This window comes from Ruegeria sp. AF7, assembly GCF_056541885.1.
In genome coordinates, this window is the sequence record NZ_JBQFYX010000003.1 from 111,391 (window position 1) to 305,460 (window position 194,070).

General features: G+C 59.6%; 191 protein-coding genes (1 of these 191 only partly in view). 78 read left to right on the forward strand and 113 right to left on the reverse strand.

Features of this window, described 5'->3' with window-relative positions:
* On the reverse strand, positions 1 to 671 hold the 5' portion of the coding sequence (locus ACR0AP_RS08950; RefSeq protein WP_480506470.1) for a porin family protein. It extends 82 nt beyond the left edge of the window; only the first 671 of its 753 coding nucleotides appear in the window; its start codon is at positions 669 to 671; its stop codon lies beyond the left edge, outside the window.
* A 95-nt stretch (positions 672 to 766) separates the two neighbouring features.
* Entirely contained in the window at positions 767 to 2,425 is a 1,659-nt protein-coding gene (locus ACR0AP_RS08955; protein ID WP_480506471.1) for a sulfatase-like hydrolase/transferase, read from the reverse strand.
* A 462-nt stretch (positions 2,426 to 2,887) separates the two neighbouring features.
* Between ACR0AP_RS08955 and ACR0AP_RS08960 the strand changes: the two genes are divergently transcribed.
* A complete protein-coding gene (locus ACR0AP_RS08960; protein ID WP_480506472.1) occupies positions 2,888 to 3,667 on the forward strand; it encodes a helix-turn-helix domain-containing protein in 780 nt (259 codons plus the stop codon).
* 335 nt (positions 3,668 to 4,002) lie between these two features.
* Here ACR0AP_RS08960 and ACR0AP_RS08965 read toward each other — a convergent pair whose 3' ends face one another.
* A complete protein-coding gene (locus tag ACR0AP_RS08965; RefSeq protein WP_209505046.1) occupies positions 4,003 to 4,539 on the reverse strand; it encodes an invasion associated locus B family protein in 537 nt (178 codons plus the stop codon).
* A 179-nt stretch (positions 4,540 to 4,718) separates the two neighbouring features.
* Here ACR0AP_RS08965 and ACR0AP_RS08970 point away from each other — a divergent pair, with 179 nt between their 5' ends.
* Positions 4,719 to 5,717 carry an asparaginase gene (locus ACR0AP_RS08970; protein WP_480506473.1) on the forward strand — a complete coding sequence of 333 codons (999 nt, stop codon included), beginning with the start codon at positions 4,719 to 4,721 and terminating at the stop codon, positions 5,715 to 5,717.
* 5 nt (positions 5,718 to 5,722) lie between these two features.
* Here the strand turns inward: ACR0AP_RS08970 and ACR0AP_RS08975 are convergent, their stop codons facing one another.
* The 11 genes from ACR0AP_RS08975 to ACR0AP_RS09025 all read right to left on the reverse strand — a co-directional run bounded on the left by ACR0AP_RS08975 (position 5,723) and on the right by ACR0AP_RS09025 (position 17,592).
* The gene (locus ACR0AP_RS08975; RefSeq protein ID WP_267364302.1) at positions 5,723 to 6,043 is read right to left on the reverse strand and encodes a YciI family protein; all 321 of its coding nucleotides are present in this window, start codon (positions 6,041 to 6,043) and stop codon (positions 5,723 to 5,725) included.
* A gap of 22 nt (positions 6,044 to 6,065) precedes the next feature.
* Positions 6,066 to 6,494: an SRPBCC family protein gene (locus tag ACR0AP_RS08980; RefSeq protein WP_480506474.1), complete on the reverse strand. Its 429-nt coding sequence runs from the start codon at positions 6,492 to 6,494 to the stop codon at positions 6,066 to 6,068.
* Positions 6,482 to 6,811 carry an ArsR/SmtB family transcription factor gene (locus tag ACR0AP_RS08985; RefSeq protein WP_480506475.1) on the reverse strand — a complete coding sequence of 110 codons (330 nt, stop codon included), beginning with the start codon at positions 6,809 to 6,811 and terminating at the stop codon, positions 6,482 to 6,484. Before ACR0AP_RS08985 ends, ACR0AP_RS08980 begins: the two co-directional genes overlap by 13 nt.
* Positions 6,812 to 6,852: 41 nt before the next feature.
* Positions 6,853 to 7,731: a phosphoserine phosphatase SerB gene (serB, locus tag ACR0AP_RS08990; RefSeq protein WP_480506476.1), complete on the reverse strand. Its 879-nt coding sequence runs from the start codon at positions 7,729 to 7,731 to the stop codon at positions 6,853 to 6,855.
* Positions 7,732 to 7,766: 35 nt separating this feature from the next.
* The gene (locus ACR0AP_RS08995) at positions 7,767 to 8,495 is read right to left on the reverse strand and encodes a metallophosphoesterase family protein (protein WP_480506477.1); all 729 of its coding nucleotides are present in this window, start codon (positions 8,493 to 8,495) and stop codon (positions 7,767 to 7,769) included.
* 120 nt (positions 8,496 to 8,615) lie between these two features.
* Positions 8,616 to 10,211, reverse strand: coding sequence for a phosphoglycerate dehydrogenase (gene serA / locus ACR0AP_RS09000; RefSeq protein WP_480506478.1), 1,596 nt, complete (start codon positions 10,209 to 10,211; stop codon positions 8,616 to 8,618).
* A 96-nt stretch (positions 10,212 to 10,307) separates the two neighbouring features.
* Entirely contained in the window at positions 10,308 to 11,462 is a 1,155-nt protein-coding gene (locus tag ACR0AP_RS09005; protein ID WP_480506479.1) for a phosphoserine transaminase, read from the reverse strand.
* A gap of 196 nt (positions 11,463 to 11,658) precedes the next feature.
* A complete protein-coding gene (gene gcvP, locus ACR0AP_RS09010) occupies positions 11,659 to 14,514 on the reverse strand; it encodes an aminomethyl-transferring glycine dehydrogenase (RefSeq protein ID WP_480506480.1) in 2,856 nt (951 codons plus the stop codon).
* Positions 14,515 to 14,628: 114 nt separating this feature from the next.
* Positions 14,629 to 14,994: a glycine cleavage system protein GcvH gene (gene gcvH, locus ACR0AP_RS09015; RefSeq protein ID WP_209505056.1), complete on the reverse strand. Its 366-nt coding sequence runs from the start codon at positions 14,992 to 14,994 to the stop codon at positions 14,629 to 14,631.
* An 18-nt stretch (positions 14,995 to 15,012) separates the two neighbouring features.
* A complete protein-coding gene (gene gcvT, locus ACR0AP_RS09020) occupies positions 15,013 to 16,107 on the reverse strand; it encodes a glycine cleavage system aminomethyltransferase GcvT (protein WP_480506481.1) in 1,095 nt (364 codons plus the stop codon).
* Between the two features lie 288 nt (positions 16,108 to 16,395).
* Complete coding sequence (locus tag ACR0AP_RS09025) at positions 16,396 to 17,592, reverse strand: Zn-dependent hydrolase (RefSeq protein WP_480506482.1); 1,197 nt, start codon at positions 17,590 to 17,592, stop codon at positions 16,396 to 16,398.
* 139 nt (positions 17,593 to 17,731) lie between these two features.
* On the opposite strand from ACR0AP_RS09025, the gene ACR0AP_RS09030 reads away from it, so the two are divergent.
* Genes ACR0AP_RS09030 through ACR0AP_RS09045 form a run of 4 tightly spaced genes read left to right on the forward strand, consistent with a single transcriptional unit; the run spans position 17,732 to position 21,231 of the window.
* Positions 17,732 to 18,382, forward strand: a complete 651-nt coding sequence (locus ACR0AP_RS09030; protein WP_480506483.1) for a histidine phosphatase family protein — start codon at positions 17,732 to 17,734, stop codon at positions 18,380 to 18,382.
* A gap of 18 nt (positions 18,383 to 18,400) precedes the next feature.
* Positions 18,401 to 19,015, forward strand: a complete 615-nt coding sequence (locus tag ACR0AP_RS09035; RefSeq protein WP_480506484.1) for a glutathione S-transferase family protein — start codon at positions 18,401 to 18,403, stop codon at positions 19,013 to 19,015.
* A gap of 14 nt (positions 19,016 to 19,029) precedes the next feature.
* Complete coding sequence (locus tag ACR0AP_RS09040) at positions 19,030 to 20,085, forward strand: saccharopine dehydrogenase (RefSeq protein ID WP_480506485.1); 1,056 nt, start codon at positions 19,030 to 19,032, stop codon at positions 20,083 to 20,085.
* A 3-nt stretch (positions 20,086 to 20,088) separates the two neighbouring features.
* The gene (locus ACR0AP_RS09045; RefSeq protein ID WP_480506486.1) at positions 20,089 to 21,231 is read left to right on the forward strand and encodes a saccharopine dehydrogenase family protein; all 1,143 of its coding nucleotides are present in this window, start codon (positions 20,089 to 20,091) and stop codon (positions 21,229 to 21,231) included.
* A 94-nt stretch (positions 21,232 to 21,325) separates the two neighbouring features.
* Here ACR0AP_RS09045 and ACR0AP_RS09050 read toward each other — a convergent pair whose 3' ends face one another.
* From ACR0AP_RS09050 to ACR0AP_RS09065, 4 genes are all read right to left on the reverse strand, one after another.
* The gene (locus ACR0AP_RS09050) at positions 21,326 to 21,529 is read right to left on the reverse strand and encodes a DUF1127 domain-containing protein (protein WP_209505063.1); all 204 of its coding nucleotides are present in this window, start codon (positions 21,527 to 21,529) and stop codon (positions 21,326 to 21,328) included.
* Positions 21,530 to 21,566: 37 nt separating this feature from the next.
* Entirely contained in the window at positions 21,567 to 21,794 is a 228-nt protein-coding gene (locus tag ACR0AP_RS09055; RefSeq protein ID WP_480506487.1) for a DUF1127 domain-containing protein, read from the reverse strand.
* A gap of 246 nt (positions 21,795 to 22,040) precedes the next feature.
* A complete protein-coding gene (locus ACR0AP_RS09060; RefSeq protein ID WP_209505065.1) occupies positions 22,041 to 22,358 on the reverse strand; it encodes a DUF3775 domain-containing protein in 318 nt (105 codons plus the stop codon).
* 86 nt (positions 22,359 to 22,444) lie between these two features.
* Entirely contained in the window at positions 22,445 to 23,218 is a 774-nt protein-coding gene (locus tag ACR0AP_RS09065; RefSeq protein ID WP_209505066.1) for a DUF1365 domain-containing protein, read from the reverse strand.
* A 146-nt stretch (positions 23,219 to 23,364) separates the two neighbouring features.
* Here ACR0AP_RS09065 and ACR0AP_RS09070 point away from each other — a divergent pair, with 146 nt between their 5' ends.
* Positions 23,365 to 24,021 carry a sigma-70 family RNA polymerase sigma factor gene (locus ACR0AP_RS09070; RefSeq protein WP_209598534.1) on the forward strand — a complete coding sequence of 219 codons (657 nt, stop codon included), beginning with the start codon at positions 23,365 to 23,367 and terminating at the stop codon, positions 24,019 to 24,021.
* Between the two features lie 10 nt (positions 24,022 to 24,031).
* Positions 24,032 to 24,682: a ChrR family anti-sigma-E factor gene (locus ACR0AP_RS09075; RefSeq protein ID WP_480506488.1), complete on the forward strand. Its 651-nt coding sequence runs from the start codon at positions 24,032 to 24,034 to the stop codon at positions 24,680 to 24,682.
* 63 nt (positions 24,683 to 24,745) lie between these two features.
* Here ACR0AP_RS09075 and ACR0AP_RS09080 read toward each other — a convergent pair whose 3' ends face one another.
* The 6 genes from ACR0AP_RS09080 to ACR0AP_RS09105 all read right to left on the reverse strand — a co-directional run bounded on the left by ACR0AP_RS09080 (position 24,746) and on the right by ACR0AP_RS09105 (position 32,048).
* A complete protein-coding gene (locus ACR0AP_RS09080) occupies positions 24,746 to 25,975 on the reverse strand; it encodes a DNA recombination protein RmuC (protein WP_209505068.1) in 1,230 nt (409 codons plus the stop codon).
* A 52-nt stretch (positions 25,976 to 26,027) separates the two neighbouring features.
* Positions 26,028 to 27,890, reverse strand: coding sequence for a DNA mismatch repair endonuclease MutL (mutL, locus tag ACR0AP_RS09085; protein ID WP_480506489.1), 1,863 nt, complete (start codon positions 27,888 to 27,890; stop codon positions 26,028 to 26,030).
* A gap of 262 nt (positions 27,891 to 28,152) precedes the next feature.
* Positions 28,153 to 29,082, reverse strand: coding sequence for a metal ABC transporter permease (locus tag ACR0AP_RS09090; protein WP_480506490.1), 930 nt, complete (start codon positions 29,080 to 29,082; stop codon positions 28,153 to 28,155).
* Positions 29,079 to 30,284 (reverse strand): metal ABC transporter permease, encoded by a 1,206-nt coding sequence (locus ACR0AP_RS09095; protein ID WP_480506491.1) that lies wholly within the window; start codon positions 30,282 to 30,284, stop codon positions 29,079 to 29,081. The genes ACR0AP_RS09090 and ACR0AP_RS09095 overlap by 4 nt, the downstream gene beginning before the upstream one ends.
* Positions 30,285 to 30,287: 3 nt before the next feature.
* Positions 30,288 to 31,091 (reverse strand): metal ABC transporter ATP-binding protein, encoded by an 804-nt coding sequence (locus ACR0AP_RS09100; protein WP_209505072.1) that lies wholly within the window; start codon positions 31,089 to 31,091, stop codon positions 30,288 to 30,290.
* Positions 31,092 to 31,094: 3 nt separating this feature from the next.
* Positions 31,095 to 32,048, reverse strand: a complete 954-nt coding sequence (locus ACR0AP_RS09105) for a metal ABC transporter solute-binding protein, Zn/Mn family (protein WP_480506492.1) — start codon at positions 32,046 to 32,048, stop codon at positions 31,095 to 31,097.
* A gap of 198 nt (positions 32,049 to 32,246) precedes the next feature.
* Here ACR0AP_RS09105 and deoC point away from each other — a divergent pair, with 198 nt between their 5' ends.
* Genes deoC through ACR0AP_RS09125 form a run of 4 tightly spaced genes read left to right on the forward strand, consistent with a single transcriptional unit; the run spans position 32,247 to position 36,677 of the window.
* The gene (gene deoC, locus ACR0AP_RS09110) at positions 32,247 to 33,245 is read left to right on the forward strand and encodes a deoxyribose-phosphate aldolase (protein ID WP_480474226.1); all 999 of its coding nucleotides are present in this window, start codon (positions 32,247 to 32,249) and stop codon (positions 33,243 to 33,245) included.
* Positions 33,246 to 33,248: 3 nt separating this feature from the next.
* The gene (locus ACR0AP_RS09115) at positions 33,249 to 33,500 is read left to right on the forward strand and encodes a hypothetical protein (RefSeq protein WP_480506493.1); all 252 of its coding nucleotides are present in this window, start codon (positions 33,249 to 33,251) and stop codon (positions 33,498 to 33,500) included.
* 9 nt (positions 33,501 to 33,509) lie between these two features.
* Entirely contained in the window at positions 33,510 to 35,843 is a 2,334-nt protein-coding gene (locus ACR0AP_RS09120) for an aldehyde dehydrogenase family protein (protein WP_480506494.1), read from the forward strand.
* 24 nt (positions 35,844 to 35,867) lie between these two features.
* On the forward strand, positions 35,868 to 36,677 hold the full coding sequence (locus ACR0AP_RS09125; RefSeq protein WP_480506495.1) for an SDR family oxidoreductase: 810 nt from the start codon (positions 35,868 to 35,870) through the stop codon (positions 36,675 to 36,677).
* Positions 36,678 to 36,699: 22 nt separating this feature from the next.
* Here ACR0AP_RS09125 and ACR0AP_RS09130 read toward each other — a convergent pair whose 3' ends face one another.
* The 7 genes from ACR0AP_RS09130 to ACR0AP_RS09160 form a co-directional block, all read right to left on the reverse strand.
* Positions 36,700 to 38,010, reverse strand: a complete 1,311-nt coding sequence (locus tag ACR0AP_RS09130) for a M16 family metallopeptidase (protein WP_480506496.1) — start codon at positions 38,008 to 38,010, stop codon at positions 36,700 to 36,702.
* Positions 38,007 to 39,347: a M16 family metallopeptidase gene (locus tag ACR0AP_RS09135; protein ID WP_480506497.1), complete on the reverse strand. Its 1,341-nt coding sequence runs from the start codon at positions 39,345 to 39,347 to the stop codon at positions 38,007 to 38,009. The genes ACR0AP_RS09130 and ACR0AP_RS09135 overlap by 4 nt, the downstream gene beginning before the upstream one ends.
* Before the next feature lie 81 nt (positions 39,348 to 39,428).
* Positions 39,429 to 39,944, reverse strand: coding sequence for a DUF3035 domain-containing protein (locus tag ACR0AP_RS09140; RefSeq protein ID WP_480506498.1), 516 nt, complete (start codon positions 39,942 to 39,944; stop codon positions 39,429 to 39,431).
* 50 nt (positions 39,945 to 39,994) lie between these two features.
* Positions 39,995 to 40,471, reverse strand: coding sequence for a signal peptidase II (lspA, locus tag ACR0AP_RS09145; protein WP_480506499.1), 477 nt, complete (start codon positions 40,469 to 40,471; stop codon positions 39,995 to 39,997).
* On the reverse strand, positions 40,471 to 42,060 hold the full coding sequence (purH, locus tag ACR0AP_RS09150) for a bifunctional phosphoribosylaminoimidazolecarboxamide formyltransferase/IMP cyclohydrolase (RefSeq protein WP_480506500.1): 1,590 nt from the start codon (positions 42,058 to 42,060) through the stop codon (positions 40,471 to 40,473). The genes lspA and purH overlap by 1 nt, the downstream gene beginning before the upstream one ends.
* Positions 42,061 to 42,082: 22 nt before the next feature.
* On the reverse strand, positions 42,083 to 43,822 hold the full coding sequence (locus tag ACR0AP_RS09155; protein ID WP_480506501.1) for a heparinase II/III family protein: 1,740 nt from the start codon (positions 43,820 to 43,822) through the stop codon (positions 42,083 to 42,085).
* Between the two features lie 89 nt (positions 43,823 to 43,911).
* Positions 43,912 to 45,171, reverse strand: coding sequence for an RsmB/NOP family class I SAM-dependent RNA methyltransferase (locus ACR0AP_RS09160; protein ID WP_480506502.1), 1,260 nt, complete (start codon positions 45,169 to 45,171; stop codon positions 43,912 to 43,914).
* Positions 45,172 to 45,259: 88 nt separating this feature from the next.
* Here ACR0AP_RS09160 and ACR0AP_RS09165 point away from each other — a divergent pair, with 88 nt between their 5' ends.
* Positions 45,260 to 45,442 carry a DUF1674 domain-containing protein gene (locus ACR0AP_RS09165; protein WP_209505084.1) on the forward strand — a complete coding sequence of 61 codons (183 nt, stop codon included), beginning with the start codon at positions 45,260 to 45,262 and terminating at the stop codon, positions 45,440 to 45,442.
* Positions 45,443 to 45,446: 4 nt separating this feature from the next.
* On the opposite strand, the gene ACR0AP_RS09170 is transcribed toward ACR0AP_RS09165, so the two are convergent.
* On the reverse strand, positions 45,447 to 46,301 hold the full coding sequence (locus ACR0AP_RS09170; RefSeq protein WP_480506503.1) for a LysR family transcriptional regulator: 855 nt from the start codon (positions 46,299 to 46,301) through the stop codon (positions 45,447 to 45,449).
* Between the two features lie 99 nt (positions 46,302 to 46,400).
* Here ACR0AP_RS09170 and tmpA point away from each other — a divergent pair, with 99 nt between their 5' ends.
* Genes tmpA through ACR0AP_RS09185 form a run of 3 tightly spaced genes read left to right on the forward strand, consistent with a single transcriptional unit; the run spans position 46,401 to position 48,789 of the window.
* Positions 46,401 to 47,537, forward strand: a complete 1,137-nt coding sequence (gene tmpA / locus ACR0AP_RS09175) for a 2-trimethylaminoethylphosphonate dioxygenase (RefSeq protein WP_480506504.1) — start codon at positions 46,401 to 46,403, stop codon at positions 47,535 to 47,537.
* Positions 47,534 to 48,124 (forward strand): (R)-1-hydroxy-2-trimethylaminoethylphosphonate oxygenase, encoded by a 591-nt coding sequence (gene tmpB, locus ACR0AP_RS09180; protein WP_209505087.1) that lies wholly within the window; start codon positions 47,534 to 47,536, stop codon positions 48,122 to 48,124. Before tmpA ends, tmpB begins: the two co-directional genes overlap by 4 nt.
* Entirely contained in the window at positions 48,121 to 48,789 is a 669-nt protein-coding gene (locus ACR0AP_RS09185) for an ureidoglycolate lyase (RefSeq protein ID WP_480506505.1), read from the forward strand. Before tmpB ends, ACR0AP_RS09185 begins: the two co-directional genes overlap by 4 nt.
* Here ACR0AP_RS09185 and ACR0AP_RS09190 read toward each other — a convergent pair.
* Entirely contained in the window at positions 48,776 to 49,459 is a 684-nt protein-coding gene (locus ACR0AP_RS09190) for a DUF2306 domain-containing protein (protein ID WP_480506506.1), read from the reverse strand. The two genes, ACR0AP_RS09185 and ACR0AP_RS09190, sit on opposite strands and share 14 nt — an antisense overlap.
* A gap of 39 nt (positions 49,460 to 49,498) precedes the next feature.
* Positions 49,499 to 50,308 carry a 4-hydroxy-tetrahydrodipicolinate reductase gene (dapB, locus tag ACR0AP_RS09195; RefSeq protein WP_480506507.1) on the reverse strand — a complete coding sequence of 270 codons (810 nt, stop codon included), beginning with the start codon at positions 50,306 to 50,308 and terminating at the stop codon, positions 49,499 to 49,501.
* A 92-nt stretch (positions 50,309 to 50,400) separates the two neighbouring features.
* Between dapB and rbfA the strand changes: the two genes are divergently transcribed.
* From rbfA to ACR0AP_RS09230, 7 genes are all read left to right on the forward strand, one after another.
* Positions 50,401 to 50,796 carry a 30S ribosome-binding factor RbfA gene (gene rbfA, locus ACR0AP_RS09200; protein ID WP_209505090.1) on the forward strand — a complete coding sequence of 132 codons (396 nt, stop codon included), beginning with the start codon at positions 50,401 to 50,403 and terminating at the stop codon, positions 50,794 to 50,796.
* Positions 50,793 to 51,536, forward strand: a complete 744-nt coding sequence (locus ACR0AP_RS09205; protein ID WP_480506508.1) for a phosphodiester glycosidase family protein — start codon at positions 50,793 to 50,795, stop codon at positions 51,534 to 51,536. The genes rbfA and ACR0AP_RS09205 overlap by 4 nt, the downstream gene beginning before the upstream one ends.
* 54 nt (positions 51,537 to 51,590) lie before the next feature.
* On the forward strand, positions 51,591 to 52,496 hold the full coding sequence (truB, locus tag ACR0AP_RS09210) for a tRNA pseudouridine(55) synthase TruB (protein ID WP_480506509.1): 906 nt from the start codon (positions 51,591 to 51,593) through the stop codon (positions 52,494 to 52,496).
* Between the two features lie 21 nt (positions 52,497 to 52,517).
* On the forward strand, positions 52,518 to 53,021 hold the full coding sequence (locus ACR0AP_RS09215) for a DUF1643 domain-containing protein (RefSeq protein ID WP_209598417.1): 504 nt from the start codon (positions 52,518 to 52,520) through the stop codon (positions 53,019 to 53,021).
* 95 nt (positions 53,022 to 53,116) lie between these two features.
* Positions 53,117 to 54,151, forward strand: a complete 1,035-nt coding sequence (locus ACR0AP_RS09220) for a calcium-binding protein (protein WP_480506510.1) — start codon at positions 53,117 to 53,119, stop codon at positions 54,149 to 54,151.
* Between the two features lie 144 nt (positions 54,152 to 54,295).
* On the forward strand, positions 54,296 to 54,565 hold the full coding sequence (gene rpsO, locus ACR0AP_RS09225) for a 30S ribosomal protein S15 (RefSeq protein ID WP_170329634.1): 270 nt from the start codon (positions 54,296 to 54,298) through the stop codon (positions 54,563 to 54,565).
* 196 nt (positions 54,566 to 54,761) lie between these two features.
* Complete coding sequence (locus ACR0AP_RS09230) at positions 54,762 to 55,937, forward strand: S41 family peptidase (protein ID WP_480506511.1); 1,176 nt, start codon at positions 54,762 to 54,764, stop codon at positions 55,935 to 55,937.
* A gap of 70 nt (positions 55,938 to 56,007) precedes the next feature.
* On the opposite strand, the gene ACR0AP_RS09235 is transcribed toward ACR0AP_RS09230, so the two are convergent.
* Positions 56,008 to 56,907: a hypothetical protein gene (locus ACR0AP_RS09235; RefSeq protein ID WP_209505095.1), complete on the reverse strand. Its 900-nt coding sequence runs from the start codon at positions 56,905 to 56,907 to the stop codon at positions 56,008 to 56,010.
* Between the two features lie 161 nt (positions 56,908 to 57,068).
* On the reverse strand, positions 57,069 to 58,781 hold the full coding sequence (locus ACR0AP_RS09240; protein ID WP_480506512.1) for an adenylate/guanylate cyclase domain-containing protein: 1,713 nt from the start codon (positions 58,779 to 58,781) through the stop codon (positions 57,069 to 57,071).
* Positions 58,782 to 59,111: 330 nt separating this feature from the next.
* Here ACR0AP_RS09240 and pnp point away from each other — a divergent pair, with 330 nt between their 5' ends.
* Entirely contained in the window at positions 59,112 to 61,262 is a 2,151-nt protein-coding gene (gene pnp / locus ACR0AP_RS09245) for a polyribonucleotide nucleotidyltransferase (protein WP_480506513.1), read from the forward strand.
* A gap of 176 nt (positions 61,263 to 61,438) precedes the next feature.
* Positions 61,439 to 62,443 carry a Hint domain-containing protein gene (locus ACR0AP_RS09250; RefSeq protein WP_480506514.1) on the forward strand — a complete coding sequence of 335 codons (1,005 nt, stop codon included), beginning with the start codon at positions 61,439 to 61,441 and terminating at the stop codon, positions 62,441 to 62,443.
* 12 nt (positions 62,444 to 62,455) lie between these two features.
* On the opposite strand, the gene ACR0AP_RS09255 is transcribed toward ACR0AP_RS09250, so the two are convergent.
* Complete coding sequence (locus ACR0AP_RS09255) at positions 62,456 to 63,091, reverse strand: DUF1326 domain-containing protein (protein ID WP_480506515.1); 636 nt, start codon at positions 63,089 to 63,091, stop codon at positions 62,456 to 62,458.
* Between the two features lie 267 nt (positions 63,092 to 63,358).
* On the opposite strand from ACR0AP_RS09255, the gene ACR0AP_RS09260 reads away from it, so the two are divergent.
* Complete coding sequence (locus ACR0AP_RS09260) at positions 63,359 to 64,048, forward strand: outer membrane protein (protein WP_480506516.1); 690 nt, start codon at positions 63,359 to 63,361, stop codon at positions 64,046 to 64,048.
* Positions 64,049 to 64,177: 129 nt separating this feature from the next.
* On the opposite strand, the gene ACR0AP_RS09265 is transcribed toward ACR0AP_RS09260, so the two are convergent.
* Positions 64,178 to 64,828 (reverse strand): peroxiredoxin, encoded by a 651-nt coding sequence (locus tag ACR0AP_RS09265; protein WP_480482809.1) that lies wholly within the window; start codon positions 64,826 to 64,828, stop codon positions 64,178 to 64,180.
* A 214-nt stretch (positions 64,829 to 65,042) separates the two neighbouring features.
* Here ACR0AP_RS09265 and ACR0AP_RS09270 point away from each other — a divergent pair, with 214 nt between their 5' ends.
* On the forward strand, positions 65,043 to 66,482 hold the full coding sequence (locus tag ACR0AP_RS09270; RefSeq protein ID WP_209505102.1) for an aldehyde dehydrogenase family protein: 1,440 nt from the start codon (positions 65,043 to 65,045) through the stop codon (positions 66,480 to 66,482).
* Positions 66,483 to 66,543: 61 nt separating this feature from the next.
* On the opposite strand, the gene ACR0AP_RS09275 is transcribed toward ACR0AP_RS09270, so the two are convergent.
* Positions 66,544 to 66,978: a glyoxalase superfamily protein gene (locus tag ACR0AP_RS09275; RefSeq protein ID WP_480506517.1), complete on the reverse strand. Its 435-nt coding sequence runs from the start codon at positions 66,976 to 66,978 to the stop codon at positions 66,544 to 66,546.
* A 177-nt stretch (positions 66,979 to 67,155) separates the two neighbouring features.
* Positions 67,156 to 68,007, reverse strand: coding sequence for a bifunctional helix-turn-helix domain-containing protein/methylated-DNA--[protein]-cysteine S-methyltransferase (locus ACR0AP_RS09280; RefSeq protein ID WP_480506518.1), 852 nt, complete (start codon positions 68,005 to 68,007; stop codon positions 67,156 to 67,158).
* A 117-nt stretch (positions 68,008 to 68,124) separates the two neighbouring features.
* On the opposite strand from ACR0AP_RS09280, the gene nth reads away from it, so the two are divergent.
* Positions 68,125 to 68,769, forward strand: a complete 645-nt coding sequence (nth, locus tag ACR0AP_RS09285; protein WP_209505105.1) for an endonuclease III — start codon at positions 68,125 to 68,127, stop codon at positions 68,767 to 68,769.
* Positions 68,766 to 69,755 (forward strand): adenosine kinase, encoded by a 990-nt coding sequence (locus ACR0AP_RS09290; protein WP_480506519.1) that lies wholly within the window; start codon positions 68,766 to 68,768, stop codon positions 69,753 to 69,755. Before nth ends, ACR0AP_RS09290 begins: the two co-directional genes overlap by 4 nt.
* Positions 69,756 to 69,808: 53 nt before the next feature.
* Here the strand turns inward: ACR0AP_RS09290 and trhA are convergent, their stop codons facing one another.
* Both trhA and ACR0AP_RS09300 read right to left on the reverse strand, forming a co-directional pair.
* Positions 69,809 to 70,456, reverse strand: a complete 648-nt coding sequence (gene trhA / locus ACR0AP_RS09295; protein WP_480506520.1) for a PAQR family membrane homeostasis protein TrhA — start codon at positions 70,454 to 70,456, stop codon at positions 69,809 to 69,811.
* Between the two features lie 110 nt (positions 70,457 to 70,566).
* Positions 70,567 to 71,052: an RNA pyrophosphohydrolase gene (locus ACR0AP_RS09300; RefSeq protein WP_480506521.1), complete on the reverse strand. Its 486-nt coding sequence runs from the start codon at positions 71,050 to 71,052 to the stop codon at positions 70,567 to 70,569.
* Between the two features lie 137 nt (positions 71,053 to 71,189).
* On the opposite strand from ACR0AP_RS09300, the gene ACR0AP_RS09305 reads away from it, so the two are divergent.
* Positions 71,190 to 73,217, forward strand: coding sequence for an FAD-dependent oxidoreductase (locus tag ACR0AP_RS09305; protein WP_480506522.1), 2,028 nt, complete (start codon positions 71,190 to 71,192; stop codon positions 73,215 to 73,217).
* 20 nt (positions 73,218 to 73,237) lie between these two features.
* On the opposite strand, the gene ACR0AP_RS09310 is transcribed toward ACR0AP_RS09305, so the two are convergent.
* Positions 73,238 to 73,846, reverse strand: a complete 609-nt coding sequence (locus ACR0AP_RS09310; protein WP_480484578.1) for a LysE family translocator — start codon at positions 73,844 to 73,846, stop codon at positions 73,238 to 73,240.
* Between the two features lie 424 nt (positions 73,847 to 74,270).
* Between ACR0AP_RS09310 and ACR0AP_RS09315 the strand changes: the two genes are divergently transcribed.
* Entirely contained in the window at positions 74,271 to 75,176 is a 906-nt protein-coding gene (locus tag ACR0AP_RS09315) for a LysR family transcriptional regulator (protein ID WP_209505110.1), read from the forward strand.
* Between the two features lie 52 nt (positions 75,177 to 75,228).
* On the opposite strand, the gene ACR0AP_RS09320 is transcribed toward ACR0AP_RS09315, so the two are convergent.
* Positions 75,229 to 76,146: a LysR family transcriptional regulator gene (locus ACR0AP_RS09320; protein ID WP_480484577.1), complete on the reverse strand. Its 918-nt coding sequence runs from the start codon at positions 76,144 to 76,146 to the stop codon at positions 75,229 to 75,231.
* Positions 76,147 to 76,244: 98 nt separating this feature from the next.
* Between ACR0AP_RS09320 and ACR0AP_RS09325 the strand changes: the two genes are divergently transcribed.
* Positions 76,245 to 77,207 carry a sodium-dependent bicarbonate transport family permease gene (locus tag ACR0AP_RS09325; protein ID WP_480506523.1) on the forward strand — a complete coding sequence of 321 codons (963 nt, stop codon included), beginning with the start codon at positions 76,245 to 76,247 and terminating at the stop codon, positions 77,205 to 77,207.
* On the opposite strand, the gene ACR0AP_RS09330 is transcribed toward ACR0AP_RS09325, so the two are convergent.
* The 4 genes from ACR0AP_RS09330 to ACR0AP_RS09345 are packed head-to-tail and all read right to left on the reverse strand — an operon-like array spanning position 77,200 to position 80,116.
* Positions 77,200 to 78,102, reverse strand: coding sequence for an OmpA family protein (locus tag ACR0AP_RS09330; protein WP_480506524.1), 903 nt, complete (start codon positions 78,100 to 78,102; stop codon positions 77,200 to 77,202). The two genes, ACR0AP_RS09325 and ACR0AP_RS09330, sit on opposite strands and share 8 nt — an antisense overlap.
* Positions 78,099 to 78,671 (reverse strand): peroxidase-related enzyme, encoded by a 573-nt coding sequence (locus tag ACR0AP_RS09335; protein ID WP_480484574.1) that lies wholly within the window; start codon positions 78,669 to 78,671, stop codon positions 78,099 to 78,101. The genes ACR0AP_RS09330 and ACR0AP_RS09335 overlap by 4 nt, the downstream gene beginning before the upstream one ends.
* Positions 78,672 to 78,686: 15 nt before the next feature.
* Positions 78,687 to 79,397: a GNAT family N-acetyltransferase gene (locus ACR0AP_RS09340; RefSeq protein WP_480506525.1), complete on the reverse strand. Its 711-nt coding sequence runs from the start codon at positions 79,395 to 79,397 to the stop codon at positions 78,687 to 78,689.
* A complete protein-coding gene (locus ACR0AP_RS09345) occupies positions 79,394 to 80,116 on the reverse strand; it encodes a competence/damage-inducible protein A (protein WP_480506526.1) in 723 nt (240 codons plus the stop codon). Before ACR0AP_RS09345 ends, ACR0AP_RS09340 begins: the two co-directional genes overlap by 4 nt.
* A gap of 50 nt (positions 80,117 to 80,166) precedes the next feature.
* Between ACR0AP_RS09345 and sfsA the strand changes: the two genes are divergently transcribed.
* Entirely contained in the window at positions 80,167 to 80,898 is a 732-nt protein-coding gene (sfsA, locus tag ACR0AP_RS09350; protein ID WP_480506527.1) for a DNA/RNA nuclease SfsA, read from the forward strand.
* 55 nt (positions 80,899 to 80,953) lie between these two features.
* Here sfsA and ACR0AP_RS09355 read toward each other — a convergent pair whose 3' ends face one another.
* The gene (locus tag ACR0AP_RS09355) at positions 80,954 to 81,871 is read right to left on the reverse strand and encodes a homocysteine S-methyltransferase family protein (RefSeq protein WP_480506528.1); all 918 of its coding nucleotides are present in this window, start codon (positions 81,869 to 81,871) and stop codon (positions 80,954 to 80,956) included.
* A gap of 274 nt (positions 81,872 to 82,145) precedes the next feature.
* Here ACR0AP_RS09355 and map point away from each other — a divergent pair, with 274 nt between their 5' ends.
* Positions 82,146 to 82,958, forward strand: a complete 813-nt coding sequence (gene map, locus ACR0AP_RS09360; RefSeq protein ID WP_209598440.1) for a type I methionyl aminopeptidase — start codon at positions 82,146 to 82,148, stop codon at positions 82,956 to 82,958.
* Here map and ACR0AP_RS09365 read toward each other — a convergent pair.
* The 4 genes from ACR0AP_RS09365 to ACR0AP_RS09380 are packed head-to-tail and all read right to left on the reverse strand — an operon-like array spanning position 82,946 to position 85,547.
* Entirely contained in the window at positions 82,946 to 83,125 is a 180-nt protein-coding gene (locus ACR0AP_RS09365; RefSeq protein WP_480506529.1) for a hypothetical protein, read from the reverse strand. The genes map and ACR0AP_RS09365 overlap by 13 nt on opposite strands.
* Positions 83,126 to 83,150: 25 nt before the next feature.
* Positions 83,151 to 83,786, reverse strand: a complete 636-nt coding sequence (locus tag ACR0AP_RS09370) for an HAD family hydrolase (RefSeq protein ID WP_209598441.1) — start codon at positions 83,784 to 83,786, stop codon at positions 83,151 to 83,153.
* Positions 83,779 to 84,339: a 16S rRNA (guanine(966)-N(2))-methyltransferase RsmD gene (rsmD, locus tag ACR0AP_RS09375; protein WP_209505122.1), complete on the reverse strand. Its 561-nt coding sequence runs from the start codon at positions 84,337 to 84,339 to the stop codon at positions 83,779 to 83,781. Before rsmD ends, ACR0AP_RS09370 begins: the two co-directional genes overlap by 8 nt.
* Positions 84,336 to 85,547 (reverse strand): NAD(P)/FAD-dependent oxidoreductase, encoded by a 1,212-nt coding sequence (locus tag ACR0AP_RS09380; protein ID WP_480506530.1) that lies wholly within the window; start codon positions 85,545 to 85,547, stop codon positions 84,336 to 84,338. The genes rsmD and ACR0AP_RS09380 overlap by 4 nt, the downstream gene beginning before the upstream one ends.
* Positions 85,548 to 85,646: 99 nt before the next feature.
* Between ACR0AP_RS09380 and ACR0AP_RS09385 the strand changes: the two genes are divergently transcribed.
* The 4 genes from ACR0AP_RS09385 (at position 85,647) to ACR0AP_RS09400 (ending at position 87,166) form a co-directional block, all read left to right on the forward strand.
* Positions 85,647 to 86,132: a peroxiredoxin gene (locus ACR0AP_RS09385; protein ID WP_209598443.1), complete on the forward strand. Its 486-nt coding sequence runs from the start codon at positions 85,647 to 85,649 to the stop codon at positions 86,130 to 86,132.
* A gap of 103 nt (positions 86,133 to 86,235) precedes the next feature.
* Entirely contained in the window at positions 86,236 to 86,481 is a 246-nt protein-coding gene (locus tag ACR0AP_RS09390; RefSeq protein ID WP_209598444.1) for a glycine zipper 2TM domain-containing protein, read from the forward strand.
* Between the two features lie 10 nt (positions 86,482 to 86,491).
* Positions 86,492 to 86,839 carry an EF-hand domain-containing protein gene (locus tag ACR0AP_RS09395; RefSeq protein WP_480506531.1) on the forward strand — a complete coding sequence of 116 codons (348 nt, stop codon included), beginning with the start codon at positions 86,492 to 86,494 and terminating at the stop codon, positions 86,837 to 86,839.
* Between the two features lie 15 nt (positions 86,840 to 86,854).
* On the forward strand, positions 86,855 to 87,166 hold the full coding sequence (locus ACR0AP_RS09400) for a hypothetical protein (protein WP_209598446.1): 312 nt from the start codon (positions 86,855 to 86,857) through the stop codon (positions 87,164 to 87,166).
* Here ACR0AP_RS09400 and ACR0AP_RS09405 read toward each other — a convergent pair.
* The 4 genes from ACR0AP_RS09405 to ACR0AP_RS09420 are packed head-to-tail and all read right to left on the reverse strand — an operon-like array spanning position 87,163 to position 89,905.
* A complete protein-coding gene (locus tag ACR0AP_RS09405) occupies positions 87,163 to 87,456 on the reverse strand; it encodes a 4a-hydroxytetrahydrobiopterin dehydratase (protein WP_209505128.1) in 294 nt (97 codons plus the stop codon). The two genes, ACR0AP_RS09400 and ACR0AP_RS09405, sit on opposite strands and share 4 nt — an antisense overlap.
* Positions 87,453 to 88,640, reverse strand: coding sequence for a GNAT family N-acetyltransferase (locus ACR0AP_RS09410; RefSeq protein ID WP_480506532.1), 1,188 nt, complete (start codon positions 88,638 to 88,640; stop codon positions 87,453 to 87,455). Before ACR0AP_RS09410 ends, ACR0AP_RS09405 begins: the two co-directional genes overlap by 4 nt.
* A gap of 45 nt (positions 88,641 to 88,685) precedes the next feature.
* Complete coding sequence (locus tag ACR0AP_RS09415) at positions 88,686 to 89,453, reverse strand: glycerophosphodiester phosphodiesterase family protein (protein ID WP_480506533.1); 768 nt, start codon at positions 89,451 to 89,453, stop codon at positions 88,686 to 88,688.
* On the reverse strand, positions 89,450 to 89,905 hold the full coding sequence (locus ACR0AP_RS09420) for a RidA family protein (protein WP_209505131.1): 456 nt from the start codon (positions 89,903 to 89,905) through the stop codon (positions 89,450 to 89,452). The genes ACR0AP_RS09415 and ACR0AP_RS09420 overlap by 4 nt, the downstream gene beginning before the upstream one ends.
* Positions 89,906 to 90,255: 350 nt before the next feature.
* Here ACR0AP_RS09420 and ACR0AP_RS09425 point away from each other — a divergent pair, with 350 nt between their 5' ends.
* Positions 90,256 to 91,026 (forward strand): MlaA family lipoprotein, encoded by a 771-nt coding sequence (locus tag ACR0AP_RS09425; RefSeq protein ID WP_267364637.1) that lies wholly within the window; start codon positions 90,256 to 90,258, stop codon positions 91,024 to 91,026.
* Complete coding sequence (locus ACR0AP_RS09430; RefSeq protein ID WP_480506534.1) at positions 91,016 to 91,615, forward strand: MlaC/ttg2D family ABC transporter substrate-binding protein; 600 nt, start codon at positions 91,016 to 91,018, stop codon at positions 91,613 to 91,615. The genes ACR0AP_RS09425 and ACR0AP_RS09430 overlap by 11 nt, the downstream gene beginning before the upstream one ends.
* Positions 91,616 to 91,717: 102 nt before the next feature.
* Here ACR0AP_RS09430 and fliP read toward each other — a convergent pair whose 3' ends face one another.
* Genes fliP through fliF form a run of 4 tightly spaced genes read right to left on the reverse strand, consistent with a single transcriptional unit; the run spans position 91,718 to position 94,908 of the window.
* Positions 91,718 to 92,449: a flagellar type III secretion system pore protein FliP gene (gene fliP / locus ACR0AP_RS09435; protein WP_480484562.1), complete on the reverse strand. Its 732-nt coding sequence runs from the start codon at positions 92,447 to 92,449 to the stop codon at positions 91,718 to 91,720.
* Positions 92,449 to 92,736: a FliM/FliN family flagellar motor C-terminal domain-containing protein gene (locus ACR0AP_RS09440; protein WP_267364617.1), complete on the reverse strand. Its 288-nt coding sequence runs from the start codon at positions 92,734 to 92,736 to the stop codon at positions 92,449 to 92,451. Before ACR0AP_RS09440 ends, fliP begins: the two co-directional genes overlap by 1 nt.
* Complete coding sequence (locus tag ACR0AP_RS09445; RefSeq protein WP_480506535.1) at positions 92,729 to 93,325, reverse strand: FliH/SctL family protein; 597 nt, start codon at positions 93,323 to 93,325, stop codon at positions 92,729 to 92,731. The genes ACR0AP_RS09440 and ACR0AP_RS09445 overlap by 8 nt, the downstream gene beginning before the upstream one ends.
* Positions 93,325 to 94,908, reverse strand: a complete 1,584-nt coding sequence (gene fliF, locus ACR0AP_RS09450) for a flagellar basal-body MS-ring/collar protein FliF (RefSeq protein ID WP_480506536.1) — start codon at positions 94,906 to 94,908, stop codon at positions 93,325 to 93,327. The genes ACR0AP_RS09445 and fliF overlap by 1 nt, the downstream gene beginning before the upstream one ends.
* A 118-nt stretch (positions 94,909 to 95,026) precedes the next feature.
* On the opposite strand from fliF, the gene ACR0AP_RS09455 reads away from it, so the two are divergent.
* The 5 genes from ACR0AP_RS09455 to ACR0AP_RS09475 are packed head-to-tail and all read left to right on the forward strand — an operon-like array spanning position 95,027 to position 99,658.
* Complete coding sequence (locus ACR0AP_RS09455; protein WP_480506537.1) at positions 95,027 to 95,524, forward strand: flagellar basal body-associated FliL family protein; 498 nt, start codon at positions 95,027 to 95,029, stop codon at positions 95,522 to 95,524.
* A gap of 9 nt (positions 95,525 to 95,533) precedes the next feature.
* Positions 95,534 to 96,016, forward strand: coding sequence for a DUF6468 domain-containing protein (locus tag ACR0AP_RS09460; protein ID WP_480506538.1), 483 nt, complete (start codon positions 95,534 to 95,536; stop codon positions 96,014 to 96,016).
* The gene (locus tag ACR0AP_RS09465) at positions 96,013 to 96,597 is read left to right on the forward strand and encodes a MotE family protein (RefSeq protein ID WP_480506539.1); all 585 of its coding nucleotides are present in this window, start codon (positions 96,013 to 96,015) and stop codon (positions 96,595 to 96,597) included. The genes ACR0AP_RS09460 and ACR0AP_RS09465 overlap by 4 nt, the downstream gene beginning before the upstream one ends.
* A gap of 47 nt (positions 96,598 to 96,644) precedes the next feature.
* A complete protein-coding gene (gene motA / locus ACR0AP_RS09470; RefSeq protein WP_209505140.1) occupies positions 96,645 to 97,514 on the forward strand; it encodes a flagellar motor stator protein MotA in 870 nt (289 codons plus the stop codon).
* Positions 97,511 to 99,658: a hypothetical protein gene (locus tag ACR0AP_RS09475; RefSeq protein WP_480506540.1), complete on the forward strand. Its 2,148-nt coding sequence runs from the start codon at positions 97,511 to 97,513 to the stop codon at positions 99,656 to 99,658. The genes motA and ACR0AP_RS09475 overlap by 4 nt, the downstream gene beginning before the upstream one ends.
* A 58-nt stretch (positions 99,659 to 99,716) precedes the next feature.
* On the opposite strand, the gene ACR0AP_RS09480 is transcribed toward ACR0AP_RS09475, so the two are convergent.
* Positions 99,717 to 101,084 carry an MmgE/PrpD family protein gene (locus ACR0AP_RS09480; RefSeq protein ID WP_480506541.1) on the reverse strand — a complete coding sequence of 456 codons (1,368 nt, stop codon included), beginning with the start codon at positions 101,082 to 101,084 and terminating at the stop codon, positions 99,717 to 99,719.
* 119 nt (positions 101,085 to 101,203) lie between these two features.
* On the reverse strand, positions 101,204 to 102,658 hold the full coding sequence (gene betB / locus ACR0AP_RS09485; protein ID WP_480506542.1) for a betaine-aldehyde dehydrogenase: 1,455 nt from the start codon (positions 102,656 to 102,658) through the stop codon (positions 101,204 to 101,206).
* 187 nt (positions 102,659 to 102,845) lie between these two features.
* Between betB and ACR0AP_RS09490 the strand changes: the two genes are divergently transcribed.
* Positions 102,846 to 103,175, forward strand: coding sequence for a hypothetical protein (locus ACR0AP_RS09490; RefSeq protein ID WP_209505144.1), 330 nt, complete (start codon positions 102,846 to 102,848; stop codon positions 103,173 to 103,175).
* A gap of 3 nt (positions 103,176 to 103,178) precedes the next feature.
* Here the strand turns inward: ACR0AP_RS09490 and ACR0AP_RS09495 are convergent, their stop codons facing one another.
* Both ACR0AP_RS09495 and trhO read right to left on the reverse strand, forming a co-directional pair.
* Complete coding sequence (locus tag ACR0AP_RS09495) at positions 103,179 to 103,691, reverse strand: potassium channel family protein (RefSeq protein WP_480487029.1); 513 nt, start codon at positions 103,689 to 103,691, stop codon at positions 103,179 to 103,181.
* Positions 103,692 to 103,756: 65 nt separating this feature from the next.
* Positions 103,757 to 104,662 (reverse strand): oxygen-dependent tRNA uridine(34) hydroxylase TrhO, encoded by a 906-nt coding sequence (gene trhO / locus ACR0AP_RS09500; protein WP_480506543.1) that lies wholly within the window; start codon positions 104,660 to 104,662, stop codon positions 103,757 to 103,759.
* A 97-nt stretch (positions 104,663 to 104,759) separates the two neighbouring features.
* On the opposite strand from trhO, the gene pncA reads away from it, so the two are divergent.
* Positions 104,760 to 105,353, forward strand: a complete 594-nt coding sequence (gene pncA / locus ACR0AP_RS09505) for a bifunctional nicotinamidase/pyrazinamidase (RefSeq protein WP_480506544.1) — start codon at positions 104,760 to 104,762, stop codon at positions 105,351 to 105,353.
* Here the strand turns inward: pncA and ACR0AP_RS09510 are convergent.
* The gene (locus tag ACR0AP_RS09510) at positions 105,350 to 105,883 is read right to left on the reverse strand and encodes a hypothetical protein (protein WP_209505148.1); all 534 of its coding nucleotides are present in this window, start codon (positions 105,881 to 105,883) and stop codon (positions 105,350 to 105,352) included. The two genes, pncA and ACR0AP_RS09510, sit on opposite strands and share 4 nt — an antisense overlap.
* Positions 105,884 to 106,047: 164 nt before the next feature.
* Here ACR0AP_RS09510 and pncB point away from each other — a divergent pair, with 164 nt between their 5' ends.
* Positions 106,048 to 107,340 (forward strand): nicotinate phosphoribosyltransferase, encoded by a 1,293-nt coding sequence (gene pncB, locus ACR0AP_RS09515; protein ID WP_480506545.1) that lies wholly within the window; start codon positions 106,048 to 106,050, stop codon positions 107,338 to 107,340.
* Positions 107,341 to 107,574: 234 nt separating this feature from the next.
* Complete coding sequence (locus ACR0AP_RS09520) at positions 107,575 to 108,588, forward strand: hypothetical protein (protein ID WP_480506546.1); 1,014 nt, start codon at positions 107,575 to 107,577, stop codon at positions 108,586 to 108,588.
* 16 nt (positions 108,589 to 108,604) lie between these two features.
* Here the strand turns inward: ACR0AP_RS09520 and ACR0AP_RS09525 are convergent, their stop codons facing one another.
* From ACR0AP_RS09525 to ACR0AP_RS09540, 4 genes are read right to left on the reverse strand one after another with little or no spacing between them, the layout of a single operon-like run.
* Entirely contained in the window at positions 108,605 to 110,056 is a 1,452-nt protein-coding gene (locus ACR0AP_RS09525; protein WP_480506547.1) for an aldehyde dehydrogenase family protein, read from the reverse strand.
* Between the two features lie 32 nt (positions 110,057 to 110,088).
* A complete protein-coding gene (locus ACR0AP_RS09530) occupies positions 110,089 to 111,687 on the reverse strand; it encodes an ABC transporter ATP-binding protein (RefSeq protein WP_480487844.1) in 1,599 nt (532 codons plus the stop codon).
* On the reverse strand, positions 111,684 to 112,499 hold the full coding sequence (locus tag ACR0AP_RS09535) for an ABC transporter permease (protein WP_480506548.1): 816 nt from the start codon (positions 112,497 to 112,499) through the stop codon (positions 111,684 to 111,686). Before ACR0AP_RS09535 ends, ACR0AP_RS09530 begins: the two co-directional genes overlap by 4 nt.
* On the reverse strand, positions 112,496 to 113,443 hold the full coding sequence (locus ACR0AP_RS09540; RefSeq protein ID WP_480487848.1) for an ABC transporter permease: 948 nt from the start codon (positions 113,441 to 113,443) through the stop codon (positions 112,496 to 112,498). The genes ACR0AP_RS09535 and ACR0AP_RS09540 overlap by 4 nt, the downstream gene beginning before the upstream one ends.
* A gap of 263 nt (positions 113,444 to 113,706) precedes the next feature.
* On the opposite strand from ACR0AP_RS09540, the gene ACR0AP_RS09545 reads away from it, so the two are divergent.
* Complete coding sequence (locus tag ACR0AP_RS09545; protein ID WP_480482737.1) at positions 113,707 to 114,711, forward strand: GlxA family transcriptional regulator; 1,005 nt, start codon at positions 113,707 to 113,709, stop codon at positions 114,709 to 114,711.
* 8 nt (positions 114,712 to 114,719) lie between these two features.
* Here ACR0AP_RS09545 and ACR0AP_RS09550 read toward each other — a convergent pair whose 3' ends face one another.
* From ACR0AP_RS09550 to ACR0AP_RS09575, 6 genes are all read right to left on the reverse strand, one after another.
* Positions 114,720 to 115,280, reverse strand: a complete 561-nt coding sequence (locus ACR0AP_RS09550) for a sarcosine oxidase subunit gamma (RefSeq protein WP_480506549.1) — start codon at positions 115,278 to 115,280, stop codon at positions 114,720 to 114,722.
* Positions 115,273 to 118,218, reverse strand: coding sequence for a sarcosine oxidase subunit alpha family protein (locus tag ACR0AP_RS09555; protein WP_480506550.1), 2,946 nt, complete (start codon positions 118,216 to 118,218; stop codon positions 115,273 to 115,275). The genes ACR0AP_RS09550 and ACR0AP_RS09555 overlap by 8 nt, the downstream gene beginning before the upstream one ends.
* Entirely contained in the window at positions 118,215 to 118,502 is a 288-nt protein-coding gene (locus ACR0AP_RS09560; protein WP_480506551.1) for a sarcosine oxidase subunit delta, read from the reverse strand. The genes ACR0AP_RS09555 and ACR0AP_RS09560 overlap by 4 nt, the downstream gene beginning before the upstream one ends.
* A 13-nt stretch (positions 118,503 to 118,515) precedes the next feature.
* Positions 118,516 to 119,766 carry a sarcosine oxidase subunit beta family protein gene (locus ACR0AP_RS09565; RefSeq protein ID WP_480506552.1) on the reverse strand — a complete coding sequence of 417 codons (1,251 nt, stop codon included), beginning with the start codon at positions 119,764 to 119,766 and terminating at the stop codon, positions 118,516 to 118,518.
* A gap of 246 nt (positions 119,767 to 120,012) precedes the next feature.
* Positions 120,013 to 120,972 (reverse strand): ligand-gated ion channel, encoded by a 960-nt coding sequence (locus tag ACR0AP_RS09570; RefSeq protein WP_480506553.1) that lies wholly within the window; start codon positions 120,970 to 120,972, stop codon positions 120,013 to 120,015.
* Positions 120,973 to 121,139: 167 nt separating this feature from the next.
* On the reverse strand, positions 121,140 to 122,627 hold the full coding sequence (locus ACR0AP_RS09575; RefSeq protein WP_480506554.1) for an ABC transporter substrate-binding protein: 1,488 nt from the start codon (positions 122,625 to 122,627) through the stop codon (positions 121,140 to 121,142).
* Between the two features lie 168 nt (positions 122,628 to 122,795).
* On the opposite strand from ACR0AP_RS09575, the gene panB reads away from it, so the two are divergent.
* The 3 genes from panB (at position 122,796) to glpK (ending at position 126,030) form a co-directional block, all read left to right on the forward strand.
* Positions 122,796 to 123,635: a 3-methyl-2-oxobutanoate hydroxymethyltransferase gene (panB, locus tag ACR0AP_RS09580; protein WP_480506555.1), complete on the forward strand. Its 840-nt coding sequence runs from the start codon at positions 122,796 to 122,798 to the stop codon at positions 123,633 to 123,635.
* Entirely contained in the window at positions 123,632 to 124,483 is an 852-nt protein-coding gene (gene panC, locus ACR0AP_RS09585; RefSeq protein ID WP_480506556.1) for a pantoate--beta-alanine ligase, read from the forward strand. The genes panB and panC overlap by 4 nt, the downstream gene beginning before the upstream one ends.
* A 68-nt stretch (positions 124,484 to 124,551) precedes the next feature.
* Positions 124,552 to 126,030: a glycerol kinase GlpK gene (gene glpK, locus ACR0AP_RS09590; protein ID WP_480487857.1), complete on the forward strand. Its 1,479-nt coding sequence runs from the start codon at positions 124,552 to 124,554 to the stop codon at positions 126,028 to 126,030.
* Here the strand turns inward: glpK and smpB are convergent.
* The 6 genes from smpB to arfB all read right to left on the reverse strand — a co-directional run bounded on the left by smpB (position 126,027) and on the right by arfB (position 130,157).
* Positions 126,027 to 126,503 (reverse strand): SsrA-binding protein SmpB, encoded by a 477-nt coding sequence (gene smpB, locus ACR0AP_RS09595; RefSeq protein WP_209505165.1) that lies wholly within the window; start codon positions 126,501 to 126,503, stop codon positions 126,027 to 126,029. The two genes, glpK and smpB, sit on opposite strands and share 4 nt — an antisense overlap.
* Positions 126,504 to 126,561: 58 nt before the next feature.
* Positions 126,562 to 127,104: an isopentenyl-diphosphate Delta-isomerase gene (idi, locus tag ACR0AP_RS09600; protein WP_480487859.1), complete on the reverse strand. Its 543-nt coding sequence runs from the start codon at positions 127,102 to 127,104 to the stop codon at positions 126,562 to 126,564.
* A 200-nt stretch (positions 127,105 to 127,304) separates the two neighbouring features.
* Positions 127,305 to 127,718: a c-type cytochrome gene (locus tag ACR0AP_RS09605; RefSeq protein WP_480482716.1), complete on the reverse strand. Its 414-nt coding sequence runs from the start codon at positions 127,716 to 127,718 to the stop codon at positions 127,305 to 127,307.
* 113 nt (positions 127,719 to 127,831) lie between these two features.
* Positions 127,832 to 128,848 carry a P1 family peptidase gene (locus ACR0AP_RS09610; protein WP_480506605.1) on the reverse strand — a complete coding sequence of 339 codons (1,017 nt, stop codon included), beginning with the start codon at positions 128,846 to 128,848 and terminating at the stop codon, positions 127,832 to 127,834.
* Positions 128,849 to 128,930: 82 nt separating this feature from the next.
* Complete coding sequence (locus ACR0AP_RS09615) at positions 128,931 to 129,677, reverse strand: SDR family oxidoreductase (RefSeq protein WP_480506557.1); 747 nt, start codon at positions 129,675 to 129,677, stop codon at positions 128,931 to 128,933.
* Between the two features lie 60 nt (positions 129,678 to 129,737).
* On the reverse strand, positions 129,738 to 130,157 hold the full coding sequence (gene arfB, locus ACR0AP_RS09620) for an alternative ribosome rescue aminoacyl-tRNA hydrolase ArfB (protein WP_209505170.1): 420 nt from the start codon (positions 130,155 to 130,157) through the stop codon (positions 129,738 to 129,740).
* A gap of 275 nt (positions 130,158 to 130,432) precedes the next feature.
* Here arfB and ACR0AP_RS09625 point away from each other — a divergent pair, with 275 nt between their 5' ends.
* Positions 130,433 to 130,678, forward strand: coding sequence for a YybH family protein (locus ACR0AP_RS09625; RefSeq protein WP_480506558.1), 246 nt, complete (start codon positions 130,433 to 130,435; stop codon positions 130,676 to 130,678).
* Between the two features lie 40 nt (positions 130,679 to 130,718).
* On the opposite strand, the gene ACR0AP_RS09630 is transcribed toward ACR0AP_RS09625, so the two are convergent.
* Together ACR0AP_RS09630 and mgtE are read right to left on the reverse strand one after the other, a co-directional pair.
* A complete protein-coding gene (locus ACR0AP_RS09630; protein ID WP_480487867.1) occupies positions 130,719 to 131,168 on the reverse strand; it encodes a CBS domain-containing protein in 450 nt (149 codons plus the stop codon).
* Between the two features lie 56 nt (positions 131,169 to 131,224).
* Positions 131,225 to 132,589 (reverse strand): magnesium transporter, encoded by a 1,365-nt coding sequence (gene mgtE / locus ACR0AP_RS09635; protein ID WP_480506559.1) that lies wholly within the window; start codon positions 132,587 to 132,589, stop codon positions 131,225 to 131,227.
* Positions 132,590 to 132,685: 96 nt separating this feature from the next.
* On the opposite strand from mgtE, the gene ACR0AP_RS09640 reads away from it, so the two are divergent.
* The 4 genes from ACR0AP_RS09640 to ACR0AP_RS09655 are packed head-to-tail and all read left to right on the forward strand — an operon-like array spanning position 132,686 to position 135,412.
* Entirely contained in the window at positions 132,686 to 132,964 is a 279-nt protein-coding gene (locus ACR0AP_RS09640) for a hypothetical protein (protein WP_480482704.1), read from the forward strand.
* A 5-nt stretch (positions 132,965 to 132,969) separates the two neighbouring features.
* On the forward strand, positions 132,970 to 133,467 hold the full coding sequence (locus ACR0AP_RS09645; protein WP_480506560.1) for an ATP-dependent zinc protease family protein: 498 nt from the start codon (positions 132,970 to 132,972) through the stop codon (positions 133,465 to 133,467).
* The gene (gene rimK, locus ACR0AP_RS09650) at positions 133,467 to 134,372 is read left to right on the forward strand and encodes a 30S ribosomal protein S6--L-glutamate ligase (protein ID WP_480482701.1); all 906 of its coding nucleotides are present in this window, start codon (positions 133,467 to 133,469) and stop codon (positions 134,370 to 134,372) included. The genes ACR0AP_RS09645 and rimK overlap by 1 nt, the downstream gene beginning before the upstream one ends.
* 5 nt (positions 134,373 to 134,377) lie before the next feature.
* Positions 134,378 to 135,412: a succinylglutamate desuccinylase/aspartoacylase family protein gene (locus tag ACR0AP_RS09655; RefSeq protein WP_480506561.1), complete on the forward strand. Its 1,035-nt coding sequence runs from the start codon at positions 134,378 to 134,380 to the stop codon at positions 135,410 to 135,412.
* A 48-nt stretch (positions 135,413 to 135,460) separates the two neighbouring features.
* Here the strand turns inward: ACR0AP_RS09655 and ACR0AP_RS09660 are convergent, their stop codons facing one another.
* Entirely contained in the window at positions 135,461 to 135,667 is a 207-nt protein-coding gene (locus ACR0AP_RS09660) for a hypothetical protein (RefSeq protein ID WP_480506562.1), read from the reverse strand.
* 177 nt (positions 135,668 to 135,844) lie between these two features.
* Positions 135,845 to 136,093: an EF-hand domain-containing protein gene (locus ACR0AP_RS09665; RefSeq protein ID WP_209505179.1), complete on the reverse strand. Its 249-nt coding sequence runs from the start codon at positions 136,091 to 136,093 to the stop codon at positions 135,845 to 135,847.
* Between the two features lie 256 nt (positions 136,094 to 136,349).
* Between ACR0AP_RS09665 and ACR0AP_RS09670 the strand changes: the two genes are divergently transcribed.
* Positions 136,350 to 137,216, forward strand: coding sequence for a LysR family transcriptional regulator (locus ACR0AP_RS09670; RefSeq protein WP_480506563.1), 867 nt, complete (start codon positions 136,350 to 136,352; stop codon positions 137,214 to 137,216).
* Positions 137,217 to 137,553: 337 nt separating this feature from the next.
* On the opposite strand, the gene ACR0AP_RS09675 is transcribed toward ACR0AP_RS09670, so the two are convergent.
* The 4 genes from ACR0AP_RS09675 to ACR0AP_RS09690 all read right to left on the reverse strand — a co-directional run bounded on the left by ACR0AP_RS09675 (position 137,554) and on the right by ACR0AP_RS09690 (position 141,374).
* Positions 137,554 to 138,198 (reverse strand): queuosine precursor transporter, encoded by a 645-nt coding sequence (locus tag ACR0AP_RS09675; RefSeq protein WP_480482691.1) that lies wholly within the window; start codon positions 138,196 to 138,198, stop codon positions 137,554 to 137,556.
* 91 nt (positions 138,199 to 138,289) lie between these two features.
* Positions 138,290 to 139,174 (reverse strand): esterase-like activity of phytase family protein, encoded by an 885-nt coding sequence (locus ACR0AP_RS09680; protein ID WP_480506564.1) that lies wholly within the window; start codon positions 139,172 to 139,174, stop codon positions 138,290 to 138,292.
* A complete protein-coding gene (mepA, locus tag ACR0AP_RS09685; RefSeq protein WP_480506565.1) occupies positions 139,147 to 140,010 on the reverse strand; it encodes a penicillin-insensitive murein endopeptidase in 864 nt (287 codons plus the stop codon). Before mepA ends, ACR0AP_RS09680 begins: the two co-directional genes overlap by 28 nt.
* A complete protein-coding gene (locus ACR0AP_RS09690) occupies positions 140,007 to 141,374 on the reverse strand; it encodes an MFS transporter (protein WP_209598483.1) in 1,368 nt (455 codons plus the stop codon). Before ACR0AP_RS09690 ends, mepA begins: the two co-directional genes overlap by 4 nt.
* Positions 141,375 to 141,503: 129 nt before the next feature.
* Here ACR0AP_RS09690 and ACR0AP_RS09695 point away from each other — a divergent pair, with 129 nt between their 5' ends.
* The 3 genes from ACR0AP_RS09695 (at position 141,504) to yaaA (ending at position 144,713) form a co-directional block, all read left to right on the forward strand.
* Complete coding sequence (locus ACR0AP_RS09695) at positions 141,504 to 141,791, forward strand: YggT family protein (RefSeq protein ID WP_170382138.1); 288 nt, start codon at positions 141,504 to 141,506, stop codon at positions 141,789 to 141,791.
* A gap of 78 nt (positions 141,792 to 141,869) precedes the next feature.
* On the forward strand, positions 141,870 to 143,909 hold the full coding sequence (recQ, locus tag ACR0AP_RS09700; protein WP_480506566.1) for a DNA helicase RecQ: 2,040 nt from the start codon (positions 141,870 to 141,872) through the stop codon (positions 143,907 to 143,909).
* A 33-nt stretch (positions 143,910 to 143,942) separates the two neighbouring features.
* The gene (gene yaaA / locus ACR0AP_RS09705) at positions 143,943 to 144,713 is read left to right on the forward strand and encodes a peroxide stress protein YaaA (RefSeq protein WP_480506567.1); all 771 of its coding nucleotides are present in this window, start codon (positions 143,943 to 143,945) and stop codon (positions 144,711 to 144,713) included.
* A 47-nt stretch (positions 144,714 to 144,760) separates the two neighbouring features.
* Here the strand turns inward: yaaA and ACR0AP_RS09710 are convergent, their stop codons facing one another.
* Positions 144,761 to 147,019 (reverse strand): response regulator, encoded by a 2,259-nt coding sequence (locus tag ACR0AP_RS09710; protein ID WP_480506568.1) that lies wholly within the window; start codon positions 147,017 to 147,019, stop codon positions 144,761 to 144,763.
* Positions 147,020 to 147,134: 115 nt separating this feature from the next.
* On the opposite strand from ACR0AP_RS09710, the gene ACR0AP_RS09715 reads away from it, so the two are divergent.
* Both ACR0AP_RS09715 and pbpC read left to right on the forward strand, forming a co-directional pair.
* The gene (locus ACR0AP_RS09715) at positions 147,135 to 152,561 is read left to right on the forward strand and encodes an alpha-2-macroglobulin family protein (protein WP_480506570.1); all 5,427 of its coding nucleotides are present in this window, start codon (positions 147,135 to 147,137) and stop codon (positions 152,559 to 152,561) included.
* A gap of 36 nt (positions 152,562 to 152,597) precedes the next feature.
* Positions 152,598 to 154,655, forward strand: a complete 2,058-nt coding sequence (gene pbpC, locus ACR0AP_RS09720) for a penicillin-binding protein 1C (protein ID WP_480506571.1) — start codon at positions 152,598 to 152,600, stop codon at positions 154,653 to 154,655.
* A 20-nt stretch (positions 154,656 to 154,675) separates the two neighbouring features.
* On the opposite strand, the gene ACR0AP_RS09725 is transcribed toward pbpC, so the two are convergent.
* From ACR0AP_RS09725 to ACR0AP_RS09740, 4 genes are read right to left on the reverse strand one after another with little or no spacing between them, the layout of a single operon-like run.
* Entirely contained in the window at positions 154,676 to 156,718 is a 2,043-nt protein-coding gene (locus ACR0AP_RS09725; RefSeq protein ID WP_480506572.1) for a hypothetical protein, read from the reverse strand.
* A complete protein-coding gene (locus tag ACR0AP_RS09730; protein ID WP_480506573.1) occupies positions 156,715 to 159,477 on the reverse strand; it encodes a DUF4159 domain-containing protein in 2,763 nt (920 codons plus the stop codon). Before ACR0AP_RS09730 ends, ACR0AP_RS09725 begins: the two co-directional genes overlap by 4 nt.
* Entirely contained in the window at positions 159,474 to 160,349 is an 876-nt protein-coding gene (locus ACR0AP_RS09735) for a DUF58 domain-containing protein (protein ID WP_209598490.1), read from the reverse strand. Before ACR0AP_RS09735 ends, ACR0AP_RS09730 begins: the two co-directional genes overlap by 4 nt.
* A complete protein-coding gene (locus tag ACR0AP_RS09740) occupies positions 160,346 to 161,353 on the reverse strand; it encodes an AAA family ATPase (protein ID WP_480506574.1) in 1,008 nt (335 codons plus the stop codon). The genes ACR0AP_RS09735 and ACR0AP_RS09740 overlap by 4 nt, the downstream gene beginning before the upstream one ends.
* Positions 161,354 to 161,417: 64 nt before the next feature.
* Between ACR0AP_RS09740 and ACR0AP_RS09745 the strand changes: the two genes are divergently transcribed.
* Entirely contained in the window at positions 161,418 to 161,993 is a 576-nt protein-coding gene (locus tag ACR0AP_RS09745) for a DUF1285 domain-containing protein (protein WP_480506576.1), read from the forward strand.
* Here ACR0AP_RS09745 and ACR0AP_RS09750 read toward each other — a convergent pair.
* Entirely contained in the window at positions 161,976 to 162,926 is a 951-nt protein-coding gene (locus tag ACR0AP_RS09750) for a DMT family transporter (RefSeq protein WP_480506577.1), read from the reverse strand. The genes ACR0AP_RS09745 and ACR0AP_RS09750 overlap by 18 nt on opposite strands.
* A gap of 172 nt (positions 162,927 to 163,098) precedes the next feature.
* Here ACR0AP_RS09750 and ACR0AP_RS09755 point away from each other — a divergent pair, with 172 nt between their 5' ends.
* Positions 163,099 to 163,863 (forward strand): hydroxypyruvate isomerase family protein, encoded by a 765-nt coding sequence (locus tag ACR0AP_RS09755; protein WP_480506578.1) that lies wholly within the window; start codon positions 163,099 to 163,101, stop codon positions 163,861 to 163,863.
* Between the two features lie 53 nt (positions 163,864 to 163,916).
* Entirely contained in the window at positions 163,917 to 164,147 is a 231-nt protein-coding gene (locus ACR0AP_RS09760; protein WP_209505197.1) for a DUF2798 domain-containing protein, read from the forward strand.
* Between the two features lie 43 nt (positions 164,148 to 164,190).
* On the opposite strand, the gene polA is transcribed toward ACR0AP_RS09760, so the two are convergent.
* The 3 genes from polA to ACR0AP_RS09775 all read right to left on the reverse strand — a co-directional run bounded on the left by polA (position 164,191) and on the right by ACR0AP_RS09775 (position 167,788).
* Positions 164,191 to 166,989 carry a DNA polymerase I gene (polA, locus tag ACR0AP_RS09765; RefSeq protein ID WP_480506579.1) on the reverse strand — a complete coding sequence of 933 codons (2,799 nt, stop codon included), beginning with the start codon at positions 166,987 to 166,989 and terminating at the stop codon, positions 164,191 to 164,193.
* A gap of 70 nt (positions 166,990 to 167,059) precedes the next feature.
* Positions 167,060 to 167,530, reverse strand: a complete 471-nt coding sequence (locus tag ACR0AP_RS09770) for a hypothetical protein (protein WP_209505199.1) — start codon at positions 167,528 to 167,530, stop codon at positions 167,060 to 167,062.
* Between the two features lie 81 nt (positions 167,531 to 167,611).
* Positions 167,612 to 167,788: a zinc-finger domain-containing protein gene (locus tag ACR0AP_RS09775; RefSeq protein ID WP_209598538.1), complete on the reverse strand. Its 177-nt coding sequence runs from the start codon at positions 167,786 to 167,788 to the stop codon at positions 167,612 to 167,614.
* Between the two features lie 87 nt (positions 167,789 to 167,875).
* Here ACR0AP_RS09775 and ACR0AP_RS09780 point away from each other — a divergent pair, with 87 nt between their 5' ends.
* Positions 167,876 to 168,868, forward strand: coding sequence for an ABC transporter ATP-binding protein (locus tag ACR0AP_RS09780; RefSeq protein WP_480506606.1), 993 nt, complete (start codon positions 167,876 to 167,878; stop codon positions 168,866 to 168,868).
* On the opposite strand, the gene ACR0AP_RS09785 is transcribed toward ACR0AP_RS09780, so the two are convergent.
* On the reverse strand, positions 168,865 to 169,329 hold the full coding sequence (locus ACR0AP_RS09785) for a DUF1203 domain-containing protein (RefSeq protein WP_480506580.1): 465 nt from the start codon (positions 169,327 to 169,329) through the stop codon (positions 168,865 to 168,867). The two genes, ACR0AP_RS09780 and ACR0AP_RS09785, sit on opposite strands and share 4 nt — an antisense overlap.
* A 111-nt stretch (positions 169,330 to 169,440) precedes the next feature.
* Here ACR0AP_RS09785 and ACR0AP_RS09790 point away from each other — a divergent pair, with 111 nt between their 5' ends.
* From ACR0AP_RS09790 to ACR0AP_RS09800, 3 genes are all read left to right on the forward strand, one after another.
* Positions 169,441 to 172,359, forward strand: coding sequence for an error-prone DNA polymerase (locus ACR0AP_RS09790; RefSeq protein ID WP_480506581.1), 2,919 nt, complete (start codon positions 169,441 to 169,443; stop codon positions 172,357 to 172,359).
* A 48-nt stretch (positions 172,360 to 172,407) separates the two neighbouring features.
* Positions 172,408 to 172,821: a group III truncated hemoglobin gene (locus tag ACR0AP_RS09795; RefSeq protein WP_480474472.1), complete on the forward strand. Its 414-nt coding sequence runs from the start codon at positions 172,408 to 172,410 to the stop codon at positions 172,819 to 172,821.
* Between the two features lie 153 nt (positions 172,822 to 172,974).
* Positions 172,975 to 173,913: a DMT family transporter gene (locus ACR0AP_RS09800; protein WP_480506582.1), complete on the forward strand. Its 939-nt coding sequence runs from the start codon at positions 172,975 to 172,977 to the stop codon at positions 173,911 to 173,913.
* A gap of 59 nt (positions 173,914 to 173,972) precedes the next feature.
* On the opposite strand, the gene ACR0AP_RS09805 is transcribed toward ACR0AP_RS09800, so the two are convergent.
* On the reverse strand, positions 173,973 to 175,085 hold the full coding sequence (locus tag ACR0AP_RS09805; RefSeq protein ID WP_480506583.1) for an S-(hydroxymethyl)glutathione dehydrogenase/class III alcohol dehydrogenase: 1,113 nt from the start codon (positions 175,083 to 175,085) through the stop codon (positions 173,973 to 173,975).
* Between the two features lie 130 nt (positions 175,086 to 175,215).
* Between ACR0AP_RS09805 and ACR0AP_RS09810 the strand changes: the two genes are divergently transcribed.
* The gene (locus ACR0AP_RS09810) at positions 175,216 to 175,506 is read left to right on the forward strand and encodes an I78 family peptidase inhibitor (protein WP_209505205.1); all 291 of its coding nucleotides are present in this window, start codon (positions 175,216 to 175,218) and stop codon (positions 175,504 to 175,506) included.
* A gap of 66 nt (positions 175,507 to 175,572) precedes the next feature.
* The gene (locus ACR0AP_RS09815; RefSeq protein ID WP_480506584.1) at positions 175,573 to 177,225 is read left to right on the forward strand and encodes a Y-family DNA polymerase; all 1,653 of its coding nucleotides are present in this window, start codon (positions 175,573 to 175,575) and stop codon (positions 177,223 to 177,225) included.
* Positions 177,226 to 177,228: 3 nt separating this feature from the next.
* On the opposite strand, the gene ACR0AP_RS09820 is transcribed toward ACR0AP_RS09815, so the two are convergent.
* Positions 177,229 to 177,954, reverse strand: a complete 726-nt coding sequence (locus ACR0AP_RS09820; RefSeq protein WP_480506585.1) for an SDR family NAD(P)-dependent oxidoreductase — start codon at positions 177,952 to 177,954, stop codon at positions 177,229 to 177,231.
* Between the two features lie 152 nt (positions 177,955 to 178,106).
* On the opposite strand from ACR0AP_RS09820, the gene ACR0AP_RS09825 reads away from it, so the two are divergent.
* Genes ACR0AP_RS09825 through ACR0AP_RS09845 form a run of 5 tightly spaced genes read left to right on the forward strand, consistent with a single transcriptional unit; the run spans position 178,107 to position 182,313 of the window.
* Positions 178,107 to 179,438 (forward strand): NAD(P)/FAD-dependent oxidoreductase, encoded by a 1,332-nt coding sequence (locus ACR0AP_RS09825; RefSeq protein ID WP_480506587.1) that lies wholly within the window; start codon positions 178,107 to 178,109, stop codon positions 179,436 to 179,438.
* Between the two features lie 4 nt (positions 179,439 to 179,442).
* Positions 179,443 to 179,937, forward strand: a complete 495-nt coding sequence (locus ACR0AP_RS09830; RefSeq protein WP_245220513.1) for a hypothetical protein — start codon at positions 179,443 to 179,445, stop codon at positions 179,935 to 179,937.
* Positions 179,937 to 181,160, forward strand: a complete 1,224-nt coding sequence (locus tag ACR0AP_RS09835) for an MFS transporter (RefSeq protein ID WP_480506589.1) — start codon at positions 179,937 to 179,939, stop codon at positions 181,158 to 181,160. The genes ACR0AP_RS09830 and ACR0AP_RS09835 overlap by 1 nt, the downstream gene beginning before the upstream one ends.
* The gene (locus ACR0AP_RS09840; RefSeq protein WP_480506590.1) at positions 181,157 to 181,774 is read left to right on the forward strand and encodes a DUF3833 domain-containing protein; all 618 of its coding nucleotides are present in this window, start codon (positions 181,157 to 181,159) and stop codon (positions 181,772 to 181,774) included. The genes ACR0AP_RS09835 and ACR0AP_RS09840 overlap by 4 nt, the downstream gene beginning before the upstream one ends.
* Complete coding sequence (locus tag ACR0AP_RS09845; protein ID WP_480506591.1) at positions 181,771 to 182,313, forward strand: DUF3833 domain-containing protein; 543 nt, start codon at positions 181,771 to 181,773, stop codon at positions 182,311 to 182,313. Before ACR0AP_RS09840 ends, ACR0AP_RS09845 begins: the two co-directional genes overlap by 4 nt.
* Before the next feature lie 30 nt (positions 182,314 to 182,343).
* Here ACR0AP_RS09845 and ACR0AP_RS09850 read toward each other — a convergent pair whose 3' ends face one another.
* The 11 genes from ACR0AP_RS09850 to ACR0AP_RS09900 form a co-directional block, all read right to left on the reverse strand.
* Entirely contained in the window at positions 182,344 to 182,568 is a 225-nt protein-coding gene (locus ACR0AP_RS09850; RefSeq protein ID WP_209505213.1) for a hypothetical protein, read from the reverse strand.
* A gap of 263 nt (positions 182,569 to 182,831) precedes the next feature.
* Positions 182,832 to 183,284 carry an SRPBCC family protein gene (locus tag ACR0AP_RS09855; RefSeq protein WP_480487916.1) on the reverse strand — a complete coding sequence of 151 codons (453 nt, stop codon included), beginning with the start codon at positions 183,282 to 183,284 and terminating at the stop codon, positions 182,832 to 182,834.
* Positions 183,285 to 183,383: 99 nt separating this feature from the next.
* Positions 183,384 to 184,196 carry an XdhC family protein gene (locus tag ACR0AP_RS09860; RefSeq protein ID WP_480506593.1) on the reverse strand — a complete coding sequence of 271 codons (813 nt, stop codon included), beginning with the start codon at positions 184,194 to 184,196 and terminating at the stop codon, positions 183,384 to 183,386.
* A gap of 13 nt (positions 184,197 to 184,209) precedes the next feature.
* Positions 184,210 to 185,400 (reverse strand): vWA domain-containing protein, encoded by a 1,191-nt coding sequence (locus ACR0AP_RS09865; RefSeq protein ID WP_480506607.1) that lies wholly within the window; start codon positions 185,398 to 185,400, stop codon positions 184,210 to 184,212.
* Entirely contained in the window at positions 185,400 to 186,266 is an 867-nt protein-coding gene (locus ACR0AP_RS09870; protein ID WP_480506595.1) for an AAA family ATPase, read from the reverse strand. Before ACR0AP_RS09870 ends, ACR0AP_RS09865 begins: the two co-directional genes overlap by 1 nt.
* Before the next feature lie 105 nt (positions 186,267 to 186,371).
* Complete coding sequence (locus ACR0AP_RS09875) at positions 186,372 to 188,789, reverse strand: aerobic carbon-monoxide dehydrogenase large subunit (RefSeq protein WP_480506596.1); 2,418 nt, start codon at positions 188,787 to 188,789, stop codon at positions 186,372 to 186,374.
* Entirely contained in the window at positions 188,786 to 189,280 is a 495-nt protein-coding gene (locus ACR0AP_RS09880) for a (2Fe-2S)-binding protein (RefSeq protein WP_480474462.1), read from the reverse strand. Before ACR0AP_RS09880 ends, ACR0AP_RS09875 begins: the two co-directional genes overlap by 4 nt.
* Before the next feature lie 14 nt (positions 189,281 to 189,294).
* Positions 189,295 to 190,128 (reverse strand): FAD binding domain-containing protein, encoded by an 834-nt coding sequence (locus tag ACR0AP_RS09885; protein ID WP_480506597.1) that lies wholly within the window; start codon positions 190,126 to 190,128, stop codon positions 189,295 to 189,297.
* A 139-nt stretch (positions 190,129 to 190,267) separates the two neighbouring features.
* Positions 190,268 to 191,356 carry an MHYT domain-containing protein gene (locus ACR0AP_RS09890; RefSeq protein WP_480506598.1) on the reverse strand — a complete coding sequence of 363 codons (1,089 nt, stop codon included), beginning with the start codon at positions 191,354 to 191,356 and terminating at the stop codon, positions 190,268 to 190,270.
* An 85-nt stretch (positions 191,357 to 191,441) separates the two neighbouring features.
* Positions 191,442 to 192,935, reverse strand: a complete 1,494-nt coding sequence (locus tag ACR0AP_RS09895; protein ID WP_480506599.1) for a heme biosynthesis HemY N-terminal domain-containing protein — start codon at positions 192,933 to 192,935, stop codon at positions 191,442 to 191,444.
* A 10-nt stretch (positions 192,936 to 192,945) separates the two neighbouring features.
* The coding region (locus ACR0AP_RS09900; protein WP_480506601.1) for a COG4223 family protein at positions 192,946 to 194,070 on the reverse strand (1,125 nt) is incomplete at its 5' end.

Consider the following 194,070-nt stretch of genomic DNA (forward strand, 5'->3'; position numbering starts at 1 on the left):
AGATACCGGTAGCCAAACACCAAGTCCCAATTGTTGATCCGATAATTGACCGCAGCGCTGAGTTGCGCAGTCAGATCGCTTTCGCCTGTGCCAATGTCTGCATAGTAGGAAAGGCCCCAACGATCCGCGATCTGGGTTGTCCCGCGGACGCCAATGATTGCGTCCCAGTTGTTGATCCCCCCAGAGATGCGCTGTGATCCAGAAGCAATGGAAACATTAGCACTGGTGTCGAGATCCATGCCCCGAAACCCACCCAGAACAGCGACCCGCGTGCCGGTGTTGTCAACAAGATCATAGCCAACAGAGCCGGAAAATACTGTCCCACGCACGTCGGCGTCCGCGCTGGCTGGAATCCCTGGGCCCACGGCGGCGTCCTCGTCATCACTCAGATCCAGGTACAGCGCGTCCGCAAAAATCGAAAACCTGCCGCGCCGCGCCTCAACCGCGCCCATCAAGGCAAAATCGAGATTGTCGAGAATGTCGCTGAAGCTGATGTCGATGCTGCCACCGGTTGTTGTCTCTCCGCTCAGTGCCGGCCCCCAGAGATACAGATAGCCTGTGAAGTCCCACTTCGCGCCTTGTGCATTCCCATGCGTTGCGCAGCCCAAAGACAAACCAACGCTTATGGCGGCCAGGAGTTGCCTTTGGGCTGACGTGATTCTTTCAAACATGACATTGACCTGCTGATGTGCTGGCTATTCAGTGCGACGCACTGTCTTTTCATTCGAGGAGGGCGCGCAGACAGGCTCCGCGCGCCCTTGGATTTTCATTCTTGCCAACTCATGAAGACCTGCCGCGCTTCTTCGCTTTCGGGACGCAGGTTTTCTATGCCGCCATACGGAACGTCCTTGCCGATCTCAGAGTTCGGATATTTGGCGATCATCTTCTGATGGCGCTTGACCATGTCCTGAAACGACGCTCCGGCCCACAGGGAATACCCAACCAACGGGTGCAGTTCGCGTGGGTCGCGATAGATGTTGTAAGTGGGTGCCGCAGCCCCAGGCTCACCCGGCGCAGGCAGGTGCATCTTGAACTCCTGCTTGACGACCGAGCGCAGGACCGGGCCCTCGTACACATAGACGTAGTCGCGGCGCCCATTGCCTTCACCTTCCAGAAACAGCGCCGTCTGGTCGATCCCGTCGATCACCCGATCACGCGGGATATAGTCAGTCGCACCGGCGATCCGTGCTATCGTTGTGTAGATGTCCGACACGTGGAAGATATCACCCACCGCACTGTCGGCCTCGATCACACCGGGCCAGCGAATGAACGCATCCGTCCGTACGCCCCCTTCGAGATGTTGAGTTTTTCCACCGCGATAGATCAGTTGGTTTAGTCCGGATGTTCCCTCGTATTGGTACATCAACCCGTTGTCAGCCATGATCATGACGATGGTATTGTCTGCCTTACCGGTTTCTTCCAGCTTGGCCAGCACCTCACCGATCCAGCTATCCAGAAGCTGCAATTTGTCCGCGTGGAACCCGCCGTTTCGCGATAGCGCCTGATCGGGATAGACAAAGTTCAGCGGGTACAGCGGCCAATATTGAAGAAAAAACGGCTCATCCAAGGCCGCGACGCGTTCAAGCTGTTCAATCGCCTGCGCCTGGTAGCGTTCGTTCATCTGTTTATACTTGGCCTGCGTCCATTCTTCGCCCGCAGCCATTTCGACCTCGCGGGCGGGCCCACCTGCCTCACCTTCGACACCGGTTACCAAACCGTAGGGCTTGAACCGCTCATCCAGCAGGAATTCGTTATTCTGGCCTGATGAATGGTATCCCAGCATATTGTTGGCCTGCATGGCTTCGCGGGTCATCAGGCTCAGCTGAACCTGTTGGTGCAGCGGGAAGGCCGCCCAATCGAAGCCCTGGTTGTGTGGATAAGCTTCCTCGATGTCGCCCTGATGCCATTTGCCCACGTGGGAGGTATTGTACCCCGCCTGTTTCAGGATTTCCGGCAACGTCACTTCACTCGCCGGCAGACCTTCGCCCACCAATGCGACCTTCACTTCCTCTACCCCGGCTCGGATCGGGTGCCGACCAGTCAGCATGGCCGTACGTGTGGGCGTGCACGAGGGCTCGGTGTACATCCGCATCAAAGACATGCCTTCGCTGGCAAAGTCATTGATGTTCGGGGTTTCAATGCCCATCACGTAGTTCATCTTGCGCTCGCCCATCTGGCCGAAGCTGATGTCATCGATAAGGATGTATAAAAAGTTTGGTGGCTTGCCGCCGTTGGCGTCCCGAATGTCTGCCAACCTCGCATCTATCTCAACATCCTGCGCATCCCATTGCTCTGCGAACTGGGCGCGCAAGAACTCAAACTCGCCGTCATGCACAATCGCCTCTTGTTGTGCGACCGCTGGCATGGTGCACAGCACTGCAAACATACTGGCCGCGATACCAGTCTTCTTTGTAACGCTAGTCACTCTTAGATCCCCCTTGAGTACTCGTAGATTCCATGGCCTGAACAATCAGTTCGTGGCACGTGGCCGAGAGCGATTGTTTTGATCTCTGTGCCAATTCCAAAAGGCGTTGGTGCTCAGGTGGCGTGAGAAACGTCACAACGCGTTCTGATCGCGCGTCGGCTTCTGGGAGCCGCGGTCGGCCCATAGTCGTATCGTTTGAGGACCCCCCAGTCACTTGACACCCCGCCTATCGAATTAGCTAGATTACCGGTAAACTGTCAGGCTCTGGGAATGGACCGCATCAAAAATTCGCCAAATTTGCAGAATGCTTCTCCTCCCAGATCGGACGGAGTAGCTCCCGTAATCGCGCTGATTTTTGACCATCCCAACATGATTGGGGAGTTTACACCCTGGGAGATCGACTTTCGGCAGCTCGATCCGGGGCGTTTGTCTACGAGAATAACAGTGCGCTCTGGACACTCGGTGTCCGCCCTGAACATTGCGATGAACCAGCGCGTTCACCAGCGCGGTGTTTCGCCAAAGGGATGGATGACCTTCGGCATCCCAACAAAGGGTGCCGTCGACAAATGGCAAGCAAAGGACGTAACCGATAGTGCATTTCTGTCTTTTGGAGATAGCGATGGATTTGACGGAGTTTCGACGGCTGGATTTACAGGCAACGTTATATCCTTTGAAACCCAACGACTGGAGAAGCTGGCTGACGCCTGTGGGTTTCATCTGAATGTCGACAAACCTGATGCCCGCAGATTGAGCTCCAAAGCAGGGTTGGCCTGCCTAGCGCAATTGGAGCGCCGGATATGCCAACTGCTTAGCAGCTCTGATGCACTATGGTCTCAAGAGGCAGAGGAAACTCTGATGCTTGAGGCCCTGAGCATCCTGACTGACAACGAAGCACATTTTGACAGAAGTCAGGCGCATACCAGACGACGCGCCCTCCACAGAGCAATCGACCGTATGCTCGCCAATCTTGAAGAACCAATTTCGATAGAAGAGATTTGCAAAGAAAGCGGGGCGTCCTGGCGAACACTGGATCGCGCGTTCAAAGAGCAGTTCGGACAAGGCCCCAAGTCATACTATATGCGACTTCGGCTGAACCGCGTTCGAGAGGACCTTCTTGCCGCGTCCCTCAATGGCACAATAACCGACGCGGCCAACCGGCACGGATTTTGGCACATGGGGCAGTTCGCGCGGGACTACAGGCTGTTTTTTGGGGAGTTGCCGTCGGAAACGCGATCCGGGTAGCTTAACAAAGCTTCTCTGCAAATCGGGAAATCTGTACGCGAGGAACTACGTGCTTTGGGTTCGGTGTAAGGTTGTTTGGCGTTCAATTCGATTGGCCAACAGCAGCATCGATGTAAATGCCCAAGGACGTTTAAGCCCGACGTTAAGCGGATTTGCAAAGTCAGCTTTTCTGCGCATTGCTGCAATTGGGGCATCGCGCAGCATCGGTCAAAGTGGGCTCAATCCTGCCATTTGAGGGCGGATTGAGCAATCGCAGCATGGACTGACCCACTTGACGGAAGTCCACATAAGAAAAGCCCCGCCAAAGACGGGACCATTTGCTTAGGCCGGGGTGCTTATTTGGTGCAGCGCTTTTCGGCGTCTTCGATTGCTGCGGTGAAGCCCAGCAACGAGAAAGTGTCCTTGGTTTGTGTGCCGCGTTCGGACCGGGCAGTCAGAACAGCCTCGGTTCCGCGTTTCAGCGCGGTGACGATCTTGGCGTCATCTGCATCTGATGCGGGCCAGGCCCACTCACCTTCGGTGAACAGTTCAAACTCGGACCCGTCGACATTCAGGTTCACCGTCGATCCAGGAGCAAACGGGTAGCCGCCGGTAAAGGTCACTTGTCCTTTGACCTCGGCATTGGGGCGATAGAACACAAACAACAGGATGTCGCTGCGCCGAACGGATACGACACGCCCGCCCCGGGTGTTCACGGTTTCCTTGGGGGCCGAAACGCTCCAGCATTCGGTGGGATCATCTTCGACAAAAACGCTCCAGTCCGTTTTTGCAGCAACCCGGTTTGTGCTTGTCGCCTGTTGGGCGAGTGCAGACGTTGCGGCGATGCCTGCCACACACAGGCCCGCAATCGTACGAACGAGCATTGATCCCATTTGTCCAGCCTCCTAGCTCGACCGATACCTCAAATCCATCGGACATGGCTGCGAACCCTTCCGGCCCGTCTATTCCGTTGCGCATTCCGATGATTGCCGACATACACACACTAACGCAGGTTTCGCCACAGGCGAAAGGGCGATTGGCAGATTTTTGCGCATAAATTTCGGAGGTCCTGATGAAACAGCCCGTAGCAATGACAGAACTGTGGCGCGGCAAGTTGCTGGAAAGCCTGCATCTGGGCCACGCGGTCATCTGCGACGACACCGGCCAGATCGTGCGCAGCTGGGGCGACCCGCAGGCGGTTATCTATCCGCGCTCATCCGCCAAGATGATTCAGGCGCTTCCGCTGGTCACGTCAGGAGCCGCGGCAAAATACGGATTGAACAGCGAACATCTTGCGCTGGCCTGCGCGTCCCACAACGGGGCCGCGATCCATACCGACCGCGTGACGGCGTGGCTTGATCATCTGGGGCTGAGCGAGCACGACTTGCGCTGCGGGCCACAGGAGCCAGCGGACACTGCCGCGCGGGATCGGCTGATTCTGGCGGATGACACCCCGTGCCAGATCCACAACAATTGTTCCGGCAAGCATTGTGGTTTCCTGACACTGGGTCAGCATATGGGCGCAGGACCGGAATATCTGGAAATCGACCACCCGGTGCAGCAGGCCTGCCTGTCTGCCATCGAAGAGACGTCAGGCGAAACCAGCCCCGGTTACGGTATTGACGGCTGTTCCGCCCCGAATTTCGCCGTGTCGCTGGCCGGGCTGGCCCGGTCGATGGCGTGGTTCGCAAGCGCCTCGGATCGGTCCGACCGTTCCAGCGAGGCGGCGGTTCAGTTGGTGGCAGCCATGGTGAAGCATCCGGAACTGGTTGCCGGTGAGACCCGTGCCTGCACCGAACTGATGCGCGCCATGAACGGGCGCGTCGCCATCAAGACCGGGGCCGAGGCGGTGTTTGTGGCCATCATCCCGGAAAAACGCATGGGCGTTGCGTTGAAGATCACCGATGGCACCACACGGGCCAGCGAATGTGCCATCGCCGCCATTCTGGTGAGCCTTGGTGTGCTGGAGGCCGATCACCCGGCCACCCGCAAATTCATGAACGCCACGCAATACAGCCGCCGGGGGCTGGAATGCGGCGTGATCAAACCTGCGCCGGGTTTCCCCGGCTAAGGCCGCTACATCTCGATCTCGTGCACCTCGGCAACCTCGACCGAGCCCGAACCGTTGACGACCATCGGACAACCCTTGGCCATCTCGGTCGCGGCTTCGATGCTGTCGGCCTTAATCACGGTAAAGCCCGAAGCCGGGTTCGCACCGCCATTGTCGACAACCCCGCTGCTGCTGACCGTATAGGACTGTCCGACCGGGTTGCCGGGGATCTCTAACGCTTCGGCCATACCCTGAAACCATGCGCCCCAAGCGGCCATGGTCGCCTCGATCTCGGCGGGGTCGGTCGGGGTGTGTCCCCCGTGATAGACAAACAAATATTGGGGCATATCGCTCCTCCCTGATGAAACCTTATTTGCACTTCGCTTCGAGTTTGCGCAGCGAAGACGTCCAGCCCTGATTGTGGTTCGCGGCGGCTTCGGCATCGGCCAGTTCGCGGTGGTCCAAAACCAGGCGTGACCCCGTGCCTGTCGCTGTGACTGTAAAGGTGACGTGGCTTTCGCCCCCGCGCTGATCCTGATCGTCATGCCAGCCCCAGGTAAACCCCACCGAGTTTGGCGGGTCGACATGCGTGACGTGGCCCGAGACCTTGTATTGCTGGCCCTCGCCGTTTTCCATGACCGAATACCACGGGCCGGTGCGCGAGAAATCCAGATTGTGTTCAGGCACGTGCATCCCTTCGGGCCCCCACCATTGCAACAACCGGCTGCCGTCGCTGATCCATGCAAACAGGTCTTCTGGGCTGACGGGGAAGTCCCGTTCCAGTTTCAGGTCGGCCATGAATTCTCCCTTTCGATGATATCACTGAGGCGATCGAGGCTGCTTTCCCAGAATTGCCGTTTGGAGATCGTCCAGTCGGCAATCATCCGCAGCCCGTCGGGCCGGATGGAGTACATCCGTTGGGTGCCCCGCACGCGCTGTTCAACCAGCCCGGCTTCGCGCAATACTTTCAGATGGCGCGAAATCGCAGCGCCGGACATTCCGCGCCCTTCGATCAGGTCACCGGCGGGCAGTTCGCCCTGCTCCATCAGTTGCTCGACAATCGAGAACCGGGTGGCATCGGACAAAGCGGAAAAGGTGGTCAGAAGCGTGCTCATGACCTGTATTTAACATAAATGTTAAATAATGAAAAGCCCTGTCAGGATTCGAAAAAATCCGCGCGACTGTACCCTTGCAGGTAAAGCAGTGCCGTCAGGTCGCCGTGATTCACCCGCACGTCGCATTTCGCAGCCACCGACGGTTTGGCATGAAGGGCAACGCCGGTTCCGGCCCGCCCCAGCATGCCCAAATCATTGGCCCCGTCGCCGACAGCGATCACGTCAACTTCGGACAGGCCAAGGCGAGTGGAGATCTGTTCAAGCGCCTCGATTTTGGCCTGACGTCCCAGAATAGGACGCGCCACATCGCCCGTCAGTTTGCCATCTGCGGCCAGCAGAGTGTTGGCGCGGTTTTCATCGAACCCCAGCAGCTCTGCCACCCGCGCGGTGAAGGCGGTAAAGCCACCGGACACCAGTGCAGCATAGGCTCCGTTAGCCCGCATCGTTGCCAGCAACGCCTGTCCGCCGGGCATCAGGGTGATCCGTTCGCGCAGGACTTTGCCAATGACGCTTTCATCCAGATCCTTCAGCAGACCAACCCGTTCGATCAGGGCACCTTCGAAATCCAACTCTCCGTTCATGGCGCGGGCGGTGATGTCCTTGACCCTTTCGCCGACGCCAGCCTCATCCGCCAGTTCATCAATGCATTCCTGCTGGATCATGGTGCTGTCCATATCGGCCAGCAGCATCTGTTTGCGCCGCCCCTGTGCGGGCTGCACAATCAGGTCCACGCCCATGCCCTGCAAGTCTGCCCAAACGTCCCAGCGATTGGCGGGCATGTCGCGCAGGTCGAACTCGACCGCCTCGTCCGGGCTGAGCCACAGGACATCCCCACCGCCCCACGCGTTGCGCAACGATTCCGGCAAGGCGCGGTCCAGTGAGGGTGCAGCCGGGTTGGTCAGCAAAGTGGCGACGTACATATTCCAATCTCCAGTGTCATACCCATGCGGGACAGTCAGGGCGTCAACGGTTTTCGACCCTGTTCGGTCAGTTCCCAGCAATTCTGTCCCTCGAATACCGCGACGCCCGTCGGTCGTCCGTACCCGGCCCCCGTGTCCAGATTGATCCGGTTGCCATAATGCGTCGCCTGATCCACAGGCGTGTGTCCATGAACGATCAGTTTGGGATGCGGGCCTTGGTAGTCGTGGAAGTCCTGTCTGATCCAGATCAGATCACTTGCCTGCTGTTCATTCAGTGGCACACCCGGACGGATACCCGCGTGAACAAAGGCAATCTCGGGCGTCTGATGCATCACCACCAGATCGCGCAGAAAGGTCAGGTGCGATTTCGGCACGGCTGCCTGTGCCATCCGGTGCAGGTTTTCAAGGCGAATCTGACCTTCGAATTCCACCCCATAGCTGCGCAGGGTGTCGATCCCGCCCAACCTGTCATGCAGCCAGTGGTATCCCACCAACAAATGCGGATCGTGGCGCGGAGTGTCCTCCATAAACCAGGCAAACATGCGGTCGTGATTGCCCAGCAGAGTGATCCAGTTTCGGCCAGCATCACGCCCGGCAATCAGGCGGTCGATCAGCCCGCGACTGTCAGGGCCGCGATCCACGTAATCACCCAGAAACACGATCTGAGCGTCGGGGCCGCCATCGCTTTGGATCAGGGACAGCGCGCGCTCCAGCTCGGCCACCTGCCCGTGCAGATCACCAATAACATAGACAGGCTGTGTCATAGAAATACTCCGGATGTAATTTTCGCTTGCTTTTGCCCCAGATCGCTATCGGAGAGAACAATTGACCCGATCGCAGGTGCAACCGGGTCGTGAACTGTTCCTCAAACTCAACAGCCCCAATCAGGCGACGTCGAATTCCAGTGGCTTGATCTGTGTGAACAGACCTGTTTCGGCAAGCTTCGCCCGCGCTTCGGCCGGGACCGGTTCGTCGACATAGAGCAATGCAATCGCTTCGCCTCCGGCCTCTGCGCGGCCGAGGGTAAAGTTGGCGATATTGACGTTGCTCTCACCCATGGTCTGACCCAGCGTGCCGATGATGCCTGGCACGTCTTCGTTGGTGGTATAGAGCATGTGAGCGCCGACCTCGGCATCGATGTTGATGCCCTTGATCTGGATAAAGCGCGGCTTGCCGTCGCTGAACACCGTACCAGCGATCGACCGTTCACGCTTGTCCGTTACGACCGTGACTTTGATATAGCCATCAAAAACACCCGACTTATCCTGATTGGTGGTCGAGATTTTGATCCCGCGCTCTTTCGCGACCACAGGGGCCGAGACCATGTTCACCTCGGGGTTGAACTTTTTCATGATCCCCGCGACCACCGAACAGTTCAGCGCGGCCAGGTTCATTTCAGCGGCCACACCGTCATAGAGGATGTTGATCGCCTTGACCGGCTCGTCCGTCATCTGGCCGATGAAGCTGCCCAGATGACCTGCCAGCTTGATCCACGGCCCCATCAGCTTGGCTTCTTCCGCGGTCACGCTGGGCATGTTCAGCGCGTTCTCGACCGCGCCTGTCAGCAGGTAGTTCGAAATCTGTTCAGCCACCTGCAAGGCCACGTTCTCCTGCGCCTCGGTCGTCGCCGCGCCCAGATGGGGCGTGCAGACCACGTTGGGCAGGTTGAACAACGCGTTGTCCTTGGCGGGTTCTTCGCTGAACACGTCAAAGGCCGCTCCGGCAACATGGCCGGAATGCAGCATCTCGGCCAGAGCCACTTCATCGACCAGACCGCCACGGGCACAGTTGATGATCCGTACACCCTTTTTGGTTTTGGCCAGATTTTCGCGGCTCAGGATGTTGCGGGTTTGATCCGTCAGCGGCACATGCAGGGTGATGAAATCGGCGCGTGCCAGCAGTTCGTCCAGTTCGACCTTTTCGACGCCCATCTTGGAGGCTTTCTCTTCGCCCAGATAAGGATCATAAGCGATGACTTTCATCTTCAGGCCAAGCGCGCGCTCGCACACGATGCCACCGATGTTCCCCGCACCGATCACGCCCAGTGTCTTGTTCGTCAGCTCGATCCCCATGAACTTGGACTTTTCCCACTTGCCCGCATGGGTCGAGGTGCTGGCCTCGGGGATCTGCCGCGCCACGGCGAACATCATCGCGATGGCGTGTTCGGCGGTGGTGATCATGTTGCCGAAGGGCGTGTTCATCACGATCACACCTTTTTTCGAGGCCGCCTCTTTGTCGACATTGTCGGTGCCGATCCCGGCGCGGCCGATGACCTTCAGCCTGTCGGCTTTTTCCAGCAGGGTCGGTGTGACCTTGGTGGCCGAACGGATGGCAAGACCATCATATTGACCGATCACCTCGGCCAGCTTGTCCTTGTCTTTGCCCAGCTCGGGCATGAAATCAACGTCGATGCCACGGTCGCGGAAAATTTGCACTGCGGTTTCGCTGAGCTTGTCGGATACCAGTACTTTGGGAGCCATTTTGCTTGGTCCTTTGAATTCTTCAGGGGGTGGCGGGCTGACGCCCGCCCTATATCGGTGATGGGGTAGGCCGGGCTTCAGCCCGGCACATGAAACTCAGGCAGCCTGCGCCTGCGCTTTGATCTCGGTCGCAAAGGCCCAGGCCAGCCAGGGCAGCATCGCCTCGATATCCGAGGTTTCAACCGTACCGCCGCACCAGATGCGCAGACCTGCTGGCGCGTCGCGATAGGCGCCGATATCCAGCGCGATATTCTCGGTCTCAAGCCGCTTGGCGACTGCCTTGGCAAAGGCTGCACCGTCCTGAATACGCGCATCGGTGAACTTCAGGCAGACGGATGTGTTCGACCGTGTCGCCTCATCCTCGGCCAGATTGGCAATCCAGCCATTCTGGTCGCAGAACGCGTGTACCGCACCCGCATTGGCATCCGCCCGCGCGATCAGCCCCTGCAATCCGCCCACCGAGCGGGCCCAGTCCAGCGCAAACAGATAATCCTCAACCGCCAGCATCGAGGGCGTGTTGATCGTTGCCCCGGTAAAGATGCCCTCGATCAGCTTGCCGCCCTTGGTCAGGCGGAAAATCTTGGGCAGCGGCCATGCGGGGGTATAGCTTTCCAGCCGTTCAACCGCACGCGGGCTGAGGATCAGCATCCCGTGGGCTGCTTCGCCGCCCAGCACTTTCTGCCAGCTGAAGGTCGTTACATCCAGCTTGTCCCAGGGCAGATCCATCGCAAAGGCCGCCGAGGTTGCATCACAGATCGTCAGGCCCTGGCGATCATCCGCAATCCAGTCGCCATTGGGCACCCGAACACCCGAGGTGGTGCCGTTCCACGTAAAGACCACGTCATTTGCGAAATCGACCGAGGCCAGATCAACGATCTGCCCGTAATCCGCGGTTTTCACCTCGGCGTCGATTTTCAACTGCTTGACCACATCGGTCACCCAGCCGGACCCAAAGCTTTCCCAGGCCAGCATCTCGACCTTGCGCGCACCCAGCAAAGACCACAGCGCCATTTCAACCGCGCCGGTGTCCGAGGCGGGAACGATGCCAATGCGGTAATCCGCCGGAATGCCCAGAATCTCGCGCGTGCCTTCGATGGCCGCCTTCAGCTTGTCCTTGCCGACAGCGGCGCGGTGCGACCGGCCCAATGCGGCATCGGCCAGTTTTGTCAGGTCAAATGTGGGGGGTTTGGCACAGGGGCCCGAAGAAAAGCGCGGATTTGCCGGCCGCGTCGCCGGTTTTTCGATCGTCATGTGTATTACCCTTCCAGATACACGCCCCTCGTTGGGGAGGGGTGTCCCACGGACAGACCTAGGGGGCCTTCGCACCTGCAGCAAGCGGAAAAGACGCTTTACCGGGTAAAAACGACATCTGAAACGGGCACAAATCAGAACACGCGTTTCCGATTGGCGAAAAACCCCGCCGATGTCTCGGCGGGGTTTGGTTGTGTTACTCAGCGGCGTCTTCGTATTCTGTCATTGGTGGGCATGTGCAGACGAGGTTTCGGTCGCCGTATGCGTTGTCGACGCGGTTGACGGGGGACCAGTATTTGTCGACGCCCATGGATCCCGGAGGGAAGCAGGCCTGTTCGCGGGTGTAGGGGCGGTCCCAGTCGCCGACCAGATCACGCACCGTGTGGGGGGCGTTTTTCAGCGGGTTGTTTTCCGCGTCGATCTTGCCGTCGATGATGTCCTGCGCTTCCGCGCGGATCGAGAGCATGGCGTCGCAGAAGCGGTCGAGCTCGTCCTTGGGTTCGGATTCGGTGGGCTCGACCATCAGGGTTCCGGCCACCGGCCAGCTCATCGTGGGGGCGTGGAAGCCTGAATCGACCAGGCGCTTGGCCACATCGTCGACGGTGACATGCGCCGCCTCGTCCAGCGGCCTTGTGTCGAGGATGCATTCATGTGCCACCCGACCCGTTTCCGAGGTGTAGAGGATCGGATAGGCATCCTTGAGCCGCGCCGCGATGTAGTTGGCGTTCAGGATCGCCACTTTGGTGGCCTGCGTCAGCCCCGCGCCGCCCATCAGCAGCACATAGGCCCATGAGACGGGAAGGATCGAGGGCGAGCCGAAGGGCGCCGCCGAGACCGGGCCCACGGCGGTGCCGTATTCCGGGTGGCCCGGCAGATGCTCGGCCAGATGCGCCTTGACGCCGATCGGACCCATGCCGGGGCCGCCACCGCCATGCGGGATGCAGAAGGTCTTGTGCAGGTTCAGGTGGCTGACATCGCCGCCAATGTCACCCGGACGTGCCAGCCCGACCATGGCGTTCATGTTGGCGCCGTCGATATAGACCTGACCGCCGTGATCATGGGTGATCTGGCAGACCTCCTGCACGGTGGTCTCGAACACGCCATGGGTCGAGGGGTAGGTGATCATGCACGCGGCCAGATGATCCGAATGCTTTTCCGCCTTTTCGCGGAAATCATTCAGATCGATATTGCCCTTGTCATCCGATTTCACCGGCACAACCTGCCAGCCCACCATCTGCGCCGAGGCCGGGTTTGTGCCATGGGCCGAGGTCGGGATCAGGCAGACATTGCGCTGCCCTTCGCCGCGGGCGAAGTGATAGTTGCGGATGGTCAGAAGGCCCGCATATTCGCCCTGCGCGCCCGAGTTGGGCTGCTGGGAGATCGCGTCATACCCGGTGATCTGGCACAGCTTGTCGTTCAGATCCGCAATCATCTGATGGTAGCCCTGCGCCTGATCTTCGGGCACGAAAGGATGCAGGTTGCCGAACTCGGGCCAGGTGACCGGGATCATCTCGACCGTGGCGTTCAGCTTCATGGTGCAGGATCCCAGCGGGATCATCGCCCGGTCCAGCGCCAGGTCGCGGTCGGCCAGACGGCGCATATAGCGGGTGATCTCGGCCTCGGCCCGGTTCTTGTGGAAGATCGGGTGGGTCAGGTACGCGCTTTCGCGCAGCGCGTAATCCGGCAGGCGGTATTGCTTGTTCGAGCTGTCATCCTTGCGGTCGATGCCGAAGGCACCCCAGACCGCCTCGATGGTCTCGGGGCGGGTCTGTTCGTCCAGGCTGATGCCCACGCGGGTCTCGCCGACCTTGCGCAGGTTGACGCCACGGGCCACGGCGGCCTCCATAACGACATTCTGCAGATGGCCGACCTCGACCGTGATCGTGTCGAAGAACACCTCGGGTTCGACCGCAAAGCCCGCCTCTTCCAGACCGGCGGCCAGGCGCGAGGTCTTGCGGTGCACCGATTGCGCGATCGCCTTGATGCCGTCGGGTCCGTGATAGACCGCATACATCGAGGCAATGACAGCCAGCAGCGCCTGCGCGGTGCAGACGTTCGAGTTCGCCTTTTCGCGGCGGATGTGCTGCTCGCGGGTTTGCAGCGACAGGCGGTAGGCCTTGTTGCCGCGGCTGTCGATGCTGACCCCGATGATCCGGCCCGGCATCGAGCGCTTCAGCTTGTCGGTGGTCGCCATATACGCGGCGTGCGGGCCGCCATAGCCCATCGGCACGCCAAAGCGCTGGGTCGAGCCGATGGCGATATCCGCGCCCATCTCGCCGGGGGATTTCAGCAGCGCCAGTGACAGGATATCGGCGGCGACAACGGCGATGGCGTTATGTTCATGCAGCGCCGCGATCTCGTTCGTGAAGTCGCGCACATGGCCATGGGTGCCCGGATACTGGAAGATCGCGCCAAAGACGGCACCTGCATCCAGCTGATCGGGATCGCCCACCTGCACGTCGATGCCCAAGGGTTCGGCGCGGGTTTTGATGACCGCGATGGTCTGCGGATGACAGTTGCGATCCACGAAGAAGGCCGCGTTATTGGCCTTGGACCGGCCGCCGCGCTTGGCCATCGCCATGGCTTCTGCTGCGGCTGTGGCTTCGTCCAGCAGGGACGCGTTGGCCACATCGAGCCCGGTCAGGTCGCTGACCATGGTCTGGAAGTTCAGCAGCGCCTCAAGCCGGCCCTGGCTGATCTCGGGCTGATAGGGCGTGTAGGCCGTGTACCAGGCCGGGTTTTCCAGGATGTTGCGCAGGATCGGCGCCGGGGTGGTGGTGCCGTAATATCCCTGACCGATCAGCGAGGTCAGAACCTTGTTCTTGCCCGCCACCTGCTTCATGTGAAAGAGCGCATCGCGTTCCGTCATCGCCGGGCCCCAGTCCAGCGGTTCCTTCTGCCGGATCGCGGGCGGGACGGTAGCGTCGATCAGCTGGTCCAGCGTCTTGAAGCCGATCACCTGCAGCATGTCGCGCATCTCGGTCGGGCTGGGCCCGATGTGGCGGCGATTGGCGAAGTCATAGGCTTCGTAGTCGGTCAGTTTGAAGGCCATTGCAGCGCTCCTCAAGGATAGGTCAGGTCCGGCGGAGACGGCAGGAGCCTCCGGCGGGAGTATTTGGAAAAAGATGAAGCAGGGAGCCCCGGTCTCTGGGGCTCCGGGCCGGATTTAGCCGATAAAGGCCTTGTAGCCGGCTTCGTCCATCAGATCTTCCAGCTGCGCGGCATCGGCGATCTTGATCTTGTAGATCCAGGCCTCGCCCTCGGGGTCGTCGTTCAGCGCGCCGGGGTTGTCAGCCAGCGCCTCGTTCACTTCCGTAATCTCGCCATCAACCGGCGCGTAAAGCTCGGAGGCGGCCTTGACGGATTCGATCACGCCGATCTCGCCATCCTTCTCGAACTCGTCGCCCACTTCCTGCTGCTCGACAAAGACCACCTCACCCAGCTGCTCGGCCGCGTGTTTGGTGATGCCCAGCGTGGCCGTGTCGCCGTCGACCGCCAGCCATTCATGTTCTTCGGAATAATAGGTTGCCATGGTGTCTCTCTCCTGACTTCAACGCTTGTAATTCTGTTTGACGAAGGGCAGCGCCACGATCTGTGCCGGTTGCGCCTTGCCCCGGATGATCAGGTTGACCTTCTCGCCCGGCTCGCCATGGCCCGCGGACACATAGCCCATCGCAACCGGGCCGCCGACCGTGGGGCCAAAGCTGCCCGAGGTGATCTGACCGATGGTGTTGCCCTCAAGGCATTGCACCTCGACCCCCTGACGCGCGGGCGCGCGCCCGTCGGGCTTGATGCCCACCAGCTTGCGCGCAGGCCCCTCGGCCAGTTCGCGCTGCACACGTTCCGCACCCGGAAAGCCGCCTTCTTCCTTACGGCGCTTCTGCATCGCCCAGCCAAGGCTGGCCTCGACCGGCGAGGTGCTCTGATCGATGTCATTGCCATAAAGGCACAGACCGGCTTCAAGCCGCAGGCTATCGCGCGCGCCCAGACCCGCCGGTTCGCAATCCTCATGCGCAAGGAACGCCCGGGTGATCTCGATCGCCTTGTCTTCGGGGATCGAGATCTCGTACCCGTCCTCGCCCGTGTAGCCCAGCCGCGAGATGCGGCATTCGACACCCAGGATGTCGGCAATCGTGGTTTCCATGAACTTAAGATCGCGCGCCGCGGGGCAGAGCGCGCCCACCACATCCTCGGCCTTGGGGCCTTGCACCGCAACCAGCGCGCGGTCGAAGATCTCGGTCACTTCGACGCCGTCCAGATTGGCGCGCATATGTGGAATGTCCTGATGGCGCAGCGCCGCGTTCACCACCACAAAGTAATGATCCCCCGCGTTCGACACGATCAAATCGTCCATGATCCCGCCTTCGGCATTGGTGAAGAACCCATACCGCGCCTTGCCTTCCTTCAGCGTCGCATAAGCCTGCGGACACAGTGCTTCCAGCTTCTCGCCCACATTCTCGCCCCGCAATATCACCTGACCCATATGCGACACATCAAACAACGCCGCCTTCTCGCGGCACTGCTTATGCTCGCCCATGATCCCCAGCGGATACTGAACCGGCATCTCCCACCCGGCAAAATCAACCATCTTGCCGCCCAACTCAACATGCAAGGCATACAATGGCGTGCGTCTAATCTCGGTCATCTTGGATACCTTTTCGTATCTATCGGTTTCGAACGCATTCCCGTCAGTCTGCCCCACGCTATCAATTTTGCAACGATTCCGGTCAACTTACGAACCAGAGTACCGTCTGTTGGACAAGCCTGTATACGGGCGCATGCATCCTTTGCGTTCCTATAGGAAACTTTTTTCCCTTAGGCAACATTCGTCTTTTGGCTTTTGCAAAGGTTTGCCGATCACAGTTTCGAGCGCGACGATAACACCAGACCAACCAACCGCAATGGCCTGTAAAAACAGTATTTTGCCCGCATCTTATCGCGCCTGCCCGTCAAGTGACTGCACTGCGAGATCCAGCACCCTCAGCCCGGCCACAAGATCGCTTTCGGCGGTATCTTCGGCAAAATCGTGGCTGACACCGTTGATCGAGGGCACAAACAGCATCGCAACGGGCATCAGGCGCGACACGTTTGTGGCATCGTGCAACGCGCCCGACGGCATCCTGCGCCATTTGCCAGGGGCCACCTGTTCGGCCCCATGTTCCAGCGCCGCGCGCAGCGTCTGATCCATCGTGACGGGTTCCAACCCGAGCAAAGGGCCGTAGGTCAGCACCATGTCCTGTTCGCTGGCTATTTCCTGCGCTGTGGTACGGATAATCTCCTCCATCCGCGACAGCCGATCCGGATCGCCATCGCGCCACTGCATCGAGAACCGCGCCCGACCCGGCACGATGGACGACGCATTGGGGTGAAGATCGACCCGCCCGATGGTCCAGACGGTTTGTGGTGTCACCACGTTGCGAAACCGTTCGTTGAGGCGCGTATTGAACAGTGACAACGCCTGAAACGCATCGCGGCGCAAATGCATCGGCGTGGTGCCCGCGTGATTCTGCTGCCCTTCGAAGGTGACCGACATGTCCCGGATGCCGACGATATCGGTGACGACACCGATCTGCTCGTTCGCAGCGTCCAGAGAAGGGCCCTGTTCGATATGCATCTCGACAAAACCGCTGAACCGCGCGGGATCGACAAAACCCTGCGACAGATCCGCCATGGAAGATCGGGCCTCGCCAAAGCTGACGCCAGAACCGTCGGTCAACACATCGGCCTTGTCCAGCGGCAGACCGCCGGACCAGACCGCCGAGCCCGTGGTCACACCGAACCAGCCTTCTTCGTCCTGAAAACTGACGACCGAGATCGGCTGGTCGCTGGACCGCGCGATCTCCAGCGCGGCGATCACGCCGAGCGCGCCATCCAGCCAGCCGCCTTCGGGCTGGCTGTCGGAATGCGACCCCATGAGCAGAGAGCGACCGGGCGCCAACCCGAACAGGTTGCCGACCGGGTCGAAATGCGGTGTCAGACCTGCATCGGCCATACGGTCCGCCAACCATTGGCGCGCCGCAAAATCCGCTTTTGAATAGGCCGGGCGGATGACCCCTTTGCCCACACCTGAGGCACCGAATTCACGCAGCTTGTGCAGATCCTCCAGAAAACGCGTGTGATCGACGGCCATGAATCCCTCCGGGCGTGGTTGGTCAGGGCGACCATAGCCAGAAACCGGACGGCTGCGAATGTTTTTCCGGTGAGATCAAGAAACCCCTCTGGTCCCGGCAAGGAACCTGCCCTAAGACTTCGGCGCAAGAGGGAGCGACATGTCACATATCACATTGGTGCGCCACGGGCAGGCAAACACGACGGCGCGCGACGAAGCAAGCTATGATAAGCTGAGCGAACTGGGCCATCAACAGGCCCGCTGGCTGGGCGCGCATCTGCGTGACACCCGCAGCCACTATACACGCGTCTATTGTGGCACCCTGACCCGCCACACCGAGACGGTCACCAGCATGGGATTGACCGATCCTGTCTGCGACGCACGGCTGAACGAGATTGAGTATTTCACCCTTGCACAGTTGTTCGAAGAACAACACGGCGTCGAAATCCCGACCGATCGCGAGGGATTTGTCGAACACCTGCCCAAAACCTTCGCGGCCTGGGCCAGCGGAAAGATCGAGAACGCGCCGGAATCCTTCGACGCGTTTGAAGCCCGCGTCCGCGATGCATTGCACGAGATCGGGACCGAGGGCGGACCGGCCATCGTCGTGACCTCGGGCGGGTTGATCTCGATGGTGGTGCGGCAGGCGATGGGGTTGGACATCCCGTCGATGGCACGGGTGGCCCTTGCCATCATGAACACGTCGATGCATCGTCTGCACCCGATTGGCGCGCAGCTGAGCCCGGTTCTGTTCAACGCGGTGCCGCATCTGGAAGCACCCGACCGGCAGTTCGCGCAAACCCACCTCTAACCAGATCGGAGATCCCTGATGCAGCTTTATTATGCACCCCGAACCATCTCGGTCGCGGTTGCGATTGCTTTGGAAGAGGCCGGGCTGGACTATGAAGCGATCAAGCTGGACTTTGCCGATGGGGAACAGACAAAACCGGCCTACAAGCAGATCAATCCCAAGGGGCGCGTTCCGGCGCTGGTGGTTGATGGCGGCATCCTGACCGAGACCGGCGCGTTGCTGGAATATATTGCGGCCAAGGCACCCGAGGCCGAATTGGTGCCAACTGATCCGGTCGTGGCCGCCCGCATGCGCGAGGTGATGTTCTATCTGGCCTCGACCATGCATGTGAACCACGCCCACAAGCTGCGCGGGCATCGCTGGGCCGACAAGAAATCCAGCTGGAAAGACATGACGGACAAGGTCGCGCAGACGATGACCGCATCTTGCGACTATATCTCGTCAAACGGGTTGCGCGGGCCGTTTGTTCTGGGGGACGCGTTCTCTCTGGCCGATGCCTATCTTTATGTGGTTTGCAGCTGGCTTGAAGGTGACGGCGTCGATGTCTCGGCCTTCCCCAAAATTCTCGCCTTCCGCAAGGCGATGGAGGCACGGCCTTCGGTTCAGGCGGTGCGCGCTGCCGGGATGCTCTGACAAAAGGAATTAAGATGACACATCTCTGGGTCAGGGCGGAACAGCGCCCGAACGAAGAACGGGTTGGGCTGACACCGGAAGGGGCCTCGGCACTGATCGCGTCCGGCATCCGCGTGACGGTTGAGGAAAGCTATGTCCGCGCCATTCCGATTGATGGCTACAGGGACGTCGGCTGTGCAATCGCGGCTGAGAATTCGTGGCCCGAAGCCCCGCTGGATGCGATCATCTTTGGCCTCAAGGAACTGCCCGAAGATGGCACCCCCCTGCCCCATCGCCACATCATGTTCGGCCACGCCTATAAGGGCCAGCATTCGGGTCGCGCGCTGCTGGAGCGGTTCAAGGCAGGGGGCGGTACGCTTTATGATCTGGAATACCTGGTGAGCGAAGACGGCCGCCGGGTTGCCGCCTTTGGCTATTGGGCCGGGTATGCCGGTGCTGCGGTAACGCTCAAGACATGGGCGGCGCAACAACGGGGCGAGGAATGCCCGCCGGTTGGGGTGTATGTAGGCAAAGACGCTCTGAACGCCGAATTGCTGGCCGAGTTGGACGCGACCGGAGCCCCACGCCCCCGCGCCATCGTCATCGGTGCACTGGGTCGCGTGGGTACGGGGGCCGCAGACCTGTGCGACGCGATGGGCGTCGACGTCACCAAATGGGACATGGCGGAAACCGCAAGCGGCGGGCCGTTTCCGGAAATTCTGGACCACGACCTGTTCCTGAACTGCATCTTCGCGCGCCCCGGAACCCCGGTCTTTGTTCCGCGTGAGGCGTTGACTGCCCCGCGCAACCTGACCGCCATCGGCGATGTCGCCTGCGACCCGGACAGTGATTACAACCCGGTGCCGGTCTATGACCGTGCAACCACATGGGACGCGCCTGCTTTGCGCGTGGCAACCGATCCGGTGATGGACGTGATGGCCATCGATAACCTGCCGTCGATGCTGCCGGTCGAAAGTTCGGAAGATTATGCGGCACAGCTTCTGCCGTCGCTTCTGACCCTGACCGATCTGGACAGCGGCGTCTGGGGTCGGGCAGAAGCGATTTACAAAACACATATCGAAGGGATCTGAGCGATGACGATTCACTGGTGTGGCACCGGCCTGTCGGCCATCCCCGGCCTGCGCCGTCTGATCGAGGGCGGTCACAAGGTCACCGTCTGGAACCGGACGATCGAAAAAGCCAAGGCCGAGGTCGGAGACCTGACCGACGATATTCGCGCCTTCGACATCGACGCACTGGGTGATGTGCTTGAGAAGGGCGACGTGATCGTGTCCATGCTGCCGGGCGACTGGCACGTACCACTGGCGGAGCTGGCGATCTCGAAACAGGCCAATTTCGTGTCGTCGTCTTACATTGCGCCCGAAATGCGCGCACTGGACGACAAGGCGCGCGAGGCCGGTGTAGCACTGGTCAACGAAGTTGGTTTGGACCCGGGCATCGACCACCTGATGGCGCATGCGCTGGTCGATGACTATCGCGCCTCGGATGCGTTCGATCCGCAAAACCACCTGAGCTTCATTTCCTATTGCGGTGGCATACCCAAAATCCCGAATCCGTTCCGCTATAAGTTCAGCTGGTCACCATTGGGTGTGCTCAAGGCGCTTCGGTCACCATCGAAGTCGATCCGCGACTATGCCCCGCTGGACGTTGCCCGCCCGTGGGATGCGATCAGCAGCTATATCGCGCCGCTGCCAACGCCGGAAAGTTTCGAGGTCTATCCCAACCGCGACTCGATCCCGTTCAAGGCGCAGTACCAGTTCGAGGATCACTGGCCCGTCAGGGAATTCGTCCGCGGCACCCTGCGCCTGAACGGTTGGGCGGATGCGTGGTCGGATGTGTTCCGTGAAATCGAAACCCTGTCGGGCCCGGAAGGGGATGCGCGTCTGAAAGAGATGTCCGACCAGTTCTGGGACGAAAACGCCTATGACGAGGGTGAGCCCGACCGCGTGGTGCTGTGTGTTGGACTGAAGGCCGAGAAAGACGGCGTCGAAGTCTGGCACAAGACCTATGTCATGGACGCCTGGGGCGATGAGCGCGGCACAGCAATGGCGCGTTTGGTATCGATCCCGGTTTCACTTGCCGTCGAGGCCGTTATGAACCGCGCCATCCCGGCAGGTGTTCACGCAGCCCCGAGCGACCCGAAACTGGTACAAGGCTGGATGGCCGAGATCGACCGGCTGGCCCAGCACTTGCAGATCGTGGATCATACGGCCTGATCGCACCAAAAAAGCCACTCCAGAGTTTCTGGAATGGCTTTTATTGTTCTTCTTCAGGCATGATAAACTCGTCTGGAATTCCCTGAAGAGAACTTCAGATATAACGTTCGATGGTGTCTTCGACATCGCTGCGGTTGATGCCAAGCTCGGCCAGTTGATGGTCTGTCAGACCGTTCAGATGCTGGGCGGCGCGCACGATATCCGGGCTGATGGCACGAAGGCGCATGGCGCGGTCAAACAGCAACAAGGCGCTGGCGGCCGGGGCCGGTTGATTGGTCGAGGGGATAAAGTCAAACATACTGATTACCTCACGCTAGGGTTTCGAAACTTTCGGGTCACTGCTGATACGGTGCGTTGTGATACACGCTTTGATAAGCACGCCGACGGATCTGGTCGCGGGGAATGCCTATATCGTTCAGCTGCATGTCGCTGAGCTTTTCCAGCTTCCGAACGGTTCTTGAGAAAATCTGACGTCGGAAATGTTCTACTTTTGTCTCGGCATATTTGGCAAAGAGGCCGTCCAAGAGGCCCTTATGAGTGTCAATCGTCTGTGCATGGGTCATTGCTGGTTCCTCCGAAATTTGAATTGCTTGGTTGTGATAGCTTCAAATAAGGGAGGCCACCGTTAAGGTCGCCAGTCGGAAACATTAAGGTTTCTTGAGGTTGCGCGCGCAGGTGTTCACGGCCAGATTGCCCCGCCTGTTCCCCATTTTTTGGGGTGTCCGCATAGCGGAAAGCGCATTGGCCTCGGTATCCGACCCTGGCGACCAACGCACAGGTCTGTTTTTGGGGTGAGGCCGTCGAGCGGCCTACATCAGATCGTTTTCCACGTCTTCCGCTGATATCCCCAGTGCATCCAGACCATTCTCAAGGTGGTCAGACATGTGCGGTGTTCCGATCAGGTAGTCTGCACAAGGGGTCGAAGCCTCGGACTTGGCGGTGGCGATGGCCTCAGCCAGATCTTCCGCAAAAAAGCTCTCGCGCCCGATCCACATGATGGCGACCAGTTCGGCCTGCTCGTCTTCGCTCATGCGGTCGATGAACGCCCGCAATTCGCCCTCGGCCCGGTTCAGCTCGCGGCCCATCATGGCGACCTGGGCGACTTTTCTTGCCGAGATTTCCAACATCTCTTCGACTCCTCGTGTTCGCGGTTGTTACGCCATCACAACCACTGGCAGGCGCCTGCGTCTTTGATCTTGAACAAACAGGCTGGTCACTGCCCCACACGCGATACTGGATGATCAGGCACAGGTTCCTTGCGAAACGGACGGAAGGCAGCTTTTTTCAGCCACAACCTGAAGGCCTGCCATAAGATCAGCGCAAAAGTGCGCCGCGAACCGAATGGGCGACGCAGAAAAGACCAAAGGATCACCCGGCTGGTCAATGGCTGGCGCGGTCCGGTCAGTGTCGCGATCAACCCGCCACCCGCGCGCGTGTAGTCGATCCACACACCAACCCGATCCGGGCTGTAGTCGAAGCGGAACGTATAGCTGCCTTCAATCTTCTGGAAGGGCGAGACATGCATCACCTTTTCGGCCGCCAATCGGTCGGTTGGTTCGATGGTTGAAAAATCCGGCTTATGGCACAGATAACTGTGGCGCGTTCCAAAGGTGTTCGTCACCTCGGCCACCACGGCGTAAAGCTGATCATCGCGGTCAAAGCAAAACCAAAAACTGACGGGATTAAAAACGTGGCCCAGCACCCTTGGCTGGGTCAGCAGCATGACCTGCGCGGGTTGCGGAATGTCCATCTCGGCAAATCGCGCGCGCAGCCAGGCGGCACCATGGCCTTGACCTGGCTCTCCTCCGTGATCGCGGGTTCGCCAGTTGGTGACATTTGTCCGGTCCATTGAAAACAGAAAAGGCGTGGTCAACCGGGCTTCGGGATCAAACAGGATGTAATCGACAGAATACCGGAAGGCGTTGTCGATTGCCCCCTTGCGGCCGTGATAGGTGTGGCCTGCAACATGATCTATCGTTTTTGCCATCCGATGCCTTCTGGTCCTTGCATAACCGCCAGAGCAGTCGCGATTTCTTTTTTGCCGCTGGTGTTCATATTACGAGACTTGGCCGGGAGCGGATCAAAATGTTCCGATAAAGTGATCCGGCTTGGGACATGCGCCGTAATATGGTTATGTTTACCGAGACCAATACAGCGACCTTGGACGGACCAGCGGTTGAAACACCCGCCCCTCAACCTTGGCGCGTCCACAAACGCATCAAGGGTAGGCGGGTGAACGAAATCAACAGCAAGCGCGAGACCAGGGCCGAATGGGTGGACCACGTCAGACGCATCCGGGATGCGCAGGATCAGGCGGCATTTGCCGAGCTGTTCCAGCACTTCGCGCCACGTATCAAGGCGTTCCTGATGAAGTCAGGGGCTGATGCCACCATGGCAGAAGAATGCGCGCAAGAAGTGATGGCGACCTTGTGGCACAAGGCCCACCTGTTCGACCCGACGCGTGCCACCGTAGCCACATGGGTGTTCACCATCGCTCGAAACAAGCGCATTGACGTGCTGCGCAAGCAACGCCGCCCTGAACCCGAAGATCTGGGTTGGGGGCCCGAGGCTGAGCCCGATCAGGATGACGTCATCGCGCTGCAACAGGAAACCGCGCAACTGCGCACCGCCTTGAAGGCGTTGCCGGATGCACAGCGGGACCTGATCGAGAAGGCATATTTCGGCGACCTGAGTCACCGGGAAATCGCATCGCAGACCGGGTTGCCGCTGGGAACGATCAAATCACGCATACGGCTGGCGCTGGACCGCTTGCGCCACGCGATGAACTGAGATGAGTAAGATGAGCAAGTTGATCAAACATCACCTGACGGATGACCTGCTGATGGCCTATGCCGCAGGCGGTCTGCCCGAAGCCTTCGATCTGATGGTCGCCACGCATCTGTCCCTGTGCGACCACTGCCGCGCGCGCGCAGAAAGCTATGACGCCGTTGGCGGGCATGTTCTGGACGAGCAGAGTGAGGGTGTCAGCATGAGTGAAACTTCACTGGCGGCCACGATGGCTTTGATCTCCCAAGGTGCTCCGGCGCCCAAGCCCGTTCGCCCGGGATGTGCAGTTCTGCCGGCCCCGTTGCAGGATTACGTGGGCGGAACAGTCAAGGACATCCGCTGGAGGTCGATAGGTATGGGCGTCAAACAGGCGATCCTGCCGACCACCAAAGACGCCACCGCCCGCTTGCTTTTCATTCCGGCCGGTGCTGCCGTGCCGGATCATGGCCACAACGGCATGGAGCTGACAATGGTTCTGCAAGGGGCTTTCACGGACGAGGTTGACCGTTTTGCCCGTGGCGATGTTGAAATCGCTGACGAGGATCTGGAACACACACCCGTCGCGGATATCTCGGAAGACTGCATATGCCTGGCGGTTACGGACGCGCCGCTGAAATTCAACAAGCTGATGCCGCGCCTGTTCCAGCCCTTTCTGCGTATCTGAACCCTTGCAGGCGCTGGCCCATCAGAACCGGCCCGGTGCCGGTTCAGTTCTTCAACAGGATGTTCAGCCTTCGTGACGTGCCAGCGGCACAACCTCTGTTTCAGTATCGGGCGCGATTTCTTCGAAGTCGAAATTATCCAGCCGCTGCGCCCGGCGGCCAGCCTTTTCGGCACTGATCTTGATTTCCGAGATATCCTTGGCCGCCTGCCCGAAGTGACGGTCGAGGTTTGAAACGCGGTCGCCCAGACGGTCCACGTCCTTGTGCAGCAATCCCAGTTCTTTGCGGATCGCACCGGCCTGTTCACGCATGCGCGCATCTTTCAGGATCGCCCGCATCGTGTTCAGCGTGGCCATACAGGTGGTGGGCGAGACGATCCAGACCCTTGCGGCAAACCCTTCGCGCACCACATCGGGCAGGCGGGCGTGCAGCTCGGCATAGATCGCTTCGGACGGGACGAACATCAGGGCACCGTCAGCGGTTTCCCCGTCGAGGATGTATTTCTCGGAAATCGCCTTGATATGCACTTTCACGGCAGCGCCAAAAGCCCGCAGGCATCTTTCAACATCCGCCTTGGTCTGCGCGGCGGCAAGTGCCTCGAAATCCTCAAGCGGGAATTTCGCGTCAATCACGATCGGGCCGGGCGGGTTCGGCAGATGCACCAGGCAATCCGCGCGCCTGCCGTTCGACAAGGTGGCTTGCAGCGAATAGCTGTCCGCGGGCAGCGCCTTGGACACGATATCGTTCAGCTGAATCTCACCAAACATCCCGCGCCGCTGCTTGTTCGACAGGATATCCTGAAGGCTGAGAACATCGCCCGACAGTTTCGTGATATTGTCCTGCGCCTTGTCGATGGCGGCCAGACGTTCCTGCAGCTGCGTCAGTGATGTCGCCGTCTGTTTTGACGAACCGTGCAGGGTTTCCTTCATCCGTTCCTGCATCTCGGCCAGCGCGCGAGCCGATTTCATCGCGTTATCCGCCAGCCGGTCATTCATCTGCTGCTGAACCGAGGACAAGCGTGCCTCGACCGTCTGGATCACCTGCACCTGCGCGTTGGCCTGTGTGTCCGAAACATGCTGCAAGCCGCCGCGCAACTGTTCCTGCCCCTGCCCCAACTGCTGCACATGCTGACCCAGAAGCGCCATCTGCCGCGCCAGCGGTTCCGCCATCCGGGCCGAGCGATTGGCGGCGCGCAACGACAGGAACAGCAGCAGCAGGATCAGCGCAACTGTTCCGCCCACGATAAGAACAACCGGGTCATCCAATGCATATTCTGTTCCTGCAATCTTGATCATGTCGCCTCGGATGTTCTTGTTTTATTCTTACTAACCTGCAGTGGCCAATGGATCAACTGCGCCCGAACAGGCGTTCGATGTCGCTTAGCTTCAGTTCCACATATGTGGGTCGCCCGTGATTGCACTGGCCGGAATGCGGCGTCGCCTCCATCTCGCGCAGCAGGGCGTTCATTTCCTCGGCCCGCATCCGACGACCGGACCGGACCGAGCCGTGGCAGGCAACCCGACTGAGGATCGCCTCGATCCTTGCCTGCACCATCTGGCTTTCGCCCTGATCGGCCAGTTCGTCGAGGATATCAAGGATCATCGCGCGCGCATCGACCTCGCCCAGAATGGCCGGGGTTTCGCGCACGGCAATGGCGCCTCCGCCAAAGGGTTCGATGGTCAGCCCCAAACGGGACAGATCATCACAGACAGCCATCAGGCGGGCGCAGTCACCTTCGGACAACTCAACAATCTCGGGGATCAAAAGCGCCTGTGCCGCGACGCCCGTCTCAGTCATTTGTGTTTTCAGCTTCTCATAGACCAGCCGTTCATGCGCGGCGTGCTGATCAACGATCACCATTCCATCGGCAGTCTGGGCGATGATGTAGTTTTCATGCACCTGCCCGCGCGCAGTGCCCAGCGGAAGATTCTGCGCATCGGGCTCCTGACCCTGCGAAGCGGGTGCAACCGGGATCGGATCGACAATGCTGCCACTGTAATCACGCGCAAGTTCCGCAAAACCCGGAGCCTGCGCGCGGTACGCGGCCTGGCGCGCTGCGGGCGACGGGCGATCCATCTGATAGACCCGCGCTGGTGCGGACTGCGCGGGTTCCGGTCGCATCGCACCCAGGGTCGCATTGGCCACGGTCGAGGACGCGTGATGCCCGGCCTCGGCCAATGCGTGGCGCAGGCTGGACACGATAAGCCCGCGCGCAACGCCCGGATCGCGGAACCGGACCTCGGACTTGGCAGGGTGAACGTTCACGTCAACCAATGTCGGGTCGCAGTCGATGAACAATGCCGCGGCCGGGTGACGGTCCCGGCTGAGGAAATCGAAATAGGCCGCCCGCAAAGCGCCGGTCAGCATCTTGTCGCGCACGGGACGCCCGTTGACGAAAAGGTACTGCGCCACCGCAGCGCCACGGGAATAGGTCGGCAGGGCCGCATAACCAAAAAGCCTGAGACCGTCGCGCGTGGCATCGATCCGCAGCGCATTCTCGGCAAACTCGCGCCCGATCACACGGGCAAGACGGGCGTGCAGGGCGTCAAACAGGTCGCTATTCTCGCGATCCGCGCGGAAGATCACGCGGCCTTCGCCACCGCCCGAGACATCGCGCAGGGTAAATGTGACGGATGGTTCGGCCATCGCCAGCCGTTTCACCATGTCCGTGATCGCCTGCGCTTCGGCCCGATCGGTGCGCATGAATTTCAGCCGGGCGGGGGTGGCGAAGAACAGATCGCGCAGCTCGACCACCGTGCCCGCGCGCAGGGCGGCAGGCTTGACCGAACCCATCTTGCCACCCGCGACATGGATCTGCGCCGCATCCAGACCCGGCGCACGGCTGGTTATGGTCAGGCGTCCGACAGCCCCCAACGAAGGCAAGGCTTCGCCTCGAAACCCGAAGGTGTGGATATTCAGCAGATCCGATCCGTCGATCTTTGATGTGGCATGGCGCGACAGGGCAAGCGGCAAATCTTCAGCCGGGATACCGCACCCATCGTCGGTCACGCGGATCAGCGTCTTTCCCCCGTCGGCGATTTCGACGGCTACACGCGTGGCCCCAGCATCAAGCGCATTCTCGACCAGTTCCTTGGCCGCCGAGGCCGGGCGTTCCACCACTTCACCCGCCGCAATACGGTTGATGGCAGCATCGTCAAGCTGTCTGATCACGGGGCGATTTTCGCTGATATTGGGGTTTGTCTGCGCCATACCCCTAGACCTAGCACAACCGCGCACGATTCTGCCACCGGTTTGAGCATGTCTTCTGATCGGAAAGGGGCGCCCGGATGGCCGTGAATGAATCCCCATTCCGTACCATCCGGGCCTACCAGAGTGAGTGGTGTGTTCAGCTAATCAATGGGCAGCCCTCTAGCACGAGACTTCCCAAAAATCTGCTTAAGATTAACCTTAACGGCATCTGGGCAGAGTTTGGCCGATGACGCATGGGCATCTGCGGCAGGAAAATGCCGTCTCAGGCTGATGTCTGAACACCAACACGTGTGCGGCATGGGCCAAACATGGCCGCCAGTGCCAGGATCAGCCCGGACATCGTTGCGATCATCCCCGCCGCACTGACCGCATCCGCTGCACCCAGCCACAGGGGTCCGTAGCCTGCCAGCACATACCCTGTCACGGCAGAGGTTATAGCGATCACGACACTCCAGCCAATCTGCGCCTCAAGCCGGTTGGTCAGCATCCGCGCGGCTGCCGGAGGGCAGATAAACATCGCGATCACGATGATCGAGCCTACCGCGTCAAAAGCGGCAACCGCCGCGATGGCCGCAGTGATGACGAGCGCCATACCCAGAAGTCCCGTGCGAATACCAATCGTGCGGGCGAAACCTTCGTCAAAGGTGGATATTTTCAGCGGCCGCCAGAACAGCCATGTAAACAGCATCACTCCCACCAGTGTCAGCGCTATACGGGGCAGTTCCGGGGGCAATCCGGCAAGGGCCTGAGCGTCCAGCAACGAGGACCACCCGGTCGCGTCCAGCCAGATCAGGCTTTCGAGATTGCCGTAAAGCGCGTGTTCCACATCCAGATGCACGGTTGACGTATCCGTCTGCTCAAGCAGCAGAACGCCTGCCGCGAACATGGTGGTAAAGACCACGCCCATGGCGGCCCCGGGTTCGATCTGCCCCAGCCGGCGAATGGCCTCGATCAGGACAACAGCCAGAACCGCGGCCCCTGCCGCACCCAACATCATCGGCCAGGTGGATATGGCACCTGTCAGCAGAAACGCAACAACGATACCCGGCAGCACCACATGGCTGATCGCATCGCCGATCAGCGCCTGTTTTCGCAACACAAGAAAGTTGCCGGGCAAGGCACAGGCGATGGCCGCACATGTTCCGATCAGCAGCGGCGTCAGAGACAGCGGGACGAATTCTTCACCACTCATGCCGGTATCCCCTGCGGCCCGCCAATCTGGCGGTCGATCTCATCAATCTGGTCGCGTGTCAGAACGGTCTCGATATCACGCAACCCGTCATAGAGCGCAGCTGTCGCCTCGTGCGCCTGATCGGCGCGCACGATTTCCCATCGCTTTTCATCCCGCAGGGCCTTGGCCGCGCGGGCCTTACCGGTGTCTGTCGCGACGCCATCCGCCCGGACCAACCCGGCACGCCGCAGCAAACGCAGGGTCAGGGGCTCATAGATCTTCTGCCCTTGCGCCATCGCCAGAAGTCCCTGACGAATATGCACCCGGCGCTGAAACCGCAGATGCCGCAGCACCGCCGCCAGAACGCCGCGCATCGGGGCGAAGAAGAGGGAGGCGAGGAAAAAGGCAAAGCTGACCAGTACGATGATCGGGCCGGTTGGAAGATTGGGCGCAGATGCGGATATGGCAGCGCCGATATATCCGGCCAGCCCACCGGCCAGCCCGGCCAACAGAACAACGCGTTCCGAGCGGTCAGACCAGAACCGGGCGGTCACTGCCGGAATGATCAGCAAAGCCACGATCAGGATCAGGCCGACGATTTTCAGGCCGACCACGGTCACGGCCATGACCAGCCCCATCATGGCCAGGTCGATACGATGCACTGGCAACCCGCGCGCCGCTGCGTATTCGGGGTCGAATGCGACAAGGGTCATCGGACGACGGATGATCAGCACCAGAGCCAAGGTCAAGGCGCCACCAAGTGCGATGATCACCGCATCGGCCCACAGCATTCCAGCGGTCGAACCCAACAGGAAACCTTCCAGCCCGGCCTGACGGCCAACCCCCATGGTTTGGATGACCGTCAGCAGCACGATCCCAAAGCCGAAGAACACAGACAGGACCGCACCGATCGCGGCGTCCTCGGCCAGTCGGGTGCGCCGTGTCAGCCAGTTCATGCACAACAGACCAACCCAGGCTGAAATGGCGGACCCCACCAACAGGCCCGGCAGGTTGCGCCCGTCCCCACCCAGCGCGACCAGCACCATGAAAGCGATACAGACGCCCGGCAGGGTTGCATGGCTGATTGCGTCGCTGACAAGGGCGCGCTTGCGCAGAAACAGGAAGGTCCCTGTCACGCCCGCCGACACGCCAAGCAATGTCGCACCGATGGCAACCAGCGTGGCGTTATAGCCAAGCTGAAGGGTCAGAGCATCCCAAAGCATGAACTATCCCAGCGCGCGTGAAATCTGATCGATCTGGGCCGTTGCCAACCTGCCACCATAGGCCGATTGCAGCGTTTCCGCCGTGAAGGCCTCGGCCACCGGCCCTTCGGCCACCTTGCGAGTGTTGATCAGGAAAACGTGGTCGAAATAGTCGGTCACGGTGGCCAGATCATGATGCACGACAACGACTGTCTTACCGGCCTCTTTCAGGGATTTCAGCACCGCGATGATGGCTTTTTCGGTAGCAGCGTCGACACCGGCAAACGGCTCGTCCAGCAGGTACAGATCAGCATCCTGAGCCAGAGCACGCGCCAGAAACACACGCTGTTGCTGGCCACCGGACAGCTGGCCTATCTGGCGATCCGCGAAATCGCGCATTCCGACACGGTTCAGGCAATCCATCGCACGGGCCTTGTGGCGCGCGCGCAAGCGGCCCAACAGGCCCAGTTCACGCGACAGACCCATCAGAACCACGTCGATCACACGTGTCGGGAAATCCCAGTCCACGCTGGCACGCTGGGGAACATAGGCAACACGTGCGCGTTGCGAATTCAGCGGCTGACCAAATACGGTCACCTGCCCCGACAATGGCGTAACGATGCCCAGCGCCGCCTTGAGCAGCGTTGATTTTCCAGCACCGTTCGGCCCGATAATGGCGGTCATCGCGCCGGGCGTTACTGTCATATCAACCGAAAAGACCGCTGGCTTCTGCCCGTAGGAAACCGTCAGACCCCGCACAGCCAGAGGGCTGTCATCCAGATTATGTTCCTGGACCGTCACACCTTCGTTGCTGATCAGCCCCAGCATCTTTCAGAACCCCGCTGACAGTTTGCCGTCCATGCCGCGATCGGGAACATCCCCGCCCAATGCGCCTGCGATGACGGTGATATTGTGATCCAGCATCCCGATGTAAGTGCCTTCGTAGGTGCCATCCTCGCCCATGGCGTCCGAGAACAACTCGCCCCCGACCTTCACCTCGTGCCCTTTGGCTGCGGCCCCTTCGATCAGCGCGCGGATCGACCGGTCAGAAACCGAGCTTTCGACGAAGACCGCCGTGATCCGGCGATCAACCAACAGGTCAACCAACTCTCCGATCCGGTTCAGGCCCGCCTCGGATTGGGTCGAGATGCCCTGAATGCCCAGAACCTCGAACCCGAAACTTTCGCCGAAATAGCCAAAGGCGTCGTGGGCGGTGACCAGAACCTTGTTGTGATCCGGTACTGAAGACAAGCTTTCCTCGGCATAGGCCGTCAGACGGTCTATGTCCGCCAGATGGGCTTGTGCATTGGCGGCAAAAACCTCGGCTGCTTCGGGGCGGGCTTCGGTCAGGGCGCGCTGCACTTCAACAACAACCTCGCGCCACAGCGCGGGTGTCATCCAGACATGCGGATCATACTTGTCGACATAATCATCATGCGCACGCAGCATGGACTTATCTACGCCTTCTGCAACCGCAATGACGGTCCGTTTCCGCACGAGGTCATGAAAAAAGTCTTCCATTTGCGCTTCGAGATACAGGCCGTGCCACAGAACCAGGTCTGCCCGTGTCATCGCAACAATATCGCTGCGCGTCTGGCGATAGGCGTGGGGATCAACGCCGGGGCCCATAAGCCCTCTGACCTCAACCAGATCACCGCCGACCTGACGGGCCGCATCTGCAATCATGCCCGTCGTCGCCACCACTTTCAGCGGTGCCCCGGCAAAAGCCATGGCTGGCACCGAAAGGGCCAGAGCCAAAAATGCAAGGCAATGCCGACGAATCATTTCCAACCTCGATTTGGATACGTGTTGGATCAAATATGAGAACCATTCGCAACTAAGTCAACGCTAATGAGAATTATTCGCAAGAAAACCTCAATTATTTGTCCAAATGGTCAAAAATATTCGATCATTGCGCCGGAACACCTTCCATTCCCGGGCCACCCGTGCGATTTTGTCGCAAACCTCCCAAAGGACGTAACCATGGATACGCAGAGCTCAGAAAGCCCCGTGCGCACCGCGCATCTGCCGCAAGTAACCGAACCCCGGAACCCCGGAATGGAACTGGATCTGGACTGGGTGCGCGCCGTTCAGGCCAATACTTCCGCGATTGAACGCCGTGCGGCCACATTGCCGGGCCGCCGTTCGGTCAAGAAGGAATATCAGGCTGCGTGGCTGCTGAAAGCCATCACGATGATCGACCTGACCACGCTGTCGGGCGATGATACGGTGGGCCGTGTGCGCCGCCTGTGTGCAAAGGCCCGTCAGCCGGTTGCGCCTTCGGTCCTTCAGGCGCTGGACATGCCGCCGATCACGACCGGGGCGGTTTGTGTCTATCACGACATGATCGAAACCGCTGTAGACGCCCTGAAAGGAACTGGCATTCCGGTCGCTGCCGTGTCCACCGGCTTTCCCGCCGGACTGTCCCCGTTCCATCTGCGCGTGGCCGAGATCGAGGAAAGCGTGAAGGCCGGGGCCGAGGAAATCGACATCGTAATCTCGCGCCGTCACGTGCTGTCGGGGGACTGGCAGGCCTTGTATGATGAGATGAAGGCGTTCCGCGTGGCTTGTGGCGATGCTCATGTCAAAGCCATTCTTGCGACCGGAGAATTGGGCAGCCTGCGCAATGTCGCGCGCGCCTCGCTGGTGTGCATGATGGCGGGGGCGGATTTCATCAAAACCTCGACCGGTAAGGAAAGCGTTAACGCCACCCTGCCCGTGTCGCTGGTCATGATCCGGGCGATCCGGGATTACTATGACCGCACCGGCTATCGCGTTGGCTACAAGCCTGCGGGTGGGATTTCCAAGGCAAAGGACGCGCTGGTCTACCTGTCGCTGATCAAGGATGAGCTGGGCGACCGTTGGCTGGAACCCGACCTGTTCCGCTTTGGTGCGTCGTCACTGCTGGGCGATATCGAACGGCAGTTGGAACACTATGTGACAGGCGCATATTCCGCCGGTTATCGCCACTCTATGGGGTGAAAAATGAAGCGCATCTCTGCATTTGCGATTGCAGTTATTTTTGCAGACTCCGCATTCGCCGCGGAGACCATCTACTCTTTGTATCGAACGTCGCTGGTCGACGGAATCACCAAGGTTCATATTGCTACTTTCGACACTAAGAATGGCGGCAACTACAACTTTGAAAACTGTCAGCTGGCCGCTGAGTTGTTTCAAAATCAACCCGACGTGAAAACAAAATTCTGGTGCGAACAAGGCCGTGCGCAAAAGGACTAAGGATCAACCATGACAGTCAAAGAAATCTTCGAAACCATGGACTATGGCCCTGCCCCCGAAAGCGCTGCCGAGGCACTGGCCTGGCTGGTCGATCAGGGCGACAAGTTCGGCCACTACATCGACGGGGCCTTCACCAAACCCGGCAAGGGGTTCGACAGCCGCAACCCCGCGACCGGAGAGGTTCTGGCCAAGCTGACCCAGGCGAAGCAAGCTGATGTGGACGCTGCCGTCGCCGCTGCCCGCAAGGCGCAGCCCAAATGGGAGAAACTGGGTGGCGCGGGCCGTGCGCGGTATCTCTATGCAATTGCGCGACTGCTGCAAAAGCATTCGCGTCTGTTTGCGGTGCTGGAAAGCCTCGACAACGGCAAACCGATCCGGGAATCGCGTGACATCGATATTCCGCTGGCGCAGCGGCATTTCTATTACCACGCCGGTATGGCGCAGCTGATGGAAAGCGAGCTGCCCGACGCTGAAGCGTTGGGTGTGTGCGGTCAGATCATTCCGTGGAACTTCCCCCTGCTGATGTTGGCGTGGAAGATCGCGCCTGCGCTGGCAATGGGAAATACGGTGGTTCTGAAACCGGCTGAATATACCTCGCTGACGGCGCTGTTATTTGCCGATATCTGCACACAGGCCGGTCTGCCGAAAGGTGTCGTCAACATCGTCACCGGAGACGGTGCTGTGGGCGAGATGATCGTGGCCTCGGACGTGGACAAGATTGCCTTTACCGGCTCGACTGTTGTGGGCCGCCGCATCCGTGAGGCCACTGCCGGATCTGGCAAGGAACTGGCATTGGAGTTGGGCGGCAAATCCGCGTACATCGTGTTTGATGACGCCGATATCGACTCGGCCATCGAAGGGCTGGTGGATGCGATCTGGTTCAATCAAGGTCAGGTCTGTTGTGCGGGTTCGCGACTGCTGGTGCAGGAAGGTATCGCCGACCGTTTCCACGACAAGCTGCGCGCCCGGATGGAGACGCTGCGCGTCGGCAATCCGCTGGATAAATGCATCGACGTGGGCGCGGTTGTGGACCCGGTTCAGTTGCAGACCATCAAAGGAATGGTCGAAAGCAACACTGCGGGCCATGTGCATCAAGCCGCCTGCGATCTTCCCGCAAACGGCTGCTACTACCCGCCGACACTGATCTCGGGGCTCGAAACCTCGGACCCGTTGATGCAGGAAGAGATCTTTGGCCCGGTGCTGGTGTCTTCGACCTTCCGCACACCGGAAGAGGCCGTCGAGCTGGCCAACAACACCAGGTATGGTCTGGCGGCGACCGTCTGGACCGAGAATGTGAACCTTGCGCTGGATATCGCGCCCAAGCTGGTTGCGGGCGTCGTCTGGGTGAATGCTACCAATCTGTTTGACGCCGCTGCCGGGTTCGGTGGGGTCCGCGAAAGCGGCTTTGGCCGCGAAGGCGGTTGGGAAGGGCTGACCGCCTATACCAGACCCAAGGGTAAGGCCAAGCCGCTGGCAAAGGTCGAGGCAGCCATGGGCGAAGGGGCACCGGTCGACCCGATCGACCGCACTGCCAAGTTGTATGTCGGCGGCAAGCAGGCGCGGCCCGATGGTGGTTATTCGAAACCGGTTTGGGGCAAGTCCGGCCTGCTGGGCCATGTGGGTCTTGCCAACCGCAAGGACGTGCGCAACGCGGTCGAGGCTGCGGCAGGTGCCAAAAGCTGGTCCAGAACCACCGGCCATCTGCGGGCCCAGATCCTGTATTACATCGGCGAAAACCTCTCGGCCCGCGCCGGTGAATTCGCGGCGCGGATCGACGCCATGACCGGCAGGAAAGACGGCGCGAAAGAAGTTGAGGCTTCGATCCAACGCCTGTTCACTGCTGCCGCCTGGGCCGACAAGTATGACGGCCAGGTGCATGGCGTTCCGATCCGGGGCGTGGCCATCGCCATGAAGGAACCCGTTGGCGTGATCGGTGCGCTTTGCGCGGATGAAGCACCGCTGCTGGGTCTGGTCTCGGCTATGGCGCCTGCGATTGCGATGGGCAACCGGACGGTTCTGGTGGCTTCTGAGCCCTACCCGCTGGCGGCGACGGATTTCTACCAGATCCTTGAGACTTCGGACGTCCCTGCCGGTGTGGTCAACATCCTGACGGGCAGCCATGCGGAACTGGCGAAACCGCTGGCCTCGCATCTGAATGTCGACGCGGTCTGGTCGTTTTCGTCCACCGACCTGTCGAAAGAGATCGAGGTCGTTTCAGCCGGGAACCTGAAGCGGACCTGGGTCAATAACGCGACGGCATTTGACTGGAGCATGGACCATTCCCGCCGCTTCCTTCAGGCTGCAACCGAAGTCAAAAACATCTGGGTGCCCTACGGCGAGTAGGGCTCCCTGCCCAGGGAGGCCTACATGGATTTTTCGGGAAAAACCGTCATCGTCATCGGTGGCACCAGTGGCATCAACCGGGGCATCGCCGAGGCCTTCGCGGCCTCGGGTGCGAAACTGGCCGTGGCCAGCCGCTCGCAGGACAAGGTCGATGACACCATCGCCGCGCTGAAAGCCGCAGGCGCACAGGATGCGATTGGGGTTGCGTTTGATGTGCGCGATGCAGGCGCCGTGGCGGCGGGACTGAAGCAGTTCCATGACGCCTTCGGGGATATCGATGTGCTGATCTCGGGCGCGGCGGGTAATTTCCCGGCGCTGGCGTCCGAAATGTCGGTCAACGCGTTCAAGACCGTGATCGATATCGACCTGATGGGCACGATCCACGTGATGAAGGGGACGTATCCGTTCCTCAAACGCCCCGGTGCCAGCATCATCAATATCTCGGCCCCACAATCTTATCTGCCTTATGAGGGTCAAGCCCATGTCTGCGCCGCCAAGGCGGGGGTGGATCAGATCACCCGCACGCTGTCGATGGAATGGGGTGTCGAGGGAATCAGGGTGAACTCGGTTGTGCCGGGGTTCATCGAAGGCACCGAGGGTGCGAAACGCCTTGCGCCCACCAAAAACGCCCACGAAGAACTGCGCCGCGACGTGCCGTTGGGCCGCTGGGGTCAGCCGCAGGACGTGGCCAATGCCTGCCTGTTCCTCAGCTCGGATCTGGCCAGTTATATCAGCGGCACGGTTCTGGCCGTGGACGGGGCACTCTATCAGCGCGGATCGGGCAAGTTCGGGCAGATGATGGGCGACATGCTGCGTGGCATGAAAAAGGGGTGAGCCGCAACTCACCCCATGCAGTTCAGTTGGTAGTTTCCAGACCAACCGGCTTTCCAACAACAGTGAAATGCAGGCCGTCCGGATCCAACAGTTCGGATGCAACGCGGTTCACGTCTTCCAGTGTGACCGCGTTCACCTTGTCATTGCGGGTGGCGATGTAGTCGATGGGCAATCCTTCCATCTGCATCCCCACCATGATCCCGGCAATCTGCCCGTTGCCGTCAAAGCGCAACGGATAAGCGCCGGTCAGGTAGGTCTTGGCATCGTCCAGTTCCTTCTGCGTCACCCCTTCGGCGGCGGCGCGCGCCCATTCGTTGCGAATAACCTGTATCGCCTCGGCAATGCGGTCATTGGCCGATGACACCGACCCCAGGTAAACCGAGGCCAGATCCTTGGGCACAAGATAGGTTCCAACCCCATAGGTCAGGCCACGCTTTTCACGCACCTCTTGCATCAGACGGCTTTCGAACCCGCCACCGCCAAGGATGTGGTTCAGGATATAGGCGGCAAAGAAATCAGGATCGTCCCGATCCATTCCGGCATGGCCAAACAGCGCGACGGATTGCGGGGTGTCAAACTCGACAACACTGATCCCACCGGGAATGGTCACGTTGGCCTTGCCCGGGATGGGCTTGCCCGTTTCCGGCAGGTCGGCGAGCAATGTGTCAAGCAATGCGCCCAGTTCCTCGGCCGTGATATCGCCGACAGCCCCCACATAAAGACGATCCTTGGCAAAAACGCTTTCATACGCCGTTACCACGTCATCCCGTGTCAAAGCCGAGACGCTTTCGATTGTGCCCTTGCCTTCCGATCCATAAGGGTGATCGCCATAGGCCATCTGGGCAAAGTTGCGGCCTGCAATCTCGTTCGGGTCGGTTTGATCTGATCGCAGCCCGGACAGGATTTGCGCGCGCACACGGTCGACCGCGTCCTGATCAAAGCGCGGTTCGTGAATCGTCTCACGCAGCAGGTCGGCAACCTCATCCCGGTTTTCGGTCAGAAAACGTGCGGAAATCGAAACCGTGTCGTCACCGGCGTTATAGCGGAACGATGCGGCCAGAGCCTCAAGCTCGCGCGCATAGGTTCGCGCGTCCATTTCACCGGAACCTTCCTCGATCAGCCCACTCATCAGATAGACCGCGCCGCGCCTGTCCGGGTCGTCCAGCGACGTACCGCCACGGAAGCGCAGCTCAAGCGCGGTGAAAGGGATCGAGTGATCCTCGACCAGCCATGCGGTGATCCCGCCGGGCGAGGTCACTTCTTCAATCTCGATCTCGGCCAAAGCGGGCAGAGCAACCAGACAGGCAATCAGCGTTGCGAGAAACCGTTTCATTGCGTCACCTCATCATCGCGCATCAGCCAGCCGGTGACCGACGCCTCGGGTTGCAGAACGTCACGGGCGGCGGCGATGATTTCGTCTCCGGTCACGGCCTGAAGGATATCGGGCCATGCCTGCACATCCTGTATTGTCAGGCCGCTGGTCAGGGCGCGGCCATAGCGGTTGCCGATCCCGTCCACATTGTCGCGCGCATAGGTCTGCGCGGCCCGCAACTGCATCTTGATACGGTTCAGATTGCCCTCGTCGACACCTTCGGCAATGAAATCGGCCACGGCCTGATCCATGGCATCTTCGGCCTCTTGCAGGGAAACTCCTTCGGCGGGAACCACCAACAGGTCGAATGTTGTGTCATCCAGCGAGACGTCACGATAGAACGCCCCGGTATAAACAGCCATTTTCTGATCGAATTGCAGCTTTTCGTTCAGGTAAGAGGTCGTGCTGCCCCCCAGAAGTTCCGCCAACAGAAATAGGGCTGCCGCCTTTTCCTGATCGCCCGGATCGCGTTCCGGCGCCAGATAACTGCGCTGGACATAGGGTTGCGCCACGCGAGGGTCCTTGAATGTCAGACGGCGTTCGGAGTTTTGCGGGGGTTCTTGCGACCGGATCCGTTCCGGCAATTCCGCATTGGCCGGAATCACACCGTAATACTGATCGGCCAGAGTGCGGACCTCGGCAGGATCAACGTCTCCGGTGACAACCAGAATGGCGTTATTGGGCGCATAGTGGGTCTGGTAGAAAGACAGTGCGTCTTCCAGTTCCAGTTCTTCCATCTCGTGCTTCCAGCCGATGATCGGCACGCCATAACGGTGATTGAGGTATTGTGCCGCGCTCATCTGTTCGCCGAACAGGGCGCGTGGGTTGTTCTCGGTGCGCTGGTTGCGTTCCTCAAGGATCACATCGCGCTCGGTCACGATGTCCTCTTCGCTCAGGCGAATGTTCCGCATCCTGTCCGATTCCATACGCATCATCAGCTCAAGCCGGTCGGCGGCGACGCGCTGGAAATAGGCAGTGTAATCATACGAAGTGAACGCGTTGTCGTTACCGCCATTGGCCGCGACAGTGGCCGAGAATTCGCCCGGCGCCAAAGTATTTGTGCCCTTGAACAGCAGGTGTTCCAGAAAATGCGCGACACCCGACGATCCGATCGGCTCATCCGCCGATCCGGCGCGGTACCAGACCATATGCTGCACGACAGGCGCGCGGTGATCTTCGACCACGACGACATCCATGCCGTTGTCCAAAGTGAATGTGGTGACCGCTTCTTTCCCGCCCCCGGCAAAAGCCGGGGTGGTGGCGATCAGGGCAGCCGACAAGGCCAGGGCCCGAACCATGGGGCATCCTCCGTTTCGTTTCTGTCATTCAAACTACGGTGGTGCGGCCCGGGTTCAAGCCCGATGACGGAAAGTTAAGAATTATTCATTCGGGGGCGAGGTCGGGGTCTCGACCCCGGCCCGGCGGGCGGCATCGGTTTCCGAGAACGGATCGATCGACTGGCGTTCGTAGACCTGACTATAGCGGTCGACAGGGAACAGGCGCAGACCGGTCCAGCGGCCCCGGCGTTTGCGGAATGCGGCGTCCTCGGCTTCGACCACCTGCCGCGTATCGGGTGACACGCCATAACGGCTGGACGCCGTCACAAGCGCCGCATCCGACGACGGCACACCAGCGTTGGGGTTCAGGGCGGCGGCATTACCACCCAGCGCGACTACCGCATCGGCGTTGGGGGTCGGGTCTGTCAGATTCCCACCACCCGGCGTGGGTGCCGGCAGGAACGCGTAATCCTGAGGCTGGGTCAGCGGCTTGACCGGCAATACCGAAAATTCATCCGGACCCTGTCCGGGAGGCGCCAGATCCCGCAGTCCGGGATTCGAACATGCCGCAACCGCAGCGGCAACTGTCAGAACAAATATGGCGCGCGGCATCCGCATTGGTGTCTCCAGCCTGTTTCTGGCGCTTTTATCGCATATCATTCCGCGCGTCACGAGGGCTTTTTGCCGTCAAACAAAACCAGCCCCAGCGCTCCGGCGAATATGAACACATCCGCCAAGTTGAACACAAACGGGTTGTTGATGCCACAGCAGGACATGTTCAGGAAATCCAGAACAAACCCATAAAGGAGCCGGTCAACCACATTCGCAAGCGCTCCGCCGATCAGCAGACCGCCACAGAGCAACATGAGTTTTGAACGCATCGAACGACCAAGCCAAACGAGAACACCGATGCAGATCGCCACGGATACACCGATCAAAAACCAGCGCGCGGCCTCAGAGTCGCCCTGAAACAGGCCGAAATTGATGCCCCGATTCTCGCCGTATCGGAACACCAGCAGCGGCGGCAGAACATCGATACCGCCGGGCCGTTCAGCAACGCGCAGGACGTGAACGACCAGATATTTGCTGATCTGGTCGATCGCGAAGGCGGCCAAGGCCGCCCAGAGAAGCAGGCGTGACCGCATCAGTGACGGAAATGACGCATGCCGGTGAAGACCATAGCCAGACCGGCCTCATCGGCTGCGGCGATCACTTCATCGTCGCGCATGGACCCGCCCGGCTGAATGACGCAGGTCGCGCCCGCTTCGGCGGCTTCCATCAACCCGTCGGGGAAGGGGAAAAACGCATCCGATGCCACGGCAGAACCGATGGTCAGCGGCTGCGGCAAGCCCAGTGCTTCAGCCATACGTTCGGCTTTCTTGGCCGCGATCAGAGCCGAATCCACACGGCTCATCTGCCCCGCGCCAACACCCACGGTTGCGCCATCCTTGACGTAGACGATGGCGTTGGATTTGACGTGCTTGGCCACTTTCCACGCGAACAACAGGTCATGCATCTGCGCGTCGGTCGGGGCTTTCTTGGTCACGACCTTGAGGTCGTCCATGCCGACAAAGCCGTTATCCTTGTCCTGCACCAACAGCCCGCCGGCCACCTGACGGACGGTTTTGCCACCTTCGGTTACATCCGGCAGCGCCTCGGTCGTAAGCAGGCGCAGGTTTTTCTTGGCGGCAAAAATCGCCTTGGCCTCGTCCGAGGCACCGGGGGCGATTACAACCTCGGTGAAGATGCCCGTAATCTCTTGCGCTGTTTCTTCATCCAGCGGCTGGTTCAGCGCAACAATGCCACCAAAAGCCGAGGTGCGGTCGCAGTCAAATGCCGCCTTGTACGCCTCAAGAAGGGTTGAACCTGTGGCTACACCGCAAGGGTTGGCGTGTTTGATGATGGCGCAAGCCGCGCCTTTCGCCGGATCAAACTCGGCCACCAGCTCAAAGGCCGCGTCCGTGTCGTTGATGTTGTTATAGCTCAGTTCCTTGCCCTGATGCTGTACGGCGGTGGCGACGCCGGGGCGGTTGGTGCCGTCCGTGTAGAACGCTGCCTGCTGGTGGCTGTTTTCACCATACCGCAGGGTCTGCTTCAACTCACCGGCAAATGCGCGGCGCGTTGGGGCGTCCAGTTGCAGCGCATCGGCCATCCAGTTCGACACGGCGGCGTCATAGGCCGCTGTTCGGGCATAGGCCTTTTGCGCCAGCCACTGGCGGAAGCCATAGGATGTCTTGCCATAGTTTTCTTCCAGCTGATCCAGCAGGGAGGAATAATCCTCGACATCCACCACCACGTTCACAAAGGTATGGTTTTTTGAGGCCGCACGGATCATCGCCGGGCCGCCGATGTCGATATTCTCGATACATTCGTCATAGCCCGCGCCCTTGGCGACGGTTGCCTCGAACGGGTAGAGGTTTACGACCAGCAGGTCGATGGCGCCGATGCCATGTTCCTCCATCGCCGCGACGTGGGTGTCATTGTCACGCAGCGCCAGCAACCCGCCATGCACCATCGGGTGCAGCGTTTTGACCCGGCCATCCATCATCTCGGGGAAGCCGGTGATTTCGCTGACATCGCGAACCTCAAGCCCTGCATCGCGCAGCGCCTTGGCTGTGCCGCCGGTCGACAACAGTTCGATCCCGCGCTCGGACAGCGCCTTGCCCAGCTCGATCAGCCCGGTCTTGTCGGAAACGGAAAGCAACGCGCGGCGCACGGGGTGAAGGTCAGTCATGGGTCCAAAGGTCCTTTTGGCGTCAGTCAAACTTGGGCTCGTCCCGGTGCGTATCGCGCACGGCATAGGCTGTATCCTGCGCCTTGCTCAGCGTCCACCGGATGCGCGTCGCATACTCCATTGCGCGGCCAGATAGAACGATCTGTTTTGTCGCGCGTGGCTTTAAACGTCCTTTTTCAAGGTAAACACTTGGTTCGACAGATAATTTTCCCACACCATCATGGCGGAAAACCCAGATCTCGCCGCTTTTAAGCGCCATCGACACTGCCGCCCCGCCCAGATCCAGCGCAGCATCAACGTCAGGATGCAGATGAAAACGGATGTCATAGCCAACGCCCTTGAGGCCCGAGGCGTCCATCGCCCTGTCGAACTGACGCTTGGCCTTGTCGGTTGCGGTCAGCAGAATATCCTCGACCGTCAGCTCACGCCCGTCAAAGCGCAATTCGAATGTGCGCGCGTGGGTCAGCCCGAAGACTTTGACATATCCGTCATGCCCAGCCATGAAACGGATGCCTTCGAACGCATCTTCAAAATCGACCGGAACGTCCCGCGGCGCATCGACCAGCGCCTGACTTTCGCGGCCCGGCAACGGGTTGGCCAACCGCGCGCTCGAGAACCCGTCCAGACACAGGGTTGAGTGAGATGGGGTCGCACGCCCGGCACGGCGCCAATCCAACCCGAAACTGGCCCCCGATCCACAATTCACGATCAAAGGGCGACGCCCCGAGGTCAGCTCGAACGCCAGCGTGGATGCGTGCGCGTTGAATGAGGCCGCTCCGGACGGCGGCGCGCTGGCATCCACGATCACCGTGGTGCGTGCTGCGGACAGGCGGGCATAGCCCATTGGCAGTTCGGTCGCCGCCTTGTGCTTGACGCCGCTTTGCGCAAGCGCCTGTTCCAGCCGCCCTTCGACCCCGCGCCCACCGCCGTGAAACCGCGCCAGCGCGCCATCCGCATGGCGCAGACTGCGCAAGGTCGGTGCGATCCGCTTGATCGCCTTGGCCTGCGCAACAGGTGTGCCGCGTCCAAGATCGCTGAGCGCCGCCGACGTCCAGCTGAGCAGCATAAACACCTCAAGCAGCTCTTCCGGGTTGCGTGTTGGAATACCGCCCTGCGCATCCACTTGCCGGTCACACTCGCCAGCCAAAGCCCGCAAGGCCGGATCGGCCATCTGCTCCAGCCCCTCCAGCGCCAACCCGGCTTGTACTAGGCCGGCCAGCGCCTCGAAACGCGGCAACCCGGGCGTCGCAGCTTGCCAGCGTTTGGACAGGAACCATGTTTGTTGCGCCAAAGACCGAAAGAACAGTTTGCTTTGCTTCTCATCTGCCCCGCGCAGCAGAAAGAGTGCATGGTTGATCCAGCGCATCACACGCCGCCCGGTCAGGTCAGGTACCCAGCCCGGGCCCTGCCCGCGGCCATGCGCCTCGATCCAGCCCCAGACCCAGCGCTGCGCTTTTTCCCGTGCGCGCATATCACCGACGGCGGCCAGATCATCCAGCCATGCAAAACCATGGCGTTCCTCGTCAAAGCCGGCGCTGGGGGCAATGACATCCCACAACGCTGTATCGTCTGCCTCGACCAGATAGCCGGCGAACAAGAGATTCCCCGCAACCAGCTGCCGCCCGCGCGCAAACGAACCAACGGTGCGCGGCTGGGGCTGCGCAACAAACCCCGTGGCGGTCTTTTGCCGTTGGCTGAGACGCGCGTAGAAACGGTTCTGAAACCGCATCCACCGACTGGCCATGGTGTCCGAATTTGACATGCGCGTGTTACTCTGCCCCTTGCGCTCTGCTGGCGCTTGAGACCCAACGATAGACCGCGCCGATCGTCAAGTCATCGAAAAGCGTGCACTCAGGCGGATTTGTTCAGGCAGGCGATATAGAACCCGTCCATACCCCCTCGATCGGGCCAGTAGTCGGGCCGCAGACGCAGGCCGCCTTCCTCGGTGATCCAATTGTCTTCGATGCCGGAGAGCTTCAGTGCCTCGCGATCAACACGCATGTCCGGATACATGCCCAGCGCGTCTTCGATCTGAACCTCGCCCTCATCCGGCAAAAGCGAACAGGTGCAATAGACCAGCCGCCCGCCAGGTTTCAGCAGCGTCCATGCGTGGGCCAGCATCTGCGCCTGCAATTCGATCAATCCGCCAAATTCCGAGCCATCCTTGGCAAAGGGCAAGTCAGGATGCCTGCGGATCGTACCCGTGGCCGAGCAGGGCGCGTCCAGCAAAATCGCGTCGTACTGACCCTGATGGTCCAGCGCGTCACCCACGATGACTTCTGCCGTCAATCCGGTTCGCGCTAGGTTTTCGCGCACGCGTTCTGTGCGCGCCGCGGATACATCCAGCGCCGTCACATCCGCGCCCGCCGCAGCCAGTTGCATGGTTTTACCGCCCGGTGCCGCGCAAAGGTCCAACACCTTTTCGCCCGCCTTCGGTGCCAGAACACGCACCGGCAGCGCGGCTGCCGCGTCCTGCACCCACCACTCCCCAGCCTTGTATCCCGGCAAGGCCGAGACCTGACCCGCTTCCAGAATACGCACAGACCCGGTGGGAAGTTTTTCGCCCGAAGGGCTTTCCGCCCCCGGCTTCAGTGTAAGGTCCAGTGGTGCGCCCGCGAAATGCGCCTGTTCCATTCCGGCCACCGCTTCGGCACCCCACGCCGCGAGCAGCGGGTCTCGCAACCACTCCGGCAGGCGCGGGACACGCATTTTCGGCCATGCTTCGGGACCCTCGGACGCCACCTTGCGCAAAACGGCATTCACCAGCCCTTTCAGACGCCCGTGCTTGCGCGAGCGGCTGATGATTTCAACCATGGAGTTCACCACCCCATGCGCGGCTTCCCCGTTGCACAGTTCGACCGCGCCCAGCCTCAGCACATTGTGTACGGTCAGGGCGGGTGTTCGGTTCAGGTGGTTGTCCAGCAGACGGTCGGCGCGCTCCAGCCCGCGCAGGGTTTCGGACGCCAGCCGCTGGGCACGCGCGCGATCCTCTGGCCCCAACCGATCCAAAGCGCCCGCGGCGAGGCATTCAGACAACAGGCGGCCTTCGCCCAGAACCTGATCCAATAGATAGATTGCGCTGCGCCGTGCTGCTGTCGCGCTGTTTGTCATGGTACCGCCTTCATGTGACCTGTGCCCGCATTGCCATTGGCGGACGCGGGCGTATATCAAGGCTATGCACGGAAAGGAACCCGATGTCATGAGTGACGACCGCAAAGACCTGCCCCCCGCCGCCCAACGCGCGCTGGCCGAAGCGGAAGAACGCCGCCAAAAAGCCCAGGCCGAGGCCAGGGAAATGCCCAAGGAACTGGGAGGGCGCGATGGGCTGGACCCCGCCCGTTACGGCGATTGGGAAAAGAAAGGCATTGCCATCGATTTCTAGGCCCTCAGTCGCGCAGGGCCTTCAGAAAATCGTCGATCAGGGCGCGCTGTTTTCTGGACTGCACCCGATCTTCGGGCCATGTCAGCCAATACCCGTCCTTGGTTTGCAGCTCTGGCAGCTCTAACCTGCGCAACCGGCCATCCCTTAGATCACCGGACGCCAGCGGAACCGAGCCCAGCACGATCCCCATCCCGCGCCTTGCCGCCGAAACGGCATGTTCCATCGAATCGAAACTGACATGTGATAGCGCGACGTCGCCATGCCCGCATTTCCGGACCCACTCGCGCCAGCCCGGACGCTCGCCGCGCAGATCGATCAGGGGGGCACCCCATTCAACGCCCGGTGCGGCCATCGGCACCAGCACCTCGCGCGCGATCAATGCCGCGTCGCGCCCGGCCCACACGCCGCGACCATAGCGGATTTGCAGCCAGGTGCGTTCCTCGTCCAGCGACGACCGGCGCGCAACCGAGTCGGTCATCACCCGCACCTCGGGGCGCAGATTTCGGAACACAGGCAGGGCTGGCACAACAAGGGCGTGGATGTTTGATGACAACCCGGCGACCCTGAGTTCGCGTGGCGATTTTCCAAACAGGTCCTCGGTGTTGCGTTCCAACGCCAGCAGGCTGTCCTGCACCAGCGGCAGATAGCTTTCGCCTTCGACCGTCAGTGACACGCCGCGCGCCTCGCGCACAAACAGGGACCGGCCCAGCCACGCCTCAAGATTGCCGATCCTTTGGCTGACAGCGGCCTGCGTCAACCCGAACTCTTTCGCAGCGGCCGAGAACCCGCCCAGACGCCCGGCGGCTTCGAACACGCGCAACCAATCCAACGGCGGTAATCCGGTCTTGTTTTTTGCCATTAGTTTTTCCAAGCCTCAGCCGAAATAAGGATTAATTGTCGTAATGCCACGAACGGCGTATCAGCTCAACCAAAGCTCGCGCCGAACAGGAGACCCCCAATGCTGCGCACCGCCACCCACGACACCTCGATTGTTACAGTCGCGTTTGACACCGAGGCCAAGGCCCGTTTCCACGCCATCTGGCTGCGCGACAACGCGCTGGACGCTGATACCCGCGCGCCGGGCAATGGTCAGCGCCTGATCACCATCGGCGATATTCCCACCGACATCTCGGTCAGTTCAGCCGAGGTGGTCGCAGGTGACCTGCAAGTCACGTTCCAGCCCGAGGGCAAAACCGTTACCTTCCCGGCGGATTGGTTGGCCGAAAACAGCTACGACCGCGATCATGACATTGCGCTGGGTCGCATCGCCCCAGGCATCACGACCTGGGAGAGTGGTATCGGCGCGCCCAGCGGGGATTGGAACGAGGTCCATGCCAGCTCGGCTGCCAAGCGCAACTGGCTGGCCGCTGTGGCCGAGTTCGGCTTTGCCAAGCTGACCGGCGGCCCGACCGAGCCTGAATCGCTGCTGAAGGTCGCTGACCTGTTCGGCTATGTCCGCGAAACCAATTATGGCCCCTATTTCGAGGTGCGGACCGAGGTGAACCCGACAAACCTTGCCTATACCGGGCTTGGCCTTCAGGCGCATACCGACAACCCCTATCGCGACCCGGTGCCGACCTTGCAAATCCTCTATTGTCTGGAAAACTCGGCTGAAGGTGGGGAGTCCATCGTTGTTGACGGCTTCCGCGCCATCGAAAAACTGCGTGACGCAAACCCCGAAGGCTTTGCCCTGCTGGCCGGATATCCGGCGCGGTTCGAGTACAAGGGCTCGGACGGGGTCTGCCTGCGGTCGCGCCGCCCGATGATCGAGTTGTCGCCGGATGGCGAGTTGATCGGCATCCGCTTCAACAACCGCTCTTCTGCCCCTTTCATAGACGTACCGTTTGACAAGATGGAGGCTTATTACGCCGCCTATCGCCAACTGGGGGATATCATCGACGACCCGGCCATGGGCGTGTCGTTCAAACTGGAACCGGGGGAAAGCTTTATCGTCGACAACACCCGCGTCCTGCACGCGCGGCTTGGCTATTCCGGGGCCGGGTCGCGCTGGTTGCAGGGATGTTACGCCGACAAGGACGGGTTGCTGTCCACACTGGCGGCGATGGAGATGGCGCAGCCGGAGGCGGCAGAATGAAACCTGATTTCTCGACCCTGAACCGGGACAATATCGTTGCTTTCATCGGGAGCATTTTCGAACGCCGCGGCGGTGAAGAGTATCTGGGCGAGCCTGTCACCATGGCCCAGCACATGCTGCAAGGCGCAACCATTGCCGAGCAGAACGGGATGCCCGAGGAAATCATCGTGGGCGCCTTGCTGCACGACATCGGCCATTTCACATCCGAGTTCGGCACCTACCACCCGGATGACACCGAAGACCGTCATCATGAGGACGCGGGCGCCGAGGTGCTGGAGCAGTTCTTCCCCTCGGTCATCACCGATTGCTGCCGCTATCACGTGGCAGCCAAGCGGTATCTGTGTGCCACCAAACCCGAGTATTTCAATCGCCTGTCCGCGGCGTCGGTTCACACGTTGGAACTGCAAGGTGGTCCGATGAGCGCCGAAGAAGTTGCCGCGTTCGAAGCCAACCCGAACCTGAAGGAGATCATTCAGGTCCGCTATCTGGATGAGGCCGGCAAACGCGCGGATATGGAAACCCCGGATTTTGCACATTTTGCGCCGATGGTGCAGCGTATGGTCGACAAACACATGGAGGCCGCATGAACGCCCCGGAATACATCTTTGAAGCTAGCACCAAACCCTCGCTGCCCTGGCACGAGGTTCCCCTGATCCGAGCAACGGACGCCTCGGTCAAAGGTTATGGGTGTCTGGTCGATGATCCCGAAGGGTTCGAGATCGAGATCACCCGCTGGCCACAGCAGGGCTGGCGGCCGATTGACGAAGGCACCGGCGATGAAGGCGGCTGGGTCGAAGGCACTTTTCGCGGTGAGTGGAAGGGTGACGTGCTTTATGGCGAGAACGAAGCGGTCAATGGCCACTATGTCCTCGGCTGGTCCACCGATCCGCAGCAGGCACAGACAAGCCGCGAAACAGCGCCCCGCGATCAGGTGCTGCTGTGGCACATGAACTACCACCCGGATGGCGGGCAGATGTTCTGGCCACTCGACAAAAAGCCCTTCATCATCCCCGCCGCCCTGCCCGGCGACAACCTGACGCCGGAAAAGGTGGTGGCGTTCTGGTGCGACGGTTCGCGCGGGCTGTATATCCATCCCGGTATCTGGCACGAGGGGATATTTCCGGTAGAAGACAACCAGCGGTTCCTCGACCGTCAGGGTGCGGTGCACGCCCGCGTCAGCGCTGATATCGGTCAGGAATTTGGCGTCTACCTCGCCTGCCCGCTGCGCGCCGACAAAATCAGGGATTTGTGATCAGAGCCCCCCGATGAGCAGATCGGCTACGCGCGATCCAAATCTGCGTAGCCAGCAGGTACGGTAGGAAGAACGCGAAGTTCTGAACCTGATCGAAAGGGCCCGAGAAATCAGGCTCTGACCCCAACCCGCCGGTCAACAGATACCAAACCGTATAATGCACACGGTAGAGCCACGACCCCAGCGCCAGCCAGAACAGCCGCAGACCCCACGCCCTATGGCCAGCACGATCCGCGATTATAGCCATGCGCGCCACCATCAGAGCTGCAGTGAACAGACAGAGCCCATACAAGAAAAACGCTGCAGACATCATCGGTCCACCGATCGTTCCCCGCAGGGGGATATAGGTCATTCCTGCCAGTCCGGTGATCAAAGCCGACGCAATCAGAGCCACACCCAAGCCGCGGTGAAACCGATTGTATTTCAGCCGAAGCCCTTTCAGCAGTTGCAGCGGCACAAGAGCCACCAACACCGTTCCGGCAAAGATATGCAACATCATCGCCGCATTAGCGACACTCTGGTCATAGGCAAACAAGTAGCTTTTTTGTGCCGCGCTCTCAGACAGCCCGACGCCGATCATGTCAAACCCCTGCGCGACGAAGGGCAGCAGGGTCAGATAGAACAGGACCAGCACCAATCCGGTCATCACACGTGATGTCAGGTTCCGCATACGCCCGAGTGTAACGCCGTCGAGCGGCCCGTCTATGGCTTACAGCCCAAGCACATCCACCATGTCATATTGACCGGGGGACTTGCCCTGCCCCCACAGCGCCGCTTTCAACGCGCCGCGGGCAAAGATGGCGCGGTCGGTGGCCAAATGGCGCAGGACGATGCGTTCTCCGGGGGCGGCGAACAGGACATCATGTTCCCCCACGATGTCGCCGCCGCGAATAGCGTGAAAACCGATATCTCCACGCTTGCGCGCGCCGGTGATGCCGTCCCGACCCCGGTCGGACACGTCCGACAACTCAACGCCGCGCCCTTCGGCTGCGGCCTCGCCCAGCATCAGCGCCGTGCCCGAAGGTGCATCGACCTTGTGACGGTGGTGACCTTCGATGATCTCGATATCGAAATCCTCATCCAATGCGGCTGCGACCTTTTTGGTCAATTGCACCAGAAGGTTGACGCCAAGGCTCATGTTTCCGGCCCGCACGATTACCGCATGGCGCGACGCGGGTTCCAGTGTTGCGATCTGTTCGTCGGACATGCCGGTGGTGCCGATCACATGCACACAGCGCGCCTGCGCCGCCAGCGCAGCGAATTCCAGTGTCGCCTCGGGCGCGGTGAAGTCGATCACTGCCTGCGCCTGCGCAAAGGCCTCCAGCGGATCGTCGGTGACGGTGACGCCCAGTGCCTGCCCGCCCATGGCCTCGCCCACATCCTGACCGATCCAGTCATGGTCCTTGCGTTCGACCACGCCGACCAGACGAGCCTGATCGCTGTCCGTCACGGTCTTGATCAGCATCTGCCCCATACGGCCCGAAGCCCCTGTGATGACGATCCCCGGAATATGGGTCATTGCGCTGGTCCTTTTCGTTAAGTCGGCTCAAAGCCTCCTACCCGGTTCGCGCCCGCTTGGCAAAGCCCTGCTTTGCGCTTAGATCGGGGTTTATGGCAAAGAACAAATTCCACGATGGCCCCGGCCCGTCCCAACGGCAGCTGCGTGTCGGCGAACTGATCCGCCGCACCCTGTCCGAAGTTCTGGCGCGCGGAGATGTCCACGACCCCGACCTGAATCGCATGTCGATCACCGTGGGTGAGGTGCGTACCTCGCCCGATCTGAAGATCGCCACCGCCTATGTGCTGCCCCTTGGCGGCAGAGGGCAGGAGGACGTGATCGAACTTCTGGCCCGCAACAAGGGTGAGCTGCGGCGCATGGTCGGCAAGAAAGTCGGCCTGAAATTCGCGCCCGATCTGCGCTTTCGGCTGGATGACACGTTTGACCGTCTGGACGACACCCGCCGCATGTTCGAACAGGACGCGGTGCGCCGCGATCTGGACGAGTGATCCGCACGTTTGTCACATTGGCGACGCTTCTTTGGGCCGCGCAGGCAGGCGCGGTCACTTGTGAAAAGCTGACCCACGAGGACAAACGTTATACGGTTTGCAACGTCGATGCAGCCAATGAAGATCTGAGGCTTTTTCTGAACGGCGAAGACGGTCAGGTATTGGGGCATTTTTCGTCGGTCAACGAAGTGCTGGCCCCGGAAGGCGAACGGCTGGCCTTTGCGATGAACGCGGGCATGTATCACGACGACCGTTCACCCGTTGGCCATTATGTCGAGGACGGCCAGGAGCAGATGCGTGTGATCACCAACCCCGGCCCCGGAAATTTCGGGTTGCTGCCCAATGGCGTGTTCTGCATCCGTGAGGGCCGGGCGGATGTGTTTGAAACGCTTGATTACGTGGATCAGGCCCCCACCTGCCGCTTTGCCACCCAATCCGGCCCTATGCTTGTGATCGACGGAGAACTGCACCCGCGCTTCTTGCCCGATTCGACCTCGCTTTATGTTCGCAATGGCGTCGGCACCAGTTCCGATGGTACGCGTGCGGTGTTTGCGATCTCGGAAGATTATGTCACCTTCCACGAGTTCGGGCGTCTGTTCCGCGATGTGCTTGGCACACCAAACGCGCTGTTTTTCGACGGCAATATCTCGCGGATGTATGAGCGGGCCAGCAACCGCTCGGATCTGGGGTTCTCGCTGGGGCCGATTGTCGGCGTCGTCGAAGAAACGCCCGCAAATTGACAGTGGCAGAGTGATCCGTTAACTCGCGCGCCTTAGCAAGATTCAAGGTGCAAGATGGGACGCAAACGCAAGGGTCGCGACATTTCCGGCTGGCTGGTGGTGGACAAGCCCGCGGGCATGACCTCGACCGCCGTGGTCAACAAGGTGCGTTGGGCGATGGATGCCAAAAAGGCGGGCCATGCGGGCACGCTGGATCCCGAGGCGACCGGCGTTCTGGCAGTTGCCTTGGGCGAGGCGACCAAGACCGTTCCCTATATCACCGATGCCTTAAAAGCCTATACCTTTACCGTGCGACTGGGGCAGGCCACCAACACGGACGATGCCGAGGGCGAAGTGATCGCGCAAAGCGATGCGCGCCCCTCGGATGATGACATCAAACAGGCGCTGACCCCGTTTCTGGGCGATATCATGCAGGTGCCGCCCAAATTCTCGGCGGTGAAAATCGACGGCCAACGCGCCTATAAACTGGCCCGCGATGGAGAGGATGTGGAACTGAACGCTCGCCCCCTCTGGGTCGAGGAACTGATCCTTGTCGACCGCCCCGACGAAGATCACGTGGTGCTGGAAATGACCTGCGGCAAAGGCGGCTATGTCCGCTCGATTGCCCGCGATCTGGGCGAGGCGCTGGGGTGCCACGGCCACGTCAAGGAACTGCGCCGCATCTGGTCCGGCCCGTTCGAGGCCGAGGACGGGTTGAGCATCGAGCAGATTGACGAGATGGCGAAAACAACCGCCCTGGACGAGTATCTGCACCCGCTGGAAACCGGCCTGTCCGACCTACCCGAACTGAAATGCACACCCGAAGGCGCCACCCGCCTGCGCAATGGCAATCCGGGCATGGTGCTGGCTGGGGACGTGGAATACGGCGACGAGGCCTGGGCATCGTTCGACGGCAAGGCCGTGGCCGTGGGCATCTATAAATCCGGTGAATTGCACCCCAGCCGGGTGTTCGTCGACTGAGAGTCGTGTTAGGCGAAGGGCATGATCACCCGTTCCCACACCAAGGGCGACGCGCCCTCGACCGCCATATATTCCGATTGCGAGAAATACCGCTATAGCCTGACCCGCATCTGGGACCCTGAAGGGCGCAAGGCATTATTTGTGATGCTGAACCCGTCAACCGCGACCGAGGTGCAGAACGATCCGACGGTGGAACGCTGTGAACGGCGCGCACGCGCGTTGGGGTTCGGGGCGTTTCAGGTCACGAACATCTTTGCGTGGCGCGACACCGACCCGCGCAAGATGCGGGCTGCCGCCGATCCGGTCGGGCCCGAGAATGACGCGGCCATTCTGGACGGCGTGCAATGGGCCGATCAGGTCATCGCGGCCTGGGGCACGCATGGCGCGCATCTGGAGCGTGGCCCTGCGGTGGAAACCCTGTTGCGCGGCACCGGCCAATCGCTGTTCCATCTGGGCCTGACCAAGGACGGCCACCCCAAACATCCGCTTTATATCGCCTATACTCAGCAGCCAGAACTCTGGTGACAAAGGATTAACCATTTCAAAGGTTTACCTTTGACCCGGTGACGGCCGACATGGGATATTCCACCCTCGGAACATCATGCTTTCGGAGGGGTTCCATGTTTCTGGCCGGATTGCTTGGACTGGCCGCCATCGGCGGCGCTGCTTACGCGATGAGCGATTTTCTGATCGAAGAGGACGACACGCCGGATGAAAACCCGGAAGGTGAACCTTCCGCCGAGGTTGGTACCGGTGAATTTCTGGTCATCGGCGAGGGTGTCGAAGACCCGGAAAACGCTAACACCGAACCCTCGCCGGACAGTAGCGAGGCGCCCTTCACCGGAACTGTGATCTCGGAATTTGAAGGCGATCTCGTGATTGCCGGTGACGATGGTTCGGACGTGATTACCGGGCAGGACGGTGTCGATCAGATCAACGGCTATGGCGGGGACGACACGATAAACGGTGCCAAGGGCAACGACGTTCTGCACGGGGGCGACGGCGCGGATGAGATATCGGGCGGGCAGGGAAATGACATCCTGCACGGTGAGGCGGATGACGACCTCTTGTTCGGAGATGACGGGGATGACGCCCTTTACGGTCACTTTGGTGACGACACACTGGATGGCGGTGCGGGTGAGGACGAACTGTTTGGCGGTCAGGGCGACGACAGGCTGGACGGCGGCGCAGGGGATGATGCGTTGCAGGGCGGGTTCGGGGATGATGTTCTGAACGGGGGCGAAGGTGAGGATACCGTCTTTGGCGGGGATGGAGACGACTTTGTTTTCGGGATCGAAGAGGGGGCCGCCGAAAGGGATTTCCTGAACGGCGGTGCGGGTGACGATACCATTCTGGCAGGCGGCGAAGACGTGGTAACGGGCGGAGACGGGGCCGATGACATCGTGTTGAACCCAGGCGACGATCAGGTGACCGTGATGGGGTTTCAACCCGGCGAAGACAAGCTGCTGGTGACGTGGGAGGATGAGACCGACCCGGCAATCGAGGTTGAGGCCGACGCCGAAAACGCCAACCTGACAAGGGTTTTCATCGATGGGCAGGAAGTTGCGCAGGTATATGGTGCCGAAGGGATGACTGCGGCCGATATTCAGCTGATCACCGAAGCGCAGCTGGCACAATACGGTCAGATGGTCTGAGCCCGCAGAAACCTTTTGCCATTTGGGTCAAATGCGCTTATACGCGCCCATCCGCATCGGAATCGGTGCGGTTTTCTCCATGGGCCTGTGCTGGACGACATCCCGGCCTGCGCCATCAACTCTAACCTTTTAAAGGAGACCCCGATGTCGATCACTGCCGCTGAAAAAGCACGCGTCATGCAGGAATTCGCAACCAAAGAAGGCGACACCGGTTCGCCTGAAGTACAGGTTGCTATCCTGACCTCGCGCATCAACACCCTGACCGAGCACTTCAAGACCCACAAGAAAGACAACCACGGTCGTCGTGGTCTGCTGAAAATGGTTGCTCAGCGCCGTAAGCTGCTGGACTACCTGAAGGGCAAGGAAGAGGCGCGTTACCAGGACCTGATCAAAAAGCTGGGCATCCGCCGCTAAACGTATTTGTTACGTTTTGTACCGGTTCTGAACCCCGGTCTGTAAGATTTGTACGCCCGCCCAATTGGCGGGTGTTTTCTTATGTGGACGAATGTCAAGTATTCCGACCGACCAAAGCTGCAGTGGTAAACTCAATCTTGGTTGGCAAGGTGAGCCCAATCTGGACATTGACGAACGGCCATGCGCATCGTGAGGCATGTCGCTCACGGAAGACCTAAACCAAATTTTAGAAACTGTCTTGCCGACCGATCCCAGCTTTCAGCAGATCGAATATGCGGTGATAGACAATTGCATTAGTGAAACCCGGCGATACGCCTTGGAGGGCTCCACCGAAGCCTTCCTGATGTCCGCGATGCGTCTATTGGCACTTCCCGACAATGGGCACACACGGCTGATCCCGAACGATGCGATCACCGTGCTTCCGCTGAGGTTCGTGAGCGTAGGGCGTTCTGTGCAACTCGTCGGCGCGTTTCCAGAGATAACTGCACCGCGAGGAGAACTGATTGCGGTCAACGGCACAGCTTTGAGCCAGATTGAAGCCAAGGCGGAACAGTTTCTTGGGGGAACTTGCCAAAGGAAGCGAGTCATCGGACCTATTCTTTTGGCTTGGCCGTACGCCTTGGCACGTTTGGGTATTTCGTCAAACGGCGGAACGACCGAGTACCGTGTTCAGGACGAAAATGGGCAGATAACCAATCTGAAAGTGGCGATTGGAAACACCGTTCCTGGATCCATGCTCTACCCGAGAAACGAGCACGGCAAAGATGATCCAACTTGGGTGCCCAAAACTTTTGTGGAGATAAAGGATTGGCAAGATCTTGGGCTATCAATAGCGTTACCGAGCTTTTTTGCTCCGAACGAAACAACGCTGCACAAAGCCGTCTCAGCCGCAGTGGAACGCGTGCGCGCCTGTCCGAACAGAACGCTTTTGATTGACGTTCGCGGAAACACCGGCGGCGATTTTCTTCTGACGATGCCTTTGATAGACGCGATCTCGCAAAGCGCAAGTAAGCAGGTTGTTGTACTTGTCGATAAATTCACGTTCTCCGCGGCGATAGTGTTTGTGGCCATCCTCAAACATCGTTTGGGAAACAGGCTCAAACTCATCGGGGAAGAAATGGGTGACGGGTTGATGTTCTTTGCCGAGGGCGGGTTGCTCGAATTGCCGACCAGCGGAGCGGTTGTTCGATACTCATCAGCTTTTCACGATTGGAAGAATGGAAGGACTGACAAAACCACGCCGCCTGAAATCGCGCGGAAGATCGTTCCCGTAGGGGCACTGAAATTGGATTTGGAATGGGTCGCAAGTTGTGCAGATGAGGATGCGGACGGCACGTTCTATCAACGAATTCTCAGCAGCGTGAGCACTTAGACAAACGGCCGCGACGGCATCGCGGCTCCCATCCGCGACGCCGCTCGGCATGGCTTTTGCTGTCTTCGGGTCAGATCGCCTGCCACTTTTTGTAGGTATCGACCGCTAAGGCGGTGTCGATCACGAACATCGCAACTGCGGTTACCATCGCTAGCATCGACACCCAGAACGACCCGCTTGCCGAGGCGACGGCCAGTGTCATGCCGCCGACGCAGGTGGCAATCGCGGCGGCTTTTTCAAGGCCGCTCATGTCGGTCAGAACGATGCCCGCAAGTTTGGTGAACCCGACGGACGCCTTGGCGACGCCCAGCATGGCCTTCATCATGGCCAGATCGCTGCCCGCCGTTCCGGCCTTGGCGATTGCGCCGGCATGTCGGCTGATCGGGCCGCTGCATTTGACGGCAATCCCGGCCCCGGCCCGCGTGACCGTCTTGGTTCCGAGCGCCTGATAAACCCCCAGCGCGGCCATGGCCATCGTGATGATATCGGCAAACGCTTTGGCGGCGGCCCCGATAAAGGTGTTCAGCGCGGCTTTCTTGCGCTTTTTCCTGCTGGTGCCCAGCGGTGCCCCCAAAAGCGGCGTGTCCCCCTGCATCAGGATCAGGCTGTCCGCGGTTTCCTGCACCGAGAACGGCGCGGCATCGACGGGAACCGTAGCGGCTTCGGCCTCGGGTATCGGGTCGGGGGACAGGAACCGCGCCTTGATCTGCGCCTGTTGGTCGGCCGGAAGCGCGCGGATATCGGCCCCTTCGTCTGAGGCATAAAGCTCTTCCCATGCGCTTTCCATGATCGCGGCCACGTCCGCCGCGCTTGGTTCGGTGGCCGGGGCTGTCATCAGTGGCATCTTGGGGCCTGCATCAAGGTCGATGTCCTCGACCGCGTCCTCGGGGAGCTTGTCGAGCATCTCGATAAATGACTCGTCGAACACATCAGGGTTGAATGAAATGCCAGAGGCGGAATGGAGCTTCATGGGTAAACCTACTTTCATTAACTTTGACACAATAAGCCTGCACAATAGACGAGTTTTGAAATCTCTCTGTGGTGAACATCACACTTGAACAACCGGTCGCCGCCAACCGGGGGGCGCGGCGTTTCGTGGCCGCAGCAGAACGCGTGTCTGTAGATCAGCCGTTATTCGGGAAGACCGGCCTTTTTCCACCCTTCGCGCCAGCTTTCCGCACAGGCCGGAACGGTAAAGATTGGCAAACTGGTCTGATCCGAGGAAGCGGTGATATCGGGGCGCATTGCTTGCAGGTCGCTTATCGCCGCCTGCGCCGCTGCGGCATCCGACATCTGGCCCAAGGCGGCAATAAGCATCAGGTGGCTCATGACAAATCCTGACCGAACGGCCAGAGCGTCACGCGCTGCGGCGGCGGCCTCGTCATACCGGCGCAGTTGAAAAAGCGCACTTGCCCGGGCGATATGCGCCGCATGGCGCATCGGGTCTTTCGGGCTGAGTTCAATGGCATGTGTTGCGTGTTCCAATGCCTCGTCCGACCGGTTCAACATGCACAGGTTGATAGAGGCGAGCATGTGAACACTTGCAGCATTGGGGTTTTCGGCCAGAGCCTGTTTGAACGCCGCCCGCGCGCGCGGCAAGTCGCGGGCCAGCATCGAGATTGAATGCGCCGCATAAGCCATGGCAATGCCGTCGGCGCGGTCGCTCATGAGAACGCGTTCTGCCGCGCTGATGGCGGCCCTGGGCCCTTCGCCGATGGGATCGAGCCCCTGAACAAGCCGCTGAATGTGCAGCCAGGCCAGCAGCCCTGCGGCAGCGGCGTAATCCGGGTCGCGGTCCAGCGCCAGCGTCGTCAGCCGGATGGCTTCGCGATTGGCGTCATCTGTCAGCAGGTGAAATTGCGACTGCGCCTGAAGATAGAGTTCATAGGCTTCGAGGTTTTCGGTCGGCTTGGCGCGGGACCGGTTCGTTTCAGCGTGGCGCAGCGAAGGCTCGATCGCCGTGACGACCTCTTGCGTGACCTTGTCCTGAAGGTCGAAGATATCGTCCAGCACCCCGTCAAAGCGATCGGCCCACAGGTGGCTGCCATTTTCCGCATCGATCAACTGCCCGGTGATCCGGACACGCTGTCCCGCGCGGCGGACGGACCCTTCCAGCACATACCGAACCCCGAGCGCCAGGCCGACCTGGCGGATATCCGTCGTTTTTCCCTTGAAGATGAAGGACGAGTTGCGGGCCACGACCATCAGCCAGCGAAAGCGCGACAGTTCCGTGATGATGTCCTCGGTTATACCGTCGGCAAGGAACTCTTGCTCGGGGTCGCCGGACATGTTGTCGAAGGGCAGAACGGCGATCCCCGGGCGGGTGTCGGCGGGTGTTGCAAGATTGGCGGTTGAGCCCTTTGGCCAACACCAGACACCAACGCGGCGCGTGATGTTCTTTAGCTCGGCCTGCCCGCCGCCGCCGAACAGACCCGCATCACCCCGGTCAAGGCTGTGATGCGCCGTGTCCGAGATCAGGATCTGGTCGGGTTTGGCCAGAGCTTCGAGCCGGGCAGCGACATTGATGCCATCACCGAAGATGTCTTCGCCTTCTGTGATGACCTCGCCCGTGTGAATACCGATGCGCAGCCGCAGCCCTTCGGGCTTGTCGCAGGATTGCAGGGCAATCGCAAAATCCGACGCGTCGGACGTTGACTGGAATTCAGCGATCCAGCCATCCCCCATGCTTTTGATCAATGTGCCGTTGTGGGATTCCAGCAGGGCAGTGAGCGTGTCGTCACGGAACGATTTCAGCGCTGCAAGTGTACCCTGCCGGTCCTGATCCATAAGCGCAGAGTACCCGACTACGTCAGCCGCCAGCACTGTCGTAAGCCGTCTTTTCATTCGCACCCCCGATGAAAGTTAGGTTAGCGCAGTGATCCGGTTCTGTCAGGCCATTTCCCGGACGGGGGTTATGGCACGCGTCGCACCATCATGCGGCCCTTGTGCCTTGTGTCGCGCTGCGAGGGGGCAGGGCCTGCCTCAGCATGATCCGGCCAGCTTTTTCGGTTTCGCTTTCCTTCCAACGCATTCTCATGTATGCGCGCGGTATCTGAGACGTTGTGCCCTGACCCCGGCACTCGAACGGAAGATAAATGGGGTCGGCGGCAATGGGGCCGCCATGCAAAACCGGAGACCCGCAGGGGCGGGAGTGCTCCGTTCTAGGATACGCATATGTTTGATGTAACGAAGAAATCGATGCAGTGGGGCGAGGAGACGCTGACACTGGAAACCGGCAAGGTTGCCCGTCAGGCCGACGGCACCGTGATTGCCACGCTGGGCGAAACCAGCGTCATGGCCAACGTGACCTTTGCCAAGAGCCAAAAACCTGGTCAGGACTTTTTCCCGCTGACCGTACATTACCAAGAGAAATATTACGCCGCCGGTAAGGTTCCGGGTGGCTTCTTCAAGCGCGAAGCGCGCCCGACCGAGAAAGAAACGCTGACCGCGCGTCTGATCGACCGTCCGATCCGCCCGCTGTTCGTTGACGGTTTCAAAAACGAAGTTCTGGTGATGTGCACCGTGCTGAGCCACGATCTGGTCAATGATCCCGACATCGTTGCAATGATCGCCGCCTCGGCTGCGCTGACCATTTCCGGCGCGCCGTTCATGGGCCCGATCGCCGGTGCCCGCGTTGGTTTCGTGGATGGCGAATACGTCCTGAACCCGACCGTGGATGACATGCAGGACCTGCGCCTGAACCCTGAACAGCGTCTGGATCTGGTTGTTGCCGGCACCAAAGACGCCGTGATGATGGTGGAATCGGAAGCCTATGAGCTGTCCGAGGCGGAGATGCTGGGTGCCGTGACCTTTGCGCATGAGCAGATCCAACCGGTCATCGACCTGATCATTTCGCTGGCCGAAGACGCCGCGAAAGAGCCGTTCGAATTCGTCGCACCCGATTACTCGGAGCTTTACGCCGCCGTTTCGGCTGCCGGTGAAGAGCAGATGCGCGCCGCGTTCGCGATCACCGACAAGCAGGAGCGCACCGCCGCTGTTGCCTCTGCCCGTGAAGCGATCAAGGAAGCGCTGACCGAGGAACAGCTGGAAGACGCCAACCTTGGCTCGGCGATGAAAAAGCTGGAAGCCGGTATTCTGCGCGGTGACGTCGTCAAGGGCGGCAAGCGCATCGACGGTCGTTCGACCACCGATGTGCGTGCCATCGAAGCCGAAACCTCGTTGCTGCCGCGCACACACGGCTCTGCCCTGTTCACCCGCGGTGAAACCCAGGCGCTGGCCGTGACCACGCTGGGCACCGGCGACGATGAGCAGTTCATCGATGCGCTGCACGGCAACTTCAAATCGAACTTCCTGCTGCATTACAACTTCCCTCCGTACTCGGTGGGTGAGGTTGGCCGCGTGGGTTCGCCCGGCCGTCGCGAAATCGGTCACGGCAAGCTGGCATGGCGCGCGCTTCAGGCGGTTCTGCCTGCGCCGACCGACTTCCCCTATACCATCCGCGTAGTGTCCGAGATCACCGAATCCAACGGCTCCAGCTCGATGGCGTCTGTCTGCGGCGGTTCGCTGTCGATGATGGATGCGGGTGTTCCGCTGAAAGCCCCGGTTGCCGGTGTTGCCATGGGCCTGATCCTGGAAGATGACGGGTCTTACGCAGTTCTGACCGACATTCTGGGTGACGAAGACCACCTGGGCGATATGGACTTCAAGGTTGCGGGTACTGCAAACGGCATCACCTCGCTTCAGATGGACATCAAGGTCGCGGGCATCACGCCTCAGATCATGGAAACCGCCCTGGCACAGGCCAAGGACGGCCGGATGCACATCCTGGGCGAGATGGGCAAAGCCCTGTCCGAGACCAACGAGTTCTCGGTCCACGCGCCGCGCATCGAGACCATGAACATCCCGACCGACAAGATCCGTGAAGTGATCGGTTCGGGCGGCAAAGTCATCCGCGAGATCGTCGAGGTTTCGGGTGCCAAGGTCGACATCAACGACGATGGCGTCATCAAGATCGCATCGCCCGATGGGGAATCGATCAAGAAGGCCTATGACATGATCTGGTCGATCGTGGCCGAGCCGGAAGAAGGTCAGGTCTATACCGGCAAGGTGGTCAAGATCGTCGATTTCGGTGCCTTTGTGAACTTCTTTGGCAAGCGCGACGGTCTGGTCCACGTGTCCCAGATCGAAAACCGCCGCCTGAACCATCCGTCGGATGTTCTGAAGGAAGGTCAGGAAGTGAAGGTCAAGCTGCTGGGCTTTGACGATCGCGGCAAGGTTCGCCTGTCGATGAAAGTGGTCGATCAGGAAACCGGCGAAGAGATCGTTCCCGAGAAGAAAGAAAAGAAAGAGGAAAGCGCAGAGTAATCTGCCCACCCTCTGATTGAATGCGAAAAGCCCCGGTTTCGACCGGGGCTTTTTTTGTCCGTGCGGTCAAGAACACCGGGCGTCCCGTGGCTTGGTAAATCAATTATTAACACTTCATGCGTGTATTTACTCAACCATAAGGATGATCATGTTGCATTCAGGGATGCTTTTCGACCGTGGCCTCGATTACCGTTTTCGAAATCAGCGCAGACCCCTATAGCAATAAAAGCGTCGATATAACCGCCGCTTATTTCGTTGACATCACCGACAATGACGCCCTGTTGCAGGATCCCGACCCTGACAGCGCGCAGCTTGACCTGTCGGCCCTGCCCGGTTTTTCCGGGACAAGCCAGAATTTCAGCACCTTCGAAAGCTATTCGGGAACGGTGAACGGGGCACCTGTCACCTTCATTCTGGTTCAGTTCTCGAACCCGCGCTACATCATCGTCACCTCGGGTCAGGCGCAGTTGAACGATACGATCACGGGGACCAGCTTTGGCGGGACGGCAGCGCCAACCACCTATCAGACCTTGCCGTCTTTCGTGTGTTTCACCGCCGGGTCCCTGATCCGGACGCCCGTCGGGCTGCGCCGGGTGGAGACGCTGAACCCCGGCGACCCGGTTGTCACCGCCAAGGGCCATACCCGCCCGGTGCGCTGGATCGGCAGGCGTCGCTTGTCAGCGCAGGAGTTGCAACAGGACCCTCATCTCTGCCCGGTACGGATCATGGCGGGGTGTTTCGGGCCGAACAGCCCCAACCGTGATCTGGTCGTCTCGCCACAACACCGGATCGCCGTCACCTCGGCGATGATGGAGCTGATGCATTGCGAGACCGCAATGCTGGCCCCGGCCAAGGGATTGATCAACGGGCGGACAATCGTTCAGGAACTGCCCGCGCAAGGGGTCGAGTTTGTCCATATCCTTTTTGACCGGCATGAGTTGGTGAATGTCGAAGGGGTCTGGTCCGAATCCTTCTATCCCGGCGACACGACACTGGGCGCGATGGCACCCGCCACAAGGCGCGAGCTGTTCACCCTGTTCCCGGATCTGGCCTGCGGTGCCGGTGGCTATGGATCAACCGCGTTGCCGGTGCTGAAACCCTTTGAGGTTCGGGTGCTGAAGGCGGATCTGACGCTGCCCTGCTGGTCATCGGTCCCGAACACATCTGCGCACGCCGCCTGACAGGGGTGCCGATCAGTGGGTAACCCCGCCGGGCCCATGTTTCAGAAGATGCCACTGGCCATAGCTGTCCTTCAGGTCCAGCTTTATCGCGGCATCAGAGCGGGTCGAGGCGCTGCCAATCTCGGCAATGGAAAACTCGATCCCGCCGGGGATATCGATGCGCACCCGATGCGCGCCGCCACCATGCGGGGCCTGAATCGGCTGTCCGGTGGATTTCAGAACATCACCAACGGTAACGCTGGCCGTGCGCTCTTCAAGGTCCATCTCGAATTCGATCGGCAGGTAGAGCGTGTCATGAACCGTCTCGCACATCGCCCTGAACACATACCAATGCGTCGCCATCTCTTCGGTTTCTTCACCGTGAAAGACCTTTTCCAGCGCGTCGCGCTGTGCCGGGGTTGCTGCGGGATCAACGATCACCTGCATCTCGCCGCCGCCCTCAAAGATCGGCCCCGGCCAGGCATAGATCAGCGCGGCTTTGGTCCCGCTGAGGTCGGTGTCACCGAAATGCCCTTTGGTCACCTCCAGCACTTCGAACCCCCGGCAATCGCCATGGGTCGGCAACTCTTCGAACTGGCAGGGGCAGGCATAGCCGCAGTTGCAGTTCCCGAAACTCTCTCCTTCAACATACCAATCTGTAAAAGCCATGGTCTTCTCCTGCTTTGAACAGTCCGAAAGCCCGAGGTGATTGGTCGCATGCCTGAGTTTTGCCCCTAAGCACCCTATCACAATTCGGCGCGAACCAGAACCTGAGGGGCCCGAAGAAGCCGATGAACAGCGCTGCCCCAGCCCCGGATCTATTCACTCACGCGCGTCCAAAAACCTGTGAAACGAAGTGATAACCCCGCGCCTTTCCTTTCCGTCAAACCCGCCCACATCGAGGCCAAGCAGAGTTTTGGAGCAACGGAGACAATCATGTTCAAGCACATTTTACTTACCTCAACGGCCCTCGCCGCCAGCGCGACAGCGCTTGCCGCGCAGAGCCTGGGTGACGGCACCTATGTTCAGGGTTTTGTCGGGTACAGCCAGCTGCAGGACAGCGATTTCGCAGGCACGATCGGCGGCGCGCCGCAGTCGGTCGACACGGAGTTCGACGCAGGGTTCGGTCTGGGCGTGGCCATCGGCAAGGAGATCCCGCAATGGTCCAATGACAGGTTCGGAACACGGGTTGAGCTGGAGCTGTCTTACCGCGACAGCGACGTGGATGGTGTGAACTTCTCGGGCAACGGGCCGGGGGCCGAGGGCAATATCTCGGGCGATGTCACGCAGACCTCATTGTTTGCCAATGTGCTGTTCGATTTCAAACAGGCGGGTGCGCTGACGCCCTATGCCGGGTTTGGTCTGGGGGCCACCTATTCGGATCTGGATTTTGCCTATGGGCCCGGTGTGGCGCTGGATGACAGCGACACCGCCTTTGCCGCGCAGCTGATCGCCGGTGTGGCTTACGAGATCAACCCGTCAACCGCCTTTACCGTCGACGCCCGCTATGCCCGCGCCTTTGACGTCTCGTCGCGGCGGCTGGCCCCGAACGGTGCGTTGACCGGCATCGTCGAAGACGATCTGGATACGTTCAGTGTCAATTTCGGGCTTCGGTACAGGTTCTGAGGTCTAGGGGCAGGTTTCCCGCCGGTCACCCTGCCCCCGCCTGCTTCATCTGGCCCCAAATATCCTCGGGGGGGATCGTGCCGGCAGGCGCGATGGGGGGCAGACAGCCCCCCTGACCCGGTAACCGCCTTAGGACGGCGCTTTGGTCTTGCGCAGATAGGGAAAGATCGTCTCGAACGCGCCGAATTTGGCCTTGGCGTCTTCGTTCGACACTGAGGGCGGGATGATCACGTCTTCACCCGGCACCCAGTTGGCAGGTGTTGCGACACCTTTAGACGACATCTGCAACCCGTCCAGCGCGCGCAGGATTTCGGCAAAGTTGCGGCCCACGGTCATCGGATAGGTCATCGACAGTTTCAGCTGCTTGTCAGGGCCGATGATAAAGACCGACCGCACGGTGGCGCTGTCAGCCGGGGTGCGGCCATCAGGCAGGTAGGCTTCGGCGGGCAGCATGTCGAAGGCTTTCGACACCGCCAGACCCTCATCAGCGATGATCGGGAACCCGGGATTGGCCTTGCCGTATTCCTCGATATCCTTCTTCCACTTCTTGTGGTCTTCAACTCCGTCAACCGATACGCCGATCACCTTGGTGTTGCGCGCGGCCCATTCGTCACTCAGCTGAGCGACGGCCGAGAATTCGGTGGTGCAGACAGGTGTGAAATCCTTGGGGTGCGAGAACAGAATGGCCCAGCTGTCGCCAATCCAGTCGTGAAACTGAATGGTGCCCTGATCTGTTTCTGCGGTGAAGTTCGGGACCGTATCGTTGATGCGCAAACCCATGGGGTATCTCCTTTCCAGTATTAACCTGAGTCGATTGCCCGCAACCTAATCACTTTGCCCACGGGTTAAAACTTGCATCGTGGTCGCGGCCCGGAAATTCACCGGTTTCACTGGAAAAATAATTTGATCAAATTATCTATTGCCCCCTGTTCGCTTGGGTGACAGAGTGTCGGCGAACAGCCGGATTCTAGCTGGACCGACAGGAGGGCTCAGGATGATCGAAAAGCGGAATTTCTATATCAATGGTCAATGGGTCGCGCCGTCGCAACCCAATGATTTCGAGGTCATCAACCCCTCGACCGAGGAGCCGTGCGCGGTGATCTCACTGGGTGGGCAGGCCGACACGGATGCGGCAGTTGCCGCCGCCAAGGCCGCCCTGCCGGGCTGGATGGCAACGCCGGTAGAGGCCCGCATCGCGCTGGTCGAGAAGCTGATCGACATCTACCAGACCCGCGCGGAAGATCTGGCGCAGGCCATGTCGCTGGAAATGGGCGCGCCGATTGACATGTCGCGCAGCCAGCAGGTTGGTGCAGGCACATGGCATTTGCAAAACTTCATCCGCGCGGCCAAGGCGTTTCAGTTTGAACGCCCTCTGGGGGATCACGCCCCGAATGACCGGATCATCTATGAGGCGGTTGGCGTGGCCGCATTGATCACGCCCTGGAACTGGCCGATGAACCAGGTCACGCTCAAGGTCGGTGCAGCGGCGATTGCGGGCTGCACGATGGTTCTGAAACCCTCCGAGCAAAGCCCGCTGAACGCGATGATCTTTGCCGAGATGATGGACGAGGCAGGGTTCCCGCCCGGTGTCTTCAATCTGGTAAACGGCGATGGCGCGGGCGTTGGCTCGCAGCTGTCGGGTCATCCCGACGTGGATATGGTCAGCTTTACCGGCTCGACCCGTGCGGGTACGGCGATTTCGAAGAACGCGGCGGAAACGCTCAAGAAAGTGCATCTGGAGCTGGGTGGCAAAGGCGCCAATGTGGTCTTTGCCGATGCCGATGAAAAGGCTGTCAAACGCGGCGTGCTGCATATGATGAACAACACCGGCCAAAGCTGTAACGCCCCCAGCCGGATGCTGGTGCAGCGACCGATCTATGATCAGGCTGTTGAGATCGCCGCCGAGGTCGCCAGCAAGGTCACGGTGGGCAGTGCCGCAGAAGAGGGCCGCCATATCGGACCCGTCGTGAATGAGGTTCAGTGGACCAAGATTCAGGACCTGATACAGAAAGGTATCGACGAAGGGGCGCGGCTGGTCGCGGGCGGCACCGGACGCCCCGAGGGGCTGAACAAGGGCTATTATGTCCGCCCGACGGTCTTTGCCGATGCCAACAACCAGATGACCATCGCGCGCGAGGAAATCTTTGGCCCGGTTCTGACCATGATCCCCTTCGACACCGAGGAAGAGGCTGTCGAGATCGCCAATGATACGCCGTATGGTCTGACCAATTATGTGCAGACGCAGGACAAGGCGCGCGCCAACCGCATGGCGCGGGTTCTGCGGTCGGGCATGGTCGAGATGAACGGCCAGTCGCGCAGCGCGGGCTCTCCGTTTGGTGGGATGAAGCAATCCGGCAACGGGCGCGAAGGTGGCGTTTGGGGGCTGGAGGACTTTCTGGAAGTCAAATCCGTCGGCGGCTGGGCAGCTGAATAATACACCCGGCGCAATGCGAGATGAGAGGGCGAGGCAACGCGGTTGCCTCGCCCGTGTTATGTCAGACAGGCCGCACCACTAGCTGGGGTTCCCCGTCGGACGTATGGCGACGGGAACGACCGTCCCAACCAATCTCGCCGGTCACGCGCTGGCGATAGGCCGAGAAACTGTCGAACCGGACCACATCGACAGGCGTGTCGAACTGTAGGGTCACCCGGCGGTGCGCACCGTCCCCCAGCATGGTCAGACCACGAATTTCCGCCGTGAACGGCTGGCCCAGGTAGCGACCTTCGACCCGGTCCCCCACACGCAAACGAATCCGGTTGCCCGCCATCGCGTGCAATGTGTTCCAGTCGCGCATCCCATGTTGATGGGCCACCAGTTCCAGGGCCTGACCGTGCGACAGCTGAACGCCGGTGTCGCGCAGTTTTCGTCGCAGGCGTTTGGCCTGTTCTTTCAGCTCCTCCAGCGGAGCGATGTCTTGTGACAGTGTCATGTTTTGCCTCGTTTCCTTGAACGGGCGCGAGTTTAGGACGGGGTTCGCATTACCATCCGCGCGCCGGGAAAGGGCAACAGATGTTTGTTCAACCGGGTTTCACCAAAGCCAATGGCCGCGAACGGCAGGGGACCCGAACCTGCGGTGCTTTTTGGCAGCGGTCGGGCCTGCTGTCAATCAGGCGTCGGCCTGTGCCGCCTCATAGGCCAGCATGGCCCTTTTGACCGGCAGACCCCAGTGATAGCCGCCCAACCCCCCGGATTTGCGCAGGGCGCGGTGACACGGGATCAGCCAGCTGACTGGGTTGCGCCCGACCGCCGTGCCCACGGCGCGCACGGCCTGTGGTGAACCCACGCGCAGCGCGATTTCGGAATAGGTCGTCACCTGCCCCGACGGGATGTGCATCAGTGCTTCCCACACTTTGATCTGCAAGGGCGAGCCGATCAGGTAGAGCGGTGTCGGCTCTGACCGGTCGCTGGCCGTGCCGAATGCGCTGAGAACCCAGGGTCGCAGGCGCATCGGATCTTCGACATAATCCGCGTTGGGCCAGCGCGAGACCATATCCTCCATCGCCGCCTTCTCTCCGGTTTCAGCCCCGAAGGCGATACCGCAGATGCCCTTGTCGGTGCCCATGACCAGCGCGGGGCCAAAGGGGCATTCGAACCAGCCCCAGTAGATCGTCAGACCCGCGCCCCTGCGGGCATATTCGCCGGGGCTCATGGATTCCCATTTCAGGAACAGATCATGCAGGCGGCCACTGCCGGACAGGCCTACGTTATGGGCGGTTTCAAGCGTGGTGAACCGTTCGCGCAGCAGCGCCTTGGCATGGCCCAGCGTCAGGTATTGCTGATACCGTTTTGGCGACACTCCGGTCCAACGCGAGAACAGGCGCTGGAAATGCGCCGGGCTCATATCCATCTGGCGGGCCAACTCATCGAGGCTGAGGGTTTCACCGCCCTGATCAATCAGGTCGATTGCCCGGCGCATGACGTTATAGTGGTATCCGCTTTCGGGGGTCTGGACGTTCATGGTTGCACCTCGTTGTCTGGCACAAACCATAGCGCGCGCGACACGCTGCCGCGACCCGGAACTTGCGCATTGGCTTTGGGCTTGTGTCGCGGCCCCTCGGGCGGCATTAAGGCCCGGATGGCAAAGCAACTCGACTATCATACGATCCGCGAGATCTTTACGCGCTTTCAGGAAGCCGACCCCGAACCCAAGGGTGAGCTTGAGCATGTGAATGTCTACACGCTGGTCGTGGCCGTGGCGCTGTCGGCGCAGGCAACCGATGCGGGGGTCAACAAGGCCACGCGCGAGTTGTTCAAGATCGCCGATACGCCGCAAAAGATGCTGGATCTGGGCGAAGAGGGCCTGATCGAGCATATCAAGACCATCGGCCTGTTCCGCCAGAAGGCCAAGAACGTCATCAAGCTGAGCCGTATTCTGGTCGAAGACTATGGCGGTGAAGTTCCAAATTCCCGTGCAGCGCTGCAATCGCTGCCGGGTGTCGGGCGCAAGACCGCCAACGTTGTGCTGAACATGTGGTGGCGGCAGCCGGCGCAGGCTGTGGACACGCATATCTTTCGCGTCGGCAACCGCACCGGCATCTGCCCCGGCAAGGACGTGGACGCGGTCGAGCGCGCCATCGAAGACAATATCCCCGCCGATTTTCAACTCCATGCGCATCACTGGCTGATCCTGCATGGCCGGTACCATTGCAAGGCGCGCAAGCCGCAATGCCCGACCTGCATCATCCGTGATCTCTGTCAATTCGAGGACAAGACATTATGAAAACCTACCAGCTGACCGGTATCGGAAATGCCGTTGTCGACGTGATCTCGCAGGCCGATGACAGTTTCCTGGAACTGATGGGCATTGAAAAAGGCATCATGCAACTGATCGAGCAGGAGCGCGGCGAGCTTCTGTATGCCTCGATGGAGCGCCGGGTGCAGACGCCGGGCGGGTCCGTTGCCAACACGATTGCGGGCGCAGGTGCGCTGGGGCTGGATGCGGCCTTTATCGGGCGGGTGCATGACGACGCGCTGGGCCGGTTCTATGCGGATGCGATGAACGAAGATGGCGTCGATTTCGTGAACCCGCCGGTTCCGGGCGGGGAATTGCCGACCTCGCGCTCGATGATCTTTGTCTCGCCAGATGGCGAGCGGTCGATGAACACCTATCTGGGCATCTCTTCGGAACTGTCGTCACATGACGTGCCCGATGAGGTCGCCGGAAGCAGCCAGATCATGTTCCTTGAGGGCTATCTGTTTGACAAGGAAAAGGGAAAGGCCGCGTTTCTTGAGGCCGCGCGCGCCTGCCACAAGGGTGGCGGCAAGACCGGGATCGCCATTTCCGACCCGTTTTGCGTGGAACGGCACCGGGTCGATTTCCTGCTGCTGATCGAGAATGAGCTGGAATTTGTCATCGGCAACGAGGCCGAGATCAAATCGCTGTTTGAAACCGACAATCTGGAAGAGGCGCTGATCAAGACCGCCGAGATTTGCCCGCTGGTGGTTTGCACGCGCTCGGGTGATGGCGTGACCGTCCTGAACGGAGGCGCACGCATCGACGTGCCGGTCAAGAAGATCGTCCCCGTAGACGCAACCGGCGCAGGCGACCAGTTCGCCGCGGGGTTCCTGTACGGAATGGCCACCGGGCGCGACTACGAGACCTGCGCCAGGATCGGCAACGTCTGCGCTCGCGAGGTCATCAGCCATATCGGCCCGAGACCCGAGGCGGATATGATCGAACTTCTGAGGAACGAAGGGCTGGTTTAACCAGATCTTCTGGTTGAATATTGAAAGGCCGGTGTGCACGCTCCGGCATTTTTTTATCTGTCCGAGAACAGCGCGAGCCAGATACCCGCGAACATGAAGATCCCGCCGAGATTCACACAAGTATGCCAAATCGCATAGCGAAACGGCATGGTTTTTCGCGCATAGAAAACCGTTCCGATTACATAGCTGGCGGCCCCGGCCACGATGCACCACAGGGTCGCCACCGGAACAGTCGTCATATCGGGCATCGCGCTTAATCCAATGGCCCCAAGCCCAAGATAGGAGGCGGTCGACCATTTGGATTTGATGGTTTCGTTTGCGATCTTGTTCCAGACCGCCACGATGGTCAGACCCCAGCACAGCCAAAGCAAGGTCATGGTCCACGTCGTACCCGCCTGAACGAAGAACGGCGTAAACGTTCCGCAGATACTGGGGTAGATTGCTGCATGATCGATCCGGCGCAGCACCATGCGACGATCATGCCAGCGGGCGAAATGATAGGCCCAGGACGCAAGGTTCGAAGCCAACGCGCAGAAAACATAGACCACAACCGCAAGAAACAAAGCCGTCTCAAGTCGGGCATAGGCATTGACAACAAGAACGCTGCCCGCTGATAGGATCAGCAACAACCCGACCGCATGAACGACCATGTCTGCATTCCTGTGTGCCTGAGCGGTGCTTGGAAAGGTCGTATACGTCATGATTAGCCCGAAAATGCCATCTCCGCGCTAACCATCAGCCCGGGAAATGTCCAACCTTCCCTTACGTTAGGCCTTATGCAAATACGTTAGGCCTTATGCAAAGGGTGGGTTCAGGACAGATGCGCCTTGAACACGCTCAGAACCTGTTCGTAGACATCACGTTTGAATGGCACGATCTCATTCACCAATTGGTCGGGCTTCTGCCATTTCCAGCGGGTAAATTCCGGGTGATCGGTTTCGATGTTGATCTGATCATCGGCGCCGGTGAAGCGCAGCAGGAACCATTTCTGCTCCTGCCCGCGATAGCGGCCTTTCCAGATGTGGGGCACGATGTCATGGGGCAGGTCATAGGGCAGCCAGCCCGCGGTCTCGGCGATGATTTCGACCAGATCAGCCGTGACCCCGGTTTCTTCCCACAGCTCGCGCAGGGCTGCGTCGCGGGGATCTTCGCCCTTGTCCACACCGCCCTGCGGCATTTGCCAGGCGTCTTGTGGGCCGTCGTTTCGCATGCCCACAAAAACCCTCCCCTCGGTATTCATCAGCATCAGCCCGACGCAGGGGCGATAGGGCAGTTTGGCGATTTCTTCGGGGGTCATGCGCGGCCTCATCGGGTTGTTCCGCCCACCTCTAGCAATCACCGGCGCTACAGCAAAGAGGGTGACGTGGGGTTTCGCGTGACAAAGTTGACGCGAACGTCAATCTAGCGGGCAAATTCAGGAGGGAGAGTTCCGCCATGACTGCGTACCCGAATATGCTGGCCCCGCTGGATCTGGGCTTTACCACGTTGAAAAACCGCGTGCTGATGGGCTCGATGCATACGGGGCTTGAGGAGACCGGAGACTGGAACCGGGTGGCCGAGTTCTATGCCGGCCGGGCGCGGGGCGGCGTGGCCCTGATGGTGACGGGCGGGATTGGTCCGAACCTTGAAGGCTCGGTCCTGCCGGGGGCTTCGATGATGGTGAGCGACAAGGATGTGGCGCACCATTCCATCGTGACGCAGCGCGTCCATGAAGCGGGCGGCAAGATCGCAATGCAGATCCTGCATGCGGGGCGCTATGCCTATGGGCCGAAATGCGTGGCCCCCAGCCCGGTGAAATCGCCGATCTCTCCGTTCCCGCCCACTGAGCTGGATGAAGAGGGCATCGAGAAGCAGATCAGCGATATCGTCAACGCCGCCGTACTGGCGCAAAAGGCGGGTTATGACGGGGTCGAGATTATGGGGTCGGAAGGGTACTTCCTGAACCAGTTCCTTGTGACCCATACCAACAAGCGCACCGACCGCTGGGGCGGGTCTTATGAGAACCGGATGCGTCTGCCGATCGAAGTTGTACGCCGCACGCGCGAGGCGGTGGGCACCGACTTCATCATCATCTACCGGCTGTCGATGATCGATCTGGTCCCCAACGGCTCGACCCATGACGAGGTGGTGCAACTGGCGCAGGAGATCGAAAAGGCCGGCGCCACGATCATCAACACCGGCATTGGCTGGCACGAGGCGCGGATTCCCACGATTGCCACCAGCGTGCCGCGCGCGGCCTTTGCCTGGGTGACCAAGAAGCTGATGGGCAAGGTGGGGATACCGGTGATCACATCGAACCGGATCAACACCCCCGAGGTGGCCGAAGAGGTTCTTTCGACCGGCTGCGCCGACATGGTCTCGCTGGCCCGCCCGATGCTGGCGGATGCGGATTTCGTGGCCAAGGCGATTGCGGGTGAGGCCGCGAAGATCGCGCCTTGCATTGCCTGCAATCAGGCCTGTCTGGATCACACGTTCAGCGGCAAGCTGACCTCGTGCCTCGTGAACCCGCGCGCCTGTCATGAGACGGAGCTGGTGATTGAACCGGCCAAAACGCGGAAATCCATCGCCATTGTGGGGGCAGGTCCTGCCGGTCTGTCGACCGCAATGATCGCGGCCCAGCGCGGCCACGATGTTACCCTGTTCGACCGCGCTGATGAGGTCGGCGGGCAGCTGAACATGGCCAAGCAGGTGCCGGGGAAAGAAGAATTCTGGGGTCTTGTCGACTGGTACCGTACCATGATGGATGATCTGGGCGTGACTGTCGAACTGAACCGCGAGGTAGGCGCAGATGACCTGACCGGCTTTGACGAGGTGGTCATCGCCACCGGTGTCAGCCCGCGTGATCCGCAGATACCGGGGCAGGATCGGGACAACGTGCTAAGTTACATCGACGTGCTGCGCGGCAAGGCCGAGGTTGGCAAGTCTGCTGCCGTGATCGGGGCCGGTGGCATCGGCTTTGATGTGTCCGAGTTCCTGCTGGAAGAGGGCCACAGCGCCACGACCGACCTGCCAATGTGGATGAAGGAATGGGGCGTGACGGACCCGGCTGAGCACCGTGCAGGGTTGGCGCCCGAGGGGCCGCAACCCAGCGCCCCCGCACGTCAGGTCACCCTGTTGCAGCGCAAGAAACAGGCGCATGGCAAGGGTTTGGGCAAAACCACTGGCTGGATTCACCGGGCAACGCTGAAGATGAAGAACGTCAATTTCGTGGGTAGCGTGAATTATGAACGCATCGACGATGACGGCCTGCATGTCAGCTTTGGCGAAGAGCGCGCAGACCCGACGGTGATCGCGGCCGATACCATTGTGTTATGTGCCGGTCAGGTGTCCGAACGGTCACTGGCGGACGCGCTGATCGAGCGGGGCATCACCCCCCATGTGATCGGGGGTGCGGATGTCGCCGCCGAGCTGGACGCCAAGCGCGCGATCAATCAGGGCACGCGGCTGGCGGCGAAGTTCTGATCGCCCCGGTTTAGCGTTTCCTAGTCGGACAGCGCGAGTTTTGCACCCAGTGCGCCAAAGGCCGTTGCAAAACTCCGCCTGATCCACTTCATCACCGTTGGACGGCGGATCACATAGTCGCGGGCCAGTGCTGCGCAGCCCCCGTATCCGACGAAGACAACAAAGGTCATGGCCATAAAGGCCAGGGCCAGCTGGATCAGCGCACCCCCTGCGTTCGCCGTGTCGGCTGGCAGGAACTGCGGCAGAAACGCCAGAAAGAACAGCGACAGCTTAGGGTTCAGCACGTTGATGAGCGTTCCCGTGATGGCAATCTTGAAACTGCTTTTCGCGGTCTTGTCGGCGGTGACATCCAAGGCGCCGCCACTCCTGAGGATGCCCCACGCCATGTAGAAAAGGTAAATGACACCAAGGTATTTCACGAGCTGAAACGCCACGGCACTGGTGTGCAGCAATGCGGCAAGCCCGACGATACTGGCCACGGCAGCGGGAACGATTCCCACTGTGCATCCGACCGCGGCGGCAACGCTGGCCCGGAAACCGCGGCCAAGGCCAACGGCCAGTGTGTAGATGACACCGGTGCCTGGCAGCAGCACGACGATCATGGATGTGATGAAGAATTCCAGTGACATTCAAACCCCCTGCAAATGCGCGCAGGGTCGCGAACATCCGCGAAGATGTAAATAGCGATCGGTCCGGGAACAGGGGTTGCGGCCCGGTGTCGCCGCTGGGCGGGGTGGTGAAACTTGGCTTTGAAAAGGGTTTTCGGGGTACCGTGTCCCCGGCCAAAACACCGGGACAGGGCAACGACGATGAAACCGGATTTCCTGACCCCCTCTGTCGTCACAAAAATGCCATTCTAAGATGAACAGAAACGTATGATTGCGTGGAAAACGCAGTATCGCAGGCGTCGGGGCCGGTTTGGAAACCACTGTTTCTGCGTTTCTCATACGCAAACGATCCGATTCAAATCCCTGATATTATCCCATGTATGCCCCGATTCCGCCCAGATTCAGAGCGATAGTCGGGTTGGAAATCAAGATCTGGGGAACGAGAATGGACCGACTGACCGAAATGGAAGCCTTCGCCAACGTGGTGGACCAGGGTGGCTTCACCGATGCGGCCAAGAAGATGGGCATCTCCAAATCGGCCGTGTCCAAACACGTCTCGAGCCTCGAAGCGCGTCTGGGAGCCCGGCTGCTGAACCGCACCACGCGCCGGGTGTCGCCGACAGAAATCGGCCTGGCCTATTATGACCGCGCGCGTCGCGTTCTGAATGATGCGGGTGAAGCGGATTCGCTGGTCACATCGATGCAATCGGCCCCGTCCGGACTGCTGCGCATCAGTGTTGCCACGGATTTCGGCGTCAATCACCTGTCGCCTGTCCTGTCCGATTTCCTGGCCGTCTACCCCGACATCACCGTGAACATGGTTCTGAACAACCGCTATGTCGAACTGATTTCCGAAGGATTTGATGTGGCCGTGCGCATCGGTGAGCTGGAAGACAGCACGTTGCGCGCCCGCAAGCTGACCGAAACGGTCAAACGCATGGTCGCCGCGCCCAGCTATATCGAACGGTTCGGGCGCCCGCAGAAGATCGACGATCTGAACGAACACAAGTTGCTGCACTATTCCAGCCAGTCGTCAGGCAATGTCTGGAAACTGACCGCACCGTCTGGCGAGAAGCGTCAGGTGCGCACCGCGGGTTGGCTGAGCGTGAATGACGGCCAGTCGCTGCTGAACGCGGCCATCTCGGGGCTGGGGATCGCGTATCTGCCCAGCTATCTTTATGCCGAAGCGTTGAAATCGGGGCGGGTTGTCGATGCCATGCCGTCCCTGCCGGACGAGGTACAGGGCATTTACGCCGTTTATCCGCCCGGCCGCTTCACACAACCCAAAGTACGGGCCTTCATCGATTTTCTGGTCGACGCATTCGAAGACAAAAGCCCGATGGATTGGTAGTTTCTCCCTGAAGACCAACCTTTGGCCCGCATGTCAAAGTGCGGGCCTTTTTTTATGAACCGATCACCGTCAGGCCGATGGATCGCGCGGAAGAGCGCAGGCTTTCCATCAATACGTTCTGGCCCGGCGGCGGCGTTTCGGCATTGCGCGCCAGCAATGCGATATCGCGATTGGCATTGGGAATGGACAGCGGGCGCAGCCGTACTTCGTCGCGGTAAATGCCCTGTCTGCGGGCAAACAGATCCGGTAGTACCGCAACCCCAACCCCCGAGGCCGCCATCAAGACAATGGAATCAAGCGTTGTGCCTTCATATTCATCCGAAACCACGCCACCGCATTCGGCTGCCAGCGCATAGACGATGCGCGACAGGCGGTGGCTTTGGTCAAGGGTCAGGAACAGCCGGTTCTGCAAGTCGGCCGCTCTGACGCCCTGTGGGTCCTGCGCCAGAACGTCGTCAACGGCCACCGCAACCCAGAGGGGTTCGTTGAACAAGCGGTGCTGAACGGTATTGGGGTGATCTTCGGGCGTTGACAGGATCAGGTCAAACCGACCGGATTTCAGGCCCTGTTCCAGATCGCGGGTGTTTTCCTCGCGCACGACAATGCGTAATCCGGGGCGCAGGCGGTGCACCTCTTTGATGGCTTGCGGCAGCAGGTACGGCCCGATCGAAGGCAAAACGCCCAGTCGCAACCTTCCTCCGACAGGCATATCGTTGGTCATGGCGTGGCGCAGGTCCTTGACCTCGGCAAGGATCTTTTGCGCGCGCGAGATGAACTCTTCCCCCTTTGTGGTCACCTGAATTCCACCACGGTTGCGGTCAAAGATCCGAACGCCAAGCTCTTGTTCTACGGTTGCAATTTGCGCCGACAGGCTGGGTTGACTGACATTCAGCACCTCGGCGGCCAAACTGAACCGCCCGAGGCGGCTGACCGTGACGATGTATTCCAATTGGCGCAGGGTTGGACGCATTTCATAGCCTGAAACTATATTAAACTTATAAAGATAGTATTTGGCGAAATCAATTTTGCAAGGCACCTAGCCCTGAAACGAGGGATCAGGAGACAAGTATGCCCGGAGTGATCGAGACGCTGTCCAGCAACCTGCTGGTGCCCACCATATTGTTTTTTGCCCTAGGGCTTCTGGCCGCTTTTGTACGCAGCGATTTGTCTATCCCGGCGGGCGCGGCCAAGTTCATGTCGCTTTACCTGCTGCTGGCCATCGGGTTCAAAGGCGGTGCCAGCCTTGCCGCGCATGGCATCCACCTGCAACTGTTCCTGACCCTGCTGGGCGGCGTGGCCCTGTCCTTTACCATCCCCTTCGTGGCCTTTGCCCTGCTGAGGGTTATGACACGGCTGGATGCGTTGAACGCAGCGGCGGTCGCGGGGCATTACGGCTCGATTTCGATTGTCACCTTTGTCACCGCCACCAGCCTGCTGGATCTGGTGGGATTGACCCATGACGGGTTCATGGTGGCGGTTGCGGCAGCGATGGAGGTGCCGGCCATTCTGTCGGCGCTGTGGCTGGCGCACAAGACCGGCGGCAATGGCGTCAAGGATGACAAGCTGTGGCGTGATCTACTGGCCAATGGATCGATTGTGCTGTTGACCGGGGCGTTCCTGATCGGGGCCATAACCGGGGGTGAAGGCATGCAGATGATCGCGCCTTTCATCGTCACGCCCTTCACTGGCATCCTGTGCCTGTTCCTGCTGGATATGGGGCTTTCGGCGGGGCGCAGCCTGATCAGCAATCGCGACAAACTGTCGGTTGGCCTGTTCGCATTTGGCGTATTGATGCCCCTGATCGGCGCGCTGATGGCCTGGGCCGTCGGTGCGGTGATCGGATTGCCGCAAGGCAGCCTGTTCCTGTTCATGGTGCTGTCGGCCTCGGCGTCTTATATCGCGGTTCCGGCCGCCATGAAAATTGCACTGCCAAAGGCCGAGGCCGGGATTTATCTGACCCTGTCGCTGGGTGTGTCGTTTCCGTTCAACATCACGGTCGGATTGCCGCTGTACCTGTGGTGGGTCAGTTGACGAGCAAGACCGCCTCGACCCGGCGGTTCAGCTCGCGCCCTTCGGAGGTTGCGTTCGAGGTGAGCGGGGACAGATAGCCGACGCCCTGCGCCTCGATCCGGTCGGCAGCCACACCATGCGCATCAATCAGACGGGTGCGGACCGACTCGGCCCGGCTTTTGCTGACCGCGATATTGGCCTGCAACGCGCCGGTGTCATCGGTATGCCCCACCAGCGCCAGGCGCATCTTGGGGTTTTCGGCCAGATACCCGGCCAGCAGGGTCAGAGAGGCGTATGTCCCCTCGTCCAACGCAACCTCACCGGTTGGGAAATGCAGATCGTCCAGTATCACGTGACCCGATGTTGCCAGCGCCTCAAGCAGCCCGCCCGACCCTTCGACTGCCTGTTCGATCACGACCGGAACAGGGTCCGGTGCATTCTGGGGTGTGACGCGGATCATCTGGACATACCCGTCCGGGGGGTTGCGGCTGACCAACAGGCTGAGGGCAACAGGCCCCTTGGTGGCCGACAGGAACCGGTAATCCTGAATGGCGACATACATATCCGGGGTCGGCACGACCTCGGTGCCAAAGCGGAAATCGAACCCGCCACAGGCGCGGGCATCACATTCGAACAGAATCTTATAGCCCTGCGCCTCGATCTGGTCGCGCAGCGGGGTCAAAAGCTGGAGGGTTGTGCTTGAGCCCGCCTGAAGCCGCCACGTGTAGCGTTCAACCCGGCCTTCGAGGGTGTCAGCAGGCACCGCGCCATTCGCGAAAGGCCCCGTTGGCAGGTCATAGCTGTCCAGCGGCGAGGTGCGGTCGCTGATTTGGCGGGCGCTGGCTGGCAGGGTCAGGTCCTGCGCCAGAACCGGCCCCGCCAGCAGCGTGGCAATGAGGGCGGCTGATCGGATCATCGAAACTGCGCGTGATACTCGGGGTTGGGCACCATTGCCGTGGCACTGGCCACCCGGTTGGACATGTTGAAGAACCCGGCGACATTGGCAATGTCCCAGATATCGCGGTCGGAAAAGCCTGCGTCGCGCAGACGCTGGCGGTCGGGCTCTTCGATCTCGGCGCTGGCGGTTGTCATTTTGGCGGCAAAGTCCAGCATTGCGCGCTGCCGGGGCTCGATCGGGGCAACACGGTAGTTCATCACCAGCATCTCGCCCAGTTGCGGGTTGCCCGAAAGCTGCCGGACAGCCGCGCCGTGTGCGACCAGACAGTAGAAGCACTTGTTGATCGACGATACGACCACGGCAATCATCTCGCGCTCCAGCTTGGACAGGCCGCTGTTGGCCAGCATCAGATCATTATACATCGCCGTGAACGTGTTCAGCTTGTCGATATCGAAGGCGTTTGCCTTTAGCACATTCGGCACCATGCCCAGCTTTTCGACACAGATATCGAAATATTTCTGCGTTTCCGGCGGCAGTGGATCGACCATGGGCAGGTTCAGCGCGGTGGGCATGTCTTTCTGTGTCATGGCGACCCCTTTTGTTCAGACAAGGTGACGGTAATGGTATTCACTGGCGATCTCCATCCCGAGGGCGCAATAGAGACCATTGGCACCTTCATTGGCCTTGGTGCAGATCACACTGAAGGTTTGAGCACCGTTGTCACCTGCCCAAATCGCCGCGGCGCGCATGGTCCACTGACCCAGCCCCTGACGGCGGTGCGCGGGCAGGATTTCAAGCGCATGCAGCATCGCGACATCGCCATGCATCGCCACGAAGGCTGCGCCGCTGGGTTGGTCGTTGTGGCGCAGCAGCAGACCGGTTTTGGGACCCTTCGCGCGCTCCATCACCGCCAGACGTTCGGGCCCGATCCCACCAGCTGCCCAGATTTCGCGCATGATTTCAAGCGGCTCCCAGACCGAAAACACCATGACCGGAGGGATCGGCTGATCGGTGAGGTGAGAGACGGGGCACGTATAGATGTTGACCGGATCAAGGATGTCATATCCCCGTTGCGCCAGCTTTGCATCCAGCGCCTCATCCCCCGGGCGCAGGCAGAAGATGGATTTCTGCCCCATGGCCTGCATCGCGGCCTCGGCCGCGTCGATATCTGCATCGCTGGCCCGGGCCAGCGCATTGGCCGCAGAAACACGCGAGCCGCCGCCCTGCCCTTCGCGCAGCTGAAACGGCCCCAGCCTGCGATACCGCGCGGCAGGCCATGTGCCGTCGACGATGTCCGCCCAATCGCCGCTCAAAGCGCAAGCTCTTTCGCCAGACGGGTCATGGCCGCGTCAATCCGACTGCCATCGGTGCCGCGTACCACCACGTTGGCCCCAAAGGCCCCGTTGATCTGAAACGGATAGCAGCCGATGGACAGATCGCTGAAATCTTCGGCCAGCGCGGACAGGTTTGCGGCGATATCGCCTTCGCCCCGGTCCACGCGCAGGGTTTGCGACAACAAGGGGCTGCCACCGGTCAGTGTGGGCAGGACGCTGGCGACCATAGCCTGAAACACCAGCGGTACCCCGGCCATCACATGCACGTTCTTCAGGGTGAAACCCGGCGCCGTCGAGACCGGATTGTCGATCAATGTCGCGCCATCCGGGACACGCGCCATGCGCAGGCGGGCAGCGTTCAGTTCCAGCCCGGATTTGTCGTAATGCGCCTGCAACAGCGCGCGCGCGTCGCCGCGAATGTCAATCGGGGTATCGAAGGCGCGCGCAATGCAATCGGCGGTGATATCGTCATGGGTCGGGCCAATGCCGCCGCTGGTAAAGACCGTGTCGTGGCTGTCAGACAGCGCTTTGACTGCCGCTTCGATGGCGGGGGCGTCATCGCTGACGATGCGGACCTCTTTCAGATCGATGCCGTGTTTTGCCAGTTCCTGCGCCAGAAAATGCATGTTTGCATCGCGGGTGCGGCCCGACAGGATTTCATCCCCGATCACCAGCATTGCTGCGGTTGGATTGGCCATGGCGCGGACTCCTCTTGATCGTCTTCAGGGGCAGGTATAGGCCGTGAGACATGCGTTTTGGAACCCCTCTTGTCCCCGCCCGCCTGATCCGTCGCTACAAACGCTTTCTGGCCGATTGCAGGCTGGATGACGGGCGCGAAGTGACCGCCCATTGCGCCAATCCGGGATCCATGATGGGGCTGGCTGAACCGGGCCAGTTGATCTGGCTTGAGCCCAATGACGACCCGAAGAAAAAGCTGAAATTCGGCTGGCGGCTGGTGGATCACGAAAACGGGCATTTCACCGGGGTCGATACTTCCGTCCCGAACCGCGCCCTGCGGGCAGCGCTTGAGGCGCGCGAGATCCCCGAGCTGGCCGCTTATGACACTGTCCGGCCCGAGGTGAAATACGGGCAAAACAGCCGTATCGATTTCCTGCTGAGCGGCCCCGGCCTGCCAGATGCCTATATCGAGGTCAAAAGCGTGACGCTGTCCCGCCAGCCCGGTCTGGCCGAGTTCCCCGACAGCGTCACCGCGCGCGGCACCAAACATCTGGGCGAGCTGGCACAGATGGCGGCGCAGGGGCACCGGGCGATCATGCTGTACCTGGTGCAACGCACCGATTGCGACCGGTTCGCGCTGGCCGCGGATATCGACCCGGCCTATGCGGCGGCGTTTGAGGTCGCGCAGGCGCAAGGGGTAGAGCGGATGATTTGCGGGACGCGGATTGCGCCGGATGGGGTTTGGGTTGACGTCAGTACCTTTCCAGTAATCAACCAGCATGACCCTGGCCTGCTGACGTAGCCCAAAATGCGCGCGATTGACTAAGGAGCACTGATTGAGACTGTTTGGCGCGCGTCTAAGACGCAGCAACCGCTTGTGCCATGAGTTTCAAATGCCTCATATCTGTACCGCAGCACCCTCCTATCACTGAAATTGACGGGTTGTTATGCACGACGTCCGCAATCTCTTGCCCAAGCACATGGGGGTCACCTTCGTCTAATTCCTCGGCCTCATCCAGTTCCGCATGAGAGCAACTTGATGCGTTTGCGACAACGCCTCTTAGTCTTGGATGGCGATTTAGCGCATCGGAAAAGTGGGTCGGATGGGCACAATTGACCATGAAGAACTGCGCAGCCGCATCCGTGGCGACATCGATTTGATCCAGCGCGTCTACAAGCTTTGTTCCATCAGCCAGACACCCGTCGGTTTCAACTACCAATGACATCACTATCGGTAGTCCCAAATCCTGCGCAGCCAGAATGCAGCCCGCTGCTTCGCTAGGTCTGTTGAACGTATAAGCTGTCACCAAGTCGACGCTGGTTTGTTTCAAAACGGCAAGCTGCGCACTGTGATACTGACGGGCATCATCGATCGACATGGCCGGAACGTCCGCATAGGGATCGTGGCGTGGGCCGACGCAGGCAGAAACCAAAACGTCATCTCGACCAGCGCTCTGACGCACGTCTTCCATTAACGCGACAGCATCCCGGTTTATTTCATCCAGTTGTTCGGCATCGTAACCCAGAGGAGCAGCCCGATCAGCATTGGCCATCCAAGTCGGTGCATCAAGTATACAACCCACTTCCATCTCGCCCGCCAACTGAACAAGCGCGTGCATCTGACCTGCCAGGACAGAACGGGTTTCTGGGTTCTCTAGCAATGGAAATGAGGCAAATCCCGGCAAATCTATGCCGTGGTTAAAGATCAGATCCGTGCCAGTTCCGGCAAAAACCAAATACTTTTTTTCTGTCTCGTGCGGGAGCTGTCGTGGCACTTCAGTGCGCTCCTTAGTTGTTGGAGTTCATCGCAACAATAACAGGGCAGAGGCTGTCTGTGAAATTTGCTGTGTAAACTGAACAAACACCAAACCGTTATGCGTCAACGCAATGGTCGATGGGTCAAACCGGATTTGAAACCTAACTGCAGTTCAAGTTCTTGAACTCTCGTGGTTCTGCCCCATGTGCCGCCTGATACACTGCGCCCTCTGGTACTTTCTGCACAAGCAGCGTAAAAGAAGTGCCGCGCGTAACAATTGGAGCTTTGCGTCGATGAAAGAGCATCGTGGCCGTCTGACCAAGGACGGTATCCGCATCTATGAACAGGGTGATTTTGCCGGGATGCACGCGGCGGGCGCTCTGGCGGCGCGGATATTGGATGATATCGCCGCGCATGTCTTTCCCGGTCAGACCACGGGTGCGCTTGACGGGCTGATCACGCAGATGGTCGAGGATGCGGGCGCGACCTCGGCCACGATCGGCTATAAGGGGTATGAACACGCCAGCTGCATCAGTGTGAACCATGTGGTCTGCCACGGTATTCCCGGTGACAAGAAGCTGAAGGATGGCGATATCCTGAACATCGATGTGACCGTCATCGTGGATGGCTGGTTCGGTGACACCTCGCGCATGTATGTGGCGGGCAAGCTGCCGCGCAAGGCCGAGCGTCTGATCCAGGTAACCCATGACGCGCTGTTCAAGGGCATCGAGATGGTCAAACCGGGCAACACGTTCGGCGATATCGGCCATGCCATTCAGGCCTATGTCGAAGCGCACCGGATGAGTGTTGTTCGCGACTTTTGCGGGCACGGTCTGGGCCGCGTGTTCCACGCACCGCCGAATGTGCTGCATTATGGCCGCCCCGGCACAGGCGCGGTTCTTGAGGAAGGCATGTTCTTTACCATCGAGCCGATGGTCAATCTGGGCCGCCCCGAAACCAAGACGCTGGCCGATGACTGGACCGCTGTGACCCGCGACAAGTCGCTGTCGGCACAGTTCGAGCATTCGGTGGGCGTAACGGCAAATGGGGTCGATATCTTTACCCTGTCACCGGGCGGCAAGTTTCACCCGACCTATTCGTCCTGATCGGCGACCTGTTCGCGCAGGAGTTTCAGCAGCATCGTCTCAGCCCCCCAAGGGGTAACCGCATCGTGGATGAACACCGGCGCGCGCAGGGGGTTGGGGTCAGGTTTCGTCGTAACCTCGGCGTCGCGGGAGACTGTCCAGACAAAGGGTGTCAGAGCATGGTCCATGGCTGCACCCTAGCACAGTTGGGGGTCAGAGTCCCAACAGCGGGTGCGCCTGTGACATATCCGTGATCACCTCGGCCCCAAGATCGGCCAGCCTGTCACCACCGCCATGCGGCGCGTAGGCCAGACAGCGCATATTGGCCCGGATTGCGGCCGTAACGCCATTGTGGCTGTCTTCGATGACCACAGGGGCCTGTGCGCCAAAATTCTCGGCCGCCAGTTGGAACATCTTTGGATCAGGCTTGCCGGTGCCAAGCACATGGGCCGAGAACATCACATCTTTGAACCGGTCCCAAAGCCCGTTCTGGCCCAGCGTGATCTGCATCTTGTCCGGACTGCCGTTTGAGGCCACGCAATAGGGGATGCCCCGCTGATCCAGCGCCGCAAGCAGGTCCGCGACACCAGATACCAAAGGCACACCGGCGCGCAGGCGGTCGTAGGTTTCGGCATAGACCTGATCAATCCAGTCTTCGGGCAGATCAGCGCCCATTCCACGCGCCTTGTCGCGCACCCCAACCATGGTTCCGCCCACAAACAGGGACATGCATTCGGGCAAGGTCAGGTGCAGGCCATAGCCCGCCAGATTGTCCGCCAGCACCTGGTTCGAGATCACCTCGCTGTCGACCAGAACACCATCGCAATCGAAAATGACCAGATCATGCACTTTGATCACCGTTCCGCATCAATGAGATATACGTGTCGCCATATTTGCGACTGTCGTGCACCGTGAACCCGGCCGGAGCCTGCATCCGTGAGTTTTCTTCCCAAACCAGCAGCGCATCATCCGCGATCCAGCCATTGGCCAGCGCGTCAATGGCTTTCTGTCCCATGGCCTTTCCATAAGGCGGATCCAGAAAAATCAGATCGTAGGGCGCGCCCGGATTTTCGCCCAACCGGGTTGCATCGCGACGGATCAGGTCTGTGCGCCCGGCACTGCGGGTCAGGTCGATATTCTTGCGGATCAAACCCTGCGCCACGCGCCCGTCATCAACAAAGGTGACATGTGCCGCACCGCGTGACAGTGCTTCGAGCCCGAGCGCCCCGGTGCCAGCAAACAGGTCCAGCACGCGCAGGCCGTCGAAATCGATCTGATGGGCCAGCACGTTGAACAGGCTTTCGCGCACCCGGTCGGTGGTCGGGCGCAGATGCGCGCCCGCATCGCCCTTGCCGACGGGGGTCAGGGCGCGACCGCGGAACTCTCCGGCGATGATCCTCATGCCTTGAGCAGCGGTTTAAGGTCTGCGTCCGGGTCAGCCACGACGGCCGGGTCGGCCGTTTTTCCCATCTCGATCAGGCGTTTGCCGACCATATAGGCGCGCGGATCGTTCATCGCGTCGACCGCAATCAGCTTGTCGCCGTTGTAATACCAGAAGGATACGGTCTGCCCTTCGCCCTGCCGCGTCACCACGCGGTCATACCCGGTGTTCAGGCCCGCGATCTGAAGCTTGACGTCGTATTGATCCGACCAGAACCACGGGGTTGCCACATAGTCCTTGGCCGCGCCCAGCATGTTCTGGGCCACGATCTCGGCCTGATCAATGGCGTTGGGGACGCTTTCCAGACGGATGCGGCCTTCGCCATGGGGAAAGGAGGCGCAATCGCCAGCCGCCCAGATCGACGGGTCGGACGTGCGGCCATGGGCGTCGGTCCTGATGCCGTTGTCCAGGTCCAGCCCCGCCATCTCAGCCAGTTGGGTTGCGGGTGCAATACCGACGCCAACCACGACGAAATCGACCTCGAGTTTTGTACCGTCAGTCAGAACCGCGCCGGTGACCTTGCCGTTTTCGCCGATCAAATGATCCAGTCCCACGCCTTCGCGGATGTCAGCACCGTATGCACTGTGCAACGCGCGGAAATAGTCGCTGGTTTCGGGTGCCGCAACTCGTTGCAGGATGCGGTCGGCCATCTCGACCAGAATGACCTTGACACCGCGCTTGGCGCAGACGGCAGCAGCTTCGAGACCGATATACCCGCCGCCCACGATCAGCGCGCGAGCGCCTTCGGTCACTTTGGGCTCCATCTCGTCGATATGGGCCAGATCGCGCACCACATGCACACCGTCCAGATCGCCACCAATCGCGGCAGGCAGGCGGCGCGGGTCCGATCCGGTGGTCAGCGCCAGTTCGTCGTAAGAGATAACCTCATCCCCCAGCGTGACCGTTTTGGCCTTGGGGTCGATACCGGTGACGCGCTGACCCAGACGCAGGGTGATGTTGTTTTCCGTATAAAAACTTTCAGGCCGCAGGAACAGACGCTCAAGCTCCATCTCGCCCAGCAGATAGGCTTTGGACAGGGGCGGGCGCTGATAAGGCAGATGCGGCTCGGCCCCGATCAGAGTGATTTCACCCGCAAACCCGTCCTTGCGCAGACGGGCCACCAAAGACGCGCCTGCCTGCCCCGCGCCGATCACGACAATATGGCTCATGCTTTGCCTACCCCGCAGTTTTCAAGTGGTCACCGTGTTCAGACCACCTATATTGCGGCTAAGCCCAATTCTGCAAATCCAAACGACAGGAGCTGAATAATGATTTCAACAGGAGATACCCTGCCCGAAGCAACGCTGATCCAGATGGGTGCGAACGGGCCGGAAGAGGTGCGGATTTCAGACAAGACCAAAGGCCGCAAGGTGGTGATCTTTGCCGTGCCGGGGGCCTATACCGGCACCTGCACGACCGCCCATGTGCCCAGTTTCATCCGCACAAAGAAACAGTTTGACGCCAAGGGCGTGGACGAGATCCTGTGCCTTTCGGTCAATGATCCGTTTGTGATGCAGGCGTGGGGGCAATCCACGGGCGCGACCGAGGCGGGACTGACCATGGTATCGGACGCGGCGGCAGAGTTCACCAAGGCCATCGGCATGGATTTCGATGCGCCGCCAGTGGGGCTTTTCGCGCGGTCCAAGCGATATGCAATGCTGGTCGAGGATGGCAAGGTCACGGTGCTGAATATGGAAGAAAACCCCGGTGCCTGCGAAATTTCCGCCGGAGAAGGCCTGCTGGATGTGATCTGATTTTGATCGGCCCCGGTCCGACCGGGGCCTTTCGCCGCCAATTTAACTTGAAGCACCGCCCCAGAGCGCGAATACTTGGCCTATTCATACGGGGAGTTTTTTCATGAAACTTAACGCGTTCTACCTATTACTGTCCGGCGCCGCCCTTTTGGCGGCCTGTGGACCGGCCCCAACCCCGCAACAGCAAGCTGCACGCCAGCACGAAATCGCCTGTCTGGGCGGAACGTTGGGCGGGGCGTTGATCGGGGGCGCGATCGGCAACCAGTTTGGTGGCGGATCGGGCAAGACGATCCTGACCGCAGCGGGCGCTGCCGCTGGCGGCATCGAAGGTCAGAGATTCGCGTGCTGAGGAGGTCGATATGAAACAGTTAAGCCTGGTGATATTCATGGTGGCTTTGGCCGGTTCGGGTCACGCCGAAAGCGTGGCTGAACTGCACGAAAACGAGTTGAAGGCCATCGACGCCAACAATGACGGGTTCCTGTCCAAAGACGAGTTCGATGCTTTCTCGGATTATGCCTTTCAGACGATGGACGAAGACAGGAACGGTACTCTGGGTCAGGCCGAGGCCAAGCCGTTCATGGACATCAAACTGTTCCGCAACGCTGACCGAAACGGCGACAACGTAATCTCAAGACCTGAATTTGACACTCAGATGGGCGCGGATTTCCAGTCCGCCGATCAGGATGGGAATGGTCAGCTTGATTAACAGCAGGAGTTTGGGATGAACAAATGGCTTGGGGTGACGGCGCTGGGGCTGGTTGCGGCCTGTGACGTGCCGCAGGCCCCGTTGGTGACAGGCCCGGACGGGCAGGCCCGCATTCAGATCAACCTGTCTGGCCTGACCTGTTATGAAAACAAGTGTCTGGATATCAACCCGGCCGCGCGCAGCGTGCGTCAGATCGGAAACAAGACCACGGGCATTCCAAGGGCGATTGACGTCAGCGACGGCACTGTCACGCCTGCCGAGTTCCGGCAGATGGGCACTGCCGCATCGCTGGCAGGCGGTGAAGGGTCAGGCCGCAACGATCGCTAGCACAGACTGTCCATCTTGCGGGCCAGCTTGGCATCCAGCGACGACAGGCCGCCCACGTCATGGGTGGACAAGACAACCTCGACCGTGCGGTAGACATTGAACCATTCGGGGTGATGATTCCACTTCTCGGCCCAGATTGCCACCTGTGTCATCCAGCCGAAGGCATGGACAAAATTGTCGAAAATGAAGGTCTTGGTGATCGCATCGCGGCCTTCAACCATGGTCCAACCGTTTTTGAACAGCGGATCCAGCAGCGGGCCACGGGTTTCGGTCGACAAGAGTTCGGTCATTGCTGTTCCTCCGGGTTCGATTTCCTGAACGGGCCGTAGTCCGTCAGAATCTCGATCTCTTCTTCCACTGCGTGGCCTTCGGCGTCCAGGTATTTCTTGACCGCATCAGCAAAACCCGGATCGCCGACCCAATGCAAGCTATGCGTGCGTGTTGGCAGGTACCCTCGCGCCAGCTTGTGTTCGCCCTGTGCGCCTGCCTCGACCCGGGCCAGACCTTGGGCAATGGCAAAGTCGATTGCCCTATAATAGCACAGTTCGAAATGCAGACAGGGATGATGTTCGATGCAGCCCCAATAGCGCCCAAAAAGGGTTTCTCGGCCGATGAAGTTCAACGCACCCGCAATGGGAAAGCCATTCCGTTCGGCCAGCACAAGGGCCATGTCTTCTGCCATCGTGTCCTGTGCAATATCAAAGAACTGGCGCGTCAGATAGGGTGAGCCCCATTTGCGCGATCCGGTGTCCTGGTAGAACCGCCAGAACGCGTCCCAATGTTCGGGGCGCAACTGGTCACCGGTCAGAGTGCGGATCTCGCTGCCAAAACCACAGGCCTGTGCGCGTTCTTTCCGGATAGTCTTGCGCTTGCGCGACGACAGCGCGCTCAGGAAGTCGTCGAAATCTGAATAGTTATCGTTCAGCCAGTGAAACTGCTGCGATCGGCGCAGCATCAGGCCCATTTGCTCACCGGCCAGAGCTTCGTCTTCGGTACAGAAGGTCACGTGAAGGGACGAGACCCGGTTGTCAGCCGCAAGCTGTACCGCCCCCTGAACCAGCGCCGACATGCCGATCCGTTCATAGCCCGGACGCACCAGAAACCGCCGCCCGGTTGCCGGGGTGAACGGCACCGCGATTTGCAGTTTGGGGTAATACCGCCCGCCCGCGCTTTCATAGGCATGGGCCCAGCTGTGATCAAAGATGTATTCGCCCTGGCTGTGCGATTTAGCATACATCGGGGCCGCCGCAATCAGCATCCCGTCAAGATAGGCGGTCAGGTATTGCGGCTGCCAGCCGGTGCCACGCCCGACCGAGCCGCTGTCCTCCAGCGCCAGCAAAAAGCGATGTGTGGTAAAGGGGTCAAGCGGCCGCCCGCCATCGGCAACTTCGGGGCAGGCGCAGGCATCCCACTCTGCCGCTGAAATCTGCGACAGAGCACCCAGTACCTGAACCTCGATCTGTGCCTGATCCATACGTCCTCCGTGCCTGCCCTTTATCTGTGACCGCACGAAGGGGGTTCAAGTCGAATGCGCAGCCAAATAGCCTTCGAAGGTCACATTGTCGGCAACCTTGCGGGCTTCTGCCTCTTGTTCGGGCGACCGGATTGTCCAACACAGGATCGGCACGCCCCGCGCCTTGAGTTCCGCCACGCGGGGGCGCGACAGGTCTGCGGCTTCGTGGCTGATGAAACTGGCGCCGACACGGTCGAAATCCGGGATATCGCGCAGGTGATCGCAGACGCTTTGCGGCAAAAGCTCGACACTGGGTTCATAGGCGCAGGTCGTGATCCCGCGCGGCAGATGCGGCGCCAGCCGCGCCAGTTCAGCTACCGAGTTGGGATTGAAGGACATCAGGGCCACCGGGCCTTTGTAGCCCTGCAACGCGCGCACGGTGTCGCGTTCAAGCGCGCCCACATTCGTGCCCATCGCCCCGTCCTGATCCTTTAATTCGATCAGCAACGGCACCCGGCCCGCGACAATGTCCAGCACATCATCCAGTGTCGGAATGCCGTCATCCCCATGCAGAAGCGGCGTGCCAGAGGCGGCAAGTGCTGTGACCTGCTGAATGGGCCCCGACTGCCCGGTCAGGCGGGTCATGTCATAATCGTGAAAGACCATTGCCTGGTCATCTGATGTCAGCTGAAGATCGATCTCGATCCCGTATCCAGCTTCAATCGCAGCACGAATGGCCGCCCGGCTGTTTTCCGGGCGGTTCTTGGTAATGTCATGCAGCGCCCGATGCGCAATCGGGGCCTGCAAAAACACATCTGGCAGGGGCGGCGTCATTCGATTTCGAAGATGCCTTCGATCTCGACCGCGACACCCAGCGGAAGCGACGCCGCGCTGACGGCGGAACGCGAGTGGCGACCGGCATCGCCCAGCGCCTCGACCAGAAAATCTGACGCGCCGTTGATTACCTGGGGCTGTGCCGTGAAATCAGCGGTCGAGTTCACGAATCCGGTCAGTTTGATCACGCGGACCAGCTTTTCGATATCTCCGCCGCAGGCCGCCTTGACCTGTGCCAGCAGGTTGATCGCGCAGACACGCGCCGCCGCAGCCCCGGCTTCGACATCCAAGTCATCGCCCAGTTTACCGGTGATCAGCTTGTCAGTCTTCGAGATCTGGCCGGATACATACAGGATATTGCCGACACGCACGAAAGGCACATAGTTGGCCGCAGGCGCGGGCGCTTCTTCCAGCGTTACACCGAGGCTTTCCAGTTTGGCAGCGATGCTCATTGCGAGGGTCCTTCCCTAAATTCAACTCTGCGGGACGCTAACCGGGAAGCACGGATTGGGAAAGACGGAAACCGGCAAATTTCGGCCTTCCTGCGATCTGAGCGTATCTTTACTGAAAATTCACTGTTGATCGACGGTCACTTTACCCCACCGTGATGGACAGGTTACACGCAAGGTGTTTCATTTAAGACCTGAAACGACTATGTGACTGCAACTTGTGCCGCTCCGGCACGTGGATTTTGGTGGATTATTGATTGAATGTCCGGCAGGCGCATATGCCGGGCCATTTAGGAGAGACAAAGATCGTGTCGAGCAGATTTCGCCTGAAACACCTTGTTTTACTGTCGCTCATGGCCGTTGTGTCCGCCTGTGCAACCACGCCACCCGAGGGTGCCTCGCGCAGTGACGTGTTTGATCCGTATGAAAATGCGAACCGGGGAATTCACAAGTTCAATCTGGGTGTTGACCGGTTTCTGTTCCGGCCGGCCTCGAAAGGCTATGTCAAAATCGTTCCTGACCCGATGGTCACCAGTTTCAGCACTTTTGCCGAAAACATCTCGCTGCCCGGTCAAGCGGTTGACTACCTGCTTCAGGGCAACCCGAAACAGATGGGCAACGCCCTGCTGCGCTTTGTGATCAACATGACCGTAGGTGGCTTTGGCCTGTCTTCGCCCGCTGATGAGCTGAACCTGCCACCGGTGGACACGGATTTCGGTGAGACCCTGCATGTCTGGGGAGTGGGTGAAGGCGCTTATATCGAGCTGCCATTCTATGGCCCGTCAACCCAAAGGGATGCAATTGGGGTTGTGGTCAACCTGTTCTCGAACCCGATCAATTTCAGCCCGACCCGACCCGCCGACAACCTTGGCGTCTACGCCGAAATCGTGCGGCGCATGGGGGATCGGGGCCGGTTCTCGGATACTGTCGATTCCATTCTTTACGAAAGTGCCGACAGCTATGCGCAGGCTCGCCTGATCTATCTGCAAAACCGCCGCTTCGAACTGGCAAGAGATGACGAAGACGCCTATCTGGACTTGTATTCTGACCCCTATGCCGAAACCGGGACGGACCCGGTCAGGGACCCCTATCTTGACCCCTACGAGGACCCCTATGCTGAATAACGCGCTGAACCGTCGTCATTTTATCGCAGCCGGACTTGCGCTGGCAGTGCTGCCCGTACCTGCCTTTTCCCAGACCGAGGCCGCCGCCAAGGCGCTTGTGACCAGCGTGGTTACCGACATCAACCGGGTGATCGAGTCGGGCAAGTCCGAAAAAGCGATGCTGCGCGATTTCGAAAAGATCTTCGCTCAATATGCCGACGTGCCGATCATGGCGCGCTATGCGCTGGGTGCGGATGCCCGCTCAGCCAGCCCGACCCAGCTGAAACAGTTCACCGCTGCATTTCAGGGTTATATCTCGCGCAAATACGGCCGCCGTTTCCGCGAGTTCATCGGCGGTGAGGTCGATGTTCGCAATGCCCGCAGGATCAAGGCCGGGTTCGAGGTTCGCACGATGGTCAAGCTGCGCGGATCAGCCCCGTTCGATGTGACGTTCCTTGTTTCCGACAAATCCGGCCGCGACAAGTTCTACAACATGTTCATCGAAGGCGTGAATCTGTTGCTGACCGAACGCACCGAGATTGGCGCAATGCTGGATGCCCGCAAAGGCAACCTGAACCAACTGATCACGGATCTGAAAAAGACGGGTTAAGCCGTTTCCGGCACAAAAGTGTGCCGGACAGCTCGTGTTTTTGGAAGTTCAAGAGGGTCGGGTCTGCCTGACCCTTTCTCATGATGCGCGTGCCTGACAGATTTACGGCATGTAGCTGCGAACCAACGCGCCTGCGATCAAAGCCCACCCGTCGGCGATTACGAAAAACGCCAGCTTGAACGGCAAAGACACGATGGCAGGTGGCACCATCATCATGCCCATCGACATAAGCACCGCCGCAACCACAAGATCGATGATCAGAAAGGGCAGGAAGATCAGGAACCCGATCTGAAAGGCACGCGCGATCTCGGACAGCATGAAAGAGGGCATCAACACCGATAACGGGGCCTGGGCAGACAGCTCGACCGCGTCACCGCCGGGGCGCAGGGCCGCCATTGCATAAAACGTATCTGAATCCAGCCGGTTCGCCATGAAGGTGCGAAACGGCTCTAACGCGCGTTCCAGCGCGGGCTCGACCGCCATGGTTTCTTCCATCATCGGGCGTATTCCCGCGGTCCAGGCCTCGGTGAACACCGGGTCCATGATGAAATAGGTCAGAAACAGCGCAAGACTGACCAAAAGCATATTCGGCGGCGATTGCTGCAGGCCGACACCCTGCCGCAGGATCGACAGAACGGTGATGAGAAACGGGAAACAGGTGATCATGATCGCCAGACCCGGAGCAACGCTGAGCACCGTGATCAACAGGATCAGCTGGATGGTGCGGGCCGAGATCGAACCGCCTTCGCCCAGCGACAGGGTTACATCCTGAGCCGCCGCCATCGACGGCAGGGACACCACTACAGCCAGACCCAGCCAGATCACATAGCGCATCAGCCGATTCCGTTTTGCAGATCCGCAATCTCGGTCAGGCGCACGGCCAGTTGCCCAGCCTGATCGCCCTCCATCTCCTCAAGCACCCCGCGTGCCACCAGCTGATCCCCGACATAAAGGTCGACCGGGTCCTCGATCCGCTTGTCCAGGGTCAGCACCGCGTTCTCACCCATGTTCAGCAAGTCCCGGATCAACGGGCGGGCGCGGCCAACCGAAACGGTCACTTCAATCGGAACCGTTTCGAAAGGATTGGGTTTTTCGGTTTTCGGGAACTGGGTGTCATTCATTGGACAAAGCCTTTCTTGCCTCAAAGACGTATGCGTCAAATGCCTGTGCAATGGTGGACAGCAGGGCCGCGCAATCAATCTCGCGCCGGCTTGTGCCGACCTGTAATCGCGCCTGTCCAGGTGCCAGGCCAGGGTCTTCGATGACACGCGGTGCGGAGTGCAGGGTCTGCGGCAGCAGGGATTGCACGGCTTGCGCGCACCCTTCCGGCACCATGACCTGCATCGGTTGTTCGATTTCGACGCGCGCCATCTCGCAAAGTTGTTCGACGATCCGGGCGGCCAGCCCGCGTTCGACCATGTCAGGCAATACGGTCTGAACCAGGCTTTCGAACATCGGTTCCAAAGACAATGTCATCCGGGTAAGCGCCTCGTGACAGGTGAAGGACATATCCTCGAGCGATCCCGCCAGTTCGGCCGAAACACGGTCGCGGTTCTGTTCCTGCGCCTGCGCGGCATCCTCCCAACCGGCACCGTACCCGCTTTCGAACGCGGCAAGGCGTTGTTCTTCCAGCGTTTCCTCGTCCAGATACAGAACGGCTCCGGCGCTGGTTCGGGTGGTGAAATCCTCAAGCAGATGAGCGATGGACATCACACGCGCTCCTCACCTTCTTCGAGCCAGCTGCGAAGGATCTCGACCGTTTCTTCCTGCTTGTCGCCAATCATTGCGCGCAACCGATCAACCGGATCCCCGGTGGCACTGACCCCAAGCGCGGGAACGGCCCCTTGTTGGGGCAGCGGCGTGAACTCTGCCGTTCCGTCGGCTGCAATTTCACCGGTCAGGACCGACGGGGCCGGTGCCCCTCCCTCCGCAGCCGGCAACAGCGCCGGGACCATTGCGGGGTTCATCAGGATTGGACGGATCACGAACAACGCCAGCACAAGCGACACCAGCGCCAGTGCGGCCATCTGGATCAGTGACATGGCGTCCAGATGGATGTTTTGCCAAAACGAAGAGGAAACCAGAGTGCCTTGCGGCGCGACCGTCGGTAAATCCAGTGATTTCAGCGTGATGACGTCCCCACGCGCGGCGTCAAATCCCACAGCCGAGGCCACCAGCTCCTCAAGTGCGTCGAGTTCCGTCTGTGGCAGCGGCGTGAAGGATTCAGCGCCCGAGGCATCCACCGCCCGCGTTCCGTTAACCAGAACGGCAACCGTCAGGCGTTTGATCGCACCCGGGGCAGTGTGCACCTCCAGCTCGGTTTCGGAAACCTCGTAATTCACCCGCTCGCGTGTCTGGGTCCCGGTCGAATTCGATTCGTCCCCCCCCGCACCATCGCCGTCGGGCAGGTTTGAGGCCACCGTGACATCGGCTGACTGGTTGCGCGCGCTGTCGGAGCGTTCCTCGACATCCGTGCTGATCGCCACCCTGCCTTTGGGGTCAAAGCGCCGCTCACGCAGGGATTCTGTCCTGGTTTCAGTATCGACGCTGACCTCGACCACGGTATTTCCCGTGCCAACTCGCGCTTCGACCAGACGCAGAACCCGTTCCCGCAGCTGCCGCGCCTTGTCATCTGCCGTGTCGGCGGCCACGGCGGTGTCCTGCCCACCAATCACGGACCCGTTCGAATCGATCACAGTCACGCTTTCAGGCGACAGACCACTAACGGCCGAGGCGACAAGAAACCGGATGGCCTTGGCCTGATCACCGGTGATATCCCCCCCCGAGGGCACCAGATAAACCGAAGCCGTCGGTGCGACGCTGCGCTGAAACGGATTGGCAGAGCCATTGGCGATATGAACGCGGGCCTGGCTGACATGCGGGCTGCCCACGATCGTGCGCGCCAGTTCCCCCTCTTTCGCGCGCCAGTAGGCGGCATCAAACATCTGGGATGTGGTGCCGAAGCCGTTCAGCGAATCCAGTAATTCATAGCCCTTGTTGCCGTTGGCCGGCAGACCTTCGCTGGCCAAAGTCATCCGCAGCTCGTCCCGCTGTGCGCCAGAGACGTAAATTGATCCGCCCCGAATCTCGTAGGTCACGCCACGCTGATCCAGCGCGCGCACGATATCCCCGGCGGCACCGCTTTCCAGACCCGCGTAAAGCAAGGTCATCGACGGCGCTGTCGCAAGGCGCGACATCCCGAGGATCCCCAGAAACACCAGCACAACCGCACCGGCAACGACGATTTGTTTACGCCTGTCCAAACTTGCCCAGACAGTTCCGATCTGCTGCACGCTCACCTCCGACTCGCCGACATTCTGCCCGGCGCATCCTCTGTTTGGACGATTGCCCTTAACAATCGGTTAGTCCCTGCAAGGTTATGACAGGGCAGATCACAGGAATGAGGACGTCATGACCGACGCAACGGCTGAACAGGCGGAAACCCCGGAAAAGAAGGGGAAAAAAGGAATGATCGTCGGGGTGATTCTGGCCATCGCCGGTGCCGCCGGTGGGTATTTCCTGACCTCGTCCGGGCTGCTGCCGCTGGGAAACAAGGCCGAGAAGGCGGAAAGCCATGACGTGGACAAGGATGAACCGGCCAAGGCGTTGGCGGATGTTGCCTTTATCGATTTGCCGCCGGTGATCGTTTCGGTGAATTCCGGCGGCGCGCGGCATCTGAAGTTTCACGCACAGCTTGAGGTTAACGCCCCGTACATGACTGACGTGGAAAAAATGCGACCGCGAATCATGGATGTCCTGAACGGGTATCTGCGGGCCGTCGAATTGAAGGATCTTGAGGATTCACTGGCGTTGATGCGTATCCGGGGCCACCTGCTGCGCCGCATCGAGATTGTCGTTGGCGAAGGTCGCGTGCGCGACGTGCTGGTGATGGAATTTGTTTTGAACTAGGAGGCGAAATTGGAGCTGATTGCGGATATTTTGCTGGTCGCCGGCGCTATGGGTGCGGGTCTGTATTGTTTTGTGCTGTCGCGCCGTCTCAAGCGTTTTGCCGATCTAGAAAAGGGCGTCGGCGGCGCGGTGGCGGTGCTGTCGACCCAGGCGGAAGAGCTGCGGAGATCACTAGATGATGCGCGCAATGCCTCTGATCAGTCGGGCGATCAGCTTAGGGCGCTGACGGCGCGCGCCGAAACGGTGGCACAGCGGCTGGAACTCATGATGGCGTCAATGCATGACGTTGTGCCTGAAAAAGACACTGATCCCCAACCCGAGGCAGAGGTTTCAGAGACAAGCACCATCACCGAAGTTCCGGAGAGCGTGAAGCACGAAGGCAAACCCGAGCCGCAGGCCAGCGAAGCCGCTGCGCCCGAAGAACAGACACGCGTACCTGAGGGGCTGATGTTCTTCCGGCATGACCGCAAGCAAGGCGAGGCGCAGATATGAGCCGCCCGCGGATCAACACTCCCAACGCGCGGCCCCGCGGAGGTGTACTTGCCGTGATCTCATTGCTGATGATCGGCTCGGCTGCCATCCGCATCGGGCTGGAAGCCGGACCCGCCTTTGCCAAACCTGCGAAACCTGAGGCGGAACACGATGAACCCGCCCCGTCCGACACTCGTGACATGCGGGTTCTGCTGACTGAACTTCTGCGCCGGGAAGAACGTGTCAAACAAAAGGAAGACATGCTGCGCGAGCGGGAAAACGCTCTGGAAATCGCGGGTCAGGCTATCGAGATGCGCATGGCCGCGCTTGAGGAGGCCGAGGAGTCGTTGCGCACCACTCTGGCGCTGGCGGACAGGGCGGCGGAAAACGACCTGACGCGCCTGACCGATATCTATCAGAACATGAAGCCGAAAGACGCGGCTGCGCTGTTCGAAACCATGGACCCGACCTTTGCCGCCGGGTTTCTGTCACGCATGTCACCGGATGCGGCAGCCGGGGTTCTGGCGGGGCTCAGCCCCGAAGCGGCCTATACGATCAGCGTTGTCATGGCGGGCCGAAACGCCTCGGCCCCTCAGGAATAGTCGCCCGTGTTCCCCGCGGTTGCAACACACATAGCCGGAGATCTCAGATGATTGGAATTGTTGGAATTGTCGTCATTTTCGTGATGGTCTTCGGCGGCTATCTGGCCGCTGGCGGCAAGATGACCATCATTCTAAAGTCGCTTCCGTTTGAAATGATGATGATCGGTGGTGCCGCGGTTGGTGCCTTTTTGATCAGCAACGACATCGGCGGCGTGAAACACACGATCAAGGACATGGGGAAGGTCTTTAAAGGCCCGAAATGGAAGCCCGAGGATTACCGCGACCTGTTGTGCCTGCTGTTTTCCCTCATCCGCATTGCCCGCGCCAATCCGGTAGAGGTGGAACAGCATATCGAAGACCCCGGCAGCTCGGACCTGTTTTCGTCCTACCCCAGAATTCAGGCCGACAAGGAAGCGGTTGATCTGATTTGCGACACGATGCGGTCCGCGGCGATGAATTACGACGATCCGCATCAGGTCGAAGAGGTTCTGGAGAAACGGATGGAAGCGAATTTCCACCATGCCCTGCATTCGAGCCACGCCTTGCAAACCGTGGCCGACGGCCTGCCCGCACTTGGAATTGTCGCCGCCGTTCTGGGGGTAATCAAGACAATGGGGTCCATTGATCAGCCACCGGAAGTTCTGGGAAAACTGATCGGCGGCGCCCTTGTGGGTACGTTTCTGGGTGTCTTTCTGGCCTACGGTCTGGTTGGTCCCTTTGCGGCCAAGCTGAAATCCGTTGTCGAGGAAGACAACCACTTCTATCAGTTGATCAAGGAAGTTCTGGTTGCAAACCTGCACAACCACAATGCTGCCATGTGCATTGAGGTCGGACGCCAGAACACACCAACGCACAACCGCCCCGGTTTCTCTGAGCTTGAGGATGCGTTGAAAGAGCTCAAACGGGCCGCAGCATGAGGCAAACCGCGATACTGGTTGCAGCGTTGATCACGCTTGCAACGGCCGCAACCTCTGAAGAGGTGACTGTGCGGTCCGGTGAACATGACGGCTACACCCGGCTGGTTTTCACCGTTCCACCGGATACGGGTTGGGTTCTGAGCCAACGCAAGAACGGCGCCAAGCTGGCAATTGACCTGAAGGGTGTCACATTTCGGACGGGTTCGGTGTTCGGGCGGTTGACATCAGATCGGCTGGCCGCGCTGTCGCAAGCGCAACCCGGTGACGCGCTTGAGCTGGAATTCGGTTGCGACTGCACCGCGTCGGCGTTCCTGTTTCGAAACTCGATGATCGTTCTGGACATTGCGCCAGCAATAGCCCTGCCCCCCTTGCTTGCGGAAATCCCTCCGCCGACTCGAAAAAAACCGGCAGCGCCGAAAGCTTCTCCCGCGGAACACAAGCTTCTTTCCCAGCTGAACCTGCCGCTTCTGACCGGGAAGACGCACGGGATCAGGGATCAGTTGTCGACCCGTCTGGTGCAAGGGGCGGACCGTGAGCTGCTGGACCTGAATCTGGCACCTGTCGGACCGCGCCGTTCTGCCTCGTCCGAGGCCGTGACACCGTTACCCGGATTGACGTCGAACATACGCGTGACCTCGGTTCTGGATGATCTGCAGGACATTCTGAACTCTGGTTTGCAGCAGATCGATAACAACCCGGTTTGTATCTCAACGGCTGAACTGGGCTTCACGACATGGTCCGGGACGCGCCCGTTTCCAGAGCAGGTGTCCGTCCTGCGCACCGCCCTGTACAAAGAGTTCGACCGTCTTGATGCGGAAAGTGCGCTGAAACTGGCAAAGCTCTATGCCTATCACGGCTTTGGGGCCGAAGCGCTGAAGGTTTTGCAGTTATTGAACACCCCATCGGATGAGATTGGCCGTGTTGAAGGGATTGCACGGCTGGTGGATGAGCGGCCGGCACAGGTGCCAAATCCGTTCAGGGGCCAGCAACGGTGCAACAGCGACGTCGCACTTTGGGCCGTGCTATCTGAGGGAAAGCTGGCACCTGATGCACATCTTAAAGCCATCGAACACAGCTTTGCAAAGCTGCCAGAGCATCTTCGCCGCCACCTTGGCGCGCGGCTTTCGGACAACCTGACAGACGCGCAGGAACTGGAGGCCGCGCGCAGGATCATGCGTTCGGTCGACCGGGTTGAACAGATCCCGTCCCCGAACGCTACGCTGGCCCGGGCTGGCGTCGCCGAAGCCGAAGGCGACAGCGCCCTTGAAGAGGCGCTGCTGACCAAGGTCACGACCTCGGCCGGGGCCAAGAGCGAAGCGCCGGTGGCTTTGGCGCGGCTGGTGGAAAAGCGGTGGTTCGACCGCAAGACCGTGTCCTCCAAGGAACTTGAACTGGCCGGGTCTTACGCGATCGAATTCCGGCGATCCGATCTGGGCCCGATGATGGACCGCACCTATGCGATTGCTCTGGGTCTGAGCCAGGATTTCGACAGCGCATTCGATGCGATCCAGTCTTTGCCAGACGGTTCGGACAGCAACAGCGCTTTCAACCGTCACCTGCAATTGCTGGCAGAGCGATCAGACGACCTTACCTTTTTGCGTCAGGTTACGCTGGTGCAGCAGTCGGGTCGGGCGGCGGTGCTATCCACGGATACCGCGATTGCACTGGCCGAACGCCTGGCCGTGCTTGGCTTTGCCGATCAGGCCGTTGCGCTGGCAAACAGGCCTGAAGATCAGGCCCGGCGGTCAGAGCGTGCCCGTCTGCGCGCCCGTGCGGCGTTGTTGTCGGACCGCCCGCAACAGGCCATGCTTGAGCTGGCCAATGATACCTCGGACGAGGCGCTCGTCCTGCAGGCGCAGGCGTTGGACAAGGTGCAGGACTATGCGGCGGTGGCCGAACTCATGCAGAACCGCGGGCAACAGGAAGAAGCAAACCGATACCTATGGCTGGCCGGGTTACCGGAGGAAAGGATTGGGCCCTCTGACGGAAAGTACGCAAGCCTCAACCAAACCTCCGAGGCCCTTTTGGCCCCGCCGGTTCGCGTGTCAGGCAAGCCGTTGGCGGATGCGGGAAGCCTGCTGGAGGACAGTCTGGCAACGCGGCAGAGGATCGTCGAAATGCTGAACACGGTCAGGGTGGAGTGAGGTTTCCCAGCCAACCGGTCCAGTTGCCCGGATCGATGCAGGCGGGACGGGGCGCGGTTCACGGTTCTGGCGGATCAAAAATCAGCGGTGTCAGGTCTGCATACCGCGCGCTTTTGTCCGGCCAGCCAAGTATCACTTGACGGATGCGGTCGGCACGATCCTGTCCAAGCACGGGGGCCGCAAACTGCGTATACTTGGCGATGACATCGTCCCGCGTCATGGGGGCCTCGGGGCCGCCACGGGCATGTATGCCCCCGGATTTCAGAACGCGGCCATCCGTTGTCCTGATCGTGACGTCTGCCCAGCGCCCTTCGGGAAACCGGACGCTGTGGTGTTCGCTTTCCGCGACCGTGATACGGGACATCAGATTGGCGACCGCAGGATCAGACAGGCCAGACCCTGAGATATGTTCAACGCCGATGCGCCCGTAAACAGCCTGAACTGCCACGGCAAATGGCAGGGAATACTGCGCTTGCGAGGTTGTTTCGGGCAGCCCCGCAAAAAGGCAGGCCGCCTGATGAAAGCTGTTGATATGCAACGCTTCGATCTGCGCGCTGGTCAGGTCATGCGCGATCATGACAGCGCGCACGCCATCAATCGCGGCATGGGCCCAGCGACAGATCGGATAGGGTTTCACGTATTGATGTTCGACCTGCCAAAAGGTGCCCAGATCATTCCAGTAGGGTGTGACCTCTTCCGCCTCGATGGTGATGGCGGGCGCACCGGTAAAGCCGCGTTCGGCCAGAACAGCGGCGGAAAGCCCTACCATCGCGCCCCAGCCCGACCCGTCATGCAGCATTGTCGGGTTGGCAATCTCGCGCATCATCTGACTGCGTGGACCGTGATATTCGGCGATCCCCATCGCCTGCCGCATCTGGTCGGCAGATAATCCGCGCAGGCGCGCCGCCATCGCAACCACGCCCAGCGCGTTCCAAGCACCGGAAGTGTGGTAGTCGCTGACACTTGCGTGCAGCGACAGGCCCGCGCGCCCGGCCACCTCGTACCCGGCAACGACCGCCGCCAAAGCCTCGGGTCCGGTCAGATTCGGGCAATGTTCGGCCAGTGCGGCCAGCGCTGGCAACACGACCACCCCGATATGGCCCTTGGTGGGGTTATATCCGTCGTGACCGTCCAGATTGTCGGTTTGCGTGGCGGCAGCATAGGCAGCACCCGCCATGCTGACGGTGCGGCCATCGAACAACATCCGTGCGCCATATGCAGGATCGGTACTGGCATAAAGCAATGCCGCCGTGTCCCGCGCGATCACGCCTGCCTGCATCGGGCCGGATGCGATCAGGATCCCCATCGTGTCGAGCATCATCAGCGCCGCAGCCTCTAGTGCGCTTTCAGGCATGTCCGAGGCTGCGCGGGTCAGCGTGAAATCGGCAACCCTGGAAAATGTATTTGTCTGCGGGTTATGCGCCATGAGAGCTCTCCTGTCGGGCGGGGCCGGTACAGGAAAGTCAGCCACAGGTAAGGGCGGGCTGGTACTCTGTTCCCGACGCCAAATGTCGGGAACAGAGGAAAACGAACGAAGAAGAGGCCCTAGTAAGGGGCTTCGACGACATTCATGGAAACGTAGACCGTTTTCATTTCCGAAAAATGGTTGATCGCCAGCTTCGAATTCTCGCGTCCGACACCCGACATTTTCGATCCGCCGAACGGGGCTTCGACCGGGGCAAGGTTATAGGTGTTGATATAACAGGTTCCCGCCTCGAACCCGGCCACAACACGGTGCGCGCGGGTCAGGTCATTGGTGAAGACGCCTGCGGCCAGACCAAATTCGGTGTCATTGGCACGGGCCATGACCTCGGATTCCGTGTCGAAATCCAGCACCGACATGACGGGGCCAAAGATTTCCTCGCGCGCGATGGTCATGTCATCGGTCACATCAGAAAAAACGGTTGGCTGCATGTAGAAACCGCCGCCTTCGATCCGGTTGCCGCCAAAGACTAGCCTTGCGCCCTCGGCCCTGGCTTTGTCGACGTAGCTCAGCGCGATGTTCAACTGGTTTTCGCTGACCATCGGACCAAAGCTGACGTCCTCGTCCATCGGATCGCCGATTTTGGCGTTGGCCAGACGTTCGGACAGGCGTTTCAGGAAGGCATCCTTGATCCCTTTTTGCACAAAGACGCGGGTACCGTTGGAACAGACCTGGCCCGATGAATAGAAGTTGCCAAGGATCGCGCCGGACACCGCGTTTTCGATGTCGGCATCGTCAAAGACGATCATCGGAGATTTGCCGCCCAGTTCCATGGTCACGTGCTTCATACCGTCAGCTGCCGCGGCATAAACCTTGCGGCCTGTCGGCACCGATCCGGTCAGCGAGACCTTGGCCACACGCGGATCAGTGACCAGCGCGGCACCTACGTCGCCATAGCCCTGAATCACGTTGTAGACACCCTTGGGCGCACCGGCTTCGACCAGAATCTCGGCCACTTTCAACGCCGAAAGAGGCGTCGTTTCCGAGGGCTTGAAGACCATCGTGTTGCCGCAGGCCAGCGCCGGGGCACCTTTCCAGCAGGCAATCTGCGTGGGATAGTTCCACGCCCCGATGCCGACGCAAACGCCCAGCGCCTGACGGATGGTGTAGACGAAATCGCCACCGCCCAGCGGAATATGCTCGCCGGTCAGAGAGGCGGCCAACCCGCCGAAATACTCCAGCGCGTCCGCACCCGATGTGGCGTCTGCCACCGTAGTTTCCTGAATCGGTTTGCCGGTGTCATGGGTTTCCAGAACCGACAGGTCATAATTGTGGTCGCGCATGATGTCGGCCGCGCGGCGCAGAATGCGGCCGCGTTCCGTTCCAGTCAGTGCGGCCCAGGCTGCCTGAGCCGTTTTCGCGCTGTTCAGAGCCTTTTCCACAATCGCCGGTGTCGCCGAATGCAGGCGGGCAATCACCTCGCCGGTGGCGGGGTAGATCACGTCAATGGCCGCGCCATCGGTATCCTCGACATAGGCGCCGTCGATGAAATGGCTGGCCTTGGGCTGAAACTTCATACCGTGTCCTTTTCTTTAACACCCGTCCGGACGGGGCATTTGGTCGTTTGGAATCGGCCCTAAAGGTTATTGACTAGCCAGTCAATAAAATCATCCAAGCGGCAAGTTCACGCCTGCCACCGGGCACAAACCTTGAAATTTTTGGTTAATGTTCTATATATGTTCTACATAGTCAGAGGACAAACCGATGACCCAGCACATGCGCCACGTGGCACTGAACGGGCCAAACAACGACTACCATCTGCTTCCGGTAACAGACCGGCAGATGCGATATGCGCGCGCCATTGCCGAGAAATCAGCGCTTGAGATTCCGGTCGAGGCGCAGCGCGACAGGCGGTTGTTGTCCGACTGGATTTCCGCCCACGAACCGCGCGACACCTCGCAGTTCGACAATTACCCGACGGGCAAGCAGGTGGCGTTCGCCGAACGGATCTCACGCAGCAAGCGCCGCCCGATCCCGTCCGAGTGTTTTCGGGACAAGAAAATGATGTCCCGCTGGATTGATCACAACAGATAACCCTTACTTAGGGTCTTCTGGCGCATGATTGCGGGTATAAAGCGCAACCGCCGCCGCAACAAACATACCCAGCAGAATGTAACCGGTTACTGCCTCGGACACGGCAAGCCCGCGACACAGGCCGGTCGGGGACATGTCGCCATACCCGACCGTGGTAAAGGTGACATATGAAAAATACAGGACATCCCCTGGACCCTGCGCCCCGACCACACAGTTGTCGTTGTACCCAAAAGCCCCGTAGACGGCGGCGAACAGGAACGGGACGACCTGGATGAATGACACGCCCATCAGGAACAAAAGCCGTCGCGGCGATTTCACCTGTGTCATGTAGTACCAGGATTGCGACACCAGCCAGATCAGCAGGCCAACTGACGCGATTGTTCCGATCATGTCACCCGCAGCGGTTTCGTTCAGGCGCGACAACCCGAACCAGGCAAGAAAACTTGTCAGAACCAGCCCCAATGCCGCAATCAGGGTCGATTTCCATTCTTCCAAAGTTGTGGGTTTGCGATGCATGAACGCTCTCTCAGCCTAGTCTGAGGGTGATCATCCGACCTAAAGCAAGGGCCTGCAACCCGCTTTCAGTCCTGACGCAAATGCGGCTCGCCCCGCTTGCGCGCAAGCACAATCTGTTTTTGCCGTTCACGAAAGCGCTTCTTGTCGGCCTCGGAGGTCTCGTCGATGCATTGGTGACAGGACACGCCATGTTCATATTCGGGGCGTTTCATATCCTCGGGCAGGATCGGACGACGGCAGCCATGGCACAGCCTGTGCGGCCCTTCTACAAGGCCGTGGCCAACCGAGACACGGTTGTCGAACACAAAGCATTCACCCTGCCACGAACTGTCTTCGGATGGCATCTCTTCAAGATAGCGCAGGATGCCACCTTTGAGGTGATAGACATCCTCGACCCCCTGCCCCAATAGGTAATTGGTGGATTTCTCGCACCGGATACCGCCGGTGCAGAACATGGCAACGCGCTTGTTGTGAAAGCGGTCCTTGTTCGCCGCCCACCAGGCAGGAAATTCGCGGAAACTGGCTGTTTCAGGGTCTATTGCGCCTTCAAACGTGCCGATCGCCACTTCGTAGTCATTGCGGGTGTCGATCACCACGACATCTTCCGAACGGATCAGATCGTTCCAGTCCTGCGGGTCGACATAGTTGCCGACACGGGCGCGCGGATCGACATCCGGCTGACCCATGGTCACGATCTCTTTCTTCAGCCGCACTTTCATCTTGCCGAAAGGCGGATGATCCGAGGTCGCCTCTTTCCACTCCAGGTCCGAGCAACCGGGCAAGGCACGGATATGTGCCAAAACCGCATCGATCCCGGCGCGTGGGCCTGCGATGGTGCCGTTGATGCCTTCCTGTGCCAGCAACAGCGTTCCCGTGACGGACTGCGCGCGGCACAGATCAAGCAACGGTTCGCGCAGTGCGACGGGGTCCGGGAATCGGGTAAAGTGGTAGAGGGCAGCGATCGTGTACATATGCGCGATCTACCCCCGCAAACCCGGAGTCGCAAGGGATTGCATTGACGCCCCGGCCCCGGCCCCCTACCGATAAGGCAGTTTTACGGAGGCCGCCATGACCCATGCCCTGCTTGTCATCGATGTCCAGAACGATTTCTGTCCGGGCGGTGCCTTGGCAGTGACCGGAGGAGACGAAATCGTCGCGTCTATCAATACCATGATGGAGGAGTTCGACGCCGTGATCCTGACGCAGGACTGGCATCCGGCGGGGCATTCTTCCTTTGCCAGCTCGCACAAAAGCAAAAACCCGTTCGAGCTGATCGACATGCCTTATGGCCCGCAGGTGCTGTGGCCGGACCATTGCGTTCAGGGCTCAAACGGTGCTGCGTTTCACCCTGAACTGCGCACCGATGGAGATTTGATCCTGCGCAAGGGGTTCCGCAGTGGCATCGACAGCTACTCCGCGTTCTTCGAAAATGACCATCAGACGCCAACAGGCCTGAAAGGCTATCTTGAGACCCGAGGCATCACCCGTTTGACACTGGTTGGATTGGCGACCGATTTCTGCGTTCACTATTCGGCTGTAGACGCTGCCCGGTTGGGATTCGATGTGATAGTCCGGATGGATGCCTGCCGCGCGATTGATATGGACGGATCACTGGCTGCCGCCGAGCAGGCCATGCGCGATGCCGGTGTTACGCTGGCCTAAGGTGTCGCCCCGGCAGCAGCCAGCAGTTTGATCGTCACAAACAAAACAACGGCCAGCCCAAACGCCAACCCGATACGCCCCGAAATTGAACGCCGACGTTCCGAAACGGGTTGCTGTTGCTGTGGAGGCGCTTTGCGCACCTGACGCGTACGCACGATCCCGGCCATGGGCTGCGCCATCCGAATGTAATGCAGAAAATCCCACAGGTTGAACTCGCCGCAATACTCCCCCTGAACGCCGCGCGATTTTATGTTCTCAAACAGAGAACGCAGAATCCTGACCCGGTCCACCTGATCTTCGGCCGGAAATACGCCGGGCACGATGCCGCTGTTCCGCGACTCGAGGCTGAACCCGGCATCCAGGAAAATCTTGCGGATTTTCGGCGATGTTCCCCGTAGCGCATCCGCTGTTCTGATGTCGCGAAACACCGCACACACCTGGCGTTCCACATCAGAGTCTGACCCCAGCTTCTCCGGGTCAATTTCGTTCAGTGCTACATTAACAATATCAAAATCGTACTCGAGACCCATTCACAAACTCAGTTTCGTCTTTCCATCCCCTTCTCTCACTAACCGGCGAAAACAATGCACAATATGCCCGTATTGTGACGTCATGCTGGCATTGTAACCAAATCAGCGACTCTTGCCATTCCCGTTGTCGATTGATCTAACTACGGAAATCGCAGGAGTTCCCCATGGTCGACATCGCGACCCGTGTCTACAATCACAAATGGAAGATTGACCCGATTGTCCGGTCTTTAATCGACACAGACTTCTACAAACTGCTGATGTGCCAGTCAGTGTTTCGAAACAAGCCCCAAACAAACGTGGTGTTTTCCCTGATCAACCGGTCGAATCACGTGCCTTTGGCCCGTTTGATCGACGAAGGTGAGCTGCGGGAACAGCTGGATCATATCCGCACGCTTAGTCTCAGCCGAGGGGAAAGCACCTGGCTGCGGGGCAACATGTTCTATGGAAAACGCCAGATGTTCCGTTCCGATTTCATGGAATGGTTCGAGAATATGCGCCTGCCGCCCTACCACCTTGAACGCAAAGGCGATCAGTATGAACTGACCTTTGAAGGCAAATGGCACGAAGTCATGTTGTGGGAAATTCCGGCGCTGGCGGTGCTGATGGAACTGCGCTCGCGTGCTGTGCTGAACGACATGCGCCGGTTTGCGCTACAGGTGCTATATGCCCGCGCGATGACCCGCGTGTGGGAAAAGATCGAAAAGCTGAGCACGATCAACGGTCTGGGGATCGCCGATTTCGGCACACGACGACGGCATTCCTTCCTGTGGCAGGACTGGTGTGTGCAGGCGATGATCGAAGGACTGGGCCCCGCGTTTACCGGAACCTCGAACTGCCTGATCGCGATGCGGCGTGAGGTTGAGGCCATCGGCACCAACGCGCATGAGCTGCCGATGGTCTATTCCGCGTTGGCGGATACGGATGAAGCGCTGGCGCAGGCCCCATATGATGTTCTCAGCGACTGGCATGACGAACATGACGGCAACCTGCGCATCATCTTGCCCGATACCTACGGTACCAAGGGGTTTCTGGACAACGCGCCCGACTGGCTGGCGGGCTGGACCGGTATTCGCATCGACAGCGGTGATCCGGCTGCTGCGGCCGAGGTGGCCATCGACTGGTGGAACGCACGCGGTGAAGACCCGACCCAGAAACGGATCATTTTCTCGGACGGGTTGGACGTGGACAAAATCCAGGAATTGCATGCGCAGTTTGCTGACCGCACCAAAGTATCCTTTGGCTGGGGTACCTTGCTGACCAACGATTTCCGCAGTCTGGTTCCAAATGACGCGCTGGCGCCGTTCTCATTGGTCTGCAAAGCCGTATCCGCCAATGGACGCCCGACGGTAAAGCTGTCGGACAACCCGGAAAAGGCGATGGGCCCGAAGGACCAGATCGAACGCTACAAGCGGGTGTTTGATGTCGGAACGCAAAAGGCGATCGAAGTGATCGTCTGAACCACGGCGGCGCATTCATCATTTGTCAGCAACTCACCTGATGTTAGTTTGGGTAGCATTCCCATTGAGCATTAAGGTTGAGATGCAATGATTTTTGAACCAAAGAACTTCTACGATACCGGCGGATCCCGGGATGAGCTTTCACTTTTTTCCTACGCTGCATACCTGATATCCCGCGCGCAGTTTCTGCGAGCCGAAGGCGATGACAGCGACCTTTTCCTGTTGGGCCGCGGTTTGGAAGAAACCGACGATGCTGTTTTGTCCAAACAGCTTGTCATGCTCGGATTCCGACCAATTGACGACCGCCAAATGTCCGCCCGCGAATACATGCGTTTCTTTGATGACCCCGGAGACCTACGGCCCGTTGACCTGCTTACTTCGCCAGAGCCTGAGGGGTATTACCAACATTTGTTCGAGGCGATCCGAGCAGCAGAAGAACAGCCGAACGCCGAACACATCGGCGCTGCTTTGAAGATTGGACTGGCGGCTCCTGATTCAATTGTTGCTCTTGCTGCGCTGAGTTCGTGCCTCAAACTGTATTCGCCAGAATCCTTTTCACCACGCCTTTGGCTTGGTGTGCTTACGGCACGTTGGGCGCAATTGGATCCGCTCTCGCAAGATTTGATTGCTGTATTGTCGTCCGCTCTGATCTCCGACCCGTCGATTTCGAGTGTTCCACCGGCGCCGCCGCAACAAATAACCGGTGTCCCGGGGTTGCTTCTTGTTCATGGCACTCACTTCGAAGTCAATCCTGACCCCACATGGTACTATCCCCATGTCGGAGATCTGCACAATTACATCAAGCCGCATCGTAACGACATCTATTCAGGGCAGAACTACTATGAATGGGAGGGCAGATGGTCTGATCGCGGTCGCCATATTGCTGCCAAACACTTGAAAAACTGGATAGATCTCGAGGTTTATCACGGCTGTGATGTGGTTGCCCACAGCCACGGCTGCAATGTCGTCATGAAAGCGGCCGAGATGGGGGCACATTTCAACAAAGTTGTTTTCTTAAGCTGCCCGGTACACTGGCATAAGTACAACCTGAATTCTGGCCGGATCAATGTGCCGTATTCTGTTCGGGTCTGGTTTGACTTCGTGATCCTGGCAGACGGCGGGAAACAAAAGTTCCCCGCCAGTGCCAACGTTGCCGACGAGGTGGTCGGAGGTTGGTTCAGTGGGCATTCTGCCACGCGAACATCGCAGATTTGGGGCAATCACGCGTTGGAAACAAAGCTGATCTGACTTGCCTGGGTAAGTGCTATCCGTGAAACGCGGCAACTGTCTTCAACTGTGAAAAGCCGTACAAAGCTTCGAACCCTTTTTCGCGGCCGTGGCCGGATTTTCCTACCCCACCAAACGGCAGTTCAACACCGCCGCCTGCACCGTAGTTATTGATGAAAACCTGACCTGAGTGCAGCGTTTTCGCCAACCGCATCTGCCGCGCACCGTCGCGTGTCCAGACACTGGCGACAAGGCCATAGTCGGTGCTATTGGCTATAGTTAGAGCCTGTTCTTCGGTGTCGAACGGGATCAGAACCTGAACGGGACCGAAGATTTCGTCGCGGGCAAGCGGGTGATCCGGTGGCACGTCCGCGAACAAGGTGGGCCGGACATATGCCCCGGTTTCCGGCGCATCCTTTGTGATCATCCCTTTTGCCGCAACGGTCAGATCGGCGCCTTTGTCCAGAAAGCTGTTTACGATCTGCTTTTGCCGGTCCGAGATCAGTGGTCCAACGCGAAGATCCTGCATCGCGGGTCCAACGCTGAGCTGTTCATAGGCCTCGGCCATGCGGGATTTGACCTGATCATAGATACCGCGCTGTACCAGAATGCGGGAGGAGGCCGAGCAGGTCTGTCCTGCGTTCTGAATGCCCGCATTCACCAGAAACGGCAGGGCGGCATCCAGATCGGCATCATCAAACACCAGCTGGGGGGATTTTCCGCCCAGTTCCAGCGTCACAGGCACTACATTGCGCCCCGCGGCCTGCTGCACCAGGGCCCCCGTGGCGACCGAACCAGTGAACGAGATATGGTTGACCCCCGGATGCCCGGACAGTGCGGCTCCGGCCTCGGCCCCCAGACCGGGCACAACATTCAGTGCACCTGCTGGCAGACCCGCTTGCTGTGCAAGATGGGCAAAGGCCAGCGCGGTCAGACAGGCCTCTTCCGCCGGTTTCAGAACACAGGCGTTGCCCATGGCCACCGCGGCCCCGACCGAGCGCCCGATAATCTGCATCGGATAGTTCCAGGGCACGATGTGGCCTGTCACCCCATGGGGTTCGCGCAGTGTATAGACGGTGTAGCCATCGAGATAGGGAATGGTCTCACCCATCACCTTGTCCGCTGCACCCCCGTAGAACTCACAATAGCGCGCCAGCGCGATGGCATCGGCGCGGGCCTGCGTCAGGGGCTTGCCCACATCCATCGCCTCAAGCCGCGCCAGATCGTCCACCCGTTCCAACACCAGCTGGCCCAGCCGGGTCAGGATGCGCCCACGCTCCAAGGCCGTCTTGCGCCCCCAGTCGCCCTTTAACGCAGTTCTGGCGGCGGCGACCGCCGCGTCAATATCCACACCCGAGCCGCGCGGGATCCGGCAAATCTCGGTTCCGTCTGACGGGTTGGTCAAAGGCAATGAGTCGCCTGATGTCGCAGGTATCCAGTTTCCGCCAATCAGGCACAGGGTGGGATCAAACCAGAGTGGTTGGGTCATTTTGGCCTCCGTTCAGGCTCTAACAAATGGTTTTACGCCAATAACTTCCCGATTTCAGGCAATTGGGGCGCGGCGGCGATCAGGGTTTGCGTGTAGGGATGCTGCGGGTCCGAGAATACCTGTTCGGTCTTGCCATGTTCGACAATTCGTCCGGATTGCATCACCAGAACATGATCGGTGATGGTGCGCACCACACTCAGATCGTGGCTGATGAACAGGTAAGTCAGATCATAAGCCTCGCAGAGTTCGGCAAGCAGATCGAGGATTTGGGCGCGCACCGATACGTCGAGGGCTGAAACCGCCTCATCGAACAGGATCAGTTCCGGCCGAATGATCAGAGCGCGGGCAATAGCGATCCGCTGGCGTTGCCCGCCCGAAAACTCGTGAATGTATTTGCCCGCATCATCAGGGCCGAGGCCCACTGCCGTCAGCATCTCTGCAATCCGGTCCTGGCGTTCGGACCCCTTTGGTGGCGTTTCCAACAGGTGAAAAGGTTCTGTAATCAGGCGCGCGACACGGTGGCGGGGATTGAAGCTGCCATAGGGGTCCTGAAACACGACCTGCATCTTGCGACGTACCGCAAGGTTGGGCCTGTGGCCGGTGAAAACCGGCTGACCATCCAGCATAATCTGACCAGATTGGATCTCTTCCAACCCTAAAATAGCCCGTGTTAGGGTCGATTTTCCGCAACCGGACTCGCCCACCAGCCCTAAACGCTCCCCTCGGTTGAGGGTAAAGCTGACACCATCCACCGCGCGGTGGTGGCGCGGCGCATCCAGCAGACCTTTGCGGGGAAGGCGGTAATCCCGGACGACCTGCGAAACCTCCAGAAGCGGGCGTTGCTGTGTAGGTTCAGGCAGGGTGACCTGATGACCCGAAGCTTCGAACAACATACGGGTATAGGGGTGCTGCATATCTCGAAACAGGTTTCGCGTCGCGCCACTTTCGACGACCTCGCCGTGACGCATGACGACAATCTGATCGGCCATGTCCGAGACCACAGCCAGATCATGGGTGATCATCAGCAGGCCCATATCATATTCGCGAACCAGCCCTTTCAGCAAATCAAGGATCTGCGCCTGCGTGGTGACATCCAGCGCCGTAGTCGGCTCATCCGCGATCAATAGCCTTGGGCGCAATGCGATGGCCATTGCGATGACCACACGCTGACGCTGCCCGCCCGACAGCTCATGCGGATAGCGCGACAGAGGAAACCTGTCGGGTGGCAGGCCAACCCGGGTCAAAACCTCTGCGGCGCGGGTCCGGGCCTGAGCAGGAGGCATCGCCTTGTGGATCAGGATGGTCTCCATCACCTGATCGCCGATTGTTTTCACTGGGTTGAGCGCCGTCATCGGTTCCTGAAATACCATCCCGATGGACGCGCCACGCAAGGCGCACATCTCGGCCTCGGATTCGGAAAGCAGGTCAGTGCCATCCAGTCGGATTACGCCGTCTGCCGTTGCCCCGTTTGGCAGAAGCTGCATCACAGCCAGTGCTGTCATGGATTTGCCCGAGCCGCTTTCACCTGTCACCGCCACGATCTGGCCCGGGTCGATGGACAAGTTGACCTGTTTCAGGATCGGTACCCCGTGGATCGACAGGGACAGGTTTTCGACTTGCAGCAACGTCATGCCCGCGCCACCCTGATCCTTGGGTCCAGCCAGTCGCGCAGACCATCACCCAGCAGGTTCAAACCCAATACCGTGACAATAATCGCCAAGCCCGGAATCAGAGCCAAATGCGGGGCAAAACTGACCATTGTCTGGGCGTCCGCCAGCATCCGGCCCCAACTGGGCGTCGGAGGTTGCGCGCCCAGACCGACATAGGACAGTCCCGCCTCGGCCAGTATGCCCAGCGAAAATTGGATGGTGCCCTGAACGATCAGCAGGTTGGCGACATTGGGCAGGATGTGTTCGGCTGATATCCGTGCGGCACCTTTGCCCGACACACGGGCGGCAAGGATGAACTCGTGCTCCCACAGCGACAATGCAGCCCCTCGGGTGATGCGGGCAAAGACGGGGATGTTGAAAATACCGATCGCAATGATCGCGTTGATGGCACCGGCACCGAACACAGCCGTGATCAGGATGGCGATGACCAGCGAGGGAAAGGCAAAGACCAGATCGTTGCCACGCATGATCACCTCATCCAACCACGACCCTTTGCGTGCGGCGGCTGTCAGGCCAAGGGGTACGCCCAGCGCCATGCCAATCCCCACGGCCACCAGAGCCACCGCAATCGAAGTGCGTGCACCGACCATGATCATCGAGAACATGTCGCGGCCGAAGTGATCTGTTCCAAACCAGTGTTGTGCATCGGGCGTCTGAAGTTTGTTGGGGATATCCAGCGCGGCATAGTCGTAGGGTGTCCAGACAAACGAGATCAGCGCCGCCAGCACCACCAGCGACGACAGCGCCGCGCCCAGAATCAGGTTGCGGCTCATGACCGGCTCCTCAACCGTGGGTCAACGGCTGCGTAGGCCAGATCCACCAGAAAATTCACGGTGATCACCGCAAAGACCAGCAGCATCACCACCGATTCAACCACGATCAGATCGCGGGCCGAAATGGCCTGAAACACCAACCGCCCGAGGCCCGGCAGGTAGAACACCTGTTCGATGATGATCGACCCGGCCAGCAGGAAGGAAAACTGCAAGCCGATGATCGTCAGCACGGGGATCAGCGCGTTCCGCACCCCATGCCGCCACAGAGCCTGACGACGCGACAATCCCTTGGCCCGCGCGGTGCGCATGAAATCCTCACCCAGAATATCCAGCAGCGCTGATCGCATAACGCGGGCCAGGATCGCGGCCTGAGGAAGGGCCAACGCAATGGCGGGCAAAGTCAGCGAACGCAGCCCCGCCCAAAGGCCCTCGCCCCAGCCAACAAACCCACCGGCATTGAACCAGCGCAGGTTTATGGCGAAGATCAGCACCAGCATCATCGCGAACCAGAAATTGGGCACAGCGATACCAAGCTGTGTCGCCCCCATCACCGCCAGATCCCCGGGCTTGCCCCGGCGCGCGGCGGCATAGATCCCGGCAGGAAAGGCGATCAGCGTGGACAGCGTGAGCGCATACAAAGCCAAGGGCAACGATACCCACAGCCGGTCCGCAATCATCTGCGACACCGGTGTGCGATAGGTGTACGAGGTGCCGAAATCTCCGGCTACCATCCCTCCGACCCAGTTGAAATACCGCTGCACCCTGGATCCATCCAGACCCAGTTCAGCCCGCAGCGCGGCCAACGTATCCTCCTGCGCGTTGACACCCAGCATGAACGATGCCGGGTCCCCCGGTGCGACCTCGATCACGGCGAAGATGACCACCGAGGCGACGGCAAGGCTGGCAAGCAATGAGATCAGTCGTTTAAGGGTATAGCGAAGCATTGAGGCCACGTTAGGGTCTCAGCCGTCACGGGTCCAGCATCTACGGCATCGGCAGACCGGCAAATGGCGCTGCGCAACCTTTGTTCCTTTCCGCCTGTCAATCCGAATGCAGGACCTGACCCCGATTTTCACCATGTTTGTTGCGCGTTTTTTCGATTTCGCACATTCCGAGTTTTGCTACACTTGTTCGAACCGTTTCCGCAGGCCAGAGCGGCCAAGGAGCAATCCGGGCCGAACCAGGATTTACTGATAGTGTAGCGCTCATGCTGACAGAAAATAGAATTGAGATCGGGTTTCTGCTGTTCGATGGCTTTCCGATGGCTTGCCTGACCTCGGTCATCGAACCGCTGCGCGCTGCAAATGAGATCGCCGGGCAAGAGGCATTTCGCTGGTCTCTTGTGGCGGAAAACGGGGGAAAGGTCAGCTCCAGCGCTCATGTGCGTTTTGAGGCTGAACGCAACCTCGCAGACTGTAAGCCGATTGATATTCTGTTCCTGCTCAGCAGTCCGACCTCGGGCTTCAGAAACCCTGCCCAGGGGAATGGTGCGTTGAGGGCTTTGTCACGCCACGGGACAATTCTGGGCGGTATCAGCGGCGGCGTTTTCCCGCTCGTGCGGTCGGGAGTCATGACCGGCCATCCGGTATCGGTGCACTGGTGCTACGAAGCCGCGTTTCTGGCCGAGTTTCCACAGATCGATGCAAGGCGCGAAGTGATCGTGTCGGATGCCACGCGGTATACAGCGGCCGGGGCGGCGGCCGCGTTTGATCTGGCCCTGCATCTGATTCAGGACCGGTTGGGCGGCGAAGTCGCGCATGAGGTGGCCTGCTGGTTCCAGCATCCGATGATGCGAGGGGAAGGTGTTCAACAACAGGTGCCCAGTGCAAGCAAACCTGCCACTGGTGAAAAGCTGCCGCCGCTTGTGGCCCGATGTGTCGACCTGTTCGCAAGCCGTATCGGCAATCCGATCTCGATCGCGGACATAGCGGATCAAACGGGCGTCACCCCCCGCCAGATCGAGCGCGCCTTCAAACAGGCCACAGGGCAAAGCCCCAGCCATTATTTCCGCTCCATGCGGATGAAGGCGGCCCGTCAGATGGTTGTCTATACCAAGGACCCTATTGCCGACATTGCCGCGGCCATCGGATACAGCTCGGTCACGCCGTTGGTGACGCACTACCGATCTGCCTTTGGTTTGAGCCCCAGCGAGGACCGGCGACGGATCAACCGGTTTCGGGTCGAGGATAACGCCCCGCTGCCCTCAAGCTGATCTTGCCTTCAAAGCGCCGATTTCATTGCGGCCACAATCGCATGATGCAGTGACCCGGCAGACGATCTTGGCCCGTAAATACTGAACGAACCAGAAGCACGGCACAGGACGAAACACCCCAGGTGATGGATAGACGTGCGGGATGCGGCACCGACCGCCATTTTTCGGCAATCCAGATTGCTTAGCAATTCCAGCACTGCCAACACGCCTTCTCCGTCCAGATCAAACCTGACCCATGCGTCTGTCTGTTCGGAAACCGATGCGTTGTCCCCAGTGTTTTCTTTCACCAGATGCGCCAGATCTTCATGTGTCTCAAAGGGCGCTTCGATCATCCATTGCTCGGGCCCGGTCCAGAAGGCGACGATTGGCCCGCCGGTAAATTGCCCGACGGCAGGCGTTTCCGCTCCGATCACTTGGGATACGGCATTCCGGGTTTTGTCTTCCCGACCCAGCCGAGCGGCGACCGAGGCCAGCGCCACACCCGGAGTTTCGGTACAGGTCACGCTTCCGACCCTGTCGATCTTGGGTTCGGTTCCACCCAGCGCGGTTATTGCTACAAGATCATGCACGGAGCCGTTCTCCCTCGGGGTCGACGAAATGGGCCGAGACGATTTCAACCTCGACCGTCAGATCGGTCACTGGTGACACAAGGCGCATCTTTTTGCCCTGACGTGTGCCGCCGTTTTTCAAAAAGCCAAGGCCGATATGGCTGTCCAGCGACGGCGAAAATGCCGCCGATGTGACATAGCCCTGATCATGGGCAGCATCCACGGGACCCGTGGCATTCATCAGATGCCCTCCGGCGGTTACCTTGTCGCCAGCGTTCACAGGCTTGATGCCAACCATCATCAAAGCATCTGGTTCGTTCAGCCCTTCACGCTCGGACAGGATTGAGCCGATGCTGTCTTTTTTCTTGGATACCATCCGACCCATTCCAAGGTTCAGGGCGGTGGTGGTTCCGTTCAACTCGTTGCCTGCGGCGTGACCCTTTTCGATCCGCATGACGCCCAGCGCTTCGGTGCCGTAGGGTACGACATCGAACTCTTCACCTTTCTGCATCAAACGCCGCATCAGCGCGTCGCCGTATCGCGATGGCACCGCGATTTCAAAGGCCAATTCGCCCGAGAAGGAAATACGGAACAACCGCGCGCGCAACCCGCCGCATACGGTGATGTTGCCGCAAGCCATGAACGGGAAGCCTTCGTTCGAGAGGTCGAACTCGGGATCCACGATCTTTTGCAGAAGTTTGCGCGAATTGGGCCCGGCTACCGCGTATTGTGCCCAGGCTTCGGTGGTCGAGATCAGCTGTACATCCATGTCCGGGAACAGGCATTGCCGGACAAATTCCATATGCTGGTAGACCTTGACCGCATTCGCAGTTGTGGTGGTGACCACGAAATGATCCTCGGCCAGACGCGCGGCGGTACCGTCATCCATCGCAATTCCGTCTTCGCGCAACATCAGCCCATAGCGGGTTTTGCCGACGGCCAGTTTAGCAAATCCGTTGCAATAGACCCTGTTCAGGAAATCCGCCGCATCCGCACCCTGAACATCAATCTTTCCAAGCGTGGTGCAGTCGCACACCCCGACCGAGGCACGGGTCTGGCGCACCTCACGGTCAACGGACTCGCGCCAATGGGTTTCACCGGGCAGCGGGAACCACTGTGCGCGCAGCCAATTGCCGACCTCGACAAACACCGCGCCGCGTTCCTTGGCCCAGTAATGTGACGGGGTCAGGCGAGTTGGATGAAACTCTTTGCCTTTCATCCGGCCAGCAAAGGTTGCAATCGGAACGGGCGTATAGGGCGGGCGGAAGATCGTTGTGCCGGTTTCCGGAATGGACTTACCTGCAAGTTCGGCCATGATCGCAAGCCCGCCCATGTTCGAGGTCTTGCCCTGATCGGTGGCCATGCCCAAGGTGGTATAGCGTTTCAAGTGCTCGACCGAACGGAACCCTTCCTGATGGCTGAGCTTCACATCCTTGACGGTCACGTCGTTCTGCTGATCCAGCCACGCGCGGCTGCAACCCTGAACATACCAGAACGGTGTCTGCGAGATCGGGGTATCCTCGGCCTTAGGCAGATCGGGCAGCGGGCCTTTCAGGCCCAGCGCCTGCGCCGCACCTTCTGCCCCGGATTGCAGGGCGCCATGGGTGGACATCACACCATTCGCCGCCCCTGCGACGGACAGCCCAGGCGGCAAGTCCGTGCCAGGCACAAAGGCCGCCAGATCTTCGTTCCAAGCGGGACGCCCCCGTTGGTGGCAGGTCAGATGCACGTTGGGGTTCCAGCCACCCGAAACGCCAAGCGCTCCGCAGTCCAGCGTGCGCGACGACCCGTCTGCCAGCTCAACCTCGACAAAGGTCAGCCCCAGTCGGCCTTTGGTGTCCCTGACCTGCGCGCCACGCAGAACCTCATAGTCATGGCTGGTCGGAGCGTCGTTACGAACGTCGACGACGGCAGCAATCCTGATACCTTTTGCGTGCAGATCCGCAGCTGTGCGGTGGCCGTCATCGTTGTTCGTAAAGATGGCGACACGTTGCGCCGCCGTGCTTGCAAACCGATTGGCATAGGTGCGCAGAGCACTTGCCAGCATGATGCCAGGCCTGTCGTTGTTTTCAAACGCGATGGGCCGCTCGGTCGCGCCAGCGCATAACAGGGCGCGTTTGGCGTAGATGCGCCAGAGTATCTGGCGCGGTTTACCGGAAGGCAGAGAAGCAAGATGATCGCCCGTCCGCTCAACTGCACCATAGATGCCGTGATCAAAGGCACCGATCACGGTCGTGCGCGGCATCAGGCGGACGTTGGGCATTGCTGACAGTTCAGCGACACTCTGCTTAACCCATTCGGTCGCATCACCGTCGTTCAGCGAAAAGGTTTCACTGTTGAGCCGCCCACCAAGTGCGAAATCCTCATCCGCAAGAATGACCTCGGAACCGGCCCGGCCCGCAGTCAGTGCCGCCATCAATCCGGCTGGACCCGCGCCGATTATCAGCAGATCGCAATGCCGGAACCCTTTGTTATACTCATCGGGGTCTTCCTGCATCGACAACGACCCAAGTCCCGCAGCGCGGCGGATCATCGGCTCATACAGCTTTTCCCAGAACGCAGCAGGCCACATGAAGGTTTTGTAGTAGAACCCCGCCGTCAGAAAGGTCGAGAATCTGTCGTTGATCGCCAGAGCATCGAATTTCAGGCTGGGCCAGCGGTTTTGGGAATGGGCCTCAAGCCCCTCGAACATCTCAACGGTCGTGGCACGGGTGTTGGGTTCCTGACGGTTGCCGGTGCGCAGCTCGACAAGGGCATTGGGTTCTTCCGAACCGGCAGTCAGCACGCCACGCGGGCGATGGTATTTGAACGACCGGCCCATCAAGCGCACGCCATTGGCCAGAAGGGCCGAGGCCAGCGTATCGCCCGGATGCGCAGTGTAACTGCGGTTGTCGAATTTGAAGTTCAGGGTTTTGGTGCGGTCGATCTGACCGCCGCTCAGCCTGTTGTCTTGAGTCATTTGGAGCGCCCCTGTGCCCGGGCCACGTCACGGGCCAGTTCCACTTTGGAAATCTCATGTGTCGCGGTATTGCGGGTCACGACCAGCCAGGATCGGTCGCCCCCCTCGTGGAACCACAACTCGCGGTGTTCGCCAGCTGGATTGTCGCGCAGATAGGCGTAGTCAAAAAACGCTTCGGCCGCGTTTTCGGCCTGCCAGTCGGGCCTGTTGATCAACGAAGCGTCTCCCAGATAGACGAACTCGGAACTGTCACGCGGGCCCAGCAAGGGATGATGGATGATCATGGTGCTGCTCCCCTCAGTGCAGGTTGGGCTGGTTGCCCATACCTTTTTCGTCGATCATGCGACCTGTGCGGAACCGGTCGAACCGGTAGGCGGTTGCGGTCGGGTGCGGTTCATCCTTTGCCAGCAGATGCGCAAAGCAATACCCCGACGCCGGAGTTGCCTTGAACCCGCCGTAACACCAGCCGCCATTGAAATAGAGGCCATCGATGCTGGTCCGGTCGATGATGGGCGATCCATCCATGGACATATCCATGATCCCGCCCCACATCCGCAGCAGGCGCGCGCGACCGATCATCGGCATCAGGGCCATGCCACCCTCGCAGACATCTTCGACCACGGGCAGGTTGCCGCGTTGTGCGTACGAATTGTACCCGTCGATATCGCCACCAAAGACCAGCCCGCCCTTGTCGGATTGACTGACATAGAAATGCCCCGCGCCAAAGGTGATGACCCCAGGCAGAACCGGCTTCAGACCTTCTGAAACGAAGGCTTGCAGGACATGGCTTTCGATTGGCAACCGCATACCCGCCATGCCCATGACACGCCCTGAATTTCCGGCCACGGCACAGCCAACCTTGCCTGCGCCAATGAACCCTTTCGAGGTTTCAACGCCCAGACATCTTCCGTTTTCGATCCGGAAACCGGTCACTTCGCAGTTTTGGATGATATCGACACCGTGGCTGTCCGCCGACCGGGCATATCCCCAGGCCACCGCGTCGTGCCGAACCGTGCCGCCGCGCCGCTGGGCCAGCCCGCCCTTGATCGGGAACCGGGCATCGTTGAAGTTCAGGAATGGGTATTCCTTGCGCACCTGTTCGGCATCCAGCAGCTCGGCATCCGCGCCGTTCAGGATCATGGCGTTGCCCCGTCGCGTAAAGGCGTCGCGCTGGGCGTCCGTGTGGATCAGGTTGATGATCCCGCGCTGGCTGACCATCGCGTTGTAGTTTACGTCCTGCTCAAGACCTTCCCACAGTTTCAGCGAGAACTCGTAGAAAGGTTCGTTGCCGTCCAGCAAATAATTCGAGCGGATGATGGTTGTATTGCGCCCGACGTTGCCGCCACCGATCCAGCCTTTTTCAATCACCGCCACATTGCGGAGGCCGAATACCTTGGACAGGTAATGCGCCGTTGAAAGGCCATGACCGCCACCGCCGATGATGACGATGTCGTAATGTGGCTTGGGCTCTGGCTCGCGCCAGGCCGGTGTCCACCCTTTGTGCCCGGTAAGAGCCTCTTTGATGACCTTGAAACCAGAGTATCGCATGAATCGGACCTTTTTTTTCAGAATCCCCTAAAAAACGGGTTTTGGATACTCTTGAATCCGACATCTGTTGTGTTGAATCAGACACCACGGCAATTAGCAGAGCTTGCTAAATCTTGCGATTTTCCTATCGCTGGCAGCGCGCGGTGTGCGCCACCTTAGTCCTGCAACGCCGACAAGGGTCAGAAAAGCCGGTAGCCCATGGCTATCCACACGATTTCAGAAATACATAGAATGTGGGGTTCAGCCCTAAGACGTCATCAGAAAGGCAAAAACGGCATAGCCGATGATGGCGGCATATCCCAACGGGTAAATCCATTTGATCGCGTAATTGTCGAGCTTTCTGGCCGTCTCTTCCCGACCGGACGTTTTCAATTTGCGCAGCATCACGCTGAAGACAATAATCGTTCCTGTCATCAGGAACATGCATTGCAGAATGAAATCCAGAAACGTCAGATAGCCAAGCTTGGGCAAGTCAGCGGAAATGGCCCAGTTGAAGGCCACAAAGACCAACAGATTGCCGCCCGCGATCTCGATCCGTTTCCGGTATTCATCCAGAAAGAAAAGCGCCCATCCCACTGTGATCAGCACCAGCATCGGCAGGAAAATGCGGATGGTGTAATATGTCAGGTGCCGAGTGCCTTCGAAGACAAGTTCCACCCGGTCGCTTTCGTTGCCCGACAAACCGGTCGTCGTTGACGTCAGAGCCCTGGCATTGCCAAGTATCCACTCCTCTTCGCCCAGCATGTCACCCAGGCCGGAGTATTCATCAAGCGAGTGATAGTGAACGAATTGCGAAGGAAACACCGATACGACCTCGAAGTGAAATTCCTGCGTATCGAACGGGTATTTGCGAAAGTTGAAATGCGGAGCCTGCAAGGTCAGCGAGGATTTTTCGACAAAGGTCACGTGACCGTCATGACGCACGGCAACTGCGGATTCATGAATCCATCGATTGGACTGTTGGTTGTGGATAACAAAAGCCGGGGTTACCACATCCAGCTCAGCGGCGTATTTCACGAAAGCGGGAGGTTCAAAAACCCGAAAATCACGACCAAGGCTTGCTGCATCAAACGCCAGTTCCGGGTCTGTCCATTCGAACCGCAGTACAACCACGGCACCATAGTTTTCGGATTGCTGATCGACGCCGGTAATCTGGTCGATCTTGATACCAACCCCGACCTGCAGCGGGTTGTCCGGGGTTCCCACCAGCGTATCCTGCTGCCCTTGGAACAAGCCCTGCGCAAAAACAGCGCCTGGAAGGACAGACGCGAAAAGCAAAAGAACGAAACCTGCAAACAAGCTTTTCATGATCGTTAGAAACGCATTTCGCAATGGTGAGACTGGGCCCGTTAAGCAGGCCCAGTCAACTGATGTCATTCAGACCAGGAAATGGCGGTCAGGTCGATTGCCGCAGTTGGTGCGTTTTCCCAAAGGCCCTGAACACCGGCCTTGGCGACGCCCAGCTTGGCCAGCTGGAACAGGTACCCGTTGACATAATCGTTCGAGATGAGGCGCTGCGCCTCACCCAGAAGACGGGTCCGTTCCTCGGGGTCGGTGGTGGTGTTCAGCGTCTCCATCAGCGTCTGAAAGTCGATGCTGTCATACTGGAAGTAATAGTCGGGCCGCGCATAGATGCCGATATCCATCGGTTCGGTATGGCTGACGATGGTCAGACCAAATTCCTTGCCCTTGAACACCGATTCCAGCCACTGGGCCCATTCGACGTTGATGATCTCGGCCGTGATGCCGACCTCGGCCAGCTGTGCGGCGATGATTTCACCGCCCCGGCGCGCATAAGATGGCGGTGGCAAGTGCAGAGTTGTCTCGAACCCGTTTTCAAACCCGGCCTCTGCCAGCAAGGCCTTGGCCTTTTCGGGATCATACGCGGACTGGCCCGTCAGATCGACATAAGCGGGGTTGTGTGGCGCAAAATGCGTGCCGATTGGGGTGCCGTATCCGAACATGGCGCCGTCGATGATGGCCTGTCGGTCAATCGCATGGGCCAACGCCTGCCGGACACGAATGTCATCGAATGGCGGCTGTTTGTTGTTGGTGGACAGGATCGTTTCACCCTCGGTCGATCCAACCAGAACCTGAAAGCGCGGGTCAGCCTCGAACTGAGGCAGGTTCTCCGGTGCCGGGAAGTTGTCGAACACGTCCACATCTTCGGCCATCATGGCCGCAAATGCGGCGGTCGGGTCCGAGATAAATTTGAACGTCGCAGTCTCTAACGCCGGTTGGTCGCCCCAATAATTGGGGTTGCGGTTCAGTGTTATGCTGTCGCCCTGAACCCAGTCGCCAAAGGTAAAAGCGCCGGTGCCAACCGGGTTTGTCTTGATGTTCTCGATGCTTTCAGGCGCGACGATCACCGCGTCACCCCAGGCAAGATTGAACAGGAAATTGCCGTTCGGATCGGCCAGGGTGATCCTGACTGTCAGCGGATCCACGGCTTCGACGCTTTCGATCCCTGCAAACAGAGCTTTCTGCGCGTTGGCGCTGTCCTCGGCCGTGGCCCGGTCAAGGGTGAATTTAACATCCTCGGCATCCATGGTCGTGCCGTCATGGAAGGTCACGCCGTCGCGCAGTTTGAAGGTATAAGTTTTGCCGTCTTCGGAAATCTCCCAGCTTTCCGCAAGGCCGGGCACGACCGAGCCGTCGCCCATGAAACGGGTCAGACCTTCGAAGATGTTAGTGTAGACAACCGAATCGATGGCCTGAGCAGCGGCGCTGGTCGGATCCAGATGCGGGGGTTCCAGCTGCATGGCGATGGTGATGTCGGATTTGGCCAAAACCTGCGTCGCCAACAGGCTGGCGCCGATCGCCACGGTCGACGCGAATGTCCGAAGCACGTGTTTTGTCATGTGAACTCTCCCAACTGAAAATCTGCGCCCATGTTTTCCGGGCCGTTTTATCGGCAGTGTTCCTTTAAACCTGAGGTCAATCAAGGGAATGTTCGCGCAACCGGGGTTTCTTTGGCCCCGGCCGATCTGCTATGCCGCACTGCAACATAAGCCCTGCAGGAGCCAACCATGAGCGCCACCGCCCGCAAAAAGGCCCCGAACGCCGAAGATATTCGCGCCCGAAAAGGCGGCGTGCCTCTGGTCTCGCTGACCGCATACACAACGCCTATGGCGCGCCTGATGGACACGCATTGTGACTTTGTTCTTGTGGGGGACAGCGTCGGGATGGTTTTGCACGGGCTGGAATCCACCCTTGGTGTCACGATGGAGATGATGATCCTGCACGGTCAGGCCGTCGCACGCGGGTTGAGCACGGCGATGATGGTCATCGACATGCCGTTTGGCAGCTATGAGGAAAACCCGGCACAGGCGTTTCGCAACGCGGCGCGGCTGATGGCGGAAACCGGTGCAGGGGCAGTCAAGCTGGAAGGCGGTGTCGAGATGGCCGAAACCATCCGCTTTCTGGTCAAGCGCGGCATCCCGGTGATGGCGCATATCGGTCTGACCCCGCAATCGATCAACACCCTGGGCGGTTACAAGGTGCAGGGCCGTGACGAGCAGGCTGAAGCCGTCATGGCAGACGCCCGCGCCGTGGCCGAGGCTGGCGCGTTTTCCGTGGTGCTTGAGAAAGTGCCGCAAGGTCTGGCCGACAGGATCACCGAACAGGTTGCCATCCCCACCATCGGAATCGGAGCGTCTGCCGGTTGTGACGGGCAGATTCTGGTCGTCGATGACATGGTCGGCTTTTTCACCGCCTTCAAACCCAAATTCGTCAAACGCTATGCCGAGCTTGGCCCGTTGGCCGAAGCCGCCATCGCAGATTATGCGGCCGAAGTGCGTGCCCGGACATTTCCGGCGGACGAACATGTCTTTGCTGATCAGGCTCCGGCGAAAGGACCAAAGACGTGACCGCGCCGATCCTGCGCTCGCTGGCGGAACTGCGGACCAAGACGACAGAGTGGCACCGTGCAGGTGACGTAATCGGCGTTGTTCCAACCATGGGCGCACTGCACGAAGGGCATTTGTCGCTGGCGCAGGCCGCCAACGATAACTGTGACCGGGTGATCGTGACGATCTTTGTGAACCCCAAGCAGTTCAACAACCCCGAAGACCTGGCGAACTATCCCCGCACGGAACATGAAGACGCGCAAAAGCTGGCCCCTTATGGCGTGGATGCGATCTATGTGCCGGACCCTCAGGAAATCTATCCCGACGGCTTTTCCACCACGGTATCCGTGACCGGTTTGACCGACATGATGGAAGGCCCGTTTCGCCCCGGCCATTTCGAAGGCGTGGCAACTGTAGTGGCCAAGCTGTTCCTGCAAACGCAGGCGGACCGAGCCTATTTCGGGGAAAAAGACTATCAGCAGCTGCTGGTGGTGCGCCGCATGGCCCGCGATCTGGACATTCCCATCGAGGTTGTCGGCTGCCCGACCGTGCGCGAACCTTCGGGGCTGGCAATGTCGTCGCGCAATCTGCTTTTGTCGCCCGAGGGCGTAAAGGTCGCGTCCCGCATGAACGAGATCATGCGGCGGGTGGCAGATAAGCTTGCCGCTGGCAAGGATTTCGCGGCGCTGGCGCAAGACGCAAAAGCCGCATTGCTGGACGCTGGTTTTACCGAAGTGGAATATATCGATCTGCGCTGCGCCGAGACGCTGGAAAGCCTGCCCAATGCCAGCAAACCCGCGCGCTTGTTCGTTACGGCCTGGGCCGATGGCGTCCGCCTGATCGACAATATTCCCGTCGATCCGGTCTGATTTCTGCTCTGGCCCCGGCGCCGTTGTTTGCGCTAAAGTCGCGCAAAATGACACCGGGGAGAGCGGACATGACCTTTATTCTGGCAATTGATCAGGGCACCACGTCCTCGCGCGCGATCCTGTTCGACGGGCAGATGAACCGTGTTGGCACCGCTCAGCAGGAGTTCCCCCAGCATTTCCCGCAAGAAGGTTGGGTTGAACACGACCCCGAGGATATCTGGTCCAGCGTCATGCATGTGTGTCGCGAGGTGATGGAAAGCGCCGGTGTTTCGGCTGACCAGATCACGGGTATTGGTATCACCAACCAGCGTGAAACCACCGTGGTCTGGGACAAGCAGACCGGCAAGGCCATCCATAACGCGATTGTCTGGCAGGACCGCCGCACCGCCGAAATCTGCGCCCGATACAAGCAAGCCGGGTGTGAAGATGACGTCACCGCCCAGACCGGCCTGCTGCTGGACCCTTATTTCTCGGGCACCAAGGTCAAATGGCTGCTGGACACCGTTTCAGGCGCACGCGCGCGGGCTGAGGCCGGAGAGTTGCTGTTCGGCACCATCGACAGTTTCCTGATCTGGCGTCTGACCGAAGGTCGTGTCCATGCCACTGACGCCACCAACGCCGCCCGCACCCTGCTGTTCGACATTCACAAAGGCGCCTGGAGCGCTGAGATTTGCGAATTGCTGGATGTACCCGTTCAAATGTTGCCGACCGTGCAGGATTGCGCCTCGGATTTCGGCGCAACCACCTTGCTTGGTGGGAATATCCCCATTCTGGGTGTGGCAGGCGATCAGCAGGCAGCCACCATCGGTCAGGCCTGTTTCCAGCCCGGTATGATGAAATCCACCTATGGCACGGGCTGTTTCGCGCTGCTGAACACGGGCGCGCAGCCGGTTGAATCGAAAAACCGCCTGCTGACAACAATCGCTTACCAATTGGACGGTCAGCGCACCTATGCGCTGGAAGGGTCGATCTTTATCGCCGGGGCCGCCGTGCAATGGCTGCGCGATGCGTTGCAGATCATCGATTCGGCCCCGCAAAGCGGCGATCTGGCGGCGCAGGCCGACCCGAACCAGCATGTGATTCTGGTGCCGGCGTTCACGGGCCTTGGGGCTCCTTACTGGAAGCCGGATTGCCGCGGTGCGATGTTCGGGCTGACACGCAATTCCGGCCGGGCCGAGATTGCCCGCGCCACGCTGGAAAGCATCGCCTTTCAGACCCGCGACCTGTGGCACGCCATGCAGGGCGACTGGGGGGCCGAGGCGGATGTCATCTTGCGCGTCGACGGCGGGATGAGTGCATCTGACTGGACCATGCAGGGTCTTTCAGATTGTCTGGGTGCCCCGGTGGATCGCCCGGTTATGCAGGAAACGACCGCCCTAGGCGCCGCATGGCTGGCAGGTATGAAAGCCGGGATTTACCCGGATCAGGCCGGTTTTGCCGAAACATGGGCGCTGGACCGCCGGTTCGAGCCAACGCAAGAGCAAGCCGAACGCGACGCGGCCTATGATCGCTGGCAACGGGCGGTTCAGGCGGCGATGGCGTTCTAGCTGTGATCTTTCAACAAGCGCTGCTTTTGCCGTGACCAGTCGCGCTTGGCCTGGGTTTCGCGCTTGTCGTGGGTTTTCTTACCCTTGGCGATGCCGATTTTGATCTTGGCCAGTCCTCTGTGGTTGAAATACAGAACCAGCGGCACCAGCGTCATGCCCTTGCGCTGCGTCGCGTTCCACAGGTTCGACATCTGCTTGCGGGACACCAGCAGTTTCCGGCGGCGACGTTCTTCATGCTTGAACATCTTGGCCTGCTCATACGGCGCGATATAGCTGTTGACCAGCCACAGTTCTCCGTCATCGACCGTGGCATAGCTTTCGGCGATGTTCGAGCCGCCCGCGCGCAGGGATTTGACCTCGGACCCCTGCAGGATGATGCCACATTCAATGTCCTCTTCGATTGCGTAATCGAAGCGGGCGCGCCGGTTTTCGGCGATTACCTTGTAATTCGGGTCTGTCTTCTGCTTGGCCATGACGCGTTGATTTAGGCGGCTTGGGCCGCCCTTGCAAGGCAGGGATTTTCGGTGTGCCTCAGGATTTAGCTGAAATGATCAGGTCCGGGCCGAAAATCGTGTCCGCATGGTTGTGCAGGTAGATCTTGAGCCACGGTGTAAACCGATCCGGGTGGCGGGCCACTTCGGCCAACAGGTCATGGTAGTCGATCCAGCGGATATCCATGACTTCGTCCGGATCAGGCGCGATTTTCAGCGGTCCGCGCACATGGGCCAGAAAAACGTCGACCACTTCGTTTTCCACCATGCAGTTCCCAACATCGGCGTGGTATTCCAAACGGTGACGGTATTCAGGATAAAGACCTGTGATCCCCAGTTCTTCGTTCAAACGGCGCACGGCGCAGGTTGACGAGCTTTCGTCCCAGTCGGGGTGTGTGCAGCAAGTGTTCGCCCACAGGCCGGGCGTGTGGTACTTGCCCAGCGCCCGACGCTGCAACAAAATCTCGGTGCCCCTAACGACAAACACCGACACGGCCTTGTGCTTGAGGCCCTTTTCGTGAGCTTCAAGTTTGTCTACCGGGGTCAATTCACCATTGACCCAAGCCGGGATCATAATGCCCATCTGTCCTCTCCTGTTGCCAATCCGCCTGACGGGCGCTGATGTTGGGTTTAGCTGTTGCCGGGTCGGCTTGGCGTTGCGGCACACTCTGCGGTTTGCCGTCAGATACCAAAGTGGCGCTGTTCTACACTGGTATCAATCGCACCAAAGGCCGCAGGGGCTGCGGCCTTTGGTCCTTGTGCATGGGTGCACAATGCTAGCGTTTATTCGCCTGATACACTGACGATATAGGCGTAGACGTCTTCACCGCCGCTTTTCAGTTTGAAGGTCATTTTCGACTTGGCAGCGGTGTCGTCCAGATACGATTTCAGGAAGCCCTTAGGGTCCTGCGTGTATTCCGCAAAGGAGGCCTCATCCCAGACCAAACCCTTCTCACCGGCTGCGACGATGCTGTCGCCATATTTGAAGTCTTCGTAGGTTCCGGCAGTGCGGCCGGCGACACCAAAGAGGTTGGGACCGGTTTTTCCGCCTTTGACAATGACTTCTCCGGCCGGGTCAGCGATCATGTGGCAGGACTTGCATTTGTTGAAAGCTTTCTCACCGGCTTCGGCATCGCCTTCGGCATGGGCGGGCAGCGCCAGCAGGCCAGCGATTGCGATAGTGAGGATACGATTCATAGCTTGTGCTCCGATACAAATTGGCTGCACCGAATGGACCCCCGGCGCATAAAAGTGTCAACGCGCGGATTGCCGCGCGCATCTACAGTGCCACTGCGACACATGGTGTGTCCTTAACTTAAGTCATGTACAGCGGTCCAGCAGGGCAACAGGTCTCCTTCCGCCGGGGTCGCCAGATAAACCGCCCGCGCGATGGCGCGGGACAGGCACAGCGAAGCCGCGTGCCCGATCAGAGCGAGATCGGCCTCGGATGCGATGGGGCGGGCGCCGGTACTGATGCCAAAAACCAGATCACCGTCGCCGGGTGTGTGTGCGGGAAGGATCGCCCGGGCAATTCCGTCGTGGGCGGCAACGGCCAATCTTTGGCATTGTGGTTTGGTCAATGCGGCATCCGTGGCAACGATGGCGATGGTCGTGTTTGTCTGTTCGGGTTGCGCTGGACTCATGGCCATCGCTTTGCGGCTGGGGCGGATCCGGCTTTGATCCGGCGACATATCGGGGCCCAGCCCGCCAAATTCTGCACCTTGTTCAAAGGGTGCCGCCCAAAAGTGCCGGTCACCCGGTGTTGTGACACTGCCCAGCGGGTTCGTCGCAACGAGGGCCCCGACCGTGACCCCATCAGGCAGAATGGACGAAGCAGAGCCAAGCCCGCCCTTCTGCATTGCGGCCAACGCCCCGGTGCCCGCCCCGACGGACCCCAAATCAAAATCTTTTGAAGCGGCCAGATAAGCGGCTCGCCCCAGCGCACGATAGGGGTTTTCCGCCCAATCCTTTGCACCGCCATTGAGCAGGTCAAACAGGATCGCGCCGGGAATGATCGGAACCTTCGCTGAACTGACGGGAAACCCGCGCCCTTCAGCCCACATCGCATCTGAAACACCCGAGCAGGCGTCCAGTCCAAAGGCCGATCCGCCGGACAGAACCAGCGCGTCCACCCCTGTGACGGTTTTATCAGGCGCAAGCAGATCGGTTTCGCGCGTACCCGGTGCCCCGCCCATCACATGGACCGACGCAACGAACGGTTTATCTGCCGTGAGGACCGTGGTCCCGGACTTCAGCGCATCGTCCTGAGCGTTTCCAACTGCCAGGCCGGGGACATCGGTAATCAGGTTTCTTGGTCCAGGGATCATCTTGAACTCGGGATTGGTGCGGGGAAGCGCGCGGGCGCGCGCTGCCTCCGGCGGGGATATTTTTGGCCAGATGAAGATCGGATCAGATACATCGGCCGCCATCGACCTCGAGCGCGGTGCCGGTGATCATGCTGGCCTCGTCCGAACACAGGAAACAGGCGGCGTTGGCCATATCTTCGGGTGTTGAAAACCGTCCCAGTGGGATGGTCGCCAGGAACTTGGCGCGGATCTCGGGCGTGTCTTCGCCCATGAAAGATTTCAACAGCGGTGTTTCGCCCGCCACTGGGCAGATCGCGTTCACGCGTATGCAGGTTGGGGCCAGTTCGACCGCCATGGTCTTGGTTGCAGTGATCATCCACCCTTTGGACGCGTTGTACCAGTTCAGATTCGGGCGCGGAGACAGGCCCGCCGTCGAGGCTACGTTCAGAATTGCACCCGCGCCGCGCGCCTTCATATGGGGAACAAATGCCCGGGCGGTCAGATAGACGGACTTCATGTTCACGTTGAAGACCCGGTCGAAATCATCCTCGGTGACATTTTCCAGAGGGGTTGGCAAGTGGGTGACACCTGCGTTGTTTACCAGAATATCGAGCGCCCCAAAGGCGGCGAGTGCCGTGTCCGCCATCTTTTGAACTGAAGCCCTATTGCCGACGTCGACCTGGTGCGCCAATACCCCGGCCCCAAGTTGCCCCGCCATATCAGCGGCTGCGTCACGATTGATGTCCGCGATCATGACGCGTGCGCCTTCGGCCAGGAATTTCTGCACGATCCCCGCGCCAAAACCCGATGCACCACCGGTGACGATTGCGGTTTTTCCCTCCAGCCTCATGACGTTGCCCTTTTGCAGCCTTTGCGGGCCAGACTATCAACGCCCCGGCAAGATGCCAGATCAATCTTCAGACACCTTGCCCCGCAGCGCCTTGACGTCGCCACGCGCCTTTTTCGCGGCAAGTCGACGCTTGACCGAACCATAGGTCGGTTTCGTTGCGATCCGCCGTTTGGGTTTGACCAGCGCGCGGGAGATCAGTTCTGCCAGCCTTGCACGCGCGATTTCACGGTTGCGGGCCTGCGAGCGTGTTTCCTCACATTGAATGATGATTGCGCCGTCTTTGGTCCAGCGTCGCCCGGCCAGTCGCTTTAACCGGGCTTTGACCGGATCGGGCAAGGACGGCGAGCGCGCGGCTTCGAAGCGCAGCTCGACTGCGGTCGACACCTTATTGACATTCTGCCCTCCGGGACCGGACGACCGCACAAAGCTTTCGGTCATTTCCCAGTCTTGCAGCGCGATATCATCGGTGATGTGCAACATGGCAGTGTCAGCTTGGTGACTTGGGCGAATGAATAGGAAGAGTAGCGATCCCGACCCGTGCCGTCGGATACCCGCAATATGCGGGCGGGCGTAAGCCATTGCGGCACAGCATTTCAGCAAGTCTCCTCATCCTCGGTGCCTAACGCAGTGCATATGTGCGATCAAGCCTGCTTTAGCAGGTCGCGCATTTCAGAATCCTGGCGGTGGCCGGGCCGTTTGTTCGCGTCAGCTGCGTTCGTTACCGAAGACGTCATGTTGTTGGCGCCCGGAGAGCCTTGCTGCGCGGGCGCGAAGCGTTCATCGAAGCCTATAAGGAAAGAATGAAGGAAAACATCGGCGGAACACATACAAATGAGTTGATCGATTTCGGTGTCGATAGTGATACCGCCTATCAGGTCGGATCCTTTGCATTTGCTGACTCTGATCCGCCGGAAAAAGGGAAGTTTGTGAACGTCCTGAAACGCCAGACGGATGGCACCTGGAAAGTCAGCATTTCCATTTCCAACAGTGACCTTCCTTAGCGGTCCTGAGTGGAGAGCGAGCAGACATGGAACCGCGGTGTCAGGCGATTGACTGGCCCTGAGCCCCGCGGGCGATATCACGCAACACCTTCAGCTCCAGCTCGTCTTCCTCATGCACCCGTGCCAGGATTTCTTTACTGCTCACAACGGCAATTGCTTTTCCATTCTGAGTTACGACAAGGTTTCGGATCTTGTGTTTGGCCATCAGATTAAGACCGGTCGACAACTTCGAGCCCAGCGCGCAGGTGACGGGTTTTTCCGTCATCCAGTCACCCACAGTCTGCTTGTAAAAAGCCGAGCCGGAATCCGCCAGGCACAGCAGCACGTCATGATCCGTGATAATCCCGACCAGCTTCCCATCGCTGAGAACCGCCAACGCATTCACGTCCAGCAACGCAATGGTGACGGCCGCATCGAACACCGTTGTGTCAGTGTCGCAAAATGGCGGCTTTTTCAGGTTCTGCGTTTTGACAATGCTTGAGATCGTCATGTCTTCCTCGTGGTTGAGCGCCCGACCCCTGTGTTGATCAGGGCGCATGAAAAACACTAATTCAGGAGCGGCATCATCGCCGTTGCAAGGCTCAGGACCAGAAAAAAACCCGCCATGTCAGTGATCGTTGTCAGCAAAGGGCCACTGGCGACCGCCGGGTCCTGACCGATGCGCTTTAACAACAATGGCAGAACGCCACCGATCGATACCGCGATGATCGTGTTCAGGCCCAGCGCGCCGCCAATCACCAAACCCAGAAACGGGTTTCCTTTCCACATCCAGGCAACGAGTCCGATCAGCAGGCCAAGGACACAGCCGTTGATGATGCCGACCGAGACCTCTTTTAACCAGACCCGCATAGCATCAATGGGCCGAACCAGACCAAGCGAAAGCTCGCGCATGCTGACAGCAACGGCCTGATTGCCGGAACAACCGCTCATATCCGAGACCATCGGCAGGAACACAGCCAGTGCGATCACGGCAGAAAGGGTCTGTTCATAGGCGGAAATCACACTGGCCGCGATCACGTTGAGCACGATGTTAGCCGACAACCATTGAAGCCGTCGCCGCGCCCTGAGCGGCAAAGGCATCGATCGCAGTTCGTCGCCAAAGACACCCTGACGTTTCAGGCTTGCCGATTCCGCGCGCTTCAGCAGCGCCTCATCCACGGCAGAGCGGGAAACGACACCCACAAGATTCCCGTCCGTTTCGACAACCGGCAACCCAAGAAAAGGGTGCTCATCGAAAAGGTCCTCCAGTTCTTCCAGTGGCATGCCGGCCGGAACCGTGATAGGGGGCACCATGATATCGGTGAGTTTGATGCTTCGCCGTGTGGACAGCAGGCTGCGTAAGGACAGCACCCCGACAGGCACGCCATCGGAATTCAAAACGTAGGGGTGCTGGCCACGGTAACGTTCCAGATCGTATTCTTCATGAGCGAAACGCCGCAGAACCTTTCCGACTGTATCACCATCGGAAAAGGTAAAGGCTTCGGCCACCATCAGACCACCGGCGACATCGTCGTCATATTCAACCAGCCGCCGGACATCCGCCGCATCTTCCGGGTCCATCCGGGCAAGGATCGCTTCTGCATCGGCGTCTTCCAGTTCACCGATCACATCCGCCTGAATGTCGGAATCCAGCTCAAGGATGATCTCGGCGGCCTGATCGGATACCAAGCGTTCGACAAGATCGACCGCCAGCGCGTTTGGCGCTTCTTCGACCAGTTCGGCCGCACGTTCCGGTGGCAGCAACGAGAGCGCGGCGCTTCGCTGGTCAACGGGCAGGTTGAGCAATTCCCGCAGTGCATCGCTTAACGAAAGCGGATCAAGCAGGTCTGCCAGCGCCGCCCCGTCGCGATTTTCCAACGCCAGCTGAAGCTGCGTCCCTGTTTCCTTTGGTAAGGAGTCCGTATCGCTCATCCGCCGACCTGTGGGGGTATAGATTCTTAACTTACGCCGATATAGCAGAAATTATTTGCCTATAGACAAAAAAATTTTTGATTTGTAAGAAAGTGCATGCAGGAAAATGACTGGATATCCGCCGCAGCCGAACGTCTGGCCGTCTTGTACGATCAGGAGTTTGGCGGCAAGGCCAGCGGACGGTATCGCATTCCGGACAAGCTGGTGCGTCGGATCGCCGGGCGCAGGCGTTTGTATGAAGCAGATATCCGCGCCCTGTCGATCGCACTTTTTGAACTTGGGTATGTGTTAATCGATATGGATAGTTTTTACGTTGTGATGAGCGCGAATTCGTTTGTGAATTACCGGCGCGCCAATGATGACTGCGTGGCTTAGTCGCCATGGCTAAACAAACAGGATACCCCGAAGTCATAGGATGGCGCGAGCGGATCAGCCTGCCCGAGTTCGGGATCGAGCATATTCCAGCAAAGATAGACACAGGCGCCAGAACCGCGGCCCTGCATGCCGTGGACCAGACCGTGTTCGAGGTTGATGGCGAACGATGGGTCGAGTTCATGATCCCGGTCCATAATCGCCGTTCATCGGGTCGGGTGCGCACGCGGGTTGTAGACGAGCGGGAAATCAAGAACACTGGTGGCATTCCGGAACGCCGGTTGATTGTCAGAACGCAACTTCTGCTTGGACGGCATCGCTGGCTGATCGACGTTTCGCTGGCCAATCGTGCGAAGATGGAGTTTGATCTGATCCTTGGCCGTACCGCCATTCGAAGGCGCGGGATCCTTGTCGATCCCGGCCACTCATATCTTCTGGATGCACGAAAAGACCCGAAAAAGATGAAGAGCAAGACAAGATCCAAGGACGCAGAGGGACGACGCTAATGAAATTTGTCATGCTTGCCCGGAACCCAAACCTGTATTCCCACCAGCGTCTGAAAGAGGCTGCAGAACAACGCGGGCACCAGCTGGATATTGTGAACACGCTGCGCTGTTACATGAATATCGCGTCGCGCCGACCCGAGGTTTATTACGATGGTAAGAAGTTAGGGCGCTATGACGCTGTGATCCCGCGGATCGGCGCTTCGGTCACATTCTATGGGCTGGCCGTTTTGCGGCAGTTCGAGATCATGGGTGTCTTTCCGCTCAACGAGTCGGTTGCGATTGGTAGATCCCGTGACAAGTTGCGATCCATGCAGCTGATGGCGCGTGACGGGATCGGATTGCCGGTCACCACCTTCGCGCATGACCCGAAACAGACCGACGAAGTTCTCAAACTGGCGGGGGACGCTCCGCTGGTGGTCAAGCTGCTGGAGGGCACGCAGGGCATCGGCGTGGTGCTTGCGGATTCAAACCGGTCGGCAAAATCCGTGGTCGAGGCGTTTCGCGGCGCCAAGGTCAACATCATGGTACAGGAGTTCATCAAGGAAGCAGGCGGCACGGATATTCGTGCGCTTGTGGTTGGTGGAAAAGTGATCGCGGCGATGCAACGAAAAGGGGCCGAGGGCGAGTTCAGATCAAATCTGCACCGCGGTGGCAGCGCCAAGCCTATCAAAATCTCACCCGAGGAACGCTCGACAGCCGTGCGTGCGGCCAAGGCCATGGGTCTTAATGTGTGCGGTGTCGATATGCTGCGCGCCAATCACGGTGCGGTGGTGATGGAAGTGAACTCCTCACCCGGGCTTGAAGGGGTTGAAAAGGCCACCGGCATTGATGTCGCCGGCAAAATCATCGAGTTTCTCGAAAAGAATGCCGCCAAAGGCAACACAAAGACACGAGGCCGTGGGTAGAGGCAATGCGCGGTCCCTTTGAAATCGGAGGTTTTCGCGTACCGCCCGGTACACGAACCACTCTGGATTTGCCGGTTAGCGTGCTGTCGGATCATACACCGGTGAGCATGTCAGTACACGTGGTTCACGGCCGCCGCCCCGGACCGGTCCTGTTCGTCAGTGCCGCCGTTCACGGTGATGAGGTGATCGGCGTGGAAATCGCGCGGCGACTGCTTCGGGCGCCACAGCTTGACAAGCTTGCGGGTACCTTGCTGGTCATACCGATCGTGAATGCCTTTGGTTTCATGACACATTCCCGATACCTTCCCGACAGGCGCGACCTGAACCGTTCCTTCCCCGGTAGTGAGGGGGGATCGCTGGCCGGTCGGCTGGCGCATCTTTTCATGACCGAGATCGTCGAGCGGTCGGACCTGGGGATCGATCTTCATTCTGCCGCGATTCATCGCACCAATCTGCCGCAGATCCGCGTCTCTCCGGCTTCGGATGTCACCCTTAGATACGCGGATGCCTTCGGTGCGCCCGTGGTGATGATCTCAAAGCTGCGCGACGGATCGCTGCGCAAGGCCGCGCAAGAGCGTGGTGTGGATATCCTGCTGTTCGAGGGCGGTGAGGGTCTGCGTTTCGAAGAACTGTCTGCACGGGCGGGGGTTGCTGGCATCCTTCGGGTGATGAACGCAAAGGGCATGGTTGCCAAGCGTGGCATCGCCGCTGTGCGCGAAAAGCCTGTCCATGTCCGGTCAAGCTCATGGATGCGCGCGCCCGCCGGTGGCCTGTTGCGAACTTTCAAAGCGACCGGAGAATACGTGGCTTCTGGTGACCTGCTTGGACGCATTTCCGACCCGTTCGGAGAACTCAGGACCGATATCATCTGCGAAACCACGGGTATCATCGTGGGGCGCACTAATCTGCCTGTCGTTCATGAAGGTGACGCGTTGTTTCATATTGCGGAAACGACCGGCTCGGATGTCGAAATGCGGGTCGATACAATCGCCAGCCAGCTTGAAGGCGATCCGATGTTCGATGAAGACGAGATCATTTAGACGCCAGAGCCAAAAGAAACGCGGGGCAGTTGCCTGCCCCGCGCCAGCCTACAGGATCGCACGCAATCTATTGCTCGCCAGCGCCTCCCAAGCGGCGAGCGAGATCAGCGCAGATCCCGTGAGCCAAGCATTTGCCACTGCCACACCGTGACCGGTAAAATGCAGCACCTCGGGCGCGGCGATCAGCAATGCCCCGACCGCCAATACCGGAGCCACCCGTGCGAGAAGGTGGCCCCGGCCGCTAGTACCTGACATGACCAACACACCAATACCGATCGTCATGAAGGCGAGCGACTCACGGTCAGACGAACTGTGAGCTAGGGTTTTCTGGCTGAACAGTACAAATGGGGACAGCACTAACCAGATACCCATCCCGGCAAGCATCCACCTGTAGGGTGGAGTGAGATTTCTCATGTTCACGGCAACCCTGGCTTATTCGTCACCCTTGGGATCAGGAAGCAACTCGGCCTCGACCGCGGCAACCATTTCTTCGTCATTGAGGAAACCATCGGCATCCGTGTCAATTTCGGCAAAGCTCTCACTGGTAATATCGGGATACTTTGTCTGTAGCTCGGTCAGCGAAGCCAGACCATCACCGTCCGTGTCCAGTCCCACCGGCAAGGCAACGGCCGGAAGGGCAAGGAATGACGCGAGCAGAGCAACAACAGAAACTCGACTCATTTTGTTCTCCATCAGGGAATGGGCGGTTTACCCATTGAGGGGTTGGTGCAGCGCTTGGGTGTCGGAGGCTTATCTACGGCAGACAGATTGCACCTGTTCCGCAGATCGGGTTGTCCACTATACGATGAAAACTGTTGATTGGCGGTCCGATCCGGTGGGGGCACTTTCGCGCTACGCGGCATGTATCGCACATTCGCATAGCGTTGAATAACGAATTTATCTCGCCCATAATATCGAAGATTCAAATAGGTGAACGATGGACATTGAACTCGCCCGAACCTTCCTTGCGGTCGTTGAAACCGGCACTTTTCTTGACGCGGCGGAGAAGGTCCATGTTACGCAATCGACCGTCAGTATGCGGATCCGAACGCTCGAACAACAGCTTGGACAGCCCGTTTTTGAACGTAGCAAGTCCGGTGCGACCCTGACCATTGCCGGGCGGCATTTCCTCAAACATGCGCAGGTTCTGGTGCGAACGTGGACACAGGCCAAGCTGGATGCCGGTCTGCCGGCTTCGATGGCGGCTGCTTTGGAAATCGGCGCAACACCAAGCCTTTGGGACGGCTATCTGATCAACGCCCTGCCCGAGTTGATGGCGGCACTACCTGACGTCGCCATCCGGGCGACAGCGGCCCCGTCGGAAACACTCACGCGCGAGATCGAGGAAGGCAGCCTGGATCTTGCCATCATGTACCGGCCGCGAAACGCACCGGGCTTGACCGCGCTCCAGCTTTTCGAGGACGAGTTTGTCCTTGTCAGCAGCGGCCCGGAAGCCCTGACCGCTGATCTGGGCAACGCTTATGTACTGATAGACTGGGGCCCGGAGTTTCGCGCCGATCATATGTTGAACTTTCCGGAACTTGATGCGCCGCGCCTTCAGCTGGGCATTGGCACCCTCGGCCTGCAATATCTTCGGTCGGTTCCCTCGGCCGGATATTTCCCAAGGCGCGTTGTCGAACCGGAGCTTTGCAACGGATGGCTCAAGTTGATCGAAATGGCACCCAGATTCGCTTATGCCGCCTATGTCGTGTTCGATGAAAGTGAGGAAGAAGGATATCCGGGTCAGGCCGCGCGGCAGCTTTGCCAGACATCAAGTGCACGCGGCCAGACACCGAAGCTTTGACGACACGTATTCACGCCGTTGCCGCGACCAAGCTTTATGCTGCGTCAAACGCAGCCAGCCTCCGCGCATGGTAAGTTTTGAACACCCCCAGAAGGTGAAGGGAACAAAAAGGGCCGCCCCAGCGGGACGGCCCTTCGAAAGTTCAGGAGGTCGGGTCGGTTAGATCAATCGACCAGCCGGAGCGAGCGCTCCGCCAAGGGCTGCCCTAACGGGCGATCCCCCCGGTTGTTCCGACACCTCTCTCCAATCTCTTTCTTGACACTGGATCACCTCCTTTTCTATCTGTTGCGGTTGAAAAGAAGCGTGCCACAAGTTGTGCCATTCTCAAAGCGTTTTTTTACACAGGCTGCACAGTCAGCCGCGCAACGATCACCTTGAACGGGATCAGGGCGATCAGCGCCAGCGAAAGCTTCACCATCCAGTCCGCAAAAGCCAGCGTCACCCAAAGCGGTGCCATCGGGCCGGACAGCATGAACGGAACAGGTTCCCACGCCCAGTTGATTGCGGCGTCAGCATTGGCGCCGAAGAAGGTGACCGAAGCCGAAAAGGCGAGGGTGAAGAAGATCGCGGTATCCAGTGCCGACCCCACCAGCGTCGACACCAGCGGTGCACGCCACCAGCGACCACCGCGCAGGGAATTGAACACGGTGACATCCGTTAGTTGCGCGATCAGGAAGGCGGTTCCCGATGCAACGGCGATGCGCAGCGGTACAGCAGCATAGGTGAACCCGTCACCCTGCAACATGATCTGGCTGCCGATCAGCGAGCAGATAACACCGGTGACAAAGCCGGCAAACACGACCTTACGGGCCGGACCCACGCCATAGACGCGGTTCATGATGTCTGTAACCAGAAAGGCCAGCGGATAGGTGAAAGCACCCCATGTCAGCAGCCCGTCAAGGATCAGGAACTGGACCAGAATGTTCGAGGCCACAACAATGGTGGCCATGGCAATAATGCCGGGAATGAAGTTACGTTGCATGTTTTGATGCCCGTTTTGACAAGGTAGCGGCGACTTGGCCAAGGGACCGTCCCAAGGCAAGCCGTGCCTTTAGACCTTTGCCTGCGCCCTGTCAATCGGGCAGCAGGTATTCCACAAGTTCGGTCCGCTGCAACGCCAGAAAGTTGTCATCCGAGATCATTGTGGCGCGCAACCGGCCCTGCCCGTCGCGCCAGACCGACAATCCTTCGAGGTTGTCATGCGCGCCCGTTCCGGTTTCGAACAGGGTTTCCTCGGCGCCTGGTTTCTCGTTCACCACGTCCCATCGCCGCAGTCGTGATCGGAAACCGACCAAGGATACCTTGCGTTCCAAAACGTAAAACCGCCCATCGGGACCGAAATCCGCGGCAACGGGTTTAAAACCGCCGCGTTGAGGCAGAACAAACGGGGTCGACCATGTGTCGCCATTCCAACGGTAAACCGGAATGTCCCCTTTAGCGGTGCGGTTCTTTTCCGGCAAAGTATAAAGTCGGCCGCGTCCATCAATGGCCAGAGCTTCAAACGAACCATTATCGGCAAGGTCCCGAAACGCATTCGGGCGAGGTAACACACGCGCGCTTGAGCCCGGTGCAGGGTAATAGGCGACACGATGCACCCCTTCGAATGAGATGAAAATGCCACCATCCGGCGTCACCGCGATGCCTTCGGAATCGCCGACACCGCCTTTCATGATATGCCCATTGCTGGACAGCACCGGCCATTGACCAAGAACGTGAATATCCGCGATCCGGCCTTCGCGCCGCTCAATCCGCGCGGTCACGATCCGCGCCCGGTCGCTAAGCGCAATCATCTGGCCTCCGTCGTCCGAGATATGAAGCGCTGAAAATCCGCCAAACCAACTTGCTGGATGCCGCCAAACGAAACTGTCCAGGTGGGCCGCAGATTTCACATCCAGCGCAGCAGCCACCGGGGCAAGGATCAGCGCAACACTCAGTTGGATTGCAAAACGGCGGAGCATTGTTGCGGTAAGTCGGCCAGAACGTATTCCCGGCGTTTCTTCGGCGGCGGTGCATTCGGATCGGGTGGCGGCGGGTTCAGAATGTTGTGCACCCATTGCCGGGCCTCGGCGCAGCCATCGCCCTTGGGGGGGGCGTCCTGATTCACGCAACCCTTTGACCCTCTGGGGCAGTTCAGGCGCACGTGGAAATGATAGTGATGCCCCCACCAGGGCCTTATCTTGCGCAGATAGTCGCGGTTCCCCTTTTCATCGTCGCACATCTGAACCTTGGCCCCGGGAAACACGAAAATCCGGGCCACACGCTTGTCTTTTGCCGCTTCACGCAACAGTGCATGATGCTGCTTGGTCCAGTTGCCGTTGACGTAAGCGCCATTGGAACGACGAAGAGAGATGGACGAGATGTTTTCGCGCGATTTGCGGCTCAGGCGCATGTTTTCGCCCGGCAGCATCCAGATATCGATGTCCAGCCCCAGCTGATGGCTGCGATGGCCCGAGGTCATCGGCCCGCCGCGTGGCTGGCTGATATCCCCTATATAGAGACCGTTCCATCCCGGTTGACTGGCTGCAAATCTGCTGAGGTCCTGCACGTAATCGATCGTCTGCGGATGCCCCCAGTTGCGATTGCGCGACAGGCGCATCGCCTGCCAAGTAGGCCCCGTTTCAGGCAGTTGAACTGCCCCCGCAGCACATCCGCGCGAATAACTGCCGAAAGCGGCCGGTTTTTGCTGTGAACCTTGTTTCTGCGCCCCGAACAACTGCTTTGCCAGCGGTTCTGCCGTCGCAGTGCCTGCAAAAGCAAGCGCCGCCAAAATTACCAAAAAACGTTTTAAAATCATCTGCTCTGATCCCCTTCCGGTCTCACCCAGCGCATCAGGAATAGACCCAGAATAAACAACAGAACGATGGGTGACACCCCCAGACGAGCGCTACCGGTCACCGTGGTTGCGATCCCGATCAGAAGTGGCGCAGCAAAGGCGGTGGCACGACCCGACAGACCATAAAGGCCAAAGCTTTCGACGGGGGTTGCCGGGTCCGTATGCCGGACCATCATCGACCGGCTACAGGATTGCAGAATGCCGCCCATGCCTCCGATCAGGATACCGCAACCAAAGAAAACCATATCCGGCAAGCCCGACCCTTCGGACATGGCGATACCGAATATCTGGGACCGGTCCATTGAAACGATGGTGATGCAGACAAGGATCAACACCCAGATCGCAACGATGATCACGGGCTTGGGACCATATTTCTTGTCCAGCTTGCCGCCCACCCAGGAAAATGCCGCTGCAGCCAGAACGCTGACGATGCCGAAAACACCGATCTTGATCAGGTCCCATTCCAACACTAGCCGGGCATAGACGCCGCCAAAACTGTAAAGCCCGTTCAGCGCATCCCGATAGAACATGGATGAGCCCAGGTAACTGGCCAAACTGGTGCGATGGCGCAGGTTAGACACTGATTTTGCCAACAGCCGCAGCGCCTCGGCAACGCTGCCCTTTTTGTTTGTCGTTTCGTCGTCATGGACCCAAAGGAAGTAGGGCACCATGAACAGAATGAACCACCCCGCAGTAAACGGCCCAACAAAGCGCGTACCCTGCTGTTGCGACGCATCCAGCCCAAACAAGGGGTCCATCCCGATCAGCGTTTTGCCGTTGGCCTGCTCCACAAACAGTGCAAGCATGATCGCCAGCGAGATCAGGCCGCCGAAATAGCCGAAGGCAAAGCCCGAGCCGGAGATTTCGCCCACTTCGCTGTCATCACCCAGATCGGGCAGTTGGGAATTGATGAAGATCAGGGCGTATTCCGCGCCGATGAAACCCAGACCAAAGGCAGACAGCATCAACCACATGTTCGAGCCATCGGGCATCGTGTACCAAAGCGCGCCGGAACCTACTGCGTACATCACGGAAAAGGCGAATATCCAGGGGATTCGCCGACCCGACACATCGGCCATCGCCCCCATCAGCGGTGCACCGAAGGCAATAATCAAACCAACTATGGTCATGCAGTTGGCCCAAACCACCTGCGCCTGTGCATCTGCAGACCCCGCGTCCAGGCCGGATGCCAGATAATATTCCGCAGCGACGCCCGCGAAGTAAGGGCCGAACACGAACGTGACCAAAAGAGTGTGATAGGGCTGACTGGCCCAATCGAAGAACCACCAGCCCCAGATACGCCTGCGCTTGGATATTTCTGCCATTTCTGCCCCTGTTTTCTTGTTGCGGTCATAAGACGGGGCTTTGGGGCAATTCGCAAGCGCAGAGTTCAGCCTACTTGCTCTTTGCTGAAAGGGTGCTTAGGTCTCGTCCAACAAGAAAACGGAGATCCCATGCTGTCGCTGATCCAAATCCTGCTGCTGATCCTGGACATTGTCTGGTTCATCATTCTGGCCCATGTGATCATGAGCTGGCTGATCAACTTTCAGGTTCTCAACCTGCACCAACAACTGGTTGCACAAATCTGGTACGGATTAAATCGGATATTAGAGCCTATTTACGGGCCGATCCGCCGCGTTCTACCCAATATGGGTGGGTTGGATTTGACCCCGCTGGTGGTGCTGATCGGCGTTTATGCCTTGCGGATCATCCTTATCAACAACGCGCCCTATTTCTACTGACCTCTTGTTCACTGAATCTTAGTATGTGATTGTCCTGTTTTAAGAGCAGATAAACCTTAAAACAGGGCACCCCCGCATATGTTCGACGCCGCACCCTTGCTGCGAGATGTCTTTGGATTCGACGCCTTCCGCCCCGGGCAGGAAGAGATTGTCGACGCCGTGACGGCAGGTGAAAACGTGCTGGCGATCATGCCCACAGGTGGCGGGAAGTCTCTTTGCTTTCAACTCCCTGCACTGCTCCGCGATGGCGTGACGGTCGTTATATCTCCGCTCATTGCCCTGATGCGTGATCAGGTGCGGGGGCTGCAAGAGGCCGGGGTCGAGGCCGGTGCGCTGACATCCGGCAACACGCCCGAGGAAACCGAGGCCGTCTGGGACGCGCTGGAGGACGGGCGGCTAAAGCTGCTTTACATGGCACCCGAACGTCTGGCTGCCGGGTCGGCGCTTGGGATGCTCCGTCGGATCAACGTCAGCCTGATCGCCGTGGACGAAGCCCATTGTGTCAGTCAATGGGGGCATGACTTTCGCCCTGATTACCTGCGGATCGGAGAGTTGCGGCGCGCCCTGAAGGTTCCGCTGGCCGCGTTTACCGCCACGGCGGACGCCGAAACGCAGGATGAGATTGTCGAAAAACTGTTCGATGGCATTGAGCCACGCAAATTTCTGCGCGGATTTGACCGGCCTAACATTCATCTGGCTTTCGCCGCAAAGGACGGACCGCGCAAGCAGATCCTTGATTTCGCAGATGCGCGCAAAGGCCAGTCCGGTATCGTTTACTGCGGCACCAGAAATAAAACCGAGGTGATTGCTCAGGCCCTGCGCGCCGAGGGGCACTCGGCTTGCCACTATCACGGCGGGATGGACCCCGAAGATCGCCGCATTGTCGAAACCCGTTTCGCGCGCGAGGACGGGTTGATCGTGGTCGCAACCGTGGCTTTTGGCATGGGCATCGACAAACCCGATATCCGTTGGGTCGCCCATGCGGACCTGCCGAAATCAATCGAAGCCTATTATCAGGAAATCGGACGCGCCGGACGCGATGGCGGCCCGGCCGAAACGCTGACCCTGTTTGGCCCCGATGACATTCGCCTGCGGCGATCACAGATTGACGAGGGTTTGGCGCCGCCCGAGCGGCGCATGGCCGATCATGCGCGCCTGAACGCCTTGCTGGGTCTGGCCGAGGCATTGGAATGCCGCCGCCAGACATTGTTGGGTTACTTTGGCGAGGCCACAGGACCCTGCGGCAAATGCGATCTGTGCGACAGCCCGCCCGAAGTTTTCGACGGCACAACTCCGGTACGCATGGCCCTGTCCGCGATCCTGCGGACCGAGGAATGGTTCGGGACAGGCCATTTGATCGACATCCTTCTGGGAAACGAGACCGACAAAACCCGCGCCCGCCGCCACGAGGATTTGTCCACTTTTGGCATCGGAAAGGATTGGACGCGCCCGCAATGGCAGGCCATTTTCCGCCAGATGATGGGCCACGACCTGGTGCGCCCCGACCCCGAACGTCACGGCGCATTGCGCATGACCGAGGCGGCCAAACCAATTTTGAAAGGCGAGGCACAAATAAACCTGCGCAAGGATACGCTGCGCAATGCGGTACGTCGGCCTGCGGTCAAGGCTTTGGTATCCGAAGAAGACGCCCCGCTGCTGTCGGCGCTCAAGGCCAAACGCCGTGCCCTGTCCGAAGCTGCACGTGTTCCAGCCTATGTCATCTTTCCGGACCGCACGCTTATCGAGATGGCGGAAAAGCGCCCTGTAACGCTGGACGATATGGCCCGGATCGGCGGTGTTGGGGCCAAAAAGCTGGAACGCTATGGCGACACGTTCCTTGAAGTGATCGCAGGGGCGGTAAAAAGCGTTCATCCGGCGCGGCGAAAGCTGGCTGGCCGCAATCAGGGTGAGATTTACGACCGCTTGATGGAAGTTCAGTCCTTGCTGTCGCGCGGACCGGACGGGATCGACAAGCCCCTGACCTGCTCAGCCTCGCAATTGGCAAAGGTCGCGCAACTGCGCCCAGACGATCCCCGTGGGATTGCGCAGGTGCTGGGTGATCGGCGTCACGAAAGGTTTGGCGCTGCTTTTCTGGACGTGCTGCGTGAGGCGGGCTAGATACCCCCAAAGCAGGCAAGAAAGAGGGCGGATATGCTGATCGTGATTTCCCCGGCCAAACGGCTGGACTGGGCCGAGCGGAGTGTAGGGGTAACGCAGCCCGACTTTCAGGATGATGCGATCCGGCTGTCCAAAACCGCCCGCAACCTGACACTGGGTGATCTGAAAAAGCTGATGGACCTGAGCGACGATCTGGCACGCCTGAACCGCGAACGGTATCGCGCTTTTTCGGATGCACCTAACGCCAAGGCCACACGCCCGGCCGCGCTTGCTTTTGCTGGCGACACATATCAAGGGCTTGAAGCTGCTTCGCTGGACGAAGACGAGCTGTCATGGGCGCAAGACCACTTGCGCATCCTTTCCGGCCTTTATGGTGTGTTGCGGCCACTCGACGCAATCCAGCCCTACCGGCTTGAGATGGGCAGCAAACTGAAAACCCGAAGAGGGAAGAACCTTTATGAATACTGGCGCGATCAGCTGAGTAAGGCACTGAATGCACAAGGTGCCGAGATTAACAGCAACATTCTGGTGAATTGTGCCAGTCAGGAGTATTTCGGTGCGGTGGATATGAACGCCCTGAACCTGCGCGTCATCACACCGGTCTTCATGGAAGATAAGGGCGGAACACCCAAAATCGTGAGCTTTTTTGCCAAAAAGGCACGCGGCGCCATGGCGCGGTATATCATCCAGCACCGCCTGACCGATCCTAAGGGACTGCTGGACTTCGACAGTGGCGGCTATGAATACCGCCCTGATCTGTCGGAAGTGGATAAGCCCGTTTTCGTCAGACCATATTCGGCCTGAAACCCAGGTCACTTGAACTTGCATCCCGATGGCAAACGCCTGAAGTGTCAGCCTGACGAGGTCGGATCCGGGATTTCGTCCCGCTCACGCCGGATTTTGACGCTGGGTATGGTGTCTGTGACCGCGCAGACGCAATCGGGTTGGTGTTGCAGGATCATCTGGTGAATGCGGTTCTTGTGTAGCGGTTTGGTCAGGTAGTGATCCAAGCCCGCTGACAGAATTCCCTGATCATCCCCGGCCATGGCATGAGCCGTCAGGGCAACGATGGGGACGTGGCGACCGGTTGCAACCTCGAGCCTGCGAATTTCCGCTGTTGCCTGTTTGCCGTCCATCTTCGGCATTGAAATATCCATGAAGATCAGATCTGGCTCGAACGCCTGATAGATTTCAACCGCTTCAATCCCATTCGAGGCAAAGCGAAGATCGATATTCAGATCCTTGACCATCTTCTTCAGGATCAATTGGTTGGTGCGGTTGTCCTCGGCGGCAATGACCCTCATACGTCTGGGGAACGCAGATTCAGAACCTCGCCTTTTAGAGACTGTTTTTTCCGCATCCAAAGGACACCTTTCCAAAGATGGGCTATCGAGCGCCATCAGCCTGCCATACAACTCGGACCGCGGGATGGGTTTCTGCAAGACACCGTCGATCAGGTCACGGGCAGGATGCGCGTGAATCAATCCGGGGTTTGCGGACATCACAACCACCGGAATATCACCCCACCCGCGATCCCTGAGTGAAACCGCAAGGTCCAGCCCATCCATGTCCGGCAGATCGTGGTCGCAAAGAACCAGATCAATCTGATCATTCATCTGTGACAGTGCGTCGGTCCCCGACGTGCAAACCGTCACTTCGGCCCCCAGTCGTCCAAGCTGCTTGGCAAGAATGGCCCGGTTCACGGCAAGATCTTCGACCAGCAGGACATGTTTCAAACAATCCGCCAAGTTCGGAGGTTCGGGTTGCAGGCCTTCTACCGTGGGCAGTGTCACGCGAAAACCGAAACAGGATCCCTGGTCCGGCTCGCTTTCGACCCAGACTGTGCCGCCCATCAAGGTGATCAGCCGCTTGGTGATGGCAAGACCAAGCCCGGTGCCTTCAAACTGGCGGTTACGCTCGTCTTCGACCTGATTGAACTCGCCAAATATGTGGTCGATTTTCTTGGCGTCGATGCCAATTCCAGTATCTTCAATGGCAATATGGATGTCGCAGATCTGCGCATCCGGGTTGGGCACCCCGGTCACCCGGACCAGCACATACCCTTCAGAAGTGAACTTGACGGCGTTGCCGACCAGATTGGTCAGAACCTGCCGTATCCGACCAGGATCGCCCACAAAAAGGGTTGGCAAGAACAAGTCGTAATCAACCAGCAATGTCAGCCCCTTATCGCGCACGCTGGGCTGTAGCAGCATCGCAACCTCAAGAATGCAGCGTTCAAGATCAAACTGTTCGGGGTGCAGAGCCAGCTTGTCCGCCTCAATCTTGGAATAATCCAGAACGTCGTTGATGATGACCAGCAGCGCCTCACCCGAATTGCGGATCGTGTTGACGTATAGCCGTTGCTCTTCGTCCAACGGTGTCTCGTCCAGTAACTCGGACATGCCAACGATGCCGTTCATCGGTGTACGGATTTCATGGCTCATGTTGGCCAGAAAGGCCGACTTGGCCCGGTTTGCTGCTTCGGCCCTCTCGCGCGCCGCCTTAAGCTCGATTTCATGCCGGACCGACGCTGTGATGTTGAGAGCAAGGCTCACCATATCACCACCACTGCCGCGCTGGTCGATCAGACGGATATAGTGACCGTTCCAAAGCTGCATAACGATTGGTGGCGGGTTGGCGCGGCTCCAGCGGGCCAGCATTCTGGCCTGCCAGTCTTCCGCGGATTCATCCCCGATATCGACAATACCTTCTGACGTCAGCAAATGCAGAATACGGGGGTATGATATCCCCGGCACGACTTCGTCCAGACCTTCAAAAACGCTCAGATACGCGGTGTTTGCACCGATCAGCCGGTTGTCACCGTCAAAATAGGCAAATCCGTCCTGTATTGTCTGAATCGAGTGCCACAAGCGGCGTTCGGCAACCTCGATCTTGGCGTTGGCCACGCAGAGGTCGGATTTGACCTTTTCGTTTTCATCCCGAACGGTTTCAACCTCAGCCTGCGTTTCGCCAATTCGTTTGGTCAATGCCATGGCATGTTGACCCAGTTTGCGATTGGCTGCCGAAAGCTCGGCCTGCTTCAGGGCCAGCATCCGTTCAGCTGCCAAGCGCGCGCGCCGTTCCTGTGCCAATTTATGTGCAAGACTCATTTGATTGATTCCAGAACGTTCTGCACCCAGCATCCCGACAGAGGATGAAAAACTGTTTAAGCCGTTGCACAACAGGCGCACGCCATGCAACGCTGTGCCCAAAGAGGAGGGCACCATGCGCCGCTTTGTTTTTATTTCAATAGCTTACGTCATTTCGCTTTTGGTCCTGCCCAGCGCCACCCAGGCGCAAGATGCAGTGCCTGAATTCCGTTACATCACGACGCGGGACGCAGATTTTTATGGCTCGGATCTGGACGCCCTTTTCGATACCGATCTGAAGTCCTGCATTCAGGCTTGTTCCGCCAATACACTTTGCACCGCGTTCACCTACAACACCCGATCCAATGCCTGCTTTCCAAAAAGCGGTGTAAACCGGCAAGAGGCCTATCAGGGGGCTGTATCCGCACAGAAGGTGTCTACCCCAGATCAGACCCAAACATTGGCCAAAACGCGTGCAAACGCGTTAAGCGCACTTGGCGCCGCCGACCTGAAGCAGGCCGCAGATCAGGCACGCGTTCTGGGCTTTGTTCATATGGCGCAAGGCAACGACCTGCAGGACGTTCTGGACGCGGCGCGCAGCGCGAGCAGCCCGCGGCAGGCGATGAATTGGACTGGTGTGGCCGTATCGCTCAGTGACGCGCCCGATCTATGGGTGGAATACGCGCGCCTGTTGTTGCAGACAAACTCTCCGGACTGGAGTGAAAGGCGCGACCTGCGCAACCGTGCGCTGAATGCCGCAACCAATGGCTATCTGCGCGCGGACGCTCCCGGCACGCAGATTGCCGCCCTGATGACATTGGCCCGCGCCCTGGAGGAGGTCGAGCGTGGGCGCGATATGATCCCGGTGCTGCGGCTGGCCGAGCAAATCCAACCGCGCGAGGATGTACTGGCCGCACTGAATGATGCCATCGGGAAATACGGGTTTCGCGTGGTCGACAGTTCTGTCGAAAGCGACGCCGCCGCGCCGCTGATCTGCGTCGAGTTTTCGGAACCGTTGGTCAAGGCGGGGGTCGACTATGATCCGTTTGTCCAGCGCAACGATGACGGGTTGGTGGTACAGGCTGAGGGCAGGCAGCTGTGCGTTGGCGGTGTCGCCCATGGTCAGCGCTATCGCCTGACGCTACGCGAAGGCCTACCCTCCGCCTCGGGCGAGGCGCTGAACCGCAATGTTGAGCTTGCCCATTACGTGCGCGACCGGGCGCCTTCGGTCCGGTTTCCCGGGCGCAGCTACGTTCTGCCGAAATCCGCTGATGCTGCGTTGCCCGTTGAAACGGTCAACGTCACCGAGCTGAACCTGATCCTGCGGAGGGTCAGCGACCGGAACCTGTTGCGCGCGGTGCAGCAGGATTTCTTCGGTCGTCCGCTTAGTGAATGGCAGGAAGCAGAATTTTCCGATGAAATTGCCGAGGATATCTGGACTGGCATCGCCGAAGTGGCCAACGAACTGAACCAGACCATGACGGCGCGCCTGCCCATGGCCGAGGCGATCGCGGATCAGCCCGCCGGTATTTATGCTCTGACCGCCCGTGTTCCGGGGGCTGATCCCTATGACGACCCGGGCGCAACGCAATGGTTTGTTCTGTCCGATCTTGGGATCAGCAGCGTGCTTGGCACCGACGGGTTGCACGTCACGGTGCGCGGGCTGAGCGACGCGGCACCCCGTGAAGGTGTCGAGGTTTCACTGGTCACAAGCGCAAATGCGGTCATCGCCGAAGCGCGAACGGATGAATCGGGTTATGTCCGGTTCGATCCCGGCCTGACACGGGGCAAGGGGGCAAGTGCGCCCGCGCTGGTGATGGCATCGACCGGGGACAGTGACTTCAGCTTTCTATCCCTGACCGATCCTGCCTTTGACCTGTCAGATCGTGGTGTTGAAGGACGTGCACCTGCGGGGCCGGTTGATGTTTTTCTAGCCACGGATCGCGGCGCTTATCGAGCCGGAGAGGTGATCCACCTCACCGCCTTGTCGCGCGATGGTGAGGCGCAGGCTATCGAGGGCCTGCCCCTGATTGCGATCCTGTATCGCCCTGACGGCGTGGAATACCGCCGAACCGTCTCGGATGGCGGCGTCGCCGGGGGGCATATCTTTGCCCTGCCTGTTGCGGAGGATGCACCGCGCGGTGCTTGGCGGATCGAGATCAGGTCTGATCCCAAAAGCGATGCGTTGGCGCGGCAAACAGTGCTGGTAGAAGACTTCCTGCCGGAACGTATAGATTTTGAGCTGACCCTGCCGGACGCGCCCCTGCGTCCCGGCGACAGCCCTCCGCTTTCGATCGACGCGCGCTATCTGTTTGGTGCGCCGGGGTCGGACCTGAGCATCGACGGTCAGGTTATCGCACGCCCGGCGGACACAGTGCCGGGCTACGACGGGTATCGCTTTGGCCGCTATGACGCCGAGACATCGATCAAAAGCACCTATTTTGGTGACACGCGTACAGATGCAAACGGCAAAGCATCTATTGCCGTTGAAATCCCTGTGTTAGAGACGGAAGGGAAGCCAATTGAAGCCGAGGTTATTGCGCGACTGGCTGACGGCTCAGGCCGCCCTGTTGAACGTCACCTGAGCGTTCCTGTCCTGCCGCCGCAACCTGTCATCGGTGTCAAACCCCTGTTCGAGGACGTACTCCCTGAAGGTACCGAGGCCGCGTTTCAGATCATCGGCCTTGCACCCGACCTGAGCCCCAGCCCGATGCGCCTGCGCTGGACGCTGAACAAGATCGAAACGCGGTATCAATGGTATCAGCTTTACGGAAACTGGAATTGGGAACCGACAACCAGACGCACTCGCGTTGCCACCGGAGAGATTGACGTCGCCACTATTCCTTTGACGTTGTCCCAACCCGTGGACTGGGGCCGTTATGAACTGGTGGTCCAACGTATTGATGGCACCTTTACGGAAACCGCTGTCGATTTCCACGCAGGCTGGTATCAGGCCGCAGATGCTTCGACCACGCCTGACCGGCTTGAGATGTCGCTGGATCGCGACAGCTATCGCGCCGGGGAAACCGCACAGCTGCGCATCGTTCCGCGCATGGCAGGTATCGCCCAAGTCGAAGTGCTGTCGAACCGACTGATCCATCGCCAGATGGTTGCCGTAAAGGAGGGCGAGAGTGTTATCCCGATAGAGGTGACAGAAGATTGGGGTGCAGGTGCCTATGTCACTGCCACGGTGATCCGACCAATGGATGTTGCGGCCGGTCAGAACCCGGCACGCGCCATGGGCGTCGCCTATGCTGCCATTGATCCTGCGGATCGCACGCTGTCGGTTGCCATTGAGGTGCCCGAGGTTACCTCGCCCCGTCAAACACAGAAGGCCCTTGTTAGGGTCGAAAATGTTACAAGCGATGATCCAGTCTGGCTGACCCTTGCTGCTGTGGATGTGGGCATCCTCAACCTGACGGGGTTCGAAAGCCCAAACCCGCAAGAGTACTATTTCGGGCAACGTCGGCTGGGTGTGGACCTGCGTGATGTTTACGGGCGGCTGATCGACGGCATGAACGGAGCGATGGGTACGGTTCGCTCTGGCGGCGACAATGACAACGGTATGCGCCGCCAATCCCCGCCACCGACGCAAGATCTGATGGCGGTGTTCAGCGGCCCGGTTCAGGTCGGTGCGGATGGCGCGGTTGAGGTCGACATCCCCCTGCCCGCCTTCAATGGTACAGTCCGCCTGATGGCCATCGCGTGGTCCCAAAAAGCCGTCGGTCAGGCCGAGGCTGACATGATCGTCCGCGACCCGGTGGTGGTTACAGCCAGCCTGCCGCGGTTTCTGGCCCCCGGCGATCAAAGTCGGATGCGGCTTGAGATTGTCCATGCGGATGGCGCATCCGGAGACATGGCGCTTGGCCTGACCACCACCGGTGGGCTGGAACTGGGCCCGGTACCGGCACGCTTTCAGCTGGAGGACGGTGGCAAAGCGGTGTTCGACATCCCTGTTACAGCCCATGTCATTGGCGATCCAGAGATCAGCGTTTCCATCACCACACCAGACGGGCGCGATCTGTCGCAAACCCTGCGGATGCCGGTGCGGGCCAACGATCCCGTAATTGCCCGGACGCGGCGCTTTGCGCTGGGTGCGGGGGACAGCTTTCTGTTTTCGCAGGATGTTTTTGATGGGTTTCAACCTGGCTCGGCCAAGGCCATTCTGTCAGCCGGAGCGTTGGCCAAATTTGACACGCCCGGTCTGCTGGATCAGCTGAACCATTACCCCTATGGCTGCACCGAACAGATCACCAGCAAGGCACTGCCGCTGCTTTACCTGTCATCCGTCGCGCAGGCCTCGGGGCTGGGGAATGGCCCGGAGGTGGATCAGCGCATCACGGATTCGATCCAAAGCATTCTGACTCGTCAGGCTGCAAACGGTGCCTTTGGCCTGTGGCGCGCAGGCAGCGGTGATTTCTGGCTGGACGCCTATGTGACCGATTTCCTGTCGCGCGCTCGTGCGCAGGGGAACCCGGTGCCGAATCGGGCTTTTGCGCAGGCCATGGATAACCTGCGCAATCGGGTCAATTATGCGCCGGATTTCGACGAAGGTGGCCAGGATATCGCTTATGCCCTGATGGTTCTGGCGCGGGAAGGCGCGGCGGCGATGGGCGATCTGCGCTATTATGCGGATGTCAAAGGGGATGCTTTCGACACGCCGTTGGCCGCCGCACAACTGGGCGCTGCGCTGGCGTCGTACGGGGACCAGACCCGCGCAGACGCGATGTTCACCCGTGCGGCGCGGATGCTGCACCAGGTGCCGAACGATCAGGAAAACCACTGGCGCGCGGATTACGGCACCCGCCTGCGGGATGCGGCGGGCCTGCTGACCCTGGCCGTAGATGCAGGCAGCGAGGCGATTGACCGCAACGCATTGATCCAACGGGTAAGCACGGGCCGCACACCCCTGTCCACACAAGAGGCCGCGTGGTCCCTGTTGGCGGCGTACGCGTTGGTGTCAGACCCTTCAGGGTCCGGCTTGACGGTCAATGGCGTATCAGTTTCCAACCCCTTTGTTCAGGTTCTGCAATCCGGGCAGGCGGAAGAGGTCAACATCACTGCGACCGACGGTCAAGCCACCGATATCACCCTGACGGTGACGGGAATCCCCGAAGATCCGCCTGAGGCAGGTGGCACCGGCTATGCTATCGAACGGCAGTATTATTCGATGGACGGTGATCTGATTGACGCAAGCCGCTTTGCCGTGGGGGATCGGTTTGTCACGGTTCTGACGGTCACGCCGTTTGAAAACGGTGGGGCGCGTCTGATGGTAGACGATCCTCTTGCCGCCGGGATCGAGATCGACAACCCGAACCTGCTGCGATCGGGCGATGTACGGTCGCTGGACTGGTTGGATCTGTCTGATGCCACGCATACCGAGTTCCGCTCGGACAGGTTCCTGGCTGCGGTTGACCTGTCTGGACGCCAGACCGTGACGCTGGCTTATGTCGCCCGTGCCGTCACACCGGGCGTGTTCCACCATCCGGCGGCCTCGGTCGAGGATATGTACCGCCCCCAGAACCGTGCGCGAACGGCGACGGGACGGGTCGAGGTGCAGTGACCGGCCATCTTTCATATCCCTGTTTGGGCGGCTCTCATGCCTAGGGTGCCGCGCCTGTTATTTGCGCTGGCCGGTGCCCTCTATCTGGCGGCGTTGGCGCGGGATGGCGTTGACCGCTGGGTCGACGCCACAGTGCTGCCGCCTGTTCTGACTGAAACTTCGGTCGAGATACGGGATCGTAACGGTGACCTCCTGCGCGTGTTTCCGGTTGCAGATGGCATCTGGAGGCTGCAGCCCGGCGCGGTCGATCCCAATTTCACCGCTATGCTGATCCGGTACGAAGATAAACGTTTCTGGACCCACGCGGGCGTGGACCCTGTCGCGTTACTGCGCGCAGCCGGGCAAAGCCTTTGGAGCGGGCGCGCTGTTTCAGGCGGGTCAACCCTGACCATGCAGGTCGCGCGGCTGATCGAAGATGGATCGACCGGGCGTTGGAGTGGCAAATTTCGCCAGATTAGGGTCGCATTGGCGCTGGAACGGCAGCGGAGCAAGACACAGATCCTGAACCTCTACCTGACCCATGCCCCCTATGGCGGCAATCTGGAAGGTATCCGTGCCGGTGCCCGCGCCTGGTTCGGCAAAGAAGCAACCCGTTTGACCGCCGCACAGGCGGCCCTGCTGGTCGCTTTGCCGCAATCCCCGGAGGCACGACGCCCGGATCGCAGACCCGAGGCAGCCCAAATTGCCCGAGACCGGATTTTGCGCAGGTTGGAGCGCCACGGCGTATTGACCAAGCCTGAAATGCACGCTGCCCTGACGGAAACCATTCCTGATCGAATGATCCCGTTTCCGCGCCTTGCACCCCATCTGACCGACCGCGTGAAAGGCCAAACCCGTGCAACCGGTGTATTTGATCTGACCCTGGATGCAGGGGTGCAAGCCCGGTTGGAAACTTTGGTCGCTCGGGCCGCGGCGCGCGTAGGGCCGCGCGTGTCCGGGGCCCTGATCGTGGCAGATCATCGCGACGGCAAGGTTTTGGCCTCGGTCGGGTCAGCCGGGTATCGGGATGCGCGACAAGGGTTCGTGGATATGACGCAAGCCGTGCGGTCGCCCGGATCGACGCTGAAACCTCTGGTTTACGGGCTGGCATTCGATCAGGGGCTGGCCCATCCGGAAACCCTGATCAGCGACAGCCCGGTGATGTTCGGGCGTTACGCCCCGCGTAACTTTGATGGCGTTTTCCGGGGCGATGTAAGGGTTCGGGACGCGCTGCAATTGTCGCTGAATATCCCTGTCGTGCGCCTGACGCACGAGCTGAGCCCTGCGCGCGTGATGGCGGCACTGCGGACAGCAGGATCAGAACCGCGCCTGAGCAGTGGTACACCCGGATTGGCAATATCCTTGGGTGGCGTCGGGCTGAGCCTGCATGATCTTGTACAGATCTACGTGACGCTGGCCGCTGGTGGGCAAGGCCCGATTCTGCGCCATGACGCCTTGGCTGATGCACGGCTCACCTCTCGTGTTTTGTCCGAAACCTCAGCATGGCAGATTGCGGATATTCTATCCGGGATCACACCACCCACGGGCAGCACTTCAGGGGCGCTGGCCTTCAAAACGGGAACCTCTTATGGGCACCGCGATGCCTGGGCCATTGGCTTTGACGGGCAGCATGTCATCGGGGTCTGGCTGGGACGCGCGGATGGCACACCTGTTCCCGGCGCATTCGGAGGGGACGTTGCCGCGCCGCTTCTGACCGAGGCTTTCGGCCTGTTGAAACCCGAACTCACGCCCCTGCGCCCACCGCCGCCATCAACACTGTTGGTTGGCGCGGCGCAATTGCCACAACCGTTGCAACGTTTCCGGCCCCGCGCGGCGGCTTTCGAAACGGACCAAACCGCACCTGATCTGTTGTTTCCGCCAGAAAACGCTGTGTTAGAGACTTTCGGGAGCCCTCTGACGGTGAAACTACGCGGTGGTGTCGGGCCGTTTTCCGTTCTGACCAACGGCGTGCCTGTCTTGACCGGGCAACGGCAGCGAGAATTCGAAATTCCCAATCCCGGACCCGGATTTACCTCACTTGTGGTGGTGGATGCACAGGGTCAATCCGACCGGGCCTCGTTCCGGATCGACCAGAGCGCGCCCGGTTCCCGTTAAAGAACAGCAATGGGCCAGCGTTAACGCCGCCCTTCCCGCAGCCAACCGCCCAGCAGAAAGCCTCCAGCCAGCAGCAAGACAAGCCAGGGCGGCAGCAACCCGGCCTGCGTGACATCCCGCGTCTCATACGCGTTGCGTGGGGTCAGACCGATCCAACCCCGACCGGCGGCGGGGCGTCCGGCGCGTACGTTGCGGATCGACGGCAGCCCATCTTCCAACCGGATCACACCGCCCCGCAACCTGGCCAGCACCGGTTCAAGGACATCACCAGTCGCGATGGTGCGCTCGAACTCCTTCGGTGCAGCAGGGCCAAGGCCGATCACAGCCATGTGGTCGCCTTCCTGCAAACGATAAAGGCCGATCTCGGGGCCGTAATACTGCGCTTCAAACCGACCCGGAGAAACCTCTTTCAAAGTAATCTCCAACGTCTCGCCATTCGGCAAGGTGACTGTTACCGGGCCGACTTCTGTCCCGAGCGTCTGACGAATGATGCGCATGGACTGACCGTTGGCCTCGGCCCACAACGCCTCTTCTTCCAGTTCCGGTTCTTTCATCATCCAATGGGCCAGCCTGCGCAACAGCTCCAGCTGCGGACCCCCTCCTTCGAAGCCACGACTCCAAAGCCAGGCATGGTCAGACGCAAGCATCGCAACGCGCCCTTCGCCGACACGGTTCAGGACAAGCAGCGGACGATCCTCGACCCCGGTCATCAGCACGTCGCCCGAGCGATGTTTCACGTCGATCTGTCGCAACCACGCCCCCCAATCCTCGGATTCTCCAAGGTTGGTCGTGACCGGGTGACGATGCCCCAGATCACTGACCATCGGCACATATCGTTCCTCGATCACCCGCGCGGTTGGCTGAGCTGGCAGAACTGGCGCCAGGGGCGAGCGGAAGATGCTGTCGGCACCGGCGAAATCAGGTCCGGCGGCAACCAGGACCGCGCCGCCTTCGTTGATGTAGCTTGTGACATTGTCCAGATAGATCGCAGGCAGAATCCCGCGCCGCTTGTAGCGGTCAAAGATGATCAGGTCGAAATCGTTGATCTTTTCCAGAAACAACTCACGCGTCGGAAAGGCGATCAGCGACAGCTCGTCAACGGGCACACCGTCCTGTTTCTCGGGCGGGCGCAGGATGGTGAAATGCACCAGATCAACAGAACTATCAGATTTCAACAGGTTACGCCACGTGCGACCGCCCGGATGCGGTTCACCCGAGACCAGCAGCACACGCAGGCGGTCCCTTACGCCATTCATCTGGATCAGGGCCGTGTTGTTGCGGTCGGTCAACTCGCCCTCAGCCTGAGGGACGGAAAACTGGATCACGTTGCGCCCGCCATGGGGCAATGTGACGGGCAGTTCGACATCGCGACCGATTGGAATGCTGAACTGCTCGGGCTCGCCCCCATCCACCGAAATTTCCAGCGGCGCAGATGTTGCACCTGCGGGGGCAGCTCCGCTGTCTTCGACGCGCAGGGTCAAGGTCACCGATTCACCAATGATGGCGAAAGCAGGGGCGTTTCGGACAATAAGCCTGCGATCCCAGTCGCTTTCCCGCCCGGTTTGCAGCAGGTGCATCGGCGCGGGCAGATCCGGGGCCTGATCGGCATCATGCACGATCCCATCTGACACCACGAGGATACCTGCGATACGCGCGCGCGGCTCTTCCGCCAGGGCTTCGTTCAGGGCTGCCATGATCTGCGTGCCCTCATCACCTTCACCATCGCCAACCCGGATACGGCGCAGTTCTGTATTGTCGCGTGCCTCGATCTCTGCGGCTAGGTCATCTGCGGCCATTGCTGTTTGTTCCGCCCGATCTGAAAGCGTCTGGCTGGCGCTTTCATCCTCGAACATCAGAACGATATCTGTCAGCGGTGCACGATCTTCGATCTGATAGACCGGGCCGGACAGCGCAGCGATGATCACCAGCGCCGCCAACCCACGCAAGGCCCATCCCGACAATCCGCGCCACAAGGCCATCACGACCCCGGCCACGGCAATCATACCCACGACAAGCAGCATCGCCCACGGGATCAGCGGATCAAAGATCACGGTTCCTGTCATTGCCCCAACCTGTCCAGAAGGGCGGGCACGTGAACCTGATCGGATTTGTAGTTCCCCGTCAGCACATGCATCACCAGATTGACACCAAAACGATTGGCCAACTCGCGTTGCCGTTCCCCGGCATAACCGCGCCCGACGGGTAACAGCGCCTGCCCGTTGCGATCCACCGCCCAGGCACCGGCCCAGTCATTGCCGCCAATGACCACCGGCGTCACATTGTCGTTCAGATTGCGGAAAGGCATCCCGTCGATTTGTTCTGCATCCAGCGGCGCGGCTTCGACCCAAACCTCGGTGCCTGAATATCGGCCCGGAAAATCCTGTAACAGGTAGAACGTGCGTGTCAGAACATGGTCGCGCGGAATCGGCTCTAATGCAGGTATATTCAGCGGTCCGGCCAGTTGTTGCAGTTTGCGGCCATTTGGGCTGGAGGCACCGAAACCGGCGATATCCGCGTCACGCGTGTCAAACAGGATCATCCCCCCGGACCGCAGATAGGCGTTTAGCTTCACATAAGCCTCGGCCGAAGGTTGCGACTGGCTTGCTGAGATCGGCCAATAAAGCAACGGAAAGAACGCCAGTTCATCCCGTTCCAGATCAACACCAATGGGGTCTGCCGGTTCGACCGATGTGCGATAGAACAGGGTTTGACCAAGTCCCCGCAACCCGGCTTGCGCAATATCATCCACCTGAGCGTCGCCAGTCAGGACATGCGCCAATACCAGTTCGTGGGTCGCAGCCAATGCAAACTCGGTGTCCTCAGGCGTTTGCGCGTGACCTTCGGGTACTAGCAGAAAGGCAGCCAGCGCAGCGGCCGTCGTCCGGGCCAGACCCAACCTGCCCGACAAAGCAAGCGATGCAATAACATCGACTGTCAGCAAAATCAGCGCAAGGCTGAGCAACAGGCCACCGAGCGGCGTTTCCGTACTGACCTCCTGCCCTTTGATCGGCACATTCGCGGGCCAGACAACGGGACGCAGCTGGGTTTCTTCTGAGACGACGTTCAACGCCAGCTTCTGCTTGCCGCTTTCATAAAGACCCGGGCGCAGTTCCGGCCCGATCTGGCCCGATATCAGTTCAACCCCGTCGACACCGGCCAGGGTTCCGGCATCTGACAAGGTGCCAAACCCGTCCATGATTTGTACGGGCTCCCATGTTGTTCCCAGTAACTGAGCCTCTTGCCGTGATTTTGCGGCCGAGGCCACGGCCAGCCGATCCAGCATTTCAACGAACAGGCCCGACAGTGGCAGGCTGGACCATTCTGCATCGGCGGTCACATGGAACAACACCACCTGCCCCAACCCCAGCGCCTTACGTGTCACCAAAGGCGTGCCGTCAGACAGCGAGGCAATCACACGATCCGCCAAGTTAGGGTCTGGTTGCGCCATGACCTGAGTGGAAACGACCACGTCATCAGGGATGTCCAATCCATAGAAAGGCGAGGTTTCGGGGAATGGTGCCAGGGTCTTGGCCTCACCCCAGCTCATCGCGCCGCCGACAGATCGCCCACCGCTGCGCAGCCGCGCAGGCAGCAGGGTGTCTTCGGTGTCACGCCCAAGATCGCTGGCCGCCATACGCGGGCCGGCAAAGCGCAGCAACAAACCGCCCTGTTCGACCCATTCAATCAGGTCCGCCTTTTCTGGTTCCGACATCTGGGCCACATCTGACAGAACAATGACATCCGGATTGGCGGGCAGAACCTCAGTCAGACCGCCATCGACGAAATCCGCCGTGGGGCTCAGGACCTGAGTCAGATAATGCAGGGGTGACAGCAGCTCCAGACCTTCGCGGTTCAAACTCCCGGCAATCAGCGCGACCTCACGGCGACGCAGGCTGTCATCGGTCAAGGTCACGGTCCCGGCGGACCTTTGGCCCTGGATTTCGAACCGCGTGATCCGGGCGCGGAGTTCGGATGGCAGCGCCAGATCGACCTGCGCCGAAGCGTTCCCGGCTTCCAGGGTCAGTTCCACTGAATGTAGCACACGCGCCGTTCCGGCCGGGTCGCGCCCATGTGCCAATACAGTCACACGTTCCTCGGGTCCGGGGCCTGCGCGCTGCACTGTCAATTGGATCAACCCGTCCTGATAAGCGGCAGGCAGGATCGCCATGGGCCGGGACGCCGCCTGATAAACCACCACATCGCCACGAGCCTGCAAGCTGGAGACCAGCGCCGCATGATCCGCGTAATCCAGCCGGTCACTGAACCAATGGGTATCAAACCCGCCATCAATTGAATTTAGTGCCGCAATGGTCTGTGCGATCTGAGGTTCGGTCGGCTGCCATGGGTTGGGCATCAATCCCGGCAAATGCCCTCGCCATGCCTCGGCCGCCTGAAAAACGGGTGTTTCTGGTTCGGTCAGGCGCAGGATAGCCACTGTGCGCCCCGCGCGACCAGCCTCGGTCAGTTGCGCATCGATCTGATCCAGCGTGGCGGGCCATCGGGTCGCGCCTGCCCAACTGGCGTCCAGCACCATCAGCAGCGGCCCGGACCCGATCTCATCCCGCGACGGGTTCAGAACCGGACCGGCCAGACCTATGATCACCGCCGCAGCTGCCAGCATCCGCAGCAGCAACAGCCACCACGGCGTGCGGTCCGAAACGCTTTCATCATCCTTTAGGCCCAGCAGCAGCGTCACCGCAGGGAACATCCGGCGGATCGGCGCTGGCGGCACCGCGCGCAGGATCAGCCAAAGGATCGGCAGGGTCAGAAGACCCAGCAGAACCCATGGAGCGGTAAAGCCGATGCCCGCCAGAACCGTCATCGCGTTCCCCCGTCCAAGGCCCGATAAAGCCATAACAGAGCCGCTTGTGCGCTATCGCCCGTGTGATGCAGGCCCATTTGCCAGCCAGTCGCCCGGCAAAGCTGCGTCAGCGCATCCTTGCGGTGGGCGAGGCGTTGCAGATAGCGGTCCCGCAGCTCTGCCGCCTTGAGCGTTTCGTGCCGGACGGACCCTCCAACGCTTTCGAAAATCGTACGCCCACGATAAGGAAATGTCTCTTCTCCTGGGTCCAGCACCTGAAGGATTACGCCGCGAACACCACGGTCGGCCGCTTTGGTCAGGGCCAGTTCAACTTCATCCATTGGACCAAGAAAATCCGAAATGAATACGGCACGGGCATGCGGGATCATGGCGCGATGTTCGGGTGGCGCGTAATCCGTTTGATCATCCTCGGACCAGGCTTGCGCCAGCCGGATGATCTGCGCATTGCCGCGCCGGGGCGGCAATGTCGTGCCGGTCAGGCCAACGCGTTCACCGCCGCGGACCAGCAGGATTGACGTTGCCAGCCCCAAAAGCCGGGCTCGGTCCGCTTTGGTCGGCAGTGTCTTGTCGGACGCAAACCGCATCGACGCGCCCTGATCGACCCATAGCATCACGGATTGCGCGATCTGCCATTCGCGTTCCCGCACATATTGCTGATCTCCACGCGCCGAGCGGCGGTGGTCGATCATCCGGCGGCTGTCCCCGATCTGCGCGGGGCGGTATTGCCAGAAATCATCCCCCATGCCAGAGCGCCGCCGACCATGGTCTCCCAGCAGAACGGTGCCTGCCAGATGCTCGGCCCGCGCCAAAAGGGGCGGCAGCCGCGATGCTTCGGCCTCGGATCTTTCGCGAAGGGTCAACGCGGCATTCACGCTGCCGCCTCGGTCCGGATCAACCCGACAGCGGTCGAGTCGATCAGGTCAGCCAGACTGTCGCCGCGTGCCCGTGCCGCAAAGTTGAGCGCCATCCGGTGGCTGAGCACCGGGCGCGCCATATCCAGCACATCCTCGGCATTGGGTGCCAGACGTCCCTGCAACATCGCACGTGCCCGAACCGTCATCATCAGCGCCTGTGCAGCGCGTGGCCCAGGACCCCACGCGACGGTTTCAGCAACCCGTTCGGATACACCCGCTTCTTCTGGGCGGAAGGCCCGCACCAGATCAAGGATCAGTTCAACAACCGAGTCCCCGACCGGCATCCGACGTAGCAGGACCTGCGCAGCCAGCAGTTCTTCCTTGCTGAAAATCTGATGTGCTTCGTCTTCCTCAACCCCGGTCGTGGCCAGCAGAATATCCCGCTCGGTCTGGCGGTCGGGGTATTCTACATCGATCTGTACAAGAAACCGGTCCAGCTGCGCTTCGGGCAGCGGATAGGTGCCTTCCTGTTCGATCGGGTTTTGCGTGGCCAGAACATGGAATGGTACACCAAGGGAACGGTCCTCACCGGCCACAGTAACGGTGCGTTCCTGCATCGCCTGCAGCAGCGCAGATTGCGTTCGCGGGCTTGCCCGGTTGATTTCATCCGCCATCAGCAGCTGACAGAAGATCGGGCCGGGAATGAAACGGAAATGGCGGCTGCCATCGTCAGCCGTATCCAACACCTCAGATCCAAGAATATCGGCGGGCATCAGGTCGGGCGTAAACTGAATGCGATTGCCATGCAGGCCCATCACGGTCGACAACGTCTCGACCAACCGTGTCTTGCCCAAGCCCGGCAGACCGATCAGAAGGGCGTGACCACCGCACAAAAGCGCAGCCAGGGTCAGGTCCACGACCCGTTCCTGCCCGATGAAGCGGCGGGTGATCGAGGCCTTGGCCTCTTGCAGCTTGTTTTCCAGCGCTTCGATCTCGGCTACGAGGTCGGCAGGTTCGTTCATGACTTTCCCTTCCGTGGACGAATATAATTGAAGTGTATCGCGCTGAGAGGAAATGGCAAAAGCAATGAGCGGACAAAAACCTGTGAAACCCTCGCCCGACGGATTGGCCGCATCGGTAAAAGCCGCCAAAACCCGGGGTTTACCGCCCGTTCACCTGTGGAATCCTCCGTTTTGTGGCGATCTGGACATCCGTGTCGCAAAAGATGGTACATGGAGTTATTTAGGCTCGCCCATCAATCGGTTCGAGCTTGTGAAGCTTTTTTCCTCAATTCTTAAGAAAGAAGACGGGAAATACTATCTGGTCACGCCGGTTGAAAAGGTGGGAATCACTGTCGAGGACGCGCCGTTCATCGCCGTGGATTTCGAGCAAACCGGCGAAGGTCAGACGCAAGACCTGACCTTTCGCACACAAGTGGACGACATCGCTGTTGCAGGGCCCACGCATCCGATCCGGATTGTAATCGATCCTGAAACAGAAGAACCGTCACCCTACATACTGATCCGCACGAACCTCGAAGCGCGCATAGATCGCAAAAGTTTCTATCGCCTTGTCGAGATTGGCGGCCACCATGAGGGCTGGTTCGGTGTCTGGTCAGGTGGGCAATTCTTCCCGCTGATCCCTTCAGCCGATCTTGGCTGACCGTGGAGCGCGATCCTGGGCCAGCACGACGGCCAAAGCAACCACGCCCGCGCCCAGCGCACGGGTCCAGTTCCAGTCCTCCCCCAGCATCAGCATGATCAGCATCACGTAAAACGGGGCGATATTGATGTGAAACGAAGCCAGCGCCACGCCCAGCTTTCCCACGGCCGAGATGAACAACACTTGGCTGAGCCCCAGTGATATCAAGGCATAGATCCCAAGCATCCCCCATTGCTGCCCATCAATGGCGGCGGTTGGCAGCACATCCATGCCCAGCTGGGCCGCCCCAAAACTCAGCACTGCGGCCATGAGCAACCCACCGACGAAAGTAATCGTACAGCGCCCGATCTGACTGAGTTCGGGGAAGTCGCGCGCAGTGGCCATGCTACCCCAGCAAAACAGGCCCGTTGCAAGGATCGCCAGAACCGCGCCCAGCCCCAGCTGTTCGGGCGCGGCGGTGCTGGTTGCAATCAGCCCACCCAGAACCGACACCAGAACACCCAACGCAAAGGTCCACTTCAGCCGTCGGGTTCCTGCCATCAGCTCCAGTACCGTTGCAAGCAAAGGCGCGCAGGATGCAATGATCGCGACCGTCACCGGATCCGTCATTTTCTGCGCGACGATCAGCAGAAACATGGCAAAGCCAAAACCAAAGCCGCCGACAACCATCGCCCGGCCCCATCTGGCGCGTAACACTCTGCTGGGACCGTCCAGCAGAACCCAGACCGGTATCAAAACGGCAACCGCCAACACCAGGCGCGCAGTCAGCAATGCAACAGGGGGCCAGGTTTGCAGCAACACCTCTGCCGCGGGGAAACCCGCTGCCCAGGTGATCATGGAGGCAACGGCCAACCCATTCCCTGACAGCGCTGGATTTTGGCCACCAGACAAAACGGTAGTTGCCCCGCGTACGGGTTCCGGGCTCATCGCCATTGGATTCGGACCTTTTGTTAATGCGACACCCGTAATGACGCGCCGCGCTGAGCGGACCTTTGCTGATTCGGTGCAGGCGATCTGGTCGATTTTCGACAATCTGTCGTTTTCGATCCCTTCCCCGAAAAACATCCCTTGCGTATGGTCGGATCACCACAACCACTGACCGCTCATGCCCAGATTTGCTGCCAACCTTTCGCTTCTGTTTACGGAAATGCCTTACCTGGATCGGTTTCAGGCGGCGGCAGATGCCGGGTTTACCGCGATCGAGGTTTTGTTTCCTTACGACATCGCCGCGACGGAAACCCGCCGCGCCTTGATTGCCAACGGGTTGGAGCTTGTGTTGATCAATGCGCCACCGCCCAACTACACCGGCGGTGCGCCGGGTTACGCAGCGATCCCCGATGGTCAATCACGGTTCCAGTCGGACATTCGCCGTGTCCTGCGATATGCAGGGGTGCTTCGCCCCGGCCTGATCCACATCATGTCCGGATATGCCACCGGGCCAGATGCATTGAATTGTTTTGTGCAAAACCTGCAATGGGCTGCCGATTTCGCCCCACAGCAGCAGTTCACCATCGAACCGCTCAACCCGGTTTCACAGCCCGGGTATTTTTTGAACGATTATGATCTGGCAGCAGACGTGCTCAACCAGGTGGATCGCCCGAATGTCGGCCTGCAATATGACAGCTTTCACGCCCATATGATCCATGGCGACGCGCTGGCTGTCTGGGATCGCTTTCATCCGCAGGTGGTCCATGCCCAAATCGGCGCAGCCCCGGATCGCATGGAACCGGGTCGTGGCCCAACGGATTTCAAAGGCTTGTTCTCGGCCATGGACGCGGCAGGTTATGGCGGCTGGGTTAGCGCGGAATACACACCCTCAACTCAACGCACCTGCGACACACTTGACTGGATGCGGGACTTGCACTGGTAATTTTCATTTAAATACCGCACATCAGGGGCATTGCGACCACTAGGATGCCTGCCATGATACCAGCCCGCTATGCCCGTGCCGTTTTCAGCCTGATCATGTCCGGCCTCATGTCCTTGATTGTAACGGGGATTGCGACGGTCAAAGCAATCGGGTTTAACCCCGGCACAGTTGGCGATTGGATGGCGTCCTGGGCTTTTTGTTGGCCCATCGCCTTCACCGTAATCCTGCTGTTTGGCCCATCTGTGCAACGAATGGTGAACCGCATGGTCGGGCCGCAGGGCTAACCCGCTGCAAAGACAGACCGCCGAGGACTGATGAACAACACCGTTAGTGCGCCTCGGCCCAGTTCGCCCCCTTTCCGGCATCCACGACCAGCTTCACATCCAGCTTGACCGCAGGATCCGAGGCGCCCTCCATCACGTCACGGGCCACGTCAACCACCTGATCCACCGCGTCTTCGGCCACTTCGAACAGCAACTCGTCGTGAACCTGCAACAGCATCCTGGCAGGCAATCCGGCGATCGCGTCCGGCATTCGCACCATCGCGCGCCGGATCACATCCGCCGCAGTACCTTGAATTGGCGCATTGATCGCCGCGCGGCGCGAGAACCCTGCATGTGGCCCTTTGGCATTGATCTCGGGCGTGTGAATCTTGCGCCCGAACAGGGTTTGCACATAGCCGTGCTCTTTCGCGAATTCGACTGTGTCGTCCATATAGCGGCGAATGCCTGGGAATCGTTCGAAATAACGATCAATAAAGCTCTGTGCCTCGGCCCGTGGAATACGCAGGTTCCGGGCCAGACCAAAGCCCGAGATGCCGTAGATCACGCCGAAGTTGATTGCCTTTGCCTGACGGCGGATATCAGGTGTCATCTCATCCAACGGCACGTCGAACATCTCGGACGCGGTCATGGCGTGAATATCCAAACCGTCAGAAAACGCCTGTTTCAGAGCCGAAATATCAGCAATATGGGCCAGAATGCGCAACTCAATCTGGCTGTAGTCGAGACTTACCAAGACATTGCCCGGCTCGGCGATGAAAGCCTCACGAATACGCCGCCCTTCTTCTGTCCGCACCGGAATGTTTTGCAGGTTGGGATCGGTCGAAGCCAGACGCCCCGTGTTCGCTCCGGTGATCGAATAAGATGTGTGTACCCGGCCTGTGTCGGGGTTGATATGGGTCTGTAGCGCGTCGGTATAGGTCGATTTCAGCTTGCTCAGCTGCCGCCAGTCCAGCACACGGCGCGGCAGTTCATGCTCGGTTGCGAGGTCTTCCAGAATATCAGCGCCGGTCGAGTATTTGCCGGTCTTGCCTTTCTTGCCACCTTCCAGACCCATCTTGTCGAACAGGATTTCGCCCAGCTGAGCGGGCGATCCGACATTAAAGCTTCCCCCGGCCAACTCGTGAATTTCAGCCTCTAAACCGGCCATTTTCTGGGCAAATGCGTTGGACATCCGGCTCAGGACATCGCGGTCGACCTTGATTCCATACATCTCCATCCCGGCCAGTACCGGGACCAGCGGCCGTTCCAGCGTCTCATAGACGGTGGTCACCTGTGCCCGGTGCAATTGCGGTTTGAACAGCTGCCACAAACGCAGGGTGATGTCCGCATCTTCAGCTGCATAGGCCGTGGCCTCGTCAATCGCAACCTTGTCGAAGGTGATTGCCGATTTTCCCGACCCCAGCAGTGGTTTGATCGGGATTGGTGTGTGGCTCAGATAACGCTCGGACAGGGTGTCCATCCCATGCCCATGTTCACCGCCATGCATGGCGTAGGACATCAGCATCGTATCGTCGATGGGTGCCACGTCGATGCCGTGTCGCCTGAAGATCTTGGCATCATATTTCATGTTCTGCCCGATCTTGAGGACCGACGGATCCTCGAGCATCGGTTTCAAAAGCATCAGGGCTTCATCCAATTGCATCTGCCCATCGGCCAAAGCATCCGATCCAAACAGATCGTCCGCTGATCCATCGCGGTGGGTCAACGGGATGTAACAGGCTTCTCCGGCCTCGACGCACAGCGAAATACCCACCAGACCGGCAATCATCTCGTTCAGGCCCGTGGTCTCTGTGTCTACAGCCACCCAACCACGCTCATAGGCCTGGTCAATCCACTTTTGCAGGGCCGCTGCATCACTTACGCATTCGTATTTCGAACTGTCAAACGGGATCACCTCGGCCTCGACCTCTGCCGCCGCTGGCGCAGGCGCGTCGGCAATCACCGGAGCCTCAACCCCCAGCTTGTCAGCGATGCGCTTGGTGAGGGTACGGAACTCCATCTCCGCTAGAAACGCCAACAGCGTGTCTGCATCGGGGTCCCTCACCTCAAGGTCGTCCAAGGTGAAATCCAGCGGAGTATTCTCATCCAGTTGAACCAATTTCTTCGAAAGCTCGATCTGGTCTCGCATTTCGATCAGGGTCTGGCGGCGTTTGGGCTGCTTGATCTCATCCGCCCGGTCCAGCAGGGTCTCCAGGTCGCCGAATTCGTTGATCAGCAAAGCCGCCGTCTTGACCCCGATCCCCGGCGCGCCAGGAACATTGTCGACGCTATCACCTGCCAACGCCTGAACATCGACCACACGTTCCGGTCCAACCCCGAACTTCTCGACCACGCCATCCCGGTCAATGCGTTTGTTCTTCATCGCATCCAGCATTTCGACGCCGTCCCCGACCAACTGCATCAAGTCCTTGTCGGAACTCACGATGGTCACACGGCCACCCGCATCTCGCGCCTGAACAGCGAGGGTCGCGATAATGTCGTCAGCCTCATAGCCCTCCATCTCCTTGCAGGCGATGTTGAACGCTTTTGTCGCCTCGCGGGTCAGCGGCATCTGTGGGCGCAGATCCTCGGGCATCGCCTCGCGGTTGGCCTTGTAGAGGTCGTAAAGGTCATTGCGGAAGGTATGCGAGCCTTTGTCAAAGATCACCGCCACATGGGTCGGCGCATCTGGCCCGGTGTTTCCCTCGACATATTTCTGCAGCATGTTGCAAAAGCCCGAAACAGCCCCAATTGGCAGACCATCCGACTTGCGAGTCAGCGGTGGCAACGCGTGATAGGCCCTGAAAATAAAGGCCGATCCGTCGATCAGATGCAGGTGACACCCTTTTCCGAAAATGCTCATGCGCGCGCTCCCTATCGGTCAGGAATGGTTCTGCCACAGGGTCGCGCGGGTGACCAGTCTTGAACTTGGACTAACCGCCGAAGAGGCCGCTGAAAACGTCCGAGAAACTGTTCAGCAGCGCCATAATGATCAACACACCGAGGAAGGCAAAAAACGCGAAGGCAAAGAACTGGAACAAAATTGCGCCGATGCCAACAGCAATCCCAGCAATGGCAGGGCGCCGCCTTTCGTGACGCAGGATGCCAACAACCGACAGAATAACCGCCAGCCCACCTAGCATGGCAACACCGATCTGCAGGAAATCATCCAGATCGCGCGCGCGGGCAACGGGCTCAGGCTGCTCCATCCCTGCGGCCGCGCGCAGAGTAGATTTGCCGATTTCAGCTGCCAGTTCACCCAGAGACACGCCCGAGGACTGGTTTGGGGCAAATGGACCAGCCCAGAAGACAAACAAGGCAGCAAACAATGCCAAAGACGCTATGCAAAAGCCAACCCAACCAAAAATCGGGTTGGCGGAATCATTGGATGTAATATCGCTCATCACGCGCGCCTACGTTGCTTGCCACGTGCATTACCATAAAAAACACGGCGAGATTTGGGCGAAACCCAACTAGGTCAGCAATCAGCTTTGCTCTGTGCCTTTCAGAACATATTTGCAGTCGCAATAGGGGCATTCGACCCAGCCTGCGTCTTCTGGAATTTGCAGCCACACGCGCGGATGGCCCAACGCACCTTCGCCGCCGTCACAGGCAACACGGGCGGTTTCGACGATCTTGGTTTCCGGCGCTTCGATGGTCACGGCTGGCGATCCTTCTTCGGTTGTCGGCCACGCGGGCATGTATTAGGTGCGTTTATGAGCGATGATCAAACCGGGGGCAAGTGCCACATGTGCGACGCGGCAATCAGGATCGAAGGGCTGCGCAAAACCTATCGCGGTGGCAAGGGTCAGCCCGAAAAGCATGCGCTGAAAGGCATTGACCTGACCGTCCCGCGCGGCTCGGTTTTTGGTCTGCTGGGTCCGAACGGTGCCGGAAAATCGACCCTGATCAATATCCTGGCTGGTCTGGTGGTGAAATCGGCGGGTCGCGTGGCGATCTGGGGCTTCGATCAGGATCAGAGTCCACGCCAGTCGCGATCGGCCATCGGTGTAATGCCACAAGAGCTCAACCTCGACCCGTTTTTCACCCCGCGCGGCGCGCTTGAGGTTCAGGCCGGTCTCTATGGCGTTCCGAAATCCCAACGGCGCAGTGATCAGATTCTGGAATTGGTCGGTCTCAGCGACAAGGCCGAGGCCTATGCACGCACTCTTTCGGGCGGGATGCGGCGGCGGTTGCTGCTGGCCAAGGCACTGGTGCATCACCCGAAAATCCTTGTGCTTGATGAGCCCACAGCAGGTGTGGATATCGAACTGCGCCAGATGCTCTGGGCCAATGTGCGCAAGCTGAACGAACGGGGCATGACCATCATCCTGACCACCCACTACTTGGAAGAAGCGCAGGAGATGTGCGACGAGATCGCCATTATCAACCACGGCGAAAAGGTCGCGCAGGACAGCACGGCCAACTTGCTGGGCCGCATGGACAGCCGCACCATGGTGATTGTGCCCGACAGCCCGATCATTGATCTGCCTGTGTCAGAAGGCGTCGAGGCAGCTCTCCGCGATGATGGCAGCCTTGTCCTGCAATACCGAAACATCCAGACCAGCGCCGAACAGGTTCTGGAATCGGTGCGCGCCGCGAATATCCGCATCCGCGACGTCCGCACCGAAGAGGCCGATCTTGAGGATGTATTCCTTGCCCTGACCTCGTCCCGTACCGAAGATCATCCGGCGGATGATCAGGATCAGCCACGCCGGGGCATCCACCGCGTCAAGCTTTAAGCCCGGTCTATTCGCGCCTGATAGCAGTTATTCCGCGCAGATCGCACGTGAATATAGGCAACGTCGGATCGGGAAAAGATATCCCTGACTTTTGCGCCGATCTGATCCGTCGGCGTGATCGCCCCGGTGCCATAGACGATCCTGTCATCCGTACCGTAGCCCTTGATCAGATAGTCGGGCGAGGTGGACAGAATTTCGGGCAGCGCGTCTTCCTCGTACCGATCACATGGTGTTGCACACAAAAAGATCGGGCCGGTTTCCGCATAGGGATGTGTCTTTGAAAAAGGCCGATGTGCCAATATCAGCATCTCATCGCCCTCGGGGATATGTCGCAGGCAGTGGCGGCACGGGTTACCTGCACCCGTCGAAACAGCACGTTCCGGCGTTGAACCATATGCATCCGCGCCACCTGCCTGAAGGGCGCGTACATCGTTGGTGGGCAAAGCGGTGATTTTGAACATCTCGGATCTCCTTTTTTTGCTGACCATGCCCGTGCGACCGGACCCAATCGACCCGTTTCCTGCGCAAAGGACTCGAAAAAGAACAAAACGTGAATATAATGTGGAATCGCCATGTATGCCGAGCTGTCGATCACGTCGAATTTTACCTTCCTCACCGGGGCGTCGCACCCCGAGGAGTATATGGAGCGTGCCGTCACCCTGGGCCTACCCGCCATTGCGATTGCCGATGACAACTCGGTCGCCGGGATCGTCCGCGCCCACACTCAGGCGCGCGAGCTCGCCCGCAAGGTCCGCGAACGGCTGGCGTGGGAGGCGCAGAATACCTCAATCGGGCCACCCTGCCCCGATCATATCCCCAAGCCGCCCTCCTATCCCATCCACGCGGTTCCCCGCCTGATCCCGGCGGCGCGGCTGATCTTCACCAATGCGCCCATGGTTACCGCTCTGCCCCTGAACCGGCAGGGCTGGGCCAACCTGTGCCGCATCCTCTCCAAAGGCCGCCTGCGCGCCGATAAGGGCGACTGCATCCTGCACCTGTCTGACCTGCTCGAATTTTCCGATGGCCTCCACCTGCTGCTGTGGCCACAGGCGGCGGGCTCTCCGGGCGGCGCGGGCGCGTGGCGGACACAGGCGCAGCAGCTGACGCGCCGCTTTGCCGGGCGGATGCATCTGTTGATGCACCCCCGGTATGATGGCGCCGATAGCGCATTTTTCTCTTTATTAGAGACTGAAGCAAAACAGCTTGGCATCCTCACGCTCGCCAGCGCGACACCGATGATGCACCACGGCACCCGCCGCAAACTGGGCGATGTGCTGACTGCCATCCGCCTGCGTCGCAAAGTGGATGCATTGGGTCGGGACGCTTTGGCCAATGGTGAACAGCGCCTGCGCTCCGAGGCCGAGATGCTACGCATCTTCAAAGGTCATGAGGGGGCCGTTGCCCGCGCTTATGCGCTCAGCGAACAACTCACGTTCTCGCTGGACGAGCTGCGTTATGAATACCCCAACGAGGGCAGCACACAAGAAACCCCGACCCAGCGCCTGCACCGTCTGGCGCATGAGGGGTTGAAATGGCGTTATCCCGCCGGGGCGTCCGAAAAGGCGAAAAAAATGCTGGCGCATGAGCTGACGCTGATCGGCAAGCTGAAATACGAACCCTACTTCCTGACCGTCCGCGATATCGTCCATTTCGCCCGTTCGCGCAGCATCCTCTGCCAGGGGCGCGGATCGGCTGCCAACTCGGTCGTTTGCTTTTGCCTCGGCATCACCGAGGTCAGCCCCGAGATGGGCACCATGGTGTTTGAACGCTTCGTCTCCGAGGCGCGCGATGAACCGCCAGACATAGACGTCGATTTCGAACATGAACGCCGCGAAGAGGTGATCCAGCACATCTATGACCGCTATGGCCGCGAACGCGCGGGCCTCTGTGCCACGGTGGTCCATTACCGCGGCAAACGCGCCATCCGCGAGGTTGGACGCGCCATGGGCCTGACCGAAGATACAATCTCGGCGCTTTCCTCACAGCTTTGGGGCTTTTTCTCGGCCTCGGGGCTTGAGGCGCAACGGATGCGCGAAATTGGCCTCGACCCCGAAGATCGGCGCCTGAAACAGACTCTAATGCTGGTTTATGAGATCGACGGCTTTCCCCGCCACCTCTCGCAGCATGTGGGAGGATTCATCATCACCGAGGGTCGGCTGGATGAGCTTGTCCCCATCGAAAACGCCACGATGGAGGGCCGCACGGTCATCTGCTGGGACAAGGACGATATCGACAGTCTTGGCATCCTCAAGGTCGATGTCCTCAGCCTCGGGATGCTCACCTGCATCCGCAAGGCGTTTGACCTGATCGGCCAGCACCACCAGACCAGCTATACCCTCGCCACCCTGCCACCCGAGGATCCGGCAGTCTATGACATGCTCTGCAAGGCGGACAGCATCGGCGTGTTTCAGGTGGAATCACGTGCACAGATGAACTTCCTGCCGCGGATGCGGCCGCGTAATTTCTATGATCTGGTGATCGAGGTTGCCATCATCCGCCCCGGCCCCATTCAGGGCGACATGGTCCACCCCTATATCCGCCGCCGGAACGGAGAGGAGGAGGTCAGCTTCCCCTCGGACGCGCTGGGCGAGGTGCTGGGCAAAACGCTGGGCGTACCGCTGTTTCAGGAACAGGCAATGCAGATCGCCATTGTCGGCGCGGGCTTCACCCCGGAACAGGCCGATCGGCTGCGCCGCTCGCTGGCGACCTTCAAGAAACATGGCAATGTCAGCGAATTCCGCGCGCTCTTTTTGCGCGGGATGAAACGCAACGGGTATGAGGATGACTTCGCGGAACGTTGCTTTTCCCAGATCGAAGGCTTTGGCTCGTACGGTTTCCCCGAAAGCCACGCGGCCAGTTTTGCGCTGCTGGTCTATGCCTCGGCATGGATCAAATGCCACCATCCGGGCATCTTCGCCTGCGCCCTGCTGAATTCGCAGCCGATGGGGTTCTACGCGCCGGCCCAGATTGTGCGGGATGCGCGCGAACATGGGGTACAGGTGCGCCCGGTCTGCATCAATGCCAGCTTTTGGGACAATGTGATGGAGCCTGATGGCCATGGCGGGCTGGCGCTGCGGCTGGGCTTTCGCCAGATCAAGGGCCTGAGCGAGGAAGACGCCAGCTGGCTGACCGCCGCGCGCGGCAACGGCTACACCCAGGTCGACGATGTCTGGCGCCGCGCAGGCCTTGGGCCGTCGGTGATCGAACGGCTGGCCGAGGCTGATGCCTTCGCCGCCTGCGACCTGACCCGGCGCGAGGCGCTGTGGCAGGCCAAGGCAATTGCCACAGCCAAGCCTCTGCCCCTGTTTTCGCAAGATCTGGAGGGCGAGGCGCTGGACGAACCCGAGGCTTATCTGCCGCAAATGACGCTGGGCGAACAGGTGGTCGAAGATTACGTCGCCACCCGCCTCAGCCTGCGGGCGCACCCGGTGGCCCTGCTGCGGTACCTGCTGACGCCGGATGGGCGCGACAAAACCACCTCTGTTCCGTAACGCCGGAACACCCTATCTGCCAAAAACAGAGTCGAAATTCAGGCCGTCATGACCAGACCCATCCTTCCCCCGCGCTTTCCCGCGACGCCCGAGCAGATCAACGCGCAAGTTCGCGCCTTTTATGCCCGTGTCCGGCAAGACGCGGTTCTTGGACCCGTATTTGCCAACCACGTCACCGACTGGCCCGCGCATGAAGACAAGATCGCCGCCTTCTGGCGCAATGCCATCCTGTATGAGCGCTGCTATGACGGCAATCCGCAACGGGTCCATATCGAACGGCCCGATGTGAAACCAGAATTCTTTGCCCATTGGCTGGATCTGTTCGAAGAGGTTGCCACCCGAACGCTGCCCGCTGAAACGGCCACCCCTTGGGTCGCCTTGGCCCGCCGCATCGGTGTCGGCATGAAGGCAGGTGTCCAATCCGCACGACAGCCCAAAGACGCGCCGCCGATCCTGCGATGATCCCAGATCATGGCGGCCATGCGATGTTAGCGGTAAAATAAGGACTATTCGCGCCCTCGGAATAGGGTTAAGCAGCACTACGGACAGCCGGGAACCCTGCCTGCGCTGCTATGATGTATCGTCACCATACCAACATAGGCCGAGGCCGGATCGATGAGCGCACAAAATAACACCCTGCGGGGGCTTGGCTATGCATTTCTGGGCTTTGCCGTCTTTGCCAGCCACGACGCGCTGATCAAGGTGCTGGGCGGCACCTATTCAGTGATGCAGATCATCTTTTTCGCCACGCTGTTTTCGTTCGTTCCAATGGCCGTCACGATCCTGACCGACCGCACGACGGGAAACTTTCTGCCGCATCACCCATGGCTCGTTCTGCTGCGCTCGGGCCTGATGGTAACGGCTATGTCCTGCGCGTTTTACGCGTTTTCGGTTCTGCCACTGGCCGAGGTCTATTCCCTGCTGTTCTCATTCCCGCTGATCGTCACGGTGCTGTCGATCCCGATACTGGGTGAAGTGGTCCGCGTTCAGCGCTGGGCTGCGGTTGGCGTCGGCCTGATCGGCGTCCTGATCGTTCTGCGCCCCGGTGCAACGGATATCACACTGGGCCATATGGCCGCCCTGATGGCCGCCTTTTGCAGCGCCTTTGCCTCGGTCCTTGTGCGCAAGATCGGGAATGAGGAGCGCTCGGCCGTGCTGATCCTTTATCCGATGCTGCTGGCCATCGTCGTGATGAGCCTTGCCCAACCGGCCGTATACCAGCCACCTTCCCTGCTGCATCTGGCGATGATGGCGTTGGTTGGGGTGTTCTCGGTCATCGCGCAACACCTGATCATTCTGGCCTACCGCGCCGCACCCGCCGGTGTCGTCGCCCCCAGCCAATACAGCCAGATCATCTGGGCAACACTGTTTGGCATGATCTTCTTCGACGAGCGCCCTGACATCTGGGTCGCCGTCGGTGCCAGCATCATCATCGCATCCGGTGTCTATGTTGTTTGGCGAGAAAGCCGGGCCAACACCACCTCGGTCAACACCCCGGTTCTGCGGGTTCGGTCGCCGCGTTCAGATACCGGGGCGTCACGGCCTGGAAAGTAGGTCCAACGAAAACGGCGCGCCGATCAGCGCGCCGTGGTTGGAAAATGTGGATTTTACTCTTAGTAGATAACCACCGACCGAATGCTTTCGCCCTTATGCATCAGGTCGAAGCCGTGGTTGATGTCGTCCAGACCCATGGTGTGGGTGATCATCGGGTCGATCTCGATTTTGCCTTCCATGTACCAGTCGACGATCTTGGGCACATCCGTGCGCCCACGCGCGCCGCCGAACGCGGTACCGCGCCACGAACGGCCGGTGACCAGCTGGAATGGCCGGGTCGAAATTTCGGCCCCTGCAGGTGCCACGCCAATGATGATCGACTCACCCCAGCCCTTATGCGCCGATTCAAGTGCTGCACGCATCACGCCGACATTGCCTGTGGCGTCAAACGTATAATCCGCTCCGCCCTTGGTCAGGTTGACGAGATACGGCACCAGATCGCCTTCTACTTCGGACGGGTTCACGAAGTCGGTCATGCCAAACCTTGTGGCCATTTCCACTTTGGAGGGGTTCAGGTCGACGCCGACGATCTGGTCTGCTCCGGCCAGACGCAGACCCTGAATGACGTTCAGGCCGATACCGCCCAGACCAAACACGATTGCGCGGCTGCCGATTTCCACCTTGGCGGTGTTGATGACCGCGCCGATACCGGTCGTGACACCACAGCCGATATAGCAGATCTTGTCGAACGGCGCGTCCTCGCGCACCTTGGCCAGGGCGATTTCAGGCAGAACTGTGTGGTTCGAGAAGGTCGAGCAGCCCATGTAGTGCAGGATCGGATCGCCATCCAAGGTCGAGAAACGAGAGGTGCCATCGGGCATCAGACCCTTGCCCTGGGTTTCCCGGATCGCCTGACACAGGTTGGTCTTGGGGTGCAGACAGTATTCACACTCGCGACATTCCGGCGTGTAAAGCGGGATCACATGATCGCCCGACTTCAGGCTGGTTACGCCCGGACCCACTTCAACCACCACGCCTGCGCCTTCATGGCCCAGAATGGCCGGGAACAAGCCTTCGGGGTCGGCACCCGACAGGGTGAATTCGTCGGTATGACAGATACCGGTGGCCTTGATCTCGACCAGAACCTCGCCCGCCTTGGGGCCTTCGAGGTTCACATCCATCACTTCCAAAGGTTTGCCTGCCTGAATGGCGACGGCGGCACGGGTACGCATGCTACTTATCTCCCTGTCACTTTTGCCCCGACCCTGCGTCAATTACAGGGTGTTTTCAACCGTGCTTTCATGGCAGGTTGGCTAATTAATTGATATTGCAGAAACGACATTGCCAGAATGAGGAACGCCAATGCACCGATTTTTCCCGATCCTGATCTTTCTGGCGGCCTGCGCTGAAACCCCGCCCGCGCCCGAAGACGCTTTGCTGCCGCCGGAACCTGCCCCGGTCGATCTGGCCTTTTGTCAGGGAGAAGATTTTTCCGATACCGTTGGCCAGCCGGTTTCGAACATTCAGGCAAACCTGCCCGCGCGGTCGCGCGTGCTGGGCCCGGATGGAATCGCCACACAGGATTACCGCATCGACCGGTTGAACGTGTACGTGAATGGCGACGGGATCATCCAGCGGCTGACCTGCGGATAAGGGCGGACTCGACTCAGGCATCGATTCTCACTTAAGAACATAATAAGAACATTGTGATGCCTGCAAATGCCCAAACGCCGAATACTTTCGCTATGGTTCCCCCGTCTGGGGGCTGAACGGCTGATCCGCGCTGCGCGGGGGCTGCATACCGGGCCTTTGGCCATCGTGGCCGAACAGTCGAACATGCAGGTTATTACCTCAGTGAATGCCGATGCGCAGGCTGCCGGGCTGCGTGTAGGCCAGCCGGTGCGGGATGCTCATGCCATGTGTGCCAACCTGATCACACGCCACCGTAACGCCCCGGCCGAAGCCGCGTTCCTGGCCGCGCTGCGCCGCTGGGCGGGGAAGTTCAGCCCATGGGTGGCCGAAGAGGCCCCGGACGGGCTGATCGTCGATCTGTCAGGTTGCGCCCATCTGTTTGGCGGAGAGGAGGCGTTGCTGAACGTTCTTGAAACCGATTGCGCGGATATGGGCCTCAGCGTACAGATTGGCATCGCCGACACGCTGGGCGCAGCCTGGGCTTTGGCGCGCTATGCGGGGCAGGCGGCCACATCCGACCGCAATGGCGACGCCATCAGTCAGGAGGCCCGCGCCACCCGCGCCCGGGCGGGCAAACGGCGGCACTGGACCAAAGGCGGCACCGCGCCGCAAGTGAGGGCCCTGGGTGGAGGCGCGCGGATCGCGCCGCCGGGGCAATCTTATGGCGCACTCAGCCCCCTGCCTATCGCCGCGCTGCGGTTGGAAGATCAGGTTGTCGTGCAGCTGAACCGTCTGGGCCTGCGTCGCATCGGCGATCTGCTGGGTCAACCCCGCGCCAGCCTTGCGCGGAGGTTTGGGCGCGGGCTGGTTCTGCGGTTGGATCAGGCCATGGGCAGCGCGCCCGAGCCTGTCTCGCCCGCCCGCCCGCCGCATCACTTCGCGGTGCGGATGACCTTGCCCAACCCGATTGGTCTGGTTGAGGATGTCATGGCTGCGGTTGATCGGGTTCTGCCAACGCTTTGCACCAAGCTGGAAGAAAAGGGGCGCGGTGCCCGCACCCTGCGGCTGGAGGCGCACCGCGCCGATCAGGCGGCTGAGATTATCGAGGTCGGTCTGGCCCGCCCAACTTACGATAAATACCGCATTCGTCCTTTGTTAGAGATGAAAATTGACAAGATCGACGCAGGCTACGGCATCGACATGCTGCGGCTTGAGGCGGTTCAGACAGAACCCATCCACGCGCGCACCGTGGCCGGCCATGCCGAAGCCCGCCGTGTGGCCCGCAACCGACTGGCGGGCAATACCGCCGTGGATGACCTGATCGGCAAGCTGGGCGCGCGGGTGGGGCTTGAGGCGATCACCCGGCGCCATCCCGCGGCCTCGCACATCCCTGAGAAAACGGCGCAAACGCTGGCGGCGGCATGGTCGGAACCTCCCCGCGACTGGCCTGCGCCGCCACGCCCCCGCCCCCTGCTGATGTGGCAGCCTGAGCCGGTAATGGCACCGGAAACCCCTGACGTGCCCAGCGCCTTTCGCTGGCGCAGGCGTAACTGGCAGCTGGCGCAGGCCACCGGCCCGGAACGGATCGCACCGGAATGGTGGCTGGATGACCCGAACTGGCGCAGCGGCGTGCGGGACTACTGGGTTGTGGTGACACAGCAGGGCGAGCGGTTGTGGCTGTTTTATGGCCATGGCGGAACCATGTCTGCAGGCTGGTTCTGTCACGGGCAGTTTGGTTAGGGTCTATTTCCCTCGGTACACCAACAGATCCGGCAGATAGTCAATCAGACGGATAAACCACGAGAATGGTGCAGGAAAATCCGTACGGAAACGACGCCGCGACATCGCCTTGAGCACATGACCCGCGGCATCCTCGGGGCTCATCAGCATGGGCATCCTGAAGCTGTTTTTCTCAGTCAGACGGGTCTTGATGAAGCCGGGATTAATGATCCGCACGGTCACGCCGGTGCCCGCCAGATCATGGCGCATCGTTTCCGCCAGGGAAATCAGTGCCGCCTTGCTGGCCCCATATCCGATGGCCGCTGGCAACCCGTGATAGCCCGCGAGCGACCCGATCAGCGTAATATCCCCCCGACCTGCCTTAACAAGGTCCGGGACGCTTTCACCCAACACACGCAAAGCACCCAGATAGTTTACATCACCCATCCTGAGCGACGCCTCTGTATCCCAATCCGCCGAGCGCACGGGGTCATACGCGCCGGCATTGTAAACCAGCCCATCGACCAGACCCGCCTCGGCCACAGCCCCGCGAACAGAGTCTAAATCAGTGACATCGCACCGGATCGCGCGGGCATTGGGAAGCTCGGAGCAGATGTCAGCCAAACGTTCAGAACTACGCGCCGACAAGATCAAATGCGCGCCCCTGTCGCTTAGCGCCTTAGCCAAAGCACGACCCAAACCTTCGCTTGCGCCGATGATCCAATAGGTTTTTCCGTCAAAGCTGCTCATGCGCGGGCCGATTCAGTCATGTTTCATATTCTACGGGCCCGTGACGTAGTTGGATCAAATGCGATCGCGCTTCTGACAAAACTTCCAACCGGATTGATCCAGCTGCACCTACCCCGCGTATTTCATTCTAAGAACCACTTAACGAGGCTGGAATGTTCGACGAAACCCAGGGCGTACGGAAGAAAATCGCAGTTGTTGGTGCAGGTATTTCAGGCCTTTCAGCCGCCTACTACCTTTCAGAAAACAATGACGTGACCCTCTATGAGGCGGAACCGCGGTTAGGTGGCCATGCCCGCACAGTCATGGCCGGGAAGAACGGCGATCAACCGGTGGATACTGGTTTCATCGTCTTCAACTACGCAACCTATCCTTTTCTGACCCGACTTTTTGATGAGCTCAATGTTCCCGTGATCGAAAGCGAAATGAGTTTTGGCGCGACAATCGACAATGGTCGTATCGAATATGGTTTGAACAATCTGCGCACCCTGACCGCGCAGAGGCGCAATCTTGCGCGCCCTGCCTATTACAAGATGATTGCCGACATTCTGCGCTTTGGCAAAAAGGCTCCGGAGGCTGCAAGAGATGACGACACCACGATTGGTGAGTTGGTGGATCAGCTTCGTCTGGGACACTGGTTCCGCCACAACTATCTGATGCCAATGTGTGGGGCGATCTGGTCAACTCCGGTTGAACTGGTGGATCAGTTCCCTGCACGCTCATTGGTGCAGTTCTTTCGAAATCACGCCCTTCTGGCCAGTGGCCGCGCAAATCAACACCAGTGGTACACAGTTAAAGGTGGCAGTATCGAATATGTCCGCAGGATCGATGCCGCCCTACGGGCACGAGGGGCGGCAATCCGTTTGGCCAGTCCGGTTCAGAACATTTCCCGGAGTGAGACAGGTGTTACGGTCCGCAGTCAGGGTGCGGTGGATCAGTTTGATGAGATCATCCTGGCTACCCACTCTGACCAATCGCTTGCCATTTTGGGCGGGAATGCCACCCCGGCGGAAACCGCTGCACTGGGCGCAATTCGGTACCAACCCAACACCGCCACCCTGCATTGTGATCCTGGCCAGATGCCAAAGCGGCGTGCATGCTGGTCCAGCTGGACCTATCGATCACAGGCCGGAGACGTAGGCGTTACATATTGGATGAATCGACTACAGAACATACCGGACAACGACCCGCTTTTTGTGACGCTGAACGCCTCGACAGATATTCCAGCGGATAAAATCTATGATCAGGTCGAATTTGCCCACCCGGTATTCGACAAAGCCGCCCTGAAAGCACAGGGGCATATTCGCGAGATACAAGGACAGAACCGAACCTGGTTCGCCGGTGCGTATAACCGGCACGGATTTCACGAAGACGGGATCGCCAGCGCGATGCATGTTGTTAAGCGGATAAATGGTGTCCCGCAAACAATCGGAGCTGAATATGCCATTCTTGGACAAGATCCGGCCATCTCTGTTGCCGCCGAATAGCGGGATGTTGCGCGCGAGCCTTCTAAGCCTTTCCTTGCTGGCCCCCACTGGGTTGATCGCGTCGCCTGTGACGGAAGAGTTGGATGGTGCACAACTTCGCGGAACTGCAACCTTCCGCTATCTCGGGTTTCCGATTTACGACGCCAAGCTTTACACACCCAAAGGTGCTTCGTTCAGTTGGAGTGAAGATTTCGGGCTTCAGCTGACATACCGTAAAAGCATCAAGAAGAATGCGCTGGTCAACTCGACGCTCGGCGAGATGAAACGCGTCGGCCACCCTGCCCCGGTCGGCGACCAACTGGACGTGTGTTTTAGGGGTGTCACCAAGGGTGACAGCTATCTGGCGGTGTCCGACGGGCCAGACAAGGTCAGTTTCTGGCTGAACGGTCGAAAGACCTGCACAATGGCATATCCGGGCATCAAACGCAGTTTCATGTCGGTTTTCCTCGGCGAAAACACACGGTCAGCGTCCTTCACCCAGATGCTTCAGGGAAAGTGATGCTTTACCCTCGGGTCAGCTTATACGCGCTGATGCTCGCTGCGGCGGGCATCCCGCTATACATTCATCTACCGCGTTTTGCGGCGGTGAATCTGGGCATTGGACTGGGGGTGATTGGCACCGTCTTGCTGATGATCCGATTGGTCGATCTGGTACAGGACCCACTGATCGGTTGGGCGATAGATAGATGGCCCGGTGGCCAGCTTGTCTTTGCGTCCATGGCAGCTCTCGGCCTTGCCATTGGATTTCCGGCGCTGTTCAGCCTGCAACAAGGCGCAGATGTACTGACATTGATTGTTCTTCTGATACTGTTGTTTTCGGCTTATAGCCTGGGGACTATCCTGCTCTACGGGCGAAGTGCGACGCTAGCAAAACGCGCGGATGCGAAGGAGTTGATGACCCTCGCCGCTTATCGGGAAGGCGGACAACTGACAGGCGTTATCATCGCGGCAAGTGCCCCTGCCCTTTTTGTTGCCGCCGGAGCCCACGCGCAAGGCTATCCCGCATTTGGTCTGTTTCTGGGTCTGTTATCGGTCGCAACCCTGTTGTTGACTGTTCCGATCTGGCGGCGGCCCCCAATCACCGGATCCGGTCTGTCTTTCGCAAGCCTGGGCAAGGCCGGGGGTTTGCGCCTTCTGGTGCTGGCTTTGATCAACAGCCTGCCTGTGGCCACCACATCGACCCTGTTTCTCTTTTTCGTAGAGGACCGTTTGCAACTGCCCGGCAAAGCCGGACCGTTGCTGATCCTGTTTTTCCTCAGCGCGGGCGCAAGCGTGCCGCTTTGGGCAAAGCTCAGCAACAAAATTGGCTCGAAACAGACACTGATAATTGCGATGCCGCTTTCCATCGCGGGGTTTATCGGTGCCGCCACACTGAGCGCTGGGAACCTCACCGGTTTTGCGTTGATTTGCCTCGCCTCGGGTGCCGCTCTGGGCGCGGATATGGTCGTGCTGCCCGCCATGTTTTCGGTCACTTTGACCCGAGCCGGTCTTAACGCGTCCACAGCGTTTGGTATCTGGTCCTTTGCTGGCAAGCTGGGCCTGGCTCTGGCAGCCTTTATTACCCTGCCATTGCTGGAGCGCAGTGGCTTCACCCCCGGTCAAACCAATTCCGCCCAAGCGCTTGATTCACTCAATCTCGCCTACGCGGTGCTGCCCTGCATCCTGAAACTTGGGGCCTTTGGAATGGTCCTGACCCTGCCAACCGAGGTTACAAGCAAATGAATGCTTTCGCCATCATCCTGCTGGCTCTGCTGATTGCAATGTTTTTCCGCGCCCGACTGCTGAGCTTTCGTGCGCAGACCCCGTCAGACTATGCCGGCACTGGGCCCATCTTTTCGCTGAAAAGGCATCTGAACGGTGAAATCCTGTCCGAGGGTCTGATCTATGGCCCCAATGGCAGGATGTCGAACAGCTTTGTGGCCCGCATGATCGGTGAGTGGAATGGGAACACCGGCACACTTTCCGAGTTCTTCACGTACTCAAATGGCAAAAAGATGAACCGTAAATGGTATCTGACGCTAGGCACCAGAAATACGTTCACGGCAACAGCAGAGGATATCGTTGGCGAAGGTCACGGCACGATATCCGGCGCAACGATCAAGCTGACCTACAGGATCATTCTGCCCAAAGACGCAGGAGGACACACACTGGATGTTACAGACTGGATGTATCTGACAGAACATGGCGTCATTATGAATCGTTCCGAGATGCGTAAGTTCGGCATCAAGGTTGCTGAGCTCGTTGCAACAATGCGCCCGAACCTCAAATCACATCCGATCCACGTAAGTGGCGCAAATGAGTACAGCATCACTTCAGAAAGGCAGCTGGTGCAATGATCACAGGTCGCTCTCTGATTACATGTGTTGCCGTCGCAAGCCTTGCTCTTCTGGCTGCCTGCTCCGGCAAACCGAAGGTTCCGACAACTTTTCTGTCTGAACGGCAACTGAACCTCGAGGAATTCTTCGACGGAAAGACCGTAGCTTACGGGCAGTTTCAGGATGTGTTGGGGAATGTTCCACGCAGATTTGAAGTCGATATCGACGGCACATGGGACGGGAAAACCCTGACACTGGTCGAGGATTTTATCTACGACGACGGCGCAACTGAACAGCGCATCTGGACGTTGACAAAGACTGGCGATGACACGTGGACTGGTACTGCGCCCGGTGTGCTGGGAACCGCCAGCGGGACCGAAAGGGGCGACACCTTCAACTGGAAATACAAAATTGACCTGCCTGTCAAAGATGGCACGATGCGCGTCAGTTTTGACGACTGGATGTGGCTGCTGACCGAGGACCGTCTGTTAAACCGCGCTTACGTCTCACGCTTTGGCGTACGCCTCGGCGAAGTTATCCTGATCTTTGAAAAAGGATAGATCCCGCTGTTCCCAACTAGACGTTGCCCATCAATAAAATATGAACTCGTCCACCGGCACCTGTACCAGTCGCCTTGCTGCGCCAGCCATGTTTGCACTTGGCCCATCCGGCGTTGCAGCATCCTGGCGGGCTCCGACTTCAGTTTTCAAACGGGCACGCTCAATCTCGCCCCACAAGAAAAAAAGACCGTCCCGTTTGCCGACAAGACCGGCAGGTATCGTGGTCCGCAAAACACGAGTTTTTGCCTGTGACATCTGCTCTCTTACTGCCTCCGGTGTTTTCCACCTTTTGCAGAAAACCTACCGGTTATTTCGGGAAAAGCCAATTTTTTATGGGCAGAACCCGATTTTCAACCCCCCGTTGACAGGGGTGTTCGCAGCTCTCGCTGAAGGGTGTTGTCCTGACTGGGTATTTGCAGGCACCGCCGATTGCCACACATTCTGTTTAGGGCGGGTTTCCCCGGCGTGTCGACAGTGGTTCCTTCTTTGACAACCTCTCGGCTATGGAACGCCCCGGATCATGCAGTCGACTGCTCTGACACGATCTCTCCGAACCGCGTAAAGAACTTTGCCGACAACTTCTTGGCGGTTCCCGCAATCAGCCGACTGCCGAGCTGAGCGATCTTGCCACCAACATCAACCTTCGCCGTGTATTTCAGTACGGTTTCGTCACCTTCTTCGGTCAACGAAACGTCTGCGCCGCCTTTGGCAAATCCAGCCGCCCCGCCCTTGCCTTCACCCATCAAAGAGAACCCGTTTGGTGCATTGGCCGTGTCCAATGTGACCTCACCCGCAAAGCGCGCTTTGACCGGGCCAATTTTCAGAACAACTTTCGCCTCAAGATCGGTTGGTGATTTCTGCGTCAGTTCCTCACATCCCGGGATGCATTCCATCAAAATGTCGGGATCGTTAAGCGCGCGGTAAACGACGTCGCGTGGCGCTGCGATACGGATTTCATCAGTCAGTTCCATTCAGGTCTTTCCTTTGTTCAACAACATCTTGGAAATAGGCGCATTGCAGCCGTTTCTATCCTTTAAGCCAGCCACGCAGGCCACATGTGGCAAAGGTGTTCAAGCAAGCTTTTCATCATGCGACACCTTTGCTGCCTTTTCACCGTTCCGCCACATCACAATCTCGGCCAAAATCGACAGGGCGATCTCATGCGGATCTATGGCATGTATGTCCAACCCCGCCGGGGATTTCAGGCGCGCAACTTTCAAAGGGTCCAATCCCTGGGCGATAAGCTTTGCAGTCAGCGTAGCTGCCTTGCGGCGACTGGCCACCATCGCCACGCGTGTCGCATCGGTTTCCAATGCAGCCTTCAAAGCGGATGCATCGCTGCGCCCCTGCGCAGCCACCACGACAAAGTCCCGCGGCTCCACGCCCAGCGCATCGACCTGAGCCAAGGCGAACCGCACATGGTTTCCAGCAATATCAAGCCCATCCTCGACAACCGTGCGAAATCCGGCCAGCGATCCATGTGCCGCCAGAGCTTTGGCAATCGACCCCTCGCCGAAAATCACCAGCCGGGGCGCGTGTTGATAGGGCTCGACCAAAAGATCAACAGTGCCACCGGACGGGCACCCACTTTTGAACGTTTGCACACCATCGGGATCGGTCATTTTCACCACCTTTTCCGAAGGTTTGACACGGATAATCTGCGGCACCCCGGACGTCCAAGCCTGTTGCGCCGCGGCCCGGACTGCGCGCTGCACACAAGCCCCGCCAAGATGCCCCAGAATTTCACCCGCCCGGGTAATCGCTGCCTTGCCCCCAGCTTTGGCCGAGGTCGCATCCGCCGTGCGCAAAACCGTCGCCACGCAAAAGGCCTCTCCGGTTCCGCGCAGCTGATCGATGGTGTCAAAAATGTCGAAACTCGCCAATGTCAGACTCCTTTCACAGCTTTTGGAACTGCGGCTCAAGCGCCGCCAATGCATCCAGCGTATTGGCCGGTAAATGCGCGTCCAGATAGGGTTCAGCTGCCTGCATCGCTGCCGCAATCGGCTTATAATCCTTCCAGCCCTTCAAAGGGTTCAGCCAGACGATCCGACGTGCCTTGCGCCTGATACGCGCCAGCACATCCCCCAGATCCTGCGGATCAGAACTGCAATATCCGTCCGACAGGATCAGGACGACAGTACGCCCGTTCAGTGCCCGCGCACCGTATCCCGACAGAAATCGCTCCAGACTGCCGGAAATATCCGTACCGCCGCCAAAGCCTTCGGCCATCAGCGACAACCGACCCGCAGCCCGGAGGGTGTCATGGTCGCGCAACGCATCTGTGACCCGCATCAATCGCGTGTGAAACAAATACGCGTCCGCCTCGATCCCGCTGCCGATCAACCCTTTCAGAAAAGCCAGAAACACACGTGAGTATACGGTCATCGAACCACTCACGTCGCACAATGCCACAATCCGCATCGGGCGCGGCGGCCGCGCTCGGCGATACAGGTCCAGCGGCTCACCGCCTCGCGCCAGACTGGCGCGCTGTATTCGGCGCATGTCCAGAACAGCCCCGCGCAACGCCCGTTTCCGGCGGCGCGATCGCCTGTCCCGAAATGCCCGCGCCAAGGTCAGGGCGGCTGTTTCAGCCTGTTTTAGAGTCTCTTCATCCATCAACTCTCGCAAGTCCCGGCGTGACAGGTTGGCCGTTCGCGTAGCGATCAACTTACCGTCCACCCCTTCGCCTTCCCCTTCACCGCAGTCAGGCGTAGTGGTCACTTGCGCCGACCCGGATCGTGGTTCGTCCTCACCCTGAGTGCTGCTCTGCCAGATCATTGGCTTGGCTGACTGCACCCGCACATGCTTGTTTTTCGCTGTTCCCGAACGCTGTACGCCAGCGTTGAACCAATAGGCGTCGAACAGTTCATCAAATCGGCGCCAATCTTCCGCATCTCCGGTCAATACCGCGCACATGGCTTGCCGGGCCTGTTTGGCATCCGTTGCATCCACTTCGGACAAGGCGGCAAGCACGTCCCCCGCATCCGACGCCCCCAATTGCATACCGTTCATTCGCAAATGCGCTATGAAACCCGACATACGGTCGGCAAGACCCGAGGCCCGAGAGGGAAAGCGCGTAACCTGCATCACGCGACCTTTCCAATCAGGCGATCCATCACCTCGGGCGGTGCCGCATTGTAATCTGCGGCAGTTTTCAGCAAACACACCAGTGACGCCTGCACGTCTTCGCGGGATTTGGCCAGATCATTAACACCCAACCCGGACAGGGCTGCTGCCCAATCCAGCATTTCGGCGATGCCCGGTTTCTTCTCAAGATCTTCCTGACGCAGCGCCTGTACAACACCGATGATCTGACGCGCCAGAATCCCCTCAATTTCAGGCAGGCGTGCCCGCAGGATTGCCAGTTCGGTCTCCCTCGAAGGATAGTCAAGAAAGCTGTACAAACACCTTCTGCGCAGTGCATCCGACAAATCCCGTGTCCCGTTGGCCGTCAGAATGACGACAGGCCGCACATGTGCCTGCACCGTTCCCAACTCGGGTATGGTGATCTGAAAGTCTGACAGGATTTCCAGAAGATAGGCTTCGAACTCCTCATCCGCCCGATCAATCTCATCAATCAACAGAACCGGAGGTTTCGTTTCCGAGATAGCCTCTAACAAAGGCCTTTTCAGCAAATATTCATCCGAAAACAGCTGCGCCTCCGCGACGCCGCCTTGCGCTTCGCTCGCCCGGATCGCCAATAGCTGTCGCTGATAGTTCCATTCATAGATGGCATGACTGGCATCCAGACCTTCGTAGCATTGCAGACGTATCAATCGCGTATCGCGCCAGGCTGCCACCGCTTTCGCAACTTCGGTTTTCCCCACACCCGCCGGCCCCTCCAGCAACAAAGGGCGCCCAAGTTGCTGCGCCAGATGCAACGCCATGGCCAACCGATCATCGGCAACATAGCCCTGCGCGGCCAACCCGTTCTGCACGTCGTTCAAGGTCAAAACCAGGATCCTATCTTCATCTGGCCCCAAATATCCCGGGGGAGGTTCGGAGTGGGCAGAGCCCCCTCCGTCCAGTCGGACGGGCAACAGCCGGTCCGATCCCAATCACCCATGCATCCCCAGACCATTGGCAATCTTCCAAATCCGCCAGTGATCGTGCGGCATATGGCTCTGCACCAACCCAAAAGGCCGGAACGCGTCATGCACTGCGTTCGAGAACGCAGGCACACCGCCGACATTCGGGCTTTCCCCCACACCCTTTGCCCCAATCGGATGGTGCGGGGACGGGGTCACCGTATGGTCGGTGGTATAGTTCGGCGTCTCCCACGCGGTTGGCAGGAAGAAGTCCATCAGCGTACCGGTCTTCACATTGCCCATATCATCATAGGCAATCTCTTGCCCCATCGCGATAGCCAGTGCCTCGGTCACACCGCCATGGACCTGACCCTCGATGATCATCGGGTTGATCCGGGTGCCGCAGTCATCCAAAGCGTAGAACTGCCGGACCTCCCATTCACCGGTATCCACGTCAATCTCCATGACACAGATATAGGCCCCGAACGGATAAGTCATATTCGGCGGGTCGTAATAGCTGACGGCCTCCAGACCCGGCTCCAGTCCAGGAATGGCCTGATTATAGGCGGCGAATGCGATTTCCTTCATGGTCTTGAACCGCTCAGGCGCGCCTTTGACAGCAAAGCGATCCACGTCCCATTCGACGTCATTGTCATGCACCTCCAGCAGATAGGCCGCGATCATCTGGGCTTTTGCCCGAATTTTGCGGGCCGCCATCGCCGTGGCCGCACCAGCGACCGGAGTAGACCGGGACCCATAAGTCCCAAGCCCGTAAGGTGCGGTATCCGTGTCACCCTCTTCCAGCGTTATGTCATCGGCGGGCAGGCCGATTTCACTGGCGATGATCTGGGCAAAGGTTGTGGCGTGGCCCTGCCCTTGACTGATCGTCCCCAGCCGCGCGATCGCTGATCCGGTCGGATGAATGCGAATCTCGCAGCTGTCGAACATCCCCAGCCCGAGGATATCGCAGTTCTTCACCGGTCCGGCCCCGACGATTTCCGTGAAATGCGTCAGGCCGATGCCCAGCAGCTTGCGCGTTTTCCCAGCCTTGAAATCTGCGATCCGCTGCGCCTGTTCCGCCCGCAGACCCTCATAGTTCACGGCCTTCAGCGCCTTGTCCCAGGCGGTGTGATAATCGCCCGAGTCATATTCCCAGCCCAGCGCCGACTGATACGGGAACTGATCTTTGCGGATGAAGTTGATCCGGCGCAGCTCGGCCGCGTCCATGTTCAGCTTGATGGCCAGAACCTCGATCATGCGTTCGATGAAATAGGCAGCTTCGGTTACGCGGAAGGAACAGCGATAGGCCACACCGCCCGGCGCCTTGTTGGTATAGACACCATCCACCGCCAGATAGGCAGTCGGGATGTCATAAGACCCGGTGCAGATATTCATGAAGCCGGCAGGGAATTTGGTCGGATCGGCACAAGCGTCGAAACCACCATGATCCGCCGTGGTGTGACACCACAATCCGGTGATCTTGCCATCCTTGGTGGCGGCAATCTTCCCCTGCATCCAGTAGTCGCGGGCAAAGGCAGTGGACATCAGGTTTTCCATCCGGTCCTCGACCCACTTCACCGGCTTGCCGGTAACGATCGAGGCCACCACCGAACACACATAGCCTGCGTAAGCCCCCACCTTGTTGCCAAACCCACCACCGATATCGGGGCTGATCACGCGGATATTATGCTCGGCCAGCCCCGAAATCAGAGACACAACTGTCCGGATTGCATGGGGGGCCTGGAACGTCCCGTACAGAGTCAGCTTGCCAGTCACCTTGTCCATCGACGCCACGCAACCGCAGGTCTCAAGCGGGCACGGATGGGTGCGGTGGTAATAGATCATCTCTTCGGCGACCACGTCCGCCTCGGCCAGCACAGCTTCGGTCGCGTCCTTGTCGCCCTGTTCCCACGTAAAGATGTGGTTGTGATGTTTGCGCGGACCATGTGCGCCTTCGGTCTGACCTTCCAGGTCTTCGCGGAGCACCACGTCCGACTTCAACGATTCGAACGGGTCCGTGATGACAGGAAGCTCTTCGTATTCGACCTCGACCAGTTCAACGGCATCTGCCGCGACATAGCGGTCTTCGGCCACGACATAGGCAACTTCCTGGCCCTGAAACAACACCTTGCCATCGGCCAGCACCATCTGCTTGTCACCGGCCAGTGTCGGCATCCAGTGCAATCCCAAAGGCGACAGGTCTTCGGCGGTCAAAACGGCGATCACGCCGGGCAGTGCCAAGGCCGCCTCTTTGTTCACGCTGATGACGCGGGCATGTGCGTAGGGGGAGCGCACAAAATCGCCAAACAGCATCCCGTCCAACTTGATGTCATCAACGTAATTACCCTTGCCTTGAGTGAAACGCACGTCCTCGACGCGCTTTCGGGCGCAGCCCATACCTTTGAGGTTGGCAGCGCGTTCTTCGGGGGTCAGAGTCTGGTCGGTCATTCCGCGGCCTCCTTCTGTGCATTGAGCAAATCAGCCGAGGCCGAGATCGCTTTGACGATATTCTGGTATCCCGTGCAGCGGCACAGGTTTCCGGCCATGCCGAAACGGATTTCCTCCTCGGTCGGGTTCGGATTCTCCTGCAACAGACGATGCGCCCGGGTGATCATGCCCGGCGTGCAGAACCCACATTGCAGCCCGTGATGTTCGCGAAACATTTCCTGCAACACTCCAAGGCTGCCATCATCATTGGTCAGGCCTTCAACGGTTGTGATCTCAGCACCGTTTACCTGCGCTACAAAGGCGGTGCAGGATTTGACCGACTTGCCGTCGATATCCACGGTGCAGGCACCGCAGTGGCTGGTTTCACACCCGATATGTGGGCCGGTGATTTTCAGGTCTTCCCGAAGGAAGTGGATCAGCAGCGTGCGCGGCTCGGCCAGACCTTCAACCTGCTTGCCGTTTACGGTCAGTTTGACATGCATTTTCGACATTGGTTCCCTCCCCCTCAGCCCGCGCGGCTTTGCGCACGGTCGATGGCGCGGCGCAGCACGACGGCTGCCACGTGTTTCTTGAATTCGACGGGGCCGCGGTTATCAGCGACCGGATCGATCGCGTCTAGCATTGCGGCAACGCACCCTTCGACATCACCTCCGGCCAGCGCGGTGCTGGCCTCATCCGACCAGATGGGCGTGTCGGCCAGATTGGTCATCGCAACCGAGGCCTGACCGTTGCCAACCATCACAGCCGCGGCGGCGGTCGCATAATCTCCTATCTTGCGCTTTTGCTTTTGATAGGCCTGCCCCACGCCTGCACCCGGCACAGGGATCGAAATCCGGATCAGGATTTCTTCGTCTTCGCGGGCGGTGAAATACGCGGCCTCATAAAAATCACGCGCGGCAACTGTCCGGTTCCCGTCCGGGCCGGACAATTCAAACGAGGCGTTCAAGCATTGCATCAGACCCGGCATGTCATTGCCCGGGTCACCATTGGCTACATTGCCACCGACAGTGCCCATGTACCGCACTTGCGGATCCGCAATCTGAAGCGCCGCCTCGCGGATCAGCGGAATGGCTTCGGCCAGACCACTGTGGGTGATCAGCTCGTGCTGCGTGACCATCGCGCCCAAAGTAACGGTGTCAGGCCCGACCTCTATCCCCTTTAGTTCTTCAATGGCCTGAAGATCGACCAGATGACCCATCTCGGCCATCCGAAGCTTCATCATCGGGATCAGGCTGTGCCCACCCGCAATCACGCGCGCCTCGTCGCCATATTCCTTTAGAATGCCGATGGCCGAGGCAATGTCGCCTGGCCGGTGATACTCAAAGCCGGCTGGTATCATGTTTTTCCTCCCTGGGTCCGGGCGATATGCCTTGGGGGACCTGAGGTAAGGAAAGAACGGCGGATTTAACTGATCCAGTTAAGGAAAACGGAGCGCGCGGCTTGTTTCACGAAATGCGAAAGAACTGCACGAGTTGCGCCTACAATCCCAGTGCTTCGCGAATATCCGTCAGGCGGGACCGGCTGACCGGCACCTTGCTCAGTGCGTCAACGCCATCGAAATAGCAGGTGCCATTGTCCTTGTGACGTTCAAAGCGCGAGACGTGTTTCGGGTTCACCAGATAGCTACGATGCGCCCGCAGGAAGCCTTCGGGCAAAAGTCGCGTTTCCGCATCCGTGATCGACCAGGGGCAGAACAGTTTCTCTGCATCCATATAGAGAACCGTATAATGCCCCTCGGCCCGAATGGCGGCGATCCGCGCGGGATGCGCAAAAAAGGTCTGGCCTTCGCGCTCATACGGAACACCAGCGCGCATTGGGGCGGGTTCCGACACAGGTCCCGAGGCAGGTGCAGTCACGGGCTTTGGCTCTATGAACGTAATACCGGTCAACAGGAAAGCACCACAGATCAGAAAGACAGATACCGTCACCCCCATTGCCAAAGCTTGGTTATCCAGCGCAGGACCCGCACCACCGAGGCTGTCGCTCGCGACGAAATCTGTCAGGCCTGTGGCGACAAAATGCATGGTGAACACCGCTAGCCCGAAACAAACCGTGCCAAGCAGGATGTTTCGTTGAGTCCGGTTGCCATAAGCCACCCAGATTGCAGACACCGACAAGATTACCGATGCCAGTGCTGACAGAGCAACATCGAAAATATCATAGACGGGGCGGCAAAGCTGCATTCCTGCCATCCCGACATAGTGCATCGCGACGATACCCAGCCCGACAATCACACCGGACCCGATCATCGTCTGAACCGAACGAGGCCGGAAATGCAGCATCAGTAACGCCAGCCCGACCATCAGGATCGCAACCAGTGCCGACATCAGGGTAATCAGGGCATCATAGTAGAACAGGATTGGCAGTTGCAGCCCCAGCATCGCTACGAAATGCATCGACCAGATGCCGCCGCCCAGAATGACAGCGGCCAATGCCACCACGAACTTGCGCTGCTGGCTATCCAGCCTTGACGCGCCATGCGTCAGGTACAGACCCGTGAACCCGGCCATGAGCGCCACGGCAAGCGAAGCCACCACCAACCAAGTGTTGTGAGAGTAGTCCAGCATTTGGATTTGAACGCCCTCCCCGACGCGAGGATGACGTTAGCAAACCGAATTGATTGCGACAATTCACAGTTAGCAACAGCAGGGCTCAGACCTGTTTCTGAGCCTCTGCGTCGTCCGCGACCTCTACGGCATCCACTGAGACTTCAATCACATCGTCGTCTTCCGCAGGCTCGACTGTTTCGGGTTCTTCAGTCTGGTTTTCAAGTGCACCGACGATCAGGGGCAACATGTGAACCCCAGTTGCTGTTGAAATCTCGGGTGTCTGTGGCGTCTGCCAGCTGAGCGTATCGAAGCTGTGGCAGTTCTGACAGACAGGTCCCCATTCGGGTTGAATGTCATGACAGTTGTCGCACACCCATTGCGGGCCGCGCGGCGCGTTCAATGCCTTGGCAAGCCAACCTTGCACAACAGCGTCCGTGGCACCCTCGCCGCGCTCAACGGCAGCCATCAATGTATAGGCCCGCGCATCACCTCGTTTTTCGACAACATCACCCAAGGCACGGCGGGCTTCGGGAAAGTCTTCGGCCACAATGTTCAGCTCGGCTAGGATCAAACGGGTTTCCATGTTTTCAGGATGAATGCGCGTCAGTGCCGTGAAACGCCTGACCCTTTGTTCCGGGGTTTCATCCGGCTCGATCTCGGCAAAGGCATGGGCCAGATCCGGATGCGGACGAACCTCCCACGCTTTTTTCAGGATCTTGGTCGCTGCCCGGGACTTCCCCTTGGCGATATACGCGCGGGCCGCCATTGCGGCGGCAGGCACCAGATCGGGCGACAGGCGATTGGCTTCGATCGCGCGCTCCTGTTGCTCGACAGTTGCGCCTTCATCCAGGATTCCTTTGGCTTCAGACAGCGCCAGAACCGCATCGCGGCGTTTGAATACGTCGCGCGGCAGATACCCGGCTTTCAACTTGGACGTCAGCGTCGACCGGGCACCGGCCCAATCCTGCGCCTTGGTCTGCAAATTCAGCAGAACATCCTGTGTCTCTTCGTGGCGGGGTTTTATGGCCAGTGCCTTTTCGGCCAGCTTGCGGGCGGTTTCATCATCCCCTTCGGCCAGCTTCTGTTTCATGATACCGCGCACACCGACAAACCGGGTCGCACTGTTTGTCACCAGTTTCTTGTAAGTGTCCGAAGCTTTCTTGGTGTCACCCGTCATCTCGGCAGCCTGGGCCACCAGAAGATCCGTCAATTCCGGCTTGTTCAACAGCTTTTCGGCCTTACTGGCCTTGGTCATGGCTATGCGCCCTTCGCCCGAGGCCAACGCCATCAACCCATCGGCCAGCGCCTGATAGCCGCGCTGTTCTCGACTGCGATCGAAATACCGCGACAGAGCGGTTTCGTCGCCGTTGAGGAATTTGAGCGTCGCAACCAACAGGCTGAGCAGTTTGAAGAACAGCCAGACCGCAAGCACCAGAACACCCAACGCAATCACCGACTGAAGCGGCCCAAGGGTGAATTCCGTGCCGGCGACGGTGATCTGCACCCCACCGCTGGTTTGCATCAGGAAGTGACCGCCCAGCGCCAGCAGGCCGATAATCGCAACAAAAACGAGGATCTTAAACAATGACCACAGCATGGCAGGTCCTTCAGTTCGAGTTCAGGCTGGAAGCCAGCGTATTCACGGAGTCAACGGCGGCGGCTCGTGTTCCGGCTGCCTGCTCCCAATCGGCCATTGCAGCCTGCGCCACTTCGGGAAGTGATTTCAGTTCGTTCAACGCTTTGGTCAGGTCACCATATGCCAGTGCAGCCTGCGCGCGCGACAGAACAGCGTCTGGACCATCACCTTCCTGAGGCGTGACGGAACGGGCACCCGTTTGACGTTGCAGAAAGGCGACCAAACCCGTTCCTTTGTCAGCCTCGCGCGCCTCGGCCAATGCATTTCGCGCAGCAGGCTCGAACGACGCCCGAAGCGCGGTCAGAGTTGCCACGCCTTTTTCCGACGGGCCGGACAGGGCGTCCGGCACATTCACGCCGCCTGCCTTCAATTCAGCAACCAATTCCGAAAAAGGCTGGCCGGTGTCCAGCTGCCCACGCAGACGCGCCAGAATGGCAGCATTCGTTGCGGCTTGTGCTTCTGCCGAGGCTTTCGCTTCAAGAGCCTGAGCGTCCGAAACCATTTTTTCGACTTCAGCCCGTTGAGCGGCCAGCGAGTCTTGAAGTTTCTTCAGTTCCGCCGCAAACGCGGCGGTTGCCTCGGGTGAGGCTGAGGAGGCGATCGGGGCTTTTTCCAGCGCGGCGATCCGGTCCGTCAATGGCGCGACCTCACCGGACAGCGCATCAACCGAGGATTTTACCGTGCTCAGGTCGCCTTCAACCGGTGTCAGCTTGTCCGACAGTGCTTTGACCTGATCTGCCAGTCCAGACACATCAGGGCCGTTTGCAAGCGCCTGTGACAGCTTGGCGATCTGGTCCGATTGTTCTGTCAGCTTTGCTTCCAGCGCCGCCAGCGCCCCCGAGTTGTCCGGGCCGGTTGGCAACAGCCCTCCATTGCCCAGCGCGAAACCTGCAACGGCAGCCAGCGCCCCACCCAACAGGGCCGGAACGAAACCGCCGCGTTTTTCGACTACGCGTTCGACGGTCTTTTCATCGACCGGGGCTTCGGCTTCGGCTTCGGCTTCGGCTTCGGCTTCGGCTTCGGCTTCGGCTTCGGCTTCGGCTTCGGCTTCGGCTTCGGCTTCGGCTTCGGCTTCGGCTTCGGCTTCGGCTTCGGC

What these genes read in the sequence shown, in the direction of transcription:
- ACR0AP_RS08965 (WP_209505046.1), bottom strand. Translation starts at nt 4,539, where the DNA reads ATGGGATCAATGCTCGTTCGTACGATTGCGGGCCTGTGTGTGGCAGGC.
- ACR0AP_RS08970 (WP_480506473.1), top strand. Translation starts at nt 4,719, where the DNA reads ATGAAACAGCCCGTAGCAATGACAGAACTGTGGCGCGGCAAGTTGCTG.
- ACR0AP_RS08975 (WP_267364302.1), bottom strand. Translation starts at nt 6,043, where the DNA reads ATGCCCCAATATTTGTTTGTCTATCACGGGGGACACACCCCGACCGAC.
- ACR0AP_RS08980 (WP_480506474.1), bottom strand. Translation starts at nt 6,494, where the DNA reads ATGGCCGACCTGAAACTGGAACGGGACTTCCCCGTCAGCCCAGAAGAC.
- ACR0AP_RS08985 (WP_480506475.1), bottom strand. Translation starts at nt 6,811, where the DNA reads ATGAGCACGCTTCTGACCACCTTTTCCGCTTTGTCCGATGCCACCCGG.
- serB (WP_480506476.1), bottom strand. Translation starts at nt 7,731, where the DNA reads ATGTACGTCGCCACTTTGCTGACCAACCCGGCTGCACCCTCACTGGAC.
- ACR0AP_RS08995 (WP_480506477.1), bottom strand. Translation starts at nt 8,495, where the DNA reads ATGACACAGCCTGTCTATGTTATTGGTGATCTGCACGGGCAGGTGGCC.
- serA (WP_480506478.1), bottom strand. Translation starts at nt 10,211, where the DNA reads ATGGCTCCCAAAGTACTGGTATCCGACAAGCTCAGCGAAACCGCAGTG.
- ACR0AP_RS09005 (WP_480506479.1), bottom strand. Translation starts at nt 11,462, where the DNA reads ATGACGATCGAAAAACCGGCGACGCGGCCGGCAAATCCGCGCTTTTCT.
- gcvP (WP_480506480.1), bottom strand. Translation starts at nt 14,514, where the DNA reads ATGGCCTTCAAACTGACCGACTACGAAGCCTATGACTTCGCCAATCGC.
- gcvH (WP_209505056.1), bottom strand. Translation starts at nt 14,994, where the DNA reads ATGGCAACCTATTATTCCGAAGAACATGAATGGCTGGCGGTCGACGGC.
- gcvT (WP_480506481.1), bottom strand. Translation starts at nt 16,107, where the DNA reads ATGACCGAGATTAGACGCACGCCATTGTATGCCTTGCATGTTGAGTTG.
- ACR0AP_RS09025 (WP_480506482.1), bottom strand. Translation starts at nt 17,592, where the DNA reads ATGGCCGTCGATCACACGCGTTTTCTGGAGGATCTGCACAAGCTGCGT.
- ACR0AP_RS09030 (WP_480506483.1), top strand. Translation starts at nt 17,732, where the DNA reads ATGTCACATATCACATTGGTGCGCCACGGGCAGGCAAACACGACGGCG.
- ACR0AP_RS09035 (WP_480506484.1), top strand. Translation starts at nt 18,401, where the DNA reads ATGCAGCTTTATTATGCACCCCGAACCATCTCGGTCGCGGTTGCGATT.
- ACR0AP_RS09040 (WP_480506485.1), top strand. Translation starts at nt 19,030, where the DNA reads ATGACACATCTCTGGGTCAGGGCGGAACAGCGCCCGAACGAAGAACGG.
- ACR0AP_RS09045 (WP_480506486.1), top strand. Translation starts at nt 20,089, where the DNA reads ATGACGATTCACTGGTGTGGCACCGGCCTGTCGGCCATCCCCGGCCTG.
- ACR0AP_RS09050 (WP_209505063.1), bottom strand. Translation starts at nt 21,529, where the DNA reads ATGTTTGACTTTATCCCCTCGACCAATCAACCGGCCCCGGCCGCCAGC.
- ACR0AP_RS09055 (WP_480506487.1), bottom strand. Translation starts at nt 21,794, where the DNA reads ATGACCCATGCACAGACGATTGACACTCATAAGGGCCTCTTGGACGGC.
- ACR0AP_RS09060 (WP_209505065.1), bottom strand. Translation starts at nt 22,358, where the DNA reads ATGTTGGAAATCTCGGCAAGAAAAGTCGCCCAGGTCGCCATGATGGGC.
- ACR0AP_RS09065 (WP_209505066.1), bottom strand. Translation starts at nt 23,218, where the DNA reads ATGGCAAAAACGATAGATCATGTTGCAGGCCACACCTATCACGGCCGC.
- ACR0AP_RS09070 (WP_209598534.1), top strand. Translation starts at nt 23,365, where the DNA reads ATGTTTACCGAGACCAATACAGCGACCTTGGACGGACCAGCGGTTGAA.
- ACR0AP_RS09075 (WP_480506488.1), top strand. Translation starts at nt 24,032, where the DNA reads ATGAGCAAGTTGATCAAACATCACCTGACGGATGACCTGCTGATGGCC.
- ACR0AP_RS09080 (WP_209505068.1), bottom strand. Translation starts at nt 25,975, where the DNA reads ATGATCAAGATTGCAGGAACAGAATATGCATTGGATGACCCGGTTGTT.
- mutL (WP_480506489.1), bottom strand. Translation starts at nt 27,890, where the DNA reads ATGGCGCAGACAAACCCCAATATCAGCGAAAATCGCCCCGTGATCAGA.
- ACR0AP_RS09090 (WP_480506490.1), bottom strand. Translation starts at nt 29,082, where the DNA reads ATGAGTGGTGAAGAATTCGTCCCGCTGTCTCTGACGCCGCTGCTGATC.
- ACR0AP_RS09095 (WP_480506491.1), bottom strand. Translation starts at nt 30,284, where the DNA reads ATGCTTTGGGATGCTCTGACCCTTCAGCTTGGCTATAACGCCACGCTG.
- ACR0AP_RS09100 (WP_209505072.1), bottom strand. Translation starts at nt 31,091, where the DNA reads ATGCTGGGGCTGATCAGCAACGAAGGTGTGACGGTCCAGGAACATAAT.
- ACR0AP_RS09105 (WP_480506492.1), bottom strand. Translation starts at nt 32,048, where the DNA reads ATGATTCGTCGGCATTGCCTTGCATTTTTGGCTCTGGCCCTTTCGGTG.
- deoC (WP_480474226.1), top strand. Translation starts at nt 32,247, where the DNA reads ATGGATACGCAGAGCTCAGAAAGCCCCGTGCGCACCGCGCATCTGCCG.
- ACR0AP_RS09115 (WP_480506493.1), top strand. Translation starts at nt 33,249, where the DNA reads ATGAAGCGCATCTCTGCATTTGCGATTGCAGTTATTTTTGCAGACTCC.
- ACR0AP_RS09120 (WP_480506494.1), top strand. Translation starts at nt 33,510, where the DNA reads ATGACAGTCAAAGAAATCTTCGAAACCATGGACTATGGCCCTGCCCCC.
- ACR0AP_RS09125 (WP_480506495.1), top strand. Translation starts at nt 35,868, where the DNA reads ATGGATTTTTCGGGAAAAACCGTCATCGTCATCGGTGGCACCAGTGGC.
- ACR0AP_RS09130 (WP_480506496.1), bottom strand. Translation starts at nt 38,010, where the DNA reads ATGAAACGGTTTCTCGCAACGCTGATTGCCTGTCTGGTTGCTCTGCCC.
- ACR0AP_RS09135 (WP_480506497.1), bottom strand. Translation starts at nt 39,347, where the DNA reads ATGGTTCGGGCCCTGGCCTTGTCGGCTGCCCTGATCGCCACCACCCCG.
- ACR0AP_RS09140 (WP_480506498.1), bottom strand. Translation starts at nt 39,944, where the DNA reads ATGCGGATGCCGCGCGCCATATTTGTTCTGACAGTTGCCGCTGCGGTT.
- lspA (WP_480506499.1), bottom strand. Translation starts at nt 40,471, where the DNA reads ATGCGGTCACGCCTGCTTCTCTGGGCGGCCTTGGCCGCCTTCGCGATC.
- purH (WP_480506500.1), bottom strand. Translation starts at nt 42,060, where the DNA reads ATGACTGACCTTCACCCCGTGCGCCGCGCGTTGCTTTCCGTTTCCGAC.
- ACR0AP_RS09155 (WP_480506501.1), bottom strand. Translation starts at nt 43,822, where the DNA reads ATGTCAAATTCGGACACCATGGCCAGTCGGTGGATGCGGTTTCAGAAC.
- ACR0AP_RS09160 (WP_480506502.1), bottom strand. Translation starts at nt 45,171, where the DNA reads ATGACAAACAGCGCGACAGCAGCACGGCGCAGCGCAATCTATCTATTG.
- ACR0AP_RS09165 (WP_209505084.1), top strand. Translation starts at nt 45,260, where the DNA reads ATGAGTGACGACCGCAAAGACCTGCCCCCCGCCGCCCAACGCGCGCTG.
- ACR0AP_RS09170 (WP_480506503.1), bottom strand. Translation starts at nt 46,301, where the DNA reads ATGGCAAAAAACAAGACCGGATTACCGCCGTTGGATTGGTTGCGCGTG.
- tmpA (WP_480506504.1), top strand. Translation starts at nt 46,401, where the DNA reads ATGCTGCGCACCGCCACCCACGACACCTCGATTGTTACAGTCGCGTTT.
- tmpB (WP_209505087.1), top strand. Translation starts at nt 47,534, where the DNA reads ATGAAACCTGATTTCTCGACCCTGAACCGGGACAATATCGTTGCTTTC.
- ACR0AP_RS09185 (WP_480506505.1), top strand. Translation starts at nt 48,121, where the DNA reads ATGAACGCCCCGGAATACATCTTTGAAGCTAGCACCAAACCCTCGCTG.
- ACR0AP_RS09190 (WP_480506506.1), bottom strand. Translation starts at nt 49,459, where the DNA reads ATGCGGAACCTGACATCACGTGTGATGACCGGATTGGTGCTGGTCCTG.
- dapB (WP_480506507.1), bottom strand. Translation starts at nt 50,308, where the DNA reads ATGACCCATATTCCGGGGATCGTCATCACAGGGGCTTCGGGCCGTATG.
- rbfA (WP_209505090.1), top strand. Translation starts at nt 50,401, where the DNA reads ATGGCAAAGAACAAATTCCACGATGGCCCCGGCCCGTCCCAACGGCAG.
- truB (WP_480506509.1), top strand. Translation starts at nt 51,591, where the DNA reads ATGGGACGCAAACGCAAGGGTCGCGACATTTCCGGCTGGCTGGTGGTG.
- ACR0AP_RS09215 (WP_209598417.1), top strand. Translation starts at nt 52,518, where the DNA reads ATGATCACCCGTTCCCACACCAAGGGCGACGCGCCCTCGACCGCCATA.
- ACR0AP_RS09220 (WP_480506510.1), top strand. Translation starts at nt 53,117, where the DNA reads ATGTTTCTGGCCGGATTGCTTGGACTGGCCGCCATCGGCGGCGCTGCT.
- rpsO (WP_170329634.1), top strand. Translation starts at nt 54,296, where the DNA reads ATGTCGATCACTGCCGCTGAAAAAGCACGCGTCATGCAGGAATTCGCA.
- ACR0AP_RS09230 (WP_480506511.1), top strand. Translation starts at nt 54,762, where the DNA reads ATGTCGCTCACGGAAGACCTAAACCAAATTTTAGAAACTGTCTTGCCG.
- ACR0AP_RS09235 (WP_209505095.1), bottom strand. Translation starts at nt 56,907, where the DNA reads ATGAAGCTCCATTCCGCCTCTGGCATTTCATTCAACCCTGATGTGTTC.
- ACR0AP_RS09240 (WP_480506512.1), bottom strand. Translation starts at nt 58,781, where the DNA reads ATGAAAAGACGGCTTACGACAGTGCTGGCGGCTGACGTAGTCGGGTAC.
- pnp (WP_480506513.1), top strand. Translation starts at nt 59,112, where the DNA reads ATGTTTGATGTAACGAAGAAATCGATGCAGTGGGGCGAGGAGACGCTG.
- ACR0AP_RS09255 (WP_480506515.1), bottom strand. Translation starts at nt 63,091, where the DNA reads ATGGCTTTTACAGATTGGTATGTTGAAGGAGAGAGTTTCGGGAACTGC.
- ACR0AP_RS09260 (WP_480506516.1), top strand. Translation starts at nt 63,359, where the DNA reads ATGTTCAAGCACATTTTACTTACCTCAACGGCCCTCGCCGCCAGCGCG.
- ACR0AP_RS09265 (WP_480482809.1), bottom strand. Translation starts at nt 64,828, where the DNA reads ATGGGTTTGCGCATCAACGATACGGTCCCGAACTTCACCGCAGAAACA.
- ACR0AP_RS09270 (WP_209505102.1), top strand. Translation starts at nt 65,043, where the DNA reads ATGATCGAAAAGCGGAATTTCTATATCAATGGTCAATGGGTCGCGCCG.
- ACR0AP_RS09275 (WP_480506517.1), bottom strand. Translation starts at nt 66,978, where the DNA reads ATGACACTGTCACAAGACATCGCTCCGCTGGAGGAGCTGAAAGAACAG.
- ACR0AP_RS09280 (WP_480506518.1), bottom strand. Translation starts at nt 68,007, where the DNA reads ATGAACGTCCAGACCCCCGAAAGCGGATACCACTATAACGTCATGCGC.
- nth (WP_209505105.1), top strand. Translation starts at nt 68,125, where the DNA reads ATGGCAAAGCAACTCGACTATCATACGATCCGCGAGATCTTTACGCGC.
- ACR0AP_RS09290 (WP_480506519.1), top strand. Translation starts at nt 68,766, where the DNA reads ATGAAAACCTACCAGCTGACCGGTATCGGAAATGCCGTTGTCGACGTG.
- trhA (WP_480506520.1), bottom strand. Translation starts at nt 70,456, where the DNA reads ATGACGTATACGACCTTTCCAAGCACCGCTCAGGCACACAGGAATGCA.
- ACR0AP_RS09300 (WP_480506521.1), bottom strand. Translation starts at nt 71,052, where the DNA reads ATGACCCCCGAAGAAATCGCCAAACTGCCCTATCGCCCCTGCGTCGGG.
- ACR0AP_RS09305 (WP_480506522.1), top strand. Translation starts at nt 71,190, where the DNA reads ATGACTGCGTACCCGAATATGCTGGCCCCGCTGGATCTGGGCTTTACC.
- ACR0AP_RS09310 (WP_480484578.1), bottom strand. Translation starts at nt 73,846, where the DNA reads ATGTCACTGGAATTCTTCATCACATCCATGATCGTCGTGCTGCTGCCA.
- ACR0AP_RS09315 (WP_209505110.1), top strand. Translation starts at nt 74,271, where the DNA reads ATGGACCGACTGACCGAAATGGAAGCCTTCGCCAACGTGGTGGACCAG.
- ACR0AP_RS09320 (WP_480484577.1), bottom strand. Translation starts at nt 76,146, where the DNA reads ATGCGTCCAACCCTGCGCCAATTGGAATACATCGTCACGGTCAGCCGC.
- ACR0AP_RS09325 (WP_480506523.1), top strand. Translation starts at nt 76,245, where the DNA reads ATGCCCGGAGTGATCGAGACGCTGTCCAGCAACCTGCTGGTGCCCACC.
- ACR0AP_RS09330 (WP_480506524.1), bottom strand. Translation starts at nt 78,102, where the DNA reads ATGATCCGATCAGCCGCCCTCATTGCCACGCTGCTGGCGGGGCCGGTT.
- ACR0AP_RS09335 (WP_480484574.1), bottom strand. Translation starts at nt 78,671, where the DNA reads ATGACACAGAAAGACATGCCCACCGCGCTGAACCTGCCCATGGTCGAT.
- ACR0AP_RS09345 (WP_480506526.1), bottom strand. Translation starts at nt 80,116, where the DNA reads ATGGCCAATCCAACCGCAGCAATGCTGGTGATCGGGGATGAAATCCTG.
- sfsA (WP_480506527.1), top strand. Translation starts at nt 80,167, where the DNA reads ATGCGTTTTGGAACCCCTCTTGTCCCCGCCCGCCTGATCCGTCGCTAC.
- map (WP_209598440.1), top strand. Translation starts at nt 82,146, where the DNA reads ATGAAAGAGCATCGTGGCCGTCTGACCAAGGACGGTATCCGCATCTAT.
- ACR0AP_RS09365 (WP_480506529.1), bottom strand. Translation starts at nt 83,125, where the DNA reads ATGGACCATGCTCTGACACCCTTTGTCTGGACAGTCTCCCGCGACGCC.
- rsmD (WP_209505122.1), bottom strand. Translation starts at nt 84,339, where the DNA reads ATGAGGATCATCGCCGGAGAGTTCCGCGGTCGCGCCCTGACCCCCGTC.
- ACR0AP_RS09380 (WP_480506530.1), bottom strand. Translation starts at nt 85,547, where the DNA reads ATGAGCCATATTGTCGTGATCGGCGCGGGGCAGGCAGGCGCGTCTTTG.
- ACR0AP_RS09385 (WP_209598443.1), top strand. Translation starts at nt 85,647, where the DNA reads ATGATTTCAACAGGAGATACCCTGCCCGAAGCAACGCTGATCCAGATG.
- ACR0AP_RS09390 (WP_209598444.1), top strand. Translation starts at nt 86,236, where the DNA reads ATGAAACTTAACGCGTTCTACCTATTACTGTCCGGCGCCGCCCTTTTG.
- ACR0AP_RS09395 (WP_480506531.1), top strand. Translation starts at nt 86,492, where the DNA reads ATGAAACAGTTAAGCCTGGTGATATTCATGGTGGCTTTGGCCGGTTCG.
- ACR0AP_RS09400 (WP_209598446.1), top strand. Translation starts at nt 86,855, where the DNA reads ATGAACAAATGGCTTGGGGTGACGGCGCTGGGGCTGGTTGCGGCCTGT.
- ACR0AP_RS09405 (WP_209505128.1), bottom strand. Translation starts at nt 87,456, where the DNA reads ATGACCGAACTCTTGTCGACCGAAACCCGTGGCCCGCTGCTGGATCCG.
- ACR0AP_RS09410 (WP_480506532.1), bottom strand. Translation starts at nt 88,640, where the DNA reads ATGGATCAGGCACAGATCGAGGTTCAGGTACTGGGTGCTCTGTCGCAG.
- ACR0AP_RS09415 (WP_480506533.1), bottom strand. Translation starts at nt 89,453, where the DNA reads ATGACGCCGCCCCTGCCAGATGTGTTTTTGCAGGCCCCGATTGCGCAT.
- ACR0AP_RS09420 (WP_209505131.1), bottom strand. Translation starts at nt 89,905, where the DNA reads ATGAGCATCGCTGCCAAACTGGAAAGCCTCGGTGTAACGCTGGAAGAA.
- ACR0AP_RS09425 (WP_267364637.1), top strand. Translation starts at nt 90,256, where the DNA reads ATGGCCGTTGTGTCCGCCTGTGCAACCACGCCACCCGAGGGTGCCTCG.
- ACR0AP_RS09430 (WP_480506534.1), top strand. Translation starts at nt 91,016, where the DNA reads ATGCTGAATAACGCGCTGAACCGTCGTCATTTTATCGCAGCCGGACTT.
- fliP (WP_480484562.1), bottom strand. Translation starts at nt 92,449, where the DNA reads ATGCGCTATGTGATCTGGCTGGGTCTGGCTGTAGTGGTGTCCCTGCCG.
- ACR0AP_RS09440 (WP_267364617.1), bottom strand. Translation starts at nt 92,736, where the DNA reads ATGAATGACACCCAGTTCCCGAAAACCGAAAAACCCAATCCTTTCGAA.
- ACR0AP_RS09445 (WP_480506535.1), bottom strand. Translation starts at nt 93,325, where the DNA reads ATGTCCATCGCTCATCTGCTTGAGGATTTCACCACCCGAACCAGCGCC.
- ACR0AP_RS09455 (WP_480506537.1), top strand. Translation starts at nt 95,027, where the DNA reads ATGACCGACGCAACGGCTGAACAGGCGGAAACCCCGGAAAAGAAGGGG.
- ACR0AP_RS09465 (WP_480506539.1), top strand. Translation starts at nt 96,013, where the DNA reads ATGAGCCGCCCGCGGATCAACACTCCCAACGCGCGGCCCCGCGGAGGT.
- motA (WP_209505140.1), top strand. Translation starts at nt 96,645, where the DNA reads ATGATTGGAATTGTTGGAATTGTCGTCATTTTCGTGATGGTCTTCGGC.
- ACR0AP_RS09475 (WP_480506540.1), top strand. Translation starts at nt 97,511, where the DNA reads ATGAGGCAAACCGCGATACTGGTTGCAGCGTTGATCACGCTTGCAACG.
- ACR0AP_RS09480 (WP_480506541.1), bottom strand. Translation starts at nt 101,084, where the DNA reads ATGGCGCATAACCCGCAGACAAATACATTTTCCAGGGTTGCCGATTTC.
- betB (WP_480506542.1), bottom strand. Translation starts at nt 102,658, where the DNA reads ATGAAGTTTCAGCCCAAGGCCAGCCATTTCATCGACGGCGCCTATGTC.
- ACR0AP_RS09490 (WP_209505144.1), top strand. Translation starts at nt 102,846, where the DNA reads ATGACCCAGCACATGCGCCACGTGGCACTGAACGGGCCAAACAACGAC.
- ACR0AP_RS09495 (WP_480487029.1), bottom strand. Translation starts at nt 103,691, where the DNA reads ATGCATCGCAAACCCACAACTTTGGAAGAATGGAAATCGACCCTGATT.
- trhO (WP_480506543.1), bottom strand. Translation starts at nt 104,662, where the DNA reads ATGTACACGATCGCTGCCCTCTACCACTTTACCCGATTCCCGGACCCC.
- pncA (WP_480506544.1), top strand. Translation starts at nt 104,760, where the DNA reads ATGACCCATGCCCTGCTTGTCATCGATGTCCAGAACGATTTCTGTCCG.
- ACR0AP_RS09510 (WP_209505148.1), bottom strand. Translation starts at nt 105,883, where the DNA reads ATGGGTCTCGAGTACGATTTTGATATTGTTAATGTAGCACTGAACGAA.
- pncB (WP_480506545.1), top strand. Translation starts at nt 106,048, where the DNA reads ATGGTCGACATCGCGACCCGTGTCTACAATCACAAATGGAAGATTGAC.
- ACR0AP_RS09525 (WP_480506547.1), bottom strand. Translation starts at nt 110,056, where the DNA reads ATGACCCAACCACTCTGGTTTGATCCCACCCTGTGCCTGATTGGCGGA.
- ACR0AP_RS09530 (WP_480487844.1), bottom strand. Translation starts at nt 111,687, where the DNA reads ATGACGTTGCTGCAAGTCGAAAACCTGTCCCTGTCGATCCACGGGGTA.
- ACR0AP_RS09535 (WP_480506548.1), bottom strand. Translation starts at nt 112,499, where the DNA reads ATGAGCCGCAACCTGATTCTGGGCGCGGCGCTGTCGTCGCTGGTGGTG.
- ACR0AP_RS09540 (WP_480487848.1), bottom strand. Translation starts at nt 113,443, where the DNA reads ATGCTTCGCTATACCCTTAAACGACTGATCTCATTGCTTGCCAGCCTT.
- ACR0AP_RS09545 (WP_480482737.1), top strand. Translation starts at nt 113,707, where the DNA reads ATGCTGACAGAAAATAGAATTGAGATCGGGTTTCTGCTGTTCGATGGC.
- ACR0AP_RS09555 (WP_480506550.1), bottom strand. Translation starts at nt 118,218, where the DNA reads ATGACTCAAGACAACAGGCTGAGCGGCGGTCAGATCGACCGCACCAAA.
- ACR0AP_RS09560 (WP_480506551.1), bottom strand. Translation starts at nt 118,502, where the DNA reads ATGATCATCCATCATCCCTTGCTGGGCCCGCGTGACAGTTCCGAGTTC.
- ACR0AP_RS09565 (WP_480506552.1), bottom strand. Translation starts at nt 119,766, where the DNA reads ATGCGATACTCTGGTTTCAAGGTCATCAAAGAGGCTCTTACCGGGCAC.
- ACR0AP_RS09575 (WP_480506554.1), bottom strand. Translation starts at nt 122,627, where the DNA reads ATGACAAAACACGTGCTTCGGACATTCGCGTCGACCGTGGCGATCGGC.
- panB (WP_480506555.1), top strand. Translation starts at nt 122,796, where the DNA reads ATGAGCGCCACCGCCCGCAAAAAGGCCCCGAACGCCGAAGATATTCGC.
- glpK (WP_480487857.1), top strand. Translation starts at nt 124,552, where the DNA reads ATGACCTTTATTCTGGCAATTGATCAGGGCACCACGTCCTCGCGCGCG.
- smpB (WP_209505165.1), bottom strand. Translation starts at nt 126,503, where the DNA reads ATGGCCAAGCAGAAGACAGACCCGAATTACAAGGTAATCGCCGAAAAC.
- idi (WP_480487859.1), bottom strand. Translation starts at nt 127,104, where the DNA reads ATGGGCATTATGATCCCGGCTTGGGTCAATGGTGAATTGACCCCGGTA.
- ACR0AP_RS09605 (WP_480482716.1), bottom strand. Translation starts at nt 127,718, where the DNA reads ATGAATCGTATCCTCACTATCGCAATCGCTGGCCTGCTGGCGCTGCCC.
- ACR0AP_RS09610 (WP_480506605.1), bottom strand. Translation starts at nt 128,848, where the DNA reads ATGATCCCTGGACCAAGAAACCTGATTACCGATGTCCCCGGCCTGGCA.
- ACR0AP_RS09615 (WP_480506557.1), bottom strand. Translation starts at nt 129,677, where the DNA reads ATGAGGCTGGAGGGAAAAACCGCAATCGTCACCGGTGGTGCATCGGGT.
- arfB (WP_209505170.1), bottom strand. Translation starts at nt 130,157, where the DNA reads ATGTTGCACATCACCGATGATATCGCGCTGCAAGACTGGGAAATGACC.
- ACR0AP_RS09630 (WP_480487867.1), bottom strand. Translation starts at nt 131,168, where the DNA reads ATGACGATCTCAAGCATTGTCAAAACGCAGAACCTGAAAAAGCCGCCA.
- mgtE (WP_480506559.1), bottom strand. Translation starts at nt 132,589, where the DNA reads ATGAGCGATACGGACTCCTTACCAAAGGAAACAGGGACGCAGCTTCAG.
- ACR0AP_RS09640 (WP_480482704.1), top strand. Translation starts at nt 132,686, where the DNA reads ATGCAGGAAAATGACTGGATATCCGCCGCAGCCGAACGTCTGGCCGTC.
- ACR0AP_RS09645 (WP_480506560.1), top strand. Translation starts at nt 132,970, where the DNA reads ATGGCTAAACAAACAGGATACCCCGAAGTCATAGGATGGCGCGAGCGG.
- rimK (WP_480482701.1), top strand. Translation starts at nt 133,467, where the DNA reads ATGAAATTTGTCATGCTTGCCCGGAACCCAAACCTGTATTCCCACCAG.
- ACR0AP_RS09655 (WP_480506561.1), top strand. Translation starts at nt 134,378, where the DNA reads ATGCGCGGTCCCTTTGAAATCGGAGGTTTTCGCGTACCGCCCGGTACA.
- ACR0AP_RS09660 (WP_480506562.1), bottom strand. Translation starts at nt 135,667, where the DNA reads ATGTCAGGTACTAGCGGCCGGGGCCACCTTCTCGCACGGGTGGCTCCG.
- ACR0AP_RS09665 (WP_209505179.1), bottom strand. Translation starts at nt 136,093, where the DNA reads ATGAGTCGAGTTTCTGTTGTTGCTCTGCTCGCGTCATTCCTTGCCCTT.
- ACR0AP_RS09670 (WP_480506563.1), top strand. Translation starts at nt 136,350, where the DNA reads ATGGACATTGAACTCGCCCGAACCTTCCTTGCGGTCGTTGAAACCGGC.
- ACR0AP_RS09675 (WP_480482691.1), bottom strand. Translation starts at nt 138,198, where the DNA reads ATGCAACGTAACTTCATTCCCGGCATTATTGCCATGGCCACCATTGTT.
- ACR0AP_RS09680 (WP_480506564.1), bottom strand. Translation starts at nt 139,174, where the DNA reads ATGCTCCGCCGTTTTGCAATCCAACTGAGTGTTGCGCTGATCCTTGCC.
- mepA (WP_480506565.1), bottom strand. Translation starts at nt 140,010, where the DNA reads ATGATTTTAAAACGTTTTTTGGTAATTTTGGCGGCGCTTGCTTTTGCA.
- ACR0AP_RS09690 (WP_209598483.1), bottom strand. Translation starts at nt 141,374, where the DNA reads ATGGCAGAAATATCCAAGCGCAGGCGTATCTGGGGCTGGTGGTTCTTC.
- ACR0AP_RS09695 (WP_170382138.1), top strand. Translation starts at nt 141,504, where the DNA reads ATGCTGTCGCTGATCCAAATCCTGCTGCTGATCCTGGACATTGTCTGG.
- recQ (WP_480506566.1), top strand. Translation starts at nt 141,870, where the DNA reads ATGTTCGACGCCGCACCCTTGCTGCGAGATGTCTTTGGATTCGACGCC.
- yaaA (WP_480506567.1), top strand. Translation starts at nt 143,943, where the DNA reads ATGCTGATCGTGATTTCCCCGGCCAAACGGCTGGACTGGGCCGAGCGG.
- ACR0AP_RS09710 (WP_480506568.1), bottom strand. Translation starts at nt 147,019, where the DNA reads ATGAGTCTTGCACATAAATTGGCACAGGAACGGCGCGCGCGCTTGGCA.
- ACR0AP_RS09715 (WP_480506570.1), top strand. Translation starts at nt 147,135, where the DNA reads ATGCGCCGCTTTGTTTTTATTTCAATAGCTTACGTCATTTCGCTTTTG.
- pbpC (WP_480506571.1), top strand. Translation starts at nt 152,598, where the DNA reads ATGCCTAGGGTGCCGCGCCTGTTATTTGCGCTGGCCGGTGCCCTCTAT.
- ACR0AP_RS09725 (WP_480506572.1), bottom strand. Translation starts at nt 156,718, where the DNA reads ATGACAGGAACCGTGATCTTTGATCCGCTGATCCCGTGGGCGATGCTG.
- ACR0AP_RS09730 (WP_480506573.1), bottom strand. Translation starts at nt 159,477, where the DNA reads ATGACGGTTCTGGCGGGCATCGGCTTTACCGCTCCATGGGTTCTGCTG.
- ACR0AP_RS09740 (WP_480506574.1), bottom strand. Translation starts at nt 161,353, where the DNA reads ATGAACGAACCTGCCGACCTCGTAGCCGAGATCGAAGCGCTGGAAAAC.
- ACR0AP_RS09745 (WP_480506576.1), top strand. Translation starts at nt 161,418, where the DNA reads ATGAGCGGACAAAAACCTGTGAAACCCTCGCCCGACGGATTGGCCGCA.
- ACR0AP_RS09750 (WP_480506577.1), bottom strand. Translation starts at nt 162,926, where the DNA reads ATGGCGATGAGCCCGGAACCCGTACGCGGGGCAACTACCGTTTTGTCT.
- ACR0AP_RS09755 (WP_480506578.1), top strand. Translation starts at nt 163,099, where the DNA reads ATGCCCAGATTTGCTGCCAACCTTTCGCTTCTGTTTACGGAAATGCCT.
- ACR0AP_RS09760 (WP_209505197.1), top strand. Translation starts at nt 163,917, where the DNA reads ATGATACCAGCCCGCTATGCCCGTGCCGTTTTCAGCCTGATCATGTCC.
- polA (WP_480506579.1), bottom strand. Translation starts at nt 166,989, where the DNA reads ATGAGCATTTTCGGAAAAGGGTGTCACCTGCATCTGATCGACGGATCG.
- ACR0AP_RS09770 (WP_209505199.1), bottom strand. Translation starts at nt 167,530, where the DNA reads ATGAGCGATATTACATCCAATGATTCCGCCAACCCGATTTTTGGTTGG.
- ACR0AP_RS09780 (WP_480506606.1), top strand. Translation starts at nt 167,876, where the DNA reads ATGTGCGACGCGGCAATCAGGATCGAAGGGCTGCGCAAAACCTATCGC.
- ACR0AP_RS09785 (WP_480506580.1), bottom strand. Translation starts at nt 169,329, where the DNA reads ATGTTCAAAATCACCGCTTTGCCCACCAACGATGTACGCGCCCTTCAG.
- ACR0AP_RS09790 (WP_480506581.1), top strand. Translation starts at nt 169,441, where the DNA reads ATGTATGCCGAGCTGTCGATCACGTCGAATTTTACCTTCCTCACCGGG.
- ACR0AP_RS09795 (WP_480474472.1), top strand. Translation starts at nt 172,408, where the DNA reads ATGACCAGACCCATCCTTCCCCCGCGCTTTCCCGCGACGCCCGAGCAG.
- ACR0AP_RS09800 (WP_480506582.1), top strand. Translation starts at nt 172,975, where the DNA reads ATGAGCGCACAAAATAACACCCTGCGGGGGCTTGGCTATGCATTTCTG.
- ACR0AP_RS09805 (WP_480506583.1), bottom strand. Translation starts at nt 175,085, where the DNA reads ATGCGTACCCGTGCCGCCGTCGCCATTCAGGCAGGCAAACCTTTGGAA.
- ACR0AP_RS09810 (WP_209505205.1), top strand. Translation starts at nt 175,216, where the DNA reads ATGCACCGATTTTTCCCGATCCTGATCTTTCTGGCGGCCTGCGCTGAA.
- ACR0AP_RS09815 (WP_480506584.1), top strand. Translation starts at nt 175,573, where the DNA reads ATGCCCAAACGCCGAATACTTTCGCTATGGTTCCCCCGTCTGGGGGCT.
- ACR0AP_RS09820 (WP_480506585.1), bottom strand. Translation starts at nt 177,954, where the DNA reads ATGAGCAGCTTTGACGGAAAAACCTATTGGATCATCGGCGCAAGCGAA.
- ACR0AP_RS09825 (WP_480506587.1), top strand. Translation starts at nt 178,107, where the DNA reads ATGTTCGACGAAACCCAGGGCGTACGGAAGAAAATCGCAGTTGTTGGT.
- ACR0AP_RS09830 (WP_245220513.1), top strand. Translation starts at nt 179,443, where the DNA reads ATGTTGCGCGCGAGCCTTCTAAGCCTTTCCTTGCTGGCCCCCACTGGG.
- ACR0AP_RS09835 (WP_480506589.1), top strand. Translation starts at nt 179,937, where the DNA reads ATGCTTTACCCTCGGGTCAGCTTATACGCGCTGATGCTCGCTGCGGCG.
- ACR0AP_RS09840 (WP_480506590.1), top strand. Translation starts at nt 181,157, where the DNA reads ATGAATGCTTTCGCCATCATCCTGCTGGCTCTGCTGATTGCAATGTTT.
- ACR0AP_RS09845 (WP_480506591.1), top strand. Translation starts at nt 181,771, where the DNA reads ATGATCACAGGTCGCTCTCTGATTACATGTGTTGCCGTCGCAAGCCTT.
- ACR0AP_RS09850 (WP_209505213.1), bottom strand. Translation starts at nt 182,568, where the DNA reads ATGTCACAGGCAAAAACTCGTGTTTTGCGGACCACGATACCTGCCGGT.
- ACR0AP_RS09855 (WP_480487916.1), bottom strand. Translation starts at nt 183,284, where the DNA reads ATGGAACTGACTGATGAAATCCGTATCGCAGCGCCACGCGACGTCGTT.
- ACR0AP_RS09865 (WP_480506607.1), bottom strand. Translation starts at nt 185,400, where the DNA reads ATGCAGGTTACGCGCTTTCCCTCTCGGGCCTCGGGTCTTGCCGACCGT.
- ACR0AP_RS09875 (WP_480506596.1), bottom strand. Translation starts at nt 188,789, where the DNA reads ATGACCGACCAGACTCTGACCCCCGAAGAACGCGCTGCCAACCTCAAA.
- ACR0AP_RS09880 (WP_480474462.1), bottom strand. Translation starts at nt 189,280, where the DNA reads ATGTCGAAAATGCATGTCAAACTGACCGTAAACGGCAAGCAGGTTGAA.
- ACR0AP_RS09885 (WP_480506597.1), bottom strand. Translation starts at nt 190,128, where the DNA reads ATGATACCAGCCGGCTTTGAGTATCACCGGCCAGGCGACATTGCCTCG.
- ACR0AP_RS09890 (WP_480506598.1), bottom strand. Translation starts at nt 191,356, where the DNA reads ATGCTGGACTACTCTCACAACACTTGGTTGGTGGTGGCTTCGCTTGCC.
- ACR0AP_RS09895 (WP_480506599.1), bottom strand. Translation starts at nt 192,935, where the DNA reads ATGCTGTGGTCATTGTTTAAGATCCTCGTTTTTGTTGCGATTATCGGC.